Here is a 227,121-nt window from a genome sequence, read left to right on the forward strand (position 1 = left end):
CTTCACCGACGAGAAGATCGGCCGCACCGGCGTCTTCGTCGGGGTCGAGAACTATGAATGGCTGTGGGACGACTCGATCTTCTGGCTGTCGGTGTTCAACACGCTGCTCTACACGATCGTGGCAAGCGCCATCAAATTCGCGATCGGCCTGTATCTCGCGCTGCTGCTGAACCGGCACATGCCGTTCAAGGCCATGATCCGCGCCATCGTGTTGATCCCCTTCATCGTGCCGACCGTGCTGTCGGCGATCGCGTTCTGGTGGATCTACGATTCGCAGTTCTCGATCATCTCCTGGTCGCTGATCAAGCTCGGGGTCATCACTCAGAACATCAACTTTCTCGGTGACACCAACTGGGCGCGTGCCTCCGTCATCATCGCCAACATCTGGCGCGGCGTGCCGTTCGTCGCCATCACCTTGCTGGCCGGCCTGCAGACCGTGTCACCCTCGCTCTATGAGGCCGCCACGCTCGACGGCGCCACCAGTTGGCAGCGCTTCCGCTTCATCACCTATCCGCTGCTGACGCCGATCATCGCAGTCGTCATGACCTTCTCGGTGCTGTTCACCTTTACCGACTTCCAGCTGATCTGGGCACTCACCCGTGGCGGCCCCGTCAACGCCACCCACCTGATGGCGACGCTAAGCTATCAGCGCGGCATCATCTCCGGACGGCTCGGCGAGGGCGCCGCGATCGCGACCGCCATGATCCCGTTCCTGATGGCGGCGATCGCGATCTCCTGGTTCGGCATGCAACGGCGCAAATGGCAGCAAGGATCCGACCAATGACCGACACCACGCTGCACGCCAAGGCGCCCACCACGGCCGGCTCCGACGAATCCGAGGGCATGAGCTACCTCGAATCGCTGCCGCGCCGGCTGATCACGCTGTATCTGCCGCTGTTCATCATCCTCGTGGTGCTGCTGTTCCCGTTCTACTGGATGGGGCTGACGTCGATCAAACCCGACGAGCAACTGATCGACATGGAGAAGTACAATCCGTTCTGGGTGGTGCATCCGACCTTCAAGCACATCTCCAAGCTGCTGTTCGAGACGCAGTATCCGCGCTGGCTCTGGAACACGATGTACGTCGCGGTCGGCGCGACCACGCTGTCGATCTTCGCCTCCGTGCTCGCGGCCTACGCGATCGTTCGGTTGCGCTTCAAGGGCGCCGACACCGTCGGCGTGCTGATCTTCTTCGCCTATCTGGTGCCGCCGTCGATCCTGTTCATCCCGCTGGCCTCGGTGATCCAGGCCTACGGCTTGTTCGACTCGCCGCTGTCCTTGATCCTGGTCTATCCGACGCTTCTCATCCCGTTCTCGACCTGGCTCTTGATGGGCTACTTCAAGACGATCCCGTTCGAGCTCGAGGAGTGCGCCCTGATCGACGGCGCCAGCCGCTGGCAGATCCTGGTCAAGATCGTGGTGCCGCTCGCGGTGCCCGGCCTGATCTCGGCCTTCATCTTCTCGTTCACGCTGTGCTGGAACGAGTTCATCTATGCCCTGACCTTCCTGCAGTCGACGCCGAACAAGACGGTGCCGGTCGCGATCGTCAACGAGTTCGTCGACGGCGACATCTACAAATGGGGATCGCTGATGGCCGGCGCCCTGGTCGGCTCACTGCCGCTGGTGATCCTTTACGCCTTCTTCGTCGAGCATTATGTGTCGGCGATGACCGGCGCGGTGAAGGAGTAGGCGAGATTCGCGTGTTCCGTCATTGCGAGCGCAGCGAAGCAATCCAGAGCTATGGAGAAGACTCTGGATTGCTTCGTCGCTTCGCTCCTCGCAATGACGACCAGTTTTCGTAGGGTGGGCAAAGCGAAGCGTGCCCACCGTCGTCCGGCATCACCCGGTGCTGCGGTGGGTGCGGCGCTATGCGCCTTTGCCCACCCTACATTTTGAAGGAGCACTCCCTTGCATATTCTCGTTCTCGGCGCCGCCGGCATGGTCGGACGCAAGCTGGTCGAGCGGCTCGTTCGCGACGGCCGCCTCGGCGAGGCCGCCATCACCCGCATGACCCTGCAGGACATCGTGGCGCCGGCGAAGCCCGATACGTCCATCGCGGTCGAGACCATCGCCGGCGATTTCGCCGTCGCAGGTTTTGCCGAGAAGCTGGTCGCCGCGCGTCCGGACGTGATCTTCCATCTCGCTGCGATCGTCTCCGGCGAGGCCGAGCTCGATTTCGACAAGGGCTACCGCATCAATCTCGACGGCACGCGGATGCTGTTCGACGCGGTCAGGCTGATCGGCGACGGCTACAAGCCGCGGCTGGTCTTCACCTCGTCGATCGCGGTGTTCGGCGCGCCGTTCCCCGACGCGATCGGCGACGAGTTCGTCAATGCGCCGCTGCTCAGCTACGGCACCCAGAAGGCGATCGGCGAGCTGCTGCTGGCCGATTATTCCCGCCGCGGCTTCTTCGACGGCGTCGGCATCCGCCTGCCGACCATCTGCATCCGCCCCGGCGCGCCCAACAAGGCCGCCTCCGGCTTCTTCTCCAACATCCTGCGCGAGCCCTTGGCCGGCAAGGAGGCCGTGCTGCCGGTGTCCGAGGACGTCCGGCACTGGCACGCGACGCCGCGCTCCGCTGTCGGCTTCCTCCTGCATGCCGCGACCATGGACACCGCGCGGATCGGCCCGCGCCGCAACCTCACCATGCCCGGCCTGTCGGCGACGGTGGGCGAGCAGATTGCCGCGCTCCGGCGCGTCGCTGGCGATAACGTCGCGGCTCGCATCAAGCGGGTTCCCGATCCCTTCATCATCGGCATCGTCAACGGCTGGCCGCGGAATTTCGAGGCCAAGCGGGCCCGCGAACTCGGCTTCACCACGGAAGAAAAGACCTTCGACGACATCATCCGGATTCACATCGAGGACGAACTCGGTGGTAAGTTCGTGGCCTGAGAACGCCAGGCCCTGGACCTGAATGGCGCGAAGCGCCATTTTGGGAGAGGGAGACATTCGGGAGAGAGATCATGACCGCCAGCATTGTCGGATGGGCGCATACGCCGTTCGGAAAGTTCGACGCCGAGACCGTTGAGAGCCTCGTCGTCAAGGTCGCCAACGAGGCGATCGCCGATGCCGGCATCTCGGCCGGTGACGTCGACGAGATCGTGCTCGGCCATTTCAACGCCGGCTTCTCGCCGCAGGACTTCACCGCCTCGCTGGTGCTGCAGGCCGACCCCGCGCTGCGCTTCAAGCCGGCGACGCGGGTCGAGAACGCCTGCGCCACGGGCTCGGCTGCCGTGCACCAGGGCATCCGTGCCATCGCTGCCGGCGCCGCGAAAATCGTGCTGGTCGTGGGCGTCGAGCAGATGACCCGCACGCCCGGGCCGGAGATCGGCAAGAATCTGCTCAAGGCCTCGTACCTGCCGGAGGATGGCGACACCGTGGGCGGCTTCGCCGGCGTGTTCGGCAAGATCGCGCAGGGCTACTTCCAGAAATACGGCGACCAGTCCGATGCGCTGGCGCTGATCGCGGCCAAGAACCACAAGAACGGCGTCGCCAACCCCTATGCGCAGATGCGCAAGGATTTCGGCTTCGAGTTCTGCCGCTCCGAGAGCGAGAAGAACCCCTATGTCGCCGGTCCGCTGAAGCGCACCGATTGCTCGCTGGTGTCCGACGGCGCCGCCGCGCTGGTGCTGGCCGACAGCGAGACCGCGAAGTCGTTCGCCAAGGCGGTCAATGTCCGCGCCACCGCGCACGCGCAGGACTTCCTGCCGATGAGCAAGCGCGACATCCTTGCCTTCGAAGGCTGCACGGTGGCCTGGCAGCGCGCGCTGGAGAAGGCGGGCGTCACGCTGTCCGATCTCTCCTTCGTCGAGACCCATGACTGCTTCACTGTCGCCGAGCTGATCGAGTACGAAGCGATGGGCCTGACCCCGAAAGGGCAGGGCGCCCGCGCCATCAAGGAAGGCTGGACGCTCAAGGACGGCAAGCTGCCGGTCAATCCGTCCGGCGGCCTCAAGGCCAAGGGCCACCCGATCGGCGCCACCGGCGTCTCCATGCACGTGATGACCGCGATGCAGCTCACCGGCACGGCGCCCGAGGGCATGCAGCTCCCCAACGCCAAGCTCGGCGGCATCTTCAACATGGGCGGTGCGGCGGTTGCGAACTACGTCTCGATCCTGGAGCCGGCGAAGTAGGCGAGGTCCATCCTCCGTCATTGCGAGCGAAGCGACGCAATCCAGGGCCGAGCATGCTGCCCTGGATTGCGTCGTCGCTGCGCTCCTCGCAATGACGGTGATACAGGAGAGCTTCCGCGATGCGGAAGCTCTTTGTCATTCGCTGGTCCGATTGCCTATCATGATCATCTCCACCGAACGTCTGACCTTGCGCGAGTGGCGCGACGAGGACCGGGTTCCGTTCGCGGCGATGTCCGCCGATCCGGCCGTGATGCAATTCCTCCGCGCGCTGCCAACGCGGCAGGACTCGGACCGGTGGATCGATTTCCAGATCGCCCATCAGGCCGCGCACGGCTTCGGCTTCTGGGTGGTCGAAGACCGCGCCACCGGCACTTTCCTCGGCGCCACCGGTCTGTTCCGCGTCACCTTCGACGCGCCGTTCACGCCGGCGGTCGAGATCGGCTGGCGGCTGGCGCGCGCGGCCTGGGGGCAGGGGATCGCGACGGAGGCAGCGCGCGCGTCGCTCGCGTTCGGCTTCGATGAGCTCGGCCTTGATGAGATCATCGCCTATGCCGCGCCGGCCAATCACGCCTCGCAGAACGTCATGCGCAAGCTCGGCATGATCCGCGACGAAGCGTCCGATTTCGATCATCCGCGGGTCGAGGCGGACAGTCCGCTGCGCCGGCAGGTGATGTACCGGCTGCCACGCGAGATGTGGGCCAAGAGCGAGATGCGGTAGGGTGGGCAAAGCGGCCGCCGAAGGCGGCAGCGTGCCCACCGTCGGGCGGCGTGCGCATCAGCAGGATGGTGGGCACGGCGCCATTGCGAGCGCATGCGTGGAGAGAGCGCGGCAGCGCCTTTGCCCACCCCCAGGGTGCCATTCTGGTAGCCCGGATGAGCGCAGCGATATCCGGGTCCATCGCGACAGCTCGTGTGACCCCGGATGTCGCTGCGCTCAACCGGGCTACGGCTTCCAGACCTTTTCCTCGCTGAAGCCGAGCTCGGCAAAATCCTTCGTCCGGAACGAGGCGTCATCCGCCGGAAAGAACTCATCCAGCTGCGGCGGCTTCACCGACGTGCTCGACAGCATGGCATGCGCCTGGCCGCGGTGATGGATGTCGTGCTGGAACAGGTGCAGCAGCAGCCGGTCGCAGCGCTCGTTCTGCACCCGGCTCTCGCGGTTGATGCGGACGGTGTCGTCGAGCCGCGCCGGTGTCAGCGCCTCGCAGAACGCAATCAGCCGGCGGTCCATCGCGCTCTGCGCCTTCGCAAGATCGGCCAGGCGCGGGAACGGCACCTCGTTCTGCCACGCCATCGGGCCGAGCCAGCCGCCTTCCAGCGCATCGATGTAGAACAGATCGATGATGTAGATGTGGTTCAGCGTCCGCTGCAGGCTCGGGAAAAAGCCCGTGCGCTCGGCGGCGAAATCCTCGGCGCTGAGCTGGCCGCAGGCGGTCAGCAGCCGGTGATTGGCCCATGCATTGTTATAGGCGAAGGCGCGAAAGGTCTGGACGAGATCGGCGGGCATTGGGACAGGGCACCCCGTGATGGCTCGCCGCAGATCATACGGAACTGATCACGCCATTCACCACCGATTTCCGCAGCCATCCGTGCACCATCCCCATGCGCGTTGCGGAACTCTGCCACAATTGGTCGCGGTGCATCGCTGCGCCTCCTGTGCAACAAGTTGAGATGCCGCACGACACACCCCTCATCGCGACCATCGTCGCCGGCCTTGGACTGGCCTTCGTCTTCGGAGCGCTCGCGCAGCGGTTCCGGTTCCCGCCGCTGGTCGGCTACCTCCTCGCCGGCGTTGCCGTCGGTCCATTCACGCCGGGCTTCGTCGCCGACCAGGCGCTGGCGACCGAACTGGCCGAGCTCGGCATCATTCTCCTGATGTTCGGCGTCGGCCTGCATTTCTCGCTCAAGGACCTGATGTCGGTGCGCGCCATCGCCGTGCCCGGCGCGATCGTGCAGATCACGGTGGCGACCCTGATGGGCATGGCCTTGAGCTGGGCGATGGGCTGGTCGATCGGCGGGGGGCTCGTGTTCGGTCTCGCGCTCTCGGTCGCCAGCACCGTGGTGCTGCTGCGCGCGATGCAGGAGCGCCGGCTGATGGACACCGAGCGTGGCCGCATCGCGGTCGGCTGGCTCATCGTCGAGGATCTCGCGATGGTGCTGGCGCTGGTGCTGATCCCGGCCTTTGCCAGCCTGCAGAACGGCAATGGCGACGTCGCCGCCGCCGATCCGCTCGCCGCCCGCTTCGGCCTCGGGCTGACCGGCGTGCTGCTGCTGACCTTCGTCAAGATCGGCGTGTTCATGGCGGTGATGCTGCTGGTCGGCCGCCGCTTGATCCCGTGGATCCTGCACTACATCGCCCACACCGGCTCGCGCGAGCTGTTCCGCCTCGCCGTGCTCGCGATCGCGCTCGGCGTCGCCTTCGGATCGACAAAACTGTTCGGCGTGTCGCTCGCGCTCGGCGCCTTCTTCGCCGGCATGATGCTCGGCGAGTCGCCGCTGAGCCAGCGCGCCGCGCAGGAGTCGCTGCCGCTGCGCGATGCCTTCGCGGTGCTGTTCTTCGTCTCCGCCGGCATGCTGTTCGATCCGGGAAGCGTCATCCGCGAGCCCTGGCCGCTGCTCGCCACCTTGTTCATCATCCTGTTCGGCAAGTCGGTTGCCGCGTTCCTGATCGTGATCGCATTCCGCCATCCCACGTCGACGGCGCTGACGATCTCCGCGAGCCTCGCCCAGATCGGCGAGTTCTCCTTCATCCTCGCCGAGATCGGCGGTGCCTCGAACCTGCTGCCGAAAGCGGGCCGCGACCTGATCCTGGCCGGTGCCATCATCTCGATCATGCTCAATCCGCTGATGTTCGCCGCGCTCGATTGGCTGCTGCCGCGGCTGGAGCGCCGCCGCGCCGATGCCTCGACGCCGGCCGCAACACCGCCGGCCGAGATCCCGGTGACGCAACTGACCGAGCACACGATCATCGTCGGCTATGGCCGCGTCGGACGCCTCGTCGGCGAGGCGCTGCAGCAGCGCGGGCATCCGTTCCTTGTGGTGGAGACGTCGGAGGACATCCCGAAGCAACTGAAAGGCGCCGGCGTCGAGACCATCACAGGCAACGCCGCCCGCAGCAACGTGCTGCGCGCGACCAATCCGGCCCTGGCGCACGCGCTCGTCATCGCCATCCCCGAGGCGTTCGAGGCCGGACAGATCGTCGAGCAGGCGCGCGCCGCCAATCCGGCGCTGCACATCGTGGCGCGGGCGCATTCCGATGCCGAGGTCGATCATCTCAAGTCGCTGGGCGCCGACAAGGTCATCATGGGCGAGCGCGAGATCGCGCGCGGCATGATCGAGGAATTGGATACGAGGCCACCCGACGCCGCCCCCGAGCTGGCGCCGGAGCGGACGGCGGAGGGGGTGCAGATCCAGGCGTAGAACGCGCAGCCCCGGGTGAGCGAAGCGACACCCGGGTTCATTCGCACAGCTCGTGTGACCCCGGATATCGCTTCGCTCATCCGGGCTTCGGGCCTATGGCTGCGTCGAGCGGCGAATTTCGCTTGTGCCTTCAGACTGATTTGCCCTGTCCAGTCCCCGCGCGAAAAATATTCATGTTTCGTTTTTACAGAAAATATGTTTCACTCCCGCCATCCTGCTTCGCCACGAGGGGCGCTTCGCGATCGTCACGAACGTTGAGGCAGGGAGGCGGTGGCCGCGACGTGTCGCAGCGTAGCTTGTCTGCGCGGACGAACGGCATGGCGCGGACGTGAAGTCGCGTGGTCCCGGCATCCCGACGCTGATGCCAAGCCTAAGGGGCATGATGATCCCAACGGCGACGGTGGCCAAAAGCCGGTGCACCGAGGAGATCGCGAAGTAAGCGTGAAAACCATCGCGCAGGGAAGGCCGGGTCGGTCCGGCTGAACCTGTGGTTCTCTCCCCGTGCTTTCTTTCGCACGGGGGCCACGGGTGCCAGTCGGCACCCGGCCTTCCCTGCGCCCTCTGTTTCGAAGGGGGCGGCTTCGATCAGCACAGCTCGGACAGATCCTGTCGCGAGGCCCCTGATGCTCGCGTGGTTGCTGGAAGCAGACCTTGCCTTACTCCGGCATCATCTCGCCGGAGCCGCCGAACTCGGCCGGGAAATCCTTCAGCTTCGGCAGGCCGTCCCTGATGGGCAGCACCGTTTCCGCGTAGTTGACGTGCACGCCGGGCGTGAACTTCAGCGTCGGAATCGTCGCGGCATAGACGTCGATCATGCCGAGCGGCGGGTGGTCGGTCATCAGATGTCCGCCACACTTGGTGCAGTACTTGCGGTAGCTCATGTCGGTCTTGTGGTAGGTGCCGATCGCATCGGCGCCCTTTGTCACCCGCACGCTCTGTGGCTTCCACAGGGTGAAGGCGTTGACCGGGCCGGCCGACCAGGACCGGCACGACGAACAATGGCAATAGCCCATTGCCTCCGGCTCGCCGTCGGCCTCGATCTCGACCGTGCCGCAGAAGCATTTGCCCTGATAGAGCGTCATGAGAGCGTTCTCCCTCGTGTGTGTTCTGGATGTTGGACCGGCATGCTGACACACTTGAACGTTGAAATGGAATCCTAGAATGCAGCTCGCTGCAGGGAACATCTGGTGCAGCGCAGCGGTCCTCGTCCGTGATCCGCGACACGGAATGTTGCGGCGGGGGATCAGACGCATGGCCCCATACCCGCAGGCCCGCTTGCTAGGGAACATCAGGTGCCGTTAGCTCTGGCGACAACAAGGATCGAGGGAGCCGACGCCACGATGGGACCGCTTGCGGGCATCAAGGTCATCGACATGACCACCGTGCTGATGGGGCCGTATGCTGCCCAGACGCTCGGCGACTACGGCGCAGATGTCATCAAGGTGGAATCGCCGGAAGGAGACGTCACCCGCAAGATCGGCCCCTGGCACCATCCCGGCATGGGCCCGGTGTTCCTCAACACCAACCGCAGCAAGCGCGTGATCTGCCTCGACCTCAAGAAGACGGCCGGCCGCGAGGCCGCGCTGCGCATGGTCAAGGATGCCGACGTGCTGCTCTACAACATCCGGCCGCAGGCGATGGCGCGGCTGAACCTTGGCTATGATGTCGTCTCCGCGCTCAATCCGCGGCTGATCTATGCCGGTGTGTTCGGCTTCGGCCAGGACGGTCCCTATGCGGCCAAGCCCGCCTATGACGACCTGATCCAGGGTGGGGCGGCGCTGTCGCACCTGATGGCGGTCGCCGGTGACGGCACCCCGCGCTATGTACCCAATGCGCTGGTCGACCGCATCGTCGGCCTGACCGCGGTCGGCGCCATCTGCGCCAGCCTCGTGCATCGCGGCCGCACCGGGCGCGGCCAGCGCCTCGACGTGCCGATGTTCGAGACCATGTCGGCCTTCATCATGGGCGACCACATGGGCGGGCTGACCTACGAGCCGCCGCTCGACAAGGGCGGCTATGCGCGGCATTTGTCGCCCGACCGCCGGCCCTACAAGACCACCGACGGCCATATCTGCGTGATCGTCTACAACGACAAGCAATGGGACGCATTCTTCACGGCGTCCGGCCGCACCGACCTGCGGGGCGATGACCGGTTCAACAGCTTTGCCCGGCGTGCCGCCAACATCGATTTCGTCTATGCCGAGCTCGCGCGCATCTTTCAGACGCGCACCACGGCCGAATGGACCGATCTGCTGGATGCCGCCGACGTGCCGGTCATGCCGATGCACGACCTCGAAAGCCTGCTGAACGATCCGCACCTCGTGGCAACCGATTTCTTTCCCGTGGTCGAACATCCGACCGAAGGTCCGATCCGCAGCACCCGCGTCTCGGCGACCTGGTCAGAGACCAAGGCCGAGCCGCAGCGTCTGGCGGCACGGCCGAACGAGCATGGCGCTGATATCCTGCACGAGCTTGGATTTTCGGACGAGGAGATCGCCGCGATGATCCGCGACGGCGTGACCACGCCGGCGCCAGCCAGGGAGTGAGACGATGGATTTCGCGCTCTCCGCCAACCAGGAATCGATCCGTGATGCGGTGGCCAAAATCTGCGCTGATTTCGACGACGCCTACTGGCTGAAGAAGGACAAGGAGGGCGGCTTCCCCTTCGACTTCCACAAGGCGCTGGCAGATGCCGGCTGGCTCGGCATCTGCATCCCCGAGGAGTATGGCGGCTCCGGCCTCGGCATTCTCGATGCTGCGATCATGATGCGCACCATCGCCGAATCCGGCGCCGGCATGTCCGGTGCTTCGGCGATCCACATGAACGTGTTCGGGCTCAATCCGGTCGTCGTGTTCGGGACCAAAGAGCAGTGTGTGCGGATGCTGCCGGGCATCGTCGATGGCAGCGAGAAGGCCTGCTTCGCGGTGACCGAGCCCAACACCGGCCTCAACACCACCCAGCTCAAGACCCGCGCCGTGCGCAAGGGCGACCGCTACATCGTCAACGGCCAGAAGGTGTGGATATCGACCGCGCAGGTCGCCGAGAAGATCCTGCTGCTGGCGCGCACGACGCCGCTAGAGGAGGTGAAGCGGCCGACCCATGGGCTCAGCCTGTTCTACACGGATTTCGATCGCAATTGGATCAAGGTCCACGAGATCGAGAAGATGGGCCGCAAGCCGGTCGACTCCAATGAGCTGTTCTTCGAGGATTTCGAGATTCCGGCCGAGGATCGCCTGGGCGAGGAGGGGCGCGGCTTCGACTACATCCTGCACGGCATGAATCCGGAGCGCATCCTGATTGCCGCGGAGGCTGTCGGGCTCGGCCATCTCGCACTGTCGCGCGCGTCGGCCTATGCAAAGGTGCGCAACGTGTTCAATCGCCCGATCGGCCAGAACCAGGGCATCCAGCATCCCCTGGCAAAGAACTGGATGGAGTTGGAGGCCGCCTGGCTGATGGTGCTGCAGGCCGGCTGGCAATACGACCAGGGCATGGCGTGCGGCCCGGCCGCCAACGCCGCGAAATATCTCGCGGCAGAGGCCGGCTTCCACGCCTGCGAGCAGGCGGTGATGACCCATGGCGGCTTCGGTTACGCGCGCGAGTATCACGTCGAGCGTTACCTGCGCGAATCCCTGATCCCCCGCATCGCCCCGATCAGCCCGCAACTGATTTTGTCCTTCATCGCCGAGAAGGTCCTCGGCCTGCCCAAGTCGTATTGAGATGTCGTAGTGGGACGAGCCGGTATTGAGATGATGAACCATTCAGCTGTCAGGGACGAACGCTGCCTGCATTCCCTCCCCCCTTGTGGAGGAGGGGCAGGGAGGGGGGTACCCAGCAAAGATTCGTTGTGTGGCCGTCATTCCGGGGCGCGACGAAGTCGCGAACCCGGAATCTCGAGATTGTTTTGCGCATTCGTTTCTCAGCTCGAGATTCCGGGTTCATCGCTGCGCGATGCCCCGGAATGACGGCGGAGGGCGTGGCGCGATGACCTATATCACCGGCACTGGCCTGACATCCTTCGGCCGGCACGACGGCCGCTCCTCGCTCGATCTCATGAGCCTGGCCGCGCAGCTCGCGCTCGACGATGCCGGGCTGAGGCGGCGCGACATCGACGGCATCCTGTGTGGCTATTCCACGGTGTCGCCGCACATCATGCTCGCGACCGTGTTCGCCGAGCATTTCGGCCTCACGCCGTCCTATGCTCACGCCGTCCAGGTCGGCGGCGCCACCGGGCTCGCGATGGTGATGCTCGCGCATCACCTGGTCGAGGCCGGCGTGGTCAAGCACATGCTCGTGGTCGCCGGCGAGAACCGCCTGACCGGGCAGAGCCGCGACGCCTCGATCCAGGCGCTGGCGCAAGTCGGCCATCCCGACTACGAGTTGCCGCTGGGGCCGACGATCCCCGCCTATTACGGCCTCGTTGCGTCGCGCTACATGCACGAATACGGCGTCACCGAGGAGGACCTCGCCGAATTCGCCGTGCTGATGCGGGCGCATGCGTTCGATCATCCCGGCGCGCAATTCCATGAGCCGATCACCATCGCGGACGTCATGGCATCGAAGCCGGTGGCGCGGCCGCTGAAGCTGCTCGACTGCTGTCCGGTCTCCGACGGCGGCGCCGCCATCATCATCAGCCGCGAGCCGACCGGAGCGACAGCGGTGCGCGTGCGCGGCTGCGCCCAGGCGCACACACATCAGCACGTCACGGCGGCGCCGGCCCTGAGCGAGCTCGGTGCCGAAATCGCGATCAAAAAGGCCAAGGCGGCCGCAGGCATCGAGATCGCCGACGTCGACTACGCCGCGGTCTATGACAGCTTCACGATCACGCTGTGCATGCTGCTCGAAGACCTTGGGCTCGCCGGCCGCGGCGAGGCTGCGGCGCGGGTCAGGGCCGGGAATTTCAGCCGTGACGGCGCGGTGCCTCTCAACACCCATGGCGGGCTCTTGAGCTATGGCCATTGCGGCGTCGGCGGCGCGATGGCGCATCTCAGCGAGGCACATCTGCAGATGACGGAGCGGGCGGGTCACCGTCAGGTGCGCGACGCCACGCTGACCTTGCTGCACGGCGATGGCGGCGTGCTGTCGTCGCATGTCAGCATGTTCTGGGAGCGGGGGCGATGAGCGAATCGGCCGACTGGACCAGGGGCGTTGCAGCGATTCGCTTTCAGAGCTGCGCGTGCTGTGCCCACCTGCAGTATTTCCGCCGCGACTTCTGTGCGGCCTGCGGCTCGCTTGCGCTCACCGATCACGCGGCGACGGGCGAAGGCACCATCTATGCGGCATCATTGGTCTGCCGGGCAGCGACTCCAGAGACGCGCGCGCATGTGCCCTACAACATCGTGCTGGTGGATATGCGCGAGGGCTTTCGCATGATGGCCCATGGCGACCACGAACTTGCGATCGGCGATCTCGTCACGGCCCGCTTCGTCACCTTCGCCGGCGGCATCGTGCCGTACTTCGGGAAAGTCAAATGAAGATGGGGAACAGAACGACGTCTGAAAAGGTCGACCGCAGGCGGCCGAGGCGGGACGATACGCATGACAAATTCGTCCCGACCCGGATCGCCGCGCGATTGACGCAAAACTGTTACGCTACGCTCACCAACTCAAACGCAACTCTACTCGGTCGTTCGCGTGAGCAATCAAGCTCACATTCCTACCTACGGGCGATGAAGAAACTGCGACGCAGAACCTCCAGACAGCCCTTCATCGCCCGTAGAACAGGACGCTGGCGATGACGATCATGGACGTCACCGCCAGCATATGCGCGAGTGCCTCCGACGTTGCCCTCTTAGTGGCTTCCTTCATGCCGTTTCCTCCCTGGACACTGGACACGACTTTCCGTGGCGCAAATACACACGCTACGTCGGCTGGAATTTTACTCGGAACACCCCACTTCGACGTTCGCTTCGCGAGTCCCCACTCGGCGTTCATCGACGGTTCAGAACATCGTCGGGTAATGCGGCGTGAATTGGGCTCGCTTATGGTTGTCCTGCGACCGAGTCCCGGTAACGTTTAGGCGAGCCCGTACAAATACGAGTGATGCGAATTATCGACCGAAAGCCGTTAGTTACTGTGGATTGCAACCTTGAGTAATTGTTTGCTTCGACCGCGTGCGACACTTCGATGACGGACTTCGACGCACTGAGATCAGTCTGCCGCGAGCAAATTGAGCCGCGCATTGGCGACAGTCAGACGCTCGGCCAACAGCTGCGCCAGATTGCGCATGATCCGCTCGCCGGCTTTCGGATGTCGCACCCGGAAACGTTCGAAATCCACCAGCGAGATCTCGAAAGCGGTGGCCGAGAAATCCGCGACGACGTCGGCGGAGCGCACGGGCTCCAGCAGTGCCATCTCGCCGAAGCATTGCCCTGCCGTCAGCGTCGCGAGCCGGATGCCGTCGGGCAGGGTGACGTGGACGACGCCGGAGCGCAGGAAGAACAGCGAGGCCGCAGCATCGCCGGCCGCGAGGATGCGTTCGCCCTGCCGATAGTGCCGGATGATCGCCAGTGCCGCGAGCTCATGGCGCTCGTCCGCGGAGAGCCCCGCGAGCAGCGGCTGCTCGGCGAGCTCGGTGGTTTCGAGGAAATCGATGGCGCCGCCATAGCGATAGACGATCTGGTCCTCGGCCCATTCGATCGCGGTGTCGAGCAGGTAGAAGTCGCGCACGTTCTTGCTGTCGCCGGTACGGGCCGCGATCTCCTGCCATTCCGGCGAGCTGCGGCGGATGCCCGACAGCACGACGGTGACGTGGAAGTCGGCGAGCTCGTGAAACAGCTCGGAGAGCAGGCGCAGGCCTGCTTGTGTCATCGCGGTGACGCGGTGGAGGTCGACGATGACGAATTGCGGTCGCGTGCTCGCCGCAAGCTGGCGCGAGACGTAGTCGACGCTGGAAAGAGACAGCGTGCCGACCAGCTCGAGCACGCGCACCGCGTCGGGATGGGCGGAGAGGATGTTGCGCTCCTGAGCGCGGCGGCTGCGTCGCGACGGATTGGCGCCGATGTCGTAGTCGGCGATGATCGTGGTGCGCGCATCGTCGGAACGGTTCAGCATGTGCAGGCCGTAATGCGCCGACAGCGCCTCGCAGACCTTGATGCCGCGCACGCTGTTGCCGTGACCGTCGAGCCTGGGCGAATAGCTGCCGAGCCCGAGCCGTGCCGGCAGGCTTGCCAGGATGCCGCCGCCGACGCCGCTCTTGGCGGGAATGCCGACGCGGTAGATCCACTCGCCGGCGAAGTCATACATGCCCGACGAGGTCATCACCGACAGCGTGCGCGACACGGCGTAGGGCGTCACCACCTGCTCGCCGGTGACCGGATTGACGCCACGATTGGCGAGCGTGGCCGCCATGATCGCGCAGTCGCGCGCTGTGACGAGCACGGCGCATTGCCTGAAGTAGACCGCGAGCACGTCGTCGACAGGCTCCCTGATGACGTCGGAAGTCCGCAGCAGATAGGCGATCGCGCGGTTGCGATCGCCGGTGGCGGCTTCCGATGCGAACACCGCGTCGTCGACATCGAGCTTGCGGCCGGCGAAGCGGCCGAGCGCATCGCGGATGGTCTCGAAGGCGTCGTCGTGCCGTGCCCTGCGGATCAGGCCGCTGCAGGCGATCGCGCCGGCATTGACCATCGGATTGAACGGGTGGTTCTCGGCATTGAGCCGGATCGAATTGAAGGGATCGCCGGACGGCTCGACGCCGATCACGCGTTCGACCTCGTCGGAGCCGAGCGTATCGAGCGCCAGCGCGAACACGAACGGTTTCGACATCGATTGAATCGTGAACGGCACGCGGCTGTCGCCGACCTCATAGACATGGCCGTCGAGCGTGGCGAGGCTGATGCCGAAATGCGCCGGGTCGGCTTTACCGAGCTCGGGAATGTAGTTCGCGACCGCGCCGTCGTGGTCAGGCCAGAAGTCGGCATGGCAGGCCGACAGGAAGCGCTGCAGCGGCGGCATCGCGGCCGTCGCCCAATGCTGCGGATGTCGGATCGGCCGGGGGTGGGTGGTCATGGGAAGGCTCGGCGGGAACAAGGTCTCGCGCTGGTTATGTCGCAGCCGCGAGGGCGCAGCCAGCCCACACTTGTCGCAACACTGGTCAAATGTTGCCGCTGCTCACCGATTGAGCGGGAGCCTGCCGGCGCAGTGCTGCGCTTCGGAACCGGCGATCGTGGTCATCTCCGACCCATGCTGCCGATTGCCGGGGAGATGCCGAGTCTTGTGCCAACACGCTGAAGAATGGCGGCTTTTAGAGACGGTCTACTGTTGTGACGGCAAAACGGCTGGGTTAGCTTGTTCAATAAGCGGAATATCATTCCGCATGACGGAATTGGTGGGAAACGCATGGGACGACGGTCTGAGCGATTGAGCAGGAGCAGCATGCTGCCCGGAGATCTCGCCGGCGAGGGCGAGGTCATTCAGGTGGTGTCGCGGGCGTTCGACGTGCTTCGCTGTTTCGAGGGGCACGAGGCGCGGCTCGGCAATCTCGAAATCTCCAACCGCTGCGGCCTGCCGCGGTCGACGGTGTCGCGGCTGACGCACACGCTGACGCGCATGGGCCAGCTGGTCTACCTGCCGCGCGATCAGAAATACCGCATCGGCCCGAGCGCCGTGGCGATGAGCACGTCGATGACCCGAGGCTTGCAGTTGCGCAATCTGATCCGGCAGCGGCTGCAGGACGTCGCCGAGCAGTTGCCCGGCACCGTCGGCTTCGTCATTCCCGACCGCTTCCACCTCGTCTATCTGGAGTTCGGCCGCGCCGCTAATGCGCTCGGCCTGCATGAGACCACGGGCAGCCGCATCTCGATGGCCTCGACCGCGGCCGGTCATGCCTATGTCGCCGCGCTCGAGCCGGAGGTCGGCGATGCCTTGCTGGCCGAGATGGAGCGCGAGATGCCGGACGCGGCCAAGCTGCTGCGGCCACGCCTCGAGCACAACAGACAGTTTCTCAAGGAGCATGGCTACGTCGTAGCCTGCGGCCTGTGGAGTCCGCACATCAATGGCGTCGCGCTGCCGCTGTGGTCGCCGCAATACCAGACTTATGTCGTGCTCACGATCGGCCTGTTGTCGGCGATGTACGACGAGCAGCGGCTGCACGACGAGGTCGCCCAGCCGATGCGCGAGCTCGGCCGCAGCATCGCCGCGCTGCTGCAGGGCGCGGAAGCCGACGTCTTCAACAGCCGGATGGACAGAAAGCCGCTCCAGGTGAACGCGAAGACCAACCATAAGAACAAGACCATCACCGGGGCAGGGGGAACGAATGAGTTGGCAGCCGGAGCTCGAGGAACTGGCCCGGCGCGAGGCCTTCGCGCGGGAGATGGGCGGGCCTGACAAGGTCAAGCGTCAGCACGACCAGGGCCGCCTCACCGTTCGCGAGCGCATCGACGGCGTCGTCGATCCCGGCAGCTTCCACGAGATCGGCGCGGTCTCAGGGATCGGCGAGTATGACGAGCAGGGCGAGCTCACGCATGTGACGCCCGCCAATTGCGTGTTCGGGCGCGGCCGCATCGACGGCCGCACCGTCGTCGTGGTCGGGGATGACTTCACCGTGCGCGGCGGCTCGGCCGACGCATCGATCGCCGCCAAGCCGCTGATGGCGGAGGAGATGGCGCACGACTTCCGTCTGCCCATCATCCGCATCATCGAGGGCTCCGGCGGCGGCGGCTCGGTCAAGACGATCGAGACCAAGGGCGCGGCCAACCTGCCTGGCGGCATCGGCGGCAATCGCTGGTACCGCTACACGACCGAGAACATGTCGCTGGTGCCCGTGGTCGCGCTCGGCCTCGGCTCGGTCGCAGGGCTAGGCGCGGCGCGGCTCGCGGCGAGCCACTACTCGGTGATGACCAAGCAGTCGGCGATGTTCGTCGCCGGCCCGCCGGTCGTGAAGCGGCTGGGGCAGGACCTCGGCAAGATGGAGCTCGGTGGCGCCGACATCCAGACCCGCGCCGGCGGCGTCGATCATGCGGTGGACACCGAGGCGGAGGCGTTCGCCTGCGCGCGGCGCTTCCTGTCCTACCTGCCATCGTCGGTCTACGAGCTGCCGCCGACCTTGCCCTGCACCGATGACCCGCAGCGCGTCGACGAGCAGCTCATCAGCGCGGTGCCGCGGGATCGCCGGCGCGTCTACAAGATGCGGCCGATCATCGAGTCCGTCGTCGACAACGGCTCGTTCTTTGAGGTGACGCAGAACTATGGCCGTCCGATCATCATCGGCCTCGCGCGTCTCGAAGGCCGCGCGGTGATGGTGCTGGCGAGCGATCCCTATCATTATGGCGGCTCGTGGACCGCGGATGCCTGCCAGAAGGTGATCCGCTGGGTCGATTTCGCCGAGACCTTCCATCTGCCGATCGTCTACCTGATGGATTGCCCCGGCTTCATGGTCGGGCTCGAGGCGGAGAAGGCGGCAACCATCCGCCATGGCGTGCGCGCGATGGCCGCCGTCAATCAGTCGACGGTGCCGTGGTGCACGGTGATCGTGCGCAACAATTTCGGCGTCGCCGGTGTCGTGCATCAGCCAGCCGACCGGTTCTCGATCCGCTACGCCTGGCCGTCGGCCTATTGGGGCTCGCTGCCGCTCGAAGGCGGCATCGAGGCGGCCTATCGCGCCGAGATCGACGCCGCGCCCGACCCGAAAGCCAAGCTCAAGGAGATCGAGGATCGGCTGAACAAGCTGCGCTCGCCGTTCCGCTCGGCCGAGAAGTTCTGGGTCGAGGAGATCATCGACCCGCGCAAGACGCGCGCGCTGCTGTGCGAGTTTGCGCGCCTTGCCGAGCCGCTGCGCACGCCCGGGCCGCCCACGGCGATGACGACTCGGCCGTGAGCCGCTGATGTTAAGCCGCGGCGGGCTTCGCCTGCCGCGCGATCGCCAGCGCCAGGAGCGCGGCGACGATGCACAGTGCGCCCGCCGTGAAGAACGCCGGCAGGTAGCTCTGCAACAGAGTGCGCGACAGGCCGGCGCCGAACGCGGCGGTGCCGGCGCCGAGCTGATGTCCGGCGAACACCCAGCCGAACACCAGATTGGCCCGCTCGGCCCCAAACCGCTGCGCGGTCAGCCGCACCGTCGGCGGCACGGTGGCGATCCAGTCGAGGCCGTAGAACATCGCGAACAGCGACAGGCCATAGAAAGAGAAGTCGGTGAACGGAAGGAACAGCAACGAGAGCCCGCGCAAGCCGTAGTACCAGAACAACAGCCAGCGATTGTCATACCGGTCCGACAGCCACCCCGAGACGATCGTGCCGACGAAGTCGAACATGCCCATCGCGGCGAGCAGGCTCGCCGCCTGCACCTGCGGAATGCCGAAGTCGAGGCACATCGGGATCAGATGGACCTGGACGAGGCCGTTGGTCGAGGCGCCACAGATGAAGAAGGTCGCGAACAGCATCCAGAACACCGGTGCGCGCGCCGCATCGCGGAGGGTGCCGAGCGCGGCGGCGAGGATCGGTGTGGTGACGGGCGCGGGTGCGGCGATCGGGTCGGTGCCCTTGTCGCCGAAGGGACGCAGGCCGAGATCGCTCGGGCGATCGCGCATCAGCAGCAGCACGGCGGTGGCGGAAACGCCGAGCATGACGCAGATGAGCCCGAGCGCGACGCGCCAGCCGAGCCGCTCGGTGAGGCTGGCGAGCAGCGGCAGGAACACCAGCTGTCCGGTGGCGACGCTGGCGGTGAGGATGCCGACGACGAGGCCGCGGCGCGCGACGAACCAGCGCGTCGCGATGGTGGCGCCCAGCACCAGCGCGGTCATGCCGGTGCCGATGCCGATCACGACGCCCCACAGCAGCACGAGGTGCCAGACATGGGTCATCGCCAACGACGAAAGCAGCGCGGTCACGACGATCAACTGGGCCAAAAGCGTGATGTTGCGCAGACCGTAGCGGTTGAGCAGGGCGGCGGCGAAGGGGGCCATCAGCCCGAACAGCACGAAGCGGATCGACAGTGCCGAGGAGATCTCCGCGGTGCTCCAGCCGAACTCCTGCTGCAGCGGCACGATGAACACGCCGGGTGCTCCCACCGTGCCGGCCGATACCAGGGCCGTGAAGAACGTTACGGCCACCATGATCCAGCCATAGTGGATGTTGCGCCGTTCGAGTGCTGCCGCGAGCCGGTTCGAGATCATGTGCTTCTCAGTTCGATGGGGATTTCGCGCCCATTCTGTCAGGGCGCCTCAACGACATAAATGGCTAAGTTCCCTCGTTTCAGGACATCAAGGTCGCTCTACGGCGATCGCAGTCGCCTCGCCGCCGCCGATGCATAGCGACGCCACGCCGCGCTTTAGTCCACGGGCCTGCATCGCATGCAGCAGCGTCACGATCAGCCGCGCGCCGGTGGCGCCGATGGGATGGCCCAGCGCGCAGGCGCCGCCGTTGACGTTCAGCCGGTCACGCGCAATGCCAAGGTCGCGCTGCGCGGCCATCGCGACGATCGCAAACGCCTCGTTGATCTCGAACAGGTCGACATCCTCCACCCGCCAGCCGACCTTGTCGAGCAGCTTCCTGATCGCCGGAATCGGCGCGGTCGTGAACCATTGCGGCTCCTGGCTGTGCGTGGCGTGGCCCTTGATCTCCGCGATGATGGGCAGCCCGTCACGGTCCGCACGCGAGCGCTTGGCGAGCACGAGCGCTGCGGCACCATCCGCGTTCGCAGAGGACGCCGCGGGCGTGATAGTGCCGTCTTTGCGGAACGCCGGCTTCAGCGCCGGGATCTTCGCCGGATCGACCTTGAGCGGATGCTCGTCATTGACGACCAGGCGTGCGCCGGATTTCTCGACGAGCGTGATCGGCGCGATCTCGGCCTTGAACGCGCCGCTCTCGACCGCCCTGCGCGCACGCGTCAGCGTCTCGACGGCGTAGGCATCCTGGTCGGCGCGGGTGAACTGATAGGCCTCGGCCGTCGCCTCGCCAAAATCGCCCATCGAGCGTCCGGTCTCATAGGCGTCCTCCAGGCCGTCCAGCATCATGTGATCGAGGATCCGATCGTGCCCGGCACGATAGCCGCCGCGCGCCTTGGTCAGCAGATACGGCGCGTTGCTCATGCTTTCCATGCCGCCGGACACGACGAGGTCGGCAGAACCGGCCTGGATGATATCGTGCGCCAGCATCGTAGCCTTCATTCCAGAGCCGCAGACCTTGTTGATGGTGGTGGCGCCCGTGGCATCGGGCAGGCCGGCGCCCCGTGCCGCCTGCCGCGCCGGAGCCTGGCCCTGACCTGCCGGAAGCACGTTGCCCATGACAACCTCCGTGACCGCGTCAGGCGAAACGGCGGCGCGTTCGAGCGCGGATTTGATCACGTGCGCACCGAGCTTGTGCGCGCTCAGCGGCGACAACTCGCCCATGAAGCGGCCGAGTGGAGTGCGGGCAGCGGACAGGATCACGACGGGATCGGACGAGGCCATGACAGGCTCTCCCTTGAGAAAGATGATAATCATCATATAATGAAATCGCGAAAAAGGAAACCCCGGCAATCGCGCTGAACTTGTCGTGAAGTTGGCGCGACACTGCCGGGATCCGCGAGACGAGACTTGGAGAAACTTGCTATCGCTTGCGGTCGATGAACTGCTGCATCAGCCGTTTCGGCTCGTCGGTCAGGAACGACCGTCCGAAGGCGCCGATCGATATCTCGACGGACTCCTTCAGCGGCAGCTCCTCCCATTGCCGCAGCAGAGCCTTCTGAGTCCGCAGCGCTTCGGGACCGCAGGCGAGCAGGGATGCCACGGCCTTTTCGACCGCGATGTCGAGCTCTCCCTCGGCGGCGACGGCGTCGACAAGGCCCCAGGCGAGCGCCGTCGGCGCGTCGATCGTCTCGGCCGTCATCAGCAGCCAGCGCGTGCGGCCCCAGCCGATGAGACGCGGCAGCAGCGCGGCATGAATGACCGAGGGGATGCCGACACGAACCTCGGGCATGCCGAACTTGGCATCATGTGCCGCGACACGGATATCGCAGGCCGTTGCGACCTCCAATCCGCCACCCAGACACCACCCTGGCATCCGCGCAATCACGGGTGCAGGAAAATTTCGCACCGCATCGCAGAGCCCGGCAAGTCGCGAGATGAACGTTTCCGCTGAAGCCTGATCGAGCGTCGCCATCTCCTTGATGTCGGCGCCGCCGATCATGCTCTTCCCGCTTTCGCCGGCCAAAACGAGAACGCGAATGCCGGCTTCGGCGGCGAGCGATTGCAGGCCGGCTTCTATGTCGAGAATCGCCGCCGAACCGAGAATATTGAGCGGACCGGCATTGCAGATCGTCAGCCGGACCACGCCGCGGCCGTCACGACTCACGCCGCAGTGGGAATTGAGCATGTCCATGGTTGTCCTCGTCGGGTTCCTGGGCAAGGGAGAGTGTGCCGGGAATAAATCAGGCCAGCGAAGTTGATTTAGATCAACTCGAATTCATCAAATAGCTGCAGTCAGCAGGACGCAGAACTGTTATTGTATGACCGCAGACATTCAATGGGACGGCAATGCGTTACTCTCCGGAACACAAGGCGGAAACCCACGCGCGGATCGTGCGCAAGGCATCGGTGCGGCTGCGCGAGCGTGGTGCTCACGGTGTCGGGGTTGCCGACCTGATGAAGGAGGCCGGGCTGACTCATGGCGGCTTCTATGCGCATTTCGATTCGCGCGAGGCGCTGGTCGTGGAGGCGTTCGGTTATGCGATCGACCGTTCGATTGAGCATTGGCGCAAGCTGCTGGACCAACTGCCGCCGCAGAAGCGACTCGCGGCCATCGTCGACGGCTATCTGTCCGCGGCTCATCGCGACGATGTCGGTCACGGCTGCGCGGTTCCTGCGCTCGGAGCAGAAATCGCCCGCGAGAGCGCAAAGACCCGCAAGGCCTTTGCTGCGAAGCTGGAAGAGCTGATCGCCCTGTTCGCCGAGTACATCAGCGACGTGCCGGCCAAGACTGCGCGAAGGCGGGCTTCGGCGATGCTCGCGACGCTGATGGGGACGCTCGTGATGGCGCGACTCATGGGCAGCGGCGAATTGTCAGACGAAATCCTGAGCTCCGGGCGCGAGGTGGCGCTGGCTGTCGCCAGCGGCGGCGGGCCGGCGGGGAGGGCCCCTGCGCGGGCGCCCGCGAAAAGGCCCGTGAAGAAGGCGGCAGCCGCGAAGCGCTGATCCGTCGCGCGGCTCGGATGGTGGACGCAGCGCGCCACGCTGCAGGGCCTGCCGTGATCGTGCCGGCCGAGCGAAGGGGCGGCATTTTCGCAGCGCCGGGCAGCGCTTAGACCCTTCCCAAACGCCGCAAAGACTGCAAGATGCCGGCCAAATCGGCACTGCTTACCCCTGCGGAGGATACCCCATGCGTTCGATCGGTCATTTCATTGGCGGCAAAGAGGTCAAGGGCACGTCTGGACGGACGGCCGACGTCTTCGAGCCCATGACCGGCGACGTTCAGGCCAAGGTCGCGCTGGCCTCTCGCGCCGAGCTCCGTGCCGCTGTCGAGAACGCAAAGGCGGCGCAACCGGCCTGGGCCGCGACCAATCCGCAGCGCCGCGCCCGCGTGATGATGAAGTTCGTCGAACTCGTCCAGCGCGACTATGACCAGCTCGCCGATCTGCTTGCGCGGGAGCATGGTAAGACCGTCCCCGACGCCAAGGGCGATATCCAGCGCGGCCTGGAGGTCGCGGAGTTCGCCTGCGGCATTCCGCACCTGATGAAGGGCGAGTACACTGAGGGAGCCGGCCCCGGCATCGACATCTATTCGATGCGCCAGCCGCTCGGTGTCGTTGCCGGCATCACGCCGTTCAATTTCCCGGCGATGATTCCGATGTGGAAGTTTGCCCCTGCCATCGCCTGCGGCAATGCCTTCATCCTCAAGCCCTCGGAGCGCGATCCGGGCGTGCCGATGAAGCTCGCCGAGCTGATGATCGAGGCCGGGCTGCCGGCGGGCATCCTCAACGTCGTCAACGGCGACAAGGAGGCGGTCGACGCCATCCTCGAGGATCCGGACATCATGGCGATCGGCTTCGTCGGCTCGTCGCCGATCGCGCAGTACATCTATGAGCGCGCGGCTGCGCACGCCAAGCGCTGCCAGTGCTTCGGCGGCGCCAAGAACCACGCCATCATCATGCCGGACGCCGATCTCGACCAGGCGGTCGATGCGCTGATCGGCGCCGGCTACGGCTCGGCCGGCGAGCGCTGCATGGCGGTCTCGGTCGCCGTGCCCGTCGGCAAGACCACGGCCGACCGGCTGATGGAGAAGCTGATCCCGCGCGTTGAAAGCCTGAAGATCGGCACCTCGGTCGATCCCTCGGCCGATTTCGGTCCGCTGGTGACCCGCGAGGCGGTCGAGCGCGTCAAGAATTATGTCGATATTGGCCTCAAGGAAGGCGCGACGCTCGCCGTCGACGGCCGCGGCTTCAAGATGCAGGGCTACGAGAACGGCTTCTACATGGGCGGGTGTCTGTTCGACAACGTCACCAAGGACATGCGGATCTACAAGGAGGAGATCTTCGGCCCGGTGCTGTCGGTCGTGCGCGCCAAGGACTACGCCGAGGCGCTGGCGCTGCCGTCGGAGCATGATTACGGCAACGGCGTCGCGATCTTCACCCGCGATGGCGACGCGGCGCGCGACTTCGCGGCCAAGGTCAATGTCGGCATGGTCGGCATCAACGTGCCGATCCCGGTGCCGATCGCCTACTACACCTTCGGCGGCTGGAAGAAGTCCGGCTTCGGCGACCTCAACCAGCACGGTCCGGATTCGATCCGCTTCTACACCAAGACCAAGACCGTCACCTCGCGCTGGCCGTCCGGTGTCAAGGAAGGCGCGGAGTTCTCGATCCCGCTGATGAAGTGAGGTCGGGTCCGTTCGGACTCTCTCCTTCGTCATTGCGAGCGAAGCGAAGCAATCCAGGATCTTTCTGCAGAGGCAGTCTGGATTGCTTCGCCGCCTTCGGCTCCTCGCAATGACGGCGCATGAGGAAAGCGCAAAGACCAATAAACAAGACCAGGAAACGCGGAGAACGGATGCAGTTCGCTCTCGACGAGGATCAGATCGCGGTGCGCGACATGGCGCGCGCCTTCGCGGCCGAGAAGATTGCCCCGCATGCGCTGCGCTGGGACGAGGAGAAGCATTTTCCCGTCGATGTGATGCGGGAGGCGGCGGGCCTCGGCATGGGCGGCATCTACATCCGCGACGATGTCGGCGGCTCGGGCCTGAGCCGGCTCGACGCGGCACTGATCTTCGAGGCGCTGGCGACAGGCTGCCCCACGGTCTCGGCTTTCATCTCGATCCACAACATGGCCTCGTGGATGATCGACACCTTCGGTACCGAGGCCCAGCGCCAGGCTTACCTGCCGAAGCTCTGCGCCATGGACCTGATCGCGAGCTACTGCCTGACCGAGCCGGGCGCGGGCTCCGATGCGGCGGCGCTGCGCACGCGCGCGGTGCGCGAGGGCGACGACTACATCCTCAACGGCCAGAAGCAGTTCATCTCCGGCGCGGGCGCCACGGATATCCTCGTTGCGATGGTTCGCACGGGAGCCGACGGTCCTGGCGGCATCTCGACCCTCGTGATCGATGCCAATACCCCCGGCGTGTCGTTCGGCGCCAATGAGCGCAAGATGGGCTGGAACGCGCAGCCGACCCGCGCGGTGATCTTCGAGAATGCGCGGGTTCCGGTGGCCAACCGGCTGGGCGAGGAAGGCATCGGCTTCAAGATCGCCATGGCCGGGCTCGACGGCGGCCGTCTCAACATCGCCGCCTGCTCGCTCGGCGGCGCGCAGGCGGCGCTCGACAAGACGCTGGCCTATACGAAAGAGCGCAAGGCGTTCGGTAAGCGGCTCGACGAATTCCAGGCGCTGCAGTTTCGCATCGCCGACATGGCGATCGAGCTGGAGGCGGCGCGCACCTTCGTCTGGCGCGCGGCGGCTGCGCTCGACCGCAAGGATGCTGACGCGACCATGCTGTGCGCCATGGCCAAGCGCTTCGGGACCGATGTCGGCTTCGAGGTCGCCAACCAGGCGCTGCAGCTGCACGGCGGCTACGGCTATTTGAGCGAATACGGCATCGAGAAGATCGTCCGCGATCTGCGCGTGCATCAGATTCTCGAAGGCACCAACGAGATCATGCGCCTGATCGTGTCGCGCAAGCTGATCGAGGCGGCGCGATGAGCGAGGTCATCGAAGGCGACCTGATCATCCGCCGCGAAGGCTCGGCCGGCATCATCCGGCTGAATCGGCCGAAGGCGATCAACGCGATGACGCTGGAGATGTCGATGGGCATCGATGCCGCGCTGGATCAGTTCGAGGGCGATCCGGCCGTCGCAATTGTCGTGCTCGAAGGCGCGGGCGAGCGTGGACTTTGCGCGGGCGGCGACATCCGCGGGCTCTATGAGAGCTCGAAGACGAACGGCGATCTCGGCAAGGTGTTCTGGCGCCAGGAATACATCATGAACGCGCGCATCGGGGCGTTCCCAAAACCCTATGTCGCCTACATGGACGGGCTGGTGATGGGCGGCGGCGTCGGACTATCGGCGCATGGCCGTCACCGCATCGTGACCGAGAAGACCAAGCTCGCGATGCCGGAAGTCGGCCTCGGCTTCTTTCCCGACGTCGGCGGCACCTGGCTCTTGTCGCGCGCGCCTGGCGAACTCGGCGCCTATTTCGGCCTGACCGGGCAGACCATGAACGGGCCCGATGCGATCCATGCGCGCTTTGCCGATGCCGTGGTGCCGACCGAGAAATGGCCGGCGCTGCGCGAGGTCCTGACCAAAGTCAGGCCGGGCACGCTGTCGATCGAGATCGACCGGCTGATCGCCGGCTTCGCGACGTCGGAGACGGCCGGCCCGGTGGCGGCGCAGCAGGCGAAGATCGACGCGTGGTTCGCCCATGACAGCATGCACGACATCTTTACCGCGCTGAGAGCGGACGGCTCGGAGCTCGCGTTGGCGACGCTGAAGACGCTGAAGGAGAAGTCGCCGCGCGGCATGGTCGTGACGCTCAAGCTGCTGCGACTGGCACGCGGTGCGGCGTCCCTGGAGGAATGCTTGGTGCGTGAGTATCGTGCGGCGCTCGAAGTGTTCCGCAGCGACGATTTCCGCGAGGGCGTGCGCGCGGCGATCATCGACAAGGACCGCGATCCCAGATGGTCGCCGCCTGATGTCGATCTGGTGACACCGGACATGCTGGCGCCATATCTTGCCGAGATTGGCGCCGACGAGCTGACCTTTCCGCAGAGCAAATAGCAATCAGGTCGAGGGGAGAGAACGAACCATGGCAACGATCGCATTCATCGGCCTCGGCAACATGGGCGGACCAATGGCCGCCAACCTGGTCAAGGCCGGCCACAAGGTGGTCGCGTTCGATCTGGTCGAGACCTCGCGCGCCCAGGCCAAGGCCGATGGCGCCGAAATCGCCGACAGCGCCGTCGCCGCGGCCAAAAGCGCCGATGCCGTCGTCACCATGCTGCCGGCCGGCAAGCATGTGCTGGCAGTCTGGACCGAGGTCGTGCCGGCAATGACGAAGGGCGCGCTGATCATCGATTCCTCGACCATCGACGTCGAGAGCGCGCGCGCCGCGCATGCGCTGGCCGCGAAGCACGGCATCGCCGCCGTGGACGCGCCGGTGTCCGGGGGCACCGGCGGCGCCAAGGCCGCAACGCTCACCTTCATGTGCGGCGGCGAGGAAAGCGCCTTCGCCACGGCGAAGCCGATCCTGGAGAAGATGGGCAAGAAGATCGTCCATTGCGGCGGCGCCGGCGCGGGGCAGGCGGCCAAGATCTGCAACAACATGATCCTCGGCATTTCGATGATCGCGGTGAGCGAGGCCTTTGCGCTCGGCGAAAAGCTCGGCCTGTCGCATCAGGCGCTGTTCGACGTCGCCTCGACCTCGTCAGGGCAGTGCTGGTCGCTGACATCCTATTGCCCAGTGCCGGGCCCGGTGCCGGCCTCGCCGGCCAACAACGACTACAAGCCCGGTTTTGCGACGGCGCTGATGCTGAAGGACCTCACGCTGTCGCAGGACGCCGCCAAGGCGGCCGGCGCGGCGACGCCGCTCGGGCAGCACGCGCAGGAGATCTATAAGGCATTTGAGGCTGCCGGCCATGGCGGCGTCGACTTTTCAGGGATCATTCAGCACGTCCGCAAGCTCGCCGGGACCATCTGATGACGACATTCAAGGACGCACGCGCGTTTCTGCTGGCGCATCGCACCGACTACGATGCGGCCGTGAAGGGTTTTCGCTGGCCCGATCCCGTCCCGTTCAACTGGGCGCTCGACTGGTTCGATGCCGAACTCGCATCTGATCCGGAGAGTCGCGAGCGGACGGCGCTATGGATCTTCGATGCCGCGCAGGACCGCCAGACCAAGCTGTCCTTCGCGGCGCTGTCGCGCCGCTCCAACCAAGTCGCGAACTTCCTGCGCGCGCAGGGGCTGAAGCGCGGGGACCATCTGCTGCTGCTGCTCGGCAACGTCGTTCCGCTGTGGGAGACGATGCTGGCGGCGATGAAGCTCGGCGTCGTCGTGATCCCCGCGACCACGCTGCTGACGACCGACGAGCTGCGCGATCGTCTGGAGCGCGGCCGCGCCAAGGCCGTGGTCGCGGCGCAGGATCAGGTTGCGAAGTTCGCCGATCTCGGCGCCGATGATCTCGTCCGGATCGTCGTCGGCGCGCCGGCAGCGCCTGCTGGCTGGCTGCCGTTCGAGCAGGTGGCTGACGCGGCCGAGGCGTTCACGCCGGATGGGCCGACGCAGCCGGATGATCCGATGCTGCTCTATTTCACCTCGGGCACCACGGCCAAGCCGAAGCTGGTGCGGCACAGCCATCGCAGCTATCCGGTCGGCCATCTCTCGACCATGTACTGGCTCGGCCTGCAGCCGGGCGACGTACACCTCAACATCTCCTCGCCGGGCTGGGCCAAGCATGCCTGGAGCTGCTTCTTCTCGCCCTGGAATGCCGGCGCCACGGTATTCGTGGTCAATCAGCCGCGCTTCGACGCCAAGGGGCTGCTCGCGATCATCAAACGCTGCGGCGTCACGACGCTGTGCGCGCCACCCACGGTGTGGCGGCTGTTCATCCAGGAGCACCTCGCCGACTTCAAGGTCTCGTTGCGCGAGGCCTGCGGCGCCGGCGAGCCGCTCAATCCGGAGGTGATCGATCAGGTGCGTGCCGCCTGGGGGCTGACGATTCGCGACGGCTATGGCCAGACGGAAACCGCGGCCATCGTCGGCAACTCGCCGGGCCAGAAACTGAAGATCGGCTCGATGGGTCGGCCGCTGCCGGGCTATCGCGTCGAGGTCGCCGACATCGACGGCAATCTCGCCAGTGAAGGCGAGATCACGCTGGCGCTCACCGGCGAGCGTCCGGCCGGCCTGATGCAGGGCTATCAGGGCGACGACGGCAAGTTGTCCGGCGCCGATGGCACGCGCTACCGCACGGGTGACGTCGTGTTCCAGGACGGCGACGGCTATCTCACCTTCGTCGGTCGCTCCGACGACGTGTTCAAATCGTCCGACTACCGCATCTCGCCGTTCGAGCTGGAAAGCGTGCTGTTGGAGCATGAGGCCGTCGCCGAGGCTGCCGTTGTGCCGTCTCCGGATCCCATCCGTCTCGCCATCCCGAAAGCCTATGTGTTGCTGACGGCCGGCGCGGAGCGCTCGCGCGCCACGGCGCTGTCGATCTTCGTGCATCTTCAGGCGCGGCTGGCGCCGTTCAAGCGCATCCGCCGGCTCGAGCTCGTGAGCGAGCTGCCGAAGACGATCTCCGGAAAGATCCGCCGCGTGCAGCTGCGCCGGCTGGAGCATGAGGACGACCGCACGGATCATCTGCGCGGCACGGAGTTCAAGGAAGAGGATTTCCCGGAGCTGAAGACCAGGCCGTCCGGGCACGAGGTGTAGGAACGCATGAACCAGATCTGGAAGAAGCCGCCGATTTCGCTCGCAGCCTATCAGGCCATGGTGGGCCAGGAGATCGGCGTGTCATCGTGGCACGTGCTCGATCAACAGCGCATCGACACCTATGCCGATGTGATCGAGGATCATCAATTCATCCATGTCGATCCGGAGAAAGCCAAGGCGACGCCGTTCGGCACCACGATCGCGCACGGATTCCTGACGATGTCGCTGTTGTCAGTGATGTCCTACGAGGTGATGCCGGCGATCGAGGGCACGGCGATGGGCGTCAATTACGGCTTCGACAAGCTGCGCTTCATCTCGCCGGTGAAATCGGGAAAACGCGTGCGCGGCCGCTTCGTGCTGGTGGAAGCCACGCTGCGCAAGCCCAAGGAATTGCAGTCGCGCACCAATGTCACGGTCGAGATCGAAGGCGAGGACAAACCCGCGCTGGTCGCCGACTGGATCGGACTGATCTATCTCAGCTAACTCTCTTCGTCCCAACCCACCCCTCGTCATCGCCGGGCTTGACCCGGCGATCCAACAAAACTGAGAGTTTTTCGAAGTGGATGGATGCCCGGGTCAAGCCCGGGCATGACGAGCCTAAAACCTAGGACACAGCAACATGGCAATCAGATTTGACGGACGCGTCGCCATCGTCACCGGCGCAGGCAATGGTCTCGGACGCGCGCATGCGCTGGGATTGGCGAGCCGCGGCGCCAAGGTCGTGGTCAATGATTTCGGTGGCGCGCGCGACGGCACCGGCGGCTCGATGACTGCGGCGGAGACGGTGGTCGAGGAGATCCGCAAAGCCGGCGGCACCGCGATCGCCGACGGCGCCGACGTCTCGAATTTCGAGCAGGTCACTGCGATGGTCGAGCGCGCCACGAAGGAGTGGGGCAGCGTCGACATCATGTGCGCCAATGCCGGCATCCTGCGCGACAAGTCGTTCGGCAAGATGGAGGTGGCGGATTTCGCCAAGGTGCTCGACGTGCATCTGGTCGGCAGCTTCTACTGCTGCAAGGCGGTGTGGAACGGCATGCGCGAGCGCAATTACGGCCGCATCGTGCTGACGACCTCGTCCTCGGGCCTGTTCGGCAATTTCGGGCAGGCCAACTACGGCGCGGCCAAGACCGGCATGGTCGGCCTCATGAACGTGCTGGCGGAGGAGGGCCGCAAGACCAACATCCGCGTCAACATCATCTCGCCGACGGCGGCGACGCGCATGACGGAGGAACTGCTGCCACCGCAGGCGCTGCAGCTGATGAAGCCGGAATCGATCACGCCCGCGGTGGAGTATCTGCTGAGCGAGGACGCGCCGACCCGGACCATCATGGGCGCGGGTGCTGGCTCCTTCGCGGTGATCAGGATCCTGGAGAGCGAGGGCATCAACCTGCCGCCGGAGGAATGGACGCCGGACGCGATCGCCGCGCATTTTGCCGAGATCAGCGACATGTCGAAGGCGAGGGCGCTGCAGGGCGCATTCGAGCAGACGCAGAAATATGTCGGTCAGGCCGCCGCGCGGCTGGGGATCAAGCTGTAAGACACGATGCCCGGGTCGAACTCCGCCGTCATGGCCGGGCTTGACCCGGCCATCCACGTCTTTGGCACTGAATGCGTGGAGAGGCGGGGATGCCCGGGTCAAGCCCGGGCATGACGACCTTTTGCTCGGCGACCTGCTCGGCCTAGATTGGCGCCATGTCCTCTTCAAACCAAGTCGCCGTCATCGGAGCCGGCCCGGCCGGACTGATGGCGGCCGAGGTGCTGGCCGAGGGCGGGACCGCCGTCACCGTCTACGATGCGATGCCGTCGGTGGCGCGCAAGTTTCTGATGGCCGGTCGCGGCGGCCTCAACCTCACCCATAGCGAAGAGCTGCCCGCCTTCCTGGCGCGCTACCGCGAGGCGGCGGCGTGGCTTGAGCCGGCGATCCGCGCGTTCCCGCCACAGCGGCTGCGCGACTGGTGCGAGGCGCTGGGCGAGCCGACCTTCGTCGGCTCCTCGGGCCGCGTGTTTCCGAGGGCAATGAAAGCCTCGCCGCTGCTGCGCGCGTGGCTGCGCCGCCTCGATGCGCAGGGCGTGCGCGTCGAGTTGCGGCATCGCTGGACCGGCTGGGACGCGGACGGACATCTCACATTCGAAACGCCGGCGGGAGCGCGCGCGGTCGCCGCTGACGCTGTCGTGCTCGCGCTCGGCGGCGCCTCTTGGCCGCGGCTCGGGTCCGACGGCGGCTGGGTGCCGATCCTGGCGGCGAAGGGCGTCGCGATCGCGCCGCTGCGGCCGGCCAATTGCGGCTTCACCGTCGCCTGGTCAGACATCTTCCGCGATCGCTTCGAGGGCCAGCCGCTGAAGGGCATCGCGCTGTCGTTCGGTGATCGCGGCGTGCGCGGGGAGGCTGTCGTCACGCGCGATGGCATCGAGGGCGGCGCCGTCTATGCGCTGTCGGCGGAGCTGCGCGAGGTGATCGCGCTGACAGGGGGGGCGATCCTGCATGTCGCGCTGCGGCCCGACCTTGCGACAGCCGATCTCGTCACGCGGCTCTCGGCACCGCGCGGCAAGCAGTCGTTCTCGAACGTGCTGCGCAAGGCGGTGCAGTTGTCGCCGGTGGCGATCGGGCTGCTGCAGGAGGCGGCCAGGGCGCACGGCCTGTCACTCTCGTCGCTGCCGCCCGATCGTCTCGCGGCGCTGATCAATGCCGTGCCGCTGAAGCTGACGGGCACCGCCGGACTCGCCCGCGCCATCTCCAGCGCCGGCGGCATCGCGCATGACGAGCTTGACGCCGATTACATGCTCAAACGCCTGCCCGGTGTGTTCGCCGCCGGCGAGATGCTCGATTGGGAGGCCCCGACCGGCGGCTATCTGCTGCAAGCCTCGTTCGCGACCGGGGCCGCCGCGGGCAGGGGCATCTTGAAGCGGCTCGAATTGTAGGGTGGCAAAGCGAAGCGTGCCCACCATTGGCATTCGTACAAGAACGCGGTGGGCACGACGCTTCGCGCCTTTGCCCACCCTACAGATTTCTCGTCATTGCGAGCGAAGCGACGTGTCCGCCGAAGCTCCTCGAGCGTAGGTGGAAGCAATCCAGGGTCACGCGCGCGACTCTGGATTGCTTCGTCGCTTCGCTCCTCGCAGTGACGCTGCGAGAGAGCTTCGTCCTACCGCAGCTTGCCCCGCGCCGCGACCGGCAACGTGCCCAGGATCTCCTCGCCGCGGACCATCACGACCTCGTCCATCATGTTGACGACGACGCAGACGTGGTTGGGGATGATGCGCACGACGTCGCCGACATTGGGGCGGGTGTTGCTGCGGGAGAGATCGAGGAAGCCGTGCTCCTCGGCGAAGCGCGCGATCTTCGCTTCCGGGTGCTCCAGGATCAGGCCGTGGCCGTCGAGGCCGCCGGTGTCGGTCGTCAGCGTCTTCGAGCCGGCGTCGAGGATGCCGCGCTCGGGCGCGGCGCGGCTGACGACGGTGGAGTAGATGTGCAGCGCGCAGTCGTCCCAGGTCGCGACCCCGGCGGCGACCTGCATGCGGTCGTTGTAGATGTAGGTGCCGGGCCGGTGCTCGGTGGCGCCCTTGAGCTTGCCGAGATTCTTCAGGTTGGGCGAGCCGCCGGTCGAGACGATGGCAGCCTCCAGCCCTTCGGCGCGAACGCCGGCCAGGGCCTCGTCATAGAAGCGCTGCGCCTCGTCCCAGCCGGTCTCGGTCGGGTACATCATGAAGCCGGCGAAGCGCAGGCCCTCGCTGGCCTTGATCTGGCGCGCAAGCTGGATCGCCTCGGCCGGTGTCTCGACGCCGGCGCGCTTGCGGCCGGTGTCGCATTCGACCACGACCGACAGCGTGCGGCCGGATTGTTTTGCTGCCTGCGGCAGGCCGGCGATCACGGTCGCGTTGTCGGCGGCGACGGTCATATCGGCCTTGGTCTGCAGCGCGGCAAGACGCGCCATTTTTTCCTCGCCGATCAGGTTGTAGCTGATCAGGATGTTACTGATGCCAGCGGCCGCCATGATCTCGGCCTCGCCGATCTTCTGGCAGGTGATGCCTTGCGCGCCGGCCTCGATCTGCAGCTTGGCCAGCACCGGGCTCTTGTGGGTCTTGATGTGCGGGCGGTTGGCGACGCCCGCGGCCTCGCACTGGGCCTGGATGCGCGCGATGTTGCGCTCAACTCTGTCCATGTCGATGACGGCGCAGGGCGTGCCGTAGTCCCTGGCGATCTTGGCGGCGAGCGGGGTGGTCATGTCATTTACTCCATATAACCGTCATTGCGAGGAGCGAAGCGACGAAGCAATCCAGAGTCACGACTGCAGCCCTGGATTGCTTCCGCCGTCGCCCTTCGGGCTATGGCGGACATGTCGCTTCGCTCGCAATGACGAAGTGATTTCGATGAACGTCACGCGCCCTCGATCTCCTCGCGCAGCACTTCGAGCTCCAACCAGCGGTCTTCGGCGGCGGTGAGCTCGGCTTGCGCAGTGGCGAGGGCGAGGGAGGCGGCGTCGAATTTCTTGCGGTCTTTCGCATATAGCGCGGGGTCGGCGAGCACGGCCTGCTGCTTGGCGATCTCGGCTTGCAGCTTGGCGATCGTCTTCGGCAAGGTCTCCAGTGCGTGCTTCTCGTTGAAGGAGAGCTTGCGCTTCGGCGCGCTCGCAGGCGCCGCGGCCGCGTGCTTGGTTTCCTTCTTCTCCTCAGCCGCCTTGGCATGCTGGCGCTTCAGGTCGGCACCGCGCTGAGCCAGCATGTCGCTGTAGCCACCGGCGTATTCCTGCCATTTGCCGTTGCCCTCGGGGACGATCACCGAGGTGACCACGCGATCGAGGAAGTCGCGGTCGTGGCTGATCAGGATCACCGTGCCCTCGTAGTCGCCGAGCATGTCCTCGAGCACGTCGAGTGTCTCCAAGTCGAGATCGTTGGTCGGCTCGTCCAGCACCAGCAGGTTCGATGGCTTGGCCAGTGCGCGCGCCAGCATCAGCCGGCCGCGCTCGCCCCCGGAGAGCACTTCGAGCGGCGTGCGCATCTGCTCGCGCGAGAACAGGAAGTCCTCCATGTAGCCGACGACGTGCTTCGGCTTGCCGGCCACCATGACGTGATCGCCGCGGCCGCCGGTCAGCGCTTCGGCGAGCGTCGTCCGGGGATCGAGGCTCTCGCGGTGCTGGTCGAGCGTCGCCGTCTCCAGATTGACGCCGAGCCGGATGCTGCCGCTGTCCGGCTCGCTGCCGCCGGTGAGCAGGTTGACCAGCGTGGTCTTGCCGGCGCCGTTGGGGCCGACGATGCCGATGCGGTCGCCGCGCTGGATGCGGATGGAGAAGTTGTCGACGATCTTGCGATCACCATAGCTCTTCGATGCGCCCTTCGCTTCGATCACCAGCTTGCCGGACTTGTCGGCCTCGGCCGCGGCGAGGTTGGCGGCGCCCGCCGTGCCGCGATAGTCGCGGCGCTGCTGGCGCAGCGCATGCAGATTGGCGAGCCGCTTGACGTTGCGCTTGCGGCGGCCGGAGACGCCGTAGCGCAGCCAGTGCTCTTCGTTGACGATCTTGCGGTCGAGCTTGTGCTGCTCGCGTTCTTCCTCCGCCAGCACCTCGTCGCGCCACGCCTCGAACGCCGCAAAGCCGCGGTCGATCTGCCTGATCTGGCCGCGGTCGAGCCACGCGGTCGCGCGGGACAGATTGGTAAGGAAACGACGATCGTGACTGATCAGCACCAGCGCCGAGCTTCGGCCGTCGAGCTCGTTCTCCAGCCACTCGATGGTCGTGAGGTCGAGGTGGTTGGTCGGCTCGTCCAGCAGCAGGATGTCGGGGTTGGGCGCAAGCACGCGCGCCAGCGCCGCGCGACGCGCCTCGCCGCCGGAGACATGCGCGGGATCCTCTTCTCCGGTCAGTCCGAGCTGCTCGACGAGATAGCGCGCCTGATAGTGATCGTCGCCCGGGCCGAGCCCGGCCTCGACATAGGACAGCGTGGTGGCATGGCCGGAGAAATCCGGCTCCTGCGGCAGATAGCGAACCGTGGCGCCCGGCTGCACGAAGCGGGTGCCGCTGTCGCATTCGACGAGGCCGGCGGCGATCTTGAGCAGCGTCGACTTGCCGGAGCCGTTGCGGCCGATCAGGCAGACGCGCTCGCCGGGCGAGACCGACAGTTCGACGCCCTGCAGCAGCGCGGTGCCGCCGAAGGTCAGGCGGATGTCTTTGAGTTGGATGAGAGGCGGCGCCATATCTCTAGCTCTGCTGCTGGACCCGCGCCGCGCGCTGGCGCTGCAGGCGGCGGATCGTGGTATCGAGGGTGGAGAGGAAGGTGGAGCGGTCGCGCGGCGTGAACGAGCGCGGGCCGCCGGTCACCTCGCCCGATGACCGCAGATCGGTCATGAGGTTGCGCACAGCGAGCGTCATGCCGATCGACTCCTCGGTGAACGGCTTGCCGTTCGGTGCGATCACGGCGCTGCCGGCCTTGACGCAGCGGCTCGCCAGCGGAATGTCCGCGGTGATGACGACGTCGTCGGCGCCGGCGCGCTCTGCGATCCAGTCATCCGCGGCATCCATGCCGCTGCCGGCCGCCACGCGCGTGATCAGGGGATCCTCGGGCACGCGGATGAAGCCGCCCGCAACCACGATCACTGGCAGGCCGTGGCGGATCGCGACGCGATAGATCTCGTCCTTCACCGGACAGGCGTCGGCGTCGACATAGATCGTGACAGGGGCGAGCTCGGCGGTTTCGGTCGTCATCTGGCGTTCTGCTGGGGGTGGCCGGTTGGTACCCCATCGCCAGCCAAATTGCGAGCCAAACGCTGGCCTTGCCAGGACCTTTCCGGCCGTTACCATCGCCCGAAAAGGGTCAAAGGGAGGCAAGGATGGCAGACGGAATCGCGACCTATGCGGTCGAGGCGTTCAACACGGCCAAGCAGTCCGAGAACAAGATGCACGATGACAGCGTGGCGCGCCGGTTCGGCTTCGCCGGCGGCCTCGTGCCCGGCGTCGAGGTGCTGGCCTACATGCTGCATCAGCCGGTTGTGCGCTGGGGCCGGGCATTCCTGGAGCGCGGGCTGATCGAGGCGCGGTTCACCAAGCCGGTCTATGACGGCGAGATCGCCGAGGTCAGGGCGGAGGAGGTCGGCGACGGGCTCCGCCTGGAGGTGACGAGTAAAAGCGAGATCTGCGCCACCGGTTCCGCGTCGTTGCCGGCGGCGGCGCCGGACGTGGTGCTGGCCGGCTATCGCGATGTTCCGCCAGCAGCGGTGCGGTCGGTGATCGGCGCAGACTCGTTCGCCGTCGGCAACTGGCTCGGCACTGCGCCACGCGCCTGGCCGGGGCAGGCGGCGACGGCCTATCTCGCCGAGATTCGCGAGCGCGATCCGATCTATTCCGGCGAGCGGCTCGGTCATCCCGGCATGCTGCAGCGGGTGATGAACCGCCTGCTGGTCGACAACATCGTGCTCGGTCCGTGGATTCACGTCGGCAGCCGCATGCAGCTGCTGTCGGCGATTGCCGAAACCGACGAGATCACCGCGCGTGGCCGGGTGGTCGCGAACTACGAGAAGAAGGGACACCGCTTCGTCGAGATCGATGCGCTGGTGGTGGCGAACGGCACGCGGCCGCTGGCGCACTGTCACCATGTGGCGATCTACCAGCCGCGCGCGCAGGCGGCGGCGTAATGGTAAAAGGCAGGCGGCATCCATAAAGCAGCTGTCATGCTCCGCGCAGGCGGAGCATCCAGTACGCCGCGACGTCTCGGCTGAATCGTAGCCGCCTCGGAGTATTGGATCGTCCGCATGCGGACGATGACAGTTGAGATTGGGGCATGCTGGTCGCCCCACGCTCCCGTCATTGCGAGCGCAGCGAAGCAATCCAGACTGTCTCCGTGGAAGGATTCTGGATTGCTTCGCTACGCGCTACGCTCGCAATGACGTGGAGAGGACCCGCGGCCCAATCTCGACAGTCCGTAGCCCGGATGCGCGCACGCGGGTGCAGGCGGGAGCGACATCCGGGTTCACCGATACGGCCCGTGAGACCCCGCATATCGCTGCGCTCGTGCGGGCTACGGGCTTTTCGTTTAGCAATGAGATGTTTTCGCCTCATCGCGAGCGCAGCGAAGCAGCTACGCCGCGGTCTTCGCCTTGCCGTCCTGGATCGCGCGCCAGAGCTTCTCGGTGGTCAGCGGCATGTCCAGGTGCTTCACGCCATAGTCCGACAGCGCGTCGATCACGGCATTGATCACACTCGCCATCGAGCCGGCGCAGCCGGCTTCGCCGCAGCCCTTGGTGCCCAAGGGATTGCTCTTGGCGGGCACCGGATGGTTGTCCACCGTCATCATCGGCACGTCGGAGGCGCGCGGCAGCGCGTAGTCCATCAGCGAGCCGGTGATCGGCTGGCCGCTCTCGTCGTAGCGCAGATGCTCCATCAGCGCCTGGCCGATGCCCTGGGCGACGCCGCCATGCAGCTGGCCGGCCACGATCATCGGATTGATCACCGTGCCGAAGTCGTTGATTGCGGTATACGCGACGATCTGCGCGACGCCGGTGTCCGGCTCGATCTCGACCTCGCAGACGTGGCAGCCATTGGGGAAGGTCGACTCCGTGACCGTCGAGTTGTGGTCGACGTCGAGCGAGGCCGGCACGCCCTCGGGCATCTTGCCGTCGCGTAGGCGGCGCGCTAGCTCCATGACGTCGATGCTGCGGTCGGTGCCGGCGATGGTGAACTGGCCGTCTGCGAACTCGATGTCGGCTTCCGAGGCTTCGAGCAGATGCGCCGCCGCCTGCTTGCCCTTGGCAATGACGAGCTGCGAGGACTCGACGATTGCCTGGCCGGTCGCGGTGATCGAGCGCGAGCCGCCGGTGCCGTTGCCGAACCGCACGAGATCGGAATCGCTCTGCTCCAGCCTGATCTTCTCGAAGGGCACGCCGAGCTGCGCCGACAAGACCTGCGAGAACGGGGTCGCGTGGCCCTGGCCGTAATCGAGCGTGCCGGTCGTCAGGGTCACGCCGCCATCGGCGTCGAAGGTGATCTTGCCGAGCTCGCCCGACGGCGGCGCGGTCACCTCGAGATACGAGCCGACCGCGATGCCGCGCAGCTTGCCGTTCTTGCGGCTCTCGCGCTTGCGCTTGGCGAAGCCGGCGTAGTCGGAGACCTGCAGCGCCTTCTCGAACACCGCGGCGAAGTCGCCGGAGTCGTAGGTCACGCCCGACGCGGCCGGGAACGGCATCTGGCTCGGCTTGATGAAGTTGCGCTTGCGGATGGTGAGACGGTCGATGCCCATCTCGCGCGCGGCGGTGTCGATCAGCCGCTCCATGAAGTAGTTCGCCTCGGGGCGGCCGGCGCCGCGATAGGCGCCCATCAGGGTGACGTTGGTGAGCACGGTCTTGATGTCGACGCCCAGCAGCGGCGTCTTGTAGACGCTGGCGAGGTTCTTGCCGGTGTTGAGCGACAGCGGCAGCGGCGCCACGCCCATGATGTAGGCGCCGAGATTGCCATAGCCGGACAGCCTGACAGCGAGGAACTTGCCGTCGGCGTCGAGCGCCAGCTCGCCATGGATGATCTGGTCGCGACCCTGGCTGTCGGACAGGAAGGCGGTGGTGCGCTCGTCGCGCCACTTCACGGGACGGCCGAGCTGCTTCGCCGCGTGCAGAATGCAGACGTACTCAGGATAGGAGACGTTCTTCATCCCGAACGAGCCACCAACATTGGTGGTGAGGATGCGGACCTTGTCCGGTGCGACGTTGAGGATCTTGGCCAGCGTCGCCTTGTTGCCGGACACGCCCTGGGTCGGCACCTGCAAGGTGAAGCGCTCGGTCTTGCCGTCGAACGCGGCGAGCGCCACGCGCGGCTCCATCGACACCACGGCGACGCGGGTGTTGACGATGTCGAGCTTGGTGACGTGCGCGGCCTTGGCGAAGGCCTCTTCGATCTTGGCCGTGTCGCCGTAATGATAATCGAGCGCGACGTTGTTGGGGATATGGTCATAGAGCTGCGGCGCGCCGGGCTTGGCGGCTTCCTCGGCATTGGTGACCGCGGGCAGGGGCTCGATATCGACCTCGACCGCCTCGGCCGCGTCGCGGGCCTGGGCCGCGGTCTCCGCCACCACGAACGCGACGGGGTCGCCGACGAAGCGCACCTTGTCGGTGACGAGCGCCGGCCGGTTGGTCTGCAGCAGCGGCGAGCCGTCCCGGCCCTTCAGCGGCAGGCCGCAGGTGAACGGGCCATAGTTGGCTCCGGCGAGGTCGGCTCCAGTCCACACCCCGAGCACGCCGGGCATGGCCTTGGCGGCCGCGGTGTCGATCCTCTTGATGATGCCATGGGCGTGGCTGGAGCGCACGATCCAGGCATGGGCCTGGCCGGGCAGGTTGAAATCGTCGGTATATTTGCCGTGACCGCGCACCAGCGTGTCGTCCTCCTTGCGCCGGACCGGCTGCCCGACGCCGAATTTCTGCAGCGCGATCGCGTTTTCGAGGGAGGCCGGGACGGTGTGATCTTGCATGAATGAGGACCCAAGAGGCTGGATTGGTCGCAAATGCGGGCTGTTCCCAGATAGTGCAGCGCCCGCGGCCGGACAACGGTTGATTAGGAATGGTGCATCACGCCTGACGGAGGGGCTGTTGCGCCGGCGCTATCCACTGATAATGTCTCACGAAAGAGAACTTCCATCTGAGCCGGTTCGGCCAGCGGAAAGACATTTGAATGATCAATGACACGCGGCTGCGGGAGAGTCCCACGCCGCGCGGGAACCTGGAGCCCGGCTTGCGTCCGGGTCTGGACGTCGCGACGCCTTCCTGCGCCAGCAATGGCAGCAGCGTCTACGCGGCCCTGGACCTCGGAACCAACAATTGCCGGCTCCTGATCGCCTGTCCTTCGGGCGACAGTTTCCGCGTGGTCGACTCCTTCTCGCGCATTGTCCGGCTGGGCGAGGGCATCTCGACCACCGGCTGCATCAGCGATGCGGCGATGGATCGGGCCATCGCCGCGCTCAGCATCTGCCGGGACAAGATCCAATCCAAGAAGGCCAGCCGCCTGCGTCTGATCGCGACCGAGGCCTGCCGCGCCGCCTCCAATGCGGAGGGGTTCCGCAGCCGGGTGGCGGCGGAGACCGGCATCGAGCTCGAGGTGATCGACCGCGAGACCGAGGCGGCGCTGGCCGTCAAGGGCTGCGCGCCGCTACTGGATCCAGGCGGGCGCGGGGCCATCCTGTTCGACATTGGCGGCGGCTCCAGCGAGCTGGTGCGGATCGAGCGCGATCCGGCAGACCGCAACGCCGAGCCGAGGATCAAGGCCTGGATGTCGATCCCGCTCGGCGTCGTGACGCTGGCCGAACGCTTCGGCGGCCGCGACGTGACGCCGGAGATCTATGCCGCCATGGTCGAGGCCGTGGCCGAGCATGTCGGGCCGTTCGCGGCCGAGAACGGCGGCGACCTCTCCGGCATGCACCTGCTCGGCACCTCCGGCACCGTGACGACGCTCGGCGGCATTCATCTCAACCTCGCGCGTTACGATCGGCGCCGGGTCGATGGCATCTGGATCAACGATGCCGACATCACGACGACGATCGCCAAGCTGCTGGCGATGAGCTACCAGGAGCGCGCCGAGAACAACTGCATCAGCATCGACCGTGCCGACCTCGTGCTCGCGGGCTGCGCCATTCTCGACGCGATTCGCCTGGCGTTTCCGTTGCCGCGGCTGCGCGTCGCCGATCGCGGCCTGCGCGAGGGCATGCTGGTCGAGATGATGCGCGAAGACGGTGCGCTGCGCACGGCGTAGCGACTTTACCCTCCCCTGGAGGGGGAGGGTCGTCTCACATGGAGCGCAGCGCAATGTGAGACGGGGTGGGGTGAGTTCCACGAGCAGTCTTCGTGTGGCTCACCCCACCCCGATCGCTCGCTTCGCTCCCGATCGACCCTCCCCCTCCAGGGGAGGGTGACCTTTGTAGTTCCGCCAGACCTCGAGCATGGACGGATTTTCGCCTCCCGCGTCTGGTCACGACGACCGAGAAACACATGGCAAAAGACACGACCGGCCGCATGCATGTGCAGGTCAAGACCGGAGGCAAGCGCAAGCTGTCCTCGAAGCTCTGGCTGGAGCGCCAGCTCAACGATCCCTATGTCGTCCAGGCTAAGCGCGACGGCTATCGCTCGCGCGCGGCCTACAAGCTGCTCGAGATCGATGACAAATACCGGCTGCTCAAGCCCGGCATGACGGTGGTCGATCTCGGCGCCGCACCCGGCGGCTGGAGCCAGATCGCGGCGCGTCGGGTCGGGGCCGAAGCCGGGAAGGGCAAGGTGATCGCGATTGATCTGCTGGAGATGGGCGAGATCCCCGGCGTCACCTTCACCCAGCTCGATTTCCACGCCCAGGACGCGCCGGAAAAGCTTCGCGCGATGCTCGGCGGGCGTGCCGACGTGGTGATGTCGGACATGGCGGCCAACACCACCGGCCACCGCAAGACCGACCAGCTGCGCATCGTCGGTCTCGTCGAACTCGCCGCGCATTTCGCCAGCGAGGTGCTCAAACCGGGCGGCAGCTTTCTCGCCAAGACGTTCCAGAGCGGCGCCGATGCCGACTTGATGGCGCAGCTCAAGCGCGATTACGCCAGCGTCCGCCACGTCAAGCCGGCGGCGAGCCGGCAGGATTCGTCGGAGCGCTACGTGCTGGCGATGGGGTTCCGCGGCGGAGAGCAGGCCGACCTGCTGTAACGGCGTCATTGCGACCGGCCAGCGCCGGCGATACAGAGCAGATGCAACAAGGTCTCGGGAATCGGCTTGGGCCGACGAGACCCGTTCCGGAGGTCCCGAAATGCGTGTCCTGACCTGCAGCGCTGTCGCGGTCGCTTTGATGGTGGGCTCGGCCATATCGGGGCCGGCTCACGCCCAGGCCTACGATCCGCGCTATCCCGTGTGCATGAAGGTCTATGAAGGCGGCCGGTTTGGCGGTGGCGAGTGGATCGACTGCAGCTATACGTCGCTGCCGCAATGTCGCGCGACGGCGTCGGGCCGTGCGGCGATGTGCGATCTCAATCCCTTCTACGCCCCGCCGTCGCCTCCGCCGCGCCGCGCGCATCGGCGGCATCGCTGAAACATTTCATGACGGAACGGCCGTTGCCGTGCCGCAATCGAACTGAAGATTCGAGACCCTCGTACCCATCGGGCTGCCGTGATGCCGCATCGTTTCATCGTCGCGATCGTGATGCTTCTGCTGCTGGTCCCCGCGATCGCGACCGCCGCGCCGTCGCACAAGCGCAAGGCGCACCGCTGGCAGGGCTATGGCTTCCTGCCCGGCTACAAGCAGCCGCCCAACAACAGCTTGCCGCTCTATGCCGACAAGGAGGCCATGCGCAACGGGCCGCGCGGCAGCCGCCGCCATTGGTATATCGACGGCACGCCGAAATACATGCTCTACAACGGCGAGTGGCATTATTTCGGCCAGCCAGGCTTCTATCGCGGCCATTACAATGGCGGCAGCTTCGGCCCGTGCTGGACGCGGACGCCAGTGGGGATGGTCTGGACTTGCGGTTAGGCCGCTCCTCCCACAACCGTCTCGTCCTCCCAGGGCTGCTGCTGCAACGCGGGCGACGGCGCGAGCAATCCCGTCTGGACAGAGGCCGCATTTCCCGCTGAAATGCCGCTCGTGAGGGGCAAGAGAAGAAACGCGAGCCGTTCGTTCGGCCGACCGTGGAGGACCGCTTTGAATTCGTTCTGTACGCGCCTGTTCGGCGCCGTCGTCGCTTTGACCTTCCTTGCCGGTGCTCCGGCCTTCGCCCAGCAGCTCGAGCTGAAGGTGATGGCGCCTGCCGCGCCCGGCGGCGGCTGGGACCAGACCGCGCGGGCCATGCAGCAGGCCTTCGTGGCGTCGGGCGTGGCACGCAGCGTCCAGGTGACCAACGTCGCTGGCGCCGGCGGCACCGTCGGCATCGCGCAGTTCGTCAACGGCGCCAAGGGCGACGGCAACCAGCTGATGGTCAACGGCTTCGTCATGGTCGGCGCGCTCGCCATGAACAAGTCGCCGGTGACATTGGAGCAGGTGACGCCGATCGCGCGGCTGACCGAGGAGATCCAGGTCATCGTCGTGCCCGCGAACTCGCCGATCAAGACGGCGCAGGATCTCGCCGCGGCGCTGAAGGCCGACATCGCCAAGGTCACCTTCGCCGGCGGCTCGGCCGGCGGCGTCGATCACGTGATGGCGGCGCTGTTCGCCGGCGCCGTCGGCGCCGACGCCAAGAAGGTCAACTACATCCCGTTCTCGGGCGGCGGCGAGTCGCTGGCGGCGATCCTCGGCGGCAAGGTCACGGCGGGCATTTCCGGCCTGTCGGAATACGACGGGCAGATCAAGAGCGGCAAGCTGCGCGCCATCGGTGTGTCCTCGGAGAAACGCATTCCAGGGGTCGACATCCCGACCTTCAAGGAGCAGGGCATCGACCTCGTGCTCGCCAATTGGCGCTCGGTGGTCGCGGCGCCCGGCATCACGCCGGAGCAGAAGAAGGTGCTCAGCGAGGCCGTCGAGAAGATGGTGAAGTCGGATGCGTGGAAGGAGATCTTGAAGCAGAAAGGCTGGGATGACGCCTATCTTCCGGGTGATGCGTTCGCCGACTTCCTGAAAAAGGAGAACGTCCGCGTCACCGACGTGTTGAAGTCGGTCGGCCTCGTCAAGTCATGACGACGGAGAGTGCCGGCACCGAGACACCCGCCTCGGGTGGCGTCGACAAGGCCGGCATCGTCATTGCGGCGCTGCTGGCGGCTGTCGCGCTCGTGCTTGTCTATGACGCCAATCAGATCCCGGCGACCACGATGTACGGCATGGGCCCGCAGGTCATGCCGGTCGTGATCGCGATCGGGCTCGGCATTCTTGCACTGGCCAATCTGATCGATGCCCTCAGAGGCAACCTGCCGCCGCGCGAGAGCTCCGATCCGATGGCGGTGCTGTTGATCCTCGCAGGCCTTGCGCTCTTGATCGCGATCATCGGGTTCGGTGGCGGCTTCATCCTGGCGACCACCGCGCTGTTCGTGACGACGTCGGCCGCGTTCGGCCGGCGCGCCTTCGTCACCGATCTCGTCATCGGCGCGGTGCTGACGACGCTGATCTATCTCGCATTCGACCGCCTCCTCACCCTGAGCCTTCCCGCCGGTCCGCTCGAAAGACTGCTCTGATGGACACCTTTGCCGCGCTCGCGCATGGGATGGCGATCGCCGTCCAGCCCATGAACCTGCTCTATGCGCTGGTCGGCGTGTTCCTCGGCACCGCCGTCGGCGTGCTGCCGGGCATCGGGCCGGCGCTCACCGTCGCGCTGCTGCTGCCGGTGACCTACAAGCTCGATCCCGGCGGTTCGCTGATCATGTTCGCCGGCATCTATTATGGCGGCATGTATGGCGGATCGACCACCGCGATCCTGATCAACACCCCCGGCGAGAGCGCCTCGATGGCGACCGCGCTCGAGGGCAACAAGATGGCCAAGGCCGGCCGCGGCGGCCCGGCGCTGGCGACGGCGGCAATCGGCTCGTTCGTCGCGGGCACCATCGCCACCATCGGTCTCGCCTTCCTGTCGCCGTATCTCGTCGACATCGCCGTGCGCTTCGGGCCGGAGGACTACTTCGCGCTGATGTGCGTCGCCTTCGTCACGGTGTCCGCGACCTTCGGCGATTCACCGATCCGCGGCCTCACCAGCCTGTTCATTGGTCTCACGCTCGGCCTCATCGGCATCGACAAGCTCACCGGGCAGGCGCGGCTCGCCTTCGGCGTGCCGGAGCTGCTCGATGGCGTCGAGGTGACGACCTTGGCGGTCGGCCTGTTCGCGGTCGGCGAGGCGCTCTACGTCGCCTCGCGCCGGCATCATACCGAGGAGAAGATCGAGGCCATCAAGGGCTCGCTGTGGATGACGCGCGAGGACTGGAAGCGGTCGTGGAAGCCGTGGCTGCGCGGCACCATGTTCGGCTTTCCAATCGGCGCGCTGCCGGCGGGCGGGGCGGAGATCCCGACGTTCCTGTCCTATTCTGCCGAGCGGCGCCTGACCAAATATCCCGACCAATTCGGCAAAGGCGCGATCGAAGGCGTCGCCGGCCCTGAGGCCGCCAACAACGCTTCTGCCGCGGGCACCTTGGTGCCGCTGCTGACCCTCGGCCTGCCGACGTCGGCGACCGCCGCGATGATGCTCGCCGGCTTCCAGCAATATGGCCTCAATCCGGGCCCGCTGCTGTTTGCCGAGCGGCCCGACCTGGTCTGGGGCCTGATCGCCAGCCTGTTCATCGCCAACACGATGCTGCTGGTGCTCAACCTGCCGCTGGTCGGTCTGTGGGTGAAGCTGCTCGCGATCCCGACGCCCTGGCTCTACGCCGGCATCCTCGTGTTCGCCACGATGGGGACGATCGCCGCAAAGCCGTCCGTGGTCGAATTGTCGATGCTGGCCGGCTTCGGCGTGCTCGGCTTCCTGATGCGTCGGTTCGATTTCCCGATTGCGCCGGTCGTGGTCGGGCTGATCCTCGGGCCGATCGCCGAGAGCCAGTTGCGGCGGGCGCTCGCGATCAGCCTCGGCGATCCCATGACCCTGCTGCAGTCGCCGATCTCTGCCACTCTGCTGGCGGTCGCGCTGATTGCGCTCGTCGCGCCGTTCGTCCTCAAGGGACTCGGGCGCTTCAAGGCGAATGAGGATTGAGTGTGGCGCGTAAGCCGAACCGCGCCACCTCTGGTCGCGATCCCCGGCGTAGGCGCAGCCATCCGGCAGAGGCTTATCGGTTGGTTAAGACTAACGCGAGAATACCCCCGATGTCCTGGCAGGCGCCGACGGCGCTGCAAAGCCGGCTGCGCTAAGACTTGGACGAATGCGGCGCGGACTTCGTAGGATCGCAAACTGGACACGGGCTGCGCGACACGGGCAGGACAAGTCGGGCATGGATGCTGGAACGCAGAGGGCAACGGCTGACACAGCGCGCACGGCGTGGATCGATTTCGCGCGCGGCCTCGGCGTCATCTTGGTCGTGTACGGTCACGTGCTTGGCGGTCTGGTGCGCCCGGGCATCTTCCCGGATGGAGCCGTCGCGCGCTGGATGGACTACACGCTCTACACGTTCCACATGCCGCTGTTCTTCTTTCTGGCCGGCTTGAATGTGCAGCACAGCTTGCGGCGCGGCGCGCGTCCCTTCCTCACGTCCAAGCTCTGGACCATCGCCTATCCCTATGTGCTGTGGTCGCTGATCCAGGGCGGGATCACGATGCTGCTGGCGCGGGATGCCAACATCCCGATTCATCCCGGCGATCTCGCCGCGATCTGGTATCGTCCGATCGCACAGTTCTGGTTTCTCTACGCGCTGATGATCTGCCACGTGATCGCGGTGCTGGTCCCGTCGCGGACGGTCTTGATTACGCTCGCGCTGGCCGGGCTCTGCGTGTTCCTCGCGCTGCCGATCCGGCCGGACCTCGCACTCACCCTGCATCATCTGCCGTTCTACGTCGCGGGCGTCTACGGTGTCAGCGTGGTGGCGGAATGGCGGCCGTTCGGCTGGTCCGCGTTGGCCGTGATCGGGATCGCGTTTGCGGCCGCGGTGGCGCTGGGCGGCCAGCTGTCCGGCATGGACGCCAATGGGCTCGCCTCCCTGCCGGCCTGTGTGCTCGGGATCGCCGGCACGGTCGGGCTCTGCAAGCTGCTTGCCCCGGCGCGTCATCGCTGGCTTGCGGCCGCAGGCGTCGCGTCGATGACGATCTATGTGCTGCACATCCTCAGCGGCTCGGGCATGCGCATCATCATGCTCAAGCTGCACATCCCACCATCGCCATGGGTCTATCTGTTGGCCGGGACGGCGGCCGGTGTCGTGCTTCCTCTGATGGCGCATGCCATCCTGCAGCGGCTGCATCTGCTGCCGGTCTTCGGGCTTGCACCGCCGGCCTCCCGCAAGCCGCAGGCCGCAGCGATCGCGCCGCGCGTTGCAACGTCCGATCAGGCGCCGGCCTGATGCTGCTGAGCGGCGACGGTGCGCCGTGCGCCGCCGGCCATCTGGTCGAGCGGACAGGCCATGGCGACGAGCATCCAGAACAGCGCCGAGACCTCGCCGGAGGAGATGCTGGTCAGCGGCAGCTGGATCAGCAGCGCACTGATGGCGAGCGCGCCGAGCACGGCGCCCTCGCGCGTCGGCATCCGCCAGGCGGCGCCGGTGGCGGCGAGCCCGACCCAGACATAGGCCGCGAGGCAGATCAGTCCGACCGGAATGCCCATCGTCACCCAGCTTGCGATGATCTGCCCGTCGATCGGCATCGCGCCGGCGACGCCGACGTCGGTGATGGTGAAGCCAGATCCCAGGACCATGCTGTTCGGCGCATTCCACAGCGTGACGAACTCATCCAGCCGCTCGCTGCCGCTACTGTCCTGCGACACGCTGCCGAGCGATTCCAGACGAGAGGTGATGACCTCCGCGAACGGCGTGAACATGACGGTGACGATCACCGCGCCGACCAGTCCGCCCGTGATCGATACGGCCCGACGCCGCGTCGCGGGGAACAACATGCAGAACAGCACGCCCACCGCGAGCGTGATCCAGCTGGTGCGGTAGAGCGACAGCAACAGGCCGAGCGCTGCGGGCGCCATCGCCGCCAGTGCCAGCCATCCCGGGCGCAGGAACCCCACCAGCAGCAGGCCCGTGGCCGTGAAGGTCGCGTAGCTGGCCGGGCCGTTCATCGTGCTGAACACGCGCACCATGTAGGGCAGCGGATAGCCGGCCGAGGTGATGCTGGCGTTCACCATCCAGAACCGATCCCAGCCTTGCGGATCGACATATTGCCAGATGCCGTAGAGGCCGGTGAGCGGCAGCACCAGCAGGAACACGCGCGTGATGGCATCGAGCAGGGCGCCGTCGGATTGCGCCCGCTGCTGCAGGGCGATCGCATAGAGTACGGGCGCGGCCCATTTCATTCCGCCATTGGCGGCGTTGAACCAGTCGTTCTGGAAGATCGAAAGCGCGCCGCCATAGACGATGCAGGCGAGGATGATGAGCGGCGCCACGAGCCAGGGATTGCCCGGCCTGTCCTTGTCCGAGGGCGAGAGTGCCAGACTCGGAACTGGCGCGATGATGAACAGCAGGGGGCCGCTCAACATGATGCCGGACGAATCGAATCCTGCGGAGACGTCGACCAGGCGGCGCACGAAAGGAGCAAAGGCGAACATCAGGATCGCCGACTGCACGTGGGCTGCGGGGCTGCGACGCCAAGCGAACCAGCCTGCGACCGCGCAGCCGAGCACGAAGGCCGGCCTGACAAGGCCGCCGAGTGCGGGCACGGCGAGCACCGTCGCCGCGAGCAGAAGCGCGGTTGGCCAACAGTCCGTCGCCAGGGTGGCGAGCGGCCGTGCATCGATTCGGCTCTCCTTCATGGAGGCGGACTATAATGGAAAAGGCGGCTCGCGCCGTATCCACAAAACAGGGCGGTGCCGGCGTGCATAACGAGATTGGCGCTCCTTGGTTCTTCCGCACGAACGCGGGGCTGCTTTCACATGGATGACACCAACGGGAGTGCCCTGTGGCCGTCCTTCGAGACGCGCGCCAAGGGGCGCGCTCCTCAGGACGAGGTCTGTGTTCGGAGCGCAATCCAAGCCCCTCATGGTGAGGAGCGCCGCTTGCGGCGCGTCTCGAACCATGAGGCCCGGAACGGCTGGAAGTCATATGCAAGCTCTGGAACAGAGGTGATATCCAAGGTTGGCGACGAAGAGTGACTGGAACATGAACCTGCGTGTATCAATCGTCGTACTTGTCGCAGCGTGGTTCGCCTCGTTCGCTGCCACGGCCGGCGCCGCGGAGGTGCTGCCGGCCCGCGACGTCTGCCAGCCGACCACCGCGGCCAGGACACGCGACGGCAATTGCGTTCCCTGCGCCGTCGGACCGATCTCGACCCGCCCAGGCTTCCTGGCGCTGTTGGAGCAGGTACGCACGCGGCGCGCCGCCTTTGCCGACAACGACCGTCGCATCGACGGCGCGAGCAGCGACCCGGAGGTGCAGAGCCTGCTGCAGGGACGCAACCTCGCTCTTGCGCTGTACGGTTCTGACGCGGATTTCATCGCGGGCGGCAACGCCTCGCGCTGTCTCATGGGGGACAACGAGGCTGCGCGTGCCAGGGCGACGCCAATTGCCTGCGACGCCATTCCGCGCGAGGGGCTGGTGGTGCTTCTGACCGCGGGCCAGTCGAACATCTCCAACACCGGCGCGCCCGATCAGAGTGGCCGGCTCTATCAGCCTCACAACCGGTTCTACAATTTCGACCGCTTCGACGGCCGCTGCTACGTGGCGCGCAATCCATTGCTGGGAACGCCGGGCGGGAGCGAGAACGTCGCCACCCGGCTGGGCGACGAATTGATCGATCGCGGGCTGGCGAAGACGGTGCTGATTGCGCCGGTCGCCATCGGCGGCACCTATCTGGAGGAGTGGCGCGCCCGCGGCGGCAAGTATTTCGAGGTGCTGCTCGCAACCATCGCCGGCCTGCGCGACGCCGGTCTCGAGCCGAGCGCGGTGCTCTGGCATCAGGGCGAGTCCAACGCCTTCGCCTTCTCGACGAACGGGGCGGAGGACGGCACGCATCTGCAAGTCACCCCGAAGATGAAGGAAGCGGGCCGGCTGTCGTACTTGCGGAACTATCTGGAGATCGTCGCCGGCCTGCGGGCGGCCGACGTGACGGCGCCGATCTTCGTGGCCACGGCGACGCTTTGCGGCAGCGTTCCCGACGAGATCATACGCTCGGCGCAGGCTGCGGTGCCGAACCCGGCGCTCGGCGTCCATCCTGGCCCGGATACGGATCAGATCGGGCTTACGCTGCGCCATGACGGCTGCCATATGAGCCGTGCCGGCACGGAGCTGCACGCGCGGATGTGGGCGGATCGCCTCGCCGAGTTCTGGAAGTCCGGCGCGAGGAGACCTTGACCGGAGAACGGTCGCTACCCCAGCCGCTGATCCCGCACGTCCTGCGTGGTCTCGCTCGCCGATTTCCTGGCGGCCTTCTCCGCGCCCTTCTCAGCGCCCTTGCGGCTCGCGATCGCCGCGACCTTGCGGCCTGAGATCTCGCTGCCGGCGTCATCCGGCATCTGCCAGAACAGGATCGACGACAGCGCCGAGGTGATGGCGACGACGATGAAGGCGGGCGCGAAGGACGAGGCGGTGAGCTGGCTCGCCCCGTGCATCCACATCGTGGTCTCCACCGAGAACGCGCCGACCGCGACGCCGGCGGAGATCGCGAGCTGCTGGTTGACACTGGTGAGCGTGGTGGCGCGGCTCATCTGCGCAGTCTCGACCTCGGCATAGGCCACGGTGTTGATCGCGGTGAACTGCAACGAGCGGAAGAAGCCGCCGACCACGAGAATGATCAGGATCAGCAGCAGCGGCGTCGCCGGCGTGAACAGCGCGCAGGCGGCGAGGAAGACCGAGCTGACGACGGCGTTGACCGTCATCAGATGGCGGAAGCCGAAGGCGCGGATGAGGCGCGCGGCCAGCGCCTTCATGCCCATCGCGCCGGCCGAGGAGCCGAAGGTGACGAGGCCGGACTGGAACGGCGACAGGCCGAAGCCGAGCTGCATCAAGAGCGGCAGCAGGAAAGGCAGTGCGCCGATGCCGAGCCGGAACATGAAGCCGCCGACGATCGAGGCGCGCAGGGTCGGCAGTCGCAGCAGCGAGAAGTCGAGCACCGGCGAATTGGTCCGCCAGGAGTGGCGGACATAGAGCGTCATCGAGATTGCGCCGATCGCGACGAGACTGCCGACCACCGACCATGGCAGCAAATTGAGGCCGGCGACGGAGAGGCCGAAGGCGAGACCGGCGAGGCCGATGCCCGCCAGCACCATGCCGGTGAGATCGAACGGCTCGGGGTTCTCGCTCTTGATCGGATCGATGAAGCGCAGCGCCATGATGATGCCGACGATGCCGATCGGGATGTTGATCAGGAAGATCCAGTGCCAGGAGAAATAGGTGGTGATGAAGCCGCCGACCGGCGGCCCGATGACGGGACCGATCAACGCGGGAATCGTGACCCAGGCCATCGCGCCGACCAGCGCGCTCTTGTCGACGGAACGCAGCAGCACGAGCCGGCCGACCGGCGTCATCATCGCCCCGCCCATGCCCTGCAGGATGCGCGCGAACACGAAGTTCTCGACCGAGTTGGCAAAGGCGCAGCCGATCGAGCCGATCATGAACACCGCGACCGCGCTCGAGAACACGCGTCGCGCGCCGAAGCGGTCGGCGGTCCAGCCGCTGGCCGGGATGAACACCGCCAGCGACAGCAGATACGAGGTGATGGCGAGCTTCAAGGTCAGCGGGCTGGTGCCGATGTCCCTGGCGATCGCTGGCAGCGAGGTCGCGATCACCGTGGAATCCATGTTCTCCATGAACAGGGCGGTGGCGACGATCAGCGGAATGACGCGTTGTTTGTTCATCGGATGTCGGCGGCGGGGGAGGGCAGGCGGGCGGTGCGGCTTTAACACCCTGCGACGAACGAGGCCATTGCGCTGCTGGCATGGCCGCCTAAATGCAGCGCGACGCTGCCGCGTCCCGTTGTTGGAGATGTGCCGATGATCTACCTGCTCGCCGCCCTGGTGCCGCCGCTGGGCCTGCTGCTCAACGGGCAGCCGTTCGCGGCGATCTTCAACCTGCTGCTGTGTCTGGTGTGCCTGGTCCTCGGCCTGTTCTTTCACGTCCTGCTGCTGGTGCCCTCGGCTCACGCGCTGATCGCCGTGCACATGCGGCGGGAGGACCGGCGGCACCGCGAGGTGGTCGACGCGATCCGGCGCTACGGCCCGCCGCCGGGCGCTTGGCGCTGAGGCCGGCGGGTCTGGAGGCGAGCGGAATTTCTGCTCCGGATTCAGGGTATTCACGATCTTTTATTGCGCGCGGAACGCGAATGAGGGCCGTTATCAGCCGTTCTTCGCAATCGCGGGAGGACTGTGTATCGGCCCTTTGATTCGTCACAGGCCCATGCTATCGACCCGCGTCAACCCCACCGATGGGCACCGATTCGACGGCGAGGCATGGTCTCGACGGCGGCGTCGCTCATCCGTACCCGCATCGCGGCCGTTTTGGCCGCAGACAAGGAGTTGACGATGGCGACCGTCCAGACACTTCGCGAAGCCTTCACCTTCGACGACGTGCTCTTGAAGCCGGGCCTCTCCGATGTGCTTCCCTCCGAGGTCGACATCCGCTCGCGCGTGACGCGCGAGATCCCGCTCAACATTCCGATCATGGCGTCCGCCATGGATACCGTCACCGAGGCGCGCATGGCGATCGCCATGGCGCAGGCCGGCGGTGTCGGGGTCATCCACCGCAATTTCGATCCCGAGGGCCAGGCCGCCCAGGTGCGCCAGGTCAAGAAGTTCGAATCCGGCATGGTGGTCAACCCGCTAACCATCTCGCCCGAGGCAACGCTCGCCGACGCGCTGGCGCTGATGAAGGATTACGGCTTCTCCGGCATCCCGGTGGTCACCGGCGGCGGCAAGGGCATCCCGGGCAAGCTGGTCGGCATCCTCACCAATCGTGACGTGCGCTTCGCCACCGATCCGCGCCAGAAGATCTCCGAGCTGATGACGCACGAGAACCTCGTCACCGTGCGCGAGGGCGTCGGCCAGGACGAGGCCAAGAAGATCCTGCACAAGCACCGCATCGAGAAGCTGCTGGTCGTCGACGATCAGTACCGCTGCGTCGGCCTGATCACCGTCAAGGACATGGAGAAGGCGGTCGCGCATCCGCTCGCCTGCAAGGACGGCCAGGGCCGGCTGCGCGTGGCCGCGGCGACGACGGTCGGCGAGGGCGGCTTCGAGCGCACCGAGCGGCTGATCGAGGCCGGCGTCGACCTCATCGTGGTCGACACCGCGCACGGTCATTCCTCGCGCGTGCTCGAGGCGGTCAACCGCATCAAGCGCATCTCCAACGCCGTGCAGGTGATCGCCGGCAACATCGCCACCCGCGACGGCGCGCAGGCGCTGATCGATGCCGGCGCTGACGCCGTCAAGGTCGGCATCGGCCCGGGCTCGATCTGCACCACCCGCATCGTGGCCGGCGTCGGCGTGCCGCAGCTCACCGCGATCATGGATGCGGTCGAGGCGGCCAAGAAGGCCGATGTGCCGGTCATCGCCGACGGCGGCATCAAGTTCTCCGGCGATCTCGCCAAGGCGCTCGCCGCCGGCGCCGACGTCGCCATGGTCGGCTCGCTGCTCGCCGGCACCGACGAGACGCCCGGCGAGGTGTTCCTGTGGCAGGGCCGGTCCTACAAGGCCTATCGCGGCATGGGTTCGGTCGGCGCGATGGCGCGGGGCTCGGCCGACCGCTACTTCCAGCAGGACATCAAGGACACGCTCAAGCTCGTGCCGGAGGGCATCGAGGGCCAGGTGCCGTACAAGGGCCCGGTCGGCAACGTCATGCACCAGCTCGCCGGCGGCCTCCGTGCCGCCATGGGCTATGTCGGCGCCAAGGATCTCGGCGAGTTTCACTCCAAGTCCGAGTTCGTCCGCATCACCGGCGCGGGCCTGCGCGAAAGCCACGTGCATGACGTGACGATCACGCGCGAAAGCCCGAACTATCCGGGCGGGGTGTAAGCGACGCTTGCTCTCTCCGTCATTGCGAGCGAAGCGAAGCAATCCAGGGCGGCGCGTGAAGCCCTGGATTGCTTCGTCGCTTCGCTTCTCGCAATGACGGCGCCCGTGGGGCTACCAGCATCGACCGTCACAACCAACAAAAGAGGAAACATCCCATGTCCCAAGCCAAGCGCATCGTTCTCGCCGCACGTCCCGTCGGCGAGCCCAAGCCGACCGACTTCCGTCTCGAGGAGCACGCCGTCCCGACGCCCGGTGCTGGCGAGGTGCTGCTGCGCACGATCTGGCTGTCGCTCGATCCGTACATGCGCGGGCGCATGAGCGACGGGCCGTCTTATGCCCAGCCGGTGCCGGTCGGCGGCGTGATGGAAGCGGGCACCGTGTGCGAAGTCGTGGCCTCGAACAATCCCGGCTTCAAGGCCGGCGACATCGTGCTGGCGCGCGCCGGCTGGCAGACGCATGCGATCTCCGACGGCAAGGGCCTCGCCAAGGTCGACCCGGCGCTGGCGCCGATCTCGACCGCGGTCGGCGTGCTCGGCATGCCCGGCATGACGGCCTATACCGGCCTGCTCGACATCGGCCAGCCCAAGCCGGGCGAGACGGTGGTGGTCGCCGCAGCCTCCGGCGCGGTCGGCTCGGCCGTGGGCCAGATCGCCCGGATCAAGGGCGCCCGGGCCATCGGCATCGCCGGCGGCAAGGACAAATGCGACTACGTTCGATCCGAGTTCGGCTTCGACGACTGCCTCGACCATCGCGATCCCGATCTCGCCGCCAAGCTCAAGGAAGCCTGCCCGAAAGGCATCGACGTCTATTTCGAGAATGTCGGCGGCCCGGTGTTCGAGGCGGTGTTCCCGCTGTTCAACGCCTTCGCCCGCATGCCCGTCTGCGGCCTGATCGCCCATTACAACGACACCCAGTCGGTGGCGCCGAAATGGGCCGGCGCCCTGATGCGCAACGTGCTGACCAAGCGGCTCACCATCCGCGGCTTCATCGTCTCCGACTTCGCCTCCCGCCATGGCGACTTCCTCAAGGACATGTCGGCCTGGGTCCGCGACGGCAAGGTCAAGTACAAGGAGTACGTCACCGAGGGCCTGGAGAATGCGCCGTCAGCGTTCATGGGCCTGCTGAAAGGTGCCAATTTCGGCAAGCAGCTGGTGCGGGTCGGGCCGGACAAGGCCTGAGCCACTCCTGATGTAATTCTTAAGCCTTTCCGCAAAAACATGGGAACCATGGACGCTTTTCGGGAGTCCTGAGGGAACCGGTTCATCCACGAGGGCCCGGCATCGCGCCGGGCCTTCGACATTCGTGAGGGGGATTCTCATGTCGCTGACCATGGTGCTGCTGCCCGTCTTCGTCGAGGTCGGGCTCACCTTCGCGCTGCTGTTCTGGAACAGGACGCGGGCGCAAGCCACTGACGCCGCCGACGAATTCGGCCTGCCGACCCTGTTCTACGCCCTGATCGCCATTGCGCTGCCGCTGCGCCACGCCGATCTGGTGATCGTGCTGCTGTCCTGGGTGTTCGTGGTGACCCGCTTCGTCAATGCCGGTCTCGTCAGCGGCGCCAAGGACAGCCGCCAGCGCGGGCTCGCCTGGACCGCCTCGGCGCTGGTGCTGCTGGCGATGTGGCTGTATTTCGCCCTCAAGATACTTCTCCTGATCTAGAACTGGACCCTGAATGACCCCCGCCGCCCGGCTGTCCGCCGCCATCGACATCATCGAAACCATCGAGGCCGACAGGGCGCCGGCGGCCAAGGCGCTGAAGGACTGGGGCACCAGCCACCGCTTCGCCGGCTCCGGCGACCGCGCCGCCATTGCCGGGCTCGTGTGGGACGTGCTCCGCCGCCGCGCCTCCAGCGCCTACCTGATGGAGGACGACACGGCGCGGGCGCGCGTGCTCGGCATGCTCAAGCTCGAGCGCGGCCTCGATGTCGCGACCATCGGTGCGATGTGCGACGGCAGCCGCTTCGCCCCGCCGCCCTTGAACGCGCAGGAGGAGCGGGCGCTGGCCACGCGCACCACCGAGGGCGCGCCGCCGCCGGTCGCCGGCGACTATCCCGACTGGCTCGACCCCTATCTCGCCGCCGTGTTCGGCGACGACCGCGTCGCGGAAGCCATGGCGATGGCCAGCCGCGCGCCGCTCGACCTGCGCGTCAATACGCTCAAGGCCAAGCGCGAGAAAATGGAGGCCTCGCTCAAGCATCTCGGCGCGAAGCCGACGCCGTGGTCGCCGATTGGCCTGCGCATCACGCTCGGCGCCGACGCCCGCAATCCCGGAATCCATGCCGAGGAGGATTTCCTCAAGGGCGCCATCGAGGTCCAGGACGAGGGCTCGCAGCTCGCGGCGCTGTTCACCGCGGCCAAGCCCGGCGAGCAGGTCATCGACCTCTGCGCCGGGGCCGGCGGCAAGACCTTGGCGTTGGCGGCGATGATGGGCGGCAAGGGCCGGCTGATCGCGACCGACAGCGACAAGCGCCAGCTCGCGCCCATCCACGAGCGGCTGTCGCGCGCCGGGGTCCACAATGCCGATGTGCGCAGCCCGAAGGGCGACGCCGACCCGCTCGCCGACATCAAGGCCTCGGCCGACCTCGTCGTCATCGACGCCCCCTGCACGGGCACGGGGACCTGGCGCCGCAACCCCGACGCCAAATGGCGCATGCGTCCCGGCGCGCTCGAGATCCGTCTCAAGGACCAGGCCGAAGTGCTTGATCGCGCGGCCTCCCTGGTCAAACCCGGGGGCCGCATCGCCTACATCACCTGCTCGGTGCTGCAGCCCGAGAATGGCGACCAGGTGAGAGCGTTCGTGGAGCGGCATCCGGAGTTCGCGGTTCAGCCCCCGGAGCAAACCGCCACCGTCCTCTGGGACAAGGCCGAGGCCTTCGCCGAGGCCGCGCTGAAGACGCCGGAGGGCTGGCTGATGACCCCCCGCCGAACCGGGACGGACGGGTTCTTCGTGTCGGTGCTGAAGAAGCAGGCGTAGCCGCACCCACGCCGCCCGACGGCGGGCACGGCGCGCATCAGCGTGGACCAGACGGAAGGCCTGCCAGGCGCCTTTGCCCACCCTACGGCCCCCCGCCGCGAACATTCCCCGCTGTCGTCCCGGGCAAGCCCCGCGCGCGTAGCGCGTGGGGCGCCGACCCGGGACCCATACCCATACTCCGCGGCCGTCGTCTGGCGCGAGCTGTGGCCACAGCGTGCCCGAGCCCCGCGTCCTGTGGCTATGGATCCCGGCTCGGCGCGAACTGGCGCAACGCTGCGCATTGCCCCAGTCCGCTTGGCCGGGACGACAGCGGTGGGTGGGGTACGCACCGGTGAATCGCTTGCTGGCAAGGGTTGCGAGTCCTCCCGCCGCGGCGTAATTGCTTGCCATGACAGCCCAGCCCAACACCCCCGCCAGCGCCGCCGCCGACACCTCCGTGGCCGCGCTCCACGACAAGATCCTGATCGTCGATTTCGGCAGCCAGGTCACGCAGCTGATCGCGCGCCGGGTGCGCGAGGACGGCGTGTATTGCGAGATCGTGCCGTTCCAGAAGGCGGAGGCCGCCTTCCGCGAGATGCAGCCCAAGGCCGTGATCCTGTCCGGCGGCCCGGAATCGGTTCATGAGGAAGGCTCGCCGCGCGCCCCGCAACTGATCTTCGATAGCGGCGTGCCCGTGATGGGCATCTGCTACGGCCAGATGACGATGGCCGCCCAGCTCGGCGGCACCGTCGAGGGCGGCCACCACCGCGAGTTCGGCCGCGCCGACGTCGAGGTCAAGACTAACAGCCGCCTGTTCGACGGCGTCTGGCAGACCGGCGAGCAGCACCAGGTGTGGATGAGCCATGGCGACCGCATCACCCAGATGCCGCCGGGCTTCTCGGTCGCCGGCGTCTCGCCCAACGCGCCGTTCGCCGTGATCCAGGACGAAGCGCGCAAGTACTACGGCCTGATGTTCCACCCCGAGGTGGTGCACACGCCCGACGGCGCAAAACTGATCCGCAACTTCGTCCGTAACATCGCCGGCCTCGGCGGCGACTGGACCATGCACGCCTTCCGCGCCGAGGAGATCAAGAAGATCCGCGCGCAAGTCGGCAAGGGCAAGGTGATCTGCGGCCTCTCCGGCGGCGTCGATTCCGCGGTTGCGGCCGTGCTGATCCATGAGGCGATCGGCGACCAGCTCACCTGCGTGTTCGTCGACCACGGCCTGCTCAGGCTCAACGAGGCCGAGACCGTCGTCGACCTGTTCCGGCACCACTACAACATCCCGCTGGTGCATGTTGACGCCTCAAAGCTCTTCCTCGGCGAACTCGCCGGCGTCACCGACCCCGAAGCGAAGCGCAAGACCATCGGACGACTCTTCATCGACGTGTTCGAGGCCGAGGCGAAGAAGATCGGCGGCGCCGATTTCCTGGCGCAGGGCACGCTCTATCCCGACGTGATCGAGAGCGTCTCCTTCACCGGCGGCCCCTCGGTGACGATCAAGTCGCACCACAATGTCGGCGGCCTCCCGGCCCGCATGAACATGAAGCTGGTCGAGCCGTTGCGCGAGCTGTTCAAGGACGAGGTCCGCGTGCTCGGCCGCGAGCTCGGCCTTCCCGACGTGTTCGTCGGCCGCCACCCGTTCCCGGGCCCGGGTCTCGCCATCCGCTGCCCCGGCGAGATCACGGTCGAGAAGCTCGACATCCTGCGCAAGGCCGACGCCATCTACATCGACGAGATCCGCAAGGCCGGCCTCTACGACACCATCTGGCAGGCCTTCGCCGTGCTGCTCCCCGTCAAGACCGTCGGCGTCATGGGCGACGGCCGCACCTACGACTATGTCGTCGGCTTGCGCGCCGTCACCTCGACGGATGGGATGACGGCGGATTTCTATCCGTTCGACATGAAGTTCCTGGGCAACACGGCGACGCGCATCATCAACGAGGTGAAGGGCGTGAACCGGGTGGTGTACGACGTGACCAGCAAGCCGCCGGGGACGATTGAGTGGGAGTAGGGCGTAGCAAGCTTGTTCCAAAGGGAGCAGTTTCGTGCAACTTCTTAAGTCAGTCACAGAAAGTGATTTGAAGGCCAACAGGATCAAGTGGGCAGAAGAATTCCCGGGCTCTCATTTTGGATGCCGGTTGGATATCCGTTCATACAGCCGAAATGCATTACGTAACGCTTTGGCTGTCGGATCAGAGGAAGCAATTCAAAAGGTCCTAACCAAAAATCCGTACCTCATTCAATATGCTGTAGATCATTCTGGCCACCACGGAATTTGGATCTTTCCAAAACCGATGATTAAGCCGCGCGGTTTGGACAAATCGCCTGGGCTGATTCCGGACTACTTGGTAGTAACGCGATCTTCCCTTGGATATGTCTGGCATATTGTTGAACTTAAGCGTTTCAATGTTCAATTTTCACGTCGTGACGGTCGCGGACTTAGTCAGGTCGGAAATCAGGCCGTCATTCAATGCAGTTCGTATCTTTCGCATTTCCAAGATTACATTGACGCAGTCCGCTCGAACATCCGCGTTAACGAGTTGATCCAACCGAAAGGCGCAATCTTGCTGATCGGTGACTCAGCCACCGAAACCAAGAAGCAACGGGATTGTCGAGCAAATTTTGTTCGAACAACCCCGAGCATACAAGTTGTTTCGTATCGGCGGGTAGTCGAATCATTCGAATCAGATTCGCGATTTTGACCTAAAAAAGAATACATCCTCTCTCACATGCCGTGGGGGTTGTCGTAACAGTGCATTCACTGGTGCAAGTGTGCATCGCTTTTTGCTAACGTGTATTGCTCATGGCTACGAAATCCACTGCTACAAAGGTTTTCATAGGTGCGCCGATCGATCACGAATCGGAGCGGAAATTTTTGTCATTTGTAGTTTCGTGGCTTGACCAAAAAGGGATTCCCTCGATTGTTCTTGCCAATATCGAACTAGAAGGTCGTCAAATTGACTTTGTGATTGCGACGGACAATTCTGTTTCAGTCGTGGAGGTCAAGGCCAGCCGACTTCCGATCCGTGGCAACCTCAACGGACCTTGGGCCCGGTTATCCGCGTCGGGCGAATGGAAAGATTATACGAACGCTTACCAACAAGCGGTTGGCGCGAAGAACCGGCTGCGCGACGCAATGCAAAGCGTAAAGGCGGTGGGAAGCTTCCGTCCAGACGGATACGTCGTGTTTACGAGCCCAATCCCCAAGGGTTCGGCCGTCACGCCCGGCAATTTTAAGGCGGTAGTCACGACGCTCGATCTGTTTCCCGGTCAGATAAAATTAATGGGGGTATCACCTTGGTCAATGTCCGACTGGGAGGCATTCGCGCGAAGCCTCAAGCTAAGCTGGGTGACATTGGAGCAGGCCATCGCTGGTTCCCAAAGGCGCGAAGAGGCTGATTTGATACGACGCTACACCCAGGCTGTCGCGGCCGAATACGGGCGCGATGGAAGATCTTGGGTGCCAGAAACGGAGGAGGAGCGCGCCGAACTCATGAATGCGGCTGCGGCTGATGCGGGATGCTTCATCAGTGGACCATCAGGCTGCGGTAAGTCCCTGATGGCAAAATGGCTTGCGGCGAGGTTGGCTCAGGAGGGGCACCCGATTTTCTTTATCGCCGCGAAGAACTTCACCGGCTCTTGGGCCGAGAGCCTTCGCAAGGAAGTTGGGCTGCTCATCGATTGCGAGCCGGCTAATCTTTATCGCGCGGTCGCGCGATCCGATGGGCCCGTTTTTCTGATTGTCGATGGTCTCAACGAGTTCGGCCCGGCGGCCCCGGAGGCACTCCGTGGCATCCGGGCACTAGCGCGCCGGATGGGAGCACTGCTCGTCGTCACTGACCAACATGCAAAGCCTGAGGTGTTCGCTGGACTCAGAGGTGTGGTGGTCGCCCGCCCGAGCACGAAATTGAAGGAACGAATTGCGCAGTCAGTCGGAGGGGAGCTCACGCCAATTGCGCTTGATGTGCTCCGGGCGGTGCGATCGGGCATCGAAGCCAGCCTAGTCGGACAAATTGGCTGCGATCTAAAGGCCGACGTCACCCGCCTATTGCTGATTGATCAATACATTCGTAAGCGTTTGGCTGGGCAGGCCCGAGCCGGATCACTTGGCTTGAGGCGACTCGCGGCCTTGCTACATGCGCAGGTTGCATTCTCGTTGGCTGAACCGGATTTCGACGATTTCATGCGTTCTCAAGGTCTCGGCTTTGCAGAGTGTGATGCGCTGTTCACATCGGGCTTGCTCGTACGACGGGCTGGGCGGATTTCCTTCTCCCATGAGATGATTCTGAACGCCTGCGCGGCCGTCGATCTCGCCCGAGCGGCTACTAAAAATCCCGTAGACTTCGGGCAGCGGCTGTCTACCCCGATCCTTGAGCCGATTGCCGGCGATATCGTTACGGCAATCGAAGACGCGGCTGCCTCCCGATCTGTCTTCTCTCAAGTGATTAGTTCGTCGTTGCTAGGAGACGCGGCGAGCGGACATTTTGGCCCAATCGCAGCGTCAACCGCATGGAACTTGCTAAACGAGGTGGCAGAAGCCTGTGTTTCCGAACTTCGGAATGCTCGGCTCGTGCTTTCGAAAAGCGGCGGTTCTGTCCGCATCGGTTGGGACGATGCAACTCGGCGTGAATGGACGTCTCCTGAAAAGGCGAGGCTCGGAGCTATCGGCCGTCTCGCCGTTCACGGACCGGGGCTTGAGATCTTCCTGGGGTTATGTGCCGAGATGGATGCGCGGTTGGCGACGGAGCGGCGCCGGTGGGCAGAGTTTGCTCGTGAGGAGCGATACCCACTTCGAAGCCAAGCTTTCGCTCTGACTTACTACGGGTTTGGTGAATCCATTGGATTTACGATCGTTGCCCGATCAACACAGCGTGGCCTTCAGCCTCCGTCCAAAGAGGCACAGGCGTTCCCGATCAAGCTGAGGGAGCTAACTTCTGGCCAACTCCATTTCTTCTTGGACGGCCGGCGGGTGTTCTTCGGTGGTGCGGATAGCGAGTTTGCCGAGGACCTGATTTGTCTATTCCGCGAACGGTTTCGATGGGAGCCGTATCACGTCCAACTCATTATGTTGGATTCGATCGGCTTCGCCCGTGGGGCACCGCAGGAAGTTCTTGATCGCTTGATTGAGGCCGTCAATGCTCTTGAGGTGAATCCGGGAAATTGGGGCATTAATTCGAGCATCATTGACGCTCTGAAGAGTCTCGGCGCGCTTGATAGCGACGCTGAAGAGTCGCGGGCGCAAGTGAAGGCAGAGCTGGCGTCTGTGCTGATTGACGACGGGGATGCTGTCGATAATGACCTTGCTCTTTCGTTGTGCTTAAGGATGTTCGATCATCCGTTTGACTATATCTATGCCGAGGAGATTTATGGTCTGGACGAAGAGGTGCGTCGACGCCTCTATCGCCGAGCACTTAGAGCCTCGGATATCAAGAGCTCAATGAGCTTGGATTGGCTTGCCAAGAAAGTGGCATCATTCGGCGATCCACTGGATGTTGCTTTGCTGCGGCCACTTACGGGTTTGCCAAGTAAAACAAATCCCTTTGCGCAGGACGAATGGCGAGCTTTCGCGATTGCGATACGGTTCCTTGGTCGCTATCGTGCCGAGGTTGAGCCGGTTGAGCCGATGACGCCAGAAGAAGTCTGCCTTGTTGAAATTCGTTCACTGATCTATGCCATCGAGGCGAAACAATCAGTCGACGTAGAGAAAGCGAGGCATGCTTGGGTACGGCTCCACGAGATGCCTGCTCAGTTGGTCGTCGGCTGCCTAAGCGAAGTCCAGGAAGCACTGCTCGGTCAATACTGTCAGGGCGACAGGGTCAATGCATTTCCACCGTTGGATTTGGCGGCAGCCTATCGGGCGGACTGCGTTGCAGTATCAAGGCGTTTCATCGACGATGGGAGCGATGCTCAGTTCTATCATAGGGGCGCACACAGCGAGACCGGGGTCTCATTCGCCTTCGATATAGTTGGGATCTACGGAGATCGAAGTGATGTGGAAAGGCTTCGGCTCCGAAGCCAAGCCCATCACTTCGCGCGTTATGCTCTGCCGACGCTTCGGCGCCTGGAGAGTGGTTCGTACGATTAACAGCGGAGCCCCAGATTACGGCGATGTCTATCCGGACGGGTTTACTGTGACATTGCATTAAGCTCCTTGGCTCCCCTCGCTGCGATTGAGCAAGTTGTCGCGACGTAGCGACGGCGAAAGCCACGCGATACTCCGTCGTCATCCGACCAATCATCTGCCCGACGGGCAATCCTCGCATGCCCCGCATGCGCCAACTGCCCGTCGTGCCAGTTTGTCGCGCACTTCTCCCTTGCGTCGTCGGGCAAATCACCTCCACATTCTCGCGCATCCCGGCTCGCTGAAGAGGGACGTTTCGCGATCGTCACGAGCGTCGAGCCGGAAGATGCGACGGGCGCGTTGCTCTGCAGCCGGGTGTCACAGCCCGGCCGACGAACGGAGCGAGGCGACGGCGAAATGGTGTGGTCCTGGCATCGCGGTGCTGATGCCAAGCCGGTGGTGATGATGATCCGCTGGCGACGGGGGCAAGACAGCCGATCCCCGGGGAGAGCGCCTATAACCCGCAAAACCGTCGCGCAGGGAAGGCCGGATATTGGGCTGAACCTGTGGTTCTGCCGCGTGCTTTTTGTTGCACGCGGACCGCGGGTATCAGCCGATACCCGGTCTTCCCTGCGCCTCTTCTTCGGAGGAAGAGGTCGATCGATGGCAAAGCTCGGGCGCATCTCGCCGCGAGAAAGCTCAGCCATGCCTGCTGTTTGAAACGTGGAGACAGGTGCCGAGACGATGTCCCGCGCGGGTGTTCGGCGCTCATTCAAAGCTGACCGTGGGCGAGAACCAGGCCGCCGGTGAGAGGCTGCTTCATTGCCCGCGCATGCGCCGGGCCAAGCCGGTGAGACGTTGCCGTGCGACGTCCAGCAGCAGGGCAAGTGCGTTGAGGCGCTGCGGCTCTGGTGTCTCCGCCGGGCCCGCCGTGCCGTTGAGATGCCGGTCGCAGTTCTGCGCGAACGTCGTCGTGATGCGCGACGCCAGATCGCGCACCAGCCCGTCGCGCGCGATCTGCGCCAGCGGGCCGGAGAGGCTGTAGCCGATCGCGAGCGCGACGCGGGTTGCCCGTCCTTCGTCGATCGGAAGCATGCGCCAGCTGATCTGCCCGGAGGTCGAGGTGCGGCTCCGCTGGTCACGTCCCGTGCCGATGAGCCGGCCGGACAGACTTGCGTCGTCGCGCTCGATCCGCGCGGCGCCGCGGAACACGGCCGCAAGCGGGCCAAGCGCGACCCTGATCTCGCCTTCGATGCGATCGTGGGCCGGCATGGCCGTGATCATCGCGCCGGGAAAGCATGCGGCCAGGGTCGTGAGGTTTCCGAACAGCGCGAAAACCTGCGCAGGCGCGGCGTTCACAGTGAAGGATGCGTCGAAGCTCTTGGCGGGCACGGCCTCGGGAATATCGCGTGTGCTGATGGCAGCGCCCCGGTCAACCGCCATCTCCGCCATTGCTGGCCGCGCTGACGACGCAGCGGTCGCGACCGCGCCCGACTGCGATCCCACGGGTCCGAGCGTCGTGCGTCCGGCGCCGATCACGGCCGCGATGCCACGTTGCCGCCGCGCCTCGATCACCGCGCGGACAGCGCGGACGATCCCGACATAGCCGGTGCAACGGCAGAGATTGCCGCTCAACCCGACACGGATGGCCTGCTCGTCCGCGTGATCGAGGCGCAGCACGAGGTCGCGCGCCGACATGATCATGCCGGGGGTGCAGTAGCCGCATTGCAGCGCATGCTCGCGCGCAAAGGCCGTGCGCAGCTCGGCTGCGATCTCATCCTCATCCAGGCCTTCGATGGTCGTGACGGCAGCACCATCGCAGGCCACCGCGAGCGTGATGCAGGAGCGGGCCGGAGCGCCGTCGAGCAGCAGTGTGCAGGCGCCACAGACGCCATGCTCGCAGCCGAGATGCGTCCCGGTCAGGTCGAGCCGATCACGCAGGACGTCGGCGAGATGGGTACGCGGTTCGACCGTGGCCTCGGTCGCGATGCCGTTGACGGTGAGCTGGAGCTTCATCACGCCGCGGCCTCCGCGATCGCCCGCGCGAGCACGGTCACGTGGATGTGTCGGGCGGCCGGATCGGTCACGCCGGCCTGCATCAGCAGGCGGTCGGCGAGGTCGCGATCGAACTGCTGCCCGAGATTAGTGTTCGCTCCGCCAAACAGCGATGAATCGTCGACGACGATCGGTGTCCTGTCGATGGCGCCGATCACAACTCGGCTGCAGGCCTTGTCCGGCTCGATCAGGACGGCGGCCATCGCATGCGCGAATTCGCCGGGCTTGCGACAGGCCTTGGCGTAGCCGAAGCGCGTCGTGGGCGACAGGGAGGGAAGGCGGATCGCGGCGACGAACTCGCCCGGACGCAGCGCGGTCTGCAGTGCGCCCTGGATGAACTCTGCCACGGCGATGTCGCGTTGGCCGGTGGAGGTCGTCAGCCGCACGCCGGCGCCGAGGGCCGTGAGCGTCGTTACCCAGTCGGCGGCCGGGTCGGCATGACCTAGCGAGCCTCCGATTGTGCCGCGGTTGCGTACGGCGCGGTAGGCAATGCCGCGCGCGATCCGCCGCAGCACGCCATGAGTCACGTCAGGAAGCCGGCCGTCCTCGATGTCGGCATGGGTGACGCAGGCGCCGATGACAAGATCATCGCCGTCACGCTCGGCCGTACGAAGCTCGGCGAGCCCCGCGATGTCGACGATCAGCGGCGGCTGCACCAGGCGCAGATTGAGCATCGGCCCGAGCGACTGGCCACCGGCCATGATCCTTGCGCCGCCATTGGCGTCCGCGAGCAGGGCGAGCGCGGCGCCGACGCTGTGGGGACGCTCATAGGCGAAGGATGCAGCCTTCACGGCGAGCTCCCTTGCGCCTGCTTCGCTGCCAGCACTGCCGCGACAATGCGGCGTGGCGACAGCGGTGACTGCATCAGCTCCGCACCAAGCGGACGGAGAGCGTCGTTGACGGCATTGGCGATCGCCGCCGGTGGCGCGATCGCACCGCCTTCGCCGATGCCCTTGACGCCGAACATCGTGTAGGGCGACGGCGTCTCCATGTGAAACAGGCGCGGTTCGGGGACTTCGGTCGGACCCGGCAGCAGGTAATCGGCCAGCGTCGTCGCCAGCGGCTGCGCGGCGTCGTCGAACGGCATCTCCTCGTACAGAGCGGTGCCGATGCCCTGCGCCAGGCCACCGAGAATCTGGCCATCGACGATCACCGGATTGACGAGGACACCGCCATCCTCGACGATGACGTAGTCGAGCAGCTCGACCTCGCCGAGATCCGGATCGACCGCGACCGTGACGGCATGCGCCGCGTAGGAGAAGGTGCCGCTGTCGCGCACCGGCTTGTAGCCGCTGGTGACCTCGAGGCCGGCCGGGTCAACGTCGGCGGGAAGGTCCTGCGGCCGGCGGTACCAGGTGTGGGCGATCTCGGCGAGGCTGACGCTGCCGTTCGGTCCGCAGGCGCGGCCCTCGCGCCACACGACCGCCTCCGGCGCGAGCTGCAGCAGCTTGGCGCCGATGCGCGTGGCGCGCGCGACGAGCTGCGCGCAGGCCGTGCCCACCGCGCCGCCGGCCATCACCATCGAGCGCGAGCCCCAGGTGCCGGTGGAGTAGGGCGTCATCGCGGTGTCGCCGAGCACGACGCGGATGTTGCCGGGATCGACGCCGAGCACTTCGGACGCGACCTGAGCCAGCGTGGTCTCGAGTCCCTGGCCGTGCGAATGAACGCCGACGCGCAGCTCGAGCCCGCCGTCGGGCGTCAGGCGCGCCGTCGCCTGCTCGTGGCCGGGTACCATCGGGATGCCCCAGCCGGCATAGACCGAGGTGCCATGCGCGGCCTGCTCGCAATAGATCGAGACGCCGGTCCCGATCAGCCGGCCGTCCGCCTCGCCGCGCTGTTGCCGGGCGCGGATCGCGGGGACGTCGATCGACGCCAGCGCCCGCTGCAACGCGCCGGGATAGTCGCCGCTATCGAAATGCTTGTTGGTGATGTTGTCGAACGGCATGTCCTGCGGTTGCACCAGATTACGCAGCCGGACCTCGCCGGGCTCGAGCCCGGCTTCAGCCGCGACGGCATCGAGCAGCAGCTCGAGCGCGAAGCAGACGCCGGTGCGCGCCACGCCGCGATAGGGCAGGATCGGGCATTTGTTGGTTGCGACCGAGTAGGTGCGGCAGCGATAGGCCGGCATCCGATACGGCCCCGGCAGGATGCTCGCGATCTGCGCCGCTTCGAGGCAGGCCGAGAACGGATAGGACGAGTAGGCGCCGGAATCGACGATCGCCTCGCAGTCGATGCCGCGCAGGCGGCCGTCGCGATCGGCATAGACCGTGATGTGATAGGCGTGCTCGCGGCAATTCGCGCTCGCACTCAAATGCTCGCGCCGGTCCTCGAGCCAGCGCACCGTCCAGCCCTTTTCCATGGCGAGCCAGCTCAGGCACACTTCCTCGGGCAGCAGGATGCCCTTGTGGCCGAAGCCGCCGCCGATGTCGGGTGCGATGATGCGGATGCGGCCCTGGTCCATGCCGAGGCAGTCGGACAGGCCGTTGCGCACGATGTGTGGCATCTGCGAGCCCGTGTGCAGCGTGAGCTGATCGAGCCGGTGATCGAAGGTCGCGACGACGCCGCGGCCCTCCAGCGGCGCCATGCACTGGCGCGCCGTCGAGATCTCGCGCGTCACCTTGATCGGCGCGTCAAGCGCCGCAGTGATGTCGACCTCGAAATTCGTTTCCAGGAAGACGTTGTCGCCCCAATGCTCGTGCACGAGCGCGCCGCCGGCCGCGCGCGCCAGCCGCATGTCGTGCACCGCCGGCAGCGGCTCCAGGTCGAGCTCGACGGAAGCGGCGATGTCCTCGGCCTCGGCGCGGTTGCGCGCGACGCACATCGCCACGAGTTCGCCGACATGGCGCACCTTGCCCGTCGCCAGCACCGGCTGCTCGGAAATCTTGAAGCCGGGCAGGCCTGAGACGGCGCGGATCGGCTTGATGCCGGCGAGGTCGGCGGCCGTGAAGACGACGTCGCGGTACACCGTGGGAATATGGATCGCCTTGATTCTGGCGTGCGCCATCGGGCTGCGCACGAAGGCGACGTCCTTCATCCCCGGCAGCCTGATGTCGGCGACATATTGGCCGCGGCCGCGCAGGAAGCGATCGTCCTCCTTGCGCAGCAGCCGCGCGCCGACGCCGCGCGGCGCGCGCTTGTCCGAGACGGTCGGCGCCGCGCCGGCCACGTCAGGCCGCGACCGCTGCAGGCAGGATCGGCGCCGTTGCGTCGTGGCGGATGCCGGCGCGCAGGCAGAACACCGGCTGCAGCAGCCGATCGGCAATCACCTCGGTCTTCTCGTTGTCGCGCAGCACGAAGCGGCCCTGCTTCTCGCGGAGCACGCTGACATCGGCCGCCATGCCCGGACGCAGCGCGCCGATCCGATCGGACAGGCCGAGCATGGCAGCGGGATTCGACGTCACCATCGGCACGACCTGCTCCAGCGTCAGCCCGAGTGCGACCAGCGAGCTCATCGCCTGCACGAGGCTGAACTTGGCCTGGCCCGCGAACGGATGGTTCTCGTCGTCGGCATGTTCGTCCGGCGTGCCGGCCGGTGCTGGCACATGCGTGTTGTAGCCGTGGATGTCGGCGCCGAGCGTATGCGGCACGATGCCGGCGTCGATCGCCTTGCGCGCCAGCCGGTAGGAGAAATGGCTGCCATGGCCGACGTCGACCTTGAGCCCGCGGTCGAGCGCGGCCTGGATCACCGGATGTACATCGCCCTTGGTGTTGACGAAGCCGCCGGGATGCCGCGTGAACGGGTGCGCCAGCACGTCGCCCGGACGCAGCAGCGGGATCACCCGCTCCAGGATGGTGTCGACATCCTCGCCGTTGGTGCCGCTCGCCGGCAGGCCCCAGAGCTGGCCGAAATGGACATAGACGGGGAGCTCAGCGCGGCGGCCGATCTCCGCGGCCATCTCGATGACCCGGATGCCCCAGCGCGCGAAGCCGCCGATCTCGGCATGCGCCTTGATGCCGCGGACGAGGTCGCGGTTGGCGACAGCTGACTTCACCGTCGCGTCGATGTCGACGCAGTCGGGCCGATAGAGATCAGGGTAGTAATGGCCCTCGAGGCCGCCGACCAGATAGGCCGACAGGAACGCATAGACACGCGACTGCGCCTGCTCGGCGACGAAGTGCCGGAAGCCGGGCAGGGTCATGCAGGACGGACCGCCCTGGTCGATCAGGCTGGTGACGCCCGACTGTACGCCGACCATGTCCGCATTCATGCCGAAGCGGCCGGTGACGTACTGATAGACATGGGCGTGGGTGTCGATCAGTCCGGGAAGCACGAGCTGGCCGGTGACGTCGACGACATCCCTGGCGCTGGTCGGCAGGATATCGGACTGGACAGCGGCGATGCGGCTATTGCGGATGGCGACATCCTTCAGTCCATCGATGCCGGAGGCGGGGTCAATGACACGACCGCCGCGCAGCAGCAGGTCGAACGAGGCGCTCACGGACATGCAAGGTCTCCTTTCCGGGCAGCGTGCTCGTCCCGGTCAAAGCCTTCCTCGATGAGCCGGCACCGATGATGTGCCGACCGATTTACGAAGCATACTTCGCATTACATCAAGATCCGTGCCATAGACAGCTTCAAATTGATGCAGCGTGATCAGCGCTTATGCGGGAGCCGTTCGATGGCCGGAAGGACTAAGCCGAAAGCAGATCCGTCATGGCCGCTCGAGGCGCGCCCGGGCTATCTGATCCGGCGGCTGCACCAGATCCACGTCGCGCTGTTCCAGCAGAAATGCGCCGCCTATGAGATCACGCCGTTGCAGTACAGCCTGTTGACGGCGCTGGCGAAACGGGGGACGGCGGATCAGACGGCGCTGGCCCAGGACATCGCGCTCGACCGGACCACGACGACCGGCGCATTGAAGCGGCTGCAGGCGCGCGGCTTCGTCGATCGCAGCGTCGGACCGCACGACCGGCGGTCGCGGACCTGCCGCCTGACCCGTTCCGGCGCGGCATTGCTGCGCAAGATCGAGCGGCCGGCACGGGCGGCGCATCTCGCGACGGTCGCGGATCTCACCAAGGCCGATCAAAAACGGTTCATTGCCATGATGCAGGCGATCGTCAAGGCGCAGGGCGAACGGCTCGATGCGACACGATCGCCGGACTGAGCGCGCCCGACCGCGATGAGTTCCGATTAGATAATGGGCATGGTGCTGCCCGAAAAGCAGCGCGTCGCCGGAGTGCAGTATCCGGTCGGGGCGCCGTCGCCGCAAATACGAAGCATGCTCCGCATTCAGGTGTGCTGCGGCGTTTTGTCCGCAACCGGCGCATTTGGCTGCTCATTTCCGGTGAAGATCGTCGCAGGAGCGGTCGCGCTGCGCCAGGCCCCGCGACGTCTGGCATGTCCCTTGCTCACATCTCGAATAATAGCTGCGCGGAAGCTGCGGCGAAATCGATCCGGGGCGGCGACACCGATGTCGCAGCGCGTGGGGTGAGCAATGCGACGTCTGCCGCTGCGGGATCCGCCGATCATGGCTCAGGCCAATGGCGTTCGTTCGACCTGGCGCGTCGCGCGCGATGCGATAGGGGCGCTGTGATGTCCGAGCATGCCGATGCCCTCGCCACACGCTTCGGAGACGGCGGACCGGATGGCGGCGATGTCGAGGCCAATGCGTTCCTGCGCGGCGTGCTGTCGCGCAAGACGGTGCGCCGCTATAGCGACCGGATGCCGGAGGAGGGGCTGCTCGACCTGCTCGTCGCCTGCGCGCTGAGCGCCTCGGCCAAGTCGGATTTCCAGCAAGCCTCGGTCATGCGCGTGCGCAATGCCGACAAGCGGGTGGCGATCGGCCGGCTGTTTCCGAGCATGCCCTGGATCGGTGCGTCGCCGGTGTTCTTCGTTTTCCTCGGTGATGCGCGGCGGCTGCAGCGCATCGGCGAGCTGCGCGGCAAGCCGGTCAGGAACGGCACCCTGGAAGGCTTTTTCAACGCCTCGGTCGATGCGGCGCTGGCGCTGCAGACCATGATCCTGTGCGCGGAGTCCGCTGGCCTCGGCACCTGTCCGATCAGCGTCATCCGCAACGAGATCGACACGGTCTCCAATGTGCTGGAACTGCCCGACATGGTGTTTCCCGTCGCTGGGCTGTGTCTCGGCTATCCCGCCGCAGAAGGCCATGTCAGCCTGCGGCTGCCGCGCAGCATTACCACGCATGTCGACCGCTACGGCGACGATGCGCTGCCCGTGACGCTCGACGATTACGACCGGCGACGCCATGCGCGGCACGCGATTCCGAAAGAGCAGCAGCGCGGCAACGCCGAGTTCGGCGAGGCCGATTTCTACGGCTGGTCGGAGGATAAGGCGCGGCAGGCCGCCAAGGCCGAGGGGGCTTCCTTCCCACCTTATCTGCGCGCGCACGGCTTCAGCTTCGACTGATCAGTTCATGTAAGGAGATACGAGATGACCAAGCCTTCGTTTCCCCGCCTGTCGGCACCGTCGCGGCGAGCAGCGCTTGCGCTGCTGGCCGCCGCGCTGACGCTGCCGGCCGCGTTCAGCGCCAAGGCCGGCAGCCTCGACGAGATCAAGAAGCGCGGTCTCATCGTCGCGACCGAGGACGATTTCCGTCCCTTCGAGTTCGTCAAGGACGGCAAGCCGACCGGCTTCGACAACGAACTGATCGAGGATCTGCGCAAATACGCGCCGTTCGAGATCAAGCAGCAGATCCTGCCGTGGACAGGCATCCTGGCCGGCGTCTCCACCGGCAAGTACGATGTCGCCATCACCGCGGCGATCATCACCAAGGAGCGCAAGAAGTCGCTCGACTTCACCAGCCCGATCGCCGACGCGACGCACTATTACGTGAAGCGCAAGGACGACAAGAGCATCTCCGCGATCAAGGATCTCAGCGGCAAGACCGTCGGCGTGCAGGCCGGCAGCGCGCTGCTGGGGCGGCTGCCAGAGCTCCAGGCTATGCTGGAAAAGGAGGGCGGCAAGCTCGGCAAGGTGGTCGAATACACCTCTTATCCCGAAGCCTATCAGGATCTCGCGCTCGGCCGCGTCGACTACGTGGTCAACACGATCATCAACATCAAGGCGCTGATCGCCGAGAAGCCGAACGTGTTCGCGGTCGGCCAGCCCGTCTCCGGCAAATCCTATCCGGCCTGGGCGGTCGCCAAGGGAAACACGGAGCTGGTCGAATTCCTGAACGGCTTCATCGCCAAGGAGAAGGAAAGCGGCCGGTTCGCCGAATTGCAAAAGAAGTGGTTCGGCGAGGCCTTCCCGGATCTGCCGGTCACGTTCGAGCCGGAATTCTGACGCCGCGGTTGGGGTGCAGCTGATGTGCGGGTGGCGATCGCTGCGCGCCGGTCCGCTCGACGGCGAGTTGACCCTCGACGGGACGCGGCTGCTCGGCGACGCCACGGGTGGACGGCGATGAGCGCGGCCGACGTGCTGGCCATCCTGCAGGGCGCGGTGGTCACGGTGACGCTGTCCTTGGTCGGCATCCTGATCGGGCTGCCGATCGGCCTTGGCCTGGCGCTGCTGCGCTGGGCCAACGTTCCGATCGTCGCCCGCGTGGTCGCGGTCTATGTCTCGGTGCTGCGCGCGACCCCGCTCGTGACGTTGCTGCTGCTGCTGTTCTTCGCGCTGCCCAATGTCGGGATCGCAATCGGGCCGGTGTCGGCGGCGATCCTGGCGCTGGTGATGAACACCTCGGCGTTCAATTGCGAGGTCTGGCGCGCCGCGCTGATGAACTTCCCGAAGGAGCAGTACGAGGCCGCGCAGTCGGTCGGCATGCATGCGAGCCTGCGCTTCCGCCGCATCGTCCTGCCGCAGATCGTGCGGGTCAGTCTGCCCGGGCTCGTCAACGAGATGTCGCTGCTGATCAAGGTCACGCCCGTGCTGGCGGTCGTTGGCGTCGTCGACATCACCCGCGCGGCGGTGCGCATCGGCGCCGAGACCTATGAGCCGCTGCCGCCGTTCCTGGTCGCCATCGCGATGTATGCGCCGATCGTGTTCGCGCTGGTCTCGCTGCAGCGCTTCATCGAGCGGCGCCAGCTCGCAGCCGAGGCCGCATGATCCGGGATTTCGCCATCGTCTGGAGCGAGCGGGGTCTGCTGCTGAGCGGTCTCGGCAACACCACGATCCTCTCGGTGCTGTCGGCGATCGCCGGGCTCGTGATCGCCTTCGTGCTGACGCCGGCCCTGATGTCGAAGCGGCGCTGGCTGGCGCTCACCGTGCGCGTGTTCGTCGACGGCATGCGCTGCGTGCCGTTCCTGCTGTTCGCCTACATCGTCTACTACGGTTTGCCCTCGTTTGGCATTAGGCTCGACAATTGGAGCTCGGGGCTGGTGGCGCTGACCGTCTATCACGCCGCCTATCTCGCCGAGATCCTGCGCGGCGCCTGGGCGGCGCAGCCGCGCGAGCCGATCGAAGCCGGCGTCGCCTTCGGCTTCTCCGGGGCGCGATTGTTCCGCCGCATCATCCTGCCGCCGCTGCTGCTCGCCGCAGGTCCTGTCATCGGCAACCAGATGATCCAGATCGTCAAGGACAGCGCTTTTCTAACTATCATCGCACTGCCCGAGCTGACGCATGCCGCGAGCTCGATCCAGTCGCGCCACTACGTGCCGTTCGCCGCCTTCATCACCGCCGTGATCCTGTATTGGGGGCTCTGCCTCGTGATCGAGGCGGGTGTCAGCGGCATCGACCGGCTGGCCGCGGCGCGGCGCTGAGAAGGAGCCCGGGATGACCGACGACATGGCCGTGCTCGACGTCGCCGGCATTTCCAAGCGGTTCGGTGAGCTCGAGGTGCTCTCCGATATCAGCTTCACGGTGACGCGCGGCGAGACGGTCTGCGTGCTCGGCCCGTCCGGCTCCGGCAAGTCGACCCTGCTTCGCTGCATCAACTGGCTGGAGCGGCCGGATGCCGGTCAGATCTATCTCAACGGCGACCGCATCGGCATCAACAATGGTGGCGTCGTTATGTCCGACCGTGCGCTGTCGCGGGTCCGCACGCGGATCGGCATGGTGTTCCAGCATTTCGCGCTGTGGCCACATCTGACGGTCCTTCAGAATCTCATGGAGGCGCCGGTGCAAGTGCAGAAGCGTCCCGTGGCCGAGGTGCGCGAGGAGGCGATGGCGCTGCTCGCCAAGGTCGGGCTCTCCGACAAATGCGATGTGTTCCCGGCGCGGCTGTCCGGTGGGCAGAAGCAGCGCGTCGGCATTGCGCGTGCGCTGGCGATGAAGCCGGACGTCCTCTTGTTCGACGAGCCGACCAGCGCGCTCGATCCGGAGCTGGTCGGCGAGGTGCTGGTGGTGATGCGCGAGCTTGCACGCGAGGGCCGCACGATGGTGATCGTGACCCACGAGATGGGCTTTGCTCGCGAAGCCGCCACCCGCATTCTGTTTCTCGATCGCGGCCGCGTGGTCGAGACCGGGCCACCGGAGCGCTTCTTCGTCAACCCGGAAACCGAACGCGCGCGCCAGTTCATCCAGCGCTACGCCGCCGGATGAGCCAGAAACAACGCGAGGAGATACGCCATGGATCCGATCTATCATCTGCTCCCGGATGCGCCGAAGCCGGTCACTCCCTATAGCCATGCGGTGCGGGCCGGTCCGTTCCTGTTCGTCACCGGCCAGCTCGCGACCGATCCCGATGACGACGCGCTGCCGCTCCCGGATGGTATCGACGCGCAGACCCGCAAGGTCATGGATAACCTCGCGCGTGTGCTGAAGGGCTGCGGCATGAGCTTCGCGAACGTCGTGTTCGCCCGCATCTACCTGACCGAATTCAAGCGCGACTACGCCGCGATGAACGCGATCTTCTCCAGCCATTTCGACGATGCGCAGCGGCCTGGCCGGACCACGATCGGCGTCTGCGATCTGGCGCGCGGCGGCATCGTCGAGATCGACATGGTCGCCTACAAGCCCTGAAGGAGAGAGCGATGGATCCGATCGAGATTCCGGCGCGGCGCGGCAAGGCGGCGCTCGTCACGGCCGGCCAGGTGGTCACCGTGATCAATACCCATGGCGAGCAGGTGGTCGACACCTGGGCGTTCAATCGCGCCGACTTGTCGGAGTTCATGTCGAACGAGCACACGCGGGCGCATTCGCTGCATCTGGTGCCGCGGCCGGGAGACGTGCTGCGGACCAACAAGCGCCGGCCGATCCTGACATTGATCGAGGATACTTCGGGCGGCATTCACGACACTCTGATCGCCGCCTGCGACCGCTATCGCTACGCGTTTCTCGGGCACGAGGGCCACCACGACAATTGCACCGACAATCTGTTCGCCGGCATGGCCGAGCTCGGCCTGACGCCGCCGGAGGTGCCGAGCCCGCTCAATCTGTTCATGAACATACCCTGGGAGGCCGACGGCACGCTCGGCTTTGCCGCGCCGCCGCGCCCCGTTCCCGGCGGCCATGTGCGCTTGCGCGCGGAGATGGATCTGGTGATCGCGTTCTCCGCCTGTCCGCAGGATATCCTGCCGATCAACGGCAAGGCCGGACGGCCGGTCGAGGCGCATTTCACGGTGACGGACGCATGAGCGGAGAGACCAAGGCGGAGCGGGCCGCCGCCAACCGCCGCCGCTACGAGGAGCTGCGCGCGGCGGGGCAGGAGCTGAAGCAGCTGCCGCCGCCGACCGCGCGCGACGGTGCGCCGATCACAGCGAACGCGATCATCCAGACCGAGCAGGTGCCGCCCGGCTGGCACGCGACGATGCGGCTGTCGCGCGGCGAGGCGCTGCGCATCAGCGATGGTCTTGGCCGCTCCAGCGTCTCGCTGCTGGCGTGGCGCAGCGAGGATCCGTGCGAGCGGATCAACTGCGCCGACACCGTGAAGGTGCAATGGAGCGCGGCGCTGTCGAAGGGCCGGATGATCCTGTCGGACATGGGACGGGTGCTGCTCTCGGTGATCGAGGATACGTCCGGCGCGCATGACCTTCTGGTCGGCGGCTCGACCCCTGACTCGACGTTGTCGGCCTATGGCGAGGTGACGCGCAACACGCAGGCGAATTTCATCTCGGCCGCCGCCAAGATCGGACTGGGCTTGCGCGACATCCCGCCCTGCGTGACGTTCTTTGCGCCCGTCACGACAGATGCGGCCGGGCGGTTCGTCTGGCACGCGGAGCGCAAACTCTCCGGCGATTTCGTCGATCTGCGCGCCGAGATGAACCTGATCGTCGCCGTCTCCAACTGCGCCCATCCGCTCGACCCGGCGCGACCCGCAGCGACCGCGCCGATCACGCTGATCCGGCACCGGCTGCCGCCGCCCGCGGCCGACGACGTCTGCCGCACGGCGTCGCCGGAAGCGTTGCGTGCCTACGCATTCACCGATCGGCTGTTCGCCTGAGGAGCGTGGTCATGTCATCGATTGATCTGGGCCGCATCGTCTATGCCTTCGACATTCCCGCCGAGCAGCCCTGGTCGCGGGTGCTGAAGAGGGGCCAGACGCTCCGCATCATCGACAGCGAGGGCGAGCAGGCGGTGGACGCGCTGATCTATGTCGCGGAGGACACCGCCGAGCGCTACAGCGCGCAGGACACCTTGCGGGTCCAGGGCTCGGCCTATCTCGAACTCGGCACGTGCTTGATCTCCAATCGCGGCCGGGTGATGGCGCGGATTGCCGCCGACACCTGCGGCCGCCACGACACCTCTGCGGGCTGCTGCTCCTGCGAGAGCAATGCGGTCCGTTTCGGCGAGGCGACGCGCTACCTGCATGCCTGCCGGGAGAATTTCATCCTGGAGCTGTCGCGCTACGGCCTGACCAAGCGCGACATCGTCTCCAACCTGAACTTCTTCATGAACGTGCCGATCGAGCCCTCCGGCAATTTCACCGTGCTCGACGGCCCGTCCGCGCCGGGCAACTACGTCGACGTGACCGCGGAGATGGACGTGCTGTTCGTGATCTCGAACTGTCCGCAGGTGAACAATCCATGCAACGGTTTCGATCCGACTCCGATCCGTGTGGAGATCAGGGAAGCGACGGCATGAACCCCTGCTGCTGCAGGCGCACGCTCGTCGGACCGACATGCGGCGAGAGGCGCCTCAACTCGCCTCGTCGCGCAGGTGATACCAGCGATAGAGCAGGCGCTGGCCGATGCGGCGGAACGGCGCGAAGGGATGCGTCGGCAGCGCCGAGGTGAAGATCGGCAGATCCTGCCCCTTGAAGGCTTGGCCCGCGAGCATCTGCGCCATCCGGCGGCCGGCCTGCGCCGAATAGGAGACGCCGTTGCCGCCATAGCCGAGCGCATAGACCAGCTTCGCCTGGGCATCGGGACGCACGATGCGCGGCATCATGTCGTGGCTGACATCGACCCAGCCCCACCACGAATAATCGATCTCGATGCCTGTGAGCGCGGGAAACTTGCGATGCAGGCCGTCGATCAGGAGCTGGAGGTGCCGGTCATGCGTAGCGTCGGCGCCGGTGATGGCGCTCCGGCTGCCGATCTGGACGCGGTCGTCCGGCAGCAGCCGGTAGTAGAAGCGCAAGGTGCGCGTGTCGGTGATCACCTGCCGGGTCTTGAAGCCGGTCGCCGCGAGCTCGGCCGCAGTGAGCGGGCGCGTCACCAGCGAGTTCGGCAGGATCGGCATGCAGCGGCCGGACAATTCCGGCGTCAGCCCCAGCGAGGTATAGGCGCCTGTGGCGATGCCGACGCCGTTCGCGGTCACATTGCCGCCGGGGGGACTGTAGACCCGATATTTGTGATCAAGCTATGCGATCTTGGGACAAGTGAGGTCGAGGTAGAGGCGATTGCCGGCAGACATCTCGTTATGCCTGCCCAGAGACATGAATCGAGCCGTAGCGGGTCGAAGAGGCGCAGGAAATGCGGAAATGGAGCGCGAGGCCGAAGCCCTGCCTGGGCTGACCTCAACGCTGGCTGTGCAACCAATTCCCGCCAATTGGCTAAGTGGCTACCAGCTTCCTTGCGGTGCTCCAAAGACTCTCAGCGGCATGGATCATCCGCGCCCGTGCGCGGATGAGGCATATGTTGATCTTGATGTCCCAGTCCTTCGGGCCGGCTCTCACCAATCGGCCGCTCTGGAGATCGAGCTCGACCAGGCTGCGTGGAGCCCAGGTGATCCCGCGGCCTTCCCGGGCCATGTTGATGAGCAGCATCACCGGTGCTGAGAAGCTGGGGAGCAGCATGGCGCTCGGCTGCTTCGTCGCGAGGAAGGCGGTCACGATGCGGCCCACGCCGGAACCTGGATGATAGGCGAGATAGGGCAGCGGCTTGTCCGCAGAGCCAGGCAGCGCAAACCGCGGCATCGATTGCCGCCGGCGACCGCTGCGCGTGACGGCCCTGTAACCGGTCGCGCTGATCGGGACCAGGACGTCGTCGGCGAGATCGATGCGCTGAAAGCGATCGTTGTCCAGGCGGCTGGCGAGCGATGGATGGTAATGCGCCAGCATGAAATGCGCATGGGCCTCGAGCAGGAGCTTCTCACACCCGGCGAAGTTCGACGCCACGAGCTGAACGGCGGAACCGGACCGCGCGCGGTCGACCCGGCGGATCCAGTCCGGAAAGAACGTCTGCGACAGTGCGTGGGTGGCGACGAATTGAACGGTCTCGGCCTTGAGGCGAGCCGCTTCCAGGGCCTCCTCGCGGCCGTTTGACAGCCTGCGAATGACGTCCTCCGCCACCGGACGAAAACTCTCCCCTGCCGGCGTCAGCTTCACGACATGGGTGCTGCGCTCGAACAGAGGCGCTCCAAGCCACGCTTCCAGCGACTTGATCCGCCGGCTCAAGGCCGGCTGCGTCACGTGCCGGCGCAGCGCTGCGCGGGAGAAGCCGCCGTCCTCCGCAATAGCGAGGAAATCCTCGATCCAGCTCAGGTCCATGATGCCAATTCGTTATTGAATTATTCCAATCTGGCATTAGCACCGCGGCACCGGCTGGTCCAATGTCAGGCCAAAGATAAGGGCCGCGGAGACGCTGTTTGCAGCGCCGAAGAGCACGAGGCGGGAGGACACGGAATTGACGATCACAACGACTCCTTTGTCCGAGGCGCTCCCGACGCAGGCTGCTGCGCCTCGTGCCGGCTCGCTTTGGCGGGAGCCTTATGTCCTGATCGTGGCGGGCGCCGTGCTCGGCGCACTCGTCGGCGCGCTGTTTCCCGCTGCGGCACTCGAATTCAAACCGCTCGCCGACGGCTTCATCTCGCTCATCAAGGTCACGATCGCGCCGCTGGTATTCCTGGTTGTGGTGACGGGCATCGCGCAGGTCGGCGACATGAAGGCGGTCGGACGCATCGGACTCAAGGCCTTCCTGTATTTCGAAATCGTCACGACGCTCTGCCTGATGTTCAGCTTCGTCGTGGTGCGATGGGTCCAGCCCGGCGCGGGGGTGGCGCACGCCACCCCGCAACAGGCCGAAGCCGTTGCCCGCTATGCGCAGACCCATGTCGGCTCGTTGTCGGCCTATATCCAGCACATGATCCCCGAAAGCTTCTTCGGCGCGTTTGCCAGCGGCGACGTGCTTCAGGTTCTCGTGCTCGCGCTGCTGTGCGGTATCGGCCTCTTGATGCTCGGCGAAAAGGCGCTGCCGCTGCGCTCGGGCATGGAGCGGTTGACCGAGCTCGTGTTCAGCGTGGTCCATGTCGTCGTCATGCTGGCACCGATCGGGGCCTTCGGCGCCATGGCTTTCACGGTCGGCAAGTTCGGCGCCGCCACATTGTACGCCCTCGCGCTCCTGGTCGGGACGGCCTGGGGGATGATGGCGTTCTTCATCTTCGTCGTCCTGGGAATGATCTGCCGTCTGGTCGGCATCCGGCTGATGGACCTACTCCGGCTGTTGCGCCCCGAGCTTCTCGTCGTGCTCGGAACGTCGTCGTCGGAGACGGCGATTCCCGGAATGATGGAGAAGCTGCCAAGGGCGGGGGTGGGACGTGCCGTGACCGGTCTCGTCATTCCGTCCGGCTACTCCTTCAATCTCGACGGCGTGGCGCTGACATTGCCGCTGAGCACGATCTTCGTGGCGCAGGTCTACGGCATCGAGCTGAGCACGGCGCAGCAGTTGAGCCTGTTTGTCGTGATGCTGTTCACCAGCAAGGGCGCAGCCGGTGTCACGGGCGGGGCGTTCGCCGCGTTGGCGGCGACCATCGTTGCGGCCGGGCTGCCTGTCGAAGGCCTCGCGCTATTGCTCGGAGTAGACCGCTTCATGTCGCTGGCGCGCGCCATCACCAACACGATCGGCAACGCAGTGGCCGCGATCGTGGTGGCGAAATGGGATGGTGAATTCGACCGCGACGATTGGGGGCGGGTCGTCCAGATGAAAGCAGCAAAGTAGGATCCATGGTTCTCTGTGAAGACTTGCCGATCGTGGCGCTGGTTCCCGGTGATTGCACCGGTATCGGTCCTGAGCAGACGGCGCGAATCCTCTCCGATCACCGGCTGGCCGATGCGGCGCGCCTCGTCGTGGTGGGCGATGCCCGCGTGCTGGAGATGGGAATGGCGCATGCCGGCGTGAGCTTCGATATCGAGCGGATCGGCTCCCCCAGCGAGGCTTCCTGGGCTTCTGGCAAGATACAGCTAATCGATCTCGGCAACACCGACCCGTCGAGGCACCCGATCGGAAAGGCCAGCGCCGAGTCCGGGCGGCTCACCGGAGAGACGCTGTCGCGGGCGATCGATCTTGCCAAGGACGGCGCGATCAATGCCATCACCTTCGCGCCCTTGAACAAGCGGGCGATGTTCGACGGCGGCTGGAGGTACCCGGACGAGCACAAGATGTTCGCGGACCTGCTCGGGCACCGTACCTATTTTTCTGAAATGAATGTGCTGGATGGTCAATGGATGTCGCGCGTCACCGGGCACCAGTCCCTGCGCGAGGCGCTGAACGACATCAGCCCGGCGCGGATCGCCGATGCGGTGGTCCTCGTCGACAGGATGATGCGGAGATCCGGAGTCGCCGCGCCGCGGATCGCCGTGGCCGCGCTGAATCCGCATGCCGGCGAGGGCGGCTTGTTCGGTCGCGACGAGATCGAGATGATCAAGCCGACGGTCGAGGCGATTGCGAAAAAGGGCATTGTCTGCAGCGGTCCGTATCCAGCGGATACGGTTTACATTCGCGCCTTTGCCGGCGAGTTCGACAGCGTCGTCGCGATGTATCATGACCAGGGGCAGATCGCGACGAAGCTGCGCGGCTTCAATCGCGGAGTGACCGTGACGGCCGGCCTCGAGACGGTCTTCACCACGCCCTCGCACGGCACGGCGTTCGACATCGTCGGCAAGGGCGTCGCAAACACCGGCGCGCTCGAAAGCGCGGTCCGGCTCGCCGCGCAATTGGCCTCGTTCAAAGCCCGGGAGACGTTACATGCACACTGATCGCAGGACCCTGCTTCAGGCCGCCGCCGCTCTTCCCTTGTACGCGGTCGGCGCGAATGCGGCTTTTGCACAGGCTGAGGCACCGGCGGCGCCCGCCGCGGCGCCGCCCAAGGAGGTCACGCGTACGCTTGCGCGGTACATCGTCTCGGCGGGATACGATGATCTGCCGGTCAAGGTCCGCAAGGAAGGCGTGAGGACGCTGCTGAACTGGGTCGGCGTCGCGATCGGCGGGTCGCGACATGAAACGGTTGATATTGCGGTCGCGGCGCTGGCGCCGTTCTCCGGCCCGCAGCAGGCGTCGCTGTTCGGCCGGCGCGAGCGGTTCGACATCATGAACGCCGCCTTCATCAACGGCGTGTCCAGCCACATCTTCGATTTCGACGACACCCATCTGAAGACGATCATCCATCCGGCCGGCCCGGTGGTTTCGGCGATCATTGCGCTCTCGGAAATGCAGCCGGTCTCCGGAAAGGAGTTCTTGAATGCGCTCGTCCTCGGTGTCGAGACCGAGTGCAGGATCGGGAACGCCGTCTATCCGAACCACTACGATGTCGGCTGGCACATCACCGGGACCGCAGGGGTGTTCGGCTCGGCGGCAGCTGCAGGCAAGCTGTTGAAGCTCAACGAGCAGCAAATGACCTGGGCGCTGGGCCTCGCCGCGTCGCAGCCGGTCGGCCTGCGCGAATCGTTCGGGTCCATGAACAAGAGCTTCAACCCCGGCCGTGCGGCGTCAAACGGCATATTTGCCGCCCTTCTGGCGTCGAAGAATTTCACGTCGTCGGACGGGATGATCGAGGCGAAGCGCGGCTGGGCCAATACGATCAGCACCAAGCAGGACTATGGCGAGATCGTCGGCGATCTCGGCAAGCGTTACGAAGCCGCGCTCAACACCTACAAGCCGTTCGCCTGCGGCATCGTGCTGCATCCAGCAATCGACGCCGCGGTCCAGCTGCGCAACGAGAACAGGCTGACGGCCGATCAGATCGACCATGTCGATCTCAAGGTCAACCCGCTCGTGCTCGAGCTGACGGGCAAGAAGACGCCGCAGCAGGGGCTCGAGGGCAAGTTCAGCATCTATCACGCGGTGGCCGTGGCGATCGTGGAAGGCGCGGGCGGAGAGAAGCAGTTCAGCGATCGCGCGGTAACCGATCCGACGGTGCTGTCGCTGCGTAGCAAGGTCATTCCGGTCATCGCGCCCGAGATCAAGCCGGAGCAGGTCGAGATGACGATCGTGCTGAAGGATGGGCGGAAGCTCAGCCGCCGCATCGAGCACGCCGTCGGCAGCGTTGAAGTGCCGATGACCGACCAGCAGCTCGAGGCGAAGTTCTCCGATCTCGCCGACGGCATCGTTCCTGCCGCATCGATCCGGCGGATCATGGACGCCTGCTGGAATGTCGAGGGCCTGTCGAGCGCAGCCGACATCGCGAAGATGTCGGCGTCGGCGTGACCATGGAGAACGGGGCCCAGCTGTCACGTCGCCGGCTCCTGCAATCGGCGGGGGCGTTTGCTGCGATCTCGGCGATGCCGATCCGTTTCTCCCGTGCCGCCGGCTCGGGCGTAACCGAACGCTTGGCGCGCTACATGGTCGCGGCGCGCGACCAGGAGCTGCCGGAGCAGGTGGTGCTCGCATGCAAGCACCGCATGTTCGACACGCTCGGCGCCATGGTGTCCGGCGCTCGGATGCATCCGGGCGAGATGGCGCTGAAATACGTGCGCAGCCTCGGCGGCGCGCCGCAGGCGTCCGTCGTCGGCTCCGACTTCCGGACGACGGCCGTCAATGCGGCGATGGCAAACGCCATGTGCGCCCACGCCGACGAGACCGACGATTTCGAGCCAGTCACCAAGGCACACCCGGGCTGCGCCGTCCTTCCCGCCGCGCTTGCGATGGCTGAACGGGAGCATCGCAGCGGGCGCGACGTGATCCGCGCCGTTGCGCTCGGCTATGACCTGACCTGCCGCCTTCTGATGGCGCTCGGGCCGGACCTGGTGCGCGGCTCGCATCGCAGCGCCGAGGGCACGTCCTCGACATTCGGTGCGCTCGGCGCGGCGGCCTCGCTGGCCCGGCTGGACGAGCGGGGCATGCGTCACGCCATTTCCTATTCGGCGCAGCAGGTCTCAGGGCTGTGGAGTTGGGTGAAGGACAAGGACCACATCGAGAAGGCATTCGATTTCGCCGGCATGGGCGCGCGCAACGGCGTCATGGCCGTCGACATGGTGATGGCGGGGCTCACCGGCGTCGATGACGTGCTCGATGGCACCCACAACCTGTTCATCGCGCTGTCGAGCGATCCGAAGCCGGAGGAGATGGTCAAGGATCTCGGCAGCCGCTTCTACGTCACGGAAACCGCCATCAAGACCTTTTCGGTCGGCTATCCGATCCAGTCGCCGCTGGATGCGCTGCTCACGCTGCGCCGACAGCACGGGCTCACTCCAGACAACGTCCGCAGCATCCTGGTCAAGCTTCCGACCGACGCGATGGGCATCGTCGGCGACAGCGCCATGCCCGACGTGAACTGTCAGCATCTCGTCGCACTCGCCTTGGTCAAGGGGGCCGTCTCATTCGCCGACAGCCATGATGTCGCGCTGATGCGCGACCCGATGATCCTGGAGCAGCGTGGGAAGGTGACGCTTGTAGGCGACAAGAGTCTGATGGATCCGGCCGCGCCACGCGGTGCGATCGTCGAGGTGACTCTGGTCGATGGCCGCAAGGTCGATCATTTCACTAGGCATCCGCCGGGCACCAGGGAGAATCCGCTGAGCACGGAGGCCGTCAACGCCAAGACCAGGGATCTGATGACGCCCGTTCTGGGGCGTGAGAAGACGGAGAAGCTGATCGACATGGTCGGGCGGCTCGAAGAAATCGACGACATCGGCCGGTTGCGCGCACTATTCGCGGCGTGATCGGCTGTCATGGCGATGAGAAGCGATATCGACGATCCCGACACCGGCTGGAAGGGACGAGGTCTGTGGACCACGACCGGCACGCACGCGAGCTTTCACGGCGAGGGCGGCAAGGAGGCGTCGCCGAAGGTCTACAAGGTGCAGATGAGGCCTGATCCGCTGGCCCACTGAAGCAAAACGCCACGGGGAGCCTTCACGGGTCGTCCCGTTCTGGGACTGAGAGACATGAAGACGACATCACGACGCGAACGGACGTGTCGATCAGGATCGTCTGAGGTCCCGCGCCGCGTTCAATTTCATCGTCGTTGGATCGACCAGAAGGAGGGGCACGTGATCAATCTCAACCGTCGTCAGTTGTTGGCCGGCGCAGCCTTGGCAGGGACTGCGGCCGCTACTCGCCTCGGCACGGCGCCCGCCGGAGCGGCTATGAATCCGGCCGGCGCGCAGGCAGCCGGCTTCTACCGCTACAAGGTGGGATCGTTCGAGTGCATGTCCATCAATGACGGTGCGCGCACGTTTCCGGTTCCGGACAAGTTCGTCACCAACGCGTCCAGGGAGGAGGCGGTCGCCGCCGCCGACGCCGCCTACATGCCAAAAGGGATGGTGACCATCCCCTTCAACCCCCAAATCATCAATACCGGCAGCAAGCTCGTGCTGATCGACACCGGGAACGGTGTGGCCAATCTCGAGCCCAGCAAGGGCGCGGTCGGCCGAACCCTGCAGAACCTTGCTGCGGCAGGCGTCGATCTGAAGGCCATCGATGTCGTGCTGCTGTCGCATCTGCACCCCGACCATACCAACGGCATCCGCGCAGCCGACGGATCGATAGCGTTCCCGAATGCCGAGATCATGGTGCCTGCGAAGGACTGGGACTTCTGGACCAGCGAGGACAACGCGGCCAAGGCGCAGTCCAGCGAGATGATGAAGAACTACTTCGCCAATGTGAGGAAAACCTTCGCCGGTATCGAGTCGAAGGTGACGAAATATGACTGGGACAAGGAGGTCGCTCCGGGGATCACGTCGATCGCGACCCCCGGCCACACGCCAGGTCACACCTCGTTCGCGGTCGCGTCGGGCAACGCGAAGGTTCTGATCCAATCCGATGTCACCAACATCCCGGAATTCTTCCTGCGACATCCGGATTGGCACGTCGTCTTCGACACCGACCCCGATCTTGCGCAGCAGACCCGCCACAAGTTCTACGACATGGCGGCGGCGGAGAAGGCGATCGTGATCGGATTCCACTTCGCGTTCCCGTCGGTCGGACACGTCGAGAAAGACGGCGCCGGCTATCGGCTGATCCCATCATCGTGGAATCCGACGCTATGAAAGACCGGCACATTGTCAGCACGGCGGTACCCATGTCGGATCGCGCCAGACCACGCATGAAATCGACCGGTCCGCTTGCATCGCTTGGCTTTGCCATCGCAAGCCTTTGCTTGGGCTTCTCGGCCATGATGGCGGGAGCAGCTGCGCAGGATGCGCGCGAGATCGCTCCGACCGGCGTGTTGCGCGTCGCTGTTGCGGTCGGGCCGGCCGCCTCGGCGTTCTGGACGACACGCGATCCGGCGACAGGCAGGCCTGTCGGCGTGACAGTCGAACTTGCCCAAGCGGCCGCAGGCAAGCTCAATGTGCCACTCGAGCTCGTAGAATATCAGAGCTCGGACGAAATCGCGGCCGCCGGCAGCAAAGGCGCGTGGGATCTGTCCTTCATGCCTGCGGATCGGAAGCGAGAGCAGTTCGTCGATCAGGGACCCGCTTATGTCGCCTACATGAGCGGGTATCTCATTCGCGCCGGCTCAGACATCACCTCCGTTGCCGAGATCGACCGTCCGGGAATCCGGGTTGGCTGCATCGAAGGCACCTCGACGTCCAGAACGGTCGAGGCGAGCATGAAAAGTGCCAGCGTGACGAAATTCGTCAAACCCGAAGAGGCCGCTGACTTGATCGGTCAGAGTCGGCTCGACGCCCTCGCCATGGGCATGGAAGCATTGGAGGAGCTATCGCGGCGCCTGCCGGGCAGCCGGGTCTTGAACGAGGTCATCCAATCAACGGGCGTCGTCGTGGTCGTCCCGAAGGGCAAAGTGACGGCGCGGGAGTGGGCGGCCGGATTTCTTGCAGATGCCAAGGCGAATGGCACAGTACGCCGAGCGCTCAATCAAAGTGGATATGTCACCGCCAAGGTCGCCCCGTGATGCCGCGGTGAGCTCCGGCCAAGCCATATCTTTCGCTTATGAGCGCCAACGCCAAATCGTATTTTGGCTGTCCTGGAATTCCGTCTATCTCCAATCGGCGGGCGATGAAGCTGTCGGCAATCATAATGGACACGACCGGCAGGCACGCGCAGAAAGTGCGCCTGCAGGGTCCATGCGGCCACCCGATTGTACTGCACTCGCGCTTGTTCTCCCGGCCAACGAAGAAGCGCATCTGGTTCGAGTCCTGGCCTGAAAGTGAACGATCATGAAACTGGGCTGGTATTCCGAACTCGACGAGGTCGAACGCCGGACGTATTGGGCTTGCTTCGCGGGCTTTGGTCTCGATTCGTTGGATTCGACGATCTATGCGCTGGTCATCCCGGCGCTGATTGCAACAATCGGACTGACGCGCCCTGAAGCCGGCTATCTCGCGACCGCAGCCCTCGTCGGTGCAGCCGTCGGTGGCTGGGGCGGAGGGATCCTTGCCGATCGCATCGGCCGCATCAAAGTCCTGCAACTGACGATCCTCTGGGTTGCCCTGTTCACGCTCGCATCGGCTTTCGCGACCGGCTTCAACTTCTTGCTGATCGTGCGTTTTCTCCAGGGCCTTGGCTACGGCGGTGAGGCGGCCGTGGGTGGCGTCCTGATCAGCGAGGTCGTCAGGCCCGCGCTGCGCGGCCGGGTGGCCGCGTCGGTGCAGAGCAGCTACGCGGTGGGTTATGCGATTTCCGTCGCGCTGCTCCCCGTCATTTCATCGCTGTTTCCTGAAGAGCTCGGCTGGCGCGTGTTCTTTGCGGTCGGGATCGCGCCGGCCTTTCTCGTGTTCTTCATTCGCCGCCTTGTGCCGGAGTCCGGGCTTTATCGTCAAAGCCGCGCGGACAAGACAGCCGGACTGCCCGCCTGGACGATCTTCACCAGGGCCCATGTGCGGCGTACCGTGGCGGCGGTCACGATGGCCACCGGCATTTTCGGCGGTGCCTATGTGATGATCACGTGGCTGCCGACCTATCTGCGCACCGTCCTCAACCTGACGGTGGGGAGCAGTGCAGGTTATCTTGCCATGAACATCCTGGGTTCGTTGGTCGGACCGTTGCTCTATGGCTGGCTTTCGGATCGCACGGGCCGACGTCCCGCGTTCATGATCTTCCTGCTATGCCAGGCCGTGAACGCGAGCATCTACCTGCTTGCTCCGATCGGCGCCAACACGACGATCTTGCTCAGCTTCTTTCTGGGCGCGTTCCAGGGTGGGTTGGCATCAGGAATGTTGCCGACCTTTGCCGAATTGTTTCCGACCGAGATTCGTGCGAGCGGGCAGGGCTTCTGCCTCGGCGGCGGGCGTGGGTTTGGCTCGGTCGTGCCTGCGACCGTGGGCGTGCTTGCTGCGTCGCATCCTCTTGGCTTGTCGATGGGCCTTTGCGCGCTCGCCGCCTATGGACTTGCTTTCATCGCCGCGATGGCTTTGCCCGAGACCAGCGGCGCTGACCTGCAGCGTATGACTCCGTTGGGGATGCAAACAGGGCACCCCGAAGATCTCGGCAGCTTGGAAGCGCGGCGGTCGGAATGAAGCGTGGAGACGCGCCGGGTGCCGCCGGCGCGGAGCGCGCGCCAACGGAGGCAGAGAACGACACGCCTCGTCGAGTGAAACAAGGCGGCCAGGCTGGCCGACGAGCACGAGAAGGCAACAGGGTCGGGAGGAAGACATGCACTATCGGGCCATTTTGAGCATCATCGCATGCGTCGCAGCTTTGCACTTATCGAGCAGCCTCGCCCAGACATCGAACACCGACAACCCCAACGACGCGGTCGCGGATGCACTGAATCCGCCGCCTTATGGCGAGCCGATCAGCCTGGAGATGGCCAAGAAGGTGGCTGCTGCGGCCGTTGCCGAGACGACGAAGCGCAACTGGAACGCCTTCTGCATCTCCGTGGTCAATCCGAGCGGCGATCTGGTCTATTTCGAAAAGCAGGACAATTGCCAATATGCGTCGGTCGGCCTGTCTCAGCACAAGGCGCGCACGGCGGCACGTTATCGACGCCCCACGCTGGTGTTCGAGACGCTGCTCGGCAAAGGCGCGTATTTCGCCTATCTCGCCACGCTCGATGACGTGATCGCATCGCGGGGCGGCAATCTGCTGATGGTGGACGGCAAGATCATCGGTGCCGTCGGTGTGAGTGGTGGGTCGGGCGCCCAGGACAACGTCGTATCTCTGGCCGGGCAGGCGGCGCTGAAGTAGACGAGACCGGGCCGGGGGCGGATCGCGATGCCGTCGCGATCCGCCGGTCAGACGGTCGGCGCGTGCGCTAGGCCGCCGGCGGGATCGCGGAAGACATGGAGTCGTCGACCAGGCTGACGCCGCGCCATTGTCCGGATGTGACGAGCGTTCGCGCCGTATCCTGGAGCTCCTTGGCGACGGCGAGGGCTGCAGGCGCCAGCAGGTCTGGCTTGATTGAATAGACATAGTTGCGTCGCGTGATCCGGGCGTCCGAGATGGGCAGGGCGCGCCAGTCCTCGCTGCTTCGTCCTCCTGCCTGCAGCGCCGACATCGGCTTGATGGTGACTCCGATGCCCTCACCGACGCAGCTCATCACCAGCGAGAGCGAATCGATCTCGGCGACCACATTCGGCGTGATGTTGCGCCGCTCGAACTCTGCAGCTACACGCCGGCGCAGGCCATGAGTTCCCGTCGGCAGGATCAGGGGCAACTTTGCAACTTCTGCAACTGTGATGCTGCAACGGTGGCGCGGCACCAGCGGGCTGTCGGCAGGGAGAAGCACGAACAGTTCCTCGTCGAGCAGCGGAATCGCGTCGAGCTTGGACGACACGTCGTTGTTGAACAGGATGGCCAGGTCGAGCTGGCCAAGCCGCATCATGTGAGCGATGTGGCCGCTCATTCCCTCGACGACATTGAGCAGGATACCGGGATATTTGGCGCGGATGCACTTGGTGAGTGGCAGCCCGATCGCGAGCACGGTCGTTGCGGGTAAGCCGACCGACACCATGCCGCTCACCTCTGCCGAATCCTGGCGGGCAATCGACAGCGCATGGTCGAGCTGCCGCAGCATGAAACGGGCGTGATGGTAGAGCGCAAGGCCGTTCTCGGTCGGGATCACGCCGCGCGAGGAGCGCTGCAGCAAGGGCCTGCCCACTTCCTCCTCGAGCTTTGCGATCTGCTGGCTCAAGGCGGGCTGCGCAACGAACAGGCAGCGCGACGCCTTCGACAAACTGCCGCTCTCGACGATCTGGGCGAAATAGCGCAACTGACGCAAATCCATGGGCGGGCACCGCACTGCCGGGGAAGAACGAGACGTTTCCGCCGAGCTATATGCTCAGCTTATAGCAACTAATCCAAAACAGTATTTTTGCTAATGTCAATTTCTCTCTAAGGACGAGGGTAACAGGCGTAAGACCCCTTTGGGAGGAACCAGACGATGGCGGACGCTGCGGTTCAGAGACAGGCGTCGGCCGAACTGCCATCGTGCCGCCTCTTGATCGCCGGGGAATGGGTGAAGGGTACGCACACCGTAGCCGTGCTCGACAAATATCGCCTACAGCCAGCCATGTCCGCGCATCTGCCGTCGCGCGAGCAGGTCCGCAGCTGCATGATCGCCGCGGAGCGGGCGTTCCAAGCCAATGTGCTGACGCCCTATGATCGCGGCCTCATCCTCGATCGCGCTGCGGTCGAACTAGAGAAGCGTGCGTCGGAACTGGTGGAGGTGCTGCGCCAGGAGGCGGGCTTTCCACGCCGCGATGCAATGGGCGAACTCCAGCGCTGTGCGACGACATTCAGGCTCTCCGCCGAAGAGGCGCGGCGGCTTGCCGGCGAGATGGTGCCGATGGAGGGAGCAGCTGGCCAGAAAGGCCGTATCGGTTTCACCATCCGTGTGCCGCTCGGCGTCGTAGCCGCGATTACGCCGTTCAATGCTCCGCTCAATACGGTGGCGCACAAGGTTGCGCCTGCACTGGCGGCTGGTAACGCCGTGGTGCTGAAACCGTCGCTGCATACGCCGATGACGTCCTGCATCATGGCCGAGTGCCTGATCGCAGCCGGTCTGCCATCGGGCCTGATGTCGGTAGTCCATGGCGATAGCGAGGTTGCCGATTGGATGATGAGCGAAGCTGCCGTGAAGTTCTTCGCTTTCACCGGCAGCACAGAAATTGGCCGCATCATCCAAAGCAAGGCGGGACTACGCCGAACCCAGATGGAGCTCGGCTCGATCTCGCACTGCCTGATCTGCGAGGACGCCGACCTCGATATTGCACTGCCGAAGGTCGTCAACGCCGGCTTCCGCAAGGCCGGCCAGGTCTGCACATCGATCCAGGTGCTGCTGGTGCAGCGTTCGCTGATAGGGCAGGTCGAGCAGAGACTTTCAGAACTCGTCGCCGGGCTACCCTACGGCGATCCCGGAGAGGACGACACCGTGGTGGGTCCCGTCGTCAGCGAGGCCGCGGCTCAGCGCATCGAGGCCTGGATCGCGCTGGCTGAGCAGAACGGCGCGCGGCGTCTGGTCGGTGGCGCGCGGGCGGGCGCCGTGGTTCCTCCAACGCTGCTCACGAATGTCGACAAGGCGACGCCGCTCGGCTGCCAAGAAGTGTTCGGACCCGTGATGTGCATCGCGCCCTTCGATGTGCTGGACGAGGCAATCGCGCGCGTCAACGATACACCCTATGGGCTTGCCACGGGCATTTTCACAAAGCGCTTGGACGAAGCTCTGCAGGCCGCGCGGCAATTGCAAGTCGGTGGCGTTCACATCAACGAGACGCCGAGCTCCCGCGTGGACCTCATGCCGTATGGCGGCTCCAAGGATTCCGGGTTCGGCCGCGAAGGGCCGCATTACGCCATCCGCGAAATGAGCGAAGAGCGCATCGTGACGATCCTCGCATGACGCGGACCGCTACCTGACAAGGATCTGACCATGACCAAGATGAAGGGCGGCGAAGTCATCGCCGAATATCTCGTCAAGCAGAAGGTGCCTTTCGTGATCGGCATCTGCGGCCACGGCAACGTCGGCATCCTTGACGCGCTCTACCAGGTCCGTGATCGCGTCAAGCTGGTGTCGCCCCGCCACGAGCAATGCGCCGGTCACATGGCCGACGCCTATTTCCGCGTCAAGCACAGTCCGGTCGCGACCCTGACGTCGACCGGGCCGGGCTCGGCCAACATGGTGATGTCGCTCGCGACTGCGTTGTCGGACTCCTCGAGCTTCCTCGCTATCACCGCCAATGTTCCGACGTCGCAGGCCAATCGCGCACCGTTCCAGGAATTGTACGCGCACAACCAGGCTGATTTTGCCCAGGTGCTGCGCCCGGTGGTGAAGCGTTCGTTCCAGCCAAGCCGCGTCGACATGCTGCCGCTGGCGCTGCGCCAAGCCTTCGACACCATGGTCACGGGACGTCCCGGCCCGGTCAATCTCGATATTCCGTACAATGTTTTTCAGGAGGAGGCCGACGTCGTGCTGCCGCCGCTGTCGCATGTTCACGGCAGTCACCGGCCGAGCGCGAGCGAGGCCGACGTCACCAAGGCGCTCGATCTGATCGAAGCCGCCAGGCGGCCGGTGTTCTTCATCGGGCAGGGCACGACCCTCTCGGAAGCCGGCCCTGAGATCAGTGCGTTGCAGAGCCGCTACGGCATTCCGGTCATCACCTCGCCCAATGGCATGGGCTGCGTGCCGTCGGATGATCCACTGACGCTCGGCTTCATCGGCCGCAACGGCGCTTATCCCGCCAACCAGGCCGGCCGTCATGCCGATCTCGTGCTCTGCATCGGAACGCGTTTCGACGATCGCTCGTCGTCGAGCTGGCACCAGGGCTATTCCTGGAATTTCCCGTCGACCAGGCTGCTGCAGGTCGACATCGATCCGGCGGAGCTCGGCCGCAACTATCCGCCGACGCTCGGCATCATCGCCGACGCCAAGACCTTCGCCGGGCAACTGCTCGCGGCGCTGGAGCGTCGCCCCGCGATCCGCCGCGAAAATTTCGCGGCGTGGCGCGACCAGATCGGGACCTGGAAGGCGGAGTGGGAGGCGTTCGTGCGGCCGCACTTCAGCGCCGACACCACGCCGATCCGGCCGGAATATGTCGTCGGCGCGCTGCAGGACGTGCTGCCGGACGACGTCATCCTGTCGCTCGACTCCGGCGTGCATCACAACTGGTTCATGCAGTTCTGGCAGCCGAAGCGGCCGCAGAGCATGATGAACAGCTGGGGTTTTTCGTCGATGGGGTTCGGCGTCTGCGGCGTGCTCGGCGCGCAGCTGGCCGCGCCCGACCGTCCATGCGTCGCGGTGGTCGGCGACGGCGGCTTCATGATGGCGCCATATGTCGTCGCCACTGCCGTCGAATATGACCTGCCGTGCGTCTGGATCGTCTGGAACAACTTCGCCTGGAGCGCGATCCGCGATTTGCAGTATGGCCTGTTCGAGGGCCGCGAGCTCGGCACCGCGTTCTATCGTGGCAATCAGGGGCCCGGCGGGGATCGCTACAACCCCGACTTTGCCGCCTGGGCGCGCGCCTGCGGCGCTGACGGCGTGACGGTGACCCGCAGCGCCGACCTGCGCGGTGCAGTCGAGACCGCGATCAAGAACCGCCGCCCCTGCGTGATCGATCTGCATGTCGACGCCGAGGTGCGCCCGCCATCGACGGGCACCTGGGAGCTGCCGCCGATCCCATTCAAGGAGCCGGTGTTCGGCAAGCCTTACAAACGCGACTGACGATACAAAACAAAGATAACAACATCGAGAGGGAGGAGCACCATGTTGAAGCGTGATCTGAACCGGCGATCTTTCATGCGCGCGTCGGCCGGCGTGGCTGCCGCATCCGTGCTCGGCGTCGGCGGTCCCGCGCGAGCCCAGTCCGATGGGCCCGTCCGCATCGGCATGATCTATGCCAAGCAGGGGCCGGGCGCCTCGATCGGTGAGTACCTGCAACGCGGCAGCGCGCTTGCGGTCGAGCAGGCCGGCGGCAAGGTGCTGGGCCGCCCGATCGAGCTGGTCTGGCTCGACGAGCCCAATCCCCAGGTGTCGCAGCAGAACATGCAGCGGCTTGTCGACGAGAGCAAGGTGGTCGCCGTGGTCGGCGGCAACTACTCGTCCTCGGCGCTCGCCATGATGAGCGTTGCCAATCGCGAGAAGGTGCCGCTGATCCTGACCGGCGCCGCGGCCAGCGAGATCACCGGCAAGAGCTGCAGCAAGTACACGTTCCGCACCCAGGCGACCGTGCCGGTTCAGATGGCCGGCCTGATGCCCTACGTCTCCAGCATCGGCAAGAAGGTCTATTTCATCACGGCGTCATATGCCTTCGGCCAGGACATCCTGCGCGCCTCGCGCGCGATGCTGAAGCAGGTCGGCGCCACCGAGGTCGGGGTCGACGAGGTGCCGATCAACACCGCGGACTACAGCTCCTACATCCTCAAGATCCGCCAGGCCAAACCGGACGTGATCGTCGGCGGCCTGGTGGGCGGCGACTTCTCCAACTTCCTGAAGCAGTGGAACGAGATGGGGATGAAGGACAAGATCCCCTATGCGGCGGTCGCCGTCACGGACACCGACTTCTGGGACGTCGGGCCGCAGGCCTCGACCGGCATCTACATCAAGCCGTGGTACTACAACAATCCGAAGAATACCGCCGCCGAGCAGAAGCTGATCGAGGATTTCAAGAAGAAGTACAATCAGCCACCATCGGACAAGACGTGGTCGGGCTGGATCGGCATGCGGGCGCTGTTGGAATCGATCGAGGCGGCGAGATCGACCGAGGCCGCTCAGCTCGTGGCGCATCTCGAGCAGTGGAAGAACACCGAAGGCGAGTTTCCATTCTTCTTCCGCGACTGGGATCACCAGCTGGTGCGCCCGGCCGTCATCGTCCAGATCAAGAAGCAGATCACCGACAAGTTCGACTATTTCGAGGTGCTGAAGAACACCTCGGCGACCGCCGAGGAGACGGCGAAGGCGTTCGGTACCAAGGAGGATATCGGCTGTAGCCTGCCGTCGCTGTGAGGCGGGGCGACCCCGGTTCCTGCAGCGCACCGACAGGCTCGAACGATGCTCGACACTCTCGTCTCCCAGGCGGCCAATGGACTCGTGCTCGGCTTCATCTACGTGCTGATCGCCGTAGGTCTGTCGATCACCTTCGGCCTGCTCGGCGTCATCAACTTCGCGCATGGCGCCTTCTTCGCGCTGGGGGCCTACGTGGCCTGGCAGCTGTTCCAGCTATTTGGCTGGAGCGCCGTGATCCTGGCGCCTCCGGTGGTCGGGCTGATCGGCATGGCTGTGGAGGTGACGATCATCCGCCGCCTCTACGGCAAGGAGCCGTTGCTCAGCCTGATCGTGACCTTTGCGCTGGCGCTGCTGATCGAAGCGGTGATCCGCTATGCATGGGGCGCCGACGGCAAGCCGTTCAATCCGCCGCCGGCCTTTGCAGGGATCGTTGAAGTTGGTCCTCTCCTGATCACCAAATATCGCGTGGCCGTGCTCGGCGCGACAACCGCGACCTTGCTCGGCCTATGGGGCTTCCTGGCGTTCACACCCTATGGCCGGATCCTGCGTGCCGGCAGCCGGGACCCGGAGATGGTGGAGTTGCTCGGCATCAATCTGCCGCGGGTGCTCACCGCGGTGTTCGGGCTCGGCTGCATGCTGGCGGCGATCGCTGGGGTGCTGGCCGCGCCGCTGTGGACGGTGTCGCCGTCTATGGCTGCCAATGCGGTGATGCCCGCGTTCGTGATCGTGGCTATCGGCGGCCTTGGCTCCTTTCGGGGCGCAGTGGTCGCCGGACTCGCGGTTGGAATCGTCACCTCGCTGACCATTCAGTTCTGGCCAGAGGCGGCCGCCGCATCGATGTATGCCTTGATGTTCGCGATCATGCTGCTGCGGCCGCGCGGACTATTCGGCGAGCGCTGGGAGCGTTTCGAATGACGACGGCCAAGCCCGTGCTGCAGCGGCTCGCAAGTCACCCGGTGCTCGTGGCGGTCGCGATACTGGCGCTCGCCTCCGGCATCGCGCTCGCTGTGGGCATGCCGATCCATCGCGTGACCCAGATCGCGATCTACACGCTCTACGGCGCGGAGGTAAACTTTCTGATCGGCTATCTCGGCCTGGTGCCGTTCGGCGCCTCGTTTTTCTTCGGCTGTGCGAGCTATGCGCTGGCAATCGGCCTGGGCTTCATGCCGGCCGCCAATGAAATCACCGGCCTGGCGATCGCGGTGGCATTTTCGCTGCTGCTGGCGCTGATCGTCGGCGCCATCATCCTTCGCCGGCGCGGACTCTACTTTTCGCTGCTGACGCTGGCGTGCTCCCAGATCGCGTTCGAGATTGCGTTCAAATGGACCTCGGTGACCGGAGGCGAGAACGGCCTGCAGAACGTCGCGCGTCCGCTGTTTCGCTCCGCGCTTGCCTTCCACGGGTTCACGCTCGTCGTGGTGATCGGGTCGTTGTGGATGATGTGGCGGCTGGCGCATGCGCCGTTCGGCCGACTGATGCAGGCGTTGCGCGACAATGAGCAGCGGGTCGCAAGCCTGGGTTTCGACACCTACCGCACCAAGCTGATTGCGCTCGTCATTGCCGGCGGCGGCATCGGCGTCGCCGGAGGTTTGATGGCGCTGCTGCTGCAGGGCGTCTACGCCAACAATCTGAACTGGGAGCATGCCGGCGATCCGGTGCTGATGGCGGCGCTGGGCGGCGTACATCATTTCCTGGGGCCGTTGTGGGGCGCCATCGTCTTCATCGTTTTGGAGGACCGGCTCAGCGCCATCACGGAGAATTGGTGGCTGGTCTTCGCCCCCATCATCATCGCCTTCGCGCTGCTGTCAGATGAGGGCATTCACGGCATCTTCCAGCGTATCGCCGGCCGCAGCCGCTGGACCCTGACGCGCAATGTCATTCCATCGCGGCCGCGCGACATCGTTCCTTACGCGCCGGATCGTGCACGCCAGGCTGCGGCGACGGCCTCAGAGGTGCCAATTCTTGCGATCCGCAACCTGTCCAAGCATTTCGGCTCGATCGTGACCCAGAACGACGTGTCCTTCGAGATGAGCCGGACCGGACTGCACAGCCTGATCGGCCCCAACGGCGCCGGCAAGACCACGTTGTTCAATCTGCTGACCGGTGTGCTCCGGGCCAACGCCGGCACCATCCTGTTCGAGGGCATGCCCATCGATCAGCTGTCGCCGTACAAGCGCGCGCGGCTCGGCATCGCCCGCTCGTTCCAGATCCTGAGCGTCTTTCCCAACCTCACCGCGTTCGAGAACGTGCGTATCGCGGTGCAGGCTGCCAACCGGCAATGGACGGGTCTTTGGCGCGATGCCTATGACGATGCGGCTGCAAACGCGAAGGTGTGGTCGCTGCTCGATGCCGTAGGCCTCGCCGATCGAGCCGCCGAGCTTTGCTCCGCGCTGGCGCATGGTGAGAAGCGGCTCTTGGAGATCGCGGTGTCGCTCGCGATCGACGCCAAGCTCCTTCTGCTCGACGAGCCGCTGGCTGGTCTGGCGGAGTCGGACCGCAAGATCGTAGGCGAGTTGATCATGCGGCTGGCGAAGTCCCACGCCGTGCTGCTGATCGAGCATGACATCGACCGCGTGCTGGCCATGTCCGACCGCATCACGGTGTTGCATCAGGGGCGGCTGATCGCCGACGGCGAGCCGGCGGAGGTGGCTGCCCATCCCGAAGTTGTCACGGCCTATCTCGGCACCGCCCATGGCCAAGTCGCGGCGGCTCCGTCGCGGGCGACCAATGTGACGCCGCTTCCGGGCAGCGCCGCCGCCGAGCCGCTGCTCAGGCTCGAGGGCGTGCGCGCCGGCTACGGCGGTGGCACCGTGCTCGACGGGCTCGACCTGGCCGTGCGGCCTGGCGAAGTGGTGGCGCTGCTAGGGCGCAACGGCGTCGGCAAGACCACCGCGCTGCGGGCCATCACAGGCACGGTGCCGGCGAGCGGCGGTCGCATCACGTTCGACGGCAGGCAGCTCAACCGGCTACGGCCGGACGAGATCAACCGGCTTGGCATCTCGCTGGTGCCGGAAGGACGCCGGCTGTTTCCGAACCTGACCGTGCAGGAGAATCTCAAGCTCGCGAGCCGCGCCGGCGGCGCGTCGCTCGACGACGTGTTCGATCTGTTCCCGAAGCTGCGCATCCTGCACAAGGCGCGTGCCGAAAATCTCTCCGGCGGCGAGCGGCAGATGGTGGCGATCGCGCGCGCGTTGATGGTGCCGAGCCGGTTGATTCTGCTCGACGAGCCGTTCGAGGGCTTGGCGCCCGCCGTGGTGCAGGAGGTCCGCGACGCCGTGTCCAAATTGAGGTCGCGCGCGAGCCTCGTCATCGTGGAGCATCATGCCGAGAGCGTGCTGGCGATGGCGGACCGCGCCTATGTGCTGGTGAATGGGCGCGTGGCCCATGTCGGCGATGCTGCCGCGCTCGCGGCCGATCACGAGCTGCAAGGGCGTTTGCTTGGCATCACTCAGACCGCTGATGCAGTGCAACGCGCGGCAAACGGGTCATGAGCAGCTGCGAGTTCGTGACCATCGGCATCTGCTGGCCGGCCCAATCTGAACCTTCCTGAGGAGATGAGACATGACCATCGTCGTTCCCGGACCGAACGCCTACGCGAATGCGGCGACAGAGAAGAAGGCGGTGACGCGCAATCTCGCCGAGATCTTCTGGACCCAGTATCCAGGCCACTACAATCAGGCGCTGTCCAAGGCGATCGTGACACCGGATACCACAGGCAGCCGCTTCTTCGACTATCGCATCTCCTCCTACGAACCCGGCGCGCATGTCGAGAGCCATTCCCACAAGGTGCAGGAGCAGATCTATCACGTGCTGTCGGGCGAGGGCATCCTGATCCTCGATGGCGAGCGCCGGCTGGTCCGTGCCAACGACGTCACCTACATTCCGCCGGGCGTGGTGCACGAATTCCACTGCACCGGCAACGACCCGCTGCTGTTCCTCGTGATCACCAGCCCGCCGACCGACGAGGAGCCGGCGCCGCGGTGAGGGGCCGGGCATGACCACGAGCAAGACCATTCTGGTCACCGGCGCCTGCGGCTGGCTCGGCGCGGCCATCGCGCAGGCGCTGCTCGCGCGCGGCGATCGCGTCGTCGCCATCGACCTGGTGGTCTCGCCGGCCATGGCCGCACTCGCCTCGCAACAACAGCTACTCGTCAACGCTGCGATCGATCTCGGCGAATGGCATGAAGTGCTGCGAGCGTTCCAGACATTCCGTCCCGATGCAGTCATTCATGCCGCTGCGGTGGTCGGTGTGGTTCAGGCCGCTGACATTCCGTTGAAGGCGCTGCGGGTCAATGTCGAGGGCGCGATCAACCTGTTCGAGGCGATGCGGCTCTCCGGCGTCAGGCGCGTCGTGCAGATCTCGACCGAGGAGACCTATGGCGACTTCCAATCCGCCGTGATCGACGAGGAGCACCCGCAGAAGCCGGCCAGCGTCTACGGCGTGACCAAGCTCGCAGCCGAGCACTATGGTCGCGTCTATTCGCGCGATCACGGTCTCGAATGCATCAATGTGCGGACCTGCTGGGTCTACGGACCGCATCTGCCGCGCCTGCGCATGCCTCGCACCTTCATCGAAGCCGCATTGCGCGGCGAGCCATTCCATCAGGAGGACGGCGGCAATCTCGCGGTTGATCAGGTTTATATCGACGATACCGTGGCTGGCGTGCTGCTCGCGCTCGACAAGCCGCATCACAGCTTCGACGCCTATAATGTCGCGACCGGTGTGGCACCGACGCTGCGCGACACGGCCGACGCCGTCAATCGCGCCATTCCCGGTGCGAGAATCACGGTCGGCGACACCGGTTCCTATCATCATGGCGGCCGCGTGCTGAGCGCCGTCAAGGGCGCGCTCGATATCGGCCGCGCCAAAGCGGAGCTCGGCTACCAGCCGCGCTACGATCTGCAAAAAGGCATCGAGGCGACGATCGAAGCGACGCGGGCCGCGATGGCGAAGACACCATCTCCATCAAGGAATCGAAAATGACCACTTCTTCTCCGATCGTTCTCATCTTCGGCGGCTCCCGCGGCATCGGCGCCGCCTGCGCGCGGGCGTTTGCCGTCGCCGGCTGGCAGGTGGCCTCGACCTACGCCACCCATCACCCGTCGGACGGAGGGTCCGGCAGACAATACAAGGTCGACATTCGCGATGCCGCGTCGGTCGCGCAGGTCTTCGCTCAAGTTGCCGCCGACCTCGGTGCTGCGCCGCAGGCCGTCATTGCCAACGCCGGCATCAACGTGCCGGCAGGCCCGCTCGCGAGCTTCAGGCCGGAGGACTTTCGGCTGCTGATGGAGGTCAACGTCCTGGGTGCCTTCAACGTGCTGGCGGAGGCAGCGCGGCGCGTGCGCGACGGCGGCGCCATCGTCGCGATCACGACATCGCTGGTCCGCCACGCGGTGCCGGGCACCGGGCCCTATGCGGCGACCAAGGCAGCGGTCGAAAGCCTGGTGCGGTCGATGGCGAAGGAGCTCTCGGCGCGCGGTGTTCGCGTCAATGCGGTGGCGCCCGGTCCCGTCGACACCGATCTTTTCAATGCCGGCAAGACCGAGGAGGCCAAGCAGCGCATGGCGGCGTTGAGCCCGTTCAATCGCATCGGCAAGCCGGGCGAGATTGCGGAGGTGGTGCGCTTCCTGGCCTCCGGCGAGGCCTCCTGGATCCAGGGCCAGATCGTGCAGCCCAATGGCGGCATGGTGTGAGCATGACGGCGGCGCTGCACGCCGGCGAGACGTTCGATGTCGTCGTCGTCGGAGCCGGCGCGGGCGGCATGACGGCGGCAACCATCGCCGCGGCTGACGGCTGCTCGGTGCTGCTGCTGGAGCAGGCCGAATTCGTCGGCGGCACCACCGCCATCTCCGGCGGCATGGTCTGGATTCCTGCCAATCACAAGGCGGCCGCGGAGGGGCGGGCGGATACGCTGGAGGCGGCGCGCACGTATTTGGACCGGACCGTGCCGGGGCAGGACCGCACGCGGCTCGAGACATTCCTTGCATTTGGCGACGAAGCCTTGCGCGATCTCGAGGTCCGCACTGCGCTGCGGCTGCAGCCGGTGCCGACCTATCCGGATTATTATCCCGACCTGCCCGGTGCCACCGCGGGAGGCAGGGTGCTGGAGCCGCTGCCATTCGATGCGCGCGGCCTCGGCGACGCCTTTGCGCTGCTGCGCGATCCGCTGCCGGAGTTCATGCTGTTCGGCGGCATGATGATCAGCCGCCAGGATATCCCGCATCTGCGCCGTGCCGGCCGATCGTTGCGCTCGACCCTGCATGCGGCCAGGTTGATCGTGCGCTATGGCCTGCAGCGGCTCACGGCGCGGCGCGGCACGACGCTTTATCTCGGCAACGCGCTGGCGGCGCGGTTACTGCGCTCGGCACTCGATCGTGGCGTCGTGATACGCACCGGCACCTCCGTCCAGCAGCTTGAGGCCGACGCGCAGGGCAGGGTCTCGAGGCTCGAAATTATCGATCGCTCCGGCCGCTCCTGGATCACCGCAAGGCGCGGCGTGGTGCTCGCGACCGGCGGGCTGTCGCATGATGCCGAGCTGCGCCGCTGCTATGTGCCTGAGGCCGCCGGCCTGCTGTCGGCCACCGTCGACCCCGGCGCCGCACCACGCGGTGCGCGGCTGGCCATGGCCCTGGGCGCGTGCCTGTCGGCGCCGACGAAAGCGGGCGCGTTCTGGGTGCCGGCGTCGACCTTCACACGGGCCGACGGCAGCCGTGGCGTCTTCCCGCACACGGTCACCGACCGCGCCAAGCCCGGCCTGATCGCGGTCGATGGCACCGGCCGCCGCTTCGTCAACGAGGCGGTGTCCTACCACGAGTTCGTGCGCGCGCAGCTCAGGCACGCGACGGCTGTTCCTGCCTGGCTGATCTGCGATCGCCGCTTCCTGTGGAGATACGGCCTCGGCAAGATCAAGCCGTTCACGCGCTCTGTCGCGCGTGATGTCGCTGCCGGCTATCTCAAGCGTGCCGACAGTCTGGACGCGCTCGCGGAGACGATCGGCGTCCCGGCGCAGGCGCTGACTGCAACCGTCTACCAGTTCAACGCCGGTGCGGTGCGCGGCGAGGATCCCGCCTTCGGCCGCGGCGGCAACATCTATCAGCGTGCGCTCGGCGACGCCGATCAGCATCCCAATCCCTGCGTCGCGCCGATCCTGGAGCCGCCTTTCCATGCCGTCGCGGTTTATCCGGCCGATCTCGGCATGTCTGCGGGCCTCGTCACCGATGCGCGCGGGCGGGTGTTGCGCGCGGATGGCTCATCCATTCCTGGCCTGTTCGCCTGTGGCAACGACATGGCCTCGATCATGGAAGGGGCCTATCCCGGGCCCGGAATCACGTTGGGTCCGGCGCTGGTCTTCGGCTGGCTCGTGGGCAGGAATGTCGCCGGCGGGAATGTTTGAGGGCTCTCATGCTCTTGAGCTCGCTCCAGGCATGGCTCGATGTGACCTCTCGAAGCCTGGAGGCATGAGAACGACTTGGTCACACTTCGCGGCTTGTGAAAGTCGGCCACGGGTTGTTGCCTGAAGTGGGGACGCGGCAGTGGTTAGGAGGACTGTTGTCGTTGTCCAGGGTGGGGTGGCCTTCCCCACCCGCCGCCCGGCCAACGCACGTAACTGGCTCGCTGGCGTAGTCGCGCCGCTTCGGATCCCCGCCGGCTCGCTGCTATATCGCGTGCAACACGGGATCAACTTGGGAAGTTTGCAATTGACGAACGACTCGGGGCTGCTCGAGTAGTGGACAGTGCTCGTATTTGGGCAACTCGAGATGATATGGTTGCACGTCCCCGTAACGAGGCGACTTGAGCATCATGCGCCTCTGCAGCCTTTTCCTGATATCGCCTGGCCGACGCGCTGCTTTCGGAGTTGAATTGTCGTTCCCGCTCAGCTCTCATTCATGAGCGGCTGGCACCAAGGTTAGAAGTTGCTCATTGCCGTGTAGGCAATAGCAGCCGATAGTTGCCGAACGGGCGCTCGGCATGAGCGCACAAGATATTCCTGTGGAATCAAGATCAAACCAAATCGTCGGTCTCGCGATCGGCACCCTGAAACGATGCCTGCGCAAAAGCCTTCAAGATCAATGCCTTAATCTAGCGCGAGACAATCGAGTGGGAGTAGGGGGCGGCAGCGGGTCGTTAGACCCGCCAGAATGTGTCGGCTCCGGCGTTGATGGATTCCCATTCGCTGCCGTCGGGAACAGCTTTCGTCATCTGCCATAGTGTCACCAGCCGCGGCCCGTCCTGGTCTTCAATATGCTGCCCGACCCACGACGTGATCGAGTCTAGTCCGTTCCAATTCACGGAGAAGGCCACAAGCTTGCCGCTCACCCAGCCGACCAAGGGACCTTCCGCCGCAATCTGGCCGGCGTCGTTCTTATAACTCTTGTAGTGCCCCGTGAGAGTTGCCCCATTCTGATCTAGGTGCATCTCTGACCGGAGCTCATTTTTCCAGTCGCCGCCGATGTTCAGTGGTTCTGTTGCGGGCATTGAACGCGAGAGTGCTGGCTCAAGGCGCATAGAGTGTGTCCTCCTGGTTGTTTTATGCTAACTTGGCACGTCTTGGGTCACTTGGGAAGACTGATCGAGCGCCGAGCAGCAGCCGAACGTGTGACCACTGCGTTGGCCCACGCGCAGCGACCCCCGACCGATAGCACGACCGTGGACTTCTATCCGTTCGACATGACGTTTCTGGGTAGCGTCGCGACGCGCATCATCAATGAGGTGAAGGGCATGAACCCGGTGGTTTATGACGTGACGAGCAAGCCGCCGGGAACGATCGGGTAGGAGTGAGGGCGTAGGCAGCCTTGAGATCATGGGTCTCGAGAAGCGCAAGTATTTCGCGCCCTCACTGAAGTTGGCTGCGGCCTGATCAAAGCTGGCGCCAATCTAGACCTGCACTCAAACAAAATGGGAATAGCTCCGCGCTAAAGAAAGCAGAACGACCAGACGTATCGTCAGCATAGGCTCCACTTCAGCCTAAAATAACGCGGATAGGCCGCAATCAGACGATTGGTGCTCCGTCGATGATTTCGTACCAGATCAATCTTCAGCCCGGCGTCCTGCTCAGCGCGCGCCGACAGCTTGGTCGGATCGCGCCGCTTGGCCTCATGGGCGTGGTAGGTCGAAGGGGCGATCGGCAAGACCTTGCAGATCGGCTCGACCCCATATGTCCCACGGTGATCGTCGATGAAGGCGATCATGGCTTGGACCGGCGGTCGAGCTCCGCCGTCGCAAAATAGGCGCTTGCCTTGCGCAGGATCTCATTGGCCTGCCGAAGCTCACGGTTCTCCCGTTCCAGGGCCTTCAGCCTCTCGGCCATGTCGGTCGGAACGGTTCAGTGGCGCGATCAGGGTGCAGGCTCTCAATGAAATTGCCAATGCCGCGCCAAAAAATGGGCACGGGACTTCGGCCGATGTCGCACGCCGAGATTTGGACGAGCTCTTGCGTTGTCTGCCTGACTTGCGCCCAGTTTCTCGGCTGTCAAAGCAGGCATTCCTCATCGTCCCAAGTGGTTAGGGTGAGGCGATCAATCGTTCAATCCGGCCCGGAGAGCCGTCGTCATGAAGAAGTTCATAATGTTCATCTGTCTCGCTCTGCCGAGTGTGTCCGCCGCCGCTGAAGTCGGATCGAAGGATCTGATCGTCGCAAGCATCAACGACTGCCTGAAAGAAGCCGTGAGCGCCGGGGGCCTGGAAGACGGCGGTGACGCCATCATTCTTGCCTGCAAAGGCGATAAGGCACACGTCCTGTTCAACATGCTGGGCGGGAAGATCCGAGCCGAGATCGTGCAGGACAAGAATGGTAAATTTGAGAACAGGCCGTTCGGCAACAACACCTGCTACCACCGGATTGAAGATGCAGGCGGCAAGACCTCTGACGAGTTCCGATGTGATCTGGTCCTCGTCACAGGGGATGTCTTCAAGAATTAGCGAGATCAGCCGAGCGATCTGGGCTTGATCAACCCGGGTGGATTACGGTGACACCCATTAGCCGGCCGTTCGTCAAGTGCCGCAGAGCTTTTTTTGGCAGTGCCATCTGCCAATCCATTCTCGTCGTCGCATCCAGCTGCGTCGTTTTGAACCGCGCCCGTTTCTTCGGTCGATGGCTGCGCCCGCATCGCGGATCGCGCCAGACACCCATGAGGATCAAGCATCGGCCCAATCGAGGCCTTGCCCTGGCGGCATAGCCGCCCCAGAAGAACGTTGGTGCCGTCCCGCATCCAAAAGAGTTTCACAGAACCATGGCTGTCGGCGTGCCGGCGCCAATCTCCGGATGGCTTGCAGTTCGGGCGATCCGCTATCGTGCAGTTGGTGACGGCGATCCGGCGTCCAATTCAGTGCAGCTGGTTGCAGCTCCAGTCACCGTACGCGGCTCACCGGATCGTCGTCGTCCTTCAGGCAAAGCAGCGCGTTATATCGAACGGCTTGCCCTCCTTCAGGATGTGGTAGCAGGCCCGGGCCAGCTTATGCGCCAGCGCTTTGGTCGCAACGATGTTGTTGGTCCTGGCCTTCTTGCGTTCATGGAATCGGCTGGCCTCGGGGCAAAAGCGCCTGGCGAAGTTCGCCGCCTCGACGAATGCCCAGGCAAGATATTTGTTGCCGTTCTTGACGTTGCCTTCGCCTTTCTTCTTGCGATTGCTGGTGTGCACACTGTCGACGCAGCGCGCGTATGATGCAAAATGCCGACGTCAGCGAACCGTTCGATTGGACCGGTTTCCAGGAGAATGACGGTCGCTAGCGTCTGACCGATCCCTGGCACACTGGTTAGCAGGCGATATTGCGGTTGGCGTTTGACGCATTCCTGCAGGCGTATCTCGAGAACCTCGATTTGCGCCTGCAGTGTCGCAATGACGGCGACGTTCGCCTTGATTGCCAAGCCCACATCGGCGACCAACGGCAAGCTGTCGATCGTGTCGTTGGTCAGTCGCTTGATCTGGTTGCTGGTCATTCGTCTGCCCAACTGTCGGGTCAGGATGTTTTCCACCGCGAGGACATGCGCCGTGCACGAATGCACCAGCTGCATGCGCTTGCGCTCCAGATCTCGCACGACGCGGTGCTCCTTCGGCAGGATCGTTCCCGTCGGCAGGATAGCCAGCCGAAGCAAGTGAGCGAGATGTTGCGCGTCGGCCTCGTCGCCGCTGTGCTTCAGTCCTTCATATTGTTTGATAGCGGATGTGTTGGCGAGATGCACGTGGAAGCCAGCTTCCTGCAGGCCATCGACCAGCCAATACCAGTTGTAGGTCGACTCGACGACGACACCCTTCATCTCGCTTTGCCAGGGCTTCAGAAAGAGGATGATCTTGGATATCTCATTCGGCAAGCGCTTCTGTCCCACGAACGCGATCCGCCTCGTCGATCACCACGATCACGCTGCTGTTGGAATGCAGATCGATCCCGCCGTACATCATCTTCGCCTCCTCGTGGTCAAAAGTGATTCGATCATTACGAACTCACTCTAGCTCCACCACCCCCGCGGTTGCGGAGGCCGGCTAGATGATCTTCAGTGCACAAAACTCGTGAGCTTCGCTCGCTATCGAGACCGCCCTCGCTGCCCCGTTCAGCGCGGGGCCCGCGACGAAGGCCCGGGCATCCACGTCTTTCTTCGTGATGACCACGACGTGGATGGCTGTGACCGAGCATGGCCATGACGATGGGGGAGGGGCGAGGCGACTCACGGACGCCCGGTCGTCGTGCGATGGATCATCTGCCCGACGAGCAATCCACGCATGCCCTACATGCGCCAACTGCCCGTCGTGCCAGTTTGTCGCGGACTCCTCACTTGCGTTGTCGGGCAAATCACCTCCACATTCTCGCGCATCCCGGCTCGCTGAAGAGGGACGTTTCGCGATCGTCACGAGCGTCGAGCTGGGGAGGCGATGGGCGCGTTGCTCCGCAGCCGGGTGTCAAAGCCCGCGCCGACGAACGGAGCGATGCGACGGCGAAGTGGTGTGGTCCTGGCATCGCGGTGCTGATGCCAAGCCGGCGGTGATGATGATCCGCCGGCGACGGGGGCAAGACAGCCGATCCCCGGGGAGAGCGCCTATAACCCGTTCAAACCGTCGCGCAGGGAAGGCCGGATATTGGGCTGAACCTGTGGTTCTGCCGCGTGCTTTTCTGCTGCACGCGGACCGCGGGTATCAGCCGATACCCGGTCTTCCCTGCGCCTCTTCTTCAAAGGAGAGGTCGAACGAATGCAAAGCTCGGGCGCATGCGGCCGCGAGATCCCCGAGCCATGCCTGCTGTTTGAAACGTGGAGAAAGCTTTTGTCGTACGATGTCCCACGCCGCGTCATCTGCAAGTCCGTCTCAATCCCAGCTTCCGGATAAGCGAGCGACTATTTGCGTCGAGATGTGTCGTTCTGAAATAAACGATGCGCTGGTTTGCAATCTTTGAAGTTCCATTTCATTGACCGCATAGCGCCTCGCGCCGATATTCCCTGTCGTCATCGCTCAACCACGGAACGCCAGATGAGAACCCGAACCGCAGCCGATCGCCTGGTGCGCAAGCGCCTTGCCGGCCGCTGTTTCTCCGCGGCGACCGGGGCCTGTTGCTGATCGCTGCAGCCGAATTCAACGCCTTCAACCATCTGCAGATCAGACAGGAGCGCCGCACGCACGCGGCGAACGACCGGTCATGTCCAAAGCCTATGTCATCGAGGTTCTCAACCGCACCGCCGGCATCGTCACGGCCGACGAGCGCGGCTTCAGCTTTTTCTCATCCGAACGCGCATTCGACAGCCTGGAGGGACAGCACTTTGCCTCCGCGCGCGAGGCCGAACGCGCGGCCCGTGCGCTCGTCGCGACCGGCGGAGGACGCCTGCGCCGCGCGGTCATCTGATCTCCCACATCGCAACTTTCGAGAAGGACAAGTCATGAGCTTCTACAGGGACTTCAACGACAAGCTGGCCATCCAGGCATGGAACAGCGCCCGGCGCGAGCCGTATCGCACGATTAAGGTGCGGCAGCTCAGTCCGACGGTCGGCGCCGAGATCGGCGGCGTCGATCTCACCAAGGATCTGCCGGACGAGCAGTTCGCGGAAATCCACCGCGCGCTCGATGAGAATCTTGCGATCGTGTTCCGCGATCAGGAGATCTCGAAAGACGACCACAAGCGCTTTGCGCGCCGCTTCGGCAAGTCGCTGCACCGGCACGAGCTGGCCGCGACCCGCTTCCGGCACGACGGGCCGTTCGATCCGGAATTCCTGTCGTGGAAGACCGATGCGAATTCGCGCTTCACCGCCGGTGACGGCTGGCATCCGGACGTGTCCTGCGATCCCAGCCCGATTGCGGTCTCGCTGCTTCGTGTGACCAAGACGCCGCCGCTCGGCGGCGACACGGCCTTCGCCAACATGTATCTGGCCCATGAATTCCTGTCGGATCCGATCAAGCAGCTGCTGGATGGCCTCACGGCCATCCATGATGGATCATTGGCCTGGACCGCCGGCTATGGCGCCAAGCCCGATCCCGGCAAGACCTATCCGCTATCCGAGCATCCGGTGGTCGTGACTCATCCGCGTACCGGCCGCAAGTTCCTGTACGTCAATGCGTCCTTTACCTCGCACATCGTGCAGCTGACCCGGCGCGAGAGCGATGCGCTGCTGCAGCTCCTGTTCCGTCACATCGAAGGCCGGCTTGCATTGCAGACGCGGGTGCAGTGGCGGCCGAACTCGCTGCTGGTTTGGGACAATTGGGCGAGCCAGCATCATGCGGTGTGGGACTACTATCCCGAAGAGCGCTGGGGCGAGCGTGTGTCGGTGGTGACCGGCGAGGTGCCGCGGGCGCGGCTTGGGCTCAGCGAGGCCGCGGAGTAGGTCGGTCGCGCTGCACAGGCGCGGGCCCGAACGGGCCTGCGCTCCCTGCGGTGTCAGTCCGGACTGATATGAACCAAGAGAAGGCGGGAGATCGCCGCGTCGGCAAGCTCGTCGGCGCGGTCGCGATAGACGGCGGCCTCGTCGTCGGTTGCTCCGCGGAGCGCAAGCCGTTCGGCCTGGGCAGGACGCCTCAGCCGGCAGAAAGCGTCGATCGCGTGGAGCAATCGCGGTGACCGCACCAGGCTCTGCGCCATGTCGTGATCATTCGCGGCGAACACGAAGGCCGGGCGCCGGCCAAGATCGATGGCGAAGACCTGCGGAGGTGCGGCTGACATGCGGTGGCGTCGGATCGTGTCTGTTCGGCGCGGGGCGCGTTGGTGCTCTGATGCTGAGTGTAGAAGGACGCCGCATGCCGTCAATAAAATGGGTCGCGCGATTTTCAGGCTGATCGAGCAAGAATTGTTCTGCGCGGGCGGCGTGACCCGAATGCAAGGGACCCGATGGCGCCGAGTCTGGCTGCGGTGATGTCATGCCAGCCATGTCCTGGCGCAGGACGCGACACACAGAAGAAAACTTCGGTCTAGCACTGTGTTCGACGAGCAATTCCTTGCTACGCCGGGCCGCAGCGAAAGCAGGAGCGTTGCTATTTCGGGCGCCGGCTTGTTCTGACCGCCGGCACCGATCAAGCTACATGCAATCGCATGAAACTGCCCGGAGACATCCATGAGCCTGGTCGAGAGAAAGATCGAAGCGTTGCCCTTCGTTCTCGCCGAGCTGAACTATCTGGCGCCCACCGCGGGCAAGCCGCGCACCTATGCGTTCGACCCGCCGCCGGGCGAGCCGAAATCGACCGCGCTGCCGGAGCCCCGTCAGGTGCCGGTGTTCAACGGCCGCCCGATCGCGCAATCATTCTCGCTCGACCGTGAGGGCTTTGCGCTGGTGCGACACCCCACATTCGTGCGTGACTTCACCAACGAGAAGGAAATCCGTAGCATCTATTATCCGGCGGCGGAGGCCTTCATTCGTGCGACCTTGCGCGCCGATCGCGTCGTGATCTTCGACCACACCCTGCGCAAGCGTGTGGCCGGTGCTCCCGACGTCCGTGACGGCGGGCCGCGCCAGCCGGCGACGCGCGTGCATGTGGACCAGACCGCGACGTCGGGTGCCAACCGGGTGCGTGAGCATCTCGGCGCCGAGGCGGAGGACCTGCTGCGCGGGCGGGTTCAGGTGATCAACCTGTGGCGGCCAATCATCGGGCCGTTGCGCGACACGCCGCTGGCGATGTGCGACGGGACCACGGTCGCGCCGGATGATCTGGTCGCGTCCGACCTGATCTATCCCAACCGCAACGGCGAGATCTACTCCGTCACGTACAATCCCGCTCATCGCTGGTTCTATTTCCCGGACATGACACCCGACGAGGCGCTGCTGCTGAAGTGCTACGATTCGGCGACCGACGGGCGCACGCGGTTCGGACCGCATACCGCCTTCGTCGACCCGACGACGCCGACCGATGCGCCACCGCGCGAGAGCATCGAATTGCGGATGCTGGTGTTCCACTTCGATTGAACGTGAGCAGGAGGATGACGTTTCACGGACGGTGACGCCGTGAGAACCTTCGTCCAACTTGGGGGCATTTTCTGAAATTGCCTCTGGACTGATCGCAGGCGATGGTGAGCGCAATTCGAGTGCGCTGCAGCATCTGAAGCCAAGGTCAGTCCAAGGTCAGTCCATGAATGCCCACCCAACCCTGGGGATCGCCGAGCCGGTCGTGCCGGCCTGTCTCGTCCCTTCGTCTCTCGTCGCCGAGCCGATGGTTCGCTTCGAGGGACTGTCGAAGATCTATCCCGCCTATCGCGACAAGCCGGATGTCGAGGCGCTCAAGGATATTGACTTCGCGATCGCGCGGGGCTCCATCACCGGCGTGATCGGACGGTCCGGCGCCGGCAAGTCGAGCCTCGTCAGGCTGATCAACGGGCTGGAGAAGCCGACGGCGGGACGGGTGGTCGTCGATGGACGCGACATCTCGGCTCTGCGCGGCCAGGCGCTCCGGCTGGCGCAGCGTTCGATCGGCATGATCTTCCAGCACTTCAACCTGCTGTCGTCGCGCACGGCCTCCGACAACATCGCACTCCCGCTCGAGATCGCCGGCTGGTCGAAGGCCGACATCAGGACGCGGGTCGCCGAGCTGCTGGAGCTGGTCGACATCGCCGACAAGCATGATCGCTACCCGGCGGAGCTGTCCGGCGGTCAGAAGCAGCGCATCGGCATTGCGCGCGCGCTGGCGACGCGGCCGAACGTGCTGCTGTCCGATGAGGCGACGTCGGCGCTCGATCCGCAGACGACGCGGGCGATTCTCGACCTGCTCGCCAACATCAATCGCGAGCTCGGCGTCACCATCATCCTGATCACCCACGAGATGTCCGTGGTCCGCCAGCTCGCCAAGGAAGTCGTCGTGATCGATGATGGGCGTGTCGTCGAGCGCGGCCATGTCGCCGACATCTTCACCCATCCGAAGCATCCGACCACGCAGACCTTCCTGGCCGAGGTGCTCGGCGATGCCGTGCCGGTGTCGCTGGCGAGCCGGCTCGTGCAGGAGCTTGTGCCGATCGGACAGACGGTGCTCCGCGTCCAGGTGCGCGGCTCGGATGCCGGCGACACGCTGGTGGCGCGGCTGGCACGCGAGCTGTCGATCGACGTCGCGCTGCTGTCGGCGCGGATCGACGAGATCGGCGGCCAGCATGTCGGCTCGCTGATCCTCGGCATTCCCGGCGGGGAAGCGGCGGCACGGCAGACGCTGGCCTATCTCTCACAGCATCGCTTCGCAGCGGAGCGTCTCGGCTATGTCTCCTGAGCTCATCAACCTGATCATCCAGGCCACCGGCGAGAGCCTGTTCATGGTCTCGACCGCGGCGTTGGTCGCGACCTCGCTCGGGTTGCCGCTCGGCGTCTTCCTTGCGACGAGCCGCGCGGGGGAGTTGTTCGCAGCGCCCGCGGCCAACGCGATCCTTGGCGTCGTCGTCAACGCCACGCGCTCGACGCCCTTCATCATCCTGGTCGTCGCCATCATCCCGTTCACGCGCCTCGTCGCCGGCACGTCGATCGGCTCGGGGGCTGCGATCGTGCCGCTGACGGTGGCGGCGACGCCGTTCATCGCGCGGCTGGTCGAGGCGGCGATCCGCGAGGTCGATGGCGGCCTGATCGAGACCGCGTCCTCGTTCGGCGCGACGCCGCTGCAGATCGTGTTCAAGGTGCTGATCCCGGAAGCCCTGCCGGGCCTCGTGCTGGCGCTGACGCTCGCTGTGGTCAGCCTGCTCGGCTATTCCGCGATGGTCGGCGCGGTCGGCGGCGGCGGTCTCGGCGACCTCGGCATTCGCTACGGCTATCAGCGCTTCATGCCGGAGATGATGCTGGCCGTGGTCGTCGTCCTGATCGCGCTGGTGCAGACGGTGCAGACCGTCGGTGATCATCTCGCGCGCCGGCTCAATCGGAGGCTGCGGCAGCGCTGAGCAGAGATTGCGCTGCGACGGCGCGGCGGAGATGTTTTCGGTTGACGTGGGAAACGAGGGCTCGCCGGCATTTCCGGTGAACCGCGATCTTTGAAAAGATCGTCTCGCGCGGTTCGTTCTACCATCAGCCTAACGAGTTGACCGCGCGATGGACGCGCGCGCTCGAGGCAAGAGGTCAACGGACATGAATACGCTCGTCGAAAAACCCAGGAAGTTTGCGCTCGTCGAGCGCCAGCCCGCCGCCACGTTCGCGGAGGAGCGGCTTCATCGCAAGCAGCGCCTTGCGGCGACCTTCCGCCTGTTTGCCCGCTACGGTTTCGACCAGGGCCTGGCCGGCCACGTGACCGTGCGCGATCCGGAATTCCCCGACCGGTTCTGGATCAATCCGCTGTCGGCGCATTTCAGCCAGATCAAGGTGTCCGACCTGCAACTCGTCGATCACGATGGCAACATCCTGATCGGCGACAGGCCGATCAACCAGGCCGGCTTCGTCATTCACTCCGCGATCCATGCGGCGCATCCGCATGTGATCGCCGCCGCGCATACGCATTCGACCTATGGCAAGGCGTGGTCCACGCTCGGCCGACTGCTCGATCCCCTGACGCAGGATTCCTGCGCCTTCTACGGGGATCACGTGCTGTTCGACCCGTTCACCGGCGTCGTGCTCGATGCCGATGAGGGCAGAAAAATCGCCCAGGCGTTGGGGACGAAGAAGGCCGCGATCCTGCAAAATCACGGGTTGCTGACTGTCGGCCCGACCATCGAGGCTGTAGCGTGGTGGTACATCGCGATGGACAATGCCGCGCGCACGCAATTGTTGGCCGAGGCCGCCGGTCCCACCAAGCCGATCCCGCACGAGATCGCCAAGCTGACGGCGGGGCAGGTCGGCACCCACAAGGGTGGCTATTTCAGCTTCCAGCCGCTGTGGGACTGGATCACGGCGCAGGAGCCGGATCTGTTCAACTGAAGAACATCAGTAGCCCGCATGAGCGCCAGCGACATGCGGGTTCTTCTCCACGCCTCGTGTGAGCCCGGATGTCGCTTCGCTCATCCGGGCTACAGGTTGAGAGAATGAATCGATCAGAATGGCTGAGAAGAAAGAACATTTGCACGCAATGATCAGCCGCGAGAGCGCGTCCATTGCTTTGTTCGCACCTGCGATTGCGGCCCGGCTGTTGCGGCGCTAGTGAGCAACGAAACTAGGTTGTTTCGTTGGAGACTTGAATGCGCCTTCCCATTGTTGCCATTGCCGCCCTTGTGTCGTTGATCCTTCCCGCACAAGCGGAAGCCATCCGCGTCGGCGTGACCGCCGGGCCGCATGCCGAAATCATCGACGTCGTGAAGAAGGTCGCTGCCGAGCGCGGGCTCGACATCAAGGTCGTCGAGTTCACCGACTACGTGATTCCAAACCAGGCGCTGGCGTTGAAGGATCTCGAGGCGAACTCGTTCCAGCACGAGCCCTATCTGAAGAACCAGATCTCCAAGACCGGATGGAAGATCGTCAAGGTCGCGACCACCATCGCCTCGCCGCAGGGCGTGTATTCGCAGAAATACAAGACGCTGGCCGAGCTTCCGGAAGGCGCCAAGGTCGCGATCGCCAATGATCCGTCGAACGGCGCGCGCGGGTTGATGATCCTTGCGCTGCACGGTGTCATCAAGCTGAAGGATCCGAGCAATGTCGCCTCGACAGTGGTCGACATCACCGACAATCCGAAGAAGCTGAAATTCGTCGAGCTCGACGCGGCGCAGCTGCCGCGCGCGCTGGCCGATGTCGATCTCGTCTCGATCAACAACAACTACGCCGTCCAGGCCGGGCTCAATCCCGCCAAAGATGCGATCGCGCGCGAGAATGCCGAGGGGCCCTGGGTCAACATCCTCGCGGTGCGCGAGGAGGACAAGGACAAGCCCTGGGTCAAGCAGCTGATCGAGGCCTACCACTCCGAGCCGGTCAAGGCGTTCCTGGAGACGCGCTTCAAGGGCACCTACATCGCGACCTGGTGATCGGCAACCGCCGCCAACGCCGGCGCATCGCGCGGCGACCCGACGATCGGGCGGGCCTGCAATAGCCGGTCCGCCAGATCGGCGCACTGGCTTCGGATGTCCGGGATCGCGATGATCTCCCAGAAGGCGGCGCGAGTCAGCGGGCCGATCGCGAACAGGCGCTGTGACGGCGTGCCATCGGCACCGACGATGGCGCAATCCGCCGTGACCTCGATGCCGATCCGCAGCGGATCGCAACGCGCCAGCCCCTGATCGAACAGGCTGCGGACCGCAGGATTGGCGGTGGCGCGGGGGTCCCTGACGATCCCCGTGCAGTCGATCACGGCACCGACCTCGAGCGTCTCGATCTCGCTGCGGCCACGCCGGCGATAATGCGCGCGGGCGCCTTGCGTCCCACCGTCGATCTTGACGAGCTTGGCGGCGGCGACCCGAAGCTGGCCGTCCGCGATCGCCTGCGCGATGCGCTTCTCCACCTCGGGCGCCATGCGGTGCCGATGCACATCCCACCATGCCCGCGCATGCTCCAGGAAGCTGCGCTTGGACGCCAGCGGCAAGTCCTGCCACAGCCGATGGCTGAACGGCCTGACGGCGTCGATGACGCCGCGCCAGTCGCCACCCTCGGCGATGTGGGCGGCGATCCGCTGCCGGAACCAGCGCAGCAGAACGCTGCCGCGCGCACCGAACGGAACCTCATCCTCGCTGATCTTGCAGGGAGTGATACGCCGATGTCCCTTGGCCATCAGGCCGCGGCGCGAGATCGCGAGGATCGGGCCGCGATGGCCCTCGCGCAGCAGCGACAGCACGTAGTCCGTCATGGTCAGGCCAGCGCCGAGGATGAGCACCGGCGAATCCTGGCTGAAGCCGGGAACGGACGGCGAGATCCAGGGATCGGCATGCCAGGCCGAGCGCGGGATGGCGGCGTCATGGCCGGTGGCGAACACCGCGACGTCGCCGACTTGTCGCGTTCCGTCGGCGAGGCTCACGGTGACGGTGTGGGCGCCCTCGCTCACCGCGGTGCATTCGCCACGGATAATGCTGAGACGCCGGGCGCCGTCCTCGGTCTCCAGGAACGGCGCGATCAGGCTGGCGATGTAGTCGCCATAAAGGCGGCGAGGCACGAAGCAGAACGGATCGGGACAAAGCCGCAGGCCATGCTCGTGCGCCGACAGCCAGCGCCAGAAATGGTCGGGATCATCGGGCAGCGCACTCATGTTGGCAGCGCGCACGTTGAGCAGGTGATCAGCATTGCCGGTGTGATAGGCCAGCCCGCGACCGACCTCCGAACGCTTCTCGATCAAGGTGACCCGGATATCGGACTTCGGGCGTTGCAGCAGCTGATAGGCCAGAAGGACGCCGGATGCGCCGCCGCCGACGATGATCACGTGTCGTTCTGGAAAACGGCCCATGCAAAGATGCCTTTTCTCTCGCGCGCGGACGATGTGCTACGTTTGTAGTCTAGCACGTAAAACATCGGCCGGATTCGGAAAGACGAATATTCTACTTGTTGGCGCGTTCCGATCGATGGTGTTCCAAGAACATACAGATTGTTGTCGCAGGTGTGTCGTCATGAGCGACGCTGCGATAGAAATATTATTTGCAGCCGGCTGGCGCGCCGGGCGGCGATGGAAGCCTGGAACACTCGACCGAAATCTTCTCCGATCATGGATCGCGGCGAGAACAGAGCGTTTGAAAATCGCGCAACTCTGAAATTGCCAGCGACGCCGCACTGGATGACCATGACGGCGCGCGTGCGTCGTTTGCGCACGGCTGCGGAGTTCGGAACATGGTTGCGCAGGCCACGCCGGCAGAACGAACGAGGGCGCGCGCCTTGCGGATGACACATCCGGTGTCGCCGTGACTGCTTCAGGGCCAGATCCACTATCGCTCACCGCCGACGTGCTCGTCATCGGCGGCGGCATGGCCGGTGCCTGGGCTGCGGTCTCGGCCGCGCGCGCCGGTGCGCGGGTGATCCTCGTCGACAAGGGCTATTGCGGCACCAGCGGCGTCACGGCCGCGACCGGCCCCGGTCACTGGTGGGTGCCGCCGCAGGCGCGCGAGCAGGCCGTCAGCCAGCGTGTCATCGCGGGTCTCGGTCTCGGCGAAGCCGCATGGATGCATGGGATCATCGCGGAGACTTGGCGGACATTGCCAACGCTCGCGAGCCACTACGCGTTCGGCATCGACGATGACGGGCAGACCAATTATCGCGCGGTTCGCGGTCCCGAATACATGCGGGCGCTGCGTGCCTTTGCGCGTGATCATGGCGTCACGATCCTTGACCATTCGCCAGTGCTGGAACTGCTGGCGCGCAGTGACGGCACGATCGGCGGTGCACGAGGCCTTCGCCGTCAGGATGGGGCGCGGCCTTACCAGATCGCCGCAGGTGCGACTGTGCTCGCTGCCGGCGGCACCAGCTTCCTGTCGCATCTCTTGGGATCGCGCACCAATACCGGCGATGGCTATCTGCTGGCGGCGGAAGCCGGCGCCGATCTCTCAGGGATGGAATTCACCGCGGCCTACACGATCGCGCCGGCGCATTCGACGATGACGCGCAGCATGGCCTATGCGTTCGCGACTTATTACGACGCCGACGGGCGCGAACTCGATCCGCCGTTCGGGCCGCAGCAGACGGTCGGGTTGGCCAAGGCTATGCTTGCTGGACCGGTGTTTTGCTCGCTCCATCTTCTGCCCGACGACATCAAGGCCCGCCTGCATACGATCTCGCCGAACGTGCCGCTGGTGTTCGATCGCTGGGGCGTCGATCCCTGGCGCGATCGCTTCGAGGTCACGCTGCACAATGACGGTACCATCCGTGGTCTCGGCGGCGTCAGGGTCGACGATCTCGACGGGCGTACTGCCGTGCCGGGGCTGTTCGTCGCCGGCGACAACGCCTCGCGCGAGAAGGTTGCCGGTGCGATCTCCGGCGGCGGCAGCATCAATTCGGCCTGGGCGCTGTCGTCGGGCGTCCGTGCCGGGCAGGCCGCCGCGCGACTGGCGCGCAGCATCGGGTCGAAAGCCTCGTCCTTGATTCCGCTCGGACAGGCCGGCCTGCGGCCGAGGGTGCGGAGCAGAGCGGGCGATCTCGACGCGATCAGGGCCGGCGTCCGCGCCGAGATGCATCCATTCGACAAGAACCTGTTCCGCAAGGAATCGACGCTGGCTGCGTCGCTCCGGTCGCTCGACGGGCTCTGGCGCGAGATCGCCGACCATGCGGGCGGCGATCCGCTGCGGTCGCGCGAGACGGCGGCGCTGGTCGCAACGGCGCGCTGGTCGGTCGCGACCGCGCGACAGCGGACCGAAAGCAGGGGGATGCATCGCAGGCTCGATCATCCCGGCGTCGATCCGGACCTCGCAGTGCGCCTGGTGAGCCGCGGCCTCGATCGCGTCGACATCGCAGCCGACACGCGCCGTGTGCCGGCAGCTCCAATCGCCCTGGAAGCCGCGTCATGATCGAGCTCATCGTTGCCGATCGCTGCACGGACTGTGGCGCCTGCGTCGAGGCGTGCCCGACCAACGTGCTCGACCGCGCGTCGTCGGGGCCGCCGCTGCTGGCGCGGGTCGAGGATTGCCAGACCTGCTTCATGTGCGAGCTGTATTGCCGCGCGGATGCGATCTACGTCGCGCCCGATTGCGACCGCCGCGTCACGATCACGCCGGGCGAGGCGGTGGCCTCGGGACGCCTCGGTCAATATCGCAAGCATTCCGGCTGGGACGAATGGGCCCGGCAGTTTCCTAACGAGCAATGGCTGATGGAAACGGTGTTTCGCCGCGCCGGCGAAACCGTGCGTGCAGCCGCCGCAGACGACAGGAGGACGGCATGACCATCATCACCCACCGGCCAGGAGCCCTTGTCGGCCTCGACGGCTTTCCGGGACCGGCCGACCGGCCGGACAGCCCGTTGTCGCAGGCGCTGCAGCAGCCGCTGCTGCTCGGCCTGTTCCTGCCGATCCAGGCCGGCGGCTGGAGCGCGTCGACCTTGCCGCGGACGACGTCCTGGCATTTCGACTACAACCGCGACCTGGTGCTGGCTGCGGAGAATCTCGGCTTCGATCTGGTGTTCGCGCTGTCGCAATGGCTGCCCAAGGGCGGCTATGGCGGCGTCTTCACCGGCGAGGCGCTCGACTCGTTTATGACCACGGCGGCGCTGACCAGCGTGACCCGGCGCATCATCCTGGTCTCGACCATCCACGTGCTCTACGGTCCCTTGCATCCGCTGCATCTCGCCAAATATGGCGCCACGCTCGATCACATCTCCAACGGGCGCTGGGGCATCAATGTCGTGACCGGCCATCGCGCCGCCGAGCACGAGGCGTTCGGCTGGAGCCGGATCGATCACGACCGCCGCTACGAACTCGCCGCCGAGTTTCTTGAAGTGCTGCAGCGGCTGTGGGGCGACACTGAGAACTACTCATTCTCCGGCCAGTCGTCCTGGAAGCTCAACGGCGCCTTCGTGACGCCGAAGCCGCGCTACGGCCGGCCGGTGCTGGTCAACGCCACCGGCTCGGACGCCGGCATCGCCTTTGCCGCGCGCTATTCCGACATCGTCTTCATCACCAGCCCGACAGGCTCGAGCTTCGAGAGCGCCATTCCTGCGCTGCCGGCGCATACGGCGAGGGTCAAGCAGGCGGCGCGCGATCTCGGCCGCGAGGTGCGGACGCTGCTCAATCCGATGGTGATCTGCCGCGAGACCGAGCGCGAGACCTGGACCTATCACGATGCCATCGTCGCCCATGCCGATCCGGTCGGCGACTTCAACCGGCTCGACAGCGACGCTCATGCCTGGCGCGGCCGTGTCGGCGTCGATGCGCCCAAGCGCCGGGCGATCGGCGGCAACATCGAGGTGATCGGCACCCCCGAGCAGGTGGTCGAGCAGTTCGTCCAGCTCAAGAAGGCCGGCGTCGATGGCCTGCAGCTGTCGTTGTACGATTTCAAGCCCGACCTCGACTTCTTCGGCCGCCGCGTGCTGCCGCTGATGGAGCAGGCGGGCTTGCGTAAACCCGTGATTGAGACAGTGGCTCATCCTGCTGCTGCGGAGGCCGCCGAGTAGCCGTGAGCGCCGACCGACGCGGGCGATATGGGGATTGCCGTCGTCCGCGAGGTCGGCTTTGCTGCGGATCGAAGTGCGAGCTGGACGAGATGACTGCCGGCGCGAAAAGCGCACGGCATGACGTGAGGGACTGGAATGACGATTGTTGAAACGAGGACATCGCGCGCGGCGGAAGACGATGTCACGGCGGCGCTGCGCAAGCGTTATGGCGCGCATATCCCTGCGGTCGCCGCCGGCGCCGAGGACATCCTCGGCCAGTTGCTGGCGCATCGCTCGATCCGCAGCTATCGGCCTGATCCGGTGCCGCCGCACACCGTGGAGACGTTGGTAGCCGCCGCGCAGTCGGCCGCGTCGTCCTCTAACCTGCAGACCTGGAGCGTCGTCGCGGTCGAGGATCCCGCGCGCAAGCAGCGGCTGTCGGAGTTCGCCGGCAACCAGAAGCATATCCGCGAGGCGCCGTTGTTCCTGGTCTGGCTTGCCGACCTGTCGCGGGCCGAACGGCTGGCACGGCGCGAAGGGCGCTCCGACGACGGCATCCATTTCCTGGAGACGCTGTTCGTCGCGATCATCGATGCCGCGCTCGCAGCCCAGAACGCCGTGGTGGCGCTGGAGGCGCTCGGGCTCGGCTCGGTCTATATCGGCGCGATCCGCAACCGCCCGCAGGCGGTGGCCGAGGAGCTCGGCCTGCCGCCGAACGTGCTTGCCGTGTTCGGCCTGTGTGTCGGCTATGCGGATCGGGCCGCCGGCGAGGACGTCAAGCCGCGGCTGCGCCAGAGCGTGATCCTGCATCGCGAGCGCTACGCGCCGACGGACGAGATCCACGGCATCGCCGCCTATGACGAGACGCTGCGGGACTTCCAGACCAGCCAGGGCGTGGCACCAGTCGGCTGGCGTGAAACGGTGCTCAACCGGCTGGGCTCGGCGAAGGCGCTCAACGGCCGCGACAAGCTGACCGAGGCGCTGCGCGCGCTGGGCTTCGGATTGAAGTAGAGCTGGCGTCGACCGAGATCAACGGCGGCCCGTGACGAGCGCGGGCCGCCGCCGTTGGTCACTTCATGTAATCGGGCAGCGTGAAGCCGTCATAGAAGCGATCGGCGAGGATCGCGGCCTTGAAGCCTGGCGACTTGTAGCCCGCCACGATGTCCTTCGCCCAGGCGGTCTCGGCGTTGTCGCGCTTGACCGCGACCACGTTGATGTAGGGCGTCGTCATCTTTTCCAGCGCGAAGGCGTTGGTCAGCTTCAGGCCGCTGAAGATCGCGAAGTTGCCCTGGACGGCGGCGAAGTCGACGTCGTCGAGCGCGCGCGGCGCCTGCGCGGCCTCCAGCGGGACGATCTTGATGCCGCCGGGATTCTTGATGACGTCGAGCTCGGTGACGTCGACCGGCTTGGAGTCGCGGATCTCGATCAGGCCGAGATCGCGCAGGATCCACAGCGCGCGCTGCAGGTTGACCGGATCGTTCGGCACCGCGATCTTGGCGCCGGCGCCGATCTTGGTGCCGAGCGGGTGCTTCTTGGAATAGATCCCCATCGGCGGCGTCGGCACGTGCACGATGCCGGTGAGATCGGTCTTCTGCCGCTCATTGTAGGAGTTCAGGAACACCGTGTGCTGCATGACATTGGCGTCGATCTCGCTCTTGAACACGGAATTGTTGGCCTCGAGGCCGGTCGAGAACTCGACATAGCGGATCTGATAGCCTTTCTTCGCAAGCTCGGGCGCAACGCCGATCTTGAACTCGTCGATATAGGGGCCGGGCACGAAGCCGACCTTGAGCTCCTTCTTCTCGGCCGACTGCGCCGACGCGCTGGTGACGGTGAACAGGGAGAGCGTCGAGGCGGCGAGCAGGCGGAGGACTTGCGATCGTGTCAATGCAGGCATGGGACTTCCAAAGCTTCGACAAACGAAGAGCGGCGCGGATGCCTTGCAAGGCGTCCGCGCCGCTCGGGAACGGATCTCAGGCAATCGCCTGGACCTGGTGACTGAAGGCGCTGTCCGGACGGTCGAGCCCGTAATGCTCGCGCAGGGTCTTGCCGGTGTAGTCCTCGCGGAACAGGCCGCGCTTGCGCAGGATCGGAACGACGTGCTCGGCGAACAGGTCGAAGCCGCCGGGCAGCCAGGGCGGCATCACGTTGAAGCCGTCGGCGGCGCCGTTCTCGAACCAGGTCTGGATGTTGTCGGCGATCTTTTCCGGCGTGCCGGCGATCACCCAATGGCCGCGTGCGCCGGCGAGGCGCTGGATCAGCTGCCGGATCGTCGGCTTCTCGCGGTCGACGATGTCGACCACGAGCTTGAAGCGGCTGGCGACGCCGCGCGCGCCGTCGGTCTCGATCAGATGACGCGGGAACGGGCCGTCGAGATCGAAGCCCTGGAGGTCGAGACCGAGCATCTGGCGCAGCTGCACCAGCGAATAGTCCGGCTGGATCAGGTCGTTGAATTCCTCCTGCAGGCGGTCGGCTTCGGCCTGCGTCGAGCCGACGAACGGGCTGATGCCGGGCAGGATCTTGACGTGATCCGGATTGCGATCGAGCGAGCGCGCCTGGCGCTTGATGTCGGCATAGAACTCCTGCGCGCTCCCAAGCGTCTGGTGCGCGGTGAAGATGGCTTCCGCGAAGCGCGCGGCGAAGGCGCGGCCATCCTCGGACGAGCCGGCCTGGACGTAGACCGGCCGCCCCTGCGGCGAGCGCGGCACGTTGAGCGGACCGCGCACGCGAAAATACTTGCCGACATGGTTCAGCGCATGGACCTTGTCGGTGTCGGCGAAGATGCCGGAGGCGGGATCGTTGACGACCGCGTCGTCCTCCCAGCTGTCCCACAGCGCGGTCACGACATCGAGGAATTCCTTGGCGCGCTCGTAGCGTTCATGATGCGGCGGATGCTCCGGCAGGCCGAAGTTCTGCGCCGCCTGTGGCGCGCTTGTGGTGACGATGTTCCAGCCGGCGCGGCCGCCGCTGAGATGATCGAGCGAGGCGTACAGGCGCGCCAGATTATACGGCTCGTGATAGGTGGTCGAAGCCGTGCCGATCAGGCCGATGCGGCTGGTCGCGGCGGCGATCGCCGACAGCCAGGTGATCGGCTCGAAGCGGAAGCGTTGCGCGTAGCGGACGTTGTCGGCGAGCGCCGGACCGTCAGCGAAGAAGATCGCATCGAACTTGGAGTGCTCCGCCGTCCTTGCCAGCTGCTGATAGTAGGTGATGTCGAGCGCGCGGCTGGTCGCCGAGCCCTTGTAGCGCCAGGCCGCCTCGTGATGGCCGCCGGGATAGATGAAGAGGTTGAGGTTCAGTTGGCGACGCTGGCTCATGGGGCGCTCGTGTTGTGGCGTGCTGATGTGCGTGTATCGGCAACCGACCGATATCGGCTAGTGCGGATCGCGGGCGGATGCGTAGCTCAAGTCGTGAGCCGATCGCAGGCGCCGGGCGATTTGATCGGCCAGCCAGTTGATGCCGGCGCGGAGGTCGAGACCTGCTTTGTGGCCCTCCAGGCAGCGCTTGCCGGAATGGTCCTGGATGCCGCCGGGCGGCTCACCGGTACCGGCAAGCCCGGGCGTATTCTGCTGAAGACTGATCACGGCGAGAGGGTCGAACATCGCAGCTTCCGTTGAAACGCTGCAGCCATCGGAGCGACTGGCGCCGGCTGCGGGAGGTCAAAATCTAGTGGCCCTGTCCCGATGCTGTCGATGAAATGGATTTGCATTGTTGATCGGGGCACGAGCATGAATGCGTCGTCCTCATCAGGAACGGGGGAGCGACATTTCGAGCGGCTGCCTTCCTGCACAGCGGATCGTCGATCGACCGTGTGCTCGGTCGCGGCGACTGTCGCCGTCACCGCAAAATGAGTCGATCATGACTTCTGCAGCGCAGGTCCACCGACCTTGTTGCGCAGGGAGGCCTGGGTCACGACGCTGTTCGCGGGCACGTCGTGGGTCAGCCAGACGTTGCCGCCGATCGTCGAGCCCCGTCCGATCGTGATGCGGCCGAGGATCGTGGCGCCGGCATAGATGACGACGTCGTCCTCGACGATCGGATGGCGGGCGTCACCCTTGATCAGCGTGCCGTCCTCCTCGGTCGGGAAGTGGCGCGCGCCGAGCGTCACGGCCTGGTAGATCCGGACGTGGTCGCCGATCACGGCGGTCTCGCCGATCACCACTCCGGTGCCGTGATCGATGAAGAAACCGGAGCCGATCTGGGCGCCCGGATGAATGTCGATGCCGGTGCTGTTATGGGCGATCTCGGCGATCAGCCGCGACACGAGGCGAGCGTCGAGGCCATAGAGCAGATGGGCGAGCCGGTGATGGATGATCGCCGTCATCCCGGGATAGCCGATCAGGATCTCCGGGAAGCTCTTGGCGGCGGGGTCACCGACGAAGGCGGCGCGCAGATCGCTGATCAGGACACCGCGCAGGGTTGGCAGCCCAGCCGCGAAGCGGCGGGTCAGCTCCACAGCCTCGGGCTGGCGGAAGCCGGGGATCAGCTCATCGCCGACGAACAAAGCGGAGCGGTGGATCTGATCCGACAGCAGATCGAGCCCGATGCTGAGCCGGTGGCCGACGAAATAGTCGATGTTCTCGCCGTCGAGATCGTATTGGCCATAGTGGCGCGGGAACATCGCTTCGGTGAGCGCGGAGACGATCTGCGCCAGCTTGTCGCGCGATGGCGGCCGGTGGATGACGCCGTCCTTGCGGATGCTGTGCGTCTCCTCGCGTGACACGCGCAGCTCCGCAACGAGCCGGTCGAGACCCCAGCGTTCGCCTGCAGAGGTGGCGTTGTCCGGACCCGATCCCGTGGTGGGGCGAGAGCTCATGCCGTTTCCTCCGTGCGCATGCGCGTCATCACCGGACATGGGTCAAGGGCACGCTGACCTCGGCGAGCAGGTCGAGATCCGCATTGCGGTCGACCTCGACATACTGGTCGTTCCAATACAGCAGGCTCGACAATTTGGGCGCAAGCTCGACGCTGTCGGGGCGACCGACGATGATCGCATGCGCGTAGCGCTCGATGATCTCGTCGACCTCGCACGCGATCGCGGCCTGGGCGTGCTGCAGCAGCGGGACGCCGGCCGGGCCGCGCGACCAGTCGATGCCCTCGAACTTCTGCTGTCCCGACAGATGCGGCGTGCTGAAGCGATCAGCGAGCGCGAGCTGGTCCGAGCTGAGGATGTTGATGCCGAACCAGCCGTCGCGAGCGATCAGCGGGAACGCTGACGACCGGCTGCCGAGACTGATCATGAGCCGCGGCGGCTCTGATGACAGCGAGATCAGCGAGGCGATCGTCACCCCGGTGATCTCCTCGCCGCGGCCCGCGGTCACGACGCTGACGCCGGCCGCGACACGGCGCAGGGCCGAGTGGAAGTGCTGGGGATCGAACGCGGTCTCAGATACGAGATGAAGGTCACGCTTGCTCATCCGTCGCCTCCCTCGGGCACGCGCCGTATTGGCCGTGTCCCTCGTCGCGGCAGCGCCGTCGGTCAGAAGAAGCCCTTGGCCGGAAGCGGCGTGCCGTTGATCAGATACTGCCCGATCGCCCGCTCCTTGTAGGTGACCGGGTTGTGCGACGACAGGGTGCGGGCGTTGCGCCAGTGCCGGTCGAAATTGGTGGCCTTCTTGGTCGACGAGGCGCCGCCGACGTCGAAGATGTGTCCGCCATTTTTGATGGCCGCATCATCCGCGATGATCTTGGCCTGCGCCGACAGCAGTGCAGCCCGGTGGGCCAGCTCCTCGGCATCGGCGCGTCCGGCATCGAACGCCTCCGTGGCCGCGTCGAGCGCTTCGGCCGCGACAAGGACGACCGTCTCCGCGGCATGCGCCGCGCTCGCGATCTTGCCGATGGTCTCCTGCAGCAGCGGGTCCTCGGTCGGCTTTTCATGCGGCGCATAATAGAACGTGCGCTTGCGCGAGCGGACCAGCGCGATTGCGTCGCGCAGGGCGGCGCGGCTGATGCCGGCGACGGCGGCGGTCAGGAACAGCTGCGCGAACGTGTTCGAATAGGGCACGCCGTAGCCGATGTCCGGAGCGTCGAACACGATCTCCTGCTGCTTGACCCTGACGTTGCGGAAATGGGTGGTGCCGGTCGCCGTCAGCCGTTGCCCCATGCCGTCCCAGTCGTCGATCAGCTCGATGCCGTCGCGGTTGACCGGGATGATCGTGGCGCCGGGACGCCCGCTCGGATCGGCCGCACGCACCAGTACGAGGTCGGAATACAGGGTGCCGGTGCTGTAATATTTGGTGCCGTTCAGCAGATAGTCGTCGCGGTCGGGCGTGAAGGTCGTGTTCGGCGTGATGTTGCCGACCTGGGGACTGTCGAGCTCGGTGGTGGCAAGCCCGATGATCGCGCCGCCGGCCACCGACTTCTGCCATTCGCGCGCCTGGTCGTCGCGGGGATTGCGGACCAGCCGCTCGACGACGCTGAAATGATTGCGCAGGATGTGCGCCACATTGGCATCGGCCTCGGCGAGCCGGATCACGATCTGGAACAGATCGCGGATCGAGCCGCCGGCGCCGCCTGCGGCGACAGGCAGCCGCAGCGCGCCAAGCCGCGCCTGCTTGATCAGCGCAATCTGCTGGTGCGGCAGGATGCGCTCGCGCTCGCGGTCCGACTCGCCTTCGGCGATTGCGGCCAGCAGGGTCTCGAGTGCGCCAGGAGCGAGCGGAAGGGGCGGCTCGGTGGTGAAGGATTTGGTGGGCAGCGGCTTGTTCATGACGGATCCGGACGATAGCGAGACAAGAGGAAGCGAGCTGCTCAGCGTTGCGGCGTCGGCTCGTCGATCTGGGCGAGGTGGTCGGCGACATTGACGGGCTCCGGCAGCACCTTGCGCTCGACCAGCCAATCGGCGGCCTTCTGCAGGTCAGTGACGAACTGCTTGTCGTTGACGGAGAAATAGCGGTATTTGCGGTTCAGCGCGATGAACTGGTCGCGGATCTGATCGCTGTATTTGCCGGCCTTCTGCGCGATGTATTCGGCGTCCTTGCTGTTCTCCGAGATCCATTTGCCCTCGGCGCGAAACGCCTCGTTGACGGCGCGTACCAGGGCCGGATTCTCGGTCGCGAACTTGCGGGTGGTCAGATAGGACGTGTAGTCGATCTGGAACTCGAGATCGCGGCCTTCCAGGAAGATGTCGTGCGCCTTGTAGTCGAGCCGGGCGATATCGACGCCCGGGCTCCACATCGACCAGGCGTCGACCTTGCCCGAAGCCAGCGCCGGCGCCGCGTCCGGCGGATTGAGGTAGACGAACTTGACCTTGGAGCGGTCGACCTTGTGCTTCTCCAGCGCGGCGACCAGTAGGAATTCGCCGAGGCCGGAGCGGTTGACGGCGACCGACTTGCCGACGAGATCCTCGACCTTGTTGATGCCGGAATCGTCGCGGGCGATGATCGCTGTCGTGCGGGGCTCGTAGACGACGAATTGCGTGAACACCAGTGGCGAGCCGGCAATGATCGCGGCCAGCGCCGGCGTGGTCGAGCCGCCGAAGCTGAAATCCGCGGTGCCGCCGGTGACGGCCTGCAAGGTCGGGGCGTGGTTCGGGAACGGGCCGAGCCATTCGACCTTGATGCCGTCCTTGGCGAGCAGCTTCTCGAACTCGCCGCGCTCCTTGGCGATCAGGTTGAGGCCCGAGAGACCCCAGGTGAGACGCACCGTGTCCGTGACGCGGCCGGGCGCGGACCATGCGTCATCCGTCAGGGTGAAGCCGGCGAGCGCGCCGATGCCGAAGGCGGCGGTGCCGAGGAACTGGCGGCGGGAGAAGTCATCCGAAGACATGTCGATCCTTCCGAAAATCAATCGTGAGCGTGTGAACCGAGCACACCGAGTTCAGCCAGCAGGTCGCCGCGGGCGACCGTGCCGCTGCGATCCGCGCGGTGCTCGAAGGCGATCCGGCCGTCGCGCATCACCAGGATGCGATCGGCGAGCGCGATCGCTTCGTCGACGTCGTGCGTGACGAGCAGCACGCCGGGACGATGGTTGGCGACGAGCTCGCGTACCAGCGCGTGCATGCGGATGCGGGTCAGCGCGTCGAGCGCGGCGAACGGTTCGTCGAGCAGCAGCAGCTCCGGCTGCTGCACCAGCGCACGAGCGAGCGCGACGCGCTGCGCCTGGCCGCCCGAGAGATTGCGCGGCCAGTCGTCGAGGCGGTCGCCCAAGCCGACCTCTGCCAGCGCCGCGGCGGCGCGGGCGCGCGCGTCGGGCACATCGAGACCGAGCGCGACGTTGCGCCACAGGCTGTCCCAGGGCAACAGGCGATGTTCCTGGAACACGACGGCGGGCCGGCGCGGCCCGATGATGCGGCCAGCCTGGATCGGATCGAGCCCGGCCAGCGCGCGCAGCAAGGTCGTCTTGCCGCAGCCGCTCTCGCCGAGCAGCGCCACGAACTCACCGCGTTCGATGCGAAGATCGAGGCCTTCGATGACGGTACGCTCGCCATAGGCGCGGCGCAGACCATTGACGATCACCGCAGGCGCGGTGGCGCCCTGCAGCGGCGGCGCGAACTGGACCGTCATCGCGCCGCTCCGTAGTTCGGGTGCCATGCGAGCAGCCGCCGTTCCAGCCAGCGCGCGATCAGGTCGGCGCCGACGCCGATCAGGGCGTAGATCACGATGGTCAGCACGATGACATCGGTGCGCAGGAATTCGCGGGCGTCCATCGCGAGGAAGCCGAGGCCGGACTGCGCGCCGATCGTCTCAGCGACGACCAGCGCGAGCCACGCGGTCGCCAACGCATAGCGGACGCCGGTGAGAATGGAGGGCAGGGCGCCGGGCAGGATGATGCGGCGGATCAGCTGCAGCGTCGACAGCGCCTGGACCCGGCCGAGCTCGAGCAGTTTCGGATCCACCTGGCGGATGCCGAGCGTGGTGTTGATGTAGATCGGGAAGGTCACGCCGAGTGCGACCAGAAACACCTTCTCGGCCTCGCCGACGCCGAGCCAGACGATCACGAGCGGCAGCATGGCGAGGAAAGGGATCGCGCGGATCATCTGGACGCTGCGGTCGATCAGCGCTTCGGCGATCCGCGAGAAGCCGACGAGAATGCCGAGCACAAAGCCGATGGCACCGCCGATCGCAAAGCCGGCAGCAGCGCGCAGCAGGCTGACGCCGAGATCGTTCAGCAGGGTGCCCTGCGTCGTCAGCTTGAAGGCCGTGCGCATGATCTTGCTTGGCGCCGGCAGGACTTGCGGCGACAGATAGCCGCCCTGCGCCGCCGCTTCCCAGATCACGATGAGGAGGGCGGGCGCGAGCCAAGACAGGGCCTGCAGCGTCGCCGGGCTCAGCGCGCGACGCCTGTCCGCGCTGGGGCGCGCGGCGTCACGATTGGTCTGCGGCAGCTCGATCGTCCCGGCAGCTTGTTCGAGATTGCTCAAGAGTGCGTCGTCCTCGCGATGTCATGCCTCTGCCGATAGAGATCACTCGACAGATCTGTAGATCGGATGCGCGCAGGCAGCCGTGTCGTGCCGCCTCGTTGCGCGCCGGCAAACTGTCCCACGAAACTTGGCTGATCGAAATAGAGCCGTTTTCCAATTGTCGTCAGGCCTGGAGGTTTTCGATTTCCCGCGCGGGCCAAAAGCGGCAAGAACTTCTTTTCCGAATTTGTTAGTACCGGTGAAGAGGATCGCGCTTCGTCGAGATGACGATGCGAGAGACGTGCAGATCGTGAGGGTCGACCATGACAAGTCCGCTTCGTTTCGGCATTTGGGCCTCGGTACATGGCCCGCGCGCGGCGCATCAGGATCCGGAAGAGCCTTATGATGCCTCCTGGGAGCGCAATCGCGATCTCGTGCTGAAGGCCGAGGCGCTGGGGTATGATTCGACGCTGGTGGCCCAGCACACGATCAATCCGCACCAGGAGGATCTCGATCAGCTCGAGGCCTGGAGCGCAGCAGCGGCGCTCGCAGCGCTCACCAGCCGGATCGAGATCATCACCGCGATCAAGCCGTATCTGTATCATCCCGTGGTGCTCGCCAAGATGGCGCTCGGCATCGAGAACATCAGCCGCGGGCGTTTCGCCATCAATCTCGTGAATGCCTGGAACAAGCCCGAATTGGAGCGCGCCGGCATCGGCTTCGCCGAGCATGACGAGCGCTACGCCTATGGACGAGAATGGATCTCGGTGGTGTCGCGGCTGCTGCAGGGCGAGCGCCTCACGCACAAGGGCCGCTATTTCGACGTGCAGGACTACGCGCTGCGGCCGAAGGATCTCTACCAGGTCCGGCCGCGGATCTATGTCGGCGGCGAATTCGAGCCGGCGCGGTCGTTGGTCGCCGATCACGGTGACGTCTGGTTCATCAACGGCCAGCCGCTCGCCGACGTCTCCGGCCTGATCCGCGACGTTGCGGCGCGGCCGAGAGGTGCGGCGCCGCCGCTTCGCTTTGGCCTATCGGCCTTTGTGATCGCACGTCCGACCGCGGCGGAGGCGGAAGCTGCGCATCAGCGGCTGCTGCTTCTCGCCGAGAAGGACGCGCCGATGAAGGCGATCCAGAAGCAGAACACCGACCCCAAGGTGGTGATGATGCAGACCATGCAAAAGAGCGCGCGCGTCGGCAGCAATGGCGGTACGGCCGCCGGGCTGGTCGGCAGCTATGAGGAGGTCGCCGACCGCGCCATCGACTTCCACGCCGCCGGCATCGAGCTGTTCATGCTGCAGTTCCAGCCGTTCGAGTCCGAGATGAAGCACTTCGCGGACGAGATCATTCCGCGCGTGCGGCAGCGACAGCGCGATCTTGGTCTCGCGACGGCCGATTCCGGCCGACGTGTGGGGTGATCTCGCCTGCGAAGCGCGCGGAAGAACTGATTGCTTTGTGAAGTTCGTTGCGCGGGGAGATATTCGCTCACCGTCGCGCCACATTCGAAAATCCATTTCATTGACGATGTGGACGGGCGAACGCATCATCCATTCATCATTGGGGCGCTGACGACAGCGCACGGTCAACGAGACATCGAGGCATTCCGCGGATGGAGTGCGGGCGCCATGCGCCTGCGCATAGGCGGAGCGTTGTCGGCAGGAGAGGGTGATGGATAACACGGAGACGACAAGCGCTTTGAGCCGGCGTCGGCTGCTGCAGGCAGGCGCCGGAGCCGCGTTGGTGGCGCCGTTCGGCGGCCTTGCCGCGCAGGCTCTGTCCTTGCGAGCAGCGCCGGAGATCGACTTTCAGCAGTTTCCGATCTGCCGGACGGCGGCTGAAGTGCCAGCTCTCACCGGCGCGCCGCGCAAGCTGAAACTGTCGTGGAATGCCGGCGCAGTGTGCCTGACGCCGGTTCCGGTGGCGATCGACCAGGGCCTCTTCAAGAAGTACAATCTCGATGTCGAGCTGATCAACTACTCGGGCTCGACCGATCAGCTGCTGGAAGCCATCGCGACCGGCAAGAGCGATGCGGGCCTCGGCATGGCGCTGCGTTGGCTGAAGCCGCTGGAGCAGGGGTTCGACGTGAAGATCGCCGCCGGCACCCATGGCGGCTGCATGCGGGTGCTGGCGCGCAGCGATTCCGGCATCACCAAGCTGGCGGACCTCAAGGGCAAGGCGGTCGCCGTCGGCGATCTCGGTGGTCCCGACAAGAACTTCTTCTCGATCCAGCTCGCGCGGCTCGGCATCGATCCGGTGAAGGATGTCGATTGGCGCGTCTATCCAGGCGCCGTCGTCAACGTCGCCGCCGACAAGGGCGAGACGCAGGCGTTCCTGGCGTCCGATCCGCTCGCTTATCTCTGGCTGAAGGACCCGGCCTACAAGGAGGTCGCCTCCAATCTCGACGGCGAGTATCAGAACCGCGTCTGCTGCATCCTCGGCCTGCGTGGCAGCCTCGTGCGCGAGGAGCCGCAGGTTGGCCGCGCTATCACGCAAGCGCTGCTCGATGCCGCGATGTTCACGGCGCAGAACCCGGTCGAGGCGGCGAAGTCGTTCCAGCCTTACGCGCCGAAGCAGGCGACGCTCGCCGATCTCGAAGGCATGGTGCGCTATCACACCCATCATCATCATCCGCATGGTGCTCCGCTGAAGCAGGAGCTGAAGGCCTATGCCGACGACCTGAAGGTCGTCTCCGTCTTCAAGCCCAGCACCGACACCAGCAAATTCGCCGAGCGCATCTATGTCGACATTTTCTCTGTCTGACGTCGCCGCCGGCGAGCTCGCGCGGAGCAGCTTGCTTTCCGACAAGCTCCGCGAGGTGGCGCCCGGCATTGCCGCGGCGCTCGCTTGGGCCGCCTTCGGCGCATCCTGCCTCGTCCGCGAGGACATCGGTGACTGGTCGCGCACGACCGATCTCGCGGGCGCCGGATTTGTCATCGCGGCAATCCTATTGTTGGCCAGTCTTGCCGCGCACCTGCTCGGACGTGCGGGTGTCGGCGTGCGCAAGCGAAGTCCCTGGTTCATCGCGCTCGGCGTGTTCCTGACGCTGTGGGAGCTTGGCACCGCGAAATACGCCTGGCTGCCGCTGCCGTTCTTTCCGCCGCCGCAGGCCATCATCGAGGTCTACACCGACGATCTGCCGAAGCTGCTCGACAGCGTCTTCGCGTCGATCAAGCTGCAGCTCGGCGGCTACCTCATCGGTGCCACCATCGGCTTCGTCACGGGTGTCTCGATCGGCTGGTCGACGCGGATCGGCTACTGGGTGCATCCGGTGCTGCGCTTCATCGGACCGCTGCCGGCCACGGCATGGCTGCCGATCGCCTTCTTCAGCTTCCCGACCAGCTGGAGCGCGTCGACGTTCCTGATCGCACTCGCCACCGGCTTCCCCGTAACAGTGCTGACATGGTCCGGCGTCGCCAGCGTGCCAACCGCGTACTACGACGTCGCGCGGACGCTCGGCGCCAAGCCGTCGTTCCTGGTGCTGAAGGTCGCAATCCCTGCGGCGCTGCCGCATGTGTTCGTCGGCCTGTTCATGGGCCTCGGGGCCTCCTTTGCGGTGCTGGTCGTCGCGGAGATGATCGGCGTCAAGGCCGGTCTCGGCTGGTACCTGCAATGGGCGCAGGGCTGGGCGGCGTACGCCAACATGTATGCAGCGCTGCTGGTGATGTCGCTGCTCTGCTCTGGCGCGATCACGCTGCTGTTCAAGACCCGTGACCGCGTGCTGGTCTGGCAGAAGGGTGTCGTGAAATGGTAGCCGTTTCGGAAGCTCGACGGGCGGCGTTCCCGGGTGCCGCGATCGACATCGCCCATGTCGACCATGCCTTCGACATCGACGGCGCCGAGCTGAAGGTGCTCGACGATGTCAGCCTGATCGTCGAGCCCGGCGAGTTCGTCGCGTTGCTCGGGCCCTCGGGCTGCGGCAAGTCGACCTTGTTGCGTCTCATCGCCGGCCTCGACAAGCCGCGCAGCGGCGTGCTGCGCGAGGACGAGATCAGCATCAGGGGACCGCATCCCTCGCGCGTCGTCGTGTTCCAGGACCCGACGCTGTTTCCATGGCGCACGGTGCGGGACAACGTTGCGCTGGGACTGGAGGCGCAGGGCATCCTCAAGAAGCAGCGCCATCGTGTCGATGCGGCGCTCGACCTGGTCGGGCTGTCCGACTTCCGCAACGCCTTTCCGCATCAGCTCTCCGGCGGCATGGCGCAGCGCGTCGCGCTGGCGCGGGCGCTGGTCAACGATCCCAAGGTGCTGGTGCTGGACGAGCCGCTCGGCAAGCTCGATTCGCTAACCCGCATCGCGATGCAGGCGGAGCTCGTGGCGCTGTGGCAGCGCAAGGGTTTCACGACGCTGCTGGTCACCCACGACGTCGAGGAGGCGCTGGTGCTCGCCAATCGCGTCATCGTGCTCAGCGACCGCCCCGCGCGCATCAAGGCCGACATCGTCGTGGACAGACCCTATCCGCGGCATCGCGGTGATCCGCATCTTGCCGATCTGCGCCGGCAGATCCTTGGGCTCCTCGGCTTGGAGGCAACATGGTAGCCGCCATCGAAAGCATCGCGCCGCGCCCGGCCGGTGCAGTGGACGACGAAGAGCTGATCGCACGAGCCCTGCGGCTCGTGCCTGTCTTCGCCGAGCGTGCGCCGGCGCATGACCGTGACCGCAGCTTCCCGTTCCAGAATTTTCAAGACCTGTTCGACGCGGGCCTGCTGTCGCTGACCGTGCCGACCGCGCTTGGCGGGCAGGGCGCCGGCGCACGTCTCACCGCGCGCGTGCTCGGGATCATTGCCGAAGCCGATCCGTCGACGGCACTGGTGCTGGCGATGCACTATATCCAGCATTTCGTGATGGCGCGGCACCAGGAGTATCCGCCGCGGCTTGCGCGCAAGCTCGCGCGGGATTCGGTCGAGCGGGGCGCGCTGATCAACACGTTCCGCGTCGAACCCGCGCTGGGCTCGCCGTCGCGCGGCGGCCTGCCGGAAACGATTGCGCGGCGCACCGACACCGGCTGGCGGCTGAGCGGCCGCAAGATCTACTCGACGGGTGCGCCGATCCTGAGCTGGTACTCGGTGTGGGCCAAGACCGACGAGGCCGAGCCCCGGCTTGGACTCTTCCTGGTCCAGGCCGGACTGCCCGGCATCAGCATTTTGGAGACCTGGGATCATCTCGGCCTGCGCGCGAGCGGCAGCCATGACGTCGTGTTCGATGACGTCGTGATCCCGCTGGACCATGAGATCGAGCTGCGCAAGCCGGAGGGCTGGCGGGTGCAGAACCCGACGCAGGCGCTGGTTCATGCCGCTTTCGTCGGCGCGATCTATGACGGCGTCGCGCGCGCCGCACGTAACTGGATCGTCGACTTCCTGAGGACGCGGACGCCGTCGAGCCTCGGCGCACCGCTCGCGACCTTGCCCCGGGCGCAGGAGGTGCTCGGCGCGATCGAGGCGCGGCTACAGGTCAATGCGCGGCTGATCGATAGCGTGGCGCGCGATTTCGACGAGGGCAGGGTCGTCAGCCCGGTCGAAGGCAACGTCATCAAGCTGACCGTCACCAACAATGCGGTGGCGGCCGTCGAGGACGCGCTGTCGCTGTCGAGCAATCACGGCCTCAGCCGCGCCAACCCGCTCGAGCGGCACTATCGCGACGTGCTGTGCGGCCGCGTGCATACCCCGCAGGACGACGCCACGCGGATCGCCGCCGGCCGTCTGGCGCTTGGACTCTGAGAACCTGAGGAGAGAGGACACATGTCCGAGATCGAATTCATCGGCTTCATTTCCAACAACAACTCGTCCGAGACCATCGTCCGCAAGGGACCGGTGCTCGACCCCGTCCACATCGAGACGGTGGCGAAGGCGCATGAGAATGCCGGCTTCGACCGCGCGCTGCTCGCGTTCCACTCGACCTCGCCGGACAGCCTGCAGGTCGCCCAGCATGTGCTCGGCGTCACCTCGAGGCTCAACGTGCTGATCGCGCAGCGACCGGGGTTCACGTCACCGACCCTGCTGGCGCGGCAGTTCGCGGTGCTCGACCAGTTCTCCAGGGGCCGCGTTGCGCTGCATGTGATCACCGGCGGCAATTCAACCGAGTTGCGACAGGACGGCAACACGCTCGACGACAAGGAGGCGCGCTATGCGCGGACAGCTGAGTTCCTCGACATCGTCCGCGCCGAGTGGACCAGCGAGAAGCCGTTCAGCTATGCCGGCAAGCACTATCAGGTCGAGAATGCATTCGCGCAGGTGAAGCCGTATCGGAAAGAGGGCATCCGGATCTATTTCGGCGGCGCCTCCGATGCCGCGATCGATGTTGCGGGCCGTCACGCCGACACCTATGCGCTGTGGGGCGAGTCCTATGCGCAGGTGCGTGAGCAGGTCGCCCGCGTCAGCGCGGCCGCCGCCAGGCACGGCCGGCCGGCGCCGCGCTTCTCGCTGTCGGTTCGGCCGATCCTCGCCGAGACCGAGGAGAAGGCCTGGGCCAAGGCGCAGGAGATTTTGGAGCGCGCCACCGCGCTGCAGGATCAGACCGGCTACCGCAAGCCGGCCGACGGACATGCCACGGATGGCGCCAAGCGGCTGCTGGCGATCGCCGAGCAGGGCAAGCGGGTCGACAAGCGGCTGTGGACCGAGATTGCCAAGCTTACCGGCGCCAACAGCAACACCACCGCGCTGGTCGGCACGCCGGAGCAGGTCGCCGACGTATTCGGCGATTACTACGATCTCGGCATCAGCCATTTCCTGATCCGTGGCTTCGATCCGCTGATCGATGCCATCGAGTACGGCCGCGAGCTGATCCCCGCGACGCGCGAGCTGATCGCGCGGCGGCAGGGCGCGAAGGGAGTGGCCGCGGAATGAAGCGCGTTCTGCTTGCCGCGGGTGTTCTGCTCGCGTTCACGGCTTCCGCCTTCGCGCAGGCGACCCTGCGCGTCGGCGACCAGAAGGGTAATGCGCGCGCCGTCATGGAGGCAGCGGGCGTGCTCAAGGACGTGCCCTACAGCATCGAGTGGAAGGAGTTCGTCGCCGCTGCGCCCTTGCTGGAAGCGCTGAGCGCGGGCGCCATCGAGACCGGGCTCGTCGGCGACGCGCCCTTTACCTTCGCTGCCGCCTCGGGCGTGCCGGTCAAGGCGATCGCCGCCATTCGCCAGACCCAGGAGGGTCTTGCGATGCTTGTGCCCGAAAGCTCGGCCATCAAGAGCTTCGACGACCTCAAGGGCAAGAAGATCGCAACCGGCCGCGGCTCGATCGGACATCAACTGGTGCTGGCGGCACTGGAGTCACGCGGCTGGACCACCAGCGACATCCAGCTCGTGTTCCTGCCGCCCTCCGATGCCAAGGTCGCCTATACGCAGGGCTCGGTCGATGCGTGGTCGACCTGGGAGCCGTATGTGAGCCAGGAGGAGGTGCTGTTCAAGTCGCGCCGCATCATCACCGGCGAAGGACTGACGCCCGGCCTGAGCTTCCAGGTCGCGACCCCCACCGCCATCAGGGACAAGCGCGCGGCGCTCGAGGACTTCGTCCAACGGCTTGCGGCGGCGCGTGCGTGGTCGCTCGGCAATGTCGAGAGCTATGCCGAGACCTGGGGCCGGCTGATGAACATTCCGTCCTCCGTACCACTGAACTGGCTCAAGCGTGCGAAGGTGCGCATCGTGCCGGTCGACGATGCCGTCGTCGCCGACGAGCAGAAGACGATCGACCTCTACAGGCGCACCGGCCTGATCAAGGAGCGGCTCGACGCGGCCGGCATCCTCGACCGTTCGTTCACTGCGGCGATCGCGAAGGGGGCGGGGCTTTGAGCTGTCAGCGCGTCACGTGATCTCACCGAACACACGTGACTCTCGGCGGCGTCGGCCGCTGAAAACCATAGCACCCTTCAGCGGTGATCCCACCGTCAGCCTCCACGCTATCAGGCTGACCTTCCCGTAACCGTCCCGGCCCGCGCCGGTGAACTTGGTGCCACACCAGCTACGCCACGTCACGCGGCACGATCGCGGCGCCTCCGCGAACCCGGGAGAAAAGGAGCCCGCTCCGATCCTCGAATGTGCCTCCCCTCTCAGCCTCTTCGCTGCGTTTGACTGGCGGGCGTCTTGCTTGCAAGTGTGCTTCAGGATCGCCGAGACGTAGTTGCGGCGCGAATCTCAGTTGCGCTGCCAACCGATCAGGACATGAGGCTGACCATCGTCTGGCGATTTTCCATCGCCGTCCTGGCGATAGCAGGCGATGGATGATGAAGGGCGCTCGGCGCGCCCGGCTTGTCTGGGCGTTCAAGTGTCCCAGAGGTTGCTGTGATTGAGCGAGAAGCCGCAGCGTACCGGATCACCGCATTCGCCGGCGATGACGCGCGAGTGCCTATGAGTACCGCAGGTTCCTGTGAGCGAACCTAATATATAAGGTCGCATCGCGATCTGAGGTATTAATACCTTCTAGTAGGTGGGTTGTGAATTGGGCGTCGTTGACCTCTCTGATTGGGCTTCATGGCTTCAGTGTGTGACGACGAGGCGCTCCAGCACCGGACGGATGACGACGCCGAACATCCAGCCGCCCGCGGTCTTCTATTCATGGCAATCGGGCCTTCCGTCGAGGGGAAATCGCGGCTTCATCGGCGATGCGCTCGAGCGAGCTATTTGATCTGTCCCGCTGACCAAGGTCGATGCCTCACGGCTGCAAACCATCTCTTGGATTGTCCAGTCATTGGCCGTACGTTGGTGGGCGGTGACGGAATAATGCCCAAAGCAAACACCATGGAGAACAGTTGGTCTGATGGATGAAGACGACCCGAGCGATCAAATCTCCCGGATCGAGGCGCGGATCGAAGAGCTTGCCGAGATGGCCGAGCGGTGTCGAAAGATCATCCTGGCCTCGAGGGTCGTGATCTATGTCGGTGCAGGATTGCTGCTCGGCGCGGTGCTGGGCCTGCTGGGATCCAATGCGGTCGTCGCCCTCGGGGCGATTGCTGCGGTGCTGGGCGGCATCGTGTCGCTCGGATCGAACGTCAGCACATTGCGACAGACCATGGCGGCAATGGCCGCCGCCGAGACGTTTCGCGCCGACCTGATCGGCAGGATCGATCTTCGTCTGGTTGGTGACGCGCGCCGAAGCGGATTGCAGCCTCGGTGACTCGCGCCGCTGGGTGTTGCACTCCGAGCGATCCGTTTGCGGGGGGCGGTGACGGTGCGCGAACTGACTGCACCGGATCAACGCGACCTGTCGAGCAAAGCGGGTTCAGGTAGGCTGTATCGCCTTGCCGTGCGCAGCCCGGGCTGCTATATATAAGCAACGCGCAAGAGTGCTGATCTCACCGAGTGGCTCGAGACGGTCATGCATCTGTACGGTGAGCGCATTCTGTCGTTCGACATGCGGGCAGCGCGGATCGCGGGCCGATTGTCGGATCGGGCGAGGGGGCCTGGACAGGCGCCGGGCTTCGCCGACATCATCATCGCAGCGACCGCGCGCCGGCATCAATTGACGATCCTGTCGCGCAACCTCAGACATTTCGAGCCGCTGGATGTCCCCGTGCTGGATCCATTTGCGGACTTGCCGTGAACGGCGCGGTCCGGGTTCTGATCGGCAAGTGGCGCGGATTCGACCGCGCGCGATGCCAATCAGCTCAGCCAATCAGCTTAATTGACGTGAGAGGATGGTTTCGCCGGCGCCCGACCTATCCTACGATAGCAATGAAAAAGAAGACGCAGGGAGTAAACCATGCTCAAGGGGATCGATCCGCTGCTCAATGCCGACGTGCTCTATGCTGTCAGGGCGATGGGGCATGGCGACCGTCTCGTGATCTGCGACAGCAATTTTCCGGCCGATGCGATCGCGCGGCAGACGGTGTTCGGCGAGCTCTTGCGCATCGACAATGTCAGCGCGGCCCGGGCCGTCCAGGCGGTGCTGTCGGTGCTGCCGCTTGACACCTTCGTCGACGATGCCGCGGTCAGGATGGAGGTCGTCGGCGAGCCCGAGGTGGTGCCGCCGGTGCAGCAGGAGGTTCAGGCTGTGATCGACCGCGCCGAAGGCAGGTCCTGGCCGCTGGTCGGCGTCGAGCGGCACGCGTTCTATGAAAAAGCCAAGACCGCCTATTGCGTGATCGCGACCGGCGAGCGCCGGTTCTACGGTTGCTTCCTGTTCAGCAAGGGCGTGATCGCGCCGGACGCGCAGTGAGCATACTCCTGGCCGCGCTCACATGGGTGATGCGCGTCGTGTTCTCGTCGCGTAGCCAGGGCGAGCGCCCGCCGATGCCTAACGGTCGTCGGCGGGAGCGGCCCCGGGGCGAGGCCGGCCCCGCATGTCGCTACGCTCGTGGCGGGCTACGGACCGGTCACGGAGGCGGGAGCTGTTGGCTTGCGGTAGCAAATGGTGGCAATTTATGCTCCCCGGTCTTGGAGCATCCGATGGCATCTGTCGAAAAACTCAGCGTTGCGCTGACGAGCGAGCAGGTCTCAGCCCTCAAGACAGCGGTCGAGTCGGGCGAATATGCCACCACCAGCGAGATCGTCCGCGAGGCGGTGCGCGACTGGCAGCTGAAGCGTGAGCTGTGCCGGGAGGACGTCAGGCGCCTGCGGCAGGCCTGGGACGAAGGCATCGCCAGCGGATCTGCTGCCAAGGTCGATATGAAGCAGCTGCGCACGGACGCCCGCGACGGCTGAAGGGAGCGAAGCAAGCCTCCCACAATGCCGATTGAGCTGGTCTGGTCCAACCAGGCCTGGTCCGATCTGCTCGACATCTACCTGCTGATCGGGGTCGATCAGCCAGCCGCCGCTGAGCGTCATCTCGACCGAATCGAAGCGAAATTCGAACTGCTGAGATCGCAACCGCGGATGGGCGCCCGCCGTTCCGATCCGCCCGTCCATGCGTATGCTGGTCGAGGCGCCTTACCTGCTGCTTTACCGAACCGTCCCCGACACGGACGAAGGTCCGGTTGACTCCGTTGAAATCATCCGCGTCATCGACGGCGACGACGTCCGACCGACGGCAAATCCGCCCTCATGGCTTTGCGGGTTCGAGTCCTGCATCACCCATCATCCGGCCGCGGCCGGCCCCATGACGTCTGGGCGATGGGCCAAACATAGCCGCCGCCTGAAGGCTCAGCCAGCGATGTGGTGTCGGCTTTTCGATCGATGTTGATATGGCCGTAGAAGGGCACTGGCGAGTATCGAGCAGATATTGACGGTCTGCGCGCCATCGCAGTCGCCGTCGTCGTCTTGCTTCATCTCAGGGTGAGTGGCTTCAGTGGCGCGGCGTTGCCGCCTCTATTTGCTCTCGGATGGCGTCCGGCTGTAGACCGTCTTGGCCGGATAGGTCGAGTTCGTGATCGTCAGCGTACTACCATCGAGATTATAGATGCTGGCGCCGTCGCGCGCCTTGTTCTTGACGAATGCCGACTTGCTGACGCCGACGACTGTCGCTTCCAATTGCGAGGCCCGGCTGATCTCATAGATGGCGCCGCCCTGATGGCGCGCGCTATTGGCCGTAAACCGGGCTTGCTCATAGCTCACATGCGAGCCGTAATCCTCGTAGGTTGCGCCGCCATCCTGCGATGCCCGATTGCCGGTGAACGAGCACTTCTGACATGTGACGACGACGCCCTCGCGGTTGACGTTGGCGCCGCCATAGACGGCCCGATTGCCTTCAAAGACGGTATCGGAGATCGTGAGATTGGCCTTGCCGTAGGCATAAATCGCTCCGCCTTCGAGTGCTTCGTTGTGCTCGAAGCGGCAATTGTGCAGCGTCATCTTGAATCCGATCGCGGCCTCGCGCGGCAGAAATTTCTTGCCGGCATGATAGGCAAGCAACCCGCCGCCCTTGCCGTTGTAAGTCCGGCCGACCGCGCGACCGTCACGCAGCATCAATCCGTCGAGCAGCGCGTCATCGGCGCCATAGAGGACGTGCGCATATCGATAGCCGCCTTTGGCGGCCCTCGCGCTCAGAATTGTCCGCGCGCCGGCGGCGCGACGCTGCTCTAAGGCAGTTTCAGTGCCGGCAAACCCGCCGTACAGCTTCACGCCGTCGTAGAGAATGAAGGCCGCGATACGGCCGTCCTTCTTGGCAGGCCTGTACGTGCCGGCCTTGATCCAAACCGCCGCCTTCGAGGCCGAGGCGAGGTCGATGGCCGCCTGTAAGTCGGAGAACCCGGTTGCCCAGGAAAGTCCGTCCTGTGCCTTGGCCGGGTTGTCCGGAACGACATAGATGACCGGCGCGGATACGGCCTTGGCGCTGACCGCTGGCCGGATGTACTCGCCCTGATATTCGACCGCGCCGCTGTTCTTCACGTAAATCTGGACGAGTTTCTCGACCAAGCCGTTCTTCAGCAGGAGCGCGCCGTCCAAGCCGGGCTGGTAACCGCGCGCATAAGCGGGCGCGGATTTAAGGGCAACGGGTTCCAACTCCCCCTTGAGGTTGCTGATGGGGATGAAGTCGGCCAGCGGCAGCGTGCTTCCCGCAGGAGCGAGCGAGCCGACCTCCGACACAATGTCCTCATGCCAATTATAGACCTTACCGACAACGCTGCGGATGAGGATCGGATTGCTGTTCGCACCTGTCCCCTGATAAAGGTCCGGGCCCAACGCGCTGCTGGCCTTGTTGCCCACGATTGTCACGTTGACGAGCAGTGGTGCCGAGCCGCCGTCGTTGCCGACGCCGCCGGCGCTCACGGCCGAGTTGCCTGTGAACAGCGTGTTGAAGACAAGCGGCGACGCGGCAAAGTCGTTGTAAAGGCCACCGCCTTTGTCGTTGCTGCGGTTGCCGATGAAGCGGCAGTTGATGAAGCGCGGCATAGCGCCGAGATCGTTGCTTACGCCGCCGCCGCGCAGCTCGGCGACATTGTCGATGAAATCGACATTGATGAAGGCGGCCTGGTCCGCGCCCGCCTTGTGCACATTGTAAACGGCGCCGCCCTTGGGCGAGTAGTTGTTCTTGAAGACGACGTTGCGCACAATGGGGCTGGTCATGAAGTTTCTCATGCCGCCGCCAACGACCATGTCGTTCTTGAGAATGTCGGCCGGCACGAGATGCATGCGGGGCTTGTCCGTCCCGTAAGAATCCGAGACCGTGAAGCCATCCAGAATGGCTCGGTTAGCGCCCATAATAATGGTCTTTGTGTTTTTCGTCTTGTCGCCCTTGCCGATATTGCCGCTGAGTATGGTTACATTCCTTCGAAAATCCCTTTGCTGCCGCGCCGTTTCGTTGCCTGAGAAGCCCCCATAGACGGCGATGTCCTCCTTGAGGACAAATGACTTGGTCTGATCGGTCGCATCGGGATAATACGTGCCACGCGCCACCCAGATTTCGTCGTTCTTAGAGGCCGCTGATAGTGCATCCTGCAGGGATTGGAACGCGGCATTCCAGGCGTGCCCGTCCCCCGCACTCTTACTTGCCTGATTCACGTACCAAGTTTTTCCGGAATCGGCTTGCGAGACGCCCGAAGCTAAGGTGACGATTGCAGCCGCAAAAAGTGCCGTGAAAAGGTGCTTCATCTTCATTCCTAATCGGGAATTGATCCGCGGCGCGTCGGCTGGCTCCGTAGGCGTTCCAGCGAGCAGGGGGTCTCTATCGAGCAGAGCGCAGTTCTAATGTACAGTATGCTCTCGACGTCAATCGTTTGTGTTGATCTGAGTCAATCCGGCGCGAGTTCGGGGCCTTCGCTGCGATTTGGCTCTTTCCGACCTCTATGGGTTGGCTCGCCAGCCTGCGTTGCCATCAGCAGCGAACGGTTCTCGTTGTGGTGAATATGAGGCGGTACGCTGTCGCCAAATATCCGCGGTAAGGCATCTCAAAAATGCCGAGAACATCGCCGGACTGTTAGCAGGTCCGCTTACGCAAATGATGGTCAAAGCCACGATGTGCGTGTCCTCCGCTCGACTCAGGGTAGATCGTAGCAGAAATGCGGCGCGGCGAGATTGCCGAGATTGCGGGTGACAGTGCACTAAATCGTGCTGGGCCATCCGATGAAGTTGTTTCGTTCGATGGCCGATATTCGTCGTCTGTTCGATGAAGGATGACCAGCTCGCTCTCGGTGCGTTCGCGCCAGCGATTGCGGGATTGCGCTGACAGTGCACTTGACTATCTCGCTGACCAAGGTCGATGCCTCACGGCTGCAAACCATCTCTTGGATTGTCCAGTCATTGGCCGTACGTTGGCTGGCGGAGAGGGAATAGTGCTCAAAGCAAACACCATGGAGAACAGCTGGTCTGATGAACGAGGACGACCTGAGCGATCAAATCTCCCGGATCGAGGCGCAGATCGAGGAGCTTGCCGAGATGGCCGAGCGGTGTCGCAAGATCATCCTAGCCTCGAGGGTCGTGATCTATGTCGGCGCAGGATTGCTGCTCGGCGCGGTGCTGGGCCTGCTGGGATCCAATGCGGTCGTCGCCCTCGGGGCGATTGCCGCGGTGCTGGGCGGCATCGTGTCGCTCGGATCGAACGTCAGCACACTGCGACAGACCATGGCGGCAATGGCCGCCGCCGAGACGTTTCGCGCCGACCTGATCGGCAGGATCGATCTTCGCCTGGTGGGTGACGCGCGCTGAAGCGGATGGCAGCTTCGGTCGCTCGCGCCGCTGGGTGTCGCCCTTCGATCGATCCGTTTGCGGGGGGTGACAGCGCGCGAAACTGACTTCGCCGGCTCAACGTGACGAGGCTCAACGGGCTTCGGGGAAGCGACGCCGGGGAGAGACCTGTCCCGCATGTCGCTGCGCTCATGGCGGGCTACGGGACTGGTCACGGGGGCAGAGAAGGGAGTCCAGCGCCGGGCGAGCGCCGCGAGACCTCGCCCGGTGCCACGCCGCGGTTTCAATCAGAAGCGGCTCAGCGGCAATTCCAGGTCGTTCCTTGCGCGCAAACCGCGTTCGGGCTGTCACCACCATAGATCTGATAGGGGTATTCGCCTTTGCGGTAATAGCCATAGGCGTGGGGGTTCACTCCGTAGTAGGCGGGCGCCTCGTAATACGCCGGGCCGCCGTAGACCGGACCATCATAGTAATCATAGGCGTCGCGGCTCGCGGCGATCGCAAGACCGGTGCCGATGGCACCCGCCGCAAGCGCCGCGCCGACCGCAGCGCCGCCGCCGCCGTGCCAGCGCCCATTTCGCGCGTCGGCACTGGTCGGGGCCAGGGCGCCGATCGCGAGTGCAGTCAATGAAGCAATTGCGGCCGTGCGGCCGAGCAGAGCTGTTTTGGTCGACATATCAGGCCTCCAGTGAAGTGCGCCGTGATCGGCGGATGTCTCCGGTGTCCGGCTCTGCCAAGAACGGTTGACGAATGTCAGAGCCGAACAAGGCCGGCAAACGGATGATCGATTGCGGTTCTTGATCCGACCTCGCTCGAGGAGCTGGCGACAGTCCAAAGCGAATGTCAGGTCCACCACACTAGAACCGCTGCTGCGCTTCGGAGTTCCGGCCCAGCCCGAACTTCCATGCGATCGGACCGGTGCCGCTGGGCACGCGGAGGAGGGGAATGGCTCGTGCTTTGCCGACCCGGCAGCCCGGAGCCAACTCATCACCGTGACGGTGCATTCCAACAACTGAAGACGTTTGAAGGGCGTCGATGATGCTGGCCGCTATGACCCGATGAGCTCACGCCATCCCGAGTTGCACGACGGGCAATCTCTGCATGGCGCGCATGCGCCAACTGCCCGTCGAGCCAGTTTGTCGCGGACTCATCACTTGCCACGTCGGGCAAATCACCTCCACATTTCCGCGCATCCCGGCTCGCTGAAGAGGGACGTTTCGCGATCGTCACGAGCGTCGAGCCGGAAGATGCGATGGGCGCGTTGCTCTGCAGCCGGGTGTTAAAGCCCGCGCCGACGAACGGAGCGATGCGACGGCGAAATGGTGTGGTCCTGGCATCGCGGTGCTGATGCCAAGTCGGCGGTGATGATGATCCGCCGGCGACGGGGGCAAGACAGCCGATCCCCGGGGAGAGCGCCTATAACCCGTTCAAACCGTCGCGCAGGGAAGGCCGGATATTGGGCTGAACCTGTGGTTCTGCCGCGTGCTTTCTGTTGCACGCGGACCGCGGGTATCAGCCGATACCCGGTCTTCCCTGCGCCTCTTCTTCGAGGAGAAGAGGACCAAAGGACGCAAAGCCCGGGTGCAGTCCGCCGCGGGAGCGCGACGTCATGGCCTCGCTGTCCGACCTGTTCGGAACATGCGCGTTTGCAGGCGAGCCCGTCATCGCGACGTTGCGCGGGAGCAGGGAGGTTGCAGCCATTCCGCCTGCGTGTCCGGACGGCGTCGTCTCACCCCGTCGTCGCCAGCCGCACCGCCAGCGCACACGCCCGGTCGTATTCGTCCAGGTTGATCCATTCGTCGATCGTGTGCGGCTCGTTCTGGCCGGTGCCGAAGGTCACGGTGGGGATGCCGTGGCGGACCATCCAGTTGGCGTCGAGGCCGCCATTGCCGGCGCGCAGGGTCGGCGTGGCGCCGATGTCGGAGACGGCAGCTGTGGCGCGCTTGACGACGGGAAGGGTCTCCTTCATCCGGAACGGATGATAGTCGGTCTCGGCCTTGAACTTGACGCGGCCGGATTTGCCGTCGCTGTTGGTGACGCGCTTGGCGGCGGTCTCGAAAGCGGTCCTGTAGGCCTTGGTGATCTCACGGATGAATTTGGCATCGTGGCTGCGACATTCGCCGCGGACATGGACGTAGTCGGTGACGACGTTGGTGGCGTCGCCCGCGGGGCGGCCTTCGCCGCCGGTGACCGGACCGACATTGCTGGTGCCAAGCCTCGCGTCCTTGCCCTTGCCCTTCACCACCTTGCCGAACCAGCCGCCGGCTTTGACCTCGGCGAGCGCGAGCGCCAGGATCATGGTGGCGCTGATGCCGCGTTCCGGCGCGACGCCGGCATGCGAGGCGCGGCCGAAGATCTCGACCTCCCAGCGGTCGGCGCCGACAGCGCCGATCGTGACGGCGGAGGCGGAGCTGCCGTCGAAATTGAACGCCATCTCGGGCGCGCCGAGGTCGTCGGTGTTGACGTGCCGCGCGCCGTAGAGCCCGCTCTCCTCGCGCACGCAGAACAGCAGCGTGATCGGCGGATGATCGAGCTTCTGCCGGATCAGCTCGGCCGCGAGCGTGACGAGAATGCCGCACCCGCAGCGATTGTCGCCGCCGAGCGCGGTCTTGGCCTGGTTGACGATCTTGCGACCGGAGATCTTCGGCTGCGCGCCGGCGCACAGCGGCACCGTGTCCATATGGGTCATGAACATGATCCGCGGCTGATTGTGCTGGCTGCCGCGGCCGGGCAGCTCGACAATCAGGTTGCCGGTCTCGGTCGGCAGCGGAATGCGCGTATTGGCATCGTCGAGCCGCATCGCCTTGGCCGGCACGCCGGCCTGCTTCAGCGCCGCCATGATCTCGCGCCCGATCGCCTTCTCCTGTCCGGTCACGCCCTGGACGGCCAGAAAACGCATCAGGCGATCGGTGGCGGCGGCGGTGTCGACGGACATGAAGCGATTCCCATGGTGAACGATGTGCCCGGAGCATCCAGCCGGGCGGCCGGTTGCGCAAGGGGGCTCGCATTGGTTTCGCCGCCTGACTCTTTTCCGATGCCTCGATCGTCTTCATGTCATCTCGACATTGGAGCATCATCATGAGCCTGAAAGACAAGACGATCGTCGTTACCGGTGGGAGCCGCGGTCTCGGCCTGGGAGTCGTGGAGGCTCTCGTCGATCGCGGCGCCGAGGTGACCGTGGTGGCGCGCGGAGCCGAGGCGCTGAACGCGATCGCTGCACGTCTGGGCGTGGCCACGATCGCGGCCGACGTCACCGACGAGGCCGCTGCGCATCGCATCGTCGGCGATATCAGCCCCGACATCCTGATCTTGAACGCCGGCACAACGCCGCTCATGGGCCGGCTGGATCGGCTGACCTGGAGGGATTTCTCGGCTGCCTGGGAAACGGACGTCAAGGCGGGCTTGTACTGGATCCAGGCGGCGCTCAAGCTCCCGCTCAAGCCAGGAAGCCGCGTGCTGGTTGGATCGAGCGGCGCGGCGGTGGGTGGTTCACAGATGTCAGGCGGCTACGGCGGCGCCAAGCGCATGCTCTGGTTCATGGCGAAATATGCCAACGGCGTGTCGCAGGACGACAGACTCGGCATCCGCTTCCAGGCGATCGTGCCGCGCATGATGATCCTCGGCACGGGAGTGGGGGATACGGCCGCGGGCGCTTATGCCGGGTCCATGGGCATCACGCCGGAAGCGTTCGTCGCCCGTTTCGGCGCGCCGATGCCGCCGCGCGCGTTCGGCGATCGCGTCGTCTCCGTGCTGGAGGACCCGCGATTCGCCGATGGTGTCGTGTTCGGTCTGAATGGCGACGACGGTGTGACGGTGATGGAAGGAGCGGCAGCTTGAGTGACGGACCACAGGATCAGCAAGACGCGCGCAGGGCCGAGCTCATGGCCCTTGCAGAGAAGTTGCGGCCCGAGCTGCATCGCTATTGCGCGCGGCTGATGGGGTCGGTGATCGACGGCGAGGACGTCGTGCAGGACACCCTGACGAAGGCGCTCGTCGCCGTGGGCGAGATGCGGGACCTCGCGATGCTTCGCGCCTGGCTGTTCCGGGTCGCGCATAACCGGGCGCTGGACCTGCTGCGCAGCCGTGCGATCCGGGCGGTCGAACCGATCGAGGCCGCTGACGACGTCGCCGATGACGCCGCACCGGATGCCGTGGAGGTGATGATGCGCGACGAGGCGATCAGGACGGCGGTGTCGCGCTTCACGGAGCTTCCGATCCCTCAGCGGAGCGTGCTCATCCTCAAGGACGTGCTCGACGAGCCGCTCGCCGACATCGCGGCGTTGCTCGGCCTGACGTTGGACTCGGTGAAGGCGCATCTCGCCCGCGCCCGCGCGCGGCTCTCCGAGATCAACGCCGTGGCCGAGGCGCGGCCGGCGGCGAGACCGGCGTCCGATGCGGTGGCGCGCTATGCGAGCCTGTTCAACCGGCGTGATTGGGACGGCCTGCGCGCGCTGCTGGCGCACGACGTCAAACTGCACCAGTCCACTCATCCCATCCGTGTCGGCCCGGCCGATGTCGGGATGTTCTTCAGCATCTACTCCGGGATGGACGGCGTCTGGCTGGCGCCCGCCTGGCTCGAGGGCCGGGAAGTGATCGCCGTGTTCGAACGCCATGGCGATCCGCAGCCCAGCTACTTCATGTGGCTGAGCTGGCGCGACGGCAAGATCAGCTTCATCCGCGACTACCGCTACGTCCGCTATGTCATCGCCGATGCAGAGCTGGCACTCATCCCACCAGTTTGAGCACCCAGGCCGGCAAGGGCTTGATCCACGTCAACGAGGGACGGTCGCGTCAGGACCATATTCTGACGAGAGAGGTCCGAGATGCAGCTCTTCAACTCGACGCGAAGCTACGGCGCAATTCCGCAGACGTTGCATTGGCTGACGGTCGTGCTCGTGGCCGTCGCCTGGGCGCTTGGTGTCTTCGGTGACGTGCTGCCCAAGGGCGCACCGCGCGAATCCGGCCTGTTCATCCACGTGACGGCTGGGATCGCGATCCTCGCGCTTCTGGCCGCGCGCCTGGCCTGGCGGCTGGCCGATCCATCTCCGCCGCCCGAGACGACCGAATTCGCCACATGGATGGGAAAGTGGCAGGATCCGGCCGCGCGTTTCGCGCACTACGCCCTCTATGCGCTGCTCCTTGCCGTGCCTGTCGTTGGAATCGTGTTGCAGTTCGCACGCGGTGATGCCTTGCCGCTGTTTGGCATCGCCGAGATCGCGTCGCCCTGGCCTAAGGACCGCGCTTTTGCTCACAACGTCAAGGAAGTGCACGAAATTCTCGCCCACGCCCTCGTCATCGTGGCCGCGATGCATGCGGCCGCCGCGCTGATCCATCACTGGATCTTCCGGGATCGGACGCTCCTGCGCATGCTGCCTCATTCGGACGACTAGGGGAGGCGACAGGCCTGTCGGGAATGACGGATTGCGCCGTCGCTTCAGGCGCCGTGACCGAACGGTCGCGATCCGATCGATCACTCCGCTCATGGTTCGGATTGCCAATCCCCCAGGAAACACGGCCGGGAGACTCGCCAATGCTGGAGTATCGCGTCAACGCCCGACGGATCGATGCGCATGAAAGCGTCGCAGACTGCAAGGATGCGACCGTGGTGCTCGATACCGACGTCAAGGGACGGCGGGATGCATTCAACCCGGCCGAGCTTCTTCTCGCCGCGGTTGCCGCCTGCATGATCAAGGGAATCGAACGCGTGACGCCGATGCTCAAGTTCCATGTTCGGGGCGTCGAGGTACGGCTGATCGGCGTCCGTCAGGATAGCCCGCCGATGATGGCGTCGATCGATTACGAGCTGATCGTCGACACCGATGAAGATGACCGCCGGCTCGAGCTGCTTCATCAGAATGTCAGGAAGTATGGAACGATTTCCAACACCGTGGCCGCCGCGACGAGGTTGCAAGGCGTGATCAGGAGAAAGACATGAGCCGTCTTCACGTCCACCCTGAAAGCCACCTGGTGGCGCGGATCGGATGGCTCAGGGCGGCCGTTCTGGGAGCCAATGACGGCATCATTTCGACTGCAAGCCTGATCGTCGGTGTTGCTGCGGCAGCAGCGACACGAAACGACGTCCTGATCGCGGGTGTCGCGGGATTGGTCGCGGGAGCGATGTCGATGGCCGCCGGTGAATATGTCTCCGTCAGTTCGCAGTCGGATACGGAGCAGGCCGACCTTGCACGGGAGCGCAAGGAGCTGAGCGACAACCCCGCATTTGAACGCGACGAGCTTGCCGATATCTACGTCAAGCGAGGTGTGGATCAATCCCTTGCGCGGCAGGTGGCCGAGCAGTTGATGGCGAAAGACGCGTTGACGGCTCATGCGCGCGACGAATTGGGAATCTCGGAGATCACCGCAGCGCGGCCCATCCAGGCCGCCGTGACCTCGGCCATGATGTTTTCGGTCGGAGCCGCCATGCCCTTGCTGATGGTCGTCGTGTCGCCCGCCAACTTGCTGGTCCCGATCGTCTCCGCGGCTTCTCTCGCCTTTCTCGCGGTGCTGGGAGCGATCGGCGCAAAGGCAGGCGGGGCCAACATTCCGCGTGCCACCTTTCGCGTGACGTTCTGGGGGGCCTTCGCCCTGGGTCTCACCGCAGGCATCGGAAAGTTGTTTGGGGCCGTCGTTTGAAGCGCGGGCAAAGCTTGCGTGACGATCAACGGCGTTACCGCCGTCTCGTGTCGAGGTTGCGGCGGTGTCGCGCTGTCGTCGACGCCGGCATTGTTTCGAGAAATTGAAGACCCAATTCGGTCCAGGCGCCATTATCAACCGGCCCGCGAGCCGCCACATCGGCGTCACGAGCATTCGATGGGCGCGACCCTCACGTCACGAGGACGCCGCCGAGGCGGCAATGCGCCCGATGCCGTGGTCGTGAGGAGCGAGCGGTGGACGGACAGCAAGCGCCGGGCGGATCCCGGCTGACGATTCTGCATGAGGAGCGTCCCCCGGCGGACCCGCGCGCCACATCCAGGGCGTCCGTGGGACGTGCGCTGTGGTCGCTCGTCGCGCTCAGCCTGATGTTCGGAATGCTGGTCGCGGTGCCGTGGATGGTCGAGTATGTGACCGTCGGCCAATATCTGGTTCACACCGATGACGCCTATGTCAGGATGAACGAAGTCCCAGTCAGGTCGGCGGTGTCCGGCCTGGTCAGGGACCTGCTCGTGACCGACAATCAGGAGATTGTTGCGGGACAGGTTCTGGCGCGGATCGAGCACCGGGACGAGCGCGCCGCGACGGTCGCGCTGAACGACGTCATTGCTCCCGTCGCCGGCGTCGTGGCCGCAAGCGGTCTCCATGTCGGGGACGCCGTGACGGCAGATCGGTCGTTGATGGCGGTGGTCACGCCGGGCGAGCCCCACGTCATCGCAGCCCTCGCGGTTTCCGAGATCACCTATGTCGCGATCGGACAGGCGGTCACGATCGACGTGCCGGGCCTGCCCGTCCGGCTCTATGGACATGTCGCGGATGCTGAGTGGATCGGCGCGGCGTCCGGCTCGCCAACCGGCGAAAGCCGGATTGCGCTGAAGATCAGCCTGCTGAAGGCGGCCATGCCCGCCGGATTGCGATCCGGCATGGCTGTCGGCGCGACGATCCTGACCGGCCTGACCGGGACGGAGCGGATGGTCTCGCAGATCCTGCAGAAGAGAGCGCAGAGGACCTGCCGCTGCGAGCAGGATCTCCAACCCGCGTCGGTGCAGCGGCGCATCTGACCACGGCATCCCCACGCGACGCGCGGCGGCTGCGATCAGCCGCGGCTGAGCTCCTGCACGCCGTCGTGAACCTGGTAGACGACCTTGCCCTCGCGCCAGGCGAACGCGCCGCCGGGCTCGCGGCAGACGATGCCGGCTTCCGGAATCAGCTTGTCGCAGAGCATGACGATGATGTCCTCCAGCGGTGCGCTGGTGTCGTTCTCCTCGGTCATCCGGTCGATCGAGATCTCGCCGCCCTCGACGCCGTCGTCGATGTGGACGATGAAGATCTCCTCATGGCCATGGATGCCATGCGCCGTCACCCGAAACACTTCCCCCTTGTACTCGAATTCCCGAACCATCGCGTCCGCCCATATGAGTTTGTTGATTGCCGTTTCAAGCGGGGACGGAAACTAAGAGCGCGCCGCGCGAGGGTCAAGAAAAGTCGGTGTCGGGAATCCGACAAAATTCAACGGGTGCGAACGCATGCCACGGGTGTGCGCGCATGTTCGCTGCACGACGGGCAATCCGTGCATGCCGCTCATGCACGAACTGCCCGTGGAGCCGGTTTGTCGTAAACTAATCAATTGCACTCGGGCAAATCACCGTCACATTTCCGCGCATCCGGCTTCGCCGAAGAGGGACGTTTCGCGATCGTCACGAGCGTCCGGCCGGGATCGCGAGCCCATGTGTGAGGCCATGTGTGCCGTCTGATAGTCGAGCGAAGGAGTCGCGGTGCTGCGGGACGATGCGGGCTCAGGCGCCCGCATCATGCGCTTTGATGACCGCCACGAATGCCTCGCCGTAGCGCGCGAGCTTGACCGTACCGGCGCCGGGGATGCTCGCAAGCTCCGCGACGGAGCGCGGATGGCGGGCCGCCATTTCGGCCAGCGTCTTGTCGTGGAAGATGACGTAGGGCGGCACGTTCTGGGCCTTGGCGAGCTCCATCCGCCGGACGCGCAGCTTCTCGAACAAGTCGCGGTCGAGGTCAGGAAATGTCGTCGTGGTCTGCCGCTCCCGAGCCTTGCGGTCGCGCCTGGTCTTCTTCAGCACGCGCAGGCTGAGTTGCGGCTTGTCGCGCAGGAACTGGCGGCCCTCGGGCGAGATCGACAGGCCGCCATGGCCGGCGACGTCGACGCTGATCAGCCCATGCGCGACGAGCTGGCGGACGATGGAGCGCCAGGCGTTGCGGTCGTGCTCCTTGCCGATGCCGAAGGTGGAGAGCTTGTCATGGCCGAGCCGTTCGATGCGCTCGTCCGTCTCGCCGAGCAGCACCGCGACGACGTGGGCCTGGCCGAAGCGCTCGCCGGTGCGGTGGATGCAGGACAGCAGCTTCTGCGCCGCGATGGTGCCGTCGAAGGTCTCGGGCGGGTCGAGGCAGATGTCGCAATTGCCGCACGGCGCGCAATCGTCGCCGAAATAGCGCAGCAGCACCTGGCGCCGGCATTGGCAGGTCTCGGCGAAGCCGAGCAGCGCATCGAGCTTGCGGCGCTCGGTGCGCTTGCGCGCATCGGGCGCGTCCGACTCATCGATGAAGCGGCGGCGCAGCGCGATGTCCTCGGCGCCGTACAGCATCAGGGTTTCCGATGGCAGGCCGTCGCGGCCGGCGCGGCCGGTCTCCTGATAGTAGGCCTCGATGCTGGACGGCAGATCGGCATGCAGCACGAAGCGCACGTCGGGCTTGTCGATGCCCATGCCGAAAGCGATGGTGGCGACCATGATCAGCCCCTGCTCGAGCTGGAAGCGACGCTGGTTCTTCTCCCGCGCCTTCATCTCCATGCCGGCATGATAGGGCAGCGCCGGAAAGCCGTGGTCGCTGAGCGAGGCGGCGACCTCCTCGGTCTTGCGCTTGGACAGGCAATAGACGATGCCGCTCTCGCCCTCGCGGGATTTCAGGAAGGCTAGCATCTGCTGCATCGTGCTGGTCTTCTCCGCCGCGCCGTAGCGGATGTTCGGCCGGTCGAAGCCGGCGATGAAGCTGTTGCCGTCGCCGATCGAGAGATGCTCGACGATCTCGGCCCGCGTCGGCGCATCGGCGGTGGCGGTGAGCGCGATGCGCGGGATCGTCGGGAACAGCCCGGCGAGACAGTCGAGGGCGCGGTATTCGGGCCGGAAATCATGGCCCCATTGCGAGACGCAGTGCGCCTCGTCGATGGCGATCAGCGACAGTTGCGCGGCCTTGAGACGCTCCAGGTTCTCCGGCCTGAGCAGCGTCTCGGGCGCCATGTAGAGCAGGTCGAGCTCGCCGCGTTCGATGTCCTGCCACAGCAGGTCCTTCTCGGCGCCCCAGAGCCGCGAGTTCAGCGCCGCGGCCTTCACGCCGGCCTGCCGGAGCGCGGTGACCTGGTCCTCCATCAGCGCGATCAGCGGCGAGATGATCAGCCCGAGGCCGGGACGCGCCAGCGCCGGGATCTGGTAGCACAGCGATTTGCCGCCGCCGGTCGGCATCAGCACGAAGGCATTGTGTCCGGCGATCACGTGCTCGACGATGTCGCGCTGCCGCCCGCGAAAGCTGTCATAGCCGAACACGGCCTTGAGGATCGAGAGCGGATCGGCGGTCATGGGAACGCACTTCTTCGGCAGACGGAGGGACTGGATAAGTCCCGTTGCGGGACGCCGCCGTCAAGCGAAAGCTGCCCGGTGACGCGCATTTCAGCGGCGCGGAGAAGCATGGCGGGGACAGTGGCAGGGGCGCGTTGGACAAGCCGACGAGTTATGGCAGAATCGACTTGCATCGCATTATGTTCCGATCCTGATACGAGCATGGGCTGCCGGGGCGAGCTGGGTGCCTTGGCACCTCGCCGGGCGCAAGGTGGTGCTGGTCGATGCCGATCCGCAGTGGTCGGTGGTGCGGCTCGCCGAGCGGCAGCGTGCGCTCGCCATGCAAAGCTCGGGCGCGTGGCGCCGCGAGATCGCGAAACATGTTGAACCGTTGGAATTCGCTTCGACGTCGCCGTGTCGTATACGGTGGCGGTCGGTCGAGGCCGGTCCGCAAAGAGACGCGCGCGCAGAGTTGGTGACGAGGGTGCTTGCAGATCTGTTTGAAGGCCCGGTCGTGGTCGTGGCCTCCAGCCTCTCGCTGGCGGACGACGAGCTGTTTGCCGAGGAGCGCGCTCATATTCAAGCCGCGGTCGCCAAGCGGCGGGCCGAGTTCGCGACCGCGCGGGTCCTGGCGCGCAGGGCGCTGGCCGCGCTCGGAGCTCCGCCGGTGGCGCTCGTCCCGGCGCCGGATCGCGCGCCGGTGTGGCCGCCGGGCTATGTGGGAAGCATCTCACATTGTGCCGATCATTGCGCCGTGGCCGTAGCCCGAAGCAGGGATGTCTCGTCGCTCGGACTGGATGTCGAGGACCTGCGCGAGCTCGATCCGTCGATGCGCGACCTGGTGCTCACGCCGGCCGAGCGGCGATGGCTTCGCGCGCAGCCGGACGCCTTGCAGCCGATGCTGCCGATCGTGATCTTCAGCGCGAAGGAAGCCTACTACAAATGCCAATATCCGATCACGCACGGCTTCCTGGATTTCCAGGACGTCGAGCTCACGATCGCATGGGCGGCAGGCACGTTCGAGGCGCGCGTCGTGAGAGAGGGATGGCCGGCTGCCATTGCTCGCCTCGCCGGACGCTTCCTCATCGCTGACGGCCGGGTCAGTTGCGGCGTGACGTTGGCGAAGGGCTGATCGCGCGGATGCAGCCTGGAGCTGGGCCGAGCCTGCGTCCTGGCGGCTGCGCCGGAGAGCCGCGCCATCGCCATCCCGGCAAACCTCCGGACGACGAGCAGCTTACCGCAGTCGCTAAACATGATGCGCTGCAAACGTCGCGAAAACGCGCTTGACATGTTTAGTCATTCACAATCTACTAAACAAAATACTTAACTCGGACGGATGATCCGGGGCCATGGGGAAACGCTTGCGGCTCGCGCTGTCGTTGTGACGGCGCCGCTCGCCGCAGGCCATGCATCGCCGTCACCCACGCGAAGCGGGGACGGCGCCAACAGGGAGGGAGTGCCAGATGAAGTTGCTGCAGACATTTGCACTGACGGCGACGGTCGCCGCTGCGACCGTGCTCGGCGCATCCGCGCCGGCACGCGCCGAAGGAAAGACCATCACCTTGTGCTGGGCCGCCTGGGACCCGGCCAATGCGCTGGTCGAGCTGTCCAAGGACTTCACCGCCAAGACCGGCGTCAGCATGAAGTTCGAGTTCGTGCCGTGGCCGAACTTCGCCGACCGCATGCTCAACGAGCTGAACTCCAAGGGCAAGCTGTGCGACCTGATGATCGGCGACTCCCAGTGGATCGGCGGCGCCGCCGAGAACGGTCAATATGTCAAGCTCAACGAGTTCTTCGATAAGGAAGGCATCAAGATCTCCGACTTCATGCCCGCCACCGTGGCCGGCTACGCCGAATGGCCGAAGGGCACGCCGAACTACTGGGCGCTGCCGGCGATGGGCGACGCCAACGGCTGGACCTATCGCAAGGACTGGTTCTCACGGTCCGAAATCCGCGAGGAGTTCAAGAAGAAGTTCGGCCGCGAGCTCGACGTGCCCAAGACGCAAGCCGAGCTGAAGGACATCGCCGAGTTCTTCCAGAAGCGGGTGATCGACGGCAAGACCGTCTACGGCGCGGCGATCTTCACCGAGCGCGGCTCGGAAGGCATCACCATGGGCGTCACCAACGCGCTCTATCCGTTCGGCTTCAAGTATCAGAACCCGAAGAAGCCGTATGACATGCAGGGCTTTGTCAATTCCGACGACGCCGTGAAGGGCCTCGAATTCTACAAGGCGCTGTACAAGTGCTGCACGCCGCCCGGCTATTCGAATGGCTACATGCAGGAAGGGCTCGACGCCTTCAAGTCCGGCCAGGTCGCGCTGCAGATGAACTGGTTCGCCTTTTTCCCAGGCCTCTACAAGGACCCCAATGTCGGCGGCGACAAGATCGGCTTCTTCGTCAACCCGGCGCAGAAGGAGAAGGGCTCGCAGCTCGGCGGGCAGGGCATCTCGGTGGTGGCCTATTCGCCGAACCGTGCCGAGGCGCTGGCCTACATCAAATGGTTTGCCTCGCTCGACACCCAGAAGAAATGGTGGGCGCTCGGCGGCTATAGCTGCCACAAGGGCGTGCTCAACGACCCCAACTTCAAGAACACCGCGCCGTTCGCCGCCGACTTTCTGGTAGCGATGGACCAGGTGGTCGATTTCTGGGCCGAGCCGTCCTACGCGCAGCTCCTGCTCGCCATGCAGAAGCGCGTCCACGACTATGTCGTCGCCGACCAGGGCACCGCCAAGGGCGCGCTCGACGGGCTGATCGCCGACTGGACCAAGGTCTTCAAGGAGGACGGCAAGCTCTGACGGCCGCGGCACCTCGCGCACACGCGGACTGCGCCACGACAATCCCTCCGGCGAGCTTCGGCTTGCCGGGCGGACCAACCAGTCTCACCGCCAGCCAGAAGCAGCCAGTGAAGCAGTCCCTCGCATGACCGACCAAACCGGACTGAGCAGCCTCGTCGACCGCGCCGCCCTGGTGACGCCGCCGGTCGTGGCGGGGCGCGTGCGCGGCCTGTCCGAGCGCGCCATCGCCTGGCTGTTCATCACGCCGACCATGCTGCTGCTGCTCGCGATCAACATCTTCCCGTTGATCTGGACCATCCGGCTGTCCTTCACCAATTATCGCGCGAACCGTCCGAACGCCACCGTGCTCGATGTCGGGCTCGCCAACTACCAGTCGATCCTGACCGATCCGGACGTCTGGGCGGCGATGACGGTGACCGCGCGCTTCGTGTTCTGGACCATCCTGATCCAGACCGTGCTGGGCTTCACCCTGGCCTGGCTGATCGACAAGAAATTCCGTGGCCACGGCCTTTGGACCACGTTGATCCTGCTGCCGATGATGCTGTCGCCAGCCGTGGTCGGCAATTTCTGGACCTTCCTGTACCAGCCGCAGATCGGCCTGTTCAATTACGTCATCGCCGCCGTGACCGGCATGCCGGCGTCGTCGTTCCAGATGCTGGCGCAGGTGCCGCTGGCGCCTTGGGCCATCGTCGTCGTCGACACCTGGATGTGGACGCCCTATGTGATGCTGATCTGCCTCGCAGGCCTGCGCTCGATTCCCGACTACATCTATGAGGCGGCCGAGGTCGACCGCGCCTCGCCGTGGCGGCAGTTCTGGTCGATCACGCTGCCGATGGCGCTGCCCTTCATCATGCTCGCGGTGTTGTTCCGCGGCATCGAGAACTTCAAGATGTTCGACATGGTCAACCTGCTGACCGGCGGCGGTCCAGGCTCGACGACCGAGGTCGCCTCGATCACCTTGAAGCGCGAGGCGTTCGAAAAGTGGCGGACCGGCTATTCCTCGGCGTTCGCCATCATCCTGTTCGTCACCGTGTTCGGTCTCGCCAACATCTACGTCAAGGCGCTCAACCGGGTGAAAAGCCGATGACCGGTCTCGCAACCGCTCATTCCGTCGTCGATCCGTCGCCGCTGACCAAGCGGATCGCGGCAACCGTGGTGATCGCCTATGCCCTGATCACTTTGGTGCCGCTGCTGTGGATCTTCATGACCGGATTCAAGTCGCCATCGGACGCGATCGCCTATCCGCCGAAGCTCGTCGCCGAGCCGAGCCTGGAGGGCTACTGCAATCTGTTCACGACCCGGACCCGGCAGGCCCCGGATTACATGGCCAAGCTGCCGCCGGCTGCCAGTCTGTGCGACCGCATCTCGCGCGGCCGCAACATGGTGGTCGCGGGTCCATCGAACTACATCCCACGCTACGTGAATTCGCTGGTGATCGCGTTCGGCTCGACCGCGCTGTCGGTCGTGCTCGGCACGCTTGCGGCCTACGCCTTCTCGCGCTTCAAGGTGCCGCTGAAGGATGACCTCTTGTTCTTCATCCTGTCGACGCGGATGATGCCGCCGATCGCGGTCGCGATCCCGATCTACCTGATGTATCGCGAGCTCGGCCTGTCCGACACGCGGCTCGGCATGATCCTGCTCTATACGTCCGTCAACATCTCGCTCGCGGTCTGGCTGCTCAAGGGCTTCATGGACGAAATCCCGCGCGAATACGAGGAGGCGGCGATGGTCGACGGCTACACCCGCCTGCAAGCCTTCTTCAAGGTCGTGTTGCCGCAGGCCACCACCGGCATCGTCGCCACCGCGATCTTCTGCCTGATCTTCGCCTGGAACGAATATGCCTTCGCGGTGCTTCTGACCTCGGGCACGGCGCAGACTGCGCCGCCCTTCATTCCGATTATCATCGGCGAGGGCGGCCAGGACTGGCCGGCGGTTGCGGCGGGCACCACGCTGTTCCTGATCCCGATCGTCGTGTTCACCGTGCTGCTGAGGAAACACCTGTTGCGCGGCATCACCTTCGGAGCGGTGCGCAAATGAGCGAGTCGATCCGGAACATGCCTGCCGATGTGGCCACCACGCGCTGGCCACGGGCGCTGCGGCGCGGCCCGATGGAGACGCTGGCGACGATCCTCATTGCGGCGGGCGTGCTGATGCTGCTGCAGCCGTTCGCGCTGGTGCTCTACACCTATTCCTTCATCACCACGCTCGCTGGTGTCGTGATGTTCACCATCGTCTCCAAGTTCCCGGACTGACGCCATGGCCGAGATCCGGATCGAGAACCTGTTCAAGGAGTTCGGCGGCTTTGCCGCCGTGCGCGGCCCAAGCTTCACGATCGCCGACGGCGAGTTCTTCTGCCTGCTCGGTCCGTCCGGCTGCGGCAAGACCACCACGTTGCGCATGATTGCGGGCCTGGAGCTGCCGACGTCGGGGACGATCAACCTCGGCGGCGAGGACGTCACCGTCCGGCGCGCGCGTGAGCGCGACATCGCCATGGTGTTCCAGCTGTTCGCGCTCTACCCGCACATGAACGTGCGCAGGAATATCGCCTTTCCGCTGGTCTCGATGGGGGTGCCCAAGGCGGAGATCAGGCGGCGGGTCGAGGAGGCGGCGCGCATCCTGCGCATCGACCATCTGATCGACCGTCCGGTGAGCGGGTTGTCGAGCGGCGATCGCCAGCGCGTCGCGCTCGGCCGCGCCATTGTCCGCGAGCCCAAAGCGTTCTTGATGGACGAGCCGCTCGGCGCGCTCGATGCCGAGTTCCGTCACATCATGTGCGGCGAGCTGCGCGCGCTACACGACCGGCTCAAGGCGACCACTGTGTTCGTGACTCACGACCAGCTCGAGGCGATGTCGATGGCCGACACGATCGCGGTGATGAATCGCGGCGTCGTGGAGCAGCTCGGAACGCCCCAGGAGATCTACGACCGTCCCGCCACCATGTTCGTCGCGGACTTCATCGGCTCGCCGGCGATGAACTTCATCCGCTTCGAGGGCAGGCTAGGCGCCGGCACGAACTGCGTGCGCATCGACGACGCCGAGATCGGCGTGCCCGAGCTGCGCGAGGATGCCGGGAGCGACGAGCTGGTTCTCGGCGTGCGGCCGGAGCAGGTGGCGCTCAGCGCGGAAGGCGGGCTGCGCGGCGAGGTGTTTGGCACCGAATATCTCGGCACCACCCAGATCATCACCGTCATGACGGCTCGCGGCACCGTCAAGGCGCGCGCGCCCGCGGCGGTCCGGATTGAGCGCGCCGAGCCGGTCGGACTCAGCTTCCGCGCCGACCGGCTATCGCTGTTCAACGCCGCCACGGGCCGTGCAATCCGCACGGCGCTGTATGAGCAGCCGGTGAGAGGAGGGCGCCATCATGGCTGAGACGCGTCTCAACGCCGTCAGCAAGTCGTTCGGTTCCAAGCCGGCGGTTCGGGATTTGTCGCTGATCATCCGCGATGGCGAGCTCGTGGTGCTGCTCGGGCCGACCGGCGCCGGCAAGACCACGACCTTGCGCCTGGTGGCAGGCCTCGACATGCCGGATGGCGGCAGCATCACCATCGGCGGCGTCGATCAGACGAAAGCGACGCCGGCCGCGCGTGACGTCACGTTCGTGTTTCAGCAATATTCGCTCTATCCGCATCTTTCGGTGTACGACAATCTCGCCTTTCCGCTGCGCTCGCCGGTGCGCAAGATTCCTGAGGCTGAGATCAAGCGCATCGTCGGAGACGTCGCGGGGATGCTGCGAATCGAGGACAAGCTCGGCAACCGCGCTACTCAGCTCTCGGGCGGTCAGATGCAGCGCGTGGCGATCGGCCGCGCGCTGGTGCGCAGGCCTGCGATCGCATTGCTCGACGAGCCCCTGTCCTCGCTCGACGCCAAGCTGCGTTCCGAGCTGCGCATCGAGCTCAAGCGCATCCAGCAGGATCTCGGCGCCACCATGCTCTACGTCACCCACGACCAGATCGAGGCGATGACGCTTGCCAACCGCATCGGCGTGATCGAGCAGGGCCGGCTGGTGCAGGTCGGCAGCCCGCGGGAGGTCTATGAGGATCCGGCCAATACCTATGTGGCGACCCGGCTCGGCAGTCCCGGCATCAATCTGCTGCCGCGTGGGCTGTTCCCGGATCTCGCAGTGCCGGGCGACGTCGCGACGATCGGCGCGCGCACCGAGCACATGACGGTCCGGCGCGCCGAGACCCGTGCGGACGCACGGGTGAAATGGATAGAGCATCTCGGCGATCAGAATCATCTGCATATCACGCTGCAGGACCAGACCATCGTCAGCCTGGTCGAGCCGGATACGGAATTGAAAGTCGGCGACGCCGTCGCTATCGAGTTCACCCGGCCGCTGCTGTTCGACCGGGCGGGCCAGCGGGTGAGATAGACAATGGACCAGGCGTTCAAGCGCAGGCTGATCATGGCGATGGCCGATGCCATCATCGCGCATGCCGAGGAACTGACCGCGCTCGATTCGGCGATCGGCGACGGCGATCACGGACTCAACATGAAGCGCGGCTTCGAGGCCGTTCTCGCCGATGTCGAGAACATTTCAGCCAAGCCTCTTCCCGAGGCGCTGAAGGCGGTCGGCATGGCGCTGGTGATGAAGGTCGGCGGTGCGTCCGGTCCGCTCTACGGCACGCTGGCGATGGGACTTGGCAAGGTGCTGCCATCAGCGCCATCTGCCGCTGAAGCGGCGGCGGCGCTGGGGCGTGCCATTGCGGACGTGAAAGCCCGCGGCAAGTCGGAAGCAGGCCAGAAGACCATGCTCGACGTCTTGATCCCGGTGCAGGCAGCTTTTGCGGCCGGTGGCGACGATCTCGCCGCCCGGCTGCCCGCGATCGCTGGCGAAGCTGCCGACGCGACCGTGCCGATGCTGGCGATCCGCGGCCGTGCTTCGTTTCTCGGCGAGCGTTCGATCGGACACATGGATCCCGGCGCGCGCTCCTCCAGCCTGCTCGTGCAGGCGATCTGCAGCGTATTCAATGAGGCCTGATCATGAGTGAGCAGAAGAATGTCGGCATCGTCATCGTGTCGCATTCCGCCAAGGTGGCGGAAGGCGCGGCCGACATGGTCAGGCAGATGGTCGGCGACAGCGTGCCGCTCGCGGCGGTCGGCGGCAATGCCGATGGCGGACTCGGCACCGACGTTGGCGCCATCATGGGCGCGATCGACAAGGCATGGTCGGAGTCAGGTGTTGCGATCCTGGTCGATCTCGGCGGCGCTGAGACCAACAGCGAGATGGCGGTGGAGATGATGCCGGAGGAGCGGCGCGAGCGCATCGTGATCTGTAACGCGCCGCTGGTCGAAGGCGCGGTGATGGCGGCGACGGAAGCCTCCGGCGGCTCGCCGCTCGATGCGGTGCGCGCAACCGCCGAAGAGCTGATGGGCGGATGAGCAGGAACGAGAATGGCTGACGGTGGAGAGATCGGCATGCAGGAAGCGAAGGCGCATGCGCTGCTGACCAACGAGGTCGGGCTGCATGCGCGGCCCTCGGTCAAGCTGACCCAGCTCGCCAAGCGCTTTGCGTCGACCATCGAAGTCGCGATCGCGGCCGACGGGCCCTGGACCGATGCCAAGAGCCCGGTGAAGATCATGCGCGTCAAGGCCGCCAAGGGCGAGACGCTGTTTCTGCGCGCCAATGGAACCGATGCCGAGGCCGCCATCGCCGCGCTGGTCGATCTGGTGAACCGCAAGTTCGACGAGGAGTGACGATGGAGCGGCGTATCTTCGGGCGGGCGGCGTCGGACGGGCTGGCCATCGGGCCCGCGGCGATCCTGCATGCGCTGGAGGGCGCCAGCCGGAGGAAAGGGGCGATCGCCGAGGAGCATGAAGCGCTCGCCGTAGCGGTCGCGCATGCGCGCGAGGCCGTGGCCGAGCTGATCGGCAGGCTCGAGGGAGACGCCGCCGAACTGATCGGCTTTCAGCTCGCGCTGCTCGAAGACGATGCGCTGACGGAGGCGGCTTACGTCCAGATCGAGGGCGGCGTCGCTGCGGATGCGGCCTGGCGCGCGGCGATGGCGGAGGAGATGGCGGGGTATGAGTCCGCCGAGGACGAATATTTCCGCGCCCGCGCCGGCGACCTCGCCGACATCCGGGATCGCGTGCTGCGACACTTGTTCGGCTTGCAGCAGAACGGCAAGTTGCCGAAGGGGGCGATCGTCGTTGCGCGTGATCTGGCGCCATCCGCTTTCCTCGCCATCGAGTGGACGAATGGAGGGGGCATCGCGCTCGGCGAGGGCAGCCCGACCAGCCATGTCGCGATGTTGGCGCGCAGCCGCGGCGTGCCGATGGTGGTTGGGCTCGGTCACGATTGGGACAAGCTGACAGGGGATTTGCTGGTCGATGGCGGTCGCGGTGTCGTCATCGCCGATCCCAGCGCGCACTCTGTCGCCGCCGCGCGGGCGGAGGACGAGACGGTCTCGCGCCGCAGGGCGGAGGCAAGGGCGCGGCAGCACGAACCGGCACTGACGCGCGACGGCACCTTCGTTTCCGTGCTCGTCAACATCTCCGGTCCCGGCGATATGACGGCGCTGCCAGCCGCAGCGTGCGATGGCGTCGGTCTGGCGCGCACGGAGTTTCTCACCGGCAACCTGCTTCACGACGAGGAGGCGCAATATCACGCCTATGCCGAGCTCGTGCGCTGGGCCGAAGGCCGGCCGGTCACGATCCGCACGCTCGACGCGGGCGGCGACAAGCCGATTCCGGGCTACACGATCGATGGTGAGAGCAACCCGTTTCTTGGCCTGCGTGGCCTCCGTCTGTCGTTGCGTCATCCCGAGATCTTCCGTGTTCAACTGCGCGCGCTGGCTCGCGCCGCTGCGCTCGGACCGCTCAAGGTGATGCTGCCGATGGTGACCAATGCAGCGGAGCTGGACATCGCGCGTCGCCATCTCCGCGCCGTGCTCGCCGAATTGGCCGCCGGCAACGTCGCGTTCGCCGCGCCGGCCTTCGGAATGATGGTCGAGGTGCCGGCTGCTGCGTTGGCAGCGCATGACTTCGCTGCGGACTTCTTCTCGATCGGCACCAATGACCTGACCCAATACGCGACCGCTGCTTCGCGTGACGGCGCCGAGGTCGCCGACTATGCCGACGTGCTGCATCCCGGGGTGTTGGCGATGATTGCCCATGTGGTGCGCGCTGGTCGTGCGCGGGGCGTGGAAGTCTCGATCTGCGGCGACGCCGCCGGGGATGTCAGAGCCATTCCGGCGCTGCTTGGGGTCGGCGTGCGCGCGCTGTCAGTTGCGCCAGGCCTGCTGCCGCTGGTGAAGTCGGCGATCCGCGAGCTTGACCTCGCCAAGGGCACGGAAAAGGCCGCGGGAGAGGGCGCATGAGTGACCAGGATGCATCGGGGGGCGCAAGCCCGCTCGCCGAATACAAGGCGATCCTGCGCGCGGTGATCGACAGCCGTCCCTCCGGCACACGGCAGCGGTTGGCGGAGGCGATCGGCAAGAATCGCAGCTTCATCTCGCAGATCGTCAATCCGGCCTATGCGACGCCGATCCCGCTGCAGCATCTCGAGACCATCTTCCACATCTGTCACTTCTCGCCGCATGAGCAGCAGGCGTTTCTGACCGCCTACCGCGCCGCGCATCCGGGCCGGCTGGACGAGGCCGAGGCGCAGCGGCCGATGCGGCGCCTCGTGGTCGAGCTGCCGGACTTCGGCGACCCCGCGCTCAACGCCCATGCCGACCGCATCATCACTGGCGTCGCGCGCGGCATCACCGCGCTGATCTCGGCCAACGAAAACAACGACGACGCTGAACCGGGAGGGAAGCCATGAAGAAGCTGATCAACGCCGTTTCCGACGTGCTGACCGAGAGCCTGCAGGGTTTTGCCGCCGTGCATGGCGACATCGTCACGCTGGGCGAGGACAACAAGTTCGTTCGCCGCAAGAGCCTCAAACCGGGCAAGGTCGCGCTGATCTCCGGCGGCGGCTCCGGCCATGAGCCGCTGCATGCCGGCTTCGTCGGGCCGGGCATGCTGGACGCCGCCTGTCCGGGCCAGGTGTTTACATCGCCAACGCCGGACCAGATGCTCGCGGCCGCGCAGGCCGTGGACACGGGCGCGGGCGCGCTGCTCATCGTCAAGAACTACGAAGGCGACGTGATGAATTTTGCGATGGCCGCGGAGATGATGGAGGGCAAGGTCGCGACCGTCATCACCGACGACGACGTCGCCGTCGAGACCTCGACCTATTCGACCGGCCGCCGCGGCGTTGCCGGCACGCTGATCGTGGAGAAGATGCTGGGTGCTGCGGCCGAGCAGGGCCGCGATCTCGACGCGCTGAAGGCGCTCGGCGACAACGTCAACAGGCGCACGCGGTCGATGGGCGTGGCGCTGACCTCTTGCACCGTGCCGGCCGCCGGCAAGCCGACCTTCACGCTCGGTGACGACGAGATGGAGATGGGCGTCGGCATCCATGGCGAGCCCGGCCGCCGCCGGGTCAAGCTGGCCTCGGCCGATGCGATCGCCGAGGAGATGATGGGCGCGATCCTGGCCGATCTCGCGCCCAAGTCCGGCACGCCGTGCCTGCTGCTGGTCAACGGCTTCGGCGCAACGCCGGCGATGGAATTGTACGTGATGGCCAATGCGGCGCGGCGCATCCTGGAAGGCCGCGGGCTCGCCATCGCGCGCGGGCTGGTCGGCTCCTACGTCACCTCGCTCGACATGGCCGGCTGCTCGCTCACGGTCACCGCGCTCGATGAGTCGACGATGGCGCTGTGGGACGCGCCGGTGCACACGGCCGCCCTGCGCTGGGGCTGCTGAACCGAGGTCCGCTCAGCGGATCTCGTTGGAGTAGTAGTGCTGCGCCGTCGTGGCGCGGTGCTGGCTGAGGATCGCCAGCGCGCCGGTCTGGTCATAGGCTTCCTCGTCGATGACGAGCACGGCGGCCGGCGCGGAGAGGCCGAGCAGCTTGCGGTCCTCCTTGGTGGCGACCTCGGCCGTCACCTTCTCGCGCACCGCGGCGATCCGGATGCCATAGGCCTCGAGCAGATGGCGGTAGATCAGGGCAGGGACCTTCTTCGGCTCGCGCGGAAATCCCGCCACGCGGCTCGCGACCATCGAGATCCGCGAATGCAGCACCGGCGCGCCGGCGACGCGGCGGATGCGATGAAGATGCAGCAGCGGCTCGCCGTCGGCCACGGCGAACAGCGCCGCTTCGGGCCGCTCGGCATCGCGTGTCGTCACCGACAGCACCTCGGCCTCCGAGTGCAGCAGGCTGCCGTCGGCGCCGAGCAGGCGGAAGTACTGAAAGAAGAAGCTGAGCCCATGCTGCGACGCGCGGCCCGTCACCACCGTGCCGGTCTTGCGCCGCCGCATCAGCATGCCGCCAGCTGTGAGGTCGGCCAGCGCGCGGCGGATGGTGCCGACGGCGACGCCATATTGGTTGGCGAGCGCGACCTCGCCGGGCAGCACCGTGCCCGGCGGCATGTCGCCGATCAGGATCGCCTCGGCGATCTGCCGCTTGACATGCTCGTAGAGCGGCACCGGCAGCGCGCCCGGACCCGCATCGACTCCGTCTGCCGCTTTGCTGGCCACAGCTGCCTTTTTCATGGAATTGACAAATGCCGCGTCGTGAATTCTATTTCTATATAGAATATAGGATTGAGCAGACGGCAAATGATTTCTCAGGGCATTCCAGTAGATCGGAGCCAGCCCGGCCTGGCCGGAGCCTTCGCTGCGATCGACGGCCTGACCGAGACTGCCGTCGAGGACCTGCGGAAGCTGGTGGCGGTCGACACCAGCTTTCCGCCGGGCGCCGGCTACGATGCCTTTGCCGACGTGATGGAGCAGCTCGCTAGGCCGCTGGCGCTGGATTGCGAGCGCGTAGTTGTCCCGGAGGATCTATGGCGCGCACCGGGGGCGCGCGGACCGCGTACGAACCTGATCGCACGGCGCCGCTCCGGCAGACCGGTGCTCGGGCTCTATTTCCATGTGGACACGGTACCGGCGGCGCCCGGCTGGGCGACCGATCCGCTGCAACTGAGCCGCGACGGTGACCGTCTGACCGGACTCGGCGCAGCCGACATGAAGGGATCCGTCGCGGCAGCGCTGCTCGCGCTCCGCGCCGCGCAGCAGACTGGATTGTCGCTGGCCTATGATCCGATGCTGCTGCTGTGCACGGACGAGGAGGCGGGGCTTTATCCCGGCGTGCGCTACCTTGCCGAACAGGGGCGCCTCGAAGGGCATATCCTGAATTTCAACGGCAGCGCCATGCCGCGGATCTGGGCCGGCTGCTTCGGCCTGTTCACGCTCACGGTGCGCGTTCACGGCACGGCGGCCCATGCCGGCGAGCAGCGCCGTGCCGGCGCCAACGCGATCGAGGCGGCCCTGCCGATCCTCAATGCGCTCGCCGCTTTGAAGCCGCTCGTCGCGCAGCGGACATCGACGTTGCCGCCACCTCCGCAGACGGCTGGACCGCTCACCGCGAGCCTCGACATCTCGGCTATTCATGGCGGCCAATGCGGCGGACAGATCCCCTCGCTGGTCGAGATTCTCCTGTGCCGCCGCTATGCGCCCGAGGAGGACTTCGCCGCCGCGCGCCGCGAGATCGAAACGGCGATCCGGCAGGCGGCCGGCATGCTCGACGTCGAGATCATCCTCACCGGTCATCTGATGCCGACATCCGATCCCGGCGGGCCGCATTGGCCGCGCTGGCAGCAGGCGCTGTCGGCCGGTTTCGGCTACGCGGCCGAGGACTTCGCCCGATGGGGGGCGTCCGGCTGCTCCGATTTCGGCTGGGTGCAGCAGGCCACGGGCCTGCAGGAGGTGCTGCTCACGGGTCTCGGCAGGCCCGATAGCCGCATCCATGCGCCGGGCGAATCGACGACGCTCACCGACATCGTCGCATTGGCGAAGTCGGTGCTCGCCTATCTTGCGGCCGAGTTCTGTCCCGAGCTCTCTCCCGAAGCCATCACGCCCGAAAAGGACTTCGCCCGATGCCGTCCGTGACTCGTCGTCATTTCCTTGCCGGCTCCGCGCTCGCGCTTGGTGCCCTGCCGCAAGTCTCTCTCTCCGCCGAGGCGCCCAAGCGCGGCGGCGTGTTGCGGATCTCGGTCGATCAGGGTGCGGCCGTCATTCACCCGCTGCTCGCGCGCGTCAATCCGGAATACCTTATTACCGAGCTGCTCTATTCCAACTTGACCCGGTTGAAGCCGGACATGTCGGTCGAGCCGGACCTCGCGTTGTCGTGGCAGGCCGGCGCGGGGCTCACCGAGTGGACGTTCAAGCTGCGGCCCAATCTCAGCTTCCACGACGGCTCGCCGCTGACGGCGGAGGATGTCGTCGCGACCTTCAAGGCGATCCTCGATCCGAAGACCGCGTCACCGGCGCGTACCAATGTCGGCCCGATCAAGGATGTCGCCGCCGTAGATGCGTCGACCGTGCGGTTCACGTTATCGGTTGCCTTCGCCGATTTTCCGGTCGCGCTCGCCTACAACAATGCGCGCATCGTGCCTGCGAAAGTCGTTGCCGCCGATCTCGCCAGCCTCGCCACAAAGGCGAATGGTTCAGGGCCGTTCAAGCTCGTGTCCTATGAGCCGGACCGCAAGATCGTCGTCGAGCGCAACCCGGTCTATTACGATCCCTCGCGGCCTTCACTCGATCGCGTCGAGATCCTCGTCTATCCCGACCGCACCGCCGAGGCATCGGCTCTGATTTCGGGCGACATCGATCTCATGTTGTCGACCACGCCCGGCGAATATGAGCGGCTCGGCAAGGCCAGCGGCGTCAAGGCGGTGCGGATCCCCTCGGGGCAGTTTCTGAACGTCAACATGGGCTGCGACCAGAAGCCGTTCAACGACGTTCGCGTGCGCCAGGCGCTGGCGCTGACCATCGATCGCGAGGCCATGGCCGGCTTTGTGGCCGGCGGCTATGGCACGCCCGGCAACGACACGCCGCTGAGCCCCGCCTACCGGTTCTATCAGGACAGCAAACTGAAGAAGCCCGACATCGCCAGAGCCAGGCAATTGCTCGCCGATGCCGGATATCCCTCCGGCATCGACCTGACGATGGTGGCATCCGACAAGCCGGACACGCGCACGCAGCTCGGCGTTGCGATCCGTGAGATGGCGGCGCCCGCCGGCTTCCGCATCAACGTTCAGACGATGCCGCACGCAACCTATCTCGATCAGGTCTGGAAGAAAGGCAATTTCTACGTCGGCTTCTACAACATGCAGTCGACCGCCGACGCGATCTTCAAGCTGCTCTATACCTCGGATGCGGCCTGGAACGAGACGCGCTGGAACAATGCGCGCTTCGACGAGATCGTCAATGCGGCGCGTAGCGAGACCGACGATGCCAATCGTGCCGCGCTCTATGCGCGGGCCCAGACGATGATGAGCGAGGAGGTGCCGTCGGTCATTCCGGTCTTCTTCGACATCCTGGCGGCGCAGCGCGCCTATGTGGAAGGCTACCAGCTGCATCCGCGTGGGTCGGTGTTCCGGCTCGATCTCGTCTCGCTCGGCGCCGGCGCGCCCAAGCGCAGCTGAGGCAGGATCCGAGCGGTGTCATTCGCTTGGCTGCTACGGCGGCTGCTCCTGATGGTCTACACGGTCGTCATCGTCAGCGTGCTGGTGTTCGCCATCACGCAGGCGCTGCCGGCTGATGCCGCGCAAACGCTGCTTGGCGAGAACGCCTCGCCAGAGGCGCTGGCAGCCGTTCGCAGCCGGCTCGGGCTCGACGATCCGGTCTGGCTGCAATTCGCGCATTGGGTCGCGCACGCGGCCACGGGCAATTTCGGCGTCTCCATGCGCACCGGCCTGTCGGTCGCGCCGGAGATGCTGACGGCGCTGTCGCGCTCTCTGCTGCTGGCAGCTGGCGCGCTCGTCGTCACTCTTCTGATCGCAGTCCCGCTCGGAATCTTCGCGGCGCTCCGCAAGGGCCGGCCGACGGATACGACGACCAGCGTGATCGCATATCTCGGGGTCTCGCTGCCGGAATTCGTCACCGCAACCGTGCTGGCGCTGCTGCTGACCGACATCCTGCCATGGCTGCCGGCGACCGGCTACGTGTCGCCGCTGGAGGATGCCGGGCTGGCGCTACGCCATCTGATCCTTCCGGTCCTGACGGTCTCGATGATTCTCGTCGCGCATGTCATGCGCATGATGCGCTCGGAGACGCTGGACGTGCTGCAGTCCGACTACGTTCGCGCGGCGCGGCTGAAGGGCCTGCCCGAGCGGACGGTGCTGGTGCGGCACGTGATGCGCAACGCGCTGCTGCCGGTTATCACCATCGTCGCGCTCGACGTCGGCTATCTCTTGGGCGGCATCATCGTCATCGAGGAGATTTTCGCCATCCCCGGCATCGGCCGCGCATTGATGATCGCCATCACCACCCGCGATCTGCCGTCGATCCAGGCCGGCGCGATGATCATGGCGGTCACCTACGCGATCACCAACACGCTGGCGGATGTCGTCTACGCGCTGCTCGACAAACGGATCAGCTATGACTGAGCTGTTCGGCAGGATGATCCGCAAGCCGCAGGGGGCGATCAGCGTGATGCTGCTCGTTGCCCTCGCCATCGTCTGCATCCTCGGCCCGTGGCTCGCGCCCTATGGGCCGGAGAAGATGGATTTTCTCGGCCGTTTCCGCCCGCCGGGATGGCAGAACTGGCTGGGCGCCGACCAGTTCGGCCGCGACGTGCTGAGCCGCCTGCTGTCCGGCGCGCGCGCCACCGTTCCGATGGCGCTCGCGGCGACGCTCGCCGGCAGCGCGATGGGCGCCGTGATAGGCGTCGCATCGGCCTATCTCGGCGGCAAGGCCGACGAATTCATCATGCGCACCAACGATGCTGTGATGGCCATTCCCGGTCTCCTCACGGCGCTGCTGCTGGTCAGCACGCTCGGCAATGGGGCTGTCAACGCGGTGATCGCGATTGGCTTTGCGTTTGCGCCTGGCATGGCGCGGGTCACGCGCTCCGTAGCCCTTGCGGTGCGCAATCAGGACTACGTCAAGGCCGCCATCGCGCGCGGCGAGGCGGCATCGCAGATCATCTTTCGCGAAATGCTTCCCAACGTGATGGGCCCGATCATCATCGAGGCCACGATCCGGGTGTCGTTTGCGGTGATGCTGTTCGCTACGCTGAGCTTCCTTGGCCTGGGAGCGCAGCCGCCAGCATCCGAATGGGGGCTGATGGTGGCCGATGCGCGGCAATACATGCACCAGGCGCCGTGGATCCTGATCGCGCCCTCGGCGGCGATCGCGCTGTCGGCGATCGCCTTCAATCTCGTCGGCGATGCGCTGCGCGACGCGCTGCATCCGCGGGACGATCGATGAAGCCGGCGCTCGCCATCACCAATTACGGGCTGGACTACGTCACATCGGCGGGCGCCGTCGAGGTGCTGCGCGACGTGTCACTCGAGATCGCGCCGGGCGAGGTGCTCGGCCTCGTCGGCGAATCCGGCTCCGGCAAGAGTTCGCTGGCCTGGGCGCTGATGCGGCATCTGCCGGCCAATGCCCGCGAGATCTCGGGGTCGCTGCGCCTCGGCGATATCGACCTGCGGTCTCTGAGCCCGAAGCAACTCACCGAGGTGCGGGGGCGCCGGATCGGCATGGTGTTCCAGGACCCGTCGACCGCGTTGAATCCGACACTGACCATCGGCCATCAGATCACCGAGACGCTGATGCGTCATCGCGGTCTGAACGCGCGGGCCGCCAGGGATCTCGCGGTCGAGCTGCTCGGCCATGTCGAGCTGCGTGACCCCGCGGCGGTGCTGCGGCGCTATCCGCACGAGATCTCCGGCGGCGAGAAGCAGCGGGTGATCATCGCGACGGCCTTCGGCTGCCGGCCCGATGTCATCCTGTTCGATGAGCCCACGACAGCGCTCGATGTCATCACCGGTGCCCGTATCATCGAGCTGTTCGCGCGCCTGCGCGCGGAAACGGGCGTCGCTGCGCTCTACATCTCGCACGATCTCGCGATGATGACCCGCGTCGCCGATCGCGTCGCGGTGATCCGGCACGGCCGCGTCGTCGAGCAGGCGGGGGCATCTGATATATTTCGGACGCCGGAGCACGACTATACCAAGGCACTCATCGCCGCGGTGCCGCGTCCGGAGCGGCGGCTCGTGAATGATCAGCCGGGCGCTGCCGTGGTGCTTGAGGCGCGTGGCATCGAGGTGCATTACGGCCGGGCCAGCCTGTTCCGCGCGTCGCCACCACCGGCAACCAAGGCCGTCGATGTCGACATCCGCGCAGGCGAAATCGTCGGCCTCGTCGGCGAATCCGGCTCGGGGAAATCGTCCATGGCGCGCGCCCTGACCGGGCTCGCCCGCTTCGACGGTACCATCAGTTTCGACGGCCGGATGCTGCGCGGGGCCCGCGACATGAATTCCGCCTATCGTCGCGATGTTCAGATCGTGTTCCAGCACCCGGATTCCTCGCTCAATCCGCGTCACCGCATCGGCGAGATCCTGTCGCGTCCCTTGAGGCTCTACGGCGGTGATGTCGCCTCAGTGCCGCGCCTTCTCGAGCAGGTCCGGCTGCCAGCGTCCTATGCGATGCGCTGGCCGCACCAGCTATCCGGCGGCGAGAAGCAGCGCGTCGCGATCGCGCGTGCTTTTGCGGCGCGACCGCGCCTGGTGATCTGCGACGAGATCACGGCGCCGCTCGACGTCTCCGTCCAGGCCCAGATCATCGAGCTGCTGCTGGCTTTGCGCGCCGAGACCGGCGCGGCCTATCTCTTCATCACCCACGATCTCAACCTGATCAGGCAGATCGCGCACCGCATCGTCGTGATGCGCCATGGCCGGCTGGTCGACAGCCGTGCCGTCGATGCCTTCGGCGCAGACGACGTTCACCCTTACACCCGCGAGCTGATGGCGGCCTCGCCAGCGCCCGTTGGCTGACCGCAAGGATTGCCCCCATGGATCGCAACGAATTGCTCGCCCGTATCTCCGTCCCGGAGTCGCTCGCGCTGCTGTCGCGCATGGTACAGCATAAGAGCTATTCGAGGACCGAAGGCGAGAGGCAGCTCGCGACGTTCATGGCCGAGCAGATGAGCGAGATCGGCCTGGATGCGGCCGTCGCGCCGTTCGGTGCCGAAGGCCGCGTCAACGCCGTCGGCCGCTGGAACGGCACCGGCGGCGGCAAGAGTCTGCTGTTCAACGGCCATGTCGATACCAATCCGGTGACGGAAGGCTGGACCGTCGACCCCTGGGCGGGGAAGGTGGACGACGACTTCGTCTACGGAATCGGCGTGTCGAACATGAAGGCCGGCGACGCCGCCTATTTCTGCGCGGTCAAGACGCTGATCGAGGCCGGCGTCAAGCTGAGGGGCGACGTCATCCTGAGCTATGTGGTCGGCGAGCTGCAGGGCGGAGTCGGCACCTACTCGTTGCTGGAGCAAGGGCTGCGCGCGGACTATTTCATCAATTCTGAGCCAACCGACCTCAAGGCGATGACGATGCATGCCGCGGCATTCATGTTCATCATCGAGCTCGTCGGCAACACGCGGCATCTGTCGAAGCGGGAGGAGGCGGTTGACGCCATCACTGCCGCCTGCGATCTCATTCCGCGTCTCAATGCGATGCGATTCTCCGGCGCGCGTTCGCCGGCACATGAGGCCATCAACCGCGTTCATGTCGGCGTCGTGCACGGCGCGCTCGGTCGCGAGTTGCACGAGTGGCGGACGCCGCAGGTCGCGGATTTCGTCCGTATCAAGGGCTCCGGCCGCTACGCGCCGGGCCAGACCGAGCAGGGCGCATTGGCGGACATGCGGCGCGAGCTCGATGCGCTGGAGGCGCGTTTTCCCGGCCTGAAGGCTCATTTGATGTCGGAGGATCGCGCCGGCGTACCGACCATGCCGCCGTTCGAGGTCGCGCCCGAGAGCGCGATCGTCCGTGCCGTCAACAATGCCTATCGCGTCGTGCGCGGCGCCGCCCAGCCGACGGGCCCGGTGGCGCCCAGCTGCTTCTATGGCACCGATGCCGGCCATCTTTATACCTATGGCGGCATGGAGGGCATCGTCTGCGGACCGGGCGGCCGCTACAACACGATGCCTGACGAGCGCGTCGACATTCCCGACTATCTCGACATGATCCGCATCTACATGCTGGCGATTCTCGACATCTGCGGCTGATGCCGCGTCAGGCGGCGGCTGTCGCTTGTTCCTGGAACTGTTCGAAGGCCGCGATCGCATCGGCGGCATACATGAGCGACGGTCCGCCGCCCATGTAGATGGCCATGCCGAGCGTTTCCTCGACCTCCTGGCGGGTCGCGCCGAGACGCACCAGCGCGTCGGCATGGAAGCCGATGCAGCCGTCGCAGCGGACGGCAACGCCGATCGCCAGCGCGATCAGCTCCTTGGTCTTCTTGTCGAGGGCGCCGTCGCGACTCGCGGCCTGAGCCAGTGCAGAGAAGCCGTGCATGACGTCAGGGATGTCCTTGCGCAGCGTTCGCAGATTGCCGGAAATGTCCTTGCAGAGCTCGGGGTAGTTCTTGTCCATCATCATCTCCTAGGACATCTTCGTGGTGGGTTTGCCGGGCTCGCGCAGCGCGATGTAGATCGCGGGGATCACGAGCACGGTGAGCAGGGTGGATGAGGCCAGGCCGAACAGCAGCGAGATCGCCAGCCCCTGGAAGATCGGGTCGAGCAGGATCGTCGCCGCACCGATCATCGCCGCGAGCGCCGTCAGCAGGATCGGCTTGAAGCGCACGGCGCCGGCCTCCAGCACGACGTCGCGCAACGTCTTGCCCTCGCCGCCGCTGTGCCGGATGAAGTCGACCAGCAGGATCGAGTTGCGGACGATGATGCCGGCCAGCGCGATGAAGCCGATCATCGACGTCGCCGTGAACGGCGCGCCCAGTAACCAGTGGCCGAGCAGGATGCCGATCAGGGTCAGCGGGATCGGCGTCAGGATCACCAGCGGCAGCCGGAAGCTCTTGAACTGCGCCACGACCAGAACGTAGATGCCGAGGATGGCGGCGCCGAATGCGGCGCCCATGTCGCGGAAGGTCACGTAGGTGATCTCCCATTCGCCATCCCACAGCAGCGTCGGACGGGACTCGTCCTTGGGCTGGCCGTGGAAGCCGATCACGGGCTTCGGCAGCTTGCCCCAGTCATGGGCGTCGATCCGGTCGGCGACCGCGAGCATGCCGTAGAGCGGAGCCTCGAAGCGGCCGGCGAGTTCGGCCATCACCATGTCGGCAAAGCGGCCGTCACGGCGGAAGATCGTCGGCGACCCCTCTTCCATGGTGGCCTTCACGACCTGGCCGAGTTCGACGACGGTCTTGCTGCCAGGCACCGTGTTGGCGGGCACCGGCGTCGATGCCAGGGCCTGGCTCCAGCTCTTGTCGTGCTTCGGCAGACGCACGGCGATCTCGATCGGATTGCGGTCTTCGCCGCGATGCGAGTAGCCGACCGAGACGCCGCCGAACAGCGTCTGGATCGTGTCGTAGACGTCGCGCTGCTCGACACCGAAGAACTCGAGACTGTCCTGGTCGATCGACAGTCGCAGCCGCGGTCGTCGCTGACCGATGGAATCGTCGATGTCGACGATGAAGGGAAGGTCGGCGAAGACCTTCTTGAGTTCGGTGGTGACGGCGCGCCGGGTCGCCGCGTCCGGACCGTAGATCTCCGCCAGCAGGGTGGCGAGCACCGGAGGCCCGGGCGGCACTTCGACCACCTTGATGCTGGTGCCGGCCGGCACAGGGATGCTCTTCAGCCGCTGGCGCAGCTCGAGCGCGATGTCGTGGCTCGCGCGCTTGCGGTCGCCGCGCGCGGCGAGATTGACCTGGAGCTCGCCGAGCTCGGGCCGCTCCCGCAGATAATAGTGCCTCACGAGACCGTTGAAGTTGAACGGCGCCGCCGTGCCGGCATAGCTCTGCACGGTCGTGATCTCCGGCAGCCCATGCGCGATGTCGGCGGCCGCGAACAGCGTGCGCTCGGTATCCTCCAGGCTCGCGCCTTCGGGCAGATCGACCATCACGGCGATCTCCGACTTGTTGTCGAACGGCAGCAGCTTGACGGTGACGGACTTGGTGGCGAACAGGGTCATCGACAGCAAGGTGGCGATACCGACGCCGAGCAGGAAGATCCAGGCGGAGCGCTTGCTGGCGACGATCGGGCGCGCGACGCTTCGGTAGATGCGTCCGAGACGGCCTTCGCCATGCGCGTCATGAGAGCCTGCCGAGGCGCTGGTCGACCTCGGAGCCAGCCGCAGCATCAGCCACGGCGCCACCACCATGGCGACGAAGAACGAGAACAGCATCGCCGCCGAGGCGTTGGCCGGGATCGGCGCCATGTAGGGGCCCATCAGTCCCGACACGAACAGCATCGGCAGCAGGGCGGCGACCACGGTCAAGGTCGCGACAACGGTGGGGTTGCCGACTTCGGCGACCGCCTCGATGGTGGCCTGCAGGCGCGGCCGGCCGTCATGCATGCCCCAATGGCGCGCGATATTCTCGACCACGACGATGGCGTCGTCGACCAGGATGCCGATCGAGAAGATCAGGGCAAACAGGCTGACCCGGTTGATCGTGTAGCCCATCAGATTGGCGGCGAACATCGTCAGCAGGATCGTGGTCGGAATCACCACGAAGGTGACGAGGGCTTCGCGCCAGCCAATGGCGACCGCAATCAGCACGACGATCGAGATCGTGGCGAGGCCGAGATGGAACAGCAGCTCGTTGGCCTTCTCGTTGGCGGTCTCGCCGTAGTCGCGCGTCACCGTGACTGCGACGTCGCTCGGAATGAGACTGGCCTTCAGCCCTTCGAGGCGCTGCGCGATGTCGTGAGACACCACCACGGCATTGGCGCCGGCGCGCTTGGCGAGCGCGAGGCTCACCGCCGGCACCCGGTGCCAGTCGCCCTTGTCGGTGCGGGCGTCATCCCAGACGCGATGCTCTGCGAGGTTGGGGCCGATGACGACGGTGGCGACGTCGCGCACATAGACGGGACGGCCGTCGCGCGTCGAGATCAGCAGCAGGCCGATGTCCGGGATGCCCGTGAGCGTCTGGCCCGCGGCGACGTTGCGCACGACACCGCCGTCGCGAACGTCTCCGGCCAGGAACGAGCGGTTCGCGTCCTTCACCTTGGCGACGAGCTGCTGCAGAGTCACGCCGAACAGCGACAGCTTTTCCGGATCGGGCTCGACCCGGATCTGCTGGGCGCCGCCGCCGGAGATATAGGTCAGGCCGATATTGTCGACCTTGGTCAGCTCCGCACGCAGCTTGTCGGCGAGCTCGTAGAGGTCCTTGTCCGACCAGCGCCCGGCGGCTTCCGGCTTCGGCGACAGCGTCAGCACGGTGACGGCGACGTCGTTGATGCCGCGGCCGACGATCAGCGGCTCGGGAATGCCGACGGGGATGCGGTCGAGGTTGGCGCGTAGCTTCTCGTGGACGCGCAGGATCGCGTCCTCGAACTTGGTCCCCACCAGGAACCGCGCGGTGACCATGACACGGTCGTCCTCGGTCTGGCTGTAGACGTGTTCGACGCCATCGATCGCCTTGACGATGGTCTCCAGCGGCTTGGTCACGAGCTCGACGCCGTCAGGCGCACGCAGGCCGTCGGCGTTGACGCGGATGTCGACCATCGGCACGCTGATCTGCGGCTCTTCCTCGCGCGGGATCACGACGACGGCGATGAGGCCGACCACGAGCGCCGCGAGCAGAAACAGCGGCGTCAGCGGCGAGGCGATGGTCGCCTGGGTAAGCTTGCCTGAGAGTCCGAGTTTCACGGCTGCACCAACTGGTCGCCAGCGCGCAGGCCGGACAGGATTTCAAGTCCATCGGGGAGATCGGCGCTCGGCAGAGCGCGGCCGCGCTGCACCGGAACGCTCACCTTCTGCGTCCCTTGCTGCAACTGGACATAATCGATGCCGAACCGTGTTGTGACGTAGCGCTGCGGGATCACGTAGGCATCGCGTTGGCCGCCGGAGATCCAGACCCGGAGCCGGTCGCCGACGAAATACTGGCCGAGACCGGAGACGATCGCGTCGGCCACGACACGGCCTTCCTCGATCTGCGGATAGACCAGGTCGATCACACCCCATTTGTCGGCGCTGTCACCGAACTCGGCGCCGTCGACCCGCACCCTGTCGCCCGCCTTGAGAAAGAGAGCGTGCCGCTCGGGCACGCGCAGTCGCAGCTTGAAGTTCTGCTGCGCCACGGTCACCACGGGATCGCCCGGCAGAACGACCGATCCGACGGCAACGAGCTTTTTCAGCACGCGGCCGTCGTCGGGCGCCAGCACTTGGCCTTCGCTCATCTGCTGGTTGACCACGGCACGCTCGGCGGTCTTGGCCCGCAGCCCGTTCTCGGCGACGTTGAGCGCCGTGCGCGTCTCGTCGAGCTTGATGCGGGGCAGGGTGCCGCGCTCGACGAGGCCCTCGGTGCGCGTGAAGTCGATCTGCGCCTGGTTGGCTTGCGCCTGCAGCGCTTCGATCTGGGCGTCGAGCGATTTGATCTGCAGGGCCAGCTTTTCATCGCCGATCAAGGCGATGGGCTGGCCGCGCTTGACCGGGTCGCCTTCGCGCACCGAAAGCTGCACGATGGTGCCGCCGATGCGGCCGCGGGCAGGGACCACGCTGATGCTCTCCACCGTCGCGAACACCGCCTTCTCGTCGGCGACCTGCCGTGGCGCCACCGTCAGCGTCTCCGCAAGGGCCGGCGCCGCCTGCCACGCCATCGCGGCGACCAAGCTCAGGACCGATAATCTGCGCATCAGCCTATTCCTGTCTCTTCTATTGACCTAAATCGGGTAAAGCGAAACATCCGTGGGCGGTACAGACATCCCACCGGGATGCGGGTTCCCACTTGATGCTAGTCAAGTCGGCGGGATCGCGCCGTCATAGTCTCGGCGCAGGTTTCGGCGGCCGCGTTGCGCAATAGACCTGATAGAGGGTCTTCAGGACCTCGCGAGCCGGCTCGCTGGTGATCGAATAGTAGATCGTCTGCCCCTCGCGCCGCGCTGTGACCAGGCCGTCCTTGCGCAGCAGTGCGAGGTGCTGCGAGACGGTCGAGTCACGCAGGCCGAGGAATGCAGCAAGCTCGCCGACAGACCGTTCGTTGTCGACCAGCTGGCAGATGATCAGGAGCCGGTGCCGGTTCGACAGCGCCTTCAAGAGGTCACTGGCCTGGTCGGCCGCCGCTTCCATGATGTCAGCATTAAATTTCATAGTTGCGTATATACAGATATTCGAATATATAGTCAAGGCCAGCTCGTAAGGTCGCTGCTGGCGAAACAATAACGAAGCAAGGCGATGGAGGACCCAATGGCGGATGTTGTCGTGATCGGAGCGGGGCTGAGCGGCTCCCTGATGGCTTATGAATTGTTGCCCCAGCTGAGAAAGGAGGATCGCGTGACCGTCATCTCGCAGGGGTCCTCCTATCATTTCGTGCCGTCCAACCCGTGGGTCGCCGTCGGTTGGCGCAAGCGCGACGAGATCGAGATCGATCTGGTCGACGTCATGCAGCGCAAGGGCATCCGGCTGTTGACGCAGGGCGCCAAGAGGGTGCACGCCGCCGAGAACCAGGTCGAGCTCACGGACGGCGCCATGGTGGCTTACGACTATCTCGTCGTCGCGACCGGTCCCGAACTCGCCTTCGATGAGATTCCAGGGCTCGGACCGGATGGACATACGCAGTCCGTGTGCCATGTCGACCACGCCGCCCATGCCAAGGCGGCATTCGACAGGCTGGCCGAGAAGCCTGGCCCGGTGATCGTCGGCGCGGTGCAGGGCGCGTCCTGCTTCGGACCGGCCTACGAATTCCTGTTCATCCTGGAGACCGAGCTGCGCCGCCGCAAGCTGCGCGACCAGGTGCCGATGACCTTCGTGACATCCGAACCCTATATCGGTCATCTCGGCCTCGACGGTGTCGGTGACACCAAAGGCTTGCTGGAGAGCGAGATGCGCGAGAAGCACATCAAGTGGATCACCAGCGCGCGCGTCACCAAGGTCGAGGACGGCCGCATGTTCGTGGAGGAGATCGCCGACGACGGCTCCGTCCGCAAGACGCATGAGCTGCCGTTCGCCTATTCGATGATGCTGCCGGCATTCCGCGGCGTCGGCGCCGTCAGAGGCATCGACAAGCTGACCAATCCGCGCGGCTTCGTCGTCGTCGACAAGCATCAGCGCAATCCGACCTTCCCCAACGTGTTTGCCATCGGCGTCTGCGTTGCGATCCCGCCGATCGGGCCGACGCCGGTGCCGGTCGGGGTGCCCAAGACGGGTTTCATGATCGAATCGATGGTGACGGCGACGGCCTTGAACATCGGGGCGCTGCTGCGCGGCGAGGAGCCAAAAGCCGAGCCGACCTGGAACGCGATCTGTCTTGCCGATTTCGGCGATTCCGGCGTCGCCTTCCTGGCTCAGCCGCAGATCCCGCCGCGCAACGTCAACTGGTCGTCGAAGGGGGAGTGGGTGCACTACGCCAAGGTCGCCTTCGAGAAGTACTTCCTGCGCAAGATGAGGCGCGGGACGCCCGAGCCGTTCTACGAGAAGTTCCTGCTCGACCGGCTCAACATCGCCAAGATCAAGGAAGTCAGGACCGGGACATGAGCAACGGCTTGCAGATCGTGTGCGGCCATTGCGGGCAGATCAACCGTCTGCCCGCGGACCGGGCGCCGGCGCAGGGGAAATGCGGCAAGTGTCATACGCCGCTGTTCAGCGGCCATCCGATCGAGGTCGACCAGCCCGCGTTCGAGCGTCATGTCGCGCATAGCAGTTTGCCGCTGCTCGTCGACGTCTGGGCGCCGTGGTGCGGCCCATGCCGTGCGATGGCGCCAATGTTCGCACGTGCGGCCCAGGAGCTGGAGCCGCGTGTGCAACTCCTTAAGCTGAACTCGGACGAGGCGCCGGAAGTTTCGGCACGGCTCGGCATCTCCGGAATTCCGACCATGCTGCTGCTGCAGCAGGGTCGGGAGCTGGCGCGGATTTCGGGTGCGATGGACTCGCAACGAATCGTCGCCTGGACACTGTCCGGCCTGCGGCAATAGCCGTACGGCCGGACCGGCACTTGCTTGATTACGCTCAAATGCAACCATGAGGGAGTATGTCATGAACGTCGACAAAGCAGTTCTCACCTTCGCAGGGATCGTCGTCCTGCTCAGTCTGGCCCTGGGCTGGTACGTCAGTCCCTATTGGTTCTTGCTGGCGGCCTTTGCTGGCGTGAACATGATCCAGGCCTCGTTCACGGGCTTCTGTCCGGCAGCGATCGTCTTCAAGAAGCTGGGGCTCAAGAGCGGCAACGCGTTCTCCTGAATCGGTCGGAAGGACGGCAAGATGAAGCGAGGATATCATGGCTGACTCGGACGAAACCTACATCGTCGGGCCGCTCTACAAGGCGCGCGAAAAGGTCTATCCGGCGGCCGTGCACGGCCGCTTCCGGCGCATCAAGTGGACGATCCTGTGCATCACGCTCGGCATCTACTACCTGCTGCCCTTCGTCCGCTGGGATCGCGGTCCCGGCATGCCGAACCAGGCGGTGCTGGTCGACTTCCCGCATCGCCGGTTCTACTTCTTCTTCATCGAGTTGTGGCCGCAGGAGGTCTACTACTTCACGGGGCTGTTGATCATCGCGGCGGTCGCCCTGTTCCTGATGAATGCAGTGGCCGGCCGGCTGTGGTGCGGCTACCTCTGTCCGCAGACGGTATGGACCGACCTGTTCTACGCCGTCGAACGCTGGGTGGAGGGCGATCGCCGTGAGCGCATCCTCAGCGACAAGCGCGGCTGGACCTTCACCCATATTCGCCAGGCCGCGCTCAAGCACTTCCTCTGGATCATGATCGGCTGGTGGACCGGCGGCGCCTGGGTGCTGTATTTCGACGATGCGCCTACGCTGGTGAAGGATCTGGCCACCTTCCAGGCGCCGTTCATCGCCTATCTCTGGATCGGCATCCTGACGGCGACGACCTACGTGTTCGCCGGCCACGCCCGCGAGCAGGTCTGCATCTACATGTGCCCGTGGCCGCGCATCCAGGCCGCGCTGACCGACGAATGGGCGCTCAACGTCACCTACAAGGGCGACCGCGGCGAGCCGCGCATGTCGGTCAAGAAGGCGGAAGCCGCACGGCTGCAGGGCGCTCCCGCCGGCGACTGCATCGACTGCCACCAATGCGTCAACGTCTGCCCGACCGGCGTCGACATCCGCCACGGCATCCAGCTCGGCTGCATCCAGTGCAGCCTTTGCATCGACGCCTGCGACAGCGTGATGACCCAGATCGGCCGTCCGACCGGCCTGATTGGTTACGACACCGACATCAACGTGCAGCGCCGCAAGGAAGGCAAGCCCGAGATCTACCGGATCATCCGGCCGCGCACGGTCATCTATGCGAGCTTCATCGCGATCGTCGGCGGGATCATGCTGTACTCGCTGGCGACGCGCGGCACGATGGGCATCAACGTGCTGCATGAACGTAACCCGCTGTTCGTGCAGTTGTCGGATGGCGGCGTCCGTAACGACTACACAGTCCGTCTGCTCAACAAGCGCGGCGCGCGCGACTTCGTGCTGGACGTCGTGGGGCTTCCGAACGCCAAGGTGACGGTGGCCGGCGAGACGCGCGAGCAGGACGGTCGCATGGTGATCGATGTCGGCCAGGACCAGACCCGCGAGATCCGCATGTCGATCGAGGCCAAGGGAGCCGACCTTCCCTCCGCGCCGGTGGACATCGAGATCAAGATCACGGATCCGGCGACTGGTACTTCGGTCAGCAAGCGAGATCACTTCGTTCCAGCGACACGATAGAGCAGTGTCGTTCTATCGCCGATCATGAGGCGTCCGCGGCATTCCGTGGGCTTATCGGGACTGATCGAGGGAGGAGCAGTCGCTCCTCCCTCGATTGCTGAGTCCGGTTGTTCCAAATCAATGCCGGCTCGAAGTCGCAAGCAGAGCATTCTCGCGTCAAGGGATCGAAAGCTTTCCTACTGGCGGAGAAAGACAGATGTTCAAGGTCGCAATTCTCATCTGGGTCATGCTGGGCACCGTGCTTGCAGGCAGTGCGGTTACGGCATTGTTGACGGTGCAGGGGCTGGTTGCGAGCCCGATGAAGGACCTGCCGTTGGCGGCGTTGGTCGGATTCGTCGTCGCCATGCCGCTATCCTATCTCGTCGCCGCGAAGATCAGCCGCAATGGTGGGCGTAGCCGAACGGCGTGAGGGCCGCAGCCGGCAGGCATGTGCAGTATCCTCGGAGAGCCTGCTCAAGATCGCCGCCGACGACGGGCCGGATCATCGTGCTGTTCCGGCCTGATCGTCGTGCACGAGCCGCGGGAGCGCCAGTCTGGCGCCGTCCATGAAGAGGTCGATCGCATCACGCACGGTTTGCTCGAGGTCGGATGGAACGGGTGTCTCGTAGATGAACTTTCGGATCGCGAGATAGAAGATGCGTCCGTGCAGTCCCCAGAACATCTCCGTCTCGCGGCTGCCGAGAGGGCAGGTGGCGGCGTCTGGGAGCTGCAATTCATGCCGCAGCTCGATCGCGGCAGGCTCGATGATCTCGCGTCGGACGAGGTCGAGATAGCGACCGGTGATGCCGAACGACTTCATGCCCGAGAACACGAAGATCCGCACCCAATTATATTCGAACACGCGCGCCACATAGTCGAGATAGAAGCCGGTTAGCCGTGCCTTCAGCGGATGGCTGCGATCGCGGATCAGCGGGCCCCAATCCTGCGACCAGCGGCTCAGATAGACCTCCTGATAGACGCGCTCGATGAGGGCTTCCTTGCTGGGGAAGTGCCGGTAGATCACCGAATGCGCGATACCCATGCGCTTCGCGAGTTCCCGCGTCTGGCCTTCGAAGCCGCGCTCGGCGAAAAAGCGGATGGCTTCATCCACGATCACGCGCTCGCGGTCGGCGGCGCGCATGTTGCGGCGCCTCGCGCGAGGGCGGCCGTCGGTTCTCCGCTGGCCTCCACCAACGCGGCCGTTTGTCTCAGCGTTCGCTGTCTTCGAGGTCTTAGCCATGGTCTCATCGATTGCGGCGACAGCCTGCTTGATACCCGAAAGCAGATTTGTGACCAATCGTTCGTTTCTGGTTGACCGCGCTGCCGCCGCGTGCAACTCTTTTAAGACCAGATGGTCACAAATCTGGGACTCCGGGCTGGCGAGCCCTGGCGGCGAGGAACGGATGAAAGCGAGGGCTTTCAGCTATTTTCGTGCACACACGATCGGCGAGGCGCTCGAAGCTCATGCGGGCGCCGGCGACGATGCACGCTTCATTGCCGGTGGCCAGAGTCTGGTTCCGGCGCTGGCGTTGCGTCTTCAGGCGCCGCGTATTCTGATCGATATCAATCACATTGCAGAGCTGCGCGGCGTCACGCGGGACGGCGAGTGGTTGCGGATCGGCGCCTTGACCCGGCACTGCGAGATGCTGACCGATCCGCTGATCGCCGAGTTTGCGCCGCTGTTGCGCGCCGCAGCGCCGTTTGTTGCGCACCCTGCCATCCGCAATCGCGGGACCTTGGGCGGCAGTGTCGCGCTGGCCGACCCGGCCTCCGAATTTCCGGCGATGGTGCTGGCGCTCGACGCCGAGATCGAGATTGCCGGCACGTCCGGCCGGCGCCGCGTCAAAGCCGATGACTTCTTCACCGACCTTTTTGAGACGGCGATCGCGTCTGGCGAGATCCTCGTCGCAGTTCATGTTCCTCTCTTCAAAGCCGGCCAGCGCATTGCGTTCGATGAGCTGGCCCGCCGGCGCGGCGACTATGCATTGGTCGGTTGCGGCCTGCTCGCGACCTGTCAGAGCGATCTGATCGAGCGCATCCGCATTGCGTTCTTCTCGGTCGGCAATGTCCCGACCCGTGCGAGACATGCGGAGGAAGCGCTGACGGGCGGCCGGATCGATGCCGGACGGATTGCGGCTGCCCAGGCTGCGCTTGATGACGATCTCGCGCCTGCTGACAGCGACGATGTTCCGGCGGCGATGCGCCTGCATCTCGCACGCGTTCTGCTCGGCCGGCTGCTGGGACGGATCGGAGATGCCGCATGAGCGCGCTGGTCGACATCGAGGCCGACGAGCAGGTCCGCATTCGCCTCATCGTCAACGGCCGCAAGGTGGCTTGTGACGTCGCGCCTCGCGACACGCTGGTGGATTGTCTTCGCCAGCAGCTCGAATTGACCGGCACGCATGCCGGTTGCGAAATGGGCGCCTGCGGCGCCTGTCTGGTTCAGCTCGACGGCGCTGCTGTGCATGGCTGCCTGATGTTTGCCGTGCAGGCCGATGGCGCGCGGATCGATACGATCGAGGGGCTCTCGGAGAGCGGCGTGATCGCCGACCTGCAGGCCGAGTTTCATCGGCGCAATGCGCTGCAATGCGGGTTCTGCACGCCGGGCATGCTGATCACCGCTCATGAGCTGCTGACCCGTGCTGCACGGCCGAGTCGCAAGACCATCCGCGACGCGCTCTCGGGCAATTTCTGCCGCTGCACCGGATATGAAGCGATCGTTGACGCCATCGCCGCGGTGGCTGCGGCGCGGTCGGCAACGGCATCGCAGGACGCGGAGGGCTCGTCGCGATGAGCGCGCCGCTGACCTCGCTGGACCGTCCGAATTCCTATATCGGCCGCTCCGTGCCGCGACCGAATGCGAAGCGGCTGCTCGCCGGACGCGGGCGCTACGTGACCGACATTCGCCTGCCTCGCATGCTGTACGCAGCCTTCCTGCGCAGCCCGTATGCTCATGCACGGATCATCCGCATCGAGGTCGATGCAGCGCGGGCGCTTTCGGGCATGCATCTGGTCGCGACCGGCGCTGATCTTGCGAAGATCTGCACGCCTTGGACCGGGACGCTCGATCATTTCAAGGGCATGACGTCCGAGCCGCAGCTGCCGTTGCCGGTGGATCGCGTCGTCTGGGCCGGACAGGCCGTGATTGCCGTCGTCGCCGAGAGCAGGGCGATCGCGGAGGATGCGCTGGAGCTGATCTCGGTCGACTACGAGGAGCTGCCGGCGGTGGTCGATCTCGACGCCGCGCGCCGGCCGGGGATGCCGCTGGTCAATCCGGTTGCGGCGTCCAACATCTGTTTCCGCACGCAGCTCGACAGCGGCGGCGTCGATGAGGCCTTCGCGTCGGCCGCGCATGTGATCGAGGAAGAATTCAGCTTCGGCCGTCATACCCCGGTCACGCTGGAGCCGCGGGCCATCGTCGCGGATTATGATCCCGAGAGCGGCGCGCTGACGGTGCACCACGCCACGCAGACGCCCTACCAGTTCCAGGATCTGTACGCTCGCCACTACGGCATCCCGGAAGCCGGCGTGCGCGTGATCGCGCCCGATATCGGCGGCTCGTTCGGCATGAAGCTGCATGTCTACCACGAGGACATGGCGGTTGTCGGGCTGTCGATCCTACTTGGGCGCCCGGTCAAATACGTCGCCGACCGCATCGAGTCCTTCGTGTCGGATATTCATGCCCGCGATCACCATGTCCGCGCGCGCATGGCCGTCGACGCCGAGGGCAAGATCCTTGCCATGGACGTCCACGATGCCACGGCGATCGGCGCGTTCTCGACCTATCCGCGCACCAGCGTCGTCGAAGGCAATCAGGTCATCCGCCTGATCGGTGCGCCGTATGACTTCAAGTCCTATCGTGCCGCGCTCGAGGTCGTGTTCCAGAACAAGGTGCAGACCAGCCAGTATCGCGCGGTCGGACATCCCATCGCCTGCGCGGTCACCGAGCGCATGGTGGATCTCGCCGCAAGCCGCGTCGGGATCGACCCGTTTTCCATGCGCGCCAGGAATGTGATCGCCGACAATGCCTATCCGACGGCCTCGCCGAGCGGCTACAGGTTCGAGGCGCTGTCGCACGAGGTCTGCCTGCGGCGGCTGCGCGAGATCATGGACTACGACGCGCTGCGCGCCGAGCAGACCGAGCTGCATCGGCGCGGCATCTATCGCGGCATCGGCATTGCGACCTTCGTCGAGATCACCAACCCGAGCCCTGCGTTCTACGGCGTCGGCGGCGCGCGCATCTCCTCGCAGGATGGCGCGACCGTCAGCCTGACGCCGTCGGGCGAGGTGCGCTGTGCGATCTCCGTGACCGAGCAGGGACAGGGCACCGAGGCGATCATCAGCCAGATCGTCGCCGACCAGCTCGGCCTCGCCCAGGAGCACGTCAAGATCATCACCGGCGATACCGAGGTCACGCCGCATGGTGGTGCGACCTGGGCCTGCCGCGGCGCGGGCATCGGTGGCGAGACGGCACTGCAGGCCGCGCGAAAGCTCAAGGCGAACATTCTGGAGATTGCCGCGCTGGTGCTGCAGGAGCAGCCCGCCGCGCTCGACGTCGTCGACGGCCAGATCGTCAGTGTCGCGACGGGGCAGACGCGTCTGCCGGTCGCCGAGATCGCGCGCATCGCCTATTTCCGGTCCGACACCTTGCCACCGGGCACTCAGGCGCAACTGACGGTCAGCCATCATTTCGCGCCGCAGGGCTATCCCTTTGCTTTCACCAACGGCATTCAGGGCAGCTACCTTGAAGTCGATGTCGAAACCGGCTTCATCAGGCTGCTGAAGCACTATGTCGTCGAGGATTGCGGCCGGATCATCAACCCGATGCTGGTCGACGAGCAGTTGCGCGGTGGTGTCGTGCAGGGTCTTGGCGCTGCGCTGTTCGAGGAGTGCCGTTACGGTGAGACCGGCCAGTTGCTCAACGGGTCGATGGCCGACTATCTGGTGCCGATGGCGTTGGAGATGCCAGACATTACCATCGATCACGTCGAGACGCCGACGGCGGACACCATTCTCGGCGCAAAGGGCTGCGGCGAGGCCGGCACCGCGGCCGCGTCGGCCTGTGTGCTGAATGCGGTCAATGATGCGCTGATGCCCTTCGGCGCCTCCATCAACACCATTCCCATCACGCCTGCGCGCGTGCTCAAGGCGCTCAACCGGTTCTAAGAAATACGAATGAGGGAGGAGATCATGCCAAACTACGAGACGAGGCTGCGACGCACAGGAATATCCCGCCGTACGGCGCTGATGGGGATGTCGGCAGGTGTCGCCACGCTCGCGATGCCGCGCCTGGGACGCGCCGCCGATGACACCATCCGCATCGGCTTTCCGACGCCGCTGACCGGCCCGTTCGCGGCCGAGGCCCGCGACCAGGTCAAATGCGCCGAGCTTGCGGTCAAGCTGGTCAACGACAAGGGCGGGATCGCCGGCCGCAAGGTCGAGCTCCTGGTGCGTGACGACAAGCTCAATGCCGGCGAAGCGGCGACGCGGACGCTCGAGCTGATCGAGAAGGACAAGGTCCACGCCATCGTCGGGGCGCTCTCCAGCGCCGTCCAGCTCGCCGTCAACGAGGTGACGCGGGCGCGCGGCGTGATCTACGTGTCGATCAGCCAGTCCGACACCATCAACGAAGCCAAGGATTTCAGCAAATACACCTTCCACGAGGCGCTGAACCCGCACATGACCACGGCGGCGGTGGCCCGCCAGACCATCAAGAAGGGCATGAAGGTCGCCCATCTCGTGGCCGACTATGCCTATGGCCATGAGATGCTGCGCGGCTTCAAGCGGGCGCAGACCGCGATCGGTGCCGAGAGCGTCGGCGAGATCCTGCATCCGTTCGGTGCGGCCGACTATTCGACCTTCATGCCGCGGCTGATGTCGCTGCGCCCGGACGTGCTGTGCATCAGCAATTTCGGTCGTGACCAGGCCAATGCCATCAAGCAGGCGGTGGATTTCGGCATCAAGCAGCAGATGAAGATCGTGGTGCCCGTGATCCTGCACAACCAGCGCCTCGCCGTCGGTCCCGACGTGTTCGAGGGCGTCGTCGGCGGCGCCAACTATTGTTGGGGTCTCGAGACACAGAACAAGACCGCGGCCGAGTTCAACAAGGCGTTCCGGGCCGCCAATGGCGGTGCGATCCCGACCGACTACGGCGCCTATGGCTACTCCGGCGTCGGCTCGCTGTTGCAGGCGATGCAGGCCGCCGGCGGCACCGAGACCGATAAGGTCGTCGCGGCGCTGGAGGGACTGCAATACGATCTGACCAAGGGCCCGCAGCATTACCGCAAATGCGACCACCAGTCGGTGCAGTCGGTGCTGGTGCTGGAATCCAAGAAGAAGTCGGCGATGGCGAACGAGAACGACCTGTTCGCGATCGTGGCCAGCGATCCAGGGGCGGACGAGATGCTGCGAAGCTGCAGCGAACTCGGCCACCCGACTTGATCCTGATCGCATGGACCTCTCGCTGATCATCATGCAGCTGTTTTCCGGCATCGCCCTTGGGGCGGTGCTGGTGATCACTGCGCTCGGCCTCACCATCGTGTTCGGCATGCTCGGCGTGGTCAATTTCGCCCATGGGGCGCTGTTCATGATCGGGGCCTATGCCGGTCTGTATCTGGCATCGCTGACCGGTAGCTTCTGGTGGGGCTTGCTACTCGCGCCAATTCTGGTCGGCGCGTTCGGCATGCTGATCGAATTCGTCCTGGTCCGACGTCTGTATGGCCGCTCGATCGATGATCCATTGCTGCTCACCTTCGGCCTCAGCTACATCCTGGTCGAGGGCGTGCGCATCGTGTTCGGCAGCGACGGCATTCCGTTTCCAACGCCGTCCCAATTGATCGGCGTCGTCGATCTCGGCGTCGGCTTCTTTCCCAAATATCGTCTGTTCGTGATCGCGCTGGTCGCCGTCGTGCTGCTGGTGCTCTGGATGATCCTGGAGAAGACCCGGGTCGGCCTGATCGTGCGGGCCGGCGCCCGTGATCCCCTGATCATGCGGGTGCTCGGGGTCGACATCAGCAAGGTGTGGCTCGCGATCTTCGGCCTCGGCGTCGGCCTTGCCGCGCTCGGCGGGGTGCTGGCGGGACCCATGCGCAGCGTCAATCCCGAGATGGGAACGCTGGTGCTGGCGGAAGCCTTCGTCGTCACCGTGATCGGCGGCCTCGGCTCGATCGTGGGTGCCGTGGTCGCGGGGCTGATGGTGGGGATCTGCATCAGCATGGTCGCGCTGTTCGCGCCCGAGATGGCGACGATCGTGATGTTCGCGCTCATGGCCGCGGTCCTGCTGATCCGGCCGCAGGGCCTGTTCGGCCTCAGGGGGAGAGCGTGATGACGGTGCAGTCGACCGGCGAGGCACCGCCGCTCCATCAGGCGCAGCGCCTCTTCGCGCTTCTCGCGGATCACCGCGTGCTGGTCTCGCTGGTCGCGCTGGCGCTGCTGCCCTGGCTGCTGCCGTCGAAGGCGCTCGCCGTGAACGTCCTGATCTATGGTGTCGTGGTGATGGGCTACAATCTGCTGTTCGGTTACACCGGGCTGCTGTCGTTCGGCCACGCCGCCTTCTTCGGCACCGGCGCGTATCTGACCGGCATCGCCATCGGCCGCTGGGGCCTGCCGTGGTTTGCCGCAGTGCCGCTGGCGATCGCGGCGAGCATGGCGCTCGCCGCATTGATCGGAACCATCTCAACGCGCACCCGCGGCATCTATTTCTCCATGGTCACGCTCGCGCTGGCGCAACTCGTCTATTACGTGGCGCTGCAGGCCTCCTCCTTCACCGGCGGCGAGAACGGGCTGCGTGGCTTCACCGTCGACCACATCGGTCTGTTCGGCGCGCAGATCAACTTCCTCGATCCCGTGAACAAATATTACGTGCTGATGGTGCTCGCGGCGATCGCGATCTGGGTTCAGTCGCGCATCCTCAACTCGCCGTTCGGCGCGGTCATCGAGGCGATCAGGGAGAACGAGCAGCGCGCGCGGGCGTGCGGCTACGACGTCGAGCGCTGCAAGCTGATCGTGTTCATGCTGTCGGGCGCCATCTCCGCCGTCGGCGGCTGCATGTCGGCCCTGCATTTGTCCATCGTTCCGCTCGACATCCTGCACTACCAGACCTCCGGCATGATCGTGATGATGGTGCTGCTTGGTGGCGCACGCAGCTTCTTCGGGCCGTTCGTCGGCGCCGCGGTCTTCCTGATCCTGGAGGACGTCGTGTCGTTGTGGACGCCGCACTGGCAGATCGTGGTCGGCGCCATCTTTGTCGTGTTCGTGCTGTTCCTGCCCAAGGGCATCTGGGGCACGTTCCTCGATGTGCTGCCGATCGCGAGGCAACGCCGATGAGCACCGAGTTGTTGCGCGCGGACGGGATCGGCCGTCGCTTCGGCGGCTTCGTCGCGCTCGAAGGCATCTCCGTCGCGTTCGCGGCCGGCGAGCTGACCTCGATCATCGGCCCGAACGGGGCCGGCAAGAGCACCTTCTTCAACATTCTCTCGGGCACGCTGTCGCCGAGCAGTGGCACCTTGCGCTTCAAGGGCCGCGAGCTGAACGGTCTGCCACAGCATCGCTTCGTACATCAGGGCATCTCGCGGTCGTACCAGATCACCAACATCTTTCCCGACCTGTCGGTCCACGAGAATGTCCGGGTCGCCGCCCAGGCGATGCGGGTGAGCTACGACATCTGGCGCAAGCGCGCGGATCTTGCCGAGCTCGGCGAACGCGCTGATGCGGCGCTCTCTGCCGTCGGCCTGATCGGCAGGCGCGGCGAGCTTGCGAAGTATCTGGCCCACGGCCAGCAGCGCGCGCTGGAAATCGCGATTGCGCTGGTGTCCGAGCCGGAGCTGCTGCTGCTGGACGAGCCGACGGCGGGCATGGGTCCGGAAGAGACCAAGGAGATGGTGGCGCTGCTGGAGCGGCTGGCGGAGAAGCGCACGGTGCTGCTGGTCGAGCACAAGATGAAGATGGTGCTGGGCCTGAGCCAGCGAGTGCTGGTGCTGCATCACGGCCGGTTGCTCGCCGATGGCAAGCCAGAGGACATCCGATCCAACCCCGACGTGCGCCGGGTCTATCTGGGACAGAGTGAAGGCTATGGCTGAGACCGCGTTGCTCGAGCTCGACGGCGTTCAGGCCTGGTATGGCGCCAGCCACGTCCTGCACGGCATCTCGCTGCGCGTGAACGAGGGCGAGGTGGTCGCGCTGGTCGGCCGCAACGGCGCCGGCAAGACCACGACGTTGCGCACCGTCATGGGGCTGATGCCCCGGGCCGCGGGGCGCGTGCGCTTTGCCGGCCATGATCTGCTGCCGCTTGCGGCCCACAAGCGCTTTCATCTCGGGCTCGCTTATGTGCCGGAGGAGCGCCGCATCGTGCCGGGCTTGTCGGTTCGCGAGAACCTGCGGCTCGGGCTCGTCGCGGCCAAGGCCGACATCGAGGAGCGCGCGGCGTTCGCCGAGATTGCGGAGACCTTTCCGCGATTGAACGAGCGGCTGGACCAGGAAGGCGTCACGCTGTCGGGCGGCGAGCAGCAGATGCTGGCGATCGCCCGCGCCTTGATCGCGCGGCCGCGGATGGTGCTGCTCGACGAGCCCTCCGAAGGCATCATGCCGGTGCTGGTCGAGGAGATGGGCGTGCTGTTCCGGCGGCTGCGCGACCAGGGCAAGACGCTGCTGTTGGTGGAGCAGAACGTCGAATGGGCGCTGCGGCTCGCCGATCGCGCCGTCATCATCGACCAGGGCGAGGTCGTGCATGAGAGCAGCGCCGCGGCGCTGCTGGCCGACAAGGATATCCAGGACCGCTATTGCGCGGTGTGATGCTTCGGACTGCGCCGGCATCATGACGCGCCATCTCCATCCGGCGCCGGCAGCTGCGGCAGCCGGGCGAGGCTGACGCCGGCAGCCTGGTGACGGAACATGCGTTCGAGCAGCTCGGCGGCTTGTCTCGCCGCATCCGCCGGCGCGAGCCCGCTTTGGCGGACATTGGAGATGCAGTTGCGCTCGGAATCGACGCGGCCGCGGCGTGGCATCCAGGTCAGATAGAGGCCGAGCGAGTCGGCGGCGCTCAGACCCGGGCGCTCGCCGATCAGGATGATCGAGGCCGACGCGCCGAACAGCTCGCCAACATGATCGGCGAGCGCGACGCGGCCCTGCGAAGCAACGATCACCGGCGACAGCCGTCGGCCGGTTGCAACCAGGCGCGGCATCAGCGCATCGAGCACGGGCAGGGCGTTGACCTGCACCGCGCGGCTGCTCAGGCCATCGGCGACCACCAGCACGATGTCGGCCGGCGCGCGCGGCTCCGACAGCAGCGCTTCCGACGTGGGCGAGAGCAGGCGGCCTGCGTCGGGGCGCTGCAGATAGGTCGCGCGATCGGCGGTGCGGCTGTGCACGGCAAGCGCCGGCCAGCCATGCGCGGTGACCTCGGCCGCAAAGCGCTCGGCATCGAATGGCTTCAGCACGGCATCGCGCGCTTCGGCATGGGCTGCCTGGAAGCCGAGATGTGCCGACGTCGGCAGGCCAGGACCGCAGCGTCCCAACGCGATCCGTGCCTCGGTGTAGCGTGACAGCCAGCGCCAATCGTCCGATGACGAAGTTGCCGGCGAGTTGCTCTCGTCGGAGCCGCTCATCACTTGGCCTCCAGCAGCGGCAGCGCCGGCATCAGCCGCGCCGGCTCGAAGCGCAGCTCGCCTTTGGCATCGCTGAGGCCGGTGGCCGCGAGCCAGGCCTCGAACTCCGGCGCCGCGCGCTTGCCAAGCACCTTGCGCACATAGAGCGCGTCATGGAACGAGGTGCTTTGATAGTTCAGCATGATGTCGTCAGCGCCCGGCACACCCATGATGTAGGTGCAGCCGGCGACGCCCAGCAGGGTCAGCAGCGCATCCATGTCGTCCTGGTCGGCTTCTGCGTGGTTGGTGTAGCAGACGTCGCAGCCCATCGGCAGCCCCAGCAGCTTGCCGCAGAAATGATCCTCCAGGCCCGCGCGCATGATCTGCTTCCCGTCGTAGAGATATTCCGGACCGATGAAGCCGACCACGGTGTTCACGAGCAGCGGCCGATAGCGCCGCGCGACCGCGTAGCAGCGAGCTTCCAAGGTCTGCTGGTCGACGCCGCAATGGCCGCCGGAGGAGAGCTCGCTGCCCTGTCCGGTCTCGAAATACATCACGTTGCCACCGACGGGACAGCGCTGCAGGCCTTCGGCCGCGGCGAGCGCCTCGTCGAGCAGCGACAGCGTGATGCCGAAGCCGCGATTGGCCTCCTCGCTGCCGGCCAGCGACTGGAACACGAGATCGACCGGCGCGCGGCGCTCGATCGCCTTCAGCGCGGTCGTAACATGGGCCAGCACGCAGGACTGGATCGGTGCATGCGAGGCAAGCCGCAAGGTCTCGATCAAGTCGAGCAGCCGTACCATCGTGTCGACGTCGTCGCTTGCCGGGTTGATGCCGATCGTTGCATCGCCGACCCCGTACATTAGCCCGTCGAGGATCGAGGCCGCGACGCCCTTGAGATCGTCGAGCGGGTGGTTGGGCTGCAGCCGCGTCGACATCCGGCCCGGCAGGCCGATGGTGCAGCGGAAGCGCGTCACGACCTCGCATTTCGCCGCGACCGTCACCAGGTCCTGCAGCCGCATGATCTTGCAGACCGCAGCAACCATCTCCGGCGTCAGCCCCGGCGATACGCCGCTGAGCGCATCTGCGTCGGCCGCATCCGACAGCAGCCATTCGCGGAAAGCGCCGACCGTCAGGCTCGCGACGGGAGCGAACGCCTTGCCATCATGCTGGTCGACGATCAGCCGCGTGACCTCGTCGCTCTCGTAGGGAATGACGGCTTCGTTGAGGAAATGGCGCAGCGGCAGCTCGGCGAGCGCCATCCGTGCCGCGACGCGTTCGGCGGCATCCTGCGCGGCGAGGCCTGCCAGGACGTCGCCCGAGCGCAACGGCGTTGCCTTCGCAAGCAAGGTTCTGAGGTCGTCGAACCGATAGCGCGTGCCGCCCAGCGTGTGTGAAAAACCCATTGGTGCTCTCCTCAGCGGCTGCCGCGATCAGTCTCGGCGGCCCGGTCGATCACGGGGTTCGTCGGGATGGGGAGAGCGGAAGAGGACGTCATATCGAGGACCTTTCTCGGCACCGCGCAGAGCGGCATCATGCACGATATATGCCCGCATCCGATGACCATTTTGCCGCGCGTCACCGTCGATTTCGTGCGGGTTGCGTCGGCGGCGGCGTCGGCTAAGGTCGCGCGCCAAGCGACAACGCAACCCGAGAGGAACCTGACATGACGCGGATTCGCTGCATCACCGAGATGGGCATGGGCGTCGACGTCCATGGCCGCGACGCCACCAAGGCCGCCAAGCGCGCGGTGTCGGACGCGATCCGCCATTCCAGCCTCGGCTTCTTCCGCATGGTCGGCAAGACGCCGCAGGACATGCTTGTCGACGTCACCATCGGCGTTCCCAATCCGGAGGCTGTCGACACCGCCGCGGTCGCCAAGGAGCTGCCCTATGGCACCGTGACCGTGACCGCCGTCAAAGGTGGGCTGGAGATTCCGGCCGAGGCCGGCAGCGACGCCATCATCATCGCCAACGCGGCGGTGCTGGTCCATCTCGACGACGGCAAGTGACGCTCTCGCGCAGGGGTCATGCGCGTGGCGTTCTGATATGAATGTCAAACAGCATGTCATCGCGATCCCGCGGCGCGTTGCGCGCCCGGGTGATGATCGTACGGTGTCCCTCTTTGAACAGAGGGCGCAGGGAAGGCCGGGTATCCGCTGATACCCGCGGCCCCCGTGCGTGAAGAAGTGCACGGGGCAGGAACCACAGGCTCAGCCGGACGATCCCGGCCTTCCCTGCGCAACGGTTTTCCGGCTTATACGTGCTCTCCCCGGGGACCGGGCTTTGTTGCCCCCGTCGCCTGCTGATCATCTCAGCCGGCTTGACCTCAGCATCGGGAGGCCAGGACCACACGATTTCGCCGGCGCGTCCTGCCGTTCGTCCGCACGGCAACACCATGCTGCGGCAGAGCTGCGCCCATCGCATCCCGCCTCCACGTTCGTGACGATCGCGAAGCGCCCCTCTTGGTGAGGCGGGACAGGCCCACTGTTTCATGAATTCCGAAAAAGCGAAAGAGGAATCTTGCCGGCTCATGACTGGCGCCGGCGAACGCATTGAGAGCGTTGGCGGAAAAGGTCTTTGCGTGAGTCCGCACGAGGCTGCTCCGACGTCGCGGCTGCGGCTGGTCGCCGCAAGTCCGGGCCTGTGAGTCGCCCGACGGGCAGCGCTGAGCTTCGCCTTGATGAAGGACCGCACCGCTCTCCGGTGACCACCGCGCGGCGTGTGATGCAGTGATGGCGCTCAAAGCCGCGGGTCGATCGGCTCGCTCTCCAGCGCCAGCACCGCGAACACGCATTCATGCACGCGCCGCAGCGGCTCGCGGGCGACGAAGCGCGTGAGCGCCTCGTGGCCGAGGGCGAACTCGCGCAAGGCCAGCTTGCGCTTGCCGTCGAGCCTGCGCTGGCGCAGCCGAACGATGTGCTCCGGCGCATCATATTCCGGGCCGTAGATGATGCGCAGATATTCTGATCCGCGCACCTTCAGCGCCGGCTGGATCAGGCCCTTCGGGCCGCGTGCGACGAAGCTGCGCGGTTTCACCACCATGCCTTCGCCGCCGCCTTCGGTGAGTTGCTCCCACCAGGCGATGGCGTCGGCGACGGCCTGGTCGTCCGCCAGCGCCACTGTCCGCCATTGCGTGCGGGTGACGACGGATGTCGACACGGCCGCCAGCCGGTCGGCGAGGCCCATGTGCCAGACATGGTCCTGGTCGAACCAGACCCGGCCTTCGCTGGCCAGCAGGTGAAACGGCGCGACCTTGAGATCATCGACGCCCGAGACCGGCCAGATGTAGGGCGCCCAGGCCCGGCCATAGCGTATGGCACGTTGCACCCGGTCGCGGACGTGATCGCCGAGCGCTGCGACATCGAGGCCACGCGCGGCGGCGCGATCCAGCGCATCCGCCGCCGCCGAGAGGCCGGCGACCGAGGACGCCGCGACCGGGGCATACTGGCTCTCGATCAGGCTGCCGGCCTTGGCTGACCACGGCATGATCTCGGCATCGAGCAGAGCCCAGTCGGACTGCAGCTCCTGCCACAAGCCGGATTCGTCGAAGGCCAGCCGCAGCCGCGCCAGCAGCGCCTCGGCCATCGCGGCGTCGTTGAAGAAGGCGCGTCCGGTGCGGGTCCAGATCGCGCCGCGCTCGTCGCCGCCAACACCAAAGCGCGCTCTGGCCACCTCGGCGCTCCTGCACAGCGCGATCACCGCGCGCGAGCCCATGTGCTTCTCCTCGCACACGACCTCGCCGACGCCACGGTCGCGGAAATGCGCGAACGCTTCCTCGGGCCGCTCCAGCCAGCCCTCGCGCGCGCTGGTCTCGGACGGCGACATGGTCGGCGGCAGATAGGCCAGCCATTGCGGCGCCAGCGCGAACCGGCTCATCACCTCCAGCGCGGCGGCGGCGTTCTCCTCGGCGACGACGACGCGGTTCAGCAACGTCGTGTCGATCCAGCGCCGGCCGCTGACGTCGCCGATGTCGAGCAGTTGATCGGCCTCGGCCTGCGCCGAGGCGGTGCCGGCGCGGGCCGCGAGCGGACGGACGGGCTCGCACCAGACGCGCTCGGCCTCGACGTCGACGATCTCGCGCTCCGGCCAGCGCAACGCCGTGAGCCTGCCGCCGAACACGCAGCCGGTGTCGAGGCAGAGCGTGTTGTTGACCCATTCCGCGTTGAGCACCGGCGTGTGGCCATGGACCACGCTGGTCGTCCCGCGATAGTTCGCGGCCCAGTCGGCGCGCACGGGCAGGCCGAATTCGTCGATTTCGCCGGTGGTCTCGCCATAGAGCGCGAACTCGCGCACCGCGCCGGAGCCGCGGCCGATCATCTCCTCCTTCAGCCCGGCATGCGCGACCGCGAGCCGGCCGCCGTCGAGCCAGACATGGCTGCGCAGGCCGTCGAGGAACGATGGCAGCGCGTCGCGGAAGCTGCGGTTTTCCTTCGCAAGCTGATCGATCGTGGCCTGCAGGCCGTGCGCGATCGTGATCTTGCGGCCGGCGAGCCAGCGCTGGAATTTGCGGTCGTGATTGCCCTGCACGGCATAGGCGCTGCCCGCGGCCGTCATGCTCATGACGATGCGCAGCACATCCGGCGAGCGCGGGCCGCGATCGACGAGATCGCCGACGAAGACGGCCTTGCGGCCGGCCGGCGGCGTCACGGTGACCGCGCGATCGCCCCCGGCCTCGGTCCATGTGACCTGATAGCCGAGCTTCGCCAGCAGCGCCTGCAACTCATCGGCGCAGCCATGGACGTCGCCGATGATGTCGAACGGCCCGCCGTCGTGGCGCTTGTCGGTCCACAGCGGCTGCCGCGTGAGGGTGGCGGCCTCGATCCGCTCGACGCTGTCGAGCTTCCACACCTGGCGAAAGCCCTCGCGCTGCAGGCCGCCGAGGCCGCGGCGGATCTCCGACACCATGCGCTGCACGACTGGCCCGCCGAAAGTGCGCTCCGGCCGTGTCCGGTTTCTGTCGATGCAGATGTCGATGCCGGGATCGAACACGATCGCGACCGGCAGCGCATGCCATTTGCGCGCCAGCTCGATCCAGCCCTTGCGGTCCGCGGGGCGCACATTGGTGGCGTCGATCACCGCGAGGCGGCGATGCTTGAGGCGCCGGCCTGCGATTTCGCGCACGATGTCGAAGGCATCGGCGGAGACGCTCTGATCGGTCTCGTCGTCCGCGACCAGCGCGCGGCAGTGATCCGAGGAGATCACCTCGGTCGGCAGGAAATGCCTAGCGGCGAAGGTCGACTTGCCGGAGCCGGTCGAGCCGATCAATACGACCAGCGAGAAGTCGGGGATGTCGATGTTCATGGAATTGCTCAGCGGGTGAAGACGGCCATCTGGGTCGGCGCGCCGAAGGTCTCGTCATGGTGGCCGATACCGGAGAAGGCGACCTGATAGGTGAAGGCTGCGCAGATGCGCTCGGCCCAGGCGGCGAACTCGGCACGGCTCCATTCGAAGCGATGGTCGCGGTGGCGGAACTGGCCTGCGGGCAGGCTCGAAAACAGCGCATTGTAGTCGGCGTTCGGCGTGGTCACGATCACGGCGCGCGGACGCGCTGCGCCGAACACGACGCGCTCGACCAGCGGCAGCCGGTCGGGATCGAGATGCTCGATCACCTCGACCAATGCAGCAGCATCGACGCCGGCCCAGCGGTCGTCGCGATAGGTCAGCGAGCCGTGGAGAAGCGTGACGCGGCCCTCGGGCGGGCCGCCTGGCCATCCCAGCTTCAGTCGCCTGGACGCGCGCTCCAACTCATGCGCGGCAGGATCGAGCCCGATCAGCCGGGTCACCCAGCGCTCGCGCACGAGGAGCTGCAGCAGCTTGCCTTCGCCGCAGCCGAGGTCGGCAATGGCCTTGGCGCCGCTCGTGCGCAGCGCGTCGACGACCGCTTCCATCCGCAGGTCGTTGAGCCGGATCGGCCGTTCCAGCGTGTCCTCGGACTCGCTGCGCGCCTCCGGCTCCAGCGCGTCGTCCTGCGTCTCGGGCGCAAGGCGTTCCAAAGCCGCGCGTGCGAGTACGCCGCGGTGGCGCAGATAGCGGCGCACGATCAGCTCCCTCGCAGGATGCGTGTCGAGCCAGCCTTCGCCGCGCTTGAGCAGCTTGTCGATCTCCTCGTCGCCGACCCAATAGTGCTTGGCGTCGTCCATCACGGGGATCAGCACGTAGAGATGATTGAGGAGCGCGCTGAGCCGCGCGGTGCCGCGCAGCGTGAGCCGGACGTAGCGGCTCGACGCGTCGCCCTGCGGCCCCGGGATCGCGGCGAGATCGACCTGCCAGCCGAGCGGCTCGAACAATTGCCGCAGCACGGCTTCGCCGCCGCGCAGGGGCAGGGGTGTCACAACCGCTTCGAGTGAAATGGCGCTGTCGGCGAGCTCCTGGCGCGCGCTGCTGACGCCGTTCATCGCGGTCCGGAACGCCTTGTTCAGCGCGACCGACAGGAACGACGACGCGGCATAGGGCCTGTCGTTGACATATTGGTCGAGCAGCCCGTCGCTCTGGCCTTTGCCGCGGACGAGGCCGATCGGGTCGACGTCGAGCACCAGCGCCGCCTCACAGCGGCTCTCGCGGGCCTCGGGATAGAAGATCAGCGCCTTGCCATAGGTGAGCTCGAGCTCATGCAGCCTGTCGGGATGCTTGTTGAGCAGGTAGCCGAGATCGGTGGCGGGCTGGTGGGTGGTGGCGATGGACAGAAACATGAGGTCAGATACCGGATGAGGAAACAACGATCCAGTGCTTCGAAGCCAAAGTTTGGCGGTGGCCGTTCTCGCATTCGCTTTCGCATCGGCTCTGGGAGCGCTGGACAAAAGGTGCGCCATCTCCGCAGGACGACTCTTGCGGAGAACGAGGGCAGGGACGCAATTCGGCTCGAATCGTCATGGAATTGACTTCGCATGAGCAGAGTCCTGAAAATCGCCGGGCTGCTGGTGCTGATCTGCGCCGGCTTCATGTTCTTCAACAACGCCAATCTGCAGGTGACAAAGGAGGCTGGGCGGCTGCATCTCCTGGCTCATCGAGGTGTGTCACAGCAGTTCGATCGCACCGGCCTGACGAGCGAAACCTGCACCGCGGCGCGCATGCTGCCGCCGACGCATGACTATCTCGAGAACACCATCGCCTCGATGCGCGCCAGCTTTCTGGCCGGCGCCGATATCGTGGAATTCGACGTGCACCCAACCACCGATGGCCAGTTCGCGGTGTTCCATGACTGGACGCTCGACTGTCGCACCGATGGCAAGGGCGTCACGCGCGAGCATGCGATGACGGCGTTGCGGCAGCTCGACATCGGTTATGGCTACACCGCCGATGGCGGGCGCACCTTTCCATTCCGCGGCAAGGGCGTCGGCCTGATGCCGTCGCTGGACGAGGTGCTCGCGACCTTTCCGGACAAGTCGTTCCTGATCAACGTCAAGAGCAATGATCCGGCGGAAGGCCGGCTGCTTGCCGCGGCACTTGCACCGATCGACGCTGCGCAACGCGGGCGGCTGATGGTGTATGGTGGCGATGCGCCGATCGCGGCGCTCAGGGCGGCGCAGCCGGAGCTGAAGGTGATGTCGCGCGGCATGCTGAAGAGCTGCCTGCTGCGATATATCGGATATGGCTGGACGGGGCTGGTGCCGTCCGCATGCCGGAACATGATGGTGCTGGTCCCGGTCAATGTCGCGCCGTGGCTCTGGGGCTGGCCAGACCGTTTCCTCGAGCGCATGGCACAAGGAGGAAGCAGCGTCTTCGTGGTCGGTGCCTATCATGGCGAGACATTCTCCACCGGACTGGATTCGCCGGACGACATCGCCCGGTTGCCCAAGGCCTTCGCTGGGGGCGTGATGACGGACGAGATCGAAACGGTGGCGCCGCTCCTGAAGCACGCTCCGCAAGGAGATCAATCGAGCCGGCCGTAACCGCGCAGCATGGGAAGGAGACCCGGGCGCGTCTGTGACGCGTCCGGGTCCATTGTCGTCAGTGCAGGGTGGCGCCTCGCAGCGTCTCCTCCTGCGCCGCGATCCAGGCGATCACGGCTTCGGAGAAGCCGTCGACCCGCGTCCAGGGTCCGTAACCGACCCCGTGCTGGTACGACGCCACGTTGACCATGGTCCCGCGCGCCTTGGGCGACGGCACCGCATCGTGGCTCTGCTCGTCGGTGAAGACGATCAGGCGGTCTCCCTTGCGGTCGATCTCGCCGACCGCACGGCCGAGATAGGTCCCGGAATGCGGCTGCGACCCGAGGATCGCATCGCGCAGCGCAAAGCCACGGCGCGGCGGCACCTTCACGACCTTGTCGCTGAACGTGAAGATTTCCACCTCGTCGCAGACCTCGCGGGCGAGGATCGCGAGCCCGCACGCAGCCTCCGCGCGCGTCATCTCTGACTGCGCGGACAGCTTCGCGAACATCGATCCCGAGACGTCGATCAGGAGCCGCGTGCGACCTGGCAGCCGCGCGTAGCCCTTGATCGCGCCCAGCATCGCCTGCTCGAGCTCGGGCTCGAAGTCCGGCGCATGCCGCGCCGCCGTGATGAACCGATACGGCAGGATCCTGTCCGTCCGCATCGTCTCGATCGCGGCCGCGATGGTTGCCCGCGGCACCCCGACCTCTCGCATCAGGCGCAGGTTGCGCAACAGCGCCAGCGCTCCGAGCCGCTTCTCGGCGAGCAGCCGCTCGAAGCTCGCGCGCTTGTCCGAGCCCTTCGACAGCGCGACCTCCCAGGTGTCGGGCGAGGGCAGCTCGCTTGCGGCGAGCTGCTTCCACACCGCCTCCTGAGCGGCATCCCTGGGCTTGGCGTGCACCAGGAACAGGACGTCGCGGAGCCGCACCGGTCCTTCGCGGTCATACTTCGCGAGCTGATAGGCGTCGAACTTCGTGAACGCCTTCGCCAGCCCCTTCTTGACCTGGGCCGACACCGGCTGCCGCCTGCGCTGCTGCTGCGGACCCAGCGAGTCCGCCCAGTAGATCGCGAGCAGCTCGGTCATCTCGTCCGGCCGCTGGATGATGCGCGCCAGCGTCTCGGCGACCAGCGCACGGTGCTCCGGCAGCCGCGCCATCTCGCGGGCGACGAGCAGCGGCGCGTGCCGCAGCTTCATCTCCTCGCGCGCGCGGACCGCGAGCTGCGCCGCCTCGCGCGGCGCGACCTGCGGCACCAGCGCCTTGATGCGCTCGGCGACCGACACACCGTCCTCGTAGAACTGGTCCTCCCACAGCAGGCAGCTCAGCAGCGTACGCTGCAGTGCCTGCTCGGGCGCGAGCTGCCGGGACGGCGCACCCTCATGGGTGAAGGCGCGCAGGAACTTGTTGAGCCTGACCATGATGGCCTCCTCTCTGGGTTGATCTTGGTTGATGACGGGTGGAAGGAACGTCACGCGTGATCTCGTGCGGAGACCACGCGTCACAGATGACCACGCGCCAGGAACGGGCGAATGCTGAGCTCCGCTCCACCGGCGTGGAGCGGATAGTGCTCTGCCACTGAGCTACCGGCGCATGGAACGCCGGATGGGACTCGAACCCACGACCTCTCGATCCGCAATCGAAGTATCAGCACTCTTCACCACGGCGCGTGGAAGAAGGTGGCGCAGCAGACGTCTGCGCCGCAACGATCTGACCGCCTGTTCGAAGACGATCAGTTGAGATGGATCACGAGCCGGGAACAGGCGACGGCTGAGACCCGGTCGCTGATGGACCGGACAGCGCTCTGACCTCTGAGCTACCGGCATGGCGCCGGGCGGGAGTCGAACCCGCGACCTCTGGCGTGCAAGGCGAAGTAACAGTCGTCTTCACCACGGCTCGTGGATACGTTCGGCGGGGAATAGGCGATGCTGTTGCTGCCCCAATGGGGCGCTCGGTTTCAACGAAGTAACAGACATCTTCACCACCGCCTTGGCCGCCCGGCGGTCGCCGAGTGGCGTTGATGGCATGCTGGGGAACAGGCGGTCTCGGCGATCAATGACGCCAACGCAGGTCATCCGAAAGAAGAACAACCGAAACCCGCGACTCGACGGCCCTCGCATGGCCGCCTCCACGGTACGTGACGCCATAGGCGGGATTCGAACCCGCATCACCAATGGTACGAAGGAGCCGACACCTTCACCACCAGCATCTCCCGGCCGCGAACGACCGGGAATTCAAATAGCTTGTTGGCGGCGCTGCCCTGCGCCGCGTGTTGCGAGCTCCATGGAGCCCGCTCTGTCATCGGTGTCCGGCGCGCGCGCCTTCGTTCCCTCCGACAGGCCCCGCGCGCTCGGGCACGCGCATCACCTGCGCGAGCCCCGGGATCCGGGTCTCCCGTTCCGGCTGACAGCCGGGACTTCCGTTGGTTTCGCCGTGCAGGCCGCTCGCGTGAGGGCAACAAAAAACCCTCCGGAGCGGCTGGCTCGGGAGGGTCCGTGTGATGCGGACTGTTGATCTTGCCTCAGGCAAGACCGCTCCCCCGAGCATGGCGTGCGCCATCCACCGGCATGACGCCGTTGGACGTGCGGATGAAGTGTTCGTAGCCGAAGGACATCGTCTCGCTCATGTTTGTCGCGGGCGCAGTCGCTCGCGAGGCCGCGGGACATACGCCGCTTTGTTGGGGCTGTCAACAGCGTGTCTTCGAACTTTTTTGCCGGCTGCGGCGGCCTTGATCTGCAACAACGCGCCGATGCGATGCCGGCGTATTGTCATCTTTAGCTCGATTGCAGCGGAACATGCAGGCGTGTTTGCTATGAACCGGCGAACGGTATTGTTAGGAACGGGGAGCGCGATTGCTGCCGCCATGCTCGGCGCTGCATCCTGGCGCGCGATCACGGGGACGATGCACGACTATGAGACGTATAGCGCCCGACTGCGCGCGCCGCTGTCGCCCGATATCACTTCGGTGATCCGCTACGCGACGCTTGCAGCCAACAGCCACAACACGCAGCCCTGGCGCTTTCGCGTAGCGCAGGATGCGATCGAGATCATGCCCGATCCGTCACGCCGCACGCCGGTGGTCGATCCGGACGACCATCATCTGTTCGTCAGCCTGGGCTGCGCGGCTGTCAATCTCGCGATCGCCGCGGATGCGAGCGGCCGTCCGGGCGAGCTCAGCAGCGACGGCCGGACGGTGCGGTACAGCTTCACGAACCGCACGGCGCATGACGACGCGCGGCTTGCGGCAATCGTCCGCAGACAGTCGACGCGCGCGGAGTATGACGGACGACCGGTGCCGCCAGGCGATCTCGCCGCGCTGCAGGCCGCGTCAACCATGCCAGGCGTCGATCTCGCGATCATCACGGCTCCCGCCGCGATCGCCGCCATCCGCGATCTCGTCGTCGCCGGCAATGATACGCAGATGCTCGATGCGGCGTTCATGCGCGAACTGAAGAGCTGGCTGCGGTTCAATCCGCGCAGCGCGATCGAGACCGGCGACGGGCTGTTCGCGGCTGCCAGCGGCAACCCGTCATTGCCGACCGCGCTCGGTGGCCTCGCCTTCGATCGGCTCTTCAATGCCGCGTCGGAGAACGACAAATACGCGCGGCAGATTCGCTCATCGGCCGGTGTCGCCGTATTCACCGCCGAGCAGGCCGATGCCTCGCATTGGATCAGGGCCGGGCAGGCGTGCCAGCGCTTCGCGCTCGAAGCGACGCGGCTGGGCCTGAAGCTTGCCTTCATCAACCAGCCGGTCGAAGTGGCCGCGTTGCGGCCAGAGCTGGCGCGCGTGGTCGGAACGACACGGCGGCCGGATCTCGTGCTGCGCTTCGGCTACGGGCCGGCGCTGCCCTTCTCGCCGCGGCGACGCGTTGCCGATGTGCTGAGTTCATGAGTCGTTCCTGTCAATCTTGACGGATTTGCGACTCGGTGCATTGCTTCGCTGCATGTTCGAGAACACCCGATTTGCACGCATGAGCGACGGGCATTATTGCCTGGTGCGCGACCTTGGCCTGGTCAAGGGCGGCAAGGGCATGCGCCATCATGAGGTGGTGGTCGATTTCAGCTATCGCGGCATGAAGGTGTTTGCCAAGCAGGGCGCGTCGTCGCTTATGCGCCGGGTCGCGGCGAAGCTCGCGCAGCATGACGCCACGTCGAAGCTTCCGGCGCTGCTGCGCGTGCGTCTGCGCGAGCCGCAGTAGCGTCAGCGCTTCCGCCGAAGCTTACCTCTCTGCGGCGTCGCGATCGGTCGTTTCGGGTCGTAGGGGCTGTTCGGATTGACGTCGAGCTCGACGTCGGTGACGCAGTATTGCGGCTGGCGGTGGCTGCGCCCCGAATGCCAGCGCCCCTGGCGCAGCTCGACCTCGCTGATGTCAGCGACATCGAAGCACTTCCATTGGCCGCCCGGCGGCAGGCCGCTGCTCGCGCCGCCCGCGAACTGGAACGCGAGCACGCGCTCGCGGCCGGCGGTGTGGCCGAGGATGATCGGGCAGATCGCGCGGGCGAAGCCGCCATACATGCACAGCACCTGCTGGCGTGTGATCATCGCCTGCATGATCAACTGGTAGGTCGGGCTCGGCATGCTGGCTTTCTGCACGATGCAGCAACATAAGACCGTCGGCCGCATGCGGTTCCGCATCGAACCTTGCAGCGGCGGCTCACGGGCTTAGATTGAGGCCTCAGCGACAAAGCGAGCAAGAGCCACGATGTCCGATCTCTCCAGCTTTCCGATCACCACGCGCTGGCCGGCGCAGCATCCCGACCGCATCCAGCTCTATTCACTGCCGACCCCGAACGGCGTGAAGGTCTCGATCATGCTGGAGGAGACCGGCCTGGCCTACGAGCCGCACACGATCGATTTCGGCAAGGACGACCAGAAGACCCCGGAATTCCTCTCGCTCAGTCCGAACGGCAAGATTCCCGCGATCATCGATCCCGACGGTCCCGGCGGCCAGCCGCTCGGCCTGTTCGAATCCGGCGCAATCCTGCAGTACCTTGCCGAGAAGACCGGACAATTCCTGCCGAACGATCCGGCGCGGCGCTGGCAGACGATCCAGTGGGTGCATTTCCAGATGGGCGGCATCGGTCCGATGTTCGGGCAGCTCGGCTTCTTCCACAAATTCGCCGGCCGCGAGTACGAGGACAAGCGGCCGTTGCAGCGCTATGTCGCGGAGAGCAGGCGGCTGCTCGGCGTACTCGACGACAGGCTTGATGGCCGGCAGTGGATCATGGACGCCGACTACACCATCGCCGACATCGCGACGCTCGGCTGGGTGCGCAACCTGATCGGCTTCTACGGCGCGCGCGAGCTCACAGCCTTCGATGAGCTCGCGCATGTTCCGGCCTGGCTCGAGCGCGGGCTGGCGCGGCCGGCGGTACAGCGCGGGCTGGAGATCCCGCAGCGGCCGTGATCGTCAGCGAGGCCGATTTCGAACGTTGCATGGCCGAGCTGCTGTCCGCGCCGGCCACGCCGGGCGACGCCGTGCTGCCGTCCGACAGCGCGATGTGGCGCGTGCATCGCGAGGCCGCGCTGTTTCTCGGCGCAGGCCGCGCGCTGCTGTTGCAGCTCGCCCATCCCTGGGTGGCGGCGGGCGTTGCCGAGCAGTCGAAGGTGTTCGCCGATCCGCTCGGCCGTTTCCACCGCACCTTCGGCATCGTCTACACCATGGTGTTCGGCACGCGCGCGCAGGCGGTTGCCGTGGCGCGGCGGTTGTATCGGCGTCACGCCGCGGTCGACGGCGTCATGCCTGAGACGGTCGGACCGTTCGTGGCCGGCTCGCACTATCGCGCCAACGACGTCGACGCGCTGCGCTGGGTCCATGCCACCCTGGTCGAGACTGCGATGATGTCCTACGGCCTGTTGTGTCCGCCGCTTGGCGATGACGAGCGCGAGCAATATTGGCGTGAGGCGATGCGCTTCGCCGGTCTGTTCGGGATTCCGCATGAGGTGCTGCCGCCGGACTGGGGGGGGTTCAAGGCCTATGCGGCCGACATGATGGAATCGGAGACGCTGACGGTCAGCACGGCCGCGCGCGACATCGCGCAGCGCATCTTCTCGGGCGAGGCGACCTGGATCGCACCGCCGCGCTGGTTCGCGGCGCTGACGGCCGAGATGTTGCCGGAGCGGCTGCGGCTCGCCTTCGCGCTGCCCTATGGCGAGCGCGAACGCCGCAGCGCCGCGCGAGCTCGAGTCTGGTTGCCGCGCGCCTATGCGGTGCTGCCGGAGAGATTGCGCACCGTCGGCCCTTATCAGGAGGCGATGGCGCGCATCGAGGGGACGACGTGTCCGCCGTTCACGCGGCTGCTCAACCGCGTCTGGATCGGACAGCCCAGCATGGCGAGCCCGTTCGAACAGCGCGCAGAACGTGCGCGGAGCGGGACGGTCTGAGCCCGGCGCGCTTGCGGCGCAGACGACGGATCATGGCCGTGGAGCGAGCTTGAGCGTGACGCCGCGAACCTCCTGCGGCGTCGGCGCGCGGCTGCCGCCGGGTTGGCTGATGCTGAGACGGATCGACAGCCGCCCGCCCTTGATCGCCTCCTTCGGCACCGGAAGCGCGTAGGTCCCGGCCTCCGCACCAGTGCGAAGGCCGAATGGCGAGATGGTCCCGAGCGGCATCCCAGACGCCGTCGTCACCGTCACCTCCTGGCCTCGCCCCAGTGCGCCCAGGCTGATCTCGACGACTGGAGCGTCGCTCGCATCCAATGGCCGCGGCAGGACCAGATCGATGGCTCTGAACGGCTCCGCCGCCAAGGACGAGGCCGGCCGCAGCACGGCACATAACAGCACGGCGCAGGCCCGCAGCGCGGCGCGCCTCCCGTTCATGGGCGCAGCGGTCCGACCGAGAGCGCTTTCAGCGTCGGCGCAGTGCCGACGCCGCCCGAGGGCACGACGCGGATGCTCAGGGGCTGGTTGGGCGCGGCCCGCAGGGCGGAGAAGGCCTCCCGCTCGGTCGGCAGCGGCACCGCGAAGGTCGCATCCATGGTCATGGCCATGCCCGGCATCATCGACCCGAAGAAGGCGATGGTGCCTGCATAATACGGGCTGTCAGCCGTGACCTTGGTGACGTTGGCGGGCGCGTTGACCAGGACGTCGAATTCGCGCACGGTCGAATAGCCGCTCGGGCGGGGCAGCGTGATCTGCGCCATCAGCGGCTGCGGCCGCGCTGCCGCCAGATGCGCGTCGAGCCTATCCCCGGGGATCCTCACCGTGCCCACATTGGCCTTGACCGAGCCCTGCTGCGGCTTGGCCTGCGGCGCCGAGGCGACCGCGGGCGGATTGACGATGTCCTCACCGAAGCCCGGCGCATAGTCGTAGTCGAAGCGATCGGTCGATATGTAGTCGCCCGCTTTGCTCGGTCCGACATAGCCGCCTTTGCCATCGGCGTAGAACAGGAACGGTTCGTCGGAGAACGTCTTCAGGTCGGCGCCCTGCGGCAGGTAGGGAAGCTTGAGCCGCTGCTGCTTGCGCGTCCAGACATCCCAGAGCCGGTCCAATGCTCATCTGAAATGAATCCTGGTTGGAAAGATCTCATGATGCGGTCCCACGATTGCAATCTCAAGTGGCAATTCCGTTTGGTGGCCGTATGATGCCACCTGAGAGGTTGCCGATGAACGCGCTGACGCTGCTGATCATCCGTCATGCCGAGAAGCCTGACGGCGACGCGACAGGTCCGGGCCTGACCTACGAGGGCAAGCCGGATTCGAAGTCGCTGGTCATCTTCGGCTGGGAGCGGGCAGGGGCCTGGACGGCGCTGTTCGGCAGCGGCTTGGGCGGCGCGTCCTATCCGACGCCGCAGGCGATCTACGCCGCCGATCCCGACAGCGCCGAGGACGGCTCCGACCCGAGCCGCCGGCCCTATGAGACGGTACTCGAATTGGCTGCGCGCGTCGGTCTCGCCAAGCCGGATACGTCGTTCGCGAAGGGAGAGGAGGCTGGGCTGGTCGAAGCCTTGCTGGCGCTGTCCGGCACCGCGCTGGTGGCGTGGGAGCACAAGGCAATCATCTCCGATATCCTGCCGCGTCTGCCGGTGAGCAACGCCGGGCAATTGCCGCCCCATTGGTCGGGCAAGCGGTTCGACGTCGTGCTGCGCTTCGATCGCGCCGCCGGCGAGGCAGATTTCAAGTTCACGGAATTGTACCCCTGCCTGATGCTAGGCGATTCCAACAAGCCGCTGCAGAGCGACCCGAAGGACGAGTGAGCCACTGAGCGCCTCGCCGGAGATATCCCCAGGCTAGAAGGGGCGGCGCGATGCTGCCGCCCGGATCATGGTACATCGATCCGTGGGACGCGCGATCGCGTGCGTCAGGTCTCCATGCAATGCCGCTTCCTTTCAAAAAGCCCCAGGCCATCCGCTCCTTCTTCAGCCATGCTGCCTTTCAGAAGGCGGAGCACCTGCAGCTTCGCGGAGGCGTTCTCGATCTCGAGATCAGCGAGGACGGCCGGGAGCTGGCGGCGTCGGTGCAGGGATCGCAATCCTGGCCGTACGAGGTCGAGATCGAGCTGGCCCGGGATAAGCACGGTCGTTTGGATGTCTCCGGGAGATGTACCTGCCCGATGCAGCACAACTGCAAGCACGTCGCGGCGGTGCTGCTGGAAGCGATCGAGCCGTCCCTCGAGGACGACGTGGACCTGAGGACACCGGCAAAGACGGCGAGGAAGGCGAGCCCGCTGGTGCTGCCGCCGGAGATCGCCGCCTGGCTGGACAAGATCGGCACGGTCAGCCGTGGCGACACCTATCCTCCCGAGGTGAGGCAGAGGTTGATCTATGGCGTGCAGCCCCATTCCGAGTCCGGAGGCGCTGCCTATCCGGTCGTCCGGCTGTGGTCGGTCCGGCTGCGCAAGGACGACAGCTTCGCCGACGTGTTCTCGAAAGTCGATCAAGTGCGGGGAGGCGCCGGGCGGGCGCCGGCATTCTACCGCGACAGCGATATCGACATCACAGCGCGGCTCGGACATCAAGTCTTTCTCGACGGAGCGTCGGCCTTCCGGATCGGCTCTGCCGCGCTGCTGAAGCGCATCGTCGAGACCGGGCGGGCGTATTGGCGCGATCATGCCGGGCCGCTGCTGCGCTGGGGCGACAAGCGCGATGGCCGCATCGAATGGCAGCCGGTCGGCCTGAAAGGCATCGGCGCAAGGCTCGTGGTCGACGGCGTGCTTGCTCTGCATGCCGAGCCGCCTGTCTATGCCGAGGAGACACGCGGCATCGTCGGGGAGGTCGATCCGGGGATCGAGCCGCGAACGGCGTACCAATTGCTGAGTGCGCCAACGCTGCCGAAGGCACTGATCGGCGAGGTCTCCCGACATCTCAGCCAGCGGCTGCCCTCGCTGGATAGCGCCCTTCTGCCGTCGCGGCCGACCGAGGTCGTCGAGATCGAGGCCAAGCCGACGCCCATCCTGCATCTGCGCCGCGGACCCTATCCGGGCTATGGCTTTCGCGGCGTCCACACCAGCGGGCTTCCACTCGGCGTGGTCCGCGCGGGCTTCCGTTACGGTCCGATCGAGATCGAGCCCGACAGCGGTGGCAACGAGGTGGAGGCGTTCCAAGACGGCCGGGTGCATCTCGTCACCCGCGCCAAGGCGGACGAACGAAAGTCGTCCAAACGGCTGAGCGAGCTCGGCCTGGTTCCACTCAGAAAGGTCCAGACCTACAGCTTCGGCGGTCACGCGGACGATCTGACCTTCGAGGACGAAGGCCGCTGGCTGCAATTCGTGCATCTCGAGCTCGATGCGTTGCGCGAGCAGGGGTTCGAGATCCGCATCGATGACGACTTTCCGTACCGGCTGGCGGAGTCCTCCGGTCTCGTCGACATGGAGATCGAGGGCTCCGGAATCGACTGGTTCGAGTTTGGCTTCAAGATCGACATCGATGGCCGGCCGCATGACTTGGCCGAGCTGCTGGCGCGGCTGCTCGCGCAGCCCGGCATTCTCGATGCGCTGTCCGAAGCCGATGCCGAAGCCAAGCACATGTATGTGCCGCTGCCCGACGGACGGCACCTGGCGCTGGCGGCCGGCCGCTTCCTGCCGGTTCTGCTGGCGCTGCAGACGATGCGGCTGAGCGGCGGCGGCTTGGATGCGTCGGGCAAGCTCAAGCTGTCTCGTGCGCAGCTCGTGCCGCTGCTGGCGCACGATCCGGGCGCATTCAAGGGCCCCGATGATCTGCGCCGGCTCGCGGATCTGGTGCGGCAGCATCGGCCGGATGAATTGAAGCTGCCGGCCGGCTTCACCGCCACGTTGCGCCCCTATCAGCGGCAGGGCGTCGCCTGGCTCGATCTCCTGCGGCAGGCCAACCTCGGCGGCGTGCTGGCCGATGACATGGGCCTCGGCAAGACCGTCCAGGTGCTGGCCCTGCTCGCGCTCGAGAAGGCGCGCGGCGCGCTGGCGAGGCCCGTGCTCATCGTCGCGCCGACCAGCCTGATGACGAACTGGTTCAACGAGGCAAGCAAGTTCGTTCCTGACCTGAAGGTCCTGGTGTTCCACGGCGCCGCTCGCAAGGAGCTGATCGCGCAGATTTCGGAGCACGACGTCGTGCTCACCACCTATCCGCTGATCGCGCGCGACCATGAGCTCATCCTGGGACGGGACTGGCACATGGCCATTCTCGACGAGGCGCAGACCATCAAGAATCCCAATGCCGCCACGACGCGCTGGCTCAATGCGATCAAGGCCAGCCACCGCTTCTGCCTGACGGGCACTCCGATGGAGAACCATCTCGGCGAGCTCTGGTCGATCATGAGCTTCGTCAACCCCGGCTATCTCGGCGACAAGACCGCGTTCACGCGCAACTGGCGCACGCCCATCGAGAAAGAAGGCAATGCGATGCGGGCGGCGGCGCTGACCCGCCGCGTCAAGCCGTTCCTGCTGCGGCGGACCAAGGAGGAGGTTGCGTCCGAGCTGCCGGCCAAGGTCGACATCGTGGAGACCGTCGCGATCGACGGCAAGCAGCGCGATCTCTATGATTCGATCCGCGCGGCGATGGCGAAGAAGGTGCGCAAAGCCCTTGACGAACGTGGTCTCGCGCGCAGCCACATCGTCGTGCTCGAAGCGCTGCTGCGGCTGCGCCAGGTCTGCTGCGACCCGCGGCTGGTGAAGCTCGACGACAAGGTCGAGCGCCCCTCGGCCAAGTTGGACCGGCTGATTGAGATGGTCGAGGAACTGCTCAGCGAGGGGCGCAAGATCATCATCTTCTCGCAGTTCACCTCGATGCTCTCCCTGATCGAGGAGCGTTTCGAGGCGGCTGACATCGCCTACGAGCTGCTCACGGGCGACACCCGCGATCGCAAGCGGCCGATCGAGGCGTTTCAGAGGGGAGACAGCCCGGTGTTCCTGATCAGCCTGAAGGCCGGCGGAGTCGGCCTCAACCTGACGGCAGCCGATACCGTCATCATCTACGATCCCTGGTGGAATCCTGCCGTCGAGGCGCAGGCGATCGACCGGGCGCATCGCATCGGCCAGGACAAGAAGGTCTTCGTCTATCGCCTGGTGACGGCCGGGACGATCGAGGAGAAGATCGGTGAGCTCAAGCTGCGCAAGCAGGCGCTGGCTGATTCACTGTTCGATCGCGAGGGCAATATCGGCAAGGCGCTGACGGAGGAGGATATCGCTGCTCTGCTGTCTTGATGTCGGGTGGAGATGCGTGGCGGCCAGCATCCGTCAACTTGAGTGCGGTCAAGCCAGCGCGATACGCTCGCGCGTCTCCTCGACCCAGGCATGGGCAGCGAACCATTCATGGTAGATGCGGCAGTGCGGGCAGTAGGCACGCGAGAAGAACACGGGCATGCGCTGAAAGCGCGCGGCGTCCATTTCCATCCCTGTCTCGATGCTGCGGCCGGTCTGCGGACAACGTACCATGATCTTGCCCATTCGCGGTCTCCTGTTCGTGGGCCAGATACGCCGGGGATGCGAAGAAAATGTAATGCTCAGCCGACAGTTTCGTGGCAAAGGTCGGAGTGAATTCCGACCGCGGAACGAGTGGCGTCCGCCGCATCAAAAGCGGGTGAATCGCACGGCAAAATGCACGGCCGATTGTCGCAACGTGGGACATCCGCCGCGGTCGGATACGATTGTTTGAGGACGCGTGGCATGAGCATCACGATCTACGGAATCAAGAACTGCGACACGATGAAGAAGGCGCGCGCCTGGCTCGACGATCACGGCGTCGCTTACCAATTCCACGACTACAAGACCGCCGGAATCGACAAGGCTAAACTCAAGGCATGGAGCGACGAGCTCGGCTGGGAGGTGCTGCTCAATCGCGCCGGCACGACGTTCAAGAAATTGCCCGACGCGGACAAGGACGGACTCACCGAGAGCAAGGCGATCGCGCTCATGCTGGCGCAGCCTTCGATGATCAAACGCCCGGTGCTCGATCTCGGCGGCCGCCGCGTGGTGGGCTTCAAGCCGGATCTCTATGCAAAGGACCTGAAGGCCGCGAAGTAGTTGGAGACGATCATCGCTGCGCCGTCTCGCGGGCCGCGCCCGCCGCCTTTGCAGCGCGCGCGTGCAGGAAAATGCTGGCGGTATGATTTTCTATGTCAGCGGGAAATCGCAGGTGATTTCAACGCAAGGTGCGTCGGCCGCCTTGCGACGCCGTTGCCCAGCTTTCCGCCTTGCCTAACTCCCTCGATTGACGGCATATTCCGGCGCGAAGCGGTCGCGGGTGGCGGCGAGGAATCGTCCAGTCGTCCGGCAGAGCCGCCGTACAGGAAGAAGCGAGGGCCAGGCGCTGAAGGCGCCGGCTTGGGGGGAATCTTTGGCTGACGAGTTCATTCTCGAGACCCACGGATTGACGAAGGAATTCGCGGGATTTTTTGCCGTTCGCGATGTTTCGCTCAAGATCCGCCGGGGCACCATTCATGCGCTGATTGGCCCGAACGGGGCCGGCAAGACGACGTGCTTCAACCTTCTGACCAAGTTCCTGCGGCCGTCGGCCGGCAAGATTCTCTATAAGGGTCAGGATATTACGGCGACGGCGCCGGCCGACGTGGCGCGTCTTGGCCTGGTCCGCTCGTTCCAGATCTCGGCGGTGTTTCCGCATATGACCGCGCTGGAGAACGTCCGCGTCGCCCTGCAGCGCCAGCATGGCTCGTCGTTCGATTTCTGGCGCTCCAAGAGCGTTCTGAACCGCTTCAACAACCGGGCGCTGGAGCTTCTCAACGACGTGGGCTTGAGCGAATTCGCCAACATTCCGGCGGTCGAGATGCCGTATGGGCGCAAGCGTGCGTTGGAGATCGCGACCACGCTGGCGCTCGATCCGGAGATGATGCTGCTGGACGAGCCGATGGCCGGCATGGGCCACGAGGACATCGACAAGATCGCCGCGCTGATCAAGCGCATCTCCGCCAAATACACGATCCTGATGGTCGAGCATAATCTCAGCGTCGTCGCCAACCTCTCCGACACCATCACCGTGCTGACGCGCGGCCAGGTGCTGACGGAAGGGCCGTATTCGGAGCTCGCCAAGGACGAGCGCGTCAAGGAAGCCTATCTGGGGGCCGGACATGCCTGAGGTGATGACGGCCAAGACGCCCACCGCTGGCGCTGTGACCAGCACCATTCTCGACGTCAAGAATCTCGAGAGCTGGTACGGCGAATCCCACATTCTCCACGGCATGAACTTCAACGTGAATGCCGGCGAGGTCGTCACCCTGCTCGGGCGCAACGGTGCCGGCAAGACCACGACCCTGAAGTCGATCATGGGAATCATCGGCAAGCGCACCGGCTCGGTCCAGTTCAACGGGCGCGAGCTGATCCGCATGACCTCCGACAAGATCGCGCGGCTCGGCATCGCGCTGTGTCCGGAGGAGCGCGGCATCTTCGCCAGCCTGGACGTGCGCGAGAACCTGCTGCTGCCGCCGGTGGTGCGGCCGGGCGGGCTCATGCTCGACCAGATCTTCGAGCTGTTCCCGAACCTGAAGGAGCGGCTGAAGAGCCAGGGCACCAAGCTGTCGGGCGGCGAGCAGCAGATGCTGGCGATCGCGCGCATTCTGCGCACCGGCGCCAGCTTCCTGATGCTGGACGAGCCGACCGAGGGTCTCGCGCCAGTCATCATCCAGCAGATCGGCCACACCATCGCGCGGCTGAAGAAGGAAGGCTTCACGATCCTCCTGGTCGAGCAGAACTTCCGTTTCGCCTCGACTGTCGCCGACCGCTACTACGTGGTCGAGCACGGCAAGGTCATCGACGGTTTCGCCAATGCCGATCTGTCGGCCAACATGGATAAGCTGCATACTTATCTCGGCGTCTGACCGGCGCCGGCGACGTTGACTTGGCGGTTTCCTCCCGCGGTCTTCTCTATGGTCTTCTCTACGGTCTTCTTGGCAGTTTTGTTGGAAAGTTCTGGAAGTTGGAAATGAAGAGCAAATTCATCGCGTCATTGCTGCTGGGAACGGCGCTCACTCTCGCCGCTGGCAGCGTCGCTTCGGCCGGCGACAAGACCGTCAAGATCGGCGCGCTGTCCGATCAGTCGGGCCTATATGCCGATCTCGGCGGTCCCGGCTCGACGCTCGCGGCGCAGATGGCGATCGAGGATTCCGGCCTCACCGCGAAGGGCTGGAAGATCGACGTCATCTCCGGCGATCACCAGAACAAGCCGGATATCGGCACCGCGATCGCGCGGCAGTGGTTCGACGTCGACAAGGTCGACGCCATCGTCGACGTGCCGAACTCGGGCGTGGCGCTCGCCGTCAACAACGTCGTCAAGGAAAAGAACGGCGTCTACATCAATTCGGGCGCTGCGACCTCGGATCTCACCAACGCGCAGTGCTCGCCCAACACGGTGCACTGGACCTACGACACCTACATGCTGGCGCACACCACCGGCCAGGCGCTGGTCAAGGCGGGCGGCTCGACCTGGTTCTTCCTGACGGCGGACTACGCCTTCGGCGCCGCGCTGGAGCGCGATACCACGGCGGTCGTCACCGCCAATGGCGGCAAGGTGATCGGCGGCGTCAAGCATCCGCTCAACACCTCCGACTTCTCGTCCTTCCTGCTGCAGGCCCAGTCGTCGAACGCCAAGGTCATCGGCCTCGCCAATGCCGGCGGCGATACCACCAATACGATCAAGCAGGCGGCCGAGTTCGGCATCAATAAGGGCGGCCAGAAGCTTGCCGCGCTGTTGCTGTTCCTGACCGACGTCAAGTCGATCGGGCTCGACATCGCGCAGGGCCTCAACTTCACCGAGACTTTCTACTGGGACATGAACGACCAGACCCGCGCCTTCTCCGAGCGGTTCGCCAAGCGGATGAAGAACGGCGCGCCGCCGACCATGGTCCAGGCCGGCGTCTATGCCGGTCTCGCGCATTACTTCAAGGCGCTGGACGCGCTGGGCGAGAACCCGCACGACGGCACCAAGATCGTCGACAAGATGAAGTCGATCCCGACCGAGGATACGCTGTTCGGCAAGGGCGAGATCCAGCCCAACGGCCGCACCATCCACACCGCCTATCTGTTCGAGGTCAAGAAGCCCTCGGAGTCCAAGGGCCCGTGGGATCTCTACAAGCTGGTCGGCTCGGTACCGGGCGACCAGGCCTTCACGCCGCTCGACAAGAGCGCGTGCGCCTTGTTGAAGAAATGAACCGCTGTGGCTCCGGCGGCTGACGTCGCCGGGGCCGCCATCTTCTGGGAAACGCCGAGAGAAAACAGAACAAGACGATGCAGGCCCTCTACGCACAGCTCCTGGTCGGACTGATCAACGGCTCGTTCTACGCGCTGCTCAGTCTCGGGCTTGCCGTCATCTTCGGCATGCTCAACATCATCAATTTCGCCCATGGCGCGCTCTACATGATGGGCGCGTTCTGCGCCTATTTCCTGCTCAACCTCGGCGGCATCAATTACTGGTGGGCGCTGCTGCTGGCGCCGATCATCGTCGGCGTCTTCGGCATGATCCTCGAGCGCACCATGCTGCAATGGATCGCCGGGCTCGACCATCTCTACGGACTGCTTCTGACGTTCGGACTGGCGCTGATCATCCAGGGCGTGTTCCAGAACTTCTTCGGCTCGTCCGGCCTGCCTTATGCGATCCCGGATCAGCTCCGTGGCGGCATGAATCTCGGCTTCATGTATCTGCCGGTCTATCGCGGCTGGGTCGTCATATTCTCCCTGGTCGTCTGTCTGGCGACCTGGTTCCTGATCGAGCGGACCCGGCTCGGCGCCTACCTGCGCGCCGCCACCGAGAATCCGACATTGGTGCGGGCGTTCGGCATCAACGTGCCGCGCATGATCACGCTGACCTACGGCCTCGGCGTCGGGCTCGCGGCCCTCGCCGGCGTGCTGTCGGCGCCGATCAACCAGGTGCGGCCCCTGATGGGCGAGCACATCATCATCGTGGTGTTCGCGGTGGTCGTGATCGGCGGCATGGGCTCGATCATGGGCTCGATCATCACCGGCTTCCTGCTCGGTGTGATCGAGGGACTGACCAAATATTTCTATCCCGAGGCTTCCAACACCGTGGTCTTCGTTCTGATGGTCCTGGTGCTGCTGGTGAAGCCGACGGGTCTGACCGGACGGGCGGCCTGACATGACATCCATCACCGACACGACCCTGCCGATCACCCCGCGCGCGATGCGCGACGAGATGATCGTGTTCGTCATCATGGCGGCGCTGCTGGCGATCGTACCGTGGACCGGGCTGTACCCGTTCTTCGTCATGCAGGCGCTGTGCTTCGCGCTGCTCGCCTGCGCCTTCAACCTCTTGATCGGCTATGGCGGCCTGCTGTCGTTCGGCCACGCGATGTTCCTGGGAACGGCCGGCTACTGCAGCGCCCACGCGCTGAAGGTGTGGGGGCTGCCGCCCGAGCTCGGCATCCTCACAGGCGTCGCCGGATCGTTCGTCCTGTCGGTGATCACCGGCTACATCTCGATCCGCCGCCAGGGCATCTATTTCGCGATGATCACGCTGGCGCTGTCGCAGCTGCTGTACTTCATCTATCTGCAGGCGCCGTTCACCCATGGCGAGGACGGCATCCAGGGCATTCCGCAGGGGCGGATGTTCGGCATCCTCGACCTGTCCAGGCCGACGGTGCTCTATTACGTCGTGCTGGTCGGCTTCCTCGCCGGTTTCCTGCTGATCTTCCGCACCATCAACTCGCCGTTCGGCGAAGTGCTGAAATCGATCCGTGAGAACGAGCAGCGGGCGATCTCGCTGGGTTACAAGACCGACCATTACAAGCTGCTCGCCTTCATTCTGTCCGGGACGCTGGCCGGCTTGGCTGGCGCGTTGAAGGTGTTCGTCGCCCAGAACGCCTCGCTGACCGACGTCGAGGTGGCGATGTCGGGGCAGATCGTGCTCATGACCCTGGTCGGAGGGCTCGGCACCGTATTCGGCCCCGTCGTCGGCGCGTTCGTGATCGTCGGCATGCAGCAATATCTGTCCGGCTTCGGCCAGTGGGTGACGGTGATCCAGGGCGTGATCTTCGTCGCCTGCGTGCTCACCTTCCGCCGCGGCGTGGTCGGCGAAATCGCCCATCTGTTCAAACGATCCCTTTAAGCCGTTGATCTGAAAAGAGATCGTCGAAAGGGCAGAAAGCGGTGGATGAACCGGCCACCGCTTCTGCTGGTGCGCGATCCGGAGTATGACAGTTCTGTGACGGGCCGGCCCTGGCCCGTTTCGGAATGGATGGATCTCGTCCCATGCTGCACTGGTTTCGCGCCGTCCTCCCGCGGGAGGAGCGGTTTTTCGATTTGTTCGCCCGCCACAACAAGGTGGTGATTCAGGGCGCCCATGCGCTGCAGGACATGTTGCAGGGCGGTGACGACATCCTCGCCCACTGCCAGCGCGTCAGCCAGTTCGAGAACGAGGCCGACAACATCACCCGCGAAGTGCTGACCGCGGTCCGCCGCACCTTCATCACCCCGTTCGACCGCGGCGACATCAAGAACCTGATCACCTCGATGGACGATGCCATCGACCAGATGCAGCAGACCGCCAAGGCCGTGGTGCTGTTCGAGGTCAAAGAGTTCGAGCCGACCATGCGCGAGATGGGCACCTTGCTGGTCGATTGCGCCAATCTGATCGGCCGCGCGCTGCCGTTGCTGCAGGCGATCGGCCAGAACGTGCCGATGATCACCGCGATCACCGAGGAGATGACCAAGCTCGAGGGCCGGGTCGACGACCTCCACGACATCGGGCTGAAGGAGCTGTTCCTCAAGCACCGCAAGGCCAATACTATGGACTTCATCGTCGGCGCCGAGATCTACGACCATCTGGAGAAGGTCGCCGACCGCTTCGACGACGTCGCCAACGAGATCAATTCGATCATGATCGAACAGGTCTAGGGTAGGGCCGCGCCGTGGACGCTCAACTCGGCCTTCCGATCCTGGTCGGCCTCATCGCCGTTGCGCTCGCCTTCGATTTCCTGAACGGCCTGCACGACGCCGCCAACTCGATCGCGACCATCGTTTCGACCCGCGTGCTCCGGCCGCAATATGCGGTGTTCTGGGCCGCATTCTTTAATTTCGTCGCGTTCGCGGTGTTCGGCCTCCACGTCGCGCAGACCATCGGTACAGGGATCATCGATCCCGCCATCGTCGACGCCCAGGTGATCTTCGCGGCCCTGGTCGGCGCCATCGTCTGGAACCTCGTCACCTGGGCGGCCGGCATTCCCTCGTCGAGCTCACACGCGCTGATCGGCGGCCTGGTCGGGGCAGGGGTCGCCAAGGCCGGCATCTCGGCCGCCGTCTGGAGCGGCCTGTCGAAGACCGTGCTCGCGATCGTGCTGTCGCCGCTGGTCGGGCTGGTGTTGGCGATGGTCCTGGTCGCGATCGTGTCCTGGGCCTCGGTGCGCTCGACGCCGTTCGCGGTCGACCGCGCCTTCCGCATCCTGCAATTCGCCTCGGCCTCGCTGTATTCGCTCGGCCATGGCGGCAACGACGCGCAGAAGACGATGGGCATCATCGCCGTGCTGCTGTATTCGCAGGGCCATCTCGGCAACGAGTTCACGGTGCCGTTCTGGGTCGTGCTGTCGTGCCAGGCGGCGATGGCGCTGGGCACCCTGATGGGCGGCTGGCGCATCGTCCGCACCATGGGCCTGCGCATCACCAAGCTGAACCCGATGCAGGGTTTCTGCGCCGAGACCGGCGGCGCGATCACGCTGTTCCTGGCGACCTTCCTCGGCGTGCCCGTCTCGACCACCCACACCATCACCGGGGCCATCGTCGGCGTCGGCGCCGCCCGCCGTGCCTCCGCGGTGCGCTGGAACGTGGCCGGATCGATCGTCTATGCCTGGGTCTTCACGATTCCGGCCTCGGCGATCGTCGCGGCGCTGACGTTCTGGCTGGTGTCGGTGCTCCGGCACTGATCCGGATCGGCCCGGCCGGGCTCAACTCGCCGGTTGGAGTTGCGGTGCAAAACGCCTATATGGAGGGCGCGCGGCGGCCGAGATCCCGCGCCTTTCCCGTAAATCGCCCGCTCTCTGGCCTGAAACGACGCCTGCCGCCTCATGTCCGATACTGCCGTCACGACCGAACAGCCCGCCCGCACCGCCTTGTCCGACGAGGTGGCGCGCCGGCGCACCTTTGCCATCATCTCGCATCCGGACGCCGGCAAGACGACGCTGACGGAAAAGTTGCTGCTGTTCGGTGGCGCCATCAATCTCGCGGGCCAGGTCAAGGCCAAGGGCGAGCGCCGCAACACCCGCTCGGACTGGATGAAGATCGAGCGCGAGCGCGGCATCTCCGTCGTCACCTCGGTCATGACCTTCGAGTTCGAGGGGCTGGTCTTCAACCTCCTGGACACGCCGGGCCACGAGGACTTTTCCGAGGACACCTACCGCACGCTGACCGCGGTCGACTCCGCGGTGATGGTGATCGACGCCGCCAAGGGCATCGAGGCGCGCACGCGAAAACTGTTCGAGGTCTGCCGCCTGCGCGACATCCCGATCATCACCTTCATCAACAAGATGGACCGCGAGAGCCGCGACACCTTCGATCTGCTGGACGAGATCGAGAAGACGCTGGCGCTCGACACCACGCCGATGACCTGGCCCGTGGGCCGCGGCCGCGACTTCATCGGCACCTATGACATCCGCGACGGCGGCGTGCGCCTGCTCGAAGGCGGCGGTGCCAAGACCGGCGCCGCGCAGCAGATCGCGATTTCGGAGCTCGGCAAGTTCAACGCCAATCTCGACATGAGCCAGATCACCGACGAGCTCGAGCTGGTCAAGGAAGCTTGCAAGCCGTTCGACCTGGAGGCATTCCGCGAGGGCCATCTGACCCCGGTCTATTTCGGCAGCGCCTTGCGCAATTTCGGCGTCGGCGACCTCCTGGAGGGCCTCGGCCGCTACGCGCCGTCGCCGCGCGCGCAGGAGTCGAACCTGCGCAAGGTCGATGCCGCCGAGCCGCGCATGAGCGCGTTCGTGTTCAAGATCCAGGCGAACATGGACCCGAACCACCGCGACCGCATCGCGTTCGCGCGGCTGTGCTCGGGCAAGCTCAACCGCGGCATGAAGGCGAAGCTGGTACGCACCGGCAAGACCATGCCGCTGTCGAGCCCGCAATTCTTCTTCGCCCAGGACCGCTCGGTCGCGGACGAAGCCTTTGCGGGTGACGTCGTCGGCATTCCCAACCATGGCTCGCTTCGCATCGGCGACACCCTGACCGAGGGCGAGGACCTGACCTTCGTCGGCGTGCCGAGCTTCGCGCCGGAAATCGTCCGTCGCGTCCGCCTCACCGACGCGATGAAGGCGAAGAAGCTGAAGGAAGCCTTGCAGCAGATGTCGGAGGAGGGCGTCGTGCAGGTGTTCCGTCCGCGCGACGGCGCGCCGGCGCTGGTCGGCGTGGTCGGCCCGCTGCAGCTCGACGTGCTCAAGGCGCGGCTCGATGCCGAGTATTCGCTGCCCGTCGAATTCGAGATCTCCGAGTTCTCGCTGGCACGCTGGATCTCCTGCGACGACAAGAAGAAGCTGGAGGCGTTCATCGCGTCCAACAATTCCGGCGTCGCCGACGACGTCGACGGCGATCCGGTGTTCCTGGCCAAGAACGAGTTCTATCTCGGCTACACCAAGGAGCGCGCCGAAGGCATCGTGTTCTCCAACGTCAAGGACGTGAAGAAGAAGGCGTAGCCGCCCGACACTCTCTCGTCATTCCGGGGCATCGCGCAGCGATGAGTCCGCAATCCATTTCGCCTCTTGTTCCGCCGCCCGATGGAATCTCGGCTCGCCCTGCGGGCGCCAGGAATGACGAAAAGACATGCGCTCCCTCACCGCGAGCCTCGCCGTTGCTGTGGGATGATACCCGGTAACGCCGCGCGCTTTTCGTCAGGTCATCGGCGCGCTAGTCTTCCTCTCATCAACAGGCGAGGGAGATGGACATGCCGGCGGGATCGATTGGCCGTCTTATGCGGCGGCAGATGATTGCACTGTTCGCTGTGTGTGGACTTGCGTCGGCGACGATCGCAACGGCTGATGCGGCCGAGGTCGTCGCGCTCGGCGCCAGCAACACCTACGGCAAGGGCGTCAATCGCGGCGAGGACTTTCCGGCCCAGCTCGAGGCCATGCTCCACGGCAAGGGCGTTCGGGTCAGCGTCGCCAACGCCGGCATCAACGGTGATACCACCGCCGGGATGCTGTCCCGCTTCGACAGCGCGGTCGATGGATCAACCCGCGTGCTGGTGCTGCAGCCCGGCGGCAACGACGCCCGCAAAGGGGTCGGCGACCAGCGCGCCAGCGGCATCAGCGCCATGTTGGCCAAGGCCGCGCAGCGCCGGATCAAGGTCGTGATGGTCGAGAACGGCATGTTCCGTGGCCTGCCGCATCAGGTCGATGGCCAGCACCTCACGCCGGACGGCTATCGCATGCTGGCCGCAGCCCTGTTGCCGCGGGTGTTGAGCGGCTTGCGGAAGTAGCTCGCCGCGAGGTCGCGAAGCGCGCCGCGCCGGCCTGCGGTCTCACAGCTCGATGATCCCCCGCCTTGCCGCATGCGCGACCGCATCGGTGCGGCCGGTGGCGTCGAGCTTGTCGAGCAGCGAGCCGACGTGGAATTTGGCGGTGTGCACGGAGATGCCGAGGCTGCGCGCGATCTCCTTGTTGGAGCAACCCTCGGCCATCAGCGCCAGCACGTCGCGCTCGCGCGCGGTGAGCTGAAAATCATCGGTCGCGGCGCCGTCGATCCTGTCGTCGCCGCTGCGAGCCTCATCACTGCCACGCAACGGCGCGACGGCGACGTCGGCGCTCTCGCCGGGCGCGACCAGCGTCAGGCCCGTGACATTGCCGAGCAGCGCCGCCAGCCGGTCGGCCAGTTCGGCATCGTCGACCGCGATCGCGATCCTGATCGGCGCGCGCGCCTCCTCGCTCACGCCGGCCTCTCGCCGATGGTCAGGGCGAACTGCACCGGCTCGCCGGCACGCAGCGCTGCGACCTCGACGACGGCGCCGACGCTGTCCGGACCGAGTTCGCGCATCATCGCGCGCATGCCCCTGAACGGCTCCTTGTTGAGAGCGGTGATGACGTCACCCTGGCGCAGGCCGGCGGCCGCGGCCGGGCCGCTCTTGTCGAGGCTCATGATCATCGCGCCGATGCCGTCATCGAGCCGGACCGGCTGCAGGCCGGCGCCGAGATAGCCGCGAGCGATGCGACCATGCGTCTCGAGCTTCGCGGCGACCCGTTCGATCGTGGCCGCGGGAATGACGAGCGTGCGGCGCGGGCCGCGCACCGCCATGCCGATCGCATGACCGTCGGCGTTGATCACCAGGCCGCCTTCGGCGCTGTGCCGCAGCCTGGTGTCGAGCTCGATGCGCGCATCGATGTCGCCGCCGCGCAGGCTGCGCCAGGGACCGGCGGATTTCGACACCATCGCGAGCGCGGCCGTTGGCGTGCCGTGCTCGGCAGCGGCGATGACCGCGAGCGAGCCGAGCGCGGGCATCTCGCCGGAGAGTTGGGCCGGTCCCGCAGTGCCGCCATCGAAGCGGAGCAGGGCGATGTCGGTGGTGTGGTCGCGGCCCGCCACCGTGGCCGGCCTTTGCGTGCCATCGGCAAAGACGAGCACGATTTCGCCTTCGTCCGCCAGCGCCTCGTCGGCGGTGACGACAAGGCCCGGCTTCCAGACGAAGCCCGTGGCGCGGCTGCGGTGCGAGGAGACGGTGAGGACCACAGGCGCGGCTTGCGCGACGGCGGTCGTCAATGCCGACGATAGCGAGACGAGGGCGGACGGATCGGACATGGGACGCTCCAGAATGGGTCTGGTCCCAATTTGGCGTCTCCGAAGCGGTTTCGAAACTACCCGATCAGGTAGTCGACCGGCTTCAGAGCGTCGTCCGCGCTTTCGGCAGTGGGAAGGCGAGATCGCCGTGCTTCGAGGTCTTCAGCCCCAGCCCGACCAGCGCCTCGGCGAAGCGGACGGCGGCGGCGACGCCGTCGATCACGGGGATGCCGAGCTCGGTCGAGAGGTCGTGCGCGAGATCGGCCATGCCGGCGCAGCCGAGCACGATGGCGCCGATACCGTCCTCGCGCAGCGCCGCCCGGCATTCGCCCAGCAGCGTGCCGCGGACATTGGCCTCGGGCTTGTCGAGGTCGAGCACGGCGACGTCGACCGCGCGCACCCTGCGGCAATGCTGCTCCATGCCGTAATTGCGCACGAGGTGCTCGGCGATCACCTTGGTGCGCGACAGCGTGGTCACGATGCTGAAATGGGTGGCGACGAAGCTCGCCGCATGCATCGCAGCTTCAGCGATGCCGAGCACCGGCACAGCCGACAATTCGCGCGCGGCGAGCAGGCCGGGATCACCGAAGCAGGCGATCACATGGGCGTGGCAACCTTCTGCGTCTCCGGCCTCGACCTCCTTGAGCATGCCGACCGCGGCAATCGCCTCGTCGTAATGGCCCTCGATCGAGGCGGCACCGAACCGCGCGGTGCGGCCGACGATCCGCGTCGACGGGCTTGCGCTGCCCTGGGCCGCCTTGGCGATCAATTCGGTCATCGTCGCCGTCATGTTCGGGTTGATGACGTTGATCACGGTTTCGCTGTGGCGGCTCATCGTCGCGTCCGTCTGCTGTCGCATCCTGCCGTGTTCTAGCCGAGTTCCGCTGTTACGGTCGAGAGCCGTTCGCGGCGCAGAACGCGCAGACGTGAACGGGATTGAGCTTGCGAATTCTGCGATCGGATCCAGCTTGAAGTCCATCCCAGCCCGAGAGTCCCATGCTCCGTGTCGTCGTGCTCCTCCTGCTGATGGTGGCCGCTCCGGCCGCCGCCGACGCGCGCCGCCAGCAGATCAATCCGGTGCCGTTCGCGCACACGCCGTGCAGCGTGCTCGACGAGCAGCCGTGCACGCCGTCGTTCTGCAGCGTCTTCGGGCCGTGGCCCTGTATTCCCGAGATGAACTATCCCTATGGCCAGAACCTGCAACTCACGATCGAGAGCCGGCCCGCCAAGGATCAGGAAGCCAAATATCAGAAGCCGGATCACGATCTCGACACGATCGGCGATCTGTTCGCGGCGCTGCGCGCATGCTGGACGCCGCCGCCGGAGGACAGCGCCCGCGCGGGGATGCAGATGACGGTGCGCTTCAGCTTCAAGCGGACCGGCGAGATGATCTCGCCGCCGCGCGTGACCTTCGTGACCTCAGGCGCGCCGGCCGACACGCGCGCGACCTATTTGAAGGCCATCAATGCCTCGCTCGACGGCTGCCTGCCGCTGAAGTTCACAAAAGGCCTCGGCGGCGCGCTGGCGGGGCGGCCGATCGCGATCCGCTATGTCGACAACCGGGATTTGAAGAACACGTCGGAGCGGCAATAGCGCCCTGCCGCGCCGTCTCGCACGGCGCGAACCCCACCCACCGATCATTCGGGACGGACGCAACGCGTGCGAACCTCAGCTGGGCGATTGCGCAGCGGGGAATCTCGATATGGTTGCGAAGAACGCAAACCAATCTCGGGATTCCGGGTTCGACGCTGACGCGTCGCCCCGGAATGACGATGTGTGATGGCGAATCGGCAGCGTGCGGCTTGCAGGCGGTCTCCGCGCCACGTTGCGAGGCCGCCCCCGGAAATGATACCGATGCCCACGCACAGGTCGTGTGCATGCGAAGGGGGACGCCGTGGGACTTCTGGTGATGGTGGTGGGGCTGGTGCTGTTTCTCGGCGCCCATGTGTTCACGACCCGGCGCGGGGCGCGCGCGCAGGTCATCGCGCGGCTGGGTGAGAGCACCTACAAGCTCGTCTATACGGTCGTGGCCCTTGCCGGCCTCGCCCTGATCGTCTGGGGTTTTGCCGAGTACCGCCATGGCGGCGGCTGGATCCAGGTCTGGACGCCGCCGAAGGCGCTCAAGCACATCAATCTCGCCCTGATGCTGCCGGCGATGATCATGATCGTCGCCGCCTATATCCGCGGCCGCATCTACACCGTGCTGAAGCACCCGATGCTGGCGGGCGTGAAGCTGTGGGCGTTCGGCCACCTGCTCAGCAATGGCGACCTCGGCGGCATCATCCTGTTCGGCTCGATCCTGGCCTGGGCCGTGTTCGACCGCATCTCGCTGAAGCGCCGCGCTGATGCCGGCGGACCGCCGATTCCGGTCGGCGGCATCGGCAACGACGTCATCGCGGTGGTGGTCGGCATCATCGTCTATGCCGCGCTGGCCTTCGCGTTCCATCCTGTCGTGCTCGGCATTCCTGTCATCGGAGGTTAGCGATGTCGGTGCAGTCGACCGTCCGGCGCAAGACGGCTCCCGAGATCCGCGCCCGCAAGGGCGGCGAGCCGATCGTGATGCTGACGTCCTACCACGCCCATACCGCGGCGCTGGTGGATCGCCATTGCGATGTGATCCTGGTCGGCGATTCCCTCGGGAATGTGATGCACGGTTTCGAGACCACTGTGCCGGTGACGCTGGAAATGATGATCCTGCAGGGCTGCGCCGTGATGCGCGGCTCGCGCCAGGCGCTGGTGGTGGTCGACATGCCGTTCGGCTCCTACGAGGCGTCGAAGGAGCAGGCGTTTCATGCGGCGGTGCGGATCCTGAAGGAGACGCAATGCGGCGCGGTCAAGCTCGAGGGCGGGGCGCGGATGGCCGAGACGGTGGCCTTCCTCAGCGAGCGCGGCATTCCGGTGATGGGCCATATCGGCCTGACGCCGCAATCGATCAATACGCTCGGCTCGTTCCGTGCCCAGGGCCGCGATGAGGCGGATTGGGCTGCGATCGAGAACGACGCTGCGGCGATCGCACAAGCCGGCGCGTTCTCGGTGGTGATCGAGGCCGTGGCCGAGCCGCTGGCGCGCAAGATCACGCAGCAGATCGCGATCCCCACCATCGGCATCGGCGCCAGCGTCGCCTGCGACGGCCAGGTGCTGGTTTTGGAGGACATGCTCGGCCTGTCGCCGCGGGCGCCGAAATTCGTCCGCCGCTACGGCAATCTCGGTCCGGCGATCGACGAGGCGATCGAACGCTACGCGGCCGACGTGCGTACCCGTGCGTTTCCGGCGGCGGAACATGTCTACGGAATGAGGTCAAAGACCTGATGGGCGCCTCTCGCTTGGTCGTCCCGTTGGCGCGGTGGTGCGCGCGGCGTCACGGGATGAATCTCCGGCGCTGGCGGAGATAGCCAAGCGCGTCATCCCTTGGTTATGTTTCAGGCTGGTCCGCATCGCGGCGAACAACGACAAGAAGCCAAGCTCGGGGAAACTCCATGGACTGGTCGACCTATGTAACGCCGCCGATGCGGCGCGAAGCCCGTTTCGGCGATCGCGTGGTTCCGTTGTTCACGGAGCGGCCCGCGAACATCTGGGCCATGGTCGAAGAAGCGGTGGAGCGCAACGGCAACGGCGAGGCGCTGGTCTACGGGGCCGTGCGGCTGTCGTGGCGCGAGGTGATGGCGACTGCGGCGCGGATCGCGGGCGGGCTGCAGGCGAGGGGATTGCAGAAGGGCGACCGGCTCGCGGTGCTGCTCGGCAATCGCATGGAATTCGTGCTCACGCTGTTTGCTGCGGCCAAGCTCGGGCTGATCACGGTGCTGCTGTCGACCCGGCAGCAGACCCCGGAAATCGCCTATGTGCTGAACGATTGCGGCGCCCGGCTGCTGCTGCACGAGGCGGCGTTGGCGGACCGGTTGCCGGCCGCTGCGGAAACGCCGGAGCTGGCGGGGCGCATTGCCGTCGACGATCGTCCGGCGCGGTCGGATTTTGCAGCGCTGGCCGATCATGCTGCGCACGAAAATCACGTCGAGGTGACAGAAGAGGACACTGCGATGATCCTCTACACCTCCGGCACCACTGGCCGGCCGAAAGGCGCGATGCTCGCCCATTGCAACATCGTGCACTCCTCGATGATCTACGAGGCGTGCCTGGGGCTGACGCCCGCCGACCGCTCGATCGCCGCCGTGCCGCTCGGCCATGTCACCGGCGTCGTCGCCAACATCACCAGCATGGCGCGCTGCGCCGGCACCTTGATCATCATGCCGGAGTTCAAGGCCGGCGAGTATCTGAAGCTCGCGGCGCGCGAGCGCGTGACCTACACGGTCATGGTCCCGGCGATGTACAATCTCTGCCTGCTGCAGCGCGACTTCGACAGTCATGACCTGTCGTCGTGGCGCATCGGCGGCTTCGGCGGCGCGCCGATGCCGGTCGCGACCATCGAGAAGCTCGCAGCCAAG

At 65.6% G+C, this 227,121-nt stretch carries 204 protein-coding genes, 1 tRNA gene, 6 pseudogenes and 1 other annotated feature (2 of these 212 only partly in view); of the genes and pseudogenes, 153 read left to right on the plus strand and 58 right to left on the minus strand.

What is annotated here, in order from left to right:
• From QX039_RS01155 to QX039_RS01175, 5 genes are all read left to right on the plus strand, one after another.
• Positions 1 to 784: the 3' portion of a sugar ABC transporter permease gene (locus QX039_RS01155; RefSeq protein WP_315739707.1), read on the plus strand. It extends 170 nt beyond the left edge of the window; 784 of the gene's 954 nt are visible here — the last part of the coding sequence; its start codon lies beyond the left edge, outside the window; the stop codon is at positions 782 to 784.
• Positions 781 to 1,689: a carbohydrate ABC transporter permease gene (locus QX039_RS01160; RefSeq protein WP_315739708.1), complete on the plus strand. Its 909-nt coding sequence runs from the start codon at positions 781 to 783 to the stop codon at positions 1,687 to 1,689. Before QX039_RS01155 ends, QX039_RS01160 begins: the two co-directional genes overlap by 4 nt.
• 219 nt (positions 1,690 to 1,908) lie before the next feature.
• Positions 1,909 to 2,892: a D-erythronate dehydrogenase gene (gene denD, locus QX039_RS01165; RefSeq protein WP_315739709.1), complete on the plus strand. Its 984-nt coding sequence runs from the start codon at positions 1,909 to 1,911 to the stop codon at positions 2,890 to 2,892.
• A 71-nt stretch (positions 2,893 to 2,963) separates the two neighbouring features.
• Positions 2,964 to 4,133 carry an acetyl-CoA acetyltransferase gene (locus QX039_RS01170; protein WP_315770907.1) on the plus strand — a complete coding sequence of 390 codons (1,170 nt, stop codon included), beginning with the start codon at positions 2,964 to 2,966 and terminating at the stop codon, positions 4,131 to 4,133.
• A gap of 160 nt (positions 4,134 to 4,293) precedes the next feature.
• On the plus strand, positions 4,294 to 4,851 hold the full coding sequence (locus QX039_RS01175) for a GNAT family N-acetyltransferase (RefSeq protein ID WP_315770909.1): 558 nt from the start codon (positions 4,294 to 4,296) through the stop codon (positions 4,849 to 4,851).
• 225 nt (positions 4,852 to 5,076) lie between these two features.
• Here QX039_RS01175 and QX039_RS01180 read toward each other — a convergent pair whose 3' ends face one another.
• Complete coding sequence (locus QX039_RS01180; protein WP_315770911.1) at positions 5,077 to 5,640, minus strand: DinB family protein; 564 nt, start codon at positions 5,638 to 5,640, stop codon at positions 5,077 to 5,079.
• Between the two features lie 164 nt (positions 5,641 to 5,804).
• On the opposite strand from QX039_RS01180, the gene ybaL reads away from it, so the two are divergent.
• Entirely contained in the window at positions 5,805 to 7,553 is a 1,749-nt protein-coding gene (gene ybaL / locus QX039_RS01185) for a YbaL family putative K(+) efflux transporter (RefSeq protein ID WP_315770913.1), read from the plus strand.
• Positions 7,554 to 8,209: 656 nt separating this feature from the next.
• On the opposite strand, the gene QX039_RS01190 is transcribed toward ybaL, so the two are convergent.
• Positions 8,210 to 8,635, minus strand: a complete 426-nt coding sequence (locus QX039_RS01190; RefSeq protein ID WP_315739144.1) for a GFA family protein — start codon at positions 8,633 to 8,635, stop codon at positions 8,210 to 8,212.
• Between the two features lie 258 nt (positions 8,636 to 8,893).
• Between QX039_RS01190 and QX039_RS01195 the strand changes: the two genes are divergently transcribed.
• The 4 genes from QX039_RS01195 (at position 8,894) to QX039_RS01210 (ending at position 13,025) form a co-directional block, all read left to right on the plus strand.
• Positions 8,894 to 10,099, plus strand: a complete 1,206-nt coding sequence (locus tag QX039_RS01195) for a CoA transferase (RefSeq protein WP_315770915.1) — start codon at positions 8,894 to 8,896, stop codon at positions 10,097 to 10,099.
• Positions 10,100 to 10,103: 4 nt separating this feature from the next.
• Positions 10,104 to 11,270 (plus strand): acyl-CoA dehydrogenase family protein, encoded by a 1,167-nt coding sequence (locus QX039_RS01200; RefSeq protein ID WP_315770916.1) that lies wholly within the window; start codon positions 10,104 to 10,106, stop codon positions 11,268 to 11,270.
• Between the two features lie 265 nt (positions 11,271 to 11,535).
• Positions 11,536 to 12,672 (plus strand): thiolase family protein, encoded by a 1,137-nt coding sequence (locus QX039_RS01205; RefSeq protein WP_315770917.1) that lies wholly within the window; start codon positions 11,536 to 11,538, stop codon positions 12,670 to 12,672.
• On the plus strand, positions 12,669 to 13,025 hold the full coding sequence (locus tag QX039_RS01210; protein WP_315770918.1) for an OB-fold domain-containing protein: 357 nt from the start codon (positions 12,669 to 12,671) through the stop codon (positions 13,023 to 13,025). Before QX039_RS01205 ends, QX039_RS01210 begins: the two co-directional genes overlap by 4 nt.
• A 675-nt stretch (positions 13,026 to 13,700) precedes the next feature.
• Here the strand turns inward: QX039_RS01210 and glsA are convergent.
• A complete protein-coding gene (glsA, locus tag QX039_RS01215) occupies positions 13,701 to 15,560 on the minus strand; it encodes a glutaminase A (RefSeq protein ID WP_315770919.1) in 1,860 nt (619 codons plus the stop codon).
• A gap of 330 nt (positions 15,561 to 15,890) precedes the next feature.
• On the opposite strand from glsA, the gene QX039_RS01220 reads away from it, so the two are divergent.
• Positions 15,891 to 16,877 (plus strand): IclR family transcriptional regulator, encoded by a 987-nt coding sequence (locus QX039_RS01220; protein WP_315739150.1) that lies wholly within the window; start codon positions 15,891 to 15,893, stop codon positions 16,875 to 16,877.
• On the plus strand, positions 16,807 to 18,366 hold the full coding sequence (locus tag QX039_RS01225; protein WP_315739151.1) for an acyl-CoA carboxylase subunit beta: 1,560 nt from the start codon (positions 16,807 to 16,809) through the stop codon (positions 18,364 to 18,366). The genes QX039_RS01220 and QX039_RS01225 overlap by 71 nt, the downstream gene beginning before the upstream one ends.
• A 10-nt stretch (positions 18,367 to 18,376) precedes the next feature.
• Here QX039_RS01225 and QX039_RS01230 read toward each other — a convergent pair whose 3' ends face one another.
• The 3 genes from QX039_RS01230 to QX039_RS01240 all read right to left on the minus strand — a co-directional run bounded on the left by QX039_RS01230 (position 18,377) and on the right by QX039_RS01240 (position 21,845).
• Positions 18,377 to 19,660: an MFS transporter gene (locus QX039_RS01230; RefSeq protein ID WP_315739152.1), complete on the minus strand. Its 1,284-nt coding sequence runs from the start codon at positions 19,658 to 19,660 to the stop codon at positions 18,377 to 18,379.
• Between the two features lie 87 nt (positions 19,661 to 19,747).
• Positions 19,748 to 20,935 carry an acetyl-CoA C-acyltransferase gene (locus tag QX039_RS01235; protein WP_315739153.1) on the minus strand — a complete coding sequence of 396 codons (1,188 nt, stop codon included), beginning with the start codon at positions 20,933 to 20,935 and terminating at the stop codon, positions 19,748 to 19,750.
• A gap of 139 nt (positions 20,936 to 21,074) precedes the next feature.
• Entirely contained in the window at positions 21,075 to 21,845 is a 771-nt protein-coding gene (locus QX039_RS01240) for an enoyl-CoA hydratase (protein WP_315739154.1), read from the minus strand.
• A 155-nt stretch (positions 21,846 to 22,000) separates the two neighbouring features.
• Here QX039_RS01240 and QX039_RS01245 point away from each other — a divergent pair, with 155 nt between their 5' ends.
• From QX039_RS01245 to QX039_RS01285, 9 genes and pseudogenes are all read left to right on the plus strand, one after another.
• The gene (locus QX039_RS01245) at positions 22,001 to 22,657 is read left to right on the plus strand and encodes a TetR/AcrR family transcriptional regulator (RefSeq protein ID WP_315739155.1); all 657 of its coding nucleotides are present in this window, start codon (positions 22,001 to 22,003) and stop codon (positions 22,655 to 22,657) included.
• A gap of 184 nt (positions 22,658 to 22,841) precedes the next feature.
• Positions 22,842 to 24,338, plus strand: a complete 1,497-nt coding sequence (locus tag QX039_RS01250) for a CoA-acylating methylmalonate-semialdehyde dehydrogenase (RefSeq protein ID WP_315739156.1) — start codon at positions 22,842 to 22,844, stop codon at positions 24,336 to 24,338.
• A 170-nt stretch (positions 24,339 to 24,508) separates the two neighbouring features.
• Positions 24,509 to 25,654: an isobutyryl-CoA dehydrogenase gene (locus QX039_RS01255; RefSeq protein WP_315770920.1), complete on the plus strand. Its 1,146-nt coding sequence runs from the start codon at positions 24,509 to 24,511 to the stop codon at positions 25,652 to 25,654.
• A complete protein-coding gene (locus QX039_RS01260; RefSeq protein ID WP_315770921.1) occupies positions 25,651 to 26,727 on the plus strand; it encodes an enoyl-CoA hydratase/isomerase family protein in 1,077 nt (358 codons plus the stop codon). Before QX039_RS01255 ends, QX039_RS01260 begins: the two co-directional genes overlap by 4 nt.
• A gap of 10 nt (positions 26,728 to 26,737) precedes the next feature.
• Positions 26,738 to 27,646 (plus strand): annotated as a pseudogene (gene mmsB, locus QX039_RS01265) (3-hydroxyisobutyrate dehydrogenase); the annotation flags it as partial.
• Complete coding sequence (locus QX039_RS01270; protein ID WP_315770923.1) at positions 27,646 to 29,376, plus strand: AMP-binding protein; 1,731 nt, start codon at positions 27,646 to 27,648, stop codon at positions 29,374 to 29,376. The pseudogene mmsB and the gene QX039_RS01270, both read left to right, overlap by 1 nt.
• Positions 29,377 to 29,382: 6 nt before the next feature.
• Positions 29,383 to 29,859: a MaoC family dehydratase gene (locus tag QX039_RS01275; RefSeq protein ID WP_315770924.1), complete on the plus strand. Its 477-nt coding sequence runs from the start codon at positions 29,383 to 29,385 to the stop codon at positions 29,857 to 29,859.
• A 136-nt stretch (positions 29,860 to 29,995) separates the two neighbouring features.
• On the plus strand, positions 29,996 to 30,913 hold the full coding sequence (locus QX039_RS01280; RefSeq protein WP_315739162.1) for an SDR family NAD(P)-dependent oxidoreductase: 918 nt from the start codon (positions 29,996 to 29,998) through the stop codon (positions 30,911 to 30,913).
• A 155-nt stretch (positions 30,914 to 31,068) separates the two neighbouring features.
• Complete coding sequence (locus tag QX039_RS01285) at positions 31,069 to 32,295, plus strand: TIGR03862 family flavoprotein (RefSeq protein WP_315739163.1); 1,227 nt, start codon at positions 31,069 to 31,071, stop codon at positions 32,293 to 32,295.
• A gap of 224 nt (positions 32,296 to 32,519) precedes the next feature.
• Here the strand turns inward: QX039_RS01285 and QX039_RS01290 are convergent, their stop codons facing one another.
• From QX039_RS01290 to QX039_RS01300, 3 genes are all read right to left on the minus strand, one after another.
• Complete coding sequence (locus QX039_RS01290; RefSeq protein WP_315739165.1) at positions 32,520 to 33,599, minus strand: D-TA family PLP-dependent enzyme; 1,080 nt, start codon at positions 33,597 to 33,599, stop codon at positions 32,520 to 32,522.
• A 152-nt stretch (positions 33,600 to 33,751) separates the two neighbouring features.
• The gene (locus QX039_RS01295; protein ID WP_315739166.1) at positions 33,752 to 35,563 is read right to left on the minus strand and encodes an ABC-F family ATP-binding cassette domain-containing protein; all 1,812 of its coding nucleotides are present in this window, start codon (positions 35,561 to 35,563) and stop codon (positions 33,752 to 33,754) included.
• Between the two features lie 4 nt (positions 35,564 to 35,567).
• On the minus strand, positions 35,568 to 36,071 hold the full coding sequence (locus tag QX039_RS01300; protein ID WP_315739167.1) for a YaiI/YqxD family protein: 504 nt from the start codon (positions 36,069 to 36,071) through the stop codon (positions 35,568 to 35,570).
• A gap of 125 nt (positions 36,072 to 36,196) precedes the next feature.
• On the opposite strand from QX039_RS01300, the gene QX039_RS01305 reads away from it, so the two are divergent.
• Positions 36,197 to 36,997, plus strand: a complete 801-nt coding sequence (locus tag QX039_RS01305) for a hypothetical protein (protein WP_315739168.1) — start codon at positions 36,197 to 36,199, stop codon at positions 36,995 to 36,997.
• Positions 36,998 to 37,440: 443 nt separating this feature from the next.
• Here QX039_RS01305 and QX039_RS01310 read toward each other — a convergent pair whose 3' ends face one another.
• Positions 37,441 to 39,816 (minus strand): xanthine dehydrogenase family protein molybdopterin-binding subunit, encoded by a 2,376-nt coding sequence (locus QX039_RS01310; protein ID WP_315739169.1) that lies wholly within the window; start codon positions 39,814 to 39,816, stop codon positions 37,441 to 37,443.
• 200 nt (positions 39,817 to 40,016) lie between these two features.
• Here QX039_RS01310 and QX039_RS01315 point away from each other — a divergent pair, with 200 nt between their 5' ends.
• From QX039_RS01315 to QX039_RS01350, 8 genes are all read left to right on the plus strand, one after another.
• Positions 40,017 to 41,090 carry a Ppx/GppA phosphatase family protein gene (locus tag QX039_RS01315; RefSeq protein ID WP_315739171.1) on the plus strand — a complete coding sequence of 358 codons (1,074 nt, stop codon included), beginning with the start codon at positions 40,017 to 40,019 and terminating at the stop codon, positions 41,088 to 41,090.
• Positions 41,091 to 41,326: 236 nt separating this feature from the next.
• Positions 41,327 to 42,022, plus strand: a complete 696-nt coding sequence (locus tag QX039_RS01320; protein WP_315739172.1) for an RlmE family RNA methyltransferase — start codon at positions 41,327 to 41,329, stop codon at positions 42,020 to 42,022.
• 100 nt (positions 42,023 to 42,122) lie between these two features.
• On the plus strand, positions 42,123 to 42,401 hold the full coding sequence (locus QX039_RS01325) for a DUF3551 domain-containing protein (RefSeq protein ID WP_315739173.1): 279 nt from the start codon (positions 42,123 to 42,125) through the stop codon (positions 42,399 to 42,401).
• Between the two features lie 81 nt (positions 42,402 to 42,482).
• Positions 42,483 to 42,842, plus strand: coding sequence for a hypothetical protein (locus tag QX039_RS01330; protein ID WP_315739174.1), 360 nt, complete (start codon positions 42,483 to 42,485; stop codon positions 42,840 to 42,842).
• Between the two features lie 168 nt (positions 42,843 to 43,010).
• Positions 43,011 to 43,979 carry a Bug family tripartite tricarboxylate transporter substrate binding protein gene (locus tag QX039_RS01335; protein WP_315739176.1) on the plus strand — a complete coding sequence of 323 codons (969 nt, stop codon included), beginning with the start codon at positions 43,011 to 43,013 and terminating at the stop codon, positions 43,977 to 43,979.
• On the plus strand, positions 43,976 to 44,470 hold the full coding sequence (locus QX039_RS01340) for a tripartite tricarboxylate transporter TctB family protein (RefSeq protein WP_315739177.1): 495 nt from the start codon (positions 43,976 to 43,978) through the stop codon (positions 44,468 to 44,470). The genes QX039_RS01335 and QX039_RS01340 overlap by 4 nt, the downstream gene beginning before the upstream one ends.
• Positions 44,470 to 45,969 carry a tripartite tricarboxylate transporter permease gene (locus QX039_RS01345; protein WP_315770925.1) on the plus strand — a complete coding sequence of 500 codons (1,500 nt, stop codon included), beginning with the start codon at positions 44,470 to 44,472 and terminating at the stop codon, positions 45,967 to 45,969. Before QX039_RS01340 ends, QX039_RS01345 begins: the two co-directional genes overlap by 1 nt.
• 235 nt (positions 45,970 to 46,204) lie before the next feature.
• Complete coding sequence (locus QX039_RS01350; protein WP_315770926.1) at positions 46,205 to 47,263, plus strand: acyltransferase; 1,059 nt, start codon at positions 46,205 to 46,207, stop codon at positions 47,261 to 47,263.
• On the opposite strand, the gene QX039_RS01355 is transcribed toward QX039_RS01350, so the two are convergent.
• Complete coding sequence (locus QX039_RS01355) at positions 47,248 to 48,672, minus strand: O-antigen ligase domain-containing protein (protein WP_315770927.1); 1,425 nt, start codon at positions 48,670 to 48,672, stop codon at positions 47,248 to 47,250. The two genes, QX039_RS01350 and QX039_RS01355, sit on opposite strands and share 16 nt — an antisense overlap.
• A 346-nt stretch (positions 48,673 to 49,018) precedes the next feature.
• On the opposite strand from QX039_RS01355, the gene QX039_RS01360 reads away from it, so the two are divergent.
• Entirely contained in the window at positions 49,019 to 50,209 is a 1,191-nt protein-coding gene (locus QX039_RS01360; RefSeq protein ID WP_315770929.1) for a sialate O-acetylesterase, read from the plus strand.
• Positions 50,210 to 50,223: 14 nt separating this feature from the next.
• On the opposite strand, the gene QX039_RS01365 is transcribed toward QX039_RS01360, so the two are convergent.
• Positions 50,224 to 51,711 (minus strand): MDR family MFS transporter, encoded by a 1,488-nt coding sequence (locus QX039_RS01365; RefSeq protein ID WP_315770930.1) that lies wholly within the window; start codon positions 51,709 to 51,711, stop codon positions 50,224 to 50,226.
• Between the two features lie 135 nt (positions 51,712 to 51,846).
• Between QX039_RS01365 and QX039_RS01370 the strand changes: the two genes are divergently transcribed.
• From QX039_RS01370 to QX039_RS01405, 8 genes are all read left to right on the plus strand, one after another.
• Positions 51,847 to 52,095: a hypothetical protein gene (locus QX039_RS01370; RefSeq protein ID WP_315770931.1), complete on the plus strand. Its 249-nt coding sequence runs from the start codon at positions 51,847 to 51,849 to the stop codon at positions 52,093 to 52,095.
• 279 nt (positions 52,096 to 52,374) lie between these two features.
• Complete coding sequence (gene guaB, locus QX039_RS01375; RefSeq protein WP_315770932.1) at positions 52,375 to 53,862, plus strand: IMP dehydrogenase; 1,488 nt, start codon at positions 52,375 to 52,377, stop codon at positions 53,860 to 53,862.
• Between the two features lie 155 nt (positions 53,863 to 54,017).
• Positions 54,018 to 55,040: an NADP-dependent oxidoreductase gene (locus QX039_RS01380; protein ID WP_315770934.1), complete on the plus strand. Its 1,023-nt coding sequence runs from the start codon at positions 54,018 to 54,020 to the stop codon at positions 55,038 to 55,040.
• A 139-nt stretch (positions 55,041 to 55,179) separates the two neighbouring features.
• Positions 55,180 to 55,521: an MAPEG family protein gene (locus QX039_RS01385; RefSeq protein ID WP_315739188.1), complete on the plus strand. Its 342-nt coding sequence runs from the start codon at positions 55,180 to 55,182 to the stop codon at positions 55,519 to 55,521.
• 13 nt (positions 55,522 to 55,534) lie between these two features.
• Complete coding sequence (locus QX039_RS01390; RefSeq protein ID WP_315770936.1) at positions 55,535 to 56,836, plus strand: RsmB/NOP family class I SAM-dependent RNA methyltransferase; 1,302 nt, start codon at positions 55,535 to 55,537, stop codon at positions 56,834 to 56,836.
• A gap of 388 nt (positions 56,837 to 57,224) precedes the next feature.
• Positions 57,225 to 58,829, plus strand: coding sequence for a glutamine-hydrolyzing GMP synthase (gene guaA, locus QX039_RS01395; protein WP_315770938.1), 1,605 nt, complete (start codon positions 57,225 to 57,227; stop codon positions 58,827 to 58,829).
• 34 nt (positions 58,830 to 58,863) lie between these two features.
• Complete coding sequence (locus tag QX039_RS01400; RefSeq protein ID WP_315770940.1) at positions 58,864 to 59,520, plus strand: hypothetical protein; 657 nt, start codon at positions 58,864 to 58,866, stop codon at positions 59,518 to 59,520.
• Between the two features lie 101 nt (positions 59,521 to 59,621).
• Positions 59,622 to 62,903 (plus strand): NERD domain-containing protein, encoded by a 3,282-nt coding sequence (locus QX039_RS01405; RefSeq protein WP_315770942.1) that lies wholly within the window; start codon positions 59,622 to 59,624, stop codon positions 62,901 to 62,903.
• 795 nt (positions 62,904 to 63,698) lie between these two features.
• On the opposite strand, the gene QX039_RS01410 is transcribed toward QX039_RS01405, so the two are convergent.
• Genes QX039_RS01410 through QX039_RS01425 form a run of 4 tightly spaced genes read right to left on the minus strand, consistent with a single transcriptional unit; the run spans position 63,699 to position 69,379 of the window.
• Positions 63,699 to 64,895 carry a 2Fe-2S iron-sulfur cluster-binding protein gene (locus QX039_RS01410; protein WP_315770944.1) on the minus strand — a complete coding sequence of 399 codons (1,197 nt, stop codon included), beginning with the start codon at positions 64,893 to 64,895 and terminating at the stop codon, positions 63,699 to 63,701.
• Positions 64,895 to 65,725: an FAD binding domain-containing protein gene (locus QX039_RS01415; protein ID WP_315770946.1), complete on the minus strand. Its 831-nt coding sequence runs from the start codon at positions 65,723 to 65,725 to the stop codon at positions 64,895 to 64,897. The genes QX039_RS01410 and QX039_RS01415 overlap by 1 nt, the downstream gene beginning before the upstream one ends.
• Positions 65,722 to 68,100, minus strand: coding sequence for a xanthine dehydrogenase family protein molybdopterin-binding subunit (locus QX039_RS01420; protein WP_315770947.1), 2,379 nt, complete (start codon positions 68,098 to 68,100; stop codon positions 65,722 to 65,724). The genes QX039_RS01415 and QX039_RS01420 overlap by 4 nt, the downstream gene beginning before the upstream one ends.
• Before the next feature lies 1 nt (position 68,101).
• The gene (locus tag QX039_RS01425) at positions 68,102 to 69,379 is read right to left on the minus strand and encodes an amidohydrolase/deacetylase family metallohydrolase (protein WP_315739200.1); all 1,278 of its coding nucleotides are present in this window, start codon (positions 69,377 to 69,379) and stop codon (positions 68,102 to 68,104) included.
• A 174-nt stretch (positions 69,380 to 69,553) separates the two neighbouring features.
• On the opposite strand from QX039_RS01425, the gene QX039_RS01430 reads away from it, so the two are divergent.
• From QX039_RS01430 to QX039_RS01475, 10 genes are all read left to right on the plus strand, one after another.
• Positions 69,554 to 70,039, plus strand: coding sequence for a MarR family winged helix-turn-helix transcriptional regulator (locus tag QX039_RS01430; protein WP_315739202.1), 486 nt, complete (start codon positions 69,554 to 69,556; stop codon positions 70,037 to 70,039).
• 428 nt (positions 70,040 to 70,467) lie between these two features.
• Positions 70,468 to 71,301, plus strand: coding sequence for a nitroreductase family protein (locus QX039_RS01435; RefSeq protein ID WP_315739203.1), 834 nt, complete (start codon positions 70,468 to 70,470; stop codon positions 71,299 to 71,301).
• A gap of 24 nt (positions 71,302 to 71,325) precedes the next feature.
• The gene (locus QX039_RS01440; protein WP_315739205.1) at positions 71,326 to 72,180 is read left to right on the plus strand and encodes a transporter substrate-binding domain-containing protein; all 855 of its coding nucleotides are present in this window, start codon (positions 71,326 to 71,328) and stop codon (positions 72,178 to 72,180) included.
• Positions 72,181 to 72,297: 117 nt separating this feature from the next.
• Positions 72,298 to 72,942, plus strand: coding sequence for an amino acid ABC transporter permease (locus tag QX039_RS01445; RefSeq protein ID WP_315739206.1), 645 nt, complete (start codon positions 72,298 to 72,300; stop codon positions 72,940 to 72,942).
• Positions 72,939 to 73,595: an amino acid ABC transporter permease gene (locus QX039_RS01450; protein WP_315705368.1), complete on the plus strand. Its 657-nt coding sequence runs from the start codon at positions 72,939 to 72,941 to the stop codon at positions 73,593 to 73,595. Before QX039_RS01445 ends, QX039_RS01450 begins: the two co-directional genes overlap by 4 nt.
• Before the next feature lie 13 nt (positions 73,596 to 73,608).
• Entirely contained in the window at positions 73,609 to 74,376 is a 768-nt protein-coding gene (locus QX039_RS01455; RefSeq protein ID WP_315770949.1) for an amino acid ABC transporter ATP-binding protein, read from the plus strand.
• 27 nt (positions 74,377 to 74,403) lie between these two features.
• Positions 74,404 to 74,796 carry a RidA family protein gene (locus QX039_RS01460; RefSeq protein WP_315770950.1) on the plus strand — a complete coding sequence of 131 codons (393 nt, stop codon included), beginning with the start codon at positions 74,404 to 74,406 and terminating at the stop codon, positions 74,794 to 74,796.
• Between the two features lie 11 nt (positions 74,797 to 74,807).
• Positions 74,808 to 75,410 carry an urea carboxylase-associated family protein gene (locus QX039_RS01465; RefSeq protein ID WP_315770951.1) on the plus strand — a complete coding sequence of 201 codons (603 nt, stop codon included), beginning with the start codon at positions 74,808 to 74,810 and terminating at the stop codon, positions 75,408 to 75,410.
• A complete protein-coding gene (locus QX039_RS01470) occupies positions 75,407 to 76,216 on the plus strand; it encodes an urea amidolyase associated protein UAAP1 (RefSeq protein WP_315770952.1) in 810 nt (269 codons plus the stop codon). Before QX039_RS01465 ends, QX039_RS01470 begins: the two co-directional genes overlap by 4 nt.
• 11 nt (positions 76,217 to 76,227) lie before the next feature.
• Positions 76,228 to 76,857 (plus strand): urea amidolyase associated protein UAAP2, encoded by a 630-nt coding sequence (locus QX039_RS01475; RefSeq protein WP_315770954.1) that lies wholly within the window; start codon positions 76,228 to 76,230, stop codon positions 76,855 to 76,857.
• A gap of 54 nt (positions 76,858 to 76,911) precedes the next feature.
• On the opposite strand, the pseudogene QX039_RS01480 reads toward QX039_RS01475, so the two are convergent.
• Positions 76,912 to 77,547 (minus strand): annotated as a pseudogene (locus tag QX039_RS01480) (NAD(P)/FAD-dependent oxidoreductase); the annotation flags it as partial.
• A 223-nt stretch (positions 77,548 to 77,770) separates the two neighbouring features.
• Positions 77,771 to 78,706, minus strand: a complete 936-nt coding sequence (locus tag QX039_RS01485) for a LysR family transcriptional regulator (RefSeq protein WP_315739214.1) — start codon at positions 78,704 to 78,706, stop codon at positions 77,771 to 77,773.
• A 136-nt stretch (positions 78,707 to 78,842) separates the two neighbouring features.
• On the opposite strand from QX039_RS01485, the gene QX039_RS01490 reads away from it, so the two are divergent.
• The 9 genes from QX039_RS01490 to QX039_RS01530 all read left to right on the plus strand — a co-directional run bounded on the left by QX039_RS01490 (position 78,843) and on the right by QX039_RS01530 (position 88,520).
• On the plus strand, positions 78,843 to 80,153 hold the full coding sequence (locus QX039_RS01490; RefSeq protein WP_315739215.1) for a cation:dicarboxylate symporter family transporter: 1,311 nt from the start codon (positions 78,843 to 78,845) through the stop codon (positions 80,151 to 80,153).
• Positions 80,154 to 80,158: 5 nt separating this feature from the next.
• Entirely contained in the window at positions 80,159 to 81,190 is a 1,032-nt protein-coding gene (locus tag QX039_RS01495; RefSeq protein WP_315739447.1) for a PdxA family protein, read from the plus strand.
• Positions 81,180 to 82,637: an MmgE/PrpD family protein gene (locus QX039_RS01500; RefSeq protein WP_315739216.1), complete on the plus strand. Its 1,458-nt coding sequence runs from the start codon at positions 81,180 to 81,182 to the stop codon at positions 82,635 to 82,637. Before QX039_RS01495 ends, QX039_RS01500 begins: the two co-directional genes overlap by 11 nt.
• 2 nt (positions 82,638 to 82,639) lie before the next feature.
• Complete coding sequence (locus tag QX039_RS01505; RefSeq protein ID WP_315739448.1) at positions 82,640 to 84,091, plus strand: MmgE/PrpD family protein; 1,452 nt, start codon at positions 82,640 to 82,642, stop codon at positions 84,089 to 84,091.
• A gap of 9 nt (positions 84,092 to 84,100) precedes the next feature.
• Complete coding sequence (locus tag QX039_RS01510) at positions 84,101 to 84,262, plus strand: hypothetical protein (protein ID WP_315739217.1); 162 nt, start codon at positions 84,101 to 84,103, stop codon at positions 84,260 to 84,262.
• Positions 84,263 to 84,421: 159 nt separating this feature from the next.
• Positions 84,422 to 85,420, plus strand: a complete 999-nt coding sequence (locus QX039_RS01515; RefSeq protein WP_315739218.1) for an MBL fold metallo-hydrolase — start codon at positions 84,422 to 84,424, stop codon at positions 85,418 to 85,420.
• Between the two features lie 56 nt (positions 85,421 to 85,476).
• Positions 85,477 to 86,286 carry a transporter substrate-binding domain-containing protein gene (locus QX039_RS01520; protein ID WP_315739219.1) on the plus strand — a complete coding sequence of 270 codons (810 nt, stop codon included), beginning with the start codon at positions 85,477 to 85,479 and terminating at the stop codon, positions 86,284 to 86,286.
• Between the two features lie 265 nt (positions 86,287 to 86,551).
• Complete coding sequence (locus tag QX039_RS01525; RefSeq protein ID WP_315739220.1) at positions 86,552 to 87,850, plus strand: MFS transporter; 1,299 nt, start codon at positions 86,552 to 86,554, stop codon at positions 87,848 to 87,850.
• A gap of 136 nt (positions 87,851 to 87,986) precedes the next feature.
• Positions 87,987 to 88,520: a GlcG/HbpS family heme-binding protein gene (locus QX039_RS01530; protein WP_315739221.1), complete on the plus strand. Its 534-nt coding sequence runs from the start codon at positions 87,987 to 87,989 to the stop codon at positions 88,518 to 88,520.
• A 67-nt stretch (positions 88,521 to 88,587) separates the two neighbouring features.
• Here the strand turns inward: QX039_RS01530 and QX039_RS01535 are convergent, their stop codons facing one another.
• Entirely contained in the window at positions 88,588 to 89,559 is a 972-nt protein-coding gene (locus tag QX039_RS01535) for a LysR substrate-binding domain-containing protein (RefSeq protein ID WP_315739223.1), read from the minus strand.
• 156 nt (positions 89,560 to 89,715) lie between these two features.
• On the opposite strand from QX039_RS01535, the gene QX039_RS01540 reads away from it, so the two are divergent.
• From QX039_RS01540 to QX039_RS01580, 9 genes are all read left to right on the plus strand, one after another.
• On the plus strand, positions 89,716 to 91,170 hold the full coding sequence (locus QX039_RS01540) for an aldehyde dehydrogenase family protein (RefSeq protein WP_315739224.1): 1,455 nt from the start codon (positions 89,716 to 89,718) through the stop codon (positions 91,168 to 91,170).
• A 30-nt stretch (positions 91,171 to 91,200) separates the two neighbouring features.
• On the plus strand, positions 91,201 to 92,991 hold the full coding sequence (locus QX039_RS01545) for a thiamine pyrophosphate-binding protein (RefSeq protein ID WP_315739225.1): 1,791 nt from the start codon (positions 91,201 to 91,203) through the stop codon (positions 92,989 to 92,991).
• A 42-nt stretch (positions 92,992 to 93,033) separates the two neighbouring features.
• A complete protein-coding gene (locus QX039_RS01550) occupies positions 93,034 to 94,272 on the plus strand; it encodes an ABC transporter substrate-binding protein (protein ID WP_315739226.1) in 1,239 nt (412 codons plus the stop codon).
• A gap of 45 nt (positions 94,273 to 94,317) precedes the next feature.
• Positions 94,318 to 95,187 (plus strand): branched-chain amino acid ABC transporter permease, encoded by an 870-nt coding sequence (locus QX039_RS01555; RefSeq protein WP_315739227.1) that lies wholly within the window; start codon positions 94,318 to 94,320, stop codon positions 95,185 to 95,187.
• The gene (locus tag QX039_RS01560) at positions 95,184 to 97,763 is read left to right on the plus strand and encodes a branched-chain amino acid ABC transporter ATP-binding protein/permease (protein ID WP_315739228.1); all 2,580 of its coding nucleotides are present in this window, start codon (positions 95,184 to 95,186) and stop codon (positions 97,761 to 97,763) included. The genes QX039_RS01555 and QX039_RS01560 overlap by 4 nt, the downstream gene beginning before the upstream one ends.
• Before the next feature lie 70 nt (positions 97,764 to 97,833).
• Entirely contained in the window at positions 97,834 to 98,256 is a 423-nt protein-coding gene (locus QX039_RS01565; RefSeq protein WP_315739229.1) for a cupin domain-containing protein, read from the plus strand.
• 10 nt (positions 98,257 to 98,266) lie between these two features.
• Positions 98,267 to 99,256: an NAD(P)-dependent oxidoreductase gene (locus QX039_RS01570; RefSeq protein WP_315739230.1), complete on the plus strand. Its 990-nt coding sequence runs from the start codon at positions 98,267 to 98,269 to the stop codon at positions 99,254 to 99,256.
• Entirely contained in the window at positions 99,253 to 99,966 is a 714-nt protein-coding gene (locus QX039_RS01575; RefSeq protein ID WP_315739232.1) for an SDR family oxidoreductase, read from the plus strand. The genes QX039_RS01570 and QX039_RS01575 overlap by 4 nt, the downstream gene beginning before the upstream one ends.
• Positions 99,967 to 99,968: 2 nt before the next feature.
• Positions 99,969 to 101,666: an FAD-dependent oxidoreductase gene (locus QX039_RS01580; protein WP_315739450.1), complete on the plus strand. Its 1,698-nt coding sequence runs from the start codon at positions 99,969 to 99,971 to the stop codon at positions 101,664 to 101,666.
• A 731-nt stretch (positions 101,667 to 102,397) separates the two neighbouring features.
• On the opposite strand, the gene QX039_RS01585 is transcribed toward QX039_RS01580, so the two are convergent.
• Complete coding sequence (locus tag QX039_RS01585; protein WP_315739233.1) at positions 102,398 to 102,778, minus strand: avidin/streptavidin family protein; 381 nt, start codon at positions 102,776 to 102,778, stop codon at positions 102,398 to 102,400.
• Positions 102,779 to 102,879: 101 nt separating this feature from the next.
• Between QX039_RS01585 and QX039_RS01590 the strand changes: the two are divergent.
• Positions 102,880 to 103,045 (plus strand): annotated as a pseudogene (locus QX039_RS01590) (GMP synthase (glutamine-hydrolyzing)); the annotation flags it as partial.
• A 245-nt stretch (positions 103,046 to 103,290) separates the two neighbouring features.
• On the opposite strand, the pseudogene QX039_RS01595 reads toward QX039_RS01590, so the two are convergent.
• Positions 103,291 to 103,586 (minus strand): annotated as a pseudogene (locus QX039_RS01595) (IS3 family transposase); the annotation flags it as partial.
• Positions 103,387 to 103,503, minus strand: a sequence feature (AL1L pseudoknot). (Overlaps the previous pseudogene by 117 nt.)
• Positions 103,587 to 103,821: 235 nt before the next feature.
• Between QX039_RS01595 and QX039_RS01600 the strand changes: the two are divergent.
• Entirely contained in the window at positions 103,822 to 104,190 is a 369-nt protein-coding gene (locus tag QX039_RS01600) for a hypothetical protein (RefSeq protein ID WP_315739234.1), read from the plus strand.
• A gap of 464 nt (positions 104,191 to 104,654) precedes the next feature.
• Here the strand turns inward: QX039_RS01600 and QX039_RS33035 are convergent, their stop codons facing one another.
• Complete coding sequence (locus QX039_RS33035) at positions 104,655 to 104,909, minus strand: hypothetical protein (RefSeq protein WP_409998836.1); 255 nt, start codon at positions 104,907 to 104,909, stop codon at positions 104,655 to 104,657.
• A gap of 329 nt (positions 104,910 to 105,238) precedes the next feature.
• Positions 105,239 to 105,526, minus strand: a pseudogene (locus QX039_RS33040) (transposase); the annotation flags it as partial.
• Positions 105,527 to 106,893: 1,367 nt separating this feature from the next.
• On the opposite strand from QX039_RS33040, the gene QX039_RS01610 reads away from it, so the two are divergent.
• Positions 106,894 to 107,097 (plus strand): hypothetical protein, encoded by a 204-nt coding sequence (locus QX039_RS01610; RefSeq protein ID WP_315739236.1) that lies wholly within the window; start codon positions 106,894 to 106,896, stop codon positions 107,095 to 107,097.
• Positions 107,098 to 107,131: 34 nt separating this feature from the next.
• Entirely contained in the window at positions 107,132 to 108,070 is a 939-nt protein-coding gene (locus tag QX039_RS01615) for a TauD/TfdA family dioxygenase (protein ID WP_315739237.1), read from the plus strand.
• A 53-nt stretch (positions 108,071 to 108,123) separates the two neighbouring features.
• On the opposite strand, the gene QX039_RS01620 is transcribed toward QX039_RS01615, so the two are convergent.
• On the minus strand, positions 108,124 to 108,405 hold the full coding sequence (locus QX039_RS01620) for a hypothetical protein (protein ID WP_315739238.1): 282 nt from the start codon (positions 108,403 to 108,405) through the stop codon (positions 108,124 to 108,126).
• 388 nt (positions 108,406 to 108,793) lie between these two features.
• Between QX039_RS01620 and QX039_RS01625 the strand changes: the two genes are divergently transcribed.
• From QX039_RS01625 to QX039_RS01645, 5 genes are all read left to right on the plus strand, one after another.
• Positions 108,794 to 109,639: a CmcJ/NvfI family oxidoreductase gene (locus tag QX039_RS01625; RefSeq protein WP_315739239.1), complete on the plus strand. Its 846-nt coding sequence runs from the start codon at positions 108,794 to 108,796 to the stop codon at positions 109,637 to 109,639.
• 163 nt (positions 109,640 to 109,802) lie between these two features.
• Positions 109,803 to 110,924, plus strand: coding sequence for a methionine ABC transporter ATP-binding protein (locus QX039_RS01630; RefSeq protein ID WP_315739240.1), 1,122 nt, complete (start codon positions 109,803 to 109,805; stop codon positions 110,922 to 110,924).
• A complete protein-coding gene (locus QX039_RS01635) occupies positions 110,914 to 111,579 on the plus strand; it encodes a methionine ABC transporter permease (protein ID WP_315739241.1) in 666 nt (221 codons plus the stop codon). The genes QX039_RS01630 and QX039_RS01635 overlap by 11 nt, the downstream gene beginning before the upstream one ends.
• Positions 111,580 to 111,763: 184 nt before the next feature.
• Positions 111,764 to 112,546, plus strand: coding sequence for a class II aldolase/adducin family protein (locus QX039_RS01640; RefSeq protein ID WP_315739243.1), 783 nt, complete (start codon positions 111,764 to 111,766; stop codon positions 112,544 to 112,546).
• Positions 112,547 to 112,803: 257 nt separating this feature from the next.
• On the plus strand, positions 112,804 to 113,580 hold the full coding sequence (locus QX039_RS01645; RefSeq protein ID WP_315739244.1) for a MetQ/NlpA family ABC transporter substrate-binding protein: 777 nt from the start codon (positions 112,804 to 112,806) through the stop codon (positions 113,578 to 113,580).
• On the opposite strand, the gene QX039_RS01650 is transcribed toward QX039_RS01645, so the two are convergent.
• Complete coding sequence (locus QX039_RS01650; RefSeq protein ID WP_315739245.1) at positions 113,562 to 114,986, minus strand: FAD/NAD(P)-binding protein; 1,425 nt, start codon at positions 114,984 to 114,986, stop codon at positions 113,562 to 113,564. The two genes, QX039_RS01645 and QX039_RS01650, sit on opposite strands and share 19 nt — an antisense overlap.
• A gap of 448 nt (positions 114,987 to 115,434) precedes the next feature.
• Between QX039_RS01650 and QX039_RS01655 the strand changes: the two genes are divergently transcribed.
• The 4 genes from QX039_RS01655 (at position 115,435) to QX039_RS01670 (ending at position 119,617) form a co-directional block, all read left to right on the plus strand.
• Positions 115,435 to 117,030, plus strand: a complete 1,596-nt coding sequence (locus QX039_RS01655) for an FAD-binding protein (RefSeq protein ID WP_315739246.1) — start codon at positions 115,435 to 115,437, stop codon at positions 117,028 to 117,030.
• Complete coding sequence (locus QX039_RS01660; protein ID WP_315739247.1) at positions 117,027 to 117,401, plus strand: ferredoxin family protein; 375 nt, start codon at positions 117,027 to 117,029, stop codon at positions 117,399 to 117,401. Before QX039_RS01655 ends, QX039_RS01660 begins: the two co-directional genes overlap by 4 nt.
• A complete protein-coding gene (locus QX039_RS01665; protein ID WP_315739248.1) occupies positions 117,398 to 118,627 on the plus strand; it encodes an LLM class flavin-dependent oxidoreductase in 1,230 nt (409 codons plus the stop codon). The genes QX039_RS01660 and QX039_RS01665 overlap by 4 nt, the downstream gene beginning before the upstream one ends.
• Positions 118,628 to 118,762: 135 nt before the next feature.
• A complete protein-coding gene (locus tag QX039_RS01670) occupies positions 118,763 to 119,617 on the plus strand; it encodes an NADPH-dependent oxidoreductase (protein ID WP_315739249.1) in 855 nt (284 codons plus the stop codon).
• A 58-nt stretch (positions 119,618 to 119,675) separates the two neighbouring features.
• Here the strand turns inward: QX039_RS01670 and QX039_RS01675 are convergent, their stop codons facing one another.
• The 9 genes from QX039_RS01675 to QX039_RS01715 all read right to left on the minus strand — a co-directional run bounded on the left by QX039_RS01675 (position 119,676) and on the right by QX039_RS01715 (position 127,967).
• Positions 119,676 to 120,503, minus strand: coding sequence for a MetQ/NlpA family ABC transporter substrate-binding protein (locus tag QX039_RS01675; RefSeq protein ID WP_315739251.1), 828 nt, complete (start codon positions 120,501 to 120,503; stop codon positions 119,676 to 119,678).
• Positions 120,504 to 120,579: 76 nt separating this feature from the next.
• Positions 120,580 to 121,923, minus strand: a complete 1,344-nt coding sequence (locus tag QX039_RS01680; RefSeq protein ID WP_315739252.1) for an LLM class flavin-dependent oxidoreductase — start codon at positions 121,921 to 121,923, stop codon at positions 120,580 to 120,582.
• 57 nt (positions 121,924 to 121,980) lie between these two features.
• The gene (locus tag QX039_RS01685; protein WP_315739253.1) at positions 121,981 to 122,208 is read right to left on the minus strand and encodes a hypothetical protein; all 228 of its coding nucleotides are present in this window, start codon (positions 122,206 to 122,208) and stop codon (positions 121,981 to 121,983) included.
• 254 nt (positions 122,209 to 122,462) lie between these two features.
• The gene (epsC, locus tag QX039_RS01690) at positions 122,463 to 123,422 is read right to left on the minus strand and encodes a serine O-acetyltransferase EpsC (protein WP_315739254.1); all 960 of its coding nucleotides are present in this window, start codon (positions 123,420 to 123,422) and stop codon (positions 122,463 to 122,465) included.
• A 28-nt stretch (positions 123,423 to 123,450) separates the two neighbouring features.
• The gene (locus tag QX039_RS01695) at positions 123,451 to 124,023 is read right to left on the minus strand and encodes a flavin reductase family protein (protein ID WP_315739255.1); all 573 of its coding nucleotides are present in this window, start codon (positions 124,021 to 124,023) and stop codon (positions 123,451 to 123,453) included.
• A gap of 62 nt (positions 124,024 to 124,085) precedes the next feature.
• A complete protein-coding gene (locus tag QX039_RS01700; protein ID WP_315739256.1) occupies positions 124,086 to 125,315 on the minus strand; it encodes an acyl-CoA dehydrogenase family protein in 1,230 nt (409 codons plus the stop codon).
• Positions 125,316 to 125,356: 41 nt separating this feature from the next.
• Positions 125,357 to 126,373, minus strand: a complete 1,017-nt coding sequence (locus QX039_RS01705; RefSeq protein ID WP_315739257.1) for an NrtA/SsuA/CpmA family ABC transporter substrate-binding protein — start codon at positions 126,371 to 126,373, stop codon at positions 125,357 to 125,359.
• A 17-nt stretch (positions 126,374 to 126,390) separates the two neighbouring features.
• The gene (locus QX039_RS01710; protein ID WP_315739258.1) at positions 126,391 to 127,110 is read right to left on the minus strand and encodes an ABC transporter ATP-binding protein; all 720 of its coding nucleotides are present in this window, start codon (positions 127,108 to 127,110) and stop codon (positions 126,391 to 126,393) included.
• The gene (locus tag QX039_RS01715; protein ID WP_315739259.1) at positions 127,107 to 127,967 is read right to left on the minus strand and encodes an ABC transporter permease subunit; all 861 of its coding nucleotides are present in this window, start codon (positions 127,965 to 127,967) and stop codon (positions 127,107 to 127,109) included. Before QX039_RS01715 ends, QX039_RS01710 begins: the two co-directional genes overlap by 4 nt.
• A gap of 302 nt (positions 127,968 to 128,269) precedes the next feature.
• On the opposite strand from QX039_RS01715, the gene QX039_RS01720 reads away from it, so the two are divergent.
• From QX039_RS01720 to QX039_RS01775, 12 genes and pseudogenes are all read left to right on the plus strand, one after another.
• Positions 128,270 to 129,364, plus strand: a complete 1,095-nt coding sequence (locus QX039_RS01720) for an LLM class flavin-dependent oxidoreductase (protein ID WP_315770955.1) — start codon at positions 128,270 to 128,272, stop codon at positions 129,362 to 129,364.
• Between the two features lie 250 nt (positions 129,365 to 129,614).
• Entirely contained in the window at positions 129,615 to 130,706 is a 1,092-nt protein-coding gene (locus QX039_RS01725; RefSeq protein WP_315739261.1) for an ABC transporter substrate-binding protein, read from the plus strand.
• The gene (locus tag QX039_RS01730; RefSeq protein WP_315739262.1) at positions 130,684 to 131,697 is read left to right on the plus strand and encodes an ABC transporter permease; all 1,014 of its coding nucleotides are present in this window, start codon (positions 130,684 to 130,686) and stop codon (positions 131,695 to 131,697) included. The genes QX039_RS01725 and QX039_RS01730 overlap by 23 nt, the downstream gene beginning before the upstream one ends.
• Positions 131,691 to 132,482, plus strand: coding sequence for an ABC transporter ATP-binding protein (locus tag QX039_RS01735; protein WP_315739263.1), 792 nt, complete (start codon positions 131,691 to 131,693; stop codon positions 132,480 to 132,482). Before QX039_RS01730 ends, QX039_RS01735 begins: the two co-directional genes overlap by 7 nt.
• The gene (locus tag QX039_RS01740; RefSeq protein WP_315739264.1) at positions 132,476 to 133,660 is read left to right on the plus strand and encodes an acyl-CoA dehydrogenase family protein; all 1,185 of its coding nucleotides are present in this window, start codon (positions 132,476 to 132,478) and stop codon (positions 133,658 to 133,660) included. Before QX039_RS01735 ends, QX039_RS01740 begins: the two co-directional genes overlap by 7 nt.
• Positions 133,661 to 133,681: 21 nt before the next feature.
• Positions 133,682 to 134,785, plus strand: a complete 1,104-nt coding sequence (locus tag QX039_RS01745; protein ID WP_315739265.1) for an LLM class flavin-dependent oxidoreductase — start codon at positions 133,682 to 133,684, stop codon at positions 134,783 to 134,785.
• A complete protein-coding gene (locus tag QX039_RS01750) occupies positions 134,782 to 135,723 on the plus strand; it encodes an ABC transporter substrate-binding protein (protein WP_315739266.1) in 942 nt (313 codons plus the stop codon). The genes QX039_RS01745 and QX039_RS01750 overlap by 4 nt, the downstream gene beginning before the upstream one ends.
• Before the next feature lie 964 nt (positions 135,724 to 136,687).
• Complete coding sequence (locus tag QX039_RS01755; protein ID WP_315739267.1) at positions 136,688 to 137,044, plus strand: hypothetical protein; 357 nt, start codon at positions 136,688 to 136,690, stop codon at positions 137,042 to 137,044.
• A gap of 177 nt (positions 137,045 to 137,221) precedes the next feature.
• Positions 137,222 to 137,470, plus strand: a pseudogene (locus QX039_RS01760) (PIN domain-containing protein); the annotation flags it as partial.
• 159 nt (positions 137,471 to 137,629) lie between these two features.
• Positions 137,630 to 138,085, plus strand: a complete 456-nt coding sequence (locus tag QX039_RS01765) for an RbsD/FucU family protein (protein WP_315770957.1) — start codon at positions 137,630 to 137,632, stop codon at positions 138,083 to 138,085.
• 230 nt (positions 138,086 to 138,315) lie between these two features.
• On the plus strand, positions 138,316 to 138,570 hold the full coding sequence (locus tag QX039_RS01770; RefSeq protein ID WP_315770959.1) for a type II toxin-antitoxin system ParD family antitoxin: 255 nt from the start codon (positions 138,316 to 138,318) through the stop codon (positions 138,568 to 138,570).
• A gap of 24 nt (positions 138,571 to 138,594) precedes the next feature.
• Complete coding sequence (locus QX039_RS01775; RefSeq protein ID WP_315770961.1) at positions 138,595 to 138,846, plus strand: type II toxin-antitoxin system RelE/ParE family toxin; 252 nt, start codon at positions 138,595 to 138,597, stop codon at positions 138,844 to 138,846.
• Positions 138,847 to 139,173: 327 nt separating this feature from the next.
• Here QX039_RS01775 and QX039_RS01780 read toward each other — a convergent pair whose 3' ends face one another.
• Positions 139,174 to 141,396 (minus strand): right-handed parallel beta-helix repeat-containing protein, encoded by a 2,223-nt coding sequence (locus QX039_RS01780; RefSeq protein ID WP_315770962.1) that lies wholly within the window; start codon positions 141,394 to 141,396, stop codon positions 139,174 to 139,176.
• 717 nt (positions 141,397 to 142,113) lie between these two features.
• On the opposite strand from QX039_RS01780, the gene QX039_RS01785 reads away from it, so the two are divergent.
• Positions 142,114 to 142,449, plus strand: a complete 336-nt coding sequence (locus QX039_RS01785; RefSeq protein ID WP_315770964.1) for a hypothetical protein — start codon at positions 142,114 to 142,116, stop codon at positions 142,447 to 142,449.
• Positions 142,450 to 142,726: 277 nt separating this feature from the next.
• Here the strand turns inward: QX039_RS01785 and QX039_RS01790 are convergent, their stop codons facing one another.
• On the minus strand, positions 142,727 to 143,104 hold the full coding sequence (locus QX039_RS01790; RefSeq protein ID WP_315770966.1) for a hypothetical protein: 378 nt from the start codon (positions 143,102 to 143,104) through the stop codon (positions 142,727 to 142,729).
• Between the two features lie 1,053 nt (positions 143,105 to 144,157).
• Positions 144,158 to 145,363 carry a M20/M25/M40 family metallo-hydrolase gene (locus tag QX039_RS01795; protein ID WP_315770968.1) on the minus strand — a complete coding sequence of 402 codons (1,206 nt, stop codon included), beginning with the start codon at positions 145,361 to 145,363 and terminating at the stop codon, positions 144,158 to 144,160.
• A gap of 143 nt (positions 145,364 to 145,506) precedes the next feature.
• Between QX039_RS01795 and QX039_RS01800 the strand changes: the two genes are divergently transcribed.
• The 6 genes from QX039_RS01800 to QX039_RS01825 all read left to right on the plus strand — a co-directional run bounded on the left by QX039_RS01800 (position 145,507) and on the right by QX039_RS01825 (position 150,140).
• Positions 145,507 to 146,265, plus strand: coding sequence for an SDR family oxidoreductase (locus tag QX039_RS01800; RefSeq protein ID WP_315770970.1), 759 nt, complete (start codon positions 145,507 to 145,509; stop codon positions 146,263 to 146,265).
• On the plus strand, positions 146,262 to 147,170 hold the full coding sequence (locus tag QX039_RS01805) for a sigma-70 family RNA polymerase sigma factor (RefSeq protein WP_315770972.1): 909 nt from the start codon (positions 146,262 to 146,264) through the stop codon (positions 147,168 to 147,170). The genes QX039_RS01800 and QX039_RS01805 overlap by 4 nt, the downstream gene beginning before the upstream one ends.
• A gap of 81 nt (positions 147,171 to 147,251) precedes the next feature.
• Positions 147,252 to 147,818: a cytochrome b gene (locus QX039_RS01810; protein ID WP_315770973.1), complete on the plus strand. Its 567-nt coding sequence runs from the start codon at positions 147,252 to 147,254 to the stop codon at positions 147,816 to 147,818.
• A gap of 140 nt (positions 147,819 to 147,958) precedes the next feature.
• Positions 147,959 to 148,363 (plus strand): OsmC family protein, encoded by a 405-nt coding sequence (locus QX039_RS01815; RefSeq protein WP_315739451.1) that lies wholly within the window; start codon positions 147,959 to 147,961, stop codon positions 148,361 to 148,363.
• Positions 148,360 to 149,061, plus strand: a complete 702-nt coding sequence (locus QX039_RS01820) for a VIT family protein (protein ID WP_315739274.1) — start codon at positions 148,360 to 148,362, stop codon at positions 149,059 to 149,061. The genes QX039_RS01815 and QX039_RS01820 overlap by 4 nt, the downstream gene beginning before the upstream one ends.
• Before the next feature lie 347 nt (positions 149,062 to 149,408).
• Positions 149,409 to 150,140, plus strand: a complete 732-nt coding sequence (locus QX039_RS01825) for an HlyD family efflux transporter periplasmic adaptor subunit (protein ID WP_315739275.1) — start codon at positions 149,409 to 149,411, stop codon at positions 150,138 to 150,140.
• 35 nt (positions 150,141 to 150,175) lie between these two features.
• On the opposite strand, the gene QX039_RS01830 is transcribed toward QX039_RS01825, so the two are convergent.
• Together QX039_RS01830 and recQ are read right to left on the minus strand one after the other, a co-directional pair.
• Complete coding sequence (locus QX039_RS01830) at positions 150,176 to 150,481, minus strand: hypothetical protein (protein ID WP_315739276.1); 306 nt, start codon at positions 150,479 to 150,481, stop codon at positions 150,176 to 150,178.
• 394 nt (positions 150,482 to 150,875) lie between these two features.
• Positions 150,876 to 152,681 carry a DNA helicase RecQ gene (gene recQ, locus QX039_RS01835; protein ID WP_315739277.1) on the minus strand — a complete coding sequence of 602 codons (1,806 nt, stop codon included), beginning with the start codon at positions 152,679 to 152,681 and terminating at the stop codon, positions 150,876 to 150,878.
• Positions 152,682 to 152,904: 223 nt separating this feature from the next.
• Between recQ and QX039_RS01840 the strand changes: the two genes are divergently transcribed.
• From QX039_RS01840 to dhaK, 13 genes are all read left to right on the plus strand, one after another.
• Positions 152,905 to 153,792 (plus strand): 4'-phosphopantetheinyl transferase, encoded by an 888-nt coding sequence (locus tag QX039_RS01840; RefSeq protein ID WP_315739278.1) that lies wholly within the window; start codon positions 152,905 to 152,907, stop codon positions 153,790 to 153,792.
• 331 nt (positions 153,793 to 154,123) lie between these two features.
• Complete coding sequence (locus tag QX039_RS01845; protein ID WP_315770974.1) at positions 154,124 to 155,455, plus strand: ABC transporter substrate-binding protein; 1,332 nt, start codon at positions 154,124 to 154,126, stop codon at positions 155,453 to 155,455.
• Positions 155,456 to 155,579: 124 nt separating this feature from the next.
• Complete coding sequence (locus QX039_RS01850) at positions 155,580 to 156,542, plus strand: sugar ABC transporter permease (RefSeq protein WP_315739280.1); 963 nt, start codon at positions 155,580 to 155,582, stop codon at positions 156,540 to 156,542.
• Positions 156,539 to 157,492, plus strand: coding sequence for a carbohydrate ABC transporter permease (locus QX039_RS01855; RefSeq protein WP_315739281.1), 954 nt, complete (start codon positions 156,539 to 156,541; stop codon positions 157,490 to 157,492). Before QX039_RS01850 ends, QX039_RS01855 begins: the two co-directional genes overlap by 4 nt.
• Before the next feature lie 17 nt (positions 157,493 to 157,509).
• The gene (locus tag QX039_RS01860) at positions 157,510 to 157,707 is read left to right on the plus strand and encodes a hypothetical protein (protein WP_315739282.1); all 198 of its coding nucleotides are present in this window, start codon (positions 157,510 to 157,512) and stop codon (positions 157,705 to 157,707) included.
• A 4-nt stretch (positions 157,708 to 157,711) separates the two neighbouring features.
• Positions 157,712 to 158,824: an ABC transporter ATP-binding protein gene (locus QX039_RS01865; RefSeq protein WP_315739283.1), complete on the plus strand. Its 1,113-nt coding sequence runs from the start codon at positions 157,712 to 157,714 to the stop codon at positions 158,822 to 158,824.
• Positions 158,817 to 159,827, plus strand: a complete 1,011-nt coding sequence (locus QX039_RS01870; RefSeq protein ID WP_315739284.1) for an ABC transporter ATP-binding protein — start codon at positions 158,817 to 158,819, stop codon at positions 159,825 to 159,827. Before QX039_RS01865 ends, QX039_RS01870 begins: the two co-directional genes overlap by 8 nt.
• A 3-nt stretch (positions 159,828 to 159,830) precedes the next feature.
• Positions 159,831 to 160,436 (plus strand): dihydroxyacetone kinase subunit DhaL, encoded by a 606-nt coding sequence (dhaL, locus tag QX039_RS01875; RefSeq protein WP_315739285.1) that lies wholly within the window; start codon positions 159,831 to 159,833, stop codon positions 160,434 to 160,436.
• Between the two features lie 2 nt (positions 160,437 to 160,438).
• Positions 160,439 to 160,837: a dihydroxyacetone kinase phosphoryl donor subunit DhaM gene (gene dhaM / locus QX039_RS01880; RefSeq protein WP_284416623.1), complete on the plus strand. Its 399-nt coding sequence runs from the start codon at positions 160,439 to 160,441 to the stop codon at positions 160,835 to 160,837.
• A gap of 12 nt (positions 160,838 to 160,849) precedes the next feature.
• A complete protein-coding gene (locus tag QX039_RS01885) occupies positions 160,850 to 161,152 on the plus strand; it encodes an HPr family phosphocarrier protein (RefSeq protein WP_315739286.1) in 303 nt (100 codons plus the stop codon).
• Positions 161,153 to 161,154: 2 nt separating this feature from the next.
• Positions 161,155 to 162,774 (plus strand): phosphoenolpyruvate--protein phosphotransferase, encoded by a 1,620-nt coding sequence (gene ptsP, locus QX039_RS01890; protein ID WP_315770976.1) that lies wholly within the window; start codon positions 161,155 to 161,157, stop codon positions 162,772 to 162,774.
• Positions 162,771 to 163,223: a hypothetical protein gene (locus tag QX039_RS01895; RefSeq protein WP_315739288.1), complete on the plus strand. Its 453-nt coding sequence runs from the start codon at positions 162,771 to 162,773 to the stop codon at positions 163,221 to 163,223. Before ptsP ends, QX039_RS01895 begins: the two co-directional genes overlap by 4 nt.
• Positions 163,220 to 164,209 carry a dihydroxyacetone kinase subunit DhaK gene (gene dhaK / locus QX039_RS01900; RefSeq protein ID WP_315770977.1) on the plus strand — a complete coding sequence of 330 codons (990 nt, stop codon included), beginning with the start codon at positions 163,220 to 163,222 and terminating at the stop codon, positions 164,207 to 164,209. Before QX039_RS01895 ends, dhaK begins: the two co-directional genes overlap by 4 nt.
• Positions 164,210 to 164,221: 12 nt before the next feature.
• On the opposite strand, the gene QX039_RS01905 is transcribed toward dhaK, so the two are convergent.
• On the minus strand, positions 164,222 to 164,998 hold the full coding sequence (locus QX039_RS01905; protein ID WP_315770979.1) for a GntR family transcriptional regulator: 777 nt from the start codon (positions 164,996 to 164,998) through the stop codon (positions 164,222 to 164,224).
• A 66-nt stretch (positions 164,999 to 165,064) separates the two neighbouring features.
• Here QX039_RS01905 and QX039_RS01910 point away from each other — a divergent pair, with 66 nt between their 5' ends.
• From QX039_RS01910 to QX039_RS01935, 6 genes are read left to right on the plus strand one after another with little or no spacing between them, the layout of a single operon-like run.
• Positions 165,065 to 166,396: a M20 family metallopeptidase gene (locus QX039_RS01910; RefSeq protein WP_315770980.1), complete on the plus strand. Its 1,332-nt coding sequence runs from the start codon at positions 165,065 to 165,067 to the stop codon at positions 166,394 to 166,396.
• A complete protein-coding gene (locus QX039_RS01915) occupies positions 166,384 to 167,934 on the plus strand; it encodes an ABC transporter substrate-binding protein (protein ID WP_315770982.1) in 1,551 nt (516 codons plus the stop codon). Before QX039_RS01910 ends, QX039_RS01915 begins: the two co-directional genes overlap by 13 nt.
• A gap of 15 nt (positions 167,935 to 167,949) precedes the next feature.
• Positions 167,950 to 168,897, plus strand: coding sequence for an ABC transporter permease (locus tag QX039_RS01920; protein WP_315770984.1), 948 nt, complete (start codon positions 167,950 to 167,952; stop codon positions 168,895 to 168,897).
• Positions 168,890 to 169,720 carry an ABC transporter permease gene (locus QX039_RS01925; protein WP_315739295.1) on the plus strand — a complete coding sequence of 277 codons (831 nt, stop codon included), beginning with the start codon at positions 168,890 to 168,892 and terminating at the stop codon, positions 169,718 to 169,720. The genes QX039_RS01920 and QX039_RS01925 overlap by 8 nt, the downstream gene beginning before the upstream one ends.
• Positions 169,717 to 171,291 (plus strand): ABC transporter ATP-binding protein, encoded by a 1,575-nt coding sequence (nikE, locus tag QX039_RS01930; RefSeq protein WP_315770986.1) that lies wholly within the window; start codon positions 169,717 to 169,719, stop codon positions 171,289 to 171,291. The genes QX039_RS01925 and nikE overlap by 4 nt, the downstream gene beginning before the upstream one ends.
• A 17-nt stretch (positions 171,292 to 171,308) precedes the next feature.
• On the plus strand, positions 171,309 to 172,523 hold the full coding sequence (locus QX039_RS01935) for a M20 family metallopeptidase (RefSeq protein ID WP_315770988.1): 1,215 nt from the start codon (positions 171,309 to 171,311) through the stop codon (positions 172,521 to 172,523).
• Between the two features lie 7 nt (positions 172,524 to 172,530).
• On the opposite strand, the gene QX039_RS01940 is transcribed toward QX039_RS01935, so the two are convergent.
• From QX039_RS01940 to QX039_RS01955, 4 genes are all read right to left on the minus strand, one after another.
• Entirely contained in the window at positions 172,531 to 172,890 is a 360-nt protein-coding gene (locus tag QX039_RS01940; RefSeq protein ID WP_315770990.1) for a carboxymuconolactone decarboxylase family protein, read from the minus strand.
• 9 nt (positions 172,891 to 172,899) lie between these two features.
• Positions 172,900 to 176,121 (minus strand): efflux RND transporter permease subunit, encoded by a 3,222-nt coding sequence (locus tag QX039_RS01945; protein ID WP_315739299.1) that lies wholly within the window; start codon positions 176,119 to 176,121, stop codon positions 172,900 to 172,902.
• Positions 176,118 to 177,107 (minus strand): efflux RND transporter periplasmic adaptor subunit, encoded by a 990-nt coding sequence (locus tag QX039_RS01950; protein WP_315739300.1) that lies wholly within the window; start codon positions 177,105 to 177,107, stop codon positions 176,118 to 176,120. Before QX039_RS01950 ends, QX039_RS01945 begins: the two co-directional genes overlap by 4 nt.
• A gap of 124 nt (positions 177,108 to 177,231) precedes the next feature.
• Positions 177,232 to 177,561, minus strand: coding sequence for a metalloregulator ArsR/SmtB family transcription factor (locus QX039_RS01955; protein WP_315739301.1), 330 nt, complete (start codon positions 177,559 to 177,561; stop codon positions 177,232 to 177,234).
• Between the two features lie 96 nt (positions 177,562 to 177,657).
• On the opposite strand from QX039_RS01955, the gene QX039_RS01960 reads away from it, so the two are divergent.
• The 5 genes from QX039_RS01960 to QX039_RS01980 all read left to right on the plus strand — a co-directional run bounded on the left by QX039_RS01960 (position 177,658) and on the right by QX039_RS01980 (position 181,538).
• On the plus strand, positions 177,658 to 178,944 hold the full coding sequence (locus QX039_RS01960) for an FAD/NAD(P)-binding oxidoreductase (protein ID WP_315770992.1): 1,287 nt from the start codon (positions 177,658 to 177,660) through the stop codon (positions 178,942 to 178,944).
• A complete protein-coding gene (trxC, locus tag QX039_RS01965; RefSeq protein WP_315739304.1) occupies positions 178,941 to 179,381 on the plus strand; it encodes a thioredoxin TrxC in 441 nt (146 codons plus the stop codon). The genes QX039_RS01960 and trxC overlap by 4 nt, the downstream gene beginning before the upstream one ends.
• 61 nt (positions 179,382 to 179,442) lie before the next feature.
• A complete protein-coding gene (locus tag QX039_RS01970; RefSeq protein ID WP_315739305.1) occupies positions 179,443 to 179,646 on the plus strand; it encodes a DUF2892 domain-containing protein in 204 nt (67 codons plus the stop codon).
• A gap of 37 nt (positions 179,647 to 179,683) precedes the next feature.
• Positions 179,684 to 181,129 (plus strand): cytochrome c oxidase accessory protein CcoG, encoded by a 1,446-nt coding sequence (gene ccoG / locus QX039_RS01975; RefSeq protein ID WP_315770994.1) that lies wholly within the window; start codon positions 179,684 to 179,686, stop codon positions 181,127 to 181,129.
• 196 nt (positions 181,130 to 181,325) lie between these two features.
• Positions 181,326 to 181,538 carry a hypothetical protein gene (locus QX039_RS01980; protein ID WP_315739307.1) on the plus strand — a complete coding sequence of 71 codons (213 nt, stop codon included), beginning with the start codon at positions 181,326 to 181,328 and terminating at the stop codon, positions 181,536 to 181,538.
• Positions 181,539 to 181,610: 72 nt separating this feature from the next.
• On the opposite strand, the gene QX039_RS01985 is transcribed toward QX039_RS01980, so the two are convergent.
• Entirely contained in the window at positions 181,611 to 182,249 is a 639-nt protein-coding gene (locus tag QX039_RS01985) for a TetR/AcrR family transcriptional regulator (protein WP_315739308.1), read from the minus strand.
• A 262-nt stretch (positions 182,250 to 182,511) separates the two neighbouring features.
• Between QX039_RS01985 and QX039_RS01990 the strand changes: the two genes are divergently transcribed.
• Genes QX039_RS01990 through QX039_RS02025 form a run of 8 tightly spaced genes read left to right on the plus strand, consistent with a single transcriptional unit; the run spans position 182,512 to position 190,897 of the window.
• A complete protein-coding gene (locus QX039_RS01990; protein ID WP_315771027.1) occupies positions 182,512 to 183,372 on the plus strand; it encodes a xanthine dehydrogenase family protein subunit M in 861 nt (286 codons plus the stop codon).
• Complete coding sequence (locus QX039_RS01995) at positions 183,369 to 183,902, plus strand: (2Fe-2S)-binding protein (RefSeq protein WP_315770995.1); 534 nt, start codon at positions 183,369 to 183,371, stop codon at positions 183,900 to 183,902. The genes QX039_RS01990 and QX039_RS01995 overlap by 4 nt, the downstream gene beginning before the upstream one ends.
• Positions 183,899 to 186,274 (plus strand): xanthine dehydrogenase family protein molybdopterin-binding subunit, encoded by a 2,376-nt coding sequence (locus QX039_RS02000; protein ID WP_315770996.1) that lies wholly within the window; start codon positions 183,899 to 183,901, stop codon positions 186,272 to 186,274. Before QX039_RS01995 ends, QX039_RS02000 begins: the two co-directional genes overlap by 4 nt.
• Positions 186,275 to 186,298: 24 nt before the next feature.
• Positions 186,299 to 187,549: an ABC transporter substrate-binding protein gene (locus QX039_RS02005; protein ID WP_315739312.1), complete on the plus strand. Its 1,251-nt coding sequence runs from the start codon at positions 186,299 to 186,301 to the stop codon at positions 187,547 to 187,549.
• Positions 187,550 to 187,559: 10 nt separating this feature from the next.
• Positions 187,560 to 188,432, plus strand: coding sequence for a branched-chain amino acid ABC transporter permease (locus QX039_RS02010; protein ID WP_315739313.1), 873 nt, complete (start codon positions 187,560 to 187,562; stop codon positions 188,430 to 188,432).
• Positions 188,432 to 189,433 (plus strand): branched-chain amino acid ABC transporter permease, encoded by a 1,002-nt coding sequence (locus tag QX039_RS02015; RefSeq protein ID WP_315739315.1) that lies wholly within the window; start codon positions 188,432 to 188,434, stop codon positions 189,431 to 189,433. The genes QX039_RS02010 and QX039_RS02015 overlap by 1 nt, the downstream gene beginning before the upstream one ends.
• On the plus strand, positions 189,430 to 190,185 hold the full coding sequence (locus QX039_RS02020; RefSeq protein WP_315739316.1) for an ABC transporter ATP-binding protein: 756 nt from the start codon (positions 189,430 to 189,432) through the stop codon (positions 190,183 to 190,185). The genes QX039_RS02015 and QX039_RS02020 overlap by 4 nt, the downstream gene beginning before the upstream one ends.
• Positions 190,178 to 190,897, plus strand: a complete 720-nt coding sequence (locus tag QX039_RS02025; protein WP_315739317.1) for an ABC transporter ATP-binding protein — start codon at positions 190,178 to 190,180, stop codon at positions 190,895 to 190,897. Before QX039_RS02020 ends, QX039_RS02025 begins: the two co-directional genes overlap by 8 nt.
• A 20-nt stretch (positions 190,898 to 190,917) precedes the next feature.
• On the opposite strand, the gene eutC is transcribed toward QX039_RS02025, so the two are convergent.
• Positions 190,918 to 191,709, minus strand: coding sequence for an ethanolamine ammonia-lyase subunit EutC (gene eutC, locus QX039_RS02030; RefSeq protein ID WP_315739318.1), 792 nt, complete (start codon positions 191,707 to 191,709; stop codon positions 190,918 to 190,920).
• Positions 191,709 to 193,094, minus strand: coding sequence for an ethanolamine ammonia-lyase subunit EutB (locus tag QX039_RS02035; protein ID WP_315770998.1), 1,386 nt, complete (start codon positions 193,092 to 193,094; stop codon positions 191,709 to 191,711). Before QX039_RS02035 ends, eutC begins: the two co-directional genes overlap by 1 nt.
• Positions 193,095 to 193,354: 260 nt before the next feature.
• Between QX039_RS02035 and QX039_RS02040 the strand changes: the two genes are divergently transcribed.
• Complete coding sequence (locus QX039_RS02040; RefSeq protein ID WP_315771000.1) at positions 193,355 to 193,699, plus strand: Lin0512 family protein; 345 nt, start codon at positions 193,355 to 193,357, stop codon at positions 193,697 to 193,699.
• A 730-nt stretch (positions 193,700 to 194,429) separates the two neighbouring features.
• Here QX039_RS02040 and QX039_RS02045 read toward each other — a convergent pair.
• Positions 194,430 to 196,991, minus strand: coding sequence for a polynucleotide kinase-phosphatase (locus QX039_RS02045; RefSeq protein ID WP_315771002.1), 2,562 nt, complete (start codon positions 196,989 to 196,991; stop codon positions 194,430 to 194,432).
• Between the two features lie 8 nt (positions 196,992 to 196,999).
• Positions 197,000 to 198,379 carry a 3' terminal RNA ribose 2'-O-methyltransferase Hen1 gene (locus QX039_RS02050; RefSeq protein WP_315771004.1) on the minus strand — a complete coding sequence of 460 codons (1,380 nt, stop codon included), beginning with the start codon at positions 198,377 to 198,379 and terminating at the stop codon, positions 197,000 to 197,002.
• Positions 198,380 to 198,574: 195 nt separating this feature from the next.
• Here QX039_RS02050 and QX039_RS02055 point away from each other — a divergent pair, with 195 nt between their 5' ends.
• Entirely contained in the window at positions 198,575 to 199,579 is a 1,005-nt protein-coding gene (locus tag QX039_RS02055) for a glycerophosphodiester phosphodiesterase family protein (RefSeq protein ID WP_315771005.1), read from the plus strand.
• 58 nt (positions 199,580 to 199,637) lie between these two features.
• On the opposite strand, the gene QX039_RS02060 is transcribed toward QX039_RS02055, so the two are convergent.
• Both QX039_RS02060 and QX039_RS02065 read right to left on the minus strand, forming a co-directional pair.
• On the minus strand, positions 199,638 to 200,978 hold the full coding sequence (locus QX039_RS02060; RefSeq protein WP_315771006.1) for a TROVE domain-containing protein: 1,341 nt from the start codon (positions 200,976 to 200,978) through the stop codon (positions 199,638 to 199,640).
• A gap of 173 nt (positions 200,979 to 201,151) precedes the next feature.
• Positions 201,152 to 201,226: transfer RNA gene (locus QX039_RS02065), tRNA-OTHER, on the minus strand.
• 1,143 nt (positions 201,227 to 202,369) lie between these two features.
• Between QX039_RS02065 and QX039_RS02070 the strand changes: the two genes are divergently transcribed.
• Together QX039_RS02070 and QX039_RS02075 are read left to right on the plus strand one after the other, a co-directional pair.
• Positions 202,370 to 203,449 carry an Acg family FMN-binding oxidoreductase gene (locus QX039_RS02070; RefSeq protein WP_315771007.1) on the plus strand — a complete coding sequence of 360 codons (1,080 nt, stop codon included), beginning with the start codon at positions 202,370 to 202,372 and terminating at the stop codon, positions 203,447 to 203,449.
• A gap of 79 nt (positions 203,450 to 203,528) precedes the next feature.
• Entirely contained in the window at positions 203,529 to 203,756 is a 228-nt protein-coding gene (locus QX039_RS02075) for a hypothetical protein (protein ID WP_315739326.1), read from the plus strand.
• 2 nt (positions 203,757 to 203,758) lie between these two features.
• Here the strand turns inward: QX039_RS02075 and QX039_RS02080 are convergent, their stop codons facing one another.
• Positions 203,759 to 204,136 (minus strand): hypothetical protein, encoded by a 378-nt coding sequence (locus tag QX039_RS02080; RefSeq protein WP_315771009.1) that lies wholly within the window; start codon positions 204,134 to 204,136, stop codon positions 203,759 to 203,761.
• A gap of 124 nt (positions 204,137 to 204,260) precedes the next feature.
• Between QX039_RS02080 and QX039_RS02085 the strand changes: the two genes are divergently transcribed.
• Positions 204,261 to 204,965 carry a glutathione S-transferase N-terminal domain-containing protein gene (locus QX039_RS02085; protein ID WP_315771011.1) on the plus strand — a complete coding sequence of 235 codons (705 nt, stop codon included), beginning with the start codon at positions 204,261 to 204,263 and terminating at the stop codon, positions 204,963 to 204,965.
• Positions 204,962 to 205,942, plus strand: a complete 981-nt coding sequence (locus QX039_RS02090; RefSeq protein WP_315771012.1) for an oxygenase MpaB family protein — start codon at positions 204,962 to 204,964, stop codon at positions 205,940 to 205,942. The genes QX039_RS02085 and QX039_RS02090 overlap by 4 nt, the downstream gene beginning before the upstream one ends.
• A 30-nt stretch (positions 205,943 to 205,972) precedes the next feature.
• On the opposite strand, the gene QX039_RS02095 is transcribed toward QX039_RS02090, so the two are convergent.
• The gene (locus QX039_RS02095; RefSeq protein WP_315739330.1) at positions 205,973 to 206,377 is read right to left on the minus strand and encodes a hypothetical protein; all 405 of its coding nucleotides are present in this window, start codon (positions 206,375 to 206,377) and stop codon (positions 205,973 to 205,975) included.
• On the minus strand, positions 206,374 to 207,048 hold the full coding sequence (locus tag QX039_RS02100; protein ID WP_315739331.1) for a hypothetical protein: 675 nt from the start codon (positions 207,046 to 207,048) through the stop codon (positions 206,374 to 206,376). The genes QX039_RS02095 and QX039_RS02100 overlap by 4 nt, the downstream gene beginning before the upstream one ends.
• A 113-nt stretch (positions 207,049 to 207,161) precedes the next feature.
• Between QX039_RS02100 and QX039_RS02105 the strand changes: the two genes are divergently transcribed.
• Both QX039_RS02105 and QX039_RS02110 read left to right on the plus strand, forming a co-directional pair.
• Positions 207,162 to 207,752 (plus strand): histidine phosphatase family protein, encoded by a 591-nt coding sequence (locus tag QX039_RS02105; RefSeq protein ID WP_315739332.1) that lies wholly within the window; start codon positions 207,162 to 207,164, stop codon positions 207,750 to 207,752.
• 119 nt (positions 207,753 to 207,871) lie between these two features.
• Positions 207,872 to 211,171 carry a DEAD/DEAH box helicase gene (locus QX039_RS02110; protein WP_315739333.1) on the plus strand — a complete coding sequence of 1,100 codons (3,300 nt, stop codon included), beginning with the start codon at positions 207,872 to 207,874 and terminating at the stop codon, positions 211,169 to 211,171.
• A gap of 48 nt (positions 211,172 to 211,219) precedes the next feature.
• Here the strand turns inward: QX039_RS02110 and QX039_RS02115 are convergent, their stop codons facing one another.
• Entirely contained in the window at positions 211,220 to 211,414 is a 195-nt protein-coding gene (locus QX039_RS02115) for a hypothetical protein (RefSeq protein ID WP_315712501.1), read from the minus strand.
• Positions 211,415 to 211,633: 219 nt separating this feature from the next.
• Here QX039_RS02115 and QX039_RS02120 point away from each other — a divergent pair, with 219 nt between their 5' ends.
• From QX039_RS02120 to QX039_RS02165, 10 genes are all read left to right on the plus strand, one after another.
• On the plus strand, positions 211,634 to 211,990 hold the full coding sequence (locus QX039_RS02120; RefSeq protein WP_315739334.1) for an ArsC family reductase: 357 nt from the start codon (positions 211,634 to 211,636) through the stop codon (positions 211,988 to 211,990).
• Between the two features lie 313 nt (positions 211,991 to 212,303).
• Positions 212,304 to 213,059: an ABC transporter ATP-binding protein gene (locus tag QX039_RS02125; protein WP_315739336.1), complete on the plus strand. Its 756-nt coding sequence runs from the start codon at positions 212,304 to 212,306 to the stop codon at positions 213,057 to 213,059.
• Positions 213,052 to 213,798, plus strand: a complete 747-nt coding sequence (locus QX039_RS02130) for an ABC transporter ATP-binding protein (RefSeq protein WP_315739337.1) — start codon at positions 213,052 to 213,054, stop codon at positions 213,796 to 213,798. Before QX039_RS02125 ends, QX039_RS02130 begins: the two co-directional genes overlap by 8 nt.
• Positions 213,799 to 213,902: 104 nt before the next feature.
• Complete coding sequence (locus QX039_RS02135; protein ID WP_315739339.1) at positions 213,903 to 215,126, plus strand: ABC transporter substrate-binding protein; 1,224 nt, start codon at positions 213,903 to 213,905, stop codon at positions 215,124 to 215,126.
• Between the two features lie 77 nt (positions 215,127 to 215,203).
• Positions 215,204 to 216,067 (plus strand): branched-chain amino acid ABC transporter permease, encoded by an 864-nt coding sequence (locus QX039_RS02140; protein ID WP_315739340.1) that lies wholly within the window; start codon positions 215,204 to 215,206, stop codon positions 216,065 to 216,067.
• A gap of 1 nt (position 216,068) precedes the next feature.
• Positions 216,069 to 217,037, plus strand: a complete 969-nt coding sequence (locus QX039_RS02145; protein ID WP_315739341.1) for a branched-chain amino acid ABC transporter permease — start codon at positions 216,069 to 216,071, stop codon at positions 217,035 to 217,037.
• A 143-nt stretch (positions 217,038 to 217,180) separates the two neighbouring features.
• Entirely contained in the window at positions 217,181 to 217,825 is a 645-nt protein-coding gene (locus QX039_RS02150) for a DUF47 domain-containing protein (protein ID WP_315739342.1), read from the plus strand.
• Between the two features lie 14 nt (positions 217,826 to 217,839).
• Entirely contained in the window at positions 217,840 to 218,847 is a 1,008-nt protein-coding gene (locus QX039_RS02155; protein ID WP_315739343.1) for an anion permease, read from the plus strand.
• 141 nt (positions 218,848 to 218,988) lie between these two features.
• The gene (locus QX039_RS02160) at positions 218,989 to 220,608 is read left to right on the plus strand and encodes a peptide chain release factor 3 (protein ID WP_315739344.1); all 1,620 of its coding nucleotides are present in this window, start codon (positions 218,989 to 218,991) and stop codon (positions 220,606 to 220,608) included.
• Positions 220,609 to 220,856: 248 nt separating this feature from the next.
• Complete coding sequence (locus tag QX039_RS02165) at positions 220,857 to 221,390, plus strand: GDSL-type esterase/lipase family protein (protein ID WP_315739346.1); 534 nt, start codon at positions 220,857 to 220,859, stop codon at positions 221,388 to 221,390.
• Between the two features lie 42 nt (positions 221,391 to 221,432).
• Here the strand turns inward: QX039_RS02165 and QX039_RS02170 are convergent, their stop codons facing one another.
• From QX039_RS02170 to QX039_RS02180, 3 genes are all read right to left on the minus strand, one after another.
• Positions 221,433 to 221,840, minus strand: coding sequence for a response regulator transcription factor (locus QX039_RS02170; protein ID WP_315739348.1), 408 nt, complete (start codon positions 221,838 to 221,840; stop codon positions 221,433 to 221,435).
• On the minus strand, positions 221,837 to 222,703 hold the full coding sequence (locus QX039_RS02175; protein ID WP_315739349.1) for a S1C family serine protease: 867 nt from the start codon (positions 222,701 to 222,703) through the stop codon (positions 221,837 to 221,839). Before QX039_RS02175 ends, QX039_RS02170 begins: the two co-directional genes overlap by 4 nt.
• Before the next feature lie 82 nt (positions 222,704 to 222,785).
• Positions 222,786 to 223,517 (minus strand): aspartate/glutamate racemase family protein, encoded by a 732-nt coding sequence (locus tag QX039_RS02180; protein ID WP_315739351.1) that lies wholly within the window; start codon positions 223,515 to 223,517, stop codon positions 222,786 to 222,788.
• Positions 223,518 to 223,678: 161 nt separating this feature from the next.
• Between QX039_RS02180 and QX039_RS02185 the strand changes: the two genes are divergently transcribed.
• From QX039_RS02185 to QX039_RS02200, 4 genes are all read left to right on the plus strand, one after another.
• Positions 223,679 to 224,275 (plus strand): hypothetical protein, encoded by a 597-nt coding sequence (locus QX039_RS02185; protein WP_315739352.1) that lies wholly within the window; start codon positions 223,679 to 223,681, stop codon positions 224,273 to 224,275.
• 301 nt (positions 224,276 to 224,576) lie between these two features.
• Positions 224,577 to 225,164 carry an NnrU family protein gene (locus tag QX039_RS02190; RefSeq protein WP_315739353.1) on the plus strand — a complete coding sequence of 196 codons (588 nt, stop codon included), beginning with the start codon at positions 224,577 to 224,579 and terminating at the stop codon, positions 225,162 to 225,164.
• A 2-nt stretch (positions 225,165 to 225,166) separates the two neighbouring features.
• Entirely contained in the window at positions 225,167 to 225,991 is an 825-nt protein-coding gene (gene panB, locus QX039_RS02195) for a 3-methyl-2-oxobutanoate hydroxymethyltransferase (RefSeq protein ID WP_315739354.1), read from the plus strand.
• 167 nt (positions 225,992 to 226,158) lie between these two features.
• Positions 226,159 to 227,121: the 5' portion of a class I adenylate-forming enzyme family protein gene (locus QX039_RS02200; RefSeq protein WP_315771014.1), read on the plus strand. 630 nt of this gene lie beyond the right edge of the window; only the first 963 of its 1,593 coding nucleotides appear in the window; its start codon is at positions 226,159 to 226,161; its stop codon lies off the right edge, out of view.

It is taken from the genome of Bradyrhizobium sp. SZCCHNR1043 (assembly GCF_032489675.1).
In the GTDB taxonomy this organism is placed as follows: Bacteria; Pseudomonadota; Alphaproteobacteria; order Rhizobiales; family Xanthobacteraceae; genus Bradyrhizobium.

What these genes read in the sequence shown, in the direction of transcription:
- QX039_RS01160 (WP_315739708.1), top strand. Translation starts at nt 781, where the DNA reads ATGACCGACACCACGCTGCACGCCAAGGCGCCCACCACGGCCGGCTCC.
- QX039_RS01170 (WP_315770907.1), top strand. Translation starts at nt 2,964, where the DNA reads ATGACCGCCAGCATTGTCGGATGGGCGCATACGCCGTTCGGAAAGTTC.
- QX039_RS01175 (WP_315770909.1), top strand. Translation starts at nt 4,294, where the DNA reads ATGATCATCTCCACCGAACGTCTGACCTTGCGCGAGTGGCGCGACGAG.
- QX039_RS01180 (WP_315770911.1), bottom strand. Translation starts at nt 5,640, where the DNA reads ATGCCCGCCGATCTCGTCCAGACCTTTCGCGCCTTCGCCTATAACAAT.
- ybaL (WP_315770913.1), top strand. Translation starts at nt 5,805, where the DNA reads ATGCCGCACGACACACCCCTCATCGCGACCATCGTCGCCGGCCTTGGA.
- QX039_RS01190 (WP_315739144.1), bottom strand. Translation starts at nt 8,635, where the DNA reads ATGACGCTCTATCAGGGCAAATGCTTCTGCGGCACGGTCGAGATCGAG.
- QX039_RS01195 (WP_315770915.1), top strand. Translation starts at nt 8,894, where the DNA reads ATGGGACCGCTTGCGGGCATCAAGGTCATCGACATGACCACCGTGCTG.
- QX039_RS01200 (WP_315770916.1), top strand. Translation starts at nt 10,104, where the DNA reads ATGGATTTCGCGCTCTCCGCCAACCAGGAATCGATCCGTGATGCGGTG.
- QX039_RS01205 (WP_315770917.1), top strand. Translation starts at nt 11,536, where the DNA reads ATGACCTATATCACCGGCACTGGCCTGACATCCTTCGGCCGGCACGAC.
- QX039_RS01210 (WP_315770918.1), top strand. Translation starts at nt 12,669, where the DNA reads ATGAGCGAATCGGCCGACTGGACCAGGGGCGTTGCAGCGATTCGCTTT.
- glsA (WP_315770919.1), bottom strand. Translation starts at nt 15,560, where the DNA reads ATGACCACCCACCCCCGGCCGATCCGACATCCGCAGCATTGGGCGACG.
- QX039_RS01220 (WP_315739150.1), top strand. Translation starts at nt 15,891, where the DNA reads ATGGGACGACGGTCTGAGCGATTGAGCAGGAGCAGCATGCTGCCCGGA.
- QX039_RS01225 (WP_315739151.1), top strand. Translation starts at nt 16,807, where the DNA reads ATGAGTTGGCAGCCGGAGCTCGAGGAACTGGCCCGGCGCGAGGCCTTC.
- QX039_RS01230 (WP_315739152.1), bottom strand. Translation starts at nt 19,660, where the DNA reads ATGATCTCGAACCGGCTCGCGGCAGCACTCGAACGGCGCAACATCCAC.
- QX039_RS01235 (WP_315739153.1), bottom strand. Translation starts at nt 20,935, where the DNA reads ATGGCCTCGTCCGATCCCGTCGTGATCCTGTCCGCTGCCCGCACTCCA.
- QX039_RS01240 (WP_315739154.1), bottom strand. Translation starts at nt 21,845, where the DNA reads ATGGACATGCTCAATTCCCACTGCGGCGTGAGTCGTGACGGCCGCGGC.
- QX039_RS01245 (WP_315739155.1), top strand. Translation starts at nt 22,001, where the DNA reads ATGCGTTACTCTCCGGAACACAAGGCGGAAACCCACGCGCGGATCGTG.
- QX039_RS01250 (WP_315739156.1), top strand. Translation starts at nt 22,842, where the DNA reads ATGCGTTCGATCGGTCATTTCATTGGCGGCAAAGAGGTCAAGGGCACG.
- QX039_RS01255 (WP_315770920.1), top strand. Translation starts at nt 24,509, where the DNA reads ATGCAGTTCGCTCTCGACGAGGATCAGATCGCGGTGCGCGACATGGCG.
- QX039_RS01260 (WP_315770921.1), top strand. Translation starts at nt 25,651, where the DNA reads ATGAGCGAGGTCATCGAAGGCGACCTGATCATCCGCCGCGAAGGCTCG.
- QX039_RS01270 (WP_315770923.1), top strand. Translation starts at nt 27,646, where the DNA reads ATGACGACATTCAAGGACGCACGCGCGTTTCTGCTGGCGCATCGCACC.
- QX039_RS01275 (WP_315770924.1), top strand. Translation starts at nt 29,383, where the DNA reads ATGAACCAGATCTGGAAGAAGCCGCCGATTTCGCTCGCAGCCTATCAG.
- QX039_RS01280 (WP_315739162.1), top strand. Translation starts at nt 29,996, where the DNA reads ATGGCAATCAGATTTGACGGACGCGTCGCCATCGTCACCGGCGCAGGC.
- QX039_RS01285 (WP_315739163.1), top strand. Translation starts at nt 31,069, where the DNA reads ATGTCCTCTTCAAACCAAGTCGCCGTCATCGGAGCCGGCCCGGCCGGA.
- QX039_RS01290 (WP_315739165.1), bottom strand. Translation starts at nt 33,599, where the DNA reads ATGACCACCCCGCTCGCCGCCAAGATCGCCAGGGACTACGGCACGCCC.
- QX039_RS01295 (WP_315739166.1), bottom strand. Translation starts at nt 35,563, where the DNA reads ATGGCGCCGCCTCTCATCCAACTCAAAGACATCCGCCTGACCTTCGGC.
- QX039_RS01300 (WP_315739167.1), bottom strand. Translation starts at nt 36,071, where the DNA reads ATGACGACCGAAACCGCCGAGCTCGCCCCTGTCACGATCTATGTCGAC.
- QX039_RS01305 (WP_315739168.1), top strand. Translation starts at nt 36,197, where the DNA reads ATGGCAGACGGAATCGCGACCTATGCGGTCGAGGCGTTCAACACGGCC.
- QX039_RS01310 (WP_315739169.1), bottom strand. Translation starts at nt 39,816, where the DNA reads ATGCAAGATCACACCGTCCCGGCCTCCCTCGAAAACGCGATCGCGCTG.
- QX039_RS01315 (WP_315739171.1), top strand. Translation starts at nt 40,017, where the DNA reads ATGATCAATGACACGCGGCTGCGGGAGAGTCCCACGCCGCGCGGGAAC.
- QX039_RS01320 (WP_315739172.1), top strand. Translation starts at nt 41,327, where the DNA reads ATGGCAAAAGACACGACCGGCCGCATGCATGTGCAGGTCAAGACCGGA.
- QX039_RS01325 (WP_315739173.1), top strand. Translation starts at nt 42,123, where the DNA reads ATGCGTGTCCTGACCTGCAGCGCTGTCGCGGTCGCTTTGATGGTGGGC.
- QX039_RS01330 (WP_315739174.1), top strand. Translation starts at nt 42,483, where the DNA reads ATGCCGCATCGTTTCATCGTCGCGATCGTGATGCTTCTGCTGCTGGTC.
- QX039_RS01340 (WP_315739177.1), top strand. Translation starts at nt 43,976, where the DNA reads ATGACGACGGAGAGTGCCGGCACCGAGACACCCGCCTCGGGTGGCGTC.
- QX039_RS01345 (WP_315770925.1), top strand. Translation starts at nt 44,470, where the DNA reads ATGGACACCTTTGCCGCGCTCGCGCATGGGATGGCGATCGCCGTCCAG.
- QX039_RS01350 (WP_315770926.1), top strand. Translation starts at nt 46,205, where the DNA reads ATGGATGCTGGAACGCAGAGGGCAACGGCTGACACAGCGCGCACGGCG.
- QX039_RS01355 (WP_315770927.1), bottom strand. Translation starts at nt 48,672, where the DNA reads ATGAAGGAGAGCCGAATCGATGCACGGCCGCTCGCCACCCTGGCGACG.
- QX039_RS01360 (WP_315770929.1), top strand. Translation starts at nt 49,019, where the DNA reads ATGAACCTGCGTGTATCAATCGTCGTACTTGTCGCAGCGTGGTTCGCC.
- QX039_RS01365 (WP_315770930.1), bottom strand. Translation starts at nt 51,711, where the DNA reads ATGAACAAACAACGCGTCATTCCGCTGATCGTCGCCACCGCCCTGTTC.
- QX039_RS01370 (WP_315770931.1), top strand. Translation starts at nt 51,847, where the DNA reads ATGATCTACCTGCTCGCCGCCCTGGTGCCGCCGCTGGGCCTGCTGCTC.
- guaB (WP_315770932.1), top strand. Translation starts at nt 52,375, where the DNA reads ATGGCGACCGTCCAGACACTTCGCGAAGCCTTCACCTTCGACGACGTG.
- QX039_RS01380 (WP_315770934.1), top strand. Translation starts at nt 54,018, where the DNA reads ATGTCCCAAGCCAAGCGCATCGTTCTCGCCGCACGTCCCGTCGGCGAG.
- QX039_RS01385 (WP_315739188.1), top strand. Translation starts at nt 55,180, where the DNA reads ATGTCGCTGACCATGGTGCTGCTGCCCGTCTTCGTCGAGGTCGGGCTC.
- QX039_RS01390 (WP_315770936.1), top strand. Translation starts at nt 55,535, where the DNA reads ATGACCCCCGCCGCCCGGCTGTCCGCCGCCATCGACATCATCGAAACC.
- guaA (WP_315770938.1), top strand. Translation starts at nt 57,225, where the DNA reads ATGACAGCCCAGCCCAACACCCCCGCCAGCGCCGCCGCCGACACCTCC.
- QX039_RS01405 (WP_315770942.1), top strand. Translation starts at nt 59,622, where the DNA reads ATGGCTACGAAATCCACTGCTACAAAGGTTTTCATAGGTGCGCCGATC.
- QX039_RS01410 (WP_315770944.1), bottom strand. Translation starts at nt 64,895, where the DNA reads ATGAAGCTCCAGCTCACCGTCAACGGCATCGCGACCGAGGCCACGGTC.
- QX039_RS01425 (WP_315739200.1), bottom strand. Translation starts at nt 69,379, where the DNA reads ATGTCCGTGAGCGCCTCGTTCGACCTGCTGCTGCGCGGCGGTCGTGTC.
- QX039_RS01430 (WP_315739202.1), top strand. Translation starts at nt 69,554, where the DNA reads ATGGCCGGAAGGACTAAGCCGAAAGCAGATCCGTCATGGCCGCTCGAG.
- QX039_RS01435 (WP_315739203.1), top strand. Translation starts at nt 70,468, where the DNA reads ATGTCCGAGCATGCCGATGCCCTCGCCACACGCTTCGGAGACGGCGGA.
- QX039_RS01440 (WP_315739205.1), top strand. Translation starts at nt 71,326, where the DNA reads ATGACCAAGCCTTCGTTTCCCCGCCTGTCGGCACCGTCGCGGCGAGCA.
- QX039_RS01445 (WP_315739206.1), top strand. Translation starts at nt 72,298, where the DNA reads ATGAGCGCGGCCGACGTGCTGGCCATCCTGCAGGGCGCGGTGGTCACG.
- QX039_RS01450 (WP_315705368.1), top strand. Translation starts at nt 72,939, where the DNA reads ATGATCCGGGATTTCGCCATCGTCTGGAGCGAGCGGGGTCTGCTGCTG.
- QX039_RS01455 (WP_315770949.1), top strand. Translation starts at nt 73,609, where the DNA reads ATGACCGACGACATGGCCGTGCTCGACGTCGCCGGCATTTCCAAGCGG.
- QX039_RS01460 (WP_315770950.1), top strand. Translation starts at nt 74,404, where the DNA reads ATGGATCCGATCTATCATCTGCTCCCGGATGCGCCGAAGCCGGTCACT.
- QX039_RS01465 (WP_315770951.1), top strand. Translation starts at nt 74,808, where the DNA reads ATGGATCCGATCGAGATTCCGGCGCGGCGCGGCAAGGCGGCGCTCGTC.
- QX039_RS01470 (WP_315770952.1), top strand. Translation starts at nt 75,407, where the DNA reads ATGAGCGGAGAGACCAAGGCGGAGCGGGCCGCCGCCAACCGCCGCCGC.
- QX039_RS01475 (WP_315770954.1), top strand. Translation starts at nt 76,228, where the DNA reads ATGTCATCGATTGATCTGGGCCGCATCGTCTATGCCTTCGACATTCCC.
- QX039_RS01485 (WP_315739214.1), bottom strand. Translation starts at nt 78,706, where the DNA reads ATGGACCTGAGCTGGATCGAGGATTTCCTCGCTATTGCGGAGGACGGC.
- QX039_RS01495 (WP_315739447.1), top strand. Translation starts at nt 80,159, where the DNA reads ATGGTTCTCTGTGAAGACTTGCCGATCGTGGCGCTGGTTCCCGGTGAT.
- QX039_RS01500 (WP_315739216.1), top strand. Translation starts at nt 81,180, where the DNA reads ATGCACACTGATCGCAGGACCCTGCTTCAGGCCGCCGCCGCTCTTCCC.
- QX039_RS01505 (WP_315739448.1), top strand. Translation starts at nt 82,640, where the DNA reads ATGGAGAACGGGGCCCAGCTGTCACGTCGCCGGCTCCTGCAATCGGCG.
- QX039_RS01510 (WP_315739217.1), top strand. Translation starts at nt 84,101, where the DNA reads ATGGCGATGAGAAGCGATATCGACGATCCCGACACCGGCTGGAAGGGA.
- QX039_RS01520 (WP_315739219.1), top strand. Translation starts at nt 85,477, where the DNA reads ATGAAATCGACCGGTCCGCTTGCATCGCTTGGCTTTGCCATCGCAAGC.
- QX039_RS01525 (WP_315739220.1), top strand. Translation starts at nt 86,552, where the DNA reads ATGAAACTGGGCTGGTATTCCGAACTCGACGAGGTCGAACGCCGGACG.
- QX039_RS01530 (WP_315739221.1), top strand. Translation starts at nt 87,987, where the DNA reads ATGCACTATCGGGCCATTTTGAGCATCATCGCATGCGTCGCAGCTTTG.
- QX039_RS01535 (WP_315739223.1), bottom strand. Translation starts at nt 89,559, where the DNA reads ATGGATTTGCGTCAGTTGCGCTATTTCGCCCAGATCGTCGAGAGCGGC.
- QX039_RS01540 (WP_315739224.1), top strand. Translation starts at nt 89,716, where the DNA reads ATGGCGGACGCTGCGGTTCAGAGACAGGCGTCGGCCGAACTGCCATCG.
- QX039_RS01545 (WP_315739225.1), top strand. Translation starts at nt 91,201, where the DNA reads ATGACCAAGATGAAGGGCGGCGAAGTCATCGCCGAATATCTCGTCAAG.
- QX039_RS01550 (WP_315739226.1), top strand. Translation starts at nt 93,034, where the DNA reads ATGTTGAAGCGTGATCTGAACCGGCGATCTTTCATGCGCGCGTCGGCC.
- QX039_RS01555 (WP_315739227.1), top strand. Translation starts at nt 94,318, where the DNA reads ATGCTCGACACTCTCGTCTCCCAGGCGGCCAATGGACTCGTGCTCGGC.
- QX039_RS01560 (WP_315739228.1), top strand. Translation starts at nt 95,184, where the DNA reads ATGACGACGGCCAAGCCCGTGCTGCAGCGGCTCGCAAGTCACCCGGTG.
- QX039_RS01565 (WP_315739229.1), top strand. Translation starts at nt 97,834, where the DNA reads ATGACCATCGTCGTTCCCGGACCGAACGCCTACGCGAATGCGGCGACA.
- QX039_RS01570 (WP_315739230.1), top strand. Translation starts at nt 98,267, where the DNA reads ATGACCACGAGCAAGACCATTCTGGTCACCGGCGCCTGCGGCTGGCTC.
- QX039_RS01575 (WP_315739232.1), top strand. Translation starts at nt 99,253, where the DNA reads ATGACCACTTCTTCTCCGATCGTTCTCATCTTCGGCGGCTCCCGCGGC.
- QX039_RS01580 (WP_315739450.1), top strand. Translation starts at nt 99,969, where the DNA reads ATGACGGCGGCGCTGCACGCCGGCGAGACGTTCGATGTCGTCGTCGTC.
- QX039_RS01585 (WP_315739233.1), bottom strand. Translation starts at nt 102,778, where the DNA reads ATGCGCCTTGAGCCAGCACTCTCGCGTTCAATGCCCGCAACAGAACCA.
- QX039_RS01600 (WP_315739234.1), top strand. Translation starts at nt 103,822, where the DNA reads ATGAAGAAGTTCATAATGTTCATCTGTCTCGCTCTGCCGAGTGTGTCC.
- QX039_RS01610 (WP_315739236.1), top strand. Translation starts at nt 106,894, where the DNA reads ATGTCCAAAGCCTATGTCATCGAGGTTCTCAACCGCACCGCCGGCATC.
- QX039_RS01615 (WP_315739237.1), top strand. Translation starts at nt 107,132, where the DNA reads ATGAGCTTCTACAGGGACTTCAACGACAAGCTGGCCATCCAGGCATGG.
- QX039_RS01620 (WP_315739238.1), bottom strand. Translation starts at nt 108,405, where the DNA reads ATGTCAGCCGCACCTCCGCAGGTCTTCGCCATCGATCTTGGCCGGCGC.
- QX039_RS01625 (WP_315739239.1), top strand. Translation starts at nt 108,794, where the DNA reads ATGAGCCTGGTCGAGAGAAAGATCGAAGCGTTGCCCTTCGTTCTCGCC.
- QX039_RS01630 (WP_315739240.1), top strand. Translation starts at nt 109,803, where the DNA reads ATGAATGCCCACCCAACCCTGGGGATCGCCGAGCCGGTCGTGCCGGCC.
- QX039_RS01635 (WP_315739241.1), top strand. Translation starts at nt 110,914, where the DNA reads ATGTCTCCTGAGCTCATCAACCTGATCATCCAGGCCACCGGCGAGAGC.
- QX039_RS01640 (WP_315739243.1), top strand. Translation starts at nt 111,764, where the DNA reads ATGAATACGCTCGTCGAAAAACCCAGGAAGTTTGCGCTCGTCGAGCGC.
- QX039_RS01645 (WP_315739244.1), top strand. Translation starts at nt 112,804, where the DNA reads ATGCGCCTTCCCATTGTTGCCATTGCCGCCCTTGTGTCGTTGATCCTT.
- QX039_RS01650 (WP_315739245.1), bottom strand. Translation starts at nt 114,986, where the DNA reads ATGGGCCGTTTTCCAGAACGACACGTGATCATCGTCGGCGGCGGCGCA.
- QX039_RS01660 (WP_315739247.1), top strand. Translation starts at nt 117,027, where the DNA reads ATGATCGAGCTCATCGTTGCCGATCGCTGCACGGACTGTGGCGCCTGC.
- QX039_RS01665 (WP_315739248.1), top strand. Translation starts at nt 117,398, where the DNA reads ATGACCATCATCACCCACCGGCCAGGAGCCCTTGTCGGCCTCGACGGC.
- QX039_RS01670 (WP_315739249.1), top strand. Translation starts at nt 118,763, where the DNA reads ATGACGATTGTTGAAACGAGGACATCGCGCGCGGCGGAAGACGATGTC.
- QX039_RS01675 (WP_315739251.1), bottom strand. Translation starts at nt 120,503, where the DNA reads ATGCCTGCATTGACACGATCGCAAGTCCTCCGCCTGCTCGCCGCCTCG.
- QX039_RS01680 (WP_315739252.1), bottom strand. Translation starts at nt 121,923, where the DNA reads ATGAGCCAGCGTCGCCAACTGAACCTCAACCTCTTCATCTATCCCGGC.
- QX039_RS01685 (WP_315739253.1), bottom strand. Translation starts at nt 122,208, where the DNA reads ATGTTCGACCCTCTCGCCGTGATCAGTCTTCAGCAGAATACGCCCGGG.
- epsC (WP_315739254.1), bottom strand. Translation starts at nt 123,422, where the DNA reads ATGAGCTCTCGCCCCACCACGGGATCGGGTCCGGACAACGCCACCTCT.
- QX039_RS01695 (WP_315739255.1), bottom strand. Translation starts at nt 124,023, where the DNA reads ATGAGCAAGCGTGACCTTCATCTCGTATCTGAGACCGCGTTCGATCCC.
- QX039_RS01700 (WP_315739256.1), bottom strand. Translation starts at nt 125,315, where the DNA reads ATGAACAAGCCGCTGCCCACCAAATCCTTCACCACCGAGCCGCCCCTT.
- QX039_RS01705 (WP_315739257.1), bottom strand. Translation starts at nt 126,373, where the DNA reads ATGTCTTCGGATGACTTCTCCCGCCGCCAGTTCCTCGGCACCGCCGCC.
- QX039_RS01710 (WP_315739258.1), bottom strand. Translation starts at nt 127,110, where the DNA reads ATGACGGTCCAGTTCGCGCCGCCGCTGCAGGGCGCCACCGCGCCTGCG.
- QX039_RS01720 (WP_315770955.1), top strand. Translation starts at nt 128,270, where the DNA reads ATGACAAGTCCGCTTCGTTTCGGCATTTGGGCCTCGGTACATGGCCCG.
- QX039_RS01725 (WP_315739261.1), top strand. Translation starts at nt 129,615, where the DNA reads ATGGATAACACGGAGACGACAAGCGCTTTGAGCCGGCGTCGGCTGCTG.
- QX039_RS01730 (WP_315739262.1), top strand. Translation starts at nt 130,684, where the DNA reads ATGTCGACATTTTCTCTGTCTGACGTCGCCGCCGGCGAGCTCGCGCGG.
- QX039_RS01735 (WP_315739263.1), top strand. Translation starts at nt 131,691, where the DNA reads ATGGTAGCCGTTTCGGAAGCTCGACGGGCGGCGTTCCCGGGTGCCGCG.
- QX039_RS01740 (WP_315739264.1), top strand. Translation starts at nt 132,476, where the DNA reads ATGGTAGCCGCCATCGAAAGCATCGCGCCGCGCCCGGCCGGTGCAGTG.
- QX039_RS01745 (WP_315739265.1), top strand. Translation starts at nt 133,682, where the DNA reads ATGTCCGAGATCGAATTCATCGGCTTCATTTCCAACAACAACTCGTCC.
- QX039_RS01750 (WP_315739266.1), top strand. Translation starts at nt 134,782, where the DNA reads ATGAAGCGCGTTCTGCTTGCCGCGGGTGTTCTGCTCGCGTTCACGGCT.
- QX039_RS01755 (WP_315739267.1), top strand. Translation starts at nt 136,688, where the DNA reads ATGGATGAAGACGACCCGAGCGATCAAATCTCCCGGATCGAGGCGCGG.
- QX039_RS01765 (WP_315770957.1), top strand. Translation starts at nt 137,630, where the DNA reads ATGCTCAAGGGGATCGATCCGCTGCTCAATGCCGACGTGCTCTATGCT.
- QX039_RS01770 (WP_315770959.1), top strand. Translation starts at nt 138,316, where the DNA reads ATGGCATCTGTCGAAAAACTCAGCGTTGCGCTGACGAGCGAGCAGGTC.
- QX039_RS01775 (WP_315770961.1), top strand. Translation starts at nt 138,595, where the DNA reads ATGCCGATTGAGCTGGTCTGGTCCAACCAGGCCTGGTCCGATCTGCTC.
- QX039_RS01780 (WP_315770962.1), bottom strand. Translation starts at nt 141,396, where the DNA reads ATGAAGCACCTTTTCACGGCACTTTTTGCGGCTGCAATCGTCACCTTA.
- QX039_RS01785 (WP_315770964.1), top strand. Translation starts at nt 142,114, where the DNA reads ATGAACGAGGACGACCTGAGCGATCAAATCTCCCGGATCGAGGCGCAG.
- QX039_RS01790 (WP_315770966.1), bottom strand. Translation starts at nt 143,104, where the DNA reads ATGTCGACCAAAACAGCTCTGCTCGGCCGCACGGCCGCAATTGCTTCA.
- QX039_RS01795 (WP_315770968.1), bottom strand. Translation starts at nt 145,363, where the DNA reads ATGTCCGTCGACACCGCCGCCGCCACCGATCGCCTGATGCGTTTTCTG.
- QX039_RS01800 (WP_315770970.1), top strand. Translation starts at nt 145,507, where the DNA reads ATGAGCCTGAAAGACAAGACGATCGTCGTTACCGGTGGGAGCCGCGGT.
- QX039_RS01810 (WP_315770973.1), top strand. Translation starts at nt 147,252, where the DNA reads ATGCAGCTCTTCAACTCGACGCGAAGCTACGGCGCAATTCCGCAGACG.
- QX039_RS01815 (WP_315739451.1), top strand. Translation starts at nt 147,959, where the DNA reads ATGCTGGAGTATCGCGTCAACGCCCGACGGATCGATGCGCATGAAAGC.
- QX039_RS01820 (WP_315739274.1), top strand. Translation starts at nt 148,360, where the DNA reads ATGAGCCGTCTTCACGTCCACCCTGAAAGCCACCTGGTGGCGCGGATC.
- QX039_RS01830 (WP_315739276.1), bottom strand. Translation starts at nt 150,481, where the DNA reads ATGGTTCGGGAATTCGAGTACAAGGGGGAAGTGTTTCGGGTGACGGCG.
- recQ (WP_315739277.1), bottom strand. Translation starts at nt 152,681, where the DNA reads ATGACCGCCGATCCGCTCTCGATCCTCAAGGCCGTGTTCGGCTATGAC.
- QX039_RS01845 (WP_315770974.1), top strand. Translation starts at nt 154,124, where the DNA reads ATGAAGTTGCTGCAGACATTTGCACTGACGGCGACGGTCGCCGCTGCG.
- QX039_RS01850 (WP_315739280.1), top strand. Translation starts at nt 155,580, where the DNA reads ATGACCGACCAAACCGGACTGAGCAGCCTCGTCGACCGCGCCGCCCTG.
- QX039_RS01855 (WP_315739281.1), top strand. Translation starts at nt 156,539, where the DNA reads ATGACCGGTCTCGCAACCGCTCATTCCGTCGTCGATCCGTCGCCGCTG.
- QX039_RS01860 (WP_315739282.1), top strand. Translation starts at nt 157,510, where the DNA reads ATGCCTGCCGATGTGGCCACCACGCGCTGGCCACGGGCGCTGCGGCGC.
- QX039_RS01865 (WP_315739283.1), top strand. Translation starts at nt 157,712, where the DNA reads ATGGCCGAGATCCGGATCGAGAACCTGTTCAAGGAGTTCGGCGGCTTT.
- QX039_RS01870 (WP_315739284.1), top strand. Translation starts at nt 158,817, where the DNA reads ATGGCTGAGACGCGTCTCAACGCCGTCAGCAAGTCGTTCGGTTCCAAG.
- dhaL (WP_315739285.1), top strand. Translation starts at nt 159,831, where the DNA reads ATGGACCAGGCGTTCAAGCGCAGGCTGATCATGGCGATGGCCGATGCC.
- dhaM (WP_284416623.1), top strand. Translation starts at nt 160,439, where the DNA reads ATGAGTGAGCAGAAGAATGTCGGCATCGTCATCGTGTCGCATTCCGCC.
- QX039_RS01885 (WP_315739286.1), top strand. Translation starts at nt 160,850, where the DNA reads ATGGCTGACGGTGGAGAGATCGGCATGCAGGAAGCGAAGGCGCATGCG.
- ptsP (WP_315770976.1), top strand. Translation starts at nt 161,155, where the DNA reads ATGGAGCGGCGTATCTTCGGGCGGGCGGCGTCGGACGGGCTGGCCATC.
- QX039_RS01895 (WP_315739288.1), top strand. Translation starts at nt 162,771, where the DNA reads ATGAGTGACCAGGATGCATCGGGGGGCGCAAGCCCGCTCGCCGAATAC.
- dhaK (WP_315770977.1), top strand. Translation starts at nt 163,220, where the DNA reads ATGAAGAAGCTGATCAACGCCGTTTCCGACGTGCTGACCGAGAGCCTG.
- QX039_RS01905 (WP_315770979.1), bottom strand. Translation starts at nt 164,998, where the DNA reads ATGAAAAAGGCAGCTGTGGCCAGCAAAGCGGCAGACGGAGTCGATGCG.
- QX039_RS01910 (WP_315770980.1), top strand. Translation starts at nt 165,065, where the DNA reads ATGATTTCTCAGGGCATTCCAGTAGATCGGAGCCAGCCCGGCCTGGCC.
- QX039_RS01915 (WP_315770982.1), top strand. Translation starts at nt 166,384, where the DNA reads ATGCCGTCCGTGACTCGTCGTCATTTCCTTGCCGGCTCCGCGCTCGCG.
- QX039_RS01925 (WP_315739295.1), top strand. Translation starts at nt 168,890, where the DNA reads ATGACTGAGCTGTTCGGCAGGATGATCCGCAAGCCGCAGGGGGCGATC.
- nikE (WP_315770986.1), top strand. Translation starts at nt 169,717, where the DNA reads ATGAAGCCGGCGCTCGCCATCACCAATTACGGGCTGGACTACGTCACA.
- QX039_RS01935 (WP_315770988.1), top strand. Translation starts at nt 171,309, where the DNA reads ATGGATCGCAACGAATTGCTCGCCCGTATCTCCGTCCCGGAGTCGCTC.
- QX039_RS01940 (WP_315770990.1), bottom strand. Translation starts at nt 172,890, where the DNA reads ATGGACAAGAACTACCCCGAGCTCTGCAAGGACATTTCCGGCAATCTG.
- QX039_RS01950 (WP_315739300.1), bottom strand. Translation starts at nt 177,107, where the DNA reads ATGCGCAGATTATCGGTCCTGAGCTTGGTCGCCGCGATGGCGTGGCAG.
- QX039_RS01955 (WP_315739301.1), bottom strand. Translation starts at nt 177,561, where the DNA reads ATGAAATTTAATGCTGACATCATGGAAGCGGCGGCCGACCAGGCCAGT.
- QX039_RS01960 (WP_315770992.1), top strand. Translation starts at nt 177,658, where the DNA reads ATGGCGGATGTTGTCGTGATCGGAGCGGGGCTGAGCGGCTCCCTGATG.
- trxC (WP_315739304.1), top strand. Translation starts at nt 178,941, where the DNA reads ATGAGCAACGGCTTGCAGATCGTGTGCGGCCATTGCGGGCAGATCAAC.
- QX039_RS01970 (WP_315739305.1), top strand. Translation starts at nt 179,443, where the DNA reads ATGAACGTCGACAAAGCAGTTCTCACCTTCGCAGGGATCGTCGTCCTG.
- ccoG (WP_315770994.1), top strand. Translation starts at nt 179,684, where the DNA reads ATGGCTGACTCGGACGAAACCTACATCGTCGGGCCGCTCTACAAGGCG.
- QX039_RS01980 (WP_315739307.1), top strand. Translation starts at nt 181,326, where the DNA reads ATGTTCAAGGTCGCAATTCTCATCTGGGTCATGCTGGGCACCGTGCTT.
- QX039_RS01985 (WP_315739308.1), bottom strand. Translation starts at nt 182,249, where the DNA reads ATGCGCGCCGCCGACCGCGAGCGCGTGATCGTGGATGAAGCCATCCGC.
- QX039_RS01990 (WP_315771027.1), top strand. Translation starts at nt 182,512, where the DNA reads ATGAAAGCGAGGGCTTTCAGCTATTTTCGTGCACACACGATCGGCGAG.
- QX039_RS01995 (WP_315770995.1), top strand. Translation starts at nt 183,369, where the DNA reads ATGAGCGCGCTGGTCGACATCGAGGCCGACGAGCAGGTCCGCATTCGC.
- QX039_RS02000 (WP_315770996.1), top strand. Translation starts at nt 183,899, where the DNA reads ATGAGCGCGCCGCTGACCTCGCTGGACCGTCCGAATTCCTATATCGGC.
- QX039_RS02005 (WP_315739312.1), top strand. Translation starts at nt 186,299, where the DNA reads ATGCCAAACTACGAGACGAGGCTGCGACGCACAGGAATATCCCGCCGT.
- QX039_RS02010 (WP_315739313.1), top strand. Translation starts at nt 187,560, where the DNA reads ATGGACCTCTCGCTGATCATCATGCAGCTGTTTTCCGGCATCGCCCTT.
- QX039_RS02015 (WP_315739315.1), top strand. Translation starts at nt 188,432, where the DNA reads ATGACGGTGCAGTCGACCGGCGAGGCACCGCCGCTCCATCAGGCGCAG.
- QX039_RS02020 (WP_315739316.1), top strand. Translation starts at nt 189,430, where the DNA reads ATGAGCACCGAGTTGTTGCGCGCGGACGGGATCGGCCGTCGCTTCGGC.
- QX039_RS02025 (WP_315739317.1), top strand. Translation starts at nt 190,178, where the DNA reads ATGGCTGAGACCGCGTTGCTCGAGCTCGACGGCGTTCAGGCCTGGTAT.
- eutC (WP_315739318.1), bottom strand. Translation starts at nt 191,709, where the DNA reads ATGAGCGGCTCCGACGAGAGCAACTCGCCGGCAACTTCGTCATCGGAC.
- QX039_RS02035 (WP_315770998.1), bottom strand. Translation starts at nt 193,094, where the DNA reads ATGGGTTTTTCACACACGCTGGGCGGCACGCGCTATCGGTTCGACGAC.
- QX039_RS02040 (WP_315771000.1), top strand. Translation starts at nt 193,355, where the DNA reads ATGACGCGGATTCGCTGCATCACCGAGATGGGCATGGGCGTCGACGTC.
- QX039_RS02045 (WP_315771002.1), bottom strand. Translation starts at nt 196,991, where the DNA reads ATGAACATCGACATCCCCGACTTCTCGCTGGTCGTATTGATCGGCTCG.
- QX039_RS02050 (WP_315771004.1), bottom strand. Translation starts at nt 198,379, where the DNA reads ATGTTTCTGTCCATCGCCACCACCCACCAGCCCGCCACCGATCTCGGC.
- QX039_RS02055 (WP_315771005.1), top strand. Translation starts at nt 198,575, where the DNA reads ATGAGCAGAGTCCTGAAAATCGCCGGGCTGCTGGTGCTGATCTGCGCC.
- QX039_RS02060 (WP_315771006.1), bottom strand. Translation starts at nt 200,978, where the DNA reads ATGGTCAGGCTCAACAAGTTCCTGCGCGCCTTCACCCATGAGGGTGCG.
- QX039_RS02070 (WP_315771007.1), top strand. Translation starts at nt 202,370, where the DNA reads ATGAACCGGCGAACGGTATTGTTAGGAACGGGGAGCGCGATTGCTGCC.
- QX039_RS02075 (WP_315739326.1), top strand. Translation starts at nt 203,529, where the DNA reads ATGAGCGACGGGCATTATTGCCTGGTGCGCGACCTTGGCCTGGTCAAG.
- QX039_RS02080 (WP_315771009.1), bottom strand. Translation starts at nt 204,136, where the DNA reads ATGCCGAGCCCGACCTACCAGTTGATCATGCAGGCGATGATCACACGC.
- QX039_RS02085 (WP_315771011.1), top strand. Translation starts at nt 204,261, where the DNA reads ATGTCCGATCTCTCCAGCTTTCCGATCACCACGCGCTGGCCGGCGCAG.
- QX039_RS02095 (WP_315739330.1), bottom strand. Translation starts at nt 206,377, where the DNA reads ATGAACGGGAGGCGCGCCGCGCTGCGGGCCTGCGCCGTGCTGTTATGT.
- QX039_RS02105 (WP_315739332.1), top strand. Translation starts at nt 207,162, where the DNA reads ATGAACGCGCTGACGCTGCTGATCATCCGTCATGCCGAGAAGCCTGAC.
- QX039_RS02110 (WP_315739333.1), top strand. Translation starts at nt 207,872, where the DNA reads ATGCCGCTTCCTTTCAAAAAGCCCCAGGCCATCCGCTCCTTCTTCAGC.
- QX039_RS02115 (WP_315712501.1), bottom strand. Translation starts at nt 211,414, where the DNA reads ATGGGCAAGATCATGGTACGTTGTCCGCAGACCGGCCGCAGCATCGAG.
- QX039_RS02120 (WP_315739334.1), top strand. Translation starts at nt 211,634, where the DNA reads ATGAGCATCACGATCTACGGAATCAAGAACTGCGACACGATGAAGAAG.
- QX039_RS02130 (WP_315739337.1), top strand. Translation starts at nt 213,052, where the DNA reads ATGCCTGAGGTGATGACGGCCAAGACGCCCACCGCTGGCGCTGTGACC.
- QX039_RS02135 (WP_315739339.1), top strand. Translation starts at nt 213,903, where the DNA reads ATGAAGAGCAAATTCATCGCGTCATTGCTGCTGGGAACGGCGCTCACT.
- QX039_RS02140 (WP_315739340.1), top strand. Translation starts at nt 215,204, where the DNA reads ATGCAGGCCCTCTACGCACAGCTCCTGGTCGGACTGATCAACGGCTCG.
- QX039_RS02145 (WP_315739341.1), top strand. Translation starts at nt 216,069, where the DNA reads ATGACATCCATCACCGACACGACCCTGCCGATCACCCCGCGCGCGATG.
- QX039_RS02150 (WP_315739342.1), top strand. Translation starts at nt 217,181, where the DNA reads ATGCTGCACTGGTTTCGCGCCGTCCTCCCGCGGGAGGAGCGGTTTTTC.
- QX039_RS02160 (WP_315739344.1), top strand. Translation starts at nt 218,989, where the DNA reads ATGTCCGATACTGCCGTCACGACCGAACAGCCCGCCCGCACCGCCTTG.
- QX039_RS02165 (WP_315739346.1), top strand. Translation starts at nt 220,857, where the DNA reads ATGCCGGCGGGATCGATTGGCCGTCTTATGCGGCGGCAGATGATTGCA.
- QX039_RS02175 (WP_315739349.1), bottom strand. Translation starts at nt 222,703, where the DNA reads ATGTCCGATCCGTCCGCCCTCGTCTCGCTATCGTCGGCATTGACGACC.
- QX039_RS02180 (WP_315739351.1), bottom strand. Translation starts at nt 223,517, where the DNA reads ATGAGCCGCCACAGCGAAACCGTGATCAACGTCATCAACCCGAACATG.
- QX039_RS02185 (WP_315739352.1), top strand. Translation starts at nt 223,679, where the DNA reads ATGCTCCGTGTCGTCGTGCTCCTCCTGCTGATGGTGGCCGCTCCGGCC.
- panB (WP_315739354.1), top strand. Translation starts at nt 225,167, where the DNA reads ATGTCGGTGCAGTCGACCGTCCGGCGCAAGACGGCTCCCGAGATCCGC.